This is a genomic window from Planctomonas psychrotolerans, from assembly GCF_008642235.1.
GTDB lineage: Bacteria > Actinomycetota > Actinomycetes > Actinomycetales > Microbacteriaceae > Planctomonas > Planctomonas psychrotolerans.
The window spans coordinates 2,490,332-2,721,017 of sequence record NZ_SJEV01000001.1 but is presented as its reverse complement, the minus strand read 5'-3'; the positions used below and the strand labels follow the sequence as shown (position 1 = coordinate 2,721,017).

Sequence of the window (230,686 nt, the reverse complement as noted above, 5' to 3'; positions counted from 1 at the left end):
CCGAGGCCCTTCTTCTTGCGGCCGAGCAGCACCTCGGCTGATCCGTCTGTGCCGCGGCGCACGAGATAGCACACGCAGACCTGCGGGAGCTCGGGATTCCGCGCGGGTTCGGTGGTCGGAGTCACGGGGTTGCCTCGATGAGGGCGACCGTTGCGGTCACGATCACACGTGGGGAACGAAGTGCTGCCACGCCAGCCTCCGGTCGCCGCGCGGGTCGGACTCCACCCGGTCGACCGAGTCGAAGATGAGGGTGCTGCGCGTGTCCTCCTCGTACTCCGGCCAGGACTCGTCGACGCTGCCGTCCCGAGCGAACGACAGCCACACCCGTCGCATGCGGGCGCCGGCCGCGAGGAACGCGCGTCGCCCGCCGAGCACCGTCATCCCCCGGCCGAGCCAGTTGTCCATGCGGTCGAACAGCGCGTAGAGCTCGAGCCCGTGGGTGGCGTCGAGGCCCAGGATCTTCAGCAGGCGGGGTGCCACATCGAACCGGTAGAAGTGCACGGGAGCGAACCGCGAGTGCCGCTCGGCCACCTTCACCGTGGGATACCAGAACGAGTAGTCGCCGCCGAAGTCCAGCGCGGCACGCTTGGCGGGAAGCTTCGGATACTGGGCGACGATCTCGTCCTTCCCCACCTCGTCGGTGTTGGCGAACACCGCGGCGATCCGGTCGGGCGTCGTGGCCAGGATGTCGAGACGCCGGGTGAACAGCGACCCCTCACGATCATTGGTACCGATGATCAGCGGAACCCGTGCGGCCCGGCCCGCCTTGAAGGCGTCGAGCGGCCGCTCCGGCAGCACGTCGCCGTCGATCACGGGACACAGGCTGATCGTGCCGGGGTTCTCGTCGGGAGTGCGCAGCATGATGTCGTTCGTCACGGCGACGAGCGTGGACCAGCCGGTCGTGGTGATCAGTTCCGCGCCCGCCTCGGGGGTGATCTCGGCGGCACTTCTCCGGCCCCGCACGGTGCGGGCCAGGGTCGCGACGAACTCCTCGCCCCACCGCATGGTGAGCTCGGCCGGATAGACGGCATTCGGTGGCGGGCTCTGGGCGATGGCCCGGGCGAACAGTCCCGCCGCGGAGGGCACGGTCATGAGGGTCGTGACGGCGTTTCCGCCCGCCGATTCACCGAACAGCGTCACGTTGTCGGGGTCGCCGCCGAAGGCGAGGATGTTCTCCCGCACCCAGCGGAGGGCGGCGACCTGGTCGCGGAGGCCGAGGTTCGCCTCGATCGGCCGCTCGGGCGTGGAGTACCGACGGAAGTCGATATAGCCGAGTGCACCGAGGCGATAGTTGAAGCTCACGTACAGGACGCCGCCTTCGCGAACGAGCACCTCGCCCTGCTGGGGAGACTCGCGAGACGATCCGACGCTGTAGGCCCCGCCGTGGATGAACACCATGACCGGTCGCAGCTGCGCGGCTCGCGTGGCAGCGGAGGCGACGGGCGCGACGCCCGCGGGGGCGAGCACGTTGATCGTCAGGCAGTCCTCCCCCATGGGTGTGCCGTCGTCGGCGCCGAGAAACACGCCCGACCGCGACTGCGGCGCCACCTTGCCGAACTGCTCGGCGAAGCGCGCACCCTTCCAGGGGATGACGGGCTCGGGAGCACGGAACCGGCGCTCGCCCGTCGGCGGGGCCGCGTAGGGGATGCCGCGCCACGCCTCGACCGCGCGTTCGCGCACACCCCGCACCACGCCACCCGTGACCGTCACGTCCAGTTCGGACGGGCGATAGCTTCTGGCGGTCGTAGTCACCGTCCGATGGTAACGGGCTTCGATCTGTGCCGACTGCGGGAGGCTGCAGCGCGGGCCGGCCGGACTAGGACGGTCCGGCATCCTCCGCCATGGCCACCGCGGCCTCGATGCCGCCCCGCCACGGCTCGCCGTGACCCGGCAGCACCGTTCCCGCCTCAGTGTCGGCGAGCGCCCGGAGCGAGCGCAGGGCCTCGGCGCTGTCGGCGGTGGCGGCTCCGGACACGATCTGGGGACCGCGACTGCCGGTGTAGGGATTCAGGGTGACGAGGGCGTCTCCGGTGAGCAGGGCGTCCCGGTCCGGGAAGAACAGTGCGCTGTGGCCGAAGGTGTGGCCCGGGCTGAAGACGACGTGGGGACGGCCGGGGATGTCGACGGTGTCGCCGGGCTGCCAGCGATGGAGTCCGGTCACCCCCGGCACCGACAGCGCCCCGGCGCCGGCCATGCGCACCAGGATCGGCAGGGAGCGCGGATGCAGAAGCGGATACAGGAAGCGGTTCTTCTCGTGGTCGTAGCGATAGGGGTGCCGCGCGATGTACTCCTCGCGCTCGTGCGTCCAGATCGGGACGCCGAGATCGGCGGAGGCGTGGGCGGCGAATCCGAGGTGATCGAAGTGAGCGTGGGTGAGCGCGATTGCAACTACATCGGACGTGGTCCGGCCGAGCACTGCGAGGGCCCGCTCCACCAGCGGCCAGGTCGCCGGAAAGCCGGTGTCCACGATGGTGATGTCGGCCCCGTCCTCGACGAGATACACGTTCACGTACGCGTGCTCCAGACGGTGAATGCCCTCGGCCACGTTGCGGGTGAACACGGGCTGCCCGGTGCGTCGCCCCGTGATGGAGCGGGAAAGCAGGCTGTGAGTCATTCTCGACCTCTCGGGTGCGTCGCGGGAATTCCTGTCTGCAACGCTAGACCGAACGATGAAACGCTGCCCGACGCGACCGGGCGTCCGCCGGCGATCCCGCGCGATATGGCGCGGAACGAAGGCGCGCGCGCGTTCCCGTTGCACCGGTGGCACGGGACCTCCGGCGCCCGGATTGCTCGAGGCGCTCGCCGCGGCGGCCCTGTTGCGTTATGGCTCCCGGGCGTAGTGTCGGGGCATGACGAACAATGAACCGCTCCGCGGGAACCCCAGCAACGATCTGTCCGCCGACGGCACTGCCGGAACCACCGGTGCTGCCGCCCACCGCGCCTCCGGGGACGCGGTGCCCATCAATGCCGACGACCTCACTGTCACCGACGACAGCGGACTCGGCACGACGGGCTCGACCACCACTACCGACTCCCGGACCGTCAGCGACGACGTGAACACGAGCTCCTCCGCCGGGTCCGACCACGGGGACAACATCGGGTCGCTCGGCGATCCCGCTCACCCCTTCGATCAGACCAACGGCATCGTCGAAGGCCTGGAAGGCGACAGCGACGAGGCGGACGGCGACGACCCCACCCCCGCCTGACGCCGCACGAACAGGACACGGCCCCGCGGAAACGCGGGGCCGTGTCCAGTTCTCGCGTGGCAGCCGCTACAGTGCGACGGTCTCGTTGTCGCCGCCGGAGTACGGCTCGCCCGTGGCCTTCGCCTTGAGGAAGCTGATCACCGTGGCGAGCTTGCCCGGAGTGTCCCAGTACTCGGCGGTCTCCGAGGTCACCTTGACCAGACGCAGGCCGGGCGTCTCGGGACCATCCGGGAACCACGCCTCGACCACGGTGTTCCACAGCTCCTTCGATTTCGCGAGATCGTCGACGACGGTCGCGTTGCCGGAAATGGACACCCAGGCGCTCGATGAGCTGAACGACACGTTCACCTTGGTGTCCCGTCCGATCTCGGCCACCTTGCGCGAGCTCGCGTCGGTGAAGAACCAGAGATCGCCGTCGAACTCCACCTCCTGCACGGCCATGGGCCGGCTGACGAGCGAGCCGTCCGGCTCCACGGTCGTCAGCATCGCCGTTCGGATGTCCTTCACGAGTGCCGCGACCTTCTTCGCGCCGTCGTCCTGTGCCATGAGTGCTCCTTCGATCGTGGGGTGAATTGCCGGATGCCTCGACGCTACGCCGACTCACCCGCGTTGTTCACAGCGCGCGCACGTGGGGCGGGGGTGCGGAAGCTCCGGCTCGCGCGTATCCTCCGACCATGACGGACAACAGTGACAGCGACACGGTGAGCACCGGGCAGACTCCGGGCGTACAGGCCCACATGCCGGGCGAGGACACGGCGGGCCCCAGCGCCGCGGGAGTGGTGCCCGACGGCACCGCGACCGACACACTCGGCGACACCGATATCCCGGGCGAGAGCGGGCTCTCGTCGGCAGGCGACTCGGCGTCGGGGGACGACACGATTCCGGGTACCGACGTCTCCGTCGAGGACGGCGCCGTCGACGACTTCGACCCCGACGAGGCGGCGCAGGGCCACTCGTAGCGCGCCATAGCCAGGTCTCCGCCGCGGGCGTAGCGTCGAGCCATGACTAACGACGATCGCATCAATTCCGACCTCGGCGCAGAGATCGTTCCGGAGTACGACCCGGCGAGCGAGCGTGACACCGAGGGCAAGCAGGACGAGCCCCGCACCAGCGAGACCCTGGACGACCCGGAGGTCGAGTCGGAGGACGTGCAGGTCCTCCCCGGAACCGGCGGCCCGGACGACGTGGGCGAGGTCGAGGTCGACCCGTCCGAACTCAACATGAGCGGGGATTCCATCCCGGGACACCCGAAGCCCGAAGCCGGACGCTGAGCAGCGGCCCGACCGCGCGCGACGCACGCCGAACCCCCTCCCATCCATCGGACGACGAGAAGGCTGACACGATGACGGATTCGCACAATGCCGCACCCTATGCGGCGGACGACAACGGGAATGACGACCCGATCCTCGACGATGCGCGAGCCAGGGAGACGGTGACCAACGACGCCGTGGCCGGTGAGACGGTGCTCCCGAACGAGGCGGACGGAGAGGACGGCCCGATCGGCGGCATGCCGGGCGAGGCGCAGCCCACGTACGCGGACGGCGACCTGTCTCCGGAAGACGTGGACCTCGGCGACGAGGAGCCCTAGCGGAAGGCGACGCGGCTCAGCCCGCGGAGTCGCCGCTCATATCCAGCCGTTCGGGCAGCAGCATCGCCGTGGCGATCAGGTCCCGAAGTTGCGGCAGCACCTCATCCCGTAGCGCGTCGGCATCCACGTCGAGAATGCTGGCGACGGCGCCGAGGATGGCGCCGATCGTCAGTTCGCCGTCGCAGGCGCCGACGACCGCGGCGAGGGCGGTGTCGACCCGCAGGGAGCGGCCGAAGCCCGCACCCTGATGGAGGGTCAGCACGGTCGGATCCTCCTCACCCGGCCAGTAGTGCCGTTCCTCCGTGACGTCGGGGGCCACGGTCACGCGCTCGTGGGACAGGGCGTCGTCGTCGCGGGCCGCCAACCAGTCCCGGGCGGCGAGACACTCCGCGATGTGGTCCCCGAGCCCGGACGGGTTGTGGCCGAGTCCTCCCGCGAGGCGCTCGAACACCCGGATCGTCGGGGCGGCGTCCGCCCACGGTCGCCGCAGCGTGATGTAGCCGAATCCGACGGAGGTCACCCCGCGCTGCTCGAAGTCGTCGAGCCAGGCCGTGTACAGACGGGCGAATTCCGGTGTCCCGGGTTTCGTTCCGCCGTCGCGGATCCAGGTCTCGGCGTAGAGCGGCGCGTCCTGCACGTCACGTTCGATGATCCACGCATCCAGGCCCGTGCCGTCCAGCCATTCGGAAAGGCGGTCGAACGCGTCGCCGGTGCCGGAGTACTCCCAATTGCCGAGAATCTGAGCGACACCACCCTCGGTGAGGTGGTCGGCGGCGCCGCGTACCACCTCGCGCACGAGATCGTCGCCGATCATGCCTCCGTCGCGGTATTCGTACGAGGGAACGTCGGCGGCGCGCGGGGTGATGACGAACGGCGGGTTGGACACGATGTGGTCGAAGCGCTCCCCCGCCACGGGTGCATACAGGCTGCCCGTCCGCAGTTCGACGGTCCGGACGCCGTTGAGGCGGGTGTTCAGGTCGGCGATGCGGAGGGCGCGTTCCGAGATGTCCGTGGCCACCACGCGTACCGCATGCCGCGATGCGTGCAGCGCCTGGATGCCGCAGCCCGTGCCGAGGTCGAGTGCGCTGGCAACCGGTCGGCTCATCATCAATCCACTGAGGGTGGTGGACGCGCCCCCGATGCCGAGCACGTGATCCTCGTCCAGGGCGCCATCTCGCGCGATCTCACCGAGGTCGGAGACGACCCACCAGGCGCCGACGCCGTGCGCGTCGACGAAGCTGTAGGGCCGGAGGTCGGCGGCCGGATGCACGAGGTCGGCGTCACCGTTCGGGGCGGCGCCGGCACCCGTCCCGGCAACGCCACCGACGAGGCCGAGACGCTCGGCGCCCTCCCGTCCCAGAGTCGGCAGGGCGGTGTCGAGCTCGTCCGAAGGGACCGGCGCGTTGAGCACGAACAGGCGGGCCAGCGTGACGAGTGCCGGTGCCGAAGGGTGCTGAGCCTGCAGGGCCCGGAGCGCGGGTTCGACCCTGCCCCGGCCGAGCGCCGCGGCGGCGGCGGGACCCCAGAGGCTGGTCACCGCGTCGACGGTGAATCCCGCCCGGTCGAGATCCGCGGCGAGGCGTTCGATGTCGGCGGTCCGGGCGTTCGTATTCGTTCCTGGAGCGATCACCACCCCATTCAACCGGTCCGGCCGCGGTCGCCGCGCATCCGGCGGCGGGTCGCGGTGCGAGGACGGGTAGCGTGAGGGAATGCCCGCACCCGTGCTCATGCTGCTCAATCGTCCGTCGCTCGACGCCGACCCGCTGGACGCCGCGGCACCTCCCCACGCGAGCCTCGACCCGCGGTCGCCGTCCGTGAACGTGCTCGATCTGGGGGTGACGCGCGGCGACGGGATCTTCGAGACGATCAGCGTGGCATCCGGTCGACCCCAGGCGCTGGAGCCGCATCTCGCGCGGTTCGCACGGTCCGCGACGATGCTCGAGCTGCCCGCACCCGACCTCGACGCCTGGCGCGCGGCCATCCTCGCCGCCATCGACCAGCACGACCCGGTTCCGGAGGCCATGCTGAAGACCGTCCTCACCCGCGGCGTCGAGGGGGCGTCGGCACCGACCGGGTGGGTGTACCTCGAGCAGAGCGCCGACTTCCGGGCGGCGCGCGCCGAGGGCATCCGCGTGGTGACCCTGGACCGCGGCTACCCGAGCACCGTGCAGCAGAGCGCACCGTGGTTGCTGCAGGGCGCGAAGACCCTCTCCTACGCGGTGAACCGGGCGGCGCTCCGGGAGGCGGCACGCCGGGGAGCGGATGACGTGATCTTCACGACGACCGACGGATATGTGCTCGAGGGCCCCACCTCGACGCTGGTTCTGCGGGCCGGACGGGAACTGGTCACTCCGCCTACGGACTTCGGCATCCTCCCGGGCACAACCCAGGCCAGCATCTTCGAGTACGCCGAGTCGGTGGGGTTGGCCACCGCGGTGAAGCCGCTCACCCCTCGCGACCTCGCGACCTCGGATGCCGCCTGGCTGGTGTCGAGCGTGCGGCATGCCGCGCCGATCCGCGAGCTCGACGGCGTCGCCCGCGACATCGATACGGCGCTCACGGGCGACATCAACGCCCACCTCCTGGCGCGGGTGACCTGACCCTCCCCCGGCGGGGCGTACCGTGGAGGGAACGCGCGACCGGAAGGAGGATGCCAGTGACGACGCGTCGTTTGATCAGCCTCGAGCTGCTGCGCCAGGAGGCCCGCGACGAACTGCAGGTCGTCATCGACATCCGGTGCCGCCAGGGTGATGACCCCTGGGACTTCATGTGGCAGCTTCCCACCGTGGACGAGCAGGTGGTGGCCACCCTTCGCGCGGACGCACTGGCCGAGGGCGAACTCCAGCTGGAACGCGCCCGAGCTCACCATCCGACCGCGTCGGCACAGCACGCCCGGGACTTCGAGTACCGCGTGCTGCGCCAGATCGCGCTCGACTTCCCGCCGCTGTCCACGGCGGTGTGGCGGATGCTCGGCCGGGTTGAACGACCCGCGGAGTAAGTGGAGTAAGGCGGCGCGGGCGGGGTCCGTTCCCGTGCCGGTCAGTCCTTGAGCGGGTCGTTCCCCCAGTTCATCAGCGAGTAGCGCCACTTGGAGTGCTCCACGTCGTGGGCGGGACCCTGCGCGCGGTGGCGGTGCACGTAACCGACGACCTTGCGCATCCACTCCACGTCCGACTCGGTGAGCTCGCCCTTCTTCTTGTCGAGGATGTCGACGATGCGGCGCCCGGACTTGTGTCCCGTGGACTCGCCCTCCCCGCCGGTGTCGCCCACCGATGTCGACTCCTCGGTGTCGAGCCACTTCTGCAGTTCGCTGCGGGTCATGTTCACGGCCTCCGACCAATCGTCCCAGACGTCGTCGAGCCCCTTCGCGTATTCAGCCATGGCGCCACGCTACGCCGACGCGCCGGCGATCGCCGCGGTCCGTCGACCGTCGGCGCCGCGCTCGCGGACGGCACCTCCGCACGGAAGGAAATATTTCCTTGCGTCATGGCGGATGAGTTCTAGGCTGGGCACTGGCGGGTGACACCGTGAAGCGACATCGATGGGGATGGGACGGTCCGACATGGAACCGATACGACAACGTTCACTGAGCCGGCGTCAATTGTTCGGCCTCGGCGCCGGCGCTGCGGCGACCGCGGCGCTCTCGTCCTGTGCGACTCCCGGTGCGGTTTCGGTGAACTCCCTCGACGTCATCCCCGCGATCGCCGAGGGCGAGACCGTCACTCTCACCTACTGGTCGTGGCTCAAGGACCTGCAGAACGTGGCCGACGTCTGGAACGCGCAGAACCCGCGGATCCAGGTGGAGGCGGTGTGGATCCAGGGTGGTAACAGCGGTGGATACCAGAAGATGTATTCCGCACTCGCCGCCGGAGGAGGCCCCGACATCGGGCAGGTGGAGCTCCGGCAGGTTCCGGAGTTCCTGCTGCAGAACGGTCTCGTCGACCTGAGCCGGTACGGCGCCGAGGAGTACGCCGACCGCTACGACGCGGGACTGTGGAGCCAGGTGCAGTTCAACGACGGTGTCTTCGGCATACCTCAGGACTCCGGACCGATGGCGTTCTACTACCAGACCGAGCCCCTGGAGCAGATCGGCGCCACTCCTCCCGCCACCTGGGACGAATGGGCGGCGCTCTCGGCCGAGGTCCGCACCCTCGGACCCGACACCTATCTCGACACGTTCCCGGTCGCCGACGCGTCGGTCTTCACCGCCTACGCCACTCAGGCGGGAGCCGTGTGGTTCGACACCGAGGGCGACGAGTGGATCATCGACATGACCGACGACGCGACGGTGATGGTCGCCGAGTTCTTCGACCGGGCGATCGACGAGGACATCGTCAACACGTCGTTCGGCGCCTATTCGCCGCCGTGGTACGCGGCCGCCTCGGACGGGAAGATCCTCGCCGTCACGAGCGCCTCCTGGGGCGATGCACTGGTGCAGAGCGTGAGCGGCGGGGAGGGCAAATGGCGGGTGGCCCCGATGCAGACCTGGGGCGACACCGGCTTCGGGTCGACGTACCTCGGCGGATCGACCGCCGCGGTGCTCGCCAACAGTCCGCACCCGAAGGAGGCACTCGACTTCATCGTGTGGATGACCACCTCGCCGGAGGGGATTGACGCCATGATCGCGAATTCGGGCATCGGCTGGTCGCCCGCCACCGACTACATCGGTGAACTGAGGCAGCAGCCCAGCGAGTTCTTCAGCGGACAGAACTACAACGAGGAGGTGTTCGTGCCCATGGCGCAGCAGCAGAATCTCGACTGGGTGTGGTCGCCCCTCACGCAGTACACGTTGAACGCGCTGGGGGACGGGTTCCGAAAGAAGCTGACCAGCGGACAGACCCTCGTCGACACGCTGTCCATCGTTCAGCGCGACGTGGCGGCCGCGTTCCGCAACAAGGGGCTCACCGTTCGGGTGGCGGGCCAGTGAGCGCCGACCGCGCGTCCGGCTCGTCGGCCGGCCGCAGCGCGAGCACCGTCACCGCCCCGCGCCCGGCGGTCACGACCGGTCCGCAGGGCCCACGGTCCCGTCCGGGTGGGCGGAACGGATCGATGCAGAGGGCGCCGTGGATCCTCCTCGCCCCCTTCCTCGCCCTGTTCATCCTCACCTTCATCCTCCCGATCCTGTCCGCCGTCGCCACGAGCTTCACCAGCGTGCAACGCCAGGGACTGTTCGGCGAGGACGGCATCACGAACTCCTTCGCAGGATTCGACAATTACGCGCAGGCCCTCTCCGACTCGAGCTTCACCGCGTCGATCGGCAGGGTGCTGCTGTTCGGCATCGTGCAGGTGCCGGTCATGATCGTGCTGTGCACCGTGCTCGCACTGCTGCTCGAGTCGGCGAGCGCCCGCTGGCCGCAATTCTTCCGGGCCGCGTACTTCATGCCGTACGGGGTGCCCGGCGTCATCGCGACCATCCTGTGGGGCTTCCTCTACATCCCGGGCCTCAGCCCGGTGCTCGACATCGCGGGCGCCATGGGGCTCGACATCGACTTCCTCGGCCCCGACACCGTGCTCTGGTCGATCGCCAACATCGTGACCTGGACCTACACCGGCTACAACATGCTGATCATCATCGCGCAGCTGAAGTCCATCCCCGGCGAGATCTACGAGGCCGCCCGGGTCGACGGAGCGGGCAGCTGGAAGATCGCCTGGTCCATTCAGCTTCCGCTCATCCGGCCCGCGCTGATCCTCGCGACCGTATTCTCGATCATCGGCACGCTGCAGCTCTTCTCCGAGCCGCTCGTGCTGCAGACCTCGTCGCCCGCGATCGACAGCCAGTACACGCCGAACCTCAGCGCCTACACGAACGCCTTCGCGTTCAACAACTACGGCATCGCATCCGCGCAGGCGGTGATCATCGCGCTCGCGGCGTTCGTCCTGTCGTTCGCGTTCCTCGCGATCGTCAACAGAACGTCCCGCGCGGACAAGGAAGGCGCCTGACCATGACGACAACGCTTCGCCCGCCGTCGGACGCGACGCCGAACCCGAACCCCGCCTCGGATCCGGCGGTCGACATCGCCCCCGCCAAGCACAGGGGGAACACGGTCGGTGTCGGCAGCAGCAGGACGTCGACGATTATCGTGACCGGTATCCTCGTCGTCGTCGCGATCTACTTCCTCGTGCCCATCTACTACGTGGTCATCGCGGCGACGAAGACCACCGAGGACCTCTTCGCCACCAACGGGTTCCTCCTCGCACCCACGTTCAACCTGTGGGAGAACCTGCGGCTGGTCTTCACCTACGACGGCGGCATCTTCGTGCGCTGGTTCATGAACAGCGTGCTCTACGCGGGTGTCGGGGCGCTCCTCGCCACCTACTTCGCCGCCGCCGGCGGGTACGCGCTGGCGAAGTACGAATTCCGCGGCAAGAACATCGTCTACGGCACCGTGCTCGGCGGGGTGCTCGTGCCCGGAACCGCGACCGCGCTCCCCCTGTTCCTGCTGTTCAGCCAGATGGGGATCTCGAACACCTACTGGAGCGTGCTGATTCCCTCGCTGGTCTCGCCGTTCGGCCTCTTCCTCTGCCGCATCTACGCGCAGGCATCGGTCGACAACTCGGTGATCGAGTCCGGACGGATCGACGGAGCAGGCGAGCTGCGGATCTTCCACACTCTGGGGCTCCGGGCCATGACCCCCGCCCTCGTCACCGTGTTCCTGTTCCAGCTCGTCGGCATCTGGAACAACTTCTTCCTGCCCCTCATCATGCTGGCCGACAGCAAGCTCTACCCCATCACTCTGGGGCTGAACAACTGGCGCAGCCAGGTCGACCGACTGCCCGAGTTCTACCAGCTCACCACCGGCGGGGTGCTCGTCTCGATCATCCCCTTGATCGTGGCGATGATCGTGCTGCAGCGGTACTGGCGCGGTGGCCTGACCGACGGCGCTGTCAAGGGTTAGCGCGTCGTTTCTCCTCGGTGGCATTCGCCACGTATCCTTTCGGCGCGGCCTCCGTGCGCCGCGAGTCGATCCACCGCACCACCAGCGAATGGTTAGCCCGTGCCTCCCCTGCCCTACTTCGAAGACGTCGCGCCGGGCTCCGGCCTTCGCTCCCCCGCCCGCTCCTGGCTGAAGAGCGACGCGCCGTCGCTTCCGCTGAACGGGGAGTGGCGGTTCCGGCTCTCCCCGACCGCACGGCTCGATGACTCGATCGCCGATCCGACCTTCGACGACTCGGACTGGGACACGTTGCCCGTCCCCTCGCACTGGGTGCTGCACGGCGACGGTGCGTACGGCGCACCGGCCTACACCAACGTGCAGTACCCCTTCCCCATCGACCCGCCACGGGTCCCCGACGAGAACCCCACCGGCGACCACCGACGGTCCTTCACCCTGCCCGAGCTGTGGGAGTCCATGGAGCGGGTGCTGCTGCGCTTCGACGGCGTGGAATCCACCTACCGGGTGTGGCTGAACGGCTCCGAGGTCGGCGTCGGCACGGGCAGTCGCCTCGTGCAGGAATTCGATGTGACCTCCCTCGTGCGGTCCGGCGACAACGTGCTCGTCGTACGGGTGCACCAGTGGTCCGCGGCCAGCTACCTCGAGGACCAGGACCAGTGGTGGATGCCCGGCATCTTCCGCGACGTCACACTGCTCGGCCGACCGGCCGGTGGCATCGACGATGTGTGGGTGCGCTCGGAGTTCGCCCACGAGAGCGGTGCAGGACTCGTCACGGTGGAACTGACGGCCGCACCGAGTGCGTTCCCCGTCACCCTCTCGGTCCCCGAACTCAACGTGAGCACCACCTGGAACGGGCCCGAGGACGTGGCCCCCGTGCTCGTGGACGCGGTGGACCCGTGGAGCGCCGAATCGCCTCGCCTGTACGCCGCAACGATGGCGAGCGCGGCGGAGACGGTCGAGCTCCGCCTCGGTTTCCGTTCGGTGCTCATCGAGGGCGACGTCTTCACGGTGAACGGCCGTCGCGTGGTCTTCCACGGCGTGAACCGGCACGAAACGCACCCCGAGCGCGGACGCGTGTTCGACGAGGAGCACGCGCGCGCCGACATGGCGCAGATGAAGCGGCACAACGTGAACGCCATCCGCACCAGTCACTATCCGCCGCACCCCCGCGTGCTCGACCTCGCGGACGAGCTCGGCTTCTGGGTCATCGACGAGTGCGACCTCGAGACCCACGGCTTCGTGTACCTCGACTGGGCCGGCAACCCGAGCGACGACCCCCAGTGGGAGGCCGCCTACCTCGACCGCATCGAGCGCACGGTGGAGAGGGACAAGAACCATCCGTCGATCGTCATCTGGTCGCTCGGCAACGAGGCGGGCACCGGGCGGAACCTCGCGGCGATGGCGCAGTGGGTGCACCGCCGCGACGCCGGTCGGCCGGTGCACTACGAGGGCGACCACCAGGGCGCGTACACCGACATCTACTCCCGGATGTACTCGAACCTGCAGGAGACGGAGTCGATCGGCAGCGACGAGCTCCCGGGCGAACTCCTCGACGCCTCGCCCGCCGAGGCGGCACGGCTGCGCAGCCGGCCCTTCCTGCTCTGCGAGTACGCGCACGCCATGGGGAACGGGCCGGGCGCCCTCAGCGAGTACGAGGCGCTGGTCGACCGGTACCCGCGACTGCACGGGGGGTTCATCTGGGAGTGGCGGGATCACGGCGTTCTCACGACCACCCCCGACGGCACGCCGTTCTACGGGTACGGCGGCGACTTCGGCGAGGTGGTGCACGACGGGAACTTCGTCATGGACGGACTCGTGCTGCCCGACGACACCGCGACGCCCGGTCTCATCGAGTTCGCCGCCGTCGCGCAGCCGATCCGCTTCGGGAGCCTGCTCGGCACGACGGACGACGCCGACGGCCATCTGCTCGAGGTGACGAACGCGTACCACTCCCTGGACACCTCGCACCTCGAGTTCTCCTGGACGCTGGAGCAGGACGGAGCCGTCGTCGACGGCGACGGATTCGACATGCCGGTCATCGCCGCGGGCGAGACCGGCATGGCCACGCTCGCCGAGGCGCTGGAGCAGGTCATGCCCCCGCTCCCGGAGGGCTCGCCGCTCGCGAACGCGAAGTTCGGCGAGCTGTGGATCACCGTGCGCGCCTCGCTGGTGCGGGACATGCCGTGGGCGAAGGCCGGTCACGTGGTGGCGGTGGCGCAGTTCGACGTGACGCCCCAGATCCGCGCCGCGTCGTTCCCCGCCCAGGTGATGCCGGCGTCCCCGACCTCGCCGCCCTCTTCGATGCCGTCCGGGCCGACGACCTCGTCCGCGGTGACCGGCACCATCGGCGCCGTGCTCCGGTCCGGCACGCACCGGCTCGGTGATGCCGAGTTCGACCTGACCACGGGGTCACTGATCCGCCTCGGGCGCACGGAGGTCCGCGGACCGAGACTCGAGCTGTGGCGCGCTCCCACGGACAACGACCGGGGGGCGAGCGGTGGCTCCTACGAGCTCGCGGACCCCGCGCTGACCTTCGGTGCCGGGTCCCCCGGCCCGTCGTCCGAGGCTCGATGGCGGGCCGCCGGCCTCGACCGGCTCGTGCACCGCGTGGAGGGTGTCGTCGCCGACGAGACCTCGCTCACCACGACGGTGCGCGTCTCCGCGGCCAACAGCGGCCACGGCGTCGACGTCACCTACCGGTGGACCCTCGACTCCGACGGGGTCCAGCTCCGCGTGGAGGTGGTGCCCACCCCCGACTGGTCGGTCACCTGGCCGCGCGTGGGGGTGCGCTTCGACCTGCCGGCCGACCTCACCACGGCCTCCTGGTTCGGCACCGGGCCGCACGAGTCGTACCCCGACAGCAGGCGGGCCGCCCTCGTCGGTCGGCACACGTCGGCGATCGACGACCTCGGCGTCGTGTACTCGCGACCGCAGGAGACGGGTCACCGCAGTGCCCTGCGCGAACTCGTGGTGGGCGACCGCACCGGGAGCCGGATCGCCGTCTGCACCTTCGCGGACACGTCCGGGCACCGCGCCGGCTTCACGCTCAGTCGCTACACGCCGCACGAGCTCGACGCGGCACGTCACCCGCACGAACTGCCGCCGAGCGACCACGTGTACCTGTACCTCGACGAACGCCAGCACGGGCTCGGATCCCGCGCGTGCGGCATCGACGTGCTTCCCGAGCACGCCAACTGGCCGAGCGCCCGGGTGTTCGAAATCCACCTGAGCGACGCATCCGACGATGAGCAGCACGCGTGACGTGTCCCCAGCCCGGGAAAGGTAGCCTTAGCGGATGACGGACACGACGGTCGGCACACGCCAGCACAATTGGTCGGACAACTACACGTATCGGGCGGAGAGCATCTCCCGGCCGTCGTCCCTGGAGGAGCTGCGCGACATCGTGTCCACCGCCCCCCGGGTGCGTGTGCTCGGCTCGCGGCACTCCTTCAACGACATCGCCGACTCCGGTCGGCTCGTCGAACTGGGCGGTCTCCCCGAGGACATCCGGGTCGACCGCTCGGCCGGTACGGTCACCTTCAACGCCGGCCTCAGGTACGGGCAGCTGGCCCCGGTGCTCGAGTCGGAGGGCCTCGCCCTGGCGAACCTCGCGTCGCTGCCGCACATCTCGGTGGGTGGCGCCGTCGCCACCGCGACGCACGGGTCGGGCAACCGCAACGGCAACCTCGCCACCTCCGTCGCCGGCCTCACGCTCGTCACCTCGGATGGCGGCCTGCTCGAGGCGACGCGCGGTGACGCCGACTTCGACGGACTCGTCGTGAACCTCGGCGCCCTCGGAGTGGTCGCCAGCATCACGCTGGACGTGGAGCCCGCGTACGAGGTTCGTCAGCGCGTGTTCGACAACCTGCCGTGGGAGTCGCTCTACGAGAACTTCGAGGCGATCACCGGCAGCGGGTACAGCGTGAGCATGTTCACCCGCTTCGACGAGAACGTCGACATGGTTTGGCTGAAGACCCGGGTCACCGCGGAGGACGAGGTCATCGTCGACGAGTTCTACGGTGCGACCGCCGCCGATGCCAACCGGCACCCGATTCCGGGGCTCTCCGCCGAGCGCTGCACCCCCCAACTCGGCGAACCCGGCCCCTGGTGGGAGCGCCTCCCCCACTTCGTGATGGGCTTCACCCCGAGCAACGGCGATGAGATCCAGTCCGAGTTCATCGTGCCGAAGGAGCACGCCGCCGCCGCGTTGTCCGCCGTGCGCGGGCTCGCCGACGAGGTCGTGCCTCTCCTGCAGGTGTGCGAGGTGCGCACCATGGCGGGAGACGACCTGTGGATGAGCCCGCAGTACGGACGGGAGAGCGTCGGCCTGCACTTCACCTGGGTGAAGGATCAGGCCGCGGTGGAGCGCGTCGCGGCGTCGATCGAGGAGGCCCTGCGGCCGTTCGACGCACGTCCGCACTGGGGCAAGGTGTTCACCGCGGGAGCGGCCGACATCGCCCCGCTCTACCCTCGTCTGACGGAGTTCACCGGTCTCGTGCAGAAGCTCGATGCGCGTGGCGCCTTCCGCAACGAATGGCTGGAACGGCACGTGCTCGGCGCCTGATCGCGGCTCACTCCCGCCGAACCCGGTAGGGTTCGGGCATGAGCGATGTCCACGAGATCCTGCCCGAATGGATAGCCGAACAGCGCTGGTACGGCGGCAAGGGGCGCATTCCCGTCCTCGAGAGCCGCGGTGTCTGGTCGTTCCGCGATGAGGGCTGGTTCGCCCGGATCGAGACGCACCTGCTGGTGGACTTCTCCGGTGGAACGCCGGCGCTCTACCAGGTGCCCATCACGCTGCGGAGCGAACCGCTCGAGGGTCACGAGTCCGCTCTGATCGGCACGGTCGAGCAGGACGGGGAAACCTTCTTCGTGTACGACGGTCCGCAGGACCCCGCCTACTCGTGGGCCCTCCTCCGGCTCATTCTCGACGAGGGGTCCGCCCAGCTCGACGAGAAGTCCGACGAGGCGACCGCGCAGGGTCACCGGCAGCCGGGCGCCCAGATCTCCACCGTGGTCGGGTCCCGCGTGCTGAGCGGCGAGCAGTCCAACACGTCGATCATTTACGACCTCGTCGACGACAACGGCGAGGCCACCAACCCGATCATCTGCAAGGTGTTCCGCGCGGTGCACCACGGGGAGAACCCGGACGTGGTGCTGCAGTCCGCGCTGGCCGGAGCCGGGTCGGTCAACGTGCCGCTCTCCATCGGCAACGTCGTGGGCACCTGGCGCGATCCGGGTCGGGACGACGCCGTCGCCACCGGTCACCTCGCGTTCGCACAGGAGTTCCTGCCCGGCGTGCAGGACGCCTGGCGCGTCGCCGTGCGTGCGGCCGAGGAGGGCGTGCCGTTCACCGCGGAGGCGCACTCGCTCGGGCAGGCCACCGCCGACGTGCACGCCACGCTCGCTGCCGTGCTGCCCACCGTGCCCGCCTCGCCCGCCGTCGTGGGCGAGATTCTCCGCAGCTTCCGGGAGCGTCTCGCGACCGCCGTCTCCGAGGTGCCGGAGCTGGCGGAGGAGCGGGCGGCGATCGAACGCGTCTACGCGCGAGCGGAGTCGAGCACGTGGCCGAGCCTCCAGCGCATCCACGCCGACTACCACCTGGGCCAGGTGCTCGCCGTGCCCGGACGCGGCTGGGTGCTGCTCGACTTCGAGGGTGAACCTCTCCGACCGATGCACGAGCGCTCCGAGCCCGACGTGACGCTGCGGGACGTGGCGGGCATGCTGCGGTCCTTCGACTACGTGGCCGGATCCATCGCCCTGGCCCGCCCGGAGAACGCCGACGCGTCGGCGGAGTGGGCTCACGCGGCGCGACGCGCCTTCCTCGACGGCTACATCGAGCACTCCGGCAACGACGTCCGCGCCAACCGTGCGGTGCTCGACGCCTTCGAGATCGACAAGGCCGTGTACGAGGCGATCTACGAGAGCCGGAACCGTCCGGACTGGCTCAGCATCCCCACCACCGCCGTGCGACGACTGGCCGCGCGCGCCTGACCGGGCGGCCCGGGCGACGCCCGGATGCACCCGCTCGACCCCGAGCGGTCAGGACGTCGCGCCGGGTGCGTCCCGCCACAGCACCCACACGTTGTCGGCCCCCCTCCGTTCGAACGTGACGGTGCTGACCAGGGCGCGGATGAGGGCGAGGCCCCGGCCGCTCTCGGCCTCCTCGTCGTCGCCGTGCTCACCGGCCAGTTCCACCGACGCCGGCGCGGCGCCGATCTCCAGGATGCGGGCGTGCAGGCGGTGCGGGCGCACCGAGATGTCGACGCCCAGCTGCACGGATTCCCGGGACGGCACCGCGTGCTGGACGACGTTCGACGCGGCCTCGATCACCGCGGTGGCGAAGGCCATCCGGTCGAGGTCCGGAACGAAGTCCGCGGCGGCCCACAGCCGGTCGAGGTCGTCATGCAACGCGTCCACGGTCTCCGCGGTGGCGGGACCCGAACGCGACACCTCCGCCAGGACGTCAGTCACGGGAGTCGCCGCGAGGGGAGAACGCCGCCTCGGCACTGTCGTAGGGCGTGAGCACGCGGTTCATGTTGGTGAGCTCGAGCACCATGCGCACCTGCGGCTGAACGTTGGCGATGCGCAGGTCTCCCCCGGCCTGTCGGGCGAGCTTGAGGCAGCCGATGAGCGCCCCGAGTCCCGAGGAGTCCATGAAGTCGGTGCCGCCGAGATTCACCACCACGTGCGTCCTGCCCCCCGCCACCACTCCGGCGATCACCTCGCGCAGCTTCGGCGCCGAGACCATGTTCAACCGACCGACGCCCTGCACCTCCGCGAAGTCGGGCCGATTCTCAACCGTGAACTGCATCCGCTGTGCTCCCCTCGGGGACGTATCCCCTGTATCGTGCTGCCGTGATCAGCACGCCAAGCACCACCAGGTCGAAGGCGACCCAGGCGACGTTGACCAGCGTACCGATCGGTTCGTTGAGGCCCATGGCGAGGCGGATCAGCCCGGCGACGAGCGCGATGCCCAGGAGGGCCATGGCGATCAGCTGCGGCAGGATCAGCCGCACGGTGGGGCCGCCGACCTGCCGGCTCTTCGGCGTGACCGCGAACTGCAACGGCCGACCGAACCACACGTTCCGCGCGGCGGACGTGCAGGCCTTGATCCAGGTCGGGAAGAGCGCGAGGCTGTACTGCTGCCCCCGCCAGGTGCTCATCCCATGCCCGATCACCAGGAACAGCAGCTGGTTGACGACCATGAACGGGATGAAGCGCACGAAGAACTCGTAGCTCAGACTGTTGACCGGCAGGATGCCGGTGGTGAGGTACAGCACCGGGGCCGCGATGTAGGCGAGGGCCGCGAAGCCGCTGAGGTAGCTCCACATCGTGGCGAAGTACATGAGGCGCTGACCGATGCTGAGTCCGCGCTGCACGAGCGGGTTCTCGCGGAGCATCACCTGGATGGTGCCCTGCGCCCAGCGGAGCCGCTGGGTCATCATCGTCTGCAGGTCCTCGGGGGCGAGCCCGTGCGCGAGCACCTCGTGGTGGTAGACGCTCCGCCACCCCATCCCGTGCAACCGCATCGAGGTCGCCATGTCCTCCGTCACCGAGATCGTCGCCAGCGGCATCACCGGCTGCGCCTCCGAGGACCGCTCGATGGACACCGCGTCGAGCAGGGATTGCACGGACGTGAGTGCGCCGAGCGGCGACCAGTCGCGCCGCGACATGCGCTCGACGGCGAGGTCGAGCGTGTCCGACGAGGTCGGCGCTTCCGCCGCGTCCCGCTCCATCGCCGCGATCTCGGCGAGGTCGGTCTCCACCGCGGAGAAGTCCGACGCGACGAGCGTTTGCACCGCGCCCTGAACGCGGGTCTGCACGCGGTAGGTCAATTCGCTCAACGAGGCACCGGCATCGAGCTCGACCCGGGCGCGTGCGGTCGACGACTCCACCTCGTCGAGGAGGGAGGCGACGAGCGCATCCGCGCCCTCCGGAGACCGGCGGGCCTTGCGCAGCACGGATCCGGACACGGTGAGCGCCCGCCGCACGCTCCGGTCCACCTCGCGCACGTATCCGGTGAGCCCGAGCTGCATGAGCGCTTCCCGACGGAGGATCGCGTTCGACCCGCAGAAGAATGCGGCGTTCCAGCCGTCCTTGCCCTGCTGGATCGGGCCGTAGAAGAGCGGCGCCTGGCTGCCCAACGGATCGTCGGCGGGCACGTTCGCGAAGTACTGCGGGGTCTGCACGAGCGCCACCCGATCGTCGTCGAAGTACCCGAGGGTGCGGTCGAGGATGGCGGCGTCGGGCACCTGATCGGCGTCGAGGATCAGCAGGAACTCACCCGACGTCATCATGAGCGCGTTGTTGAGATTGCCCGCCTTGGCGTGCCGCGGCCGATCGACCCAGTCATCGCTACGGGTGAGGTAGCCGATCCCGTGCTGCATCGCGAGTTCCCGCAACTCGGGACGAGCGCCGTCGTCGAGGATCCACGTGTCGTGCGGGTAGGTGATGCGCTCCGCTGCGAGAGCCGTCGTGAGCACGAGATCGAGGGGCTCGTTGTACGTCGTCACGAACACGTCGACGGTGGCATCGCCGGCAGGAACGGGAGGCTCGCCCCGCTGCTTGCGCCGCCACACGGTCATGCCGAACAGTGCGACATCGATGAGGCTGTAGGTTTCGGCCAGCACGAGGGGCACCGCGATCCACCACGCCGACCAGTTGAGCGACTCCCACCACCGCCACACCACGTAGTTGACGCCGAGCAGGACGGTCAGCACGATGATCGCGCGGACGGCGAAGTCCCTCACTTTTCCCCCCCGGGAGTTCTACGAGCCGCTATCCATCCCCGCGCCTCAGCATGACTGCAGTCACATCATCCGTCACTTCCGGTCCGGATGCCAACTCCAGTATTCGATCGCACGCGTCCTCCACCGACAGGCTGGCGGACACCGCCGTGCCGACGGCGGACATGGCGGCGTCGACGGTGTCGAACGAGTCGAGCACGCCGTCGCTCACGACGAGCAGTGCGTCGCCCGGCGCCAGCGCGAGTCGCTCCGACGCCCAGAGGGAATCGGCGACGGCACCGACGGGCGGACCACTCGACGGAAGGCGGGTGAGCCCGGCACCGCTCACGTGCAGAGCGAGGCCGTGGCCGGCGTCCACGTAGCTGAGCAGGCCGGACGCGGCGTCGAGCCGGGCGTGGAAGACCGTGACGAAGGAGCCGGACTGTTCGAGGTCGGTGTGCAGCATGGCCCCCGCCACCCCGAACGCCAGATCGAGGTCCGACTGCCCGGCCGTGGACCGCAGCACCCCGCGCACGGTGGCGGCGAGGAGCGCGGCACCCATGCCCTTGCCCATCGCGTCGGCCACGGTGACCCCGAGCCCCTCGCGGGTGGCGTACCAGTCGAAGAAGTCTCCGCCCACGCTGCGCGCCGGACGACACCGGCCGGCGATCTCGTAACCGTCGACCCGCAGGTCCTGCTGGGGCAGCAGGCTGCGCTGCACCTCGGCGGCGCGCCGCTGCTCCTCCGCGCCCGGGGCGTCAGCCGCACTCGCCGATCGCGGCCGGCGGAAGAGTGCGGTGATCCGCGCCGCGAGTTCGCGGGGGCTGAATGGCTTGCTGAGATAGTCGTCCGCACCGACGTCGAGCCCGGACAGGCGGTCGATCTCGTCGGCGCGTGCCGTGATCATCAGCACGTAGGCGTCGGAGAACTCCCGCAACCGCCTGCACACCTCCACTCCGTCGAGGTCGGGCAGGTTCAGGTCGAGCGTGACGAGATCGGCCCCGCGGCTGCGGATCAACTCCAGCCCGGCCGAGCCGGTCGCCGCTTCGTCCACGGTGAACCCCTGCGCCGCGACGATCTGGACGAGGAGTCGCCGGATGTCGTCGTTATCTTCGACGATTACGGCGCGGCGCACGTTCTCGGCTTCGGACATGTTCTTATTAAGGCGGTCTTGGCACCATTTGTCATATCGGCCAGCCACCTCAATCGAACCGGAGCGTCCACGTCGTGGAGAAACTGCTGAACCTTCTCACCCTGAACCGGGTGCGCTTTCACGCACTGTCGCTCCGCGGGCGTGTGCTCCTCAGCCAGATCCCGCTGTCGGCGACCATGCTCCTGTTGTTCCTGTGGATCGCGCTGACCGACGCGGCCCTCTTCGACGACTCGCGACTCCGGGCTTCCGTCGTCCTCACCGTTGCTCTGTTCGCGGCGTGCGTGGTGGTGCCGTGGGAGAGGCTTCCCTACCCGTCGTTCCTCGCCGTCCCGCTGCTCGACTTCGTACCGATCGGGCTGCTGCGCGAGTCGGCCGCCGACACCGTCACCGGGCTCGGCCTCCTCGCCGCCTTCCCCGTCATCTGGCTCGCCGCGTCCGGACAGCTGCCGAGGTTCTCGATCTTCGCGAGCGCGCTGGCGACCCTCGGCGTCGTGTGGGTGCCGCTCTTCATCGGAGACGCACGCGTCACGCTCGAGTCGTTGACCCAGCCCCTTCTCCTGCCGTTCATGATGTTCGCGATCGCGGTCACCGTGAGCGTGATGACGTCGAGCATGACCGAGCAGCAGCGGGTGGTGGAGTCGAAGGACGTGGAACTGCGGGCCCTCCTCGACGACACCGCGCGGCGGGAGCGCCTGCTCAACGCGATCGTGAACGCGGTGGGCGTGGGCGTGCTGGCGATCGGCGAGGACGGTCGGCGCCTGATGATGAACAGCACGCAGCAGGCGCTGCACGAGTACGGCATGCCGCGGGGAGTTCTCGATGCCAGGGAGGACGACCTGCTGCTCTTCGGCGAGGGCGGGACCGTGCCCCTCGCGGCGGAGGAGCGGCCGGAACGGCGGGCGGCGGCGGGCGAGACCTTCTCCGACTACCTGGTGTGGATCGGCGAGCCGGGCAATCAGCGCGTGCTGTCGACGTCGGCTCGAACCATTCGTGACGCCGACGGACGCATGGAGGGCAGCGTGATCGCGTACTCCGACGTCACGGAGTTCGTGGCCGCCCTGGCTGCGAAGGACGACTTCGTGTCCCACGTCTCGCACGAACTGCGGACGCCGCTGACCTCCATCCACGGGTACGCCGAACTGATCGGCATGTCGGAGAACCTCCCCTCCGAGGTGGAGTGGGGCCTCGAGGTCATCACGCGCAACTCCACCCAGTTGCTGGGGCTCGTGAGCGACCTGCTCGGCGCCGCCTCCGGGGCCACCGAGATCCGGGTCGCGCCGAACGACCTGGCTGCGCTGGTGCGTTCGGCCGTGAACGCAGGCCTCCCCCGCGCCGCGGCGGCCGGCATCGCCCTGCAGGCCGACACCCCCGAGTCCCTGCCGGTGTCCTGCGATGCGGCGCGGATGACGCAGGTGCTCGACAACCTCATCTCGAATGCCATCAAGTACTCGCCGCAGGGCGGCGCGGTCACGGTGCACGCCGGTGCGACGGACGACGGCGTGATGTTCTCGGTGACCGACACCGGCATGGGGATGAGCGACCAGGACGCGAGGGACGTGTTCACCCGGTTCTTCCGCAGTTCGGAAGCCCGCCGCAGCGTGATCCCGGGGCTCGGGCTCGGGCTAGCGCTGGCCAAGGACATCGTCGAGCGGCACGGGGGCAGCCTCACCTGCCGCAGCGTGCTGGGCGAGGGGTCGGTGTTCACGTGCACCCTTCCCGCGACGGAGTCGGCGCGCGAGGTGGCCGAGGCCCGCTAGGACACCGGCTCTCGACGGCGGGGCCGCGGTCCTGGCCGGAGCAGCGCTCGGGGCCACCGGCACGGAGTCGTAGAGATCGCTGACGATGTCGACGAGGTCGGCCGGGGGTGCGTCGCCGTCCACGAGCAACGGATCGCTCACCACCGCGGCGCCGGCCGACAGCGCCATCTGGCGCGCGAGATCGGCGAAGTAGCCGGGGGCCAGCAGGAACGTGCTGACGACCACCCGGTCGGAACCCGCGGCCTCGCGGGCGGCGAGCACCGCGACCGGGACGCGCGGCTTCGCCGCGGAGACGAAGGCCACCGTCACCGGCCTCCCGATCTCGGCGGCGAGCAGGTGCCCCATTCGCTCGCAGTCCCGCACCGCGTTCGCGTCGCTGGACCCCGCGGCCGCGAGGACCACCGCATCGGTGGCACGCAGACCGGCGATGTCGAGGCGGGCGGCGAGGATGCGCGCGAGGCGCACGTCGGGCCCGAGGGCACCGGTCACCGCTACCGGTCGGGGAGCGGCAGCGTCGGCCGCCTCGGCGAGATCCACATGCACGTGATACCCGGCGGACAGCAGTAGCGGCACGATGGTGACGGGGCGTGCGGGCTCCAGAGCGTCGAGCGATGCCTCGACGTCGGGCTGCTGCACGTCGACGAAACCGCCGCGCACCAGCACGTCGGGCCGGCGCGCCGCCACGGCCTCGACGAGTGCGGCGACCGAGCGCTGACCGGCGGGCGACGAGGTGCCGTGGGAGCAGGCGAGCAGCACGGGTGCCGCGATGGACCCGGACCTCGCCGGAGCGCTCATGCCGGAATTCCGATCTCGACGGCACCGTCGACGACGCGGGCGGGGAACGTGCGGAGGTGCAGGGCGGGCGAGCTGAGGCACTCACCGGTGACGAGGTCGTACACCTGCTTGTGCAGCGGCGAGGCGATGGTGAGGCGATCGCCCCTCGACCCGACGATTCCCCGCGCCATCACGTACGAGGCAGTGGCGGGATCGCGATGGGTGACGGCGAGTACCCGGCCGTCGGACAACCGGAAGAGTGCGACCTGCTCGCCGCCGATCAGCGCGGCCTCACCCCAGAGCGGTTCGAGGTCGTCGAGGGCGCAGGCGCGATACCAGGTGGGACCGGCCTCGGTGCCGATCACGGCGGTGGCTGTGCTGGGGGTCATGGCAACTCCTCGAACGGTGGCCGACCGCGGGTGCGCGGTCGATGCTCCGAGCGTACGTATTGGGTGTTTCCGGACCGTTCGCCCCCTGTGTCGTCCCGGTAACACGCACCTCTCACCGTCCGGCGGCCGCCGTGAGACCGGTGTGATCCACGGGTTACGTTCGCGATACGGGGCGGAAATGCCCCCTCCCTACGGTGGAGGCAACGGACACGAGGAGCACCCATGCCGAGGCCAGCCAGCACTCCCCTCTCGCAACCGACATCGCACGGATCCGGGGCGCAGGCGGCCGCGGTCGCCCAGGTCGCCGAGATCGGCCCGACGCCCGAGCCCGCCGTCCGTGCGACCCGCGTCGTCATCGTGGGCGGTGGTCCCGCAGCGCACCGGCTGACCGAGGCGCTGCAGGCTCGCAGCCTCGACGACCCGGGGCATCCGGATCCCGTGCACGTCACCGTCGTGAGCGAAGAGACGCACCTGCCCTACGATCGGGTGGCTCTCAGCCGTCGCCTGCTCGCCGCCGACGACCTCACACTGGGCAGCCCGGACCTGTGGGTGGGGGCGTCGGTCGCCCTGCGTTCGGGTTCAACGGTGACGGGCATCGACCCCGTCGCCCGTACCGTCACGGTCAGCCCGACCGGCACTGCTGCCGGCGCTGCTACCGACGCGACGGAGGTCCTCGAGTACGACGAGCTCGTGCTGGCCACGGGCTCCCACGCCACGCGACCCGCCATCCCCGGTGCCGAACACTGCTACGTGTATCGCACCGTCGATGATGTGGACTTCCTTCGCGGCGAGGTCGGCCGACTGGCCACCGCGCTCGGCCGTCCCGCGAGGGTCGTGGTGGTCGGCGGCGGTCTGCTCGGACTGGAGGCGGCCGGTGGCCTGCAGAAGCTCGGCGCATCCGCGAGCATCGTGCAGTCGGGCGGGTGGCTCATGTCCGCGCAACTCGATCAGGGCGCCGGTCAGGCGCTCGGCAGGCTGATCGCCGCTCAGGGCATCACCGTGCACACCGGATTCCGCCCCCGCGAGATCCGCCTGTCCCCATCCGGTGTCGTCGGCGGGGTCGTTCTGGCGAACGGGCGGATGCTCGAGGCCGATCTCGTGGTGTTCGCCATCGGGATCACGCCCCGTGACGAGTTGGCGAGGGACGCGGGCCTCACCATCGCCGATCGCGGCGGGGTCGTCATCGGTGCGGACTGCCGCACGTCGGCGGAGCACGTGTGGGCCATCGGTGAGGTGGCGTCGATCGATGGCGTGTGCGTGGGCCTCGTGGCACCGGCCAACGCGATGGCGGAGGTGGTGGCCGACCGGTTGCACGGCGGCGACGCCGAGTTCCCCGGCATCGACGATGCCACGAAGCTCAAGCTGTCCGGGGTGGAGGTGGCGAGCTTCGGTGACGCCTTCGCCCGCACGGAGCATTCCCTCGAGGTCGTCTACGCCGATCCCGCCCGCGGGCTGTACCAGAAGCTCGTGGTGACGGATGATGCCAGGACACTGCTCGGCGGCATGTTCGTGGGCGATGCTTCGCCCTACTCCTCCCTCCGTCCGCTGGTCGGGCGCGAGCTGCCCTCCGAACCGGGCGCCTATCTGGCGGCGGCGGGCGCGGACGCCGCCGTGAGCGGCGACCTGCCCGACGATGTCGCGGTGTGTTCCTGCAACAACGTGACCGCGGGCACCGTTCGTGCCGCCATTGCGGGTGCGGATGGCACGGACCCGTGCACCGACCTGGGCGAACTCAAGACGTGCACGCGGGCCGGCACCCAGTGCGGCTCGTGCGTTCCGCTCGTGAAGAAGCTGCTCGAAACGGAGCTCACGAAGTCGGGAATCGCCGTCTCCCGGGCGCTGTGCGAGCACTTCGAGCTCTCGCGCAGCGAACTGTTCGAATCGGTACGCATCCTCGAACTGACGTCGTTCGAGGACATTCTGGCCCGCTTCGGTACCGGCCTCGGCTGCGACGTGTGCAAGCCCACCGTCGCCTCCATCCTCGCCACTCAGCGCAGCGACTACATCCTCGACGCGGGCCGCGGGGCGCTGCAGGACACCAACGACCGAGCCCTCGCCAACATGCAGAAGGACGGCACGTACTCCGTGGTGCCGAGGATCCCCGGCGGGGAGATCACCCCGCAGAAGCTCAAGGTGATCGCCGAGGTAGCCGCGGACTTCAACCTGTACACGAAGATCACCGGCGGTCAGCGCATCGACCTCTTCGGCGCCCGGCTCGAGCAGTTGCCCGACATCTGGACCCGGCTGGTCGACGCCGGTTTCGAGTCCGGACAGGCGTACGGCAAGTCGCTCCGCACGGTGAAGTCCTGCGTCGGATCCACCTGGTGCCGTTTCGGCGTGCAGGATGCCGTCAGCATGGCCATCGCCCTCGAGCTGCGGTACCGCGGACTGCGCGCTCCGCACAAGTTCAAGTTCGGGGTATCGGGTTGCGCCCGGGAGTGCGCGGAGGCCCGGTCGAAGGACGTGGGCGTCATCGCCACCGAGCTCGGGTGGAACATCTACGTGGGCGGCAACGGCGGATTCCAGCCGGCTCACGCACAGTTGCTCGCGTCGGATCTGGACGATGAGACGCTCGTCAAGTACATCGACCGGTATCTCATGTATTACATCCGCACCGGCGACCGTCTGCAGCGCACGGCGCGGTGGATGGAAGAACTCGACGGCGGGCTCGATCACGTGCGCGAGGTCGTGGTGGAGGACTCGCTCGGCATTGCCGAGGACCTCGAGCGCGCGATGGCCGCGCACGTGGACAACTACGAGGACGAGTGGGCGGCCACGCTCGCCGATCCCGACCGCCTGCGCCGCTTCCGGTCGTTCGTGAACGAGCCGACCACGCCCGACCCGAGCGTGGTGCAGGTGCTCGAGCGAGACCAGCCCCGCCCGGCGCGACCCGATGAACTGGCGGGACCCGTGCTGCTGTCGGGACCCAGCATCCCGGTACGGAAGGCCTGATCATGGAGCTGACCCTCGATGTTTCCGGCCGCGCCGTACTGGTGGTCGGCGACGCGCACGCCGCGCGTCGCGTGCTGCGCCGGTACCGCACCCTCGGTGCGCACATCGCGCACATCGACGCCCCGCACACCTACACCGTGTGCACCGACACCGCGCACTCCGGCCTGCACATCAGCACCGCGCACGCTGATACCGCGCACACCGTTGCGCACATCGACACGAATCTCGAGGCGGCGCTCGATGCCGCCGAGCTGGTCGTGAGTGTGGGTCTCTCCGACGCCGACACGGAACGGCTCGCCGCCTCCTGCCGGGCACGACGCCTGTGGCACTCGGTGGAGGCGCCTGCCGCGTTCTCGCGCGGATCGGTGACCCTCGTCGGGGGTGGGCCCGGCCGGCGCGACCTGCTCACCGTCGGTGCTCTCGACGCCCTGCGCGACGCGGACGTCGTCTTCTTCGATCGCCTGGCGCCGCACGACGAACTGGCGGAGCTCGCGCCCGGTGCCGAACTGGTCGACGTGGGCAAGACCCCCGGCCACCACCCGGTCGCGCAGTGCGACATCGAGGCGCTCATGGTCGAGCGCGCTCTCGGCGGTGCCGACGTGGTCCGCCTGAAAGGGGGCGACCCCTACGTCTTCGGGCGCGGCGGCGAGGAGGTCGTGGCGTGCCGGGCCGCCGGTGTTCCCGTGCGGGTGATCCCCGGCGTCACGAGTGCGATCTCGGTACCCGCCGCCGCCGGCATCCCGGTCACCCAGCGGGAGGTGAGTCACGCGTTCACCGTGATCTCGGGACACGCACCCCTCACCGAGCGCGAGCTCGCCTCGCTCGCGGGTCTCGGCGGAACGATCGTCGTGCTCATGGGCGTAGCCACGCTCCCCCATCTCTCGGCCGGTCTCGCGCGGCACGGGATGGGCGCCGACATGCCGATGGCGATCATCGAACAGGGCTACTCGAGTGCCCAGCGCACCACGGTCGCGACGCTCGACTCGATCGTGTCCACCGCCATGGCCATCGGAGCCACGTCGCCGGCGGTCATCGTGATCGGGGAGGTCGTGCGCCTCGCCACCGATGACGACTCGCGCGCCCGAATGCTCGCCTGCGTGGACGGTGTCGCCGGTGGACATGCCAGCGTCGACCGTGCCGGCGTCGGCGAGAGTGCCGGTGTCGAGGGGGCGACCGCGCTCAGCCGAGCATGGTGATCCAGGACGAAGCAGTGGCGTCGCCCGTCGCGCTACCATCGGATGCCATGTCGCCCACTCCCCCCGAACCGGAAGGTGCGTCCGCCGCGGTGCTGTCGACGCCCGGGTCGACCGGCTTCCGGGCCGATCAGCTGGAGGGGTTCCGGGTGGGCGTCACCTCGGATCGACGCTCGGAGGACCTGATCACCGCGCTCGAGCGCCGGGGTGCCGAGGTGCTGCACGCGCCGACCATCCGCATCGCTCCCACGGAAGACGACGCGCCGCTCGTCGAGGACACGAACGCCATCGTCGCGGCCCGGCCCGACATCCTCCTCGCCACGACCTCGTACGGCATGCGCCGCTGGTTCGAGGTGGCAGACGCGTCCGGTCTCGGCGAGGCGCTCACGGCCGTCCTCGCCGAGACGCGCATCCTCGTGCGTGGTCCGAAGGCGCGCGGCAGCATCCGGGCGGCCGGACTGAACGACTCGGGCATGAGCGACCGCGAGACCACCGCGTCGCTGGTCGACGCGGTTCTCGCCGGTCCGCATCACGGGCTCACGGTGGCCATGCAGCTGCACGGGTTCACCGACGGTGCACAGATCGAGCGGCTGCGTGCGGCCGGCATGACCGTGCTCACGGTGGCGCCGTACCGCTGGGTGCTCCCCGAAGGACCGCAGCGTGTGCACCGCCTGATCGAGGCCGTCTGCTCGGGGGGCATGGACGCCGTCACCTTCACCAGCGCGCCCGCCGTCGACGCCCTCTTCAGCGCGGCCGACAGTGCCGGACGACTCGATGACGTGATCGCGGCCTTCCGCGGACCGGTGGTCGCCGCGGCCGTCGGTCATGTGACCGCGAAGCCGCTCGTCGACGTCGGGATCTCGCCCCTCATCCCCGAGCGCTTCCGCATGGGCGCGCTGATCCGTCTCGTGTGCGAGCACCTCGAGAACGAGCGCGTGCAACGGGTGACCACCCGTCACGGTGAGATGGTGCTGCGCGGCCGGTGCGTGGACATCGGCGGTGTGCGCGCCCCGCTCCCGCCGAACCTGCTGGCCCTGTTCCGCATGCTCGTCGAGTCCCAGGGCGGGGTGGTGTCGCGCACCGCGCTGTTGGCCGCACTGCCCGAGGTGCAGGACGAGCACGCGATCGACGTGGCGATCAGTCGCCTTCGTTCGGCACTGCCGGCATCGGGCGTGGTCGCCACCGTGGTGAAGCGCGGTTACCGCCTCGACGTCTGATCCCGATCCCGCGGTCCCTGAGCTCGTCGAAGGGACACTCCCCACGGTCCCTGAGCTCGTCGAAGGGACACTCCCCACGGTCCGTGAGCTCGTCGAAGGGACACTCCCCACGGTCCGTGAGCTCGTCGAAGGGACACTCCCCACGGTCCCTGAGCTCGTCGAAGGGGCGTAACGCAACGTCCCTTCGACAGGCTCAGGGACCGGAAGGCGACGGGCTCGGGGACCGCACGGGCCTAGACGACGACCTCCTGAGTGCCGTCGGTCGAAGCGAAGAGGTCGAGCAGCTCGGCGATGCGCCCCTTGCAGCCTCCGCAGCCGGTACCGGCCCGGGTGGCCGCGCTCACGCAGGCGACGGTCTCGGCCCCGTCCCGCACCGAGTCGTGCACGTGTCCGACCGTGACCCCGTTGCACCAGCACACGGTGGCCTCCGGCGCGCTGGCCGCGCTCGCCGACGCGGGCGTGGCGTCCGGTCCGTCGTGGCGGAGCAGCACCGACCGGTCAGCGGGCAATTCGCTCCCCCGCTCGAACAGCAGGGTCAGCTCGGCGGCCGTGCGCGGCATCCCGATGCAGACCAGACCCTCGAGCACTCCCCCACGCGTAACGAGTTTGACGTAGCTGCCGTGCTCCGGATCCGCCCACTGCGACACCTGCCGGGCCGGCCGTCCGTTGCGCACATCGATGGGCTCGGCGTCCCACGGATCGGGAAACGCGGATCCGACGGCCACGACGTCCACATCCTCCGCCTTCAGCATGACCACGCCGGCGCGCTCGTCGGCCAATGGCTCGGGTTCGGCCGCCGACACGGCCTCGGCGGAGATCGAGCGGGCGAGCCAGTCGGCCTGCCGCCAGCCCGGACCGATGAGCCCCGACGGGGCTCCAGGAGGCACGGCGAACGCACCGGACCCGACGGCGTCCGGACGCTCCACCACGTGGGCGCAGTCACCGATGGCCGAGATCGCGTCGTCTCCCCAGGAGCGCAGGCGACGGTCGACGAGGATGCCCGTCGACACCGGCAGGCCCGCGAGGTGCGCGAGTTCGGTGCGCGCGCTCACGCCGCAGGAGAGCACCAGCAGGTCACCGGCGATCGACTTCCCGTCGGCGCAGAGCACGGCATCGAACGTCGGTGTCCCCTCGGCGGTGAGCCGGAAACCGACGCCCTCGGCGCGGCTGTGCGCCACCACCGACACACCGGCCCGGGCCAACGCACGCGCGAGCACGAGTCCACCGCCCCGGTCGAGGTTGCGTGCCATGGGGATCTCGCCGTGGTGCACCACGCACACGTCGGCGCCCTCGGCCGCCGAGGCCAGTGCCAGCTCGAGGCCGAGCACACCGGCACCCAGCACGACGATACGGCGGCGCTTCCGCACCGCTTCCTGCACGCGCTCGGCATCGGCGAGGTCGCGCAGCACCGTGATACCGGCGGGGAGCGGGGTGGTGCCGGTGTCCAGCAGTTCCGCCGCCCGCGCCGGTGCGGACCGGGACGGCGTGGGGCGATCCACCCCGTACAGGGTGGGCACGTTCGCGCGGGCTCCGGTGGCCAGCACCACCCGGTCGTACGCTTCGACGGTGCCGTCGCTCAGCGTGACGGTCTGCCGTGCGCGGTCGATCGCCGTGACGGTGACGCCCAGCGCGAGGCGAACTCCGGCCGCTTCCGCCGCGGCGGCGTCGGTGACGACCATGCCGTCGCGATCCGCCCGGCCCACGGCGTACTCCGCCACCAGCACACGGTTGTACGCCTCGACCGATTCCGCGCCGACCACGGTGAGGCGCACCGCGCCCGATCGCACGTCGGGCAGCAGCCCCTCGACCAGGCGTGCGCCGACCGGACCGAATCCGACGAGCACGACGCGCAGGGCAATGGTCGCGATCATGCTGATGCCTCCATCGGCCGCACGGTGACGGCGGCCGTCTTGAACTCGGGCATGCCGGAGATGGGATCGGTGGCGTCCGACGTGAGGAGGTTGGCCCGTTGATCGGCAGGGAAGTGGAACGGCAGGAACACCGTGTCCGGACGGATGCCCGTCGTGACCGACGCTCGGCAGCGCACGATGCCGCGTGCGTTGCTGACTTCGATCGCCGCTCCGTCGGCGATGCCGAGGCGCACCGCGGTCGCCGGATGCAGTTGCGCGCGCGCCTCCGGTTGGGCTGCGAGCAGCTCGTCGACCCTGCGGGTCTGCGCACCGGACTGATAGTGCTCGAGCAGACGGCCGGTGATGAGCGTCATCGTGCCGGTCCGGTGCAGCTCGTCGCCCCGGTGCCGCACGTGCCCATCGGTCGGCGTGTGAACGGAGGGGCGAGGCGTGACCGGAACGATGCGGGCGCGACCGTCGGCGTGAGCGAAGCGGTCGTGGAACAGCCGCGGGGTGCCGGCCGACCCCGACGGGAACGGCCAGTACACCGGCCGGCCGGTGTCGAGCAGATCGTGCGAGATGCCCGAGTAGTCGGCGAGCCCGCCCTCGGAGGCGCGAGCGAGCTCGTCGAACACCTCGCGAGAATCGGTGCTGAACGTGGACGGCGACTCCAGCCGACGCGCCAGCTCGGACAGGATCCACAGTTCGCTGCGCACGCCGTCCGGAGCGTCGAGAGCACGCCGTCGACGGAGCACCCGTCCCTCCAGGTTGGTCATCGTGCCCTCCTCCTCGGCCCACTGCGTGACGGGGAGCACGAGGTCGGCCATCGCCGCTGTTTCCGAGAAGAAGAAGTCGCAGACCACGAGCAGGTCGAGGGTGGCGAGTGCGGCGCGCACCCGATCGGCGTTGGGCGCCGACACCACGAGGTTCGACCCGTGCACGAGCAGGCACCGCACCCCGCCGGGCTGCCCCAGCGAGTGCAGGAGCTCCACCGCGGGGATACCGGCTCCGGGCAGGTCGGCGGGATCGATCCCCCACACCCCGGCGACGTGCGCGCGAGCGGCCGGATCGGTGATCTTGCGGTACCCGGGCAGCTGGTCGGCCTTCTGACCGTGCTCCCGACCGCCCTGCCCGTTTCCCTGCCCGGTCAGCGTGCCGTAGCCCGAGCCGTCCGTGCCGACCAGTCCGAGCACGAGCGCGAGGTTGATGGCCGCGGTGGTCGTGTCGGTGCCGTCGACGTGCTGTTCGACTCCCCGCCCCGTGAGGATGTAGGAGCCGCGGCCATCGGCCAGGCGCCGGGCGAGCATGCGCAGCTGCCACGTCGGCACACCGGTCACCGATTGCACGCGCTCCGGCCACCAGGTGCTCACGCTCCGCCGCACATCGTCGAACCCCACGGTGCGCTCGGCCACGTAGTCGGCATCGACGAGCTTCTCGGCGATCACGATGTGCAGCAGACCGAGCAGCAGCACGAGGTCGCTGCCGGGCGTGGCCTGCAGGTGCATTCCCGCGCCGTCGTCGGTGAGTCGTGCCGTCGCGGATCGTCGCGGGTCGACCACGAACAGTCCGCCCGCGGCTCGGGCGCCCTCCAGGTGACCGATGAAGGGCGGCATGGTCTCGGCCACGTTCGAACCGAGCATCAGGATGGTCGATGCCCGGCCGAGGTGCTCGACCGGGAACGGCAGACCCCGGTCGACCCCGAACGCGCGGGTGCCGGCCGCGGCGGCGGAGGACATGCAGAAGCGCCCGTTGTAGTCGATCCGGGAGGTGCCGAGGGCCACCCTCGCGAACTTCCCCAGCTGGTAGGCCTTCTCGTTCGTGAGACCGCCGCCGCCGAATACGCCCACCGCGTCGGCCCCGTGCCGCTGCCGCGTGCGTCGCAGCGTGTCCGCAATGCGGTCGAGCGCGGCATCCCAGCTCACCGGAGCGAACGTGCCGTCCTCCGTCCGCGCCATCGGTTCGAGGATGCGGTCGGGAGAGCCGAGCAGCGCGGCGGAGGTCCAGCCCTTCTTGCACAGCCCGCCGCGGTTCGTGGGGAACGTCCGACCCGACACCGTGAGCGGCAGAGCCGGACGCGGCCCGGCCTCCGGCGCCGCCCGCCGTGACGGCCCCGCGTCCGCCGCGGCCGTCGCCGGCTCAGCACCGGACGGCGTGAGGGTCATGGCGCACTGCAGGGCGCAGTACGGGCAGTGGGTGTCGGTCGGAGCAGCCGTCGCATCCGGGGCGGGGGTGGTAGCGGGGAGGAGCGTCATGGGGTGCCGGTCAGATCCGCTGTCCGGCGACCGCGGATCCCCGGCGCAGGTAGAAGAAGGCGACCATGGCCAGCATGACCAGGTAGGCCGCCACGAACCAGTAGAAGGCCACGTCATAACTTCCCGTGCTGGTCTTCGCGAGTCCGAGAACCTGCGGGATGACGAATCCGCCGTACGCCCCGATCGCCGAGATGACGCCGAGCGCCGCCGCCGTCTTGCGCTGCGTGCCGACGGAACCGCTGTCGGTGTGCGCGTTCTGTGCACCGGATCGGGCGGCGAACACGGTCGGGATCATGCGGTAGGTCGCGCCGTTGCCCATGCCGCTCGCCACGAAGAGCAGCAGGAAGCAGCCGAGGAAGAGCCAGAAGTTGCCGAGCGGCAGTGTCCACACGACACTGAGCGCTCCCATGGCCATGACGGCGAAGGCGGCCATGGTGACGCGGGCTCCGCCGAAGCGGTCGGAGAGGCGGCCGCCGTAGGGACGGGCGAGCGAACCGACGAGCGCCCCGAGGAACGCGAGGGAGAGCGAGGCGGATCCCACCGCGAAGGTGGAGAAGTCGGGGAACTGGTCGGCGATCAGCTTGGGGAACACTCCGGCGAAGCCGATGAACGACCCGAAGGTGCCGATGTAGAGCACCGCGAGGATCCACAAATGCGGCTCCCGCACGGCGGCGGCAGATGCCGAGAAGTCGGCCTTCGCGCTCGTGAGGTTGTCCATGTAGCGGTAGGCGCCGAACATGGCCAGCAGGATGAACGGGACCCAGACCCAGCCGGCGAGGGAGAGGTTCGCCGTGGCTGCGGCACCGATCGTGATGACGATCGGCACGGCGAGTTGCGCGACGGCGGCACCGAGGTTGCCCCCGGCGGCGTTCAGCCCGAGAGCCCAGCCCTTCTCGCGTTGCGGATAGAAGAAGGTGATGTTCGCCATCGAGCTGGCGAAGTTGCCACCGCCGAAGCCCGCGAGGGCGGCGATGAACAACATGACTCCGAATGGCGTCTCCGGCCGGGTCACCACGACGCCGAGGGCGATGGACGGGATGAGCAGCAGCCCGGCGGAGATGATCGTCCAGTTGCGTCCGCCGAACCTCGGCACGAGAAAGGTGTAGGGAAAGCGCAGGGTGGCGCCGACGAGACTCGGCATGGAGATCAGCCAGAAGATCTGCCCGGTGTCGAAGGAGAAGCCCGCGGCGGGCAGTTGCACCACGACGATGCTCCACAGCTGCCACACCACGAAACCGAGGAACTCGGCGAAGATCGACCAGCGCAGGTTGCGGCGGGCGATGGTGCGGCCGGCCCGCTCCCACAGCGTCACGTTCTCGGCATCCCAGTTGTCGATCCACCTGCCGGGTCGGTGCACGAGCTCGACGGGCGCGCGCCCCGTCGAGCTCGGTTCGGCCATCGCGGTGTCGAGTGCTGTATCGGTCATCAGTCCTCCGTGCCAAGCAGGGGTGCTTACGTGACCCCGACGCTACGGATGCCGTGTTTCCGGGAGTCGTGCGCTTTCGTTACCGTCGTGTTCCGCCCGCATCACACGAGCGCATCCGCGTTGTGAGATCCGGCGGAACCGTTACCGCGCTCTCCTGTTGGGATCGGTTGTGGTGGGAATCTCCGCGACGGCCGCCGTGTTGGGCTGCGTATGGATCACATTCCCGCGGCCGGCACCATCACGATGTTCTCCACGTCCTGGTGCGGCTACTGCAAGCGACTCAAGTCCCAGCTCGACCGTGCCGGCATCGGCTACACCGAGGTGAACATCGAGAACGTCCCCGGCACGGCCGAGCTCGTCGAGGCCATCAACGGAGGGAACCAGACGGTGCCCACCGTGCTCTTCGCGGACGGGTCGAGCGCCACGAACCCCTCGCTCGCCGAGGTCGCCGCCCGCGTCTAACCGGTGAGAAGCTCGGCCCCTTGGGTGGACGCGTCGCCTCGCGTCAGACGCGTCGCCGCAGGGTGGACGCGTCGCCGCAGGGTGGACGCGTCGCCGCGCGTCAGACGCTCGCCCCTTGGACGTAGGCTCGCAGCATGGCCGTCCGTCCCGCTCCGGTAGACGGAGACGCCGTGCTGTGGTCGGCTCCCCCGGAGCACCGTCCCGGTCGACCACTGATCCTGCTGATGCACGGCTATGGCGGAGTGGAGCGAGACCTCGACGCCGTGGTCGACCGGCTGCCCGCGCCCCTGGTCGCCGCCTCCCTGCGGGGTTCGCTGCCGGTACGGGATCGCTGGGGCTGGCTGGACGCGGACCATCACGGGGCGGGACAGGCGAACGTCTCCGCGAGAGCGATCCTCGACTGGCTCGACGGCCACCCCGGATTCCCATCGGTCGGCCTGCTGGGTTTCTCCCAGGGCGGCGCGATGGTGATGCAGCTGTTGCGGCTCGCGCCCCAGCGCTTCGCCTACGGGGTGCAGCTGTCGGGCTTCGTCGTCGAGCCGTGGCGGCATCGGGGCGACGCCGAGCTTTCGGCGCGGCGACCGCCCTTCTTCTCCGGGCACGGCGATCTCGACGACGTGATCCCCCGTTCCGTGGCGGCGAGCACGTCGCGCTGGCTGCACGCCCACACGACGCTCACCGAACGTCGGTACGCGGGCGTGTCCCACGAGGTGTCCGCCGCGATGCAGCTGGACGCGCTCGAGTTCATCCGCGCGCACGCCTGACGCGGATCCGCGCAACGGGTCTTCGCGCGGTCCCCGGCCCGCACGCTCGACCGGGGATGCGTGCGCGCCGAACGCTACAGGCCGAGGCCCTCCCGGAGCAGCGACACGAGTGCCTCGAGCTGAACCGAGCCGGCGGCTGACGGGTCGACATCCTCACCGTCGAGCGCGCGAGCCGCGAGCCCCGCCTTGCTGTCGATGAGTTCGGCGATCCGCGCGTCGATGGTCTGCGAGGCGATGATCCGCCACGCGGTCACCGGCTCGGCCTGCCCGATGCGGTGCACCCGGTCGATGGCCTGCGTCTGCTCCGCGCTCGTCCACGACAGCTCCGCGAGCACGACGTTCGAGGCGACCTGGAGGTTGAGGCCGACACCGGCCGCGGTGAGCGACGCGACCACGACCGCGACCTCCGGGTCGGTGTTGAAGGCGTCAATCTGCTGCTGCCGCTGCGCCGCCGACTGGTCGCCGCGAATCGACACCGTCTTCAGGCCGCGCTTGGCCAAGGTCGCCTCCGCGGCGTCCATCACATCGATGTGCTTGGCGAAGAACACGACCTTGCCCACGGACCGCGCGAGCTGAGCGGCGTAGTCGGCCGCGAGCCCGGCCTTCGCCTGGCCGATTCTGCGCACCATGGTGAAGACGTTCTCGCCGGTCTTGGCCGCCCTCGACTCGTCGAGCTCGCCCTGGGCCACGAGCCGGAGCAGCGCGGTGAGGTCGGCAGCGGGACCATCGAGCACGGCTTCCACCGTCGTGTCGCGGGCGGTGACGAGCGCTCGGAAGCGCCGGACGAGGCGGGCAGCCAGTTCGGCCTCCGCCTGGCGGATCGAGCGACCCAGGTCGTCATCGAGCTCGACGGGGAGATCGGCGATGCGCTTGGCGGGCAGATCGGCCGCGACGTCGACCTTGCGACGGCGCACGATGCCCATCTCGATGACGGCCTCCCGCGCCTCGGCGAAGAACCCGGGGTCGGCGGGGGTCAGCTCCGTGTCCTCCAACCGGGCCATCAGTTCGGGCAGGGGCTTCGTGTCGTCGATCCAGCCGAGGAACTGCCAGATCGCGCGGAAGTCGTCCACGTCGTTGATGAGCGGCGTTCCGGTGAGCGCCATCATGAGCGGCGATGACGCGCGCTCCCGGATCTTGCGGGCGAGCGCGAGGACGTGCTGGGAGCGTTGCGAGTGCAGGTTCTTGATGAAGTGCGCCTCGTCGACGACCATGCCCTTGAAGCCGAGGGTACCGAGCCAGCCGATGTGGCGGTCGAGCACGTCGTAGTTCACGATGACCACGTCGGCGAACGCGTCGAGGGTGTCCCCGTCACCGTGGATGACCGTCGGCCGCCGGTTCGGCGTCCACAGGGCGACCTCGCGGGCCCAGTTCATCTTCACGACGTTCGGCACCACGACGAGAAGCGGGAAGGCATCCGCGATCGAGGCGGCGAGGATCGACTGGGCGGTCTTTCCGAGGCCCGGCTCGTCGGCGAGCAGGAAGGTGCGGTGTCCGAGGCGCACGCGCTCCAGGAACCGTGCCTGGTGCCGCATCAGCTCCATGCGGCCGGGCGAGAGCCGGTCGATGCGGGGCGCGTCGGGGAGGTCCATGCTGGCGACCCGTCCGCCCCCGCCGTACTCGAACGACTTGAAGAGCGGGCCGAGCAGTTCCCAGTTGGCGAGACGGCGCGGCACGGGCGCGGACGACGCCACCCGGTCGAGGTCCGGGGCGAGGAAGGGGTTCGCGAGCGCGCGAGCCTTCACCGAGGCAGGGACGACCTGCTTCTGCGCCAGCTCGACGTCGATCTCCGGCGCTTTGGCGGGCAGAGCGTCCTCGGTGACGATCTCGATGCCCCCTTCGAACAGCAGCTGCTTGCGCAGGGCGCGCGCCGCCTCGGACACGGTCGCGTCCGGATCGAGCAGGCTCAGCACGGAGGTGTCACGAGCCGTCGTCTTGGCCAGGATGGACGCGATGCCGTCGAGGCGCTTCAGCGTCTCCGCACGTTCCGCGTCGGTGAGATCGGTGTCCGTCTTGGCGTGCGCCCGCTCCTCGCGCATGAGAAGCGCGATCACCTGGAACTTCGTGCGGTTGGCCGGCTTGAGCTTCCCGCGCTGCGCGGCGGTCTCGACCTCGCGCACCGCCCGGGCAAGCACGGGGATGATCCCCTCGTTGTCCATGGCTCGGCTACGGGTGGACGAACGGCGCTGGCCGGTGCGAGCCATGCTTCTCCCTGACTAAATCGACCATCCTCACCAACGCGGTGCAAATGGGCCGCATACCCGTCCCCGGTTCAGCGGCGATGACCCGCGTTGCGGCGATGCACAGTGCGGGTCTGAGGGGAAACACCCCGATCTCGAGCAACCTGAGCTTTCTCGGGTCGAGATGATGATGAGGGTCCCCCGCGCTCGCCCAGTTTACCGCACCGATGGAGCCGACGTGACGCGGATCGCGCTCCGGGCGGTCGCGACCGTCGCTCGGATGCCCGGGCCGTCCGAATCCCTTGCGCTCCGCTCCGTCACCTCCGGTCCACGATGTCAAGCCCACCCCGGACCTGTCGACCGCGGTGCCGCACCGAACTAGGCTTCGAGGAGACCCGTGACACCCGTCCATCGCGGTGCAGTCTTTCCCCACCTCTCCCCGCGCCTCTCCGCCGCAGAACGGATCCATGCCGATGTCCACTTCCACCCCGCAGGCCACCGTCGGCACCGACGCCAGCGCCTCCTCCCCCACGACCTTCGCCGGCCTCATCTACAACCCGATCAAGGTCGACCTCGACGCCATCAAGGCCGTCGTCGAGGTGGAGGAGAAGGCCGCCGGGTGGGCCGCCACCCAGTACTTCCCGACCTCCGTCGAGGATCCGGGTCAGGAGGCCACCCGCAAGGCGCTCGACGCGGGCGCCTCCATGATCATCGCGGCGGGCGGCGATGGAACCGTGCGCGCCGTGGCCGAAATCGTGCATGACAGCGAAGCGACGCTCGCGCTGCTCCCCTCCGGCACCGGCAACCTGCTCGCTCGCAACCTGAACCTCACCCTCGATGACCTCGAGCACTCCATCCACAGCGCGTTCTCCGGCAAGAACCGCCCGGTGGACCTCGGCCTGATCGAGATCCGTCATGACGACGGCTCGCTCACGAAGCACGCCTACCTCGTCATGGCGGGGCTCGGGCTCGACGCCAAGATGCTGGCGAACACCGACGAGGAGCTGAAGAAGAAGGTCGGCTGGCTCGCCTACGTGGGCGCCATCGGCAAGGCGCTCACCGACCGTAACGAGCTGCGCATGAAGTACCGCCTCGACAACCACCGCGTGCGCACGGTGAAGGCCCACACCATCATCGTGGGCAACTGCGGCTCGCTGCAGGCCAATGTCCTGCTGCTTCCGGAGGCGGCCGTGGACGACGGCGAGTTCGACATCCTCATTCTCCGGCCGGAGAACGTCATCGGCTGGATCCAGATCGGAGTCAAGATCCTGTGGGAGAACGGCGTGCTCCGCCGCACGAAGCTCGGTCGCAAGATGATGACCAAGGAGGTCAAGGCGCTCAACTACGTGCGGGGCAAGGAGCTGACGCTGCGCCTCAGCAAGCCCGACCCCATCGAGCTCGACGGCGACCCGTTCGGCAGCGCCACCGCGTTGCGCACCTGGATCAAGCCGGCCGGCCTGCAGGTGCGGGTGCCGGCGGATGACGACGAATAGACCGCCCGCAGCGACCAAGGCCGCATCCGAACCCCGTCTGATCGAGACCCGGTCGCACCGCGTCGACGGGTCGACGTCCAGAAATCCTCTCGAGCGACCTCATAGGATCGATTCCCCGGCGAAAGGAGCGTCCCGTGAAGTGTCCCAACGACTCGGCGACCCTGGTGATGAGCGAACGCAGCGGAGTCGAGATCGACTACTGCCCGGAGTGCCGCGGGGTGTGGCTCGATCGTGGCGAACTCGACAAGATTCTCGAGCGAGCCGAGGCTGAATCCGCGGCCAGCGCTCCCCGACCCTCCGCAGCTGGTGCCGTTCCGCCTCCGCCGTACCCCGACCCGCGATACACGGTGCCCGGGTACGGCGAACGTCCGTACGGCGAACGGCCCCGGGAGCGGGACCGCGACGACTACGACCGCCGCTCCCGCGAGTACGACACCCGAGGCGGATACCGCGGCAAGAAGAAGGAGAGCTGGCTCAGCGACCTGTTCGACTGACCGACCCCGGTCACGAGTCGGAGGTCCCGATTAGGGTTGATCGCATGAGCAGCGAGGCAGAACGAGCACCCCAGGGCAAGTACGTCGAAGCGGAGGAGTTCACCCGCGACACGAACTACATCGAGGATCGCATCACCCGCGACGGTCGTGACGGGTGGCCCGTGGAACCCGGCCGGTACCGTCTGGTTGCCGCGCGAGCCTGCCCCTGGGCGAACCGCACGGTCATCGTGCGTCGCTTGCTCGGGCTCGAATCCGTGATCTCGCTCGGACTGCCCGGTCCCACGCACGACTCCCGCAGCTGGACCTTCGACCTCGACCCCGGCGGCGTCGACCCGGTGCTCGGGATCCCCCGTCTGCAGGACGCCTATTTCGCGCGATTCTCGGACTACCCGCGCGGCATCACCGTTCCGGCGATCGTGGACGTGCCGTCGGGCAGGGTCGTGACCAACAACTACCCGCAGATCACTCTCGATTTCTCCACCGAATGGGGCGAGTACCACCGCGACGGTGCACCGGATCTCTACCCCGAGCACCTGCGCGACGAGATCGACGATGTGGCCGACAAGGTGTTCCGCGACGTCAACAACGGCGTGTACCGCTGCGGGTTCGCCGGCAGCCAGAAGGCGTACGAGCGCGCCTACGACCGGCTGTTCTCCCGGCTGGACTGGCTGAGCGACAGGCTGTCGACGTCCCGCTATCTCGTGGGCGACACCATCACCGAGGCGGACGTCCGGCTGTTCACGACGCTGGCCCGGTTCGATCCGGTGTATCACGGCCATTTCAAGACGAACCGCTCCAAGCTCAGCGAGATGCCCGTGCTGTGGGCGTACGCCAGGGATCTCTTCCAGACCCCGGGTTTCGGTGACACGACCGACTTCGTTCAGATCAAGCAGCATTACTACCTCACCCACACCGACATCAACCCCACGGGCATCCTGCCCGTCGGGCCCGATACGAGCGGCTGGCTCGAGCCGCACGGACGCGAGGAGCTGGGGGGTCGTCCGTTCGGGAACGGCACCCCGCCGCCGCCACCACCCGCAGGGGAGACCGTGCCCGCGGAGCACGGCCCCGGCGGCAGCGGGATCTGAGCCGGTAAGCGAGCGAGCAGACGACGCGAACGCCATGGCACGCATACCGGCGCAGGTTCGACTCTGGACCGTCCTCACCGAGAGGGTCCCGTCCCTGTCCCGATGGGGCCGAGGCTCCCCGGTGCCGGGCGTCGGGGTCGAGGACCGCAGCGCGGAGGGACCGCACGGGGAGGTTCTGCTGCGGGTGTTCGTGCCGCTGAAGGAGCGGATCGGACGTCCGCTCGTCGTACTGTTCCCCGCCGACGGGTCCCGCACGTCGGGCTGGTTGCCGAGCGCTCTGGCGCGGGATCTCGATGCCGCCGTGGTGCTGGTGCGGAGTCCACTGGAGCCGGGTTCCGCCCTGGCGGAGCGCGTCGACACCGCGATCGCCGCGCTCCGCTGGGCCGCTGCGCACGCGGCGGGGTGGAACGCGTCGGCGGATCGCCTGGGCGTGGTCGGTGACGGTCCGGGGGCCGACATCGTGGAGGAACTCACCCCCCGCAACCGGGCGGAGAGCGGGCCCCACATCTCCCGTCAGGTGCTCGTCTCCCCGACGGGTCGGGCGCATCCCCCCGAGTTCCCCGCCGGTTTGCCCACGGCGCTCATCCTGACCGGGGAGCACGATCCCGCACTCTCGTCGACGTCCGACCGCGTGGACGCTCTGAAGCGGGCCGGTGTGCCCGCCCGGATGATCGAGTACCCCGGCGCCGCGACGGGTTGGTTCCGGTATCCGAAGGTCTCCCGCCGTATCGCTGCGCGTGGGCTCGACGACGTCGTGCGGTTCCTTCGCCGCGGACTCAACGAGGAGACGTCGTTCCGCGTCATCCCCGCCTGGGACCTCCACTGACCTCGCCCCCGACGCGGCGCGTTATACCGCCTGAGACCAGGCCCGACCTGTTCTAAGGGCTCGTCGTCCCCGTCGGCACGCGCGTGCGCACACCCGCTACCACCGCGACCAGCGCCCCCGCGTAATGCATGGCCTGCCAGCCCTGCCCCTCGATCGGAAGAACGACGATGGGGTTCCAGAACACGGCGATCGCGGCGAGCAACGGCAGCGCCCACCACGTGCGCCCGCGCATCGCGAATACACACAGGATCAACGCGAGGATGGTCGCGACGAAGCGCACGCTGATGAACCAGTCGGTGTCGATGAGCGCGACGCCGGCGATCAGCACGATCGCCAGGAGGATGCCGGGGGCCAGCGCCGGTCGGGTGAAGCCGGCAGCGGGTGTCATCGTCACACCCTCATCCTCCCATTCCCGCGGGCCGTCCCCGTCGTGATCAACCGAGCAGGTCCGGACGCCGCCAGGACGCGTCGCGCACGTGCTCGTCGAGGAACGCGAAGACGGTCTCGTACCACACGGCGGAGTTCTGCGGCTTCAGCACCCAGTGGTTCTCGTCGGGGTAGAACAGGAAGCGATGCGGACTCACGCCTGCGTCGTCCGCCGATGCCGCGGTGAGCTCCGACCAGAGGCGGAGGCTCTCGCCGATCGGCACGCGGTAGTCCTTGTCGCCGTGGATCACCAGCATCGGCGTCCGGATGTTGTGCACGCTCGCGTGCGGCGAGTTCGCGGTGAGGGCTTCCGGAGTGAACTCGCGCAGCCAGTAGTACGACGAGTCGGTCGTGTGCACGAACTGATCCATCGCCCAGAGGCTGGCGTGACTCACGATGGCCCGGAAGCGGTCGGTGTGCCCGGCGATCCAGTTCGCCATATAACCACCGAACGACCCGCCCATCGCGGTCGTGAGCGACTCGTCGATGTCGGCGCGGGACTCGGCGGCGTCGGTGATCGACATCAGGTCGGTGAAGGGTGAGTCGCCCCACGCATTCCATCCCCGCCGGATGAAATCGAGTCCGTAGCCCGTGCTCAGGGCCGGGTCGGGCAACAGCACGGCGTAGCCCTTCTCGGCGAGCAGCAGCGGGTTCCAGCGCCAGCTCCACGCGTTCCAACTGTTGAGGGGTCCGCCGTGCACCCGGAGCACGAGGGGAACGGGCGAGTCGGCTGCGGCGTCGGCCGGCAGCACGAGCCAGGCTCGCACACGGGCGCCGTCTTCGGCGGTCGTCTCCACCTCTTCCAGCCGCGCGGTGGATTCGGGGCGCCGTACCGGCGACGGCAACCGGGACACGACGCGGGAGTCGAGGTCGATGCGCACGGGCTCGCTCGGCACGAGGTAGCTGGATCGCAGGGCGATCAGGCTTCCGCCGCTCGAGGGCACCACGAGGTTCGTGTAGGTGTAGTCGTCGTCGGTGAGCTGCTCGACCGCTCCTCCCGTCAGCGGCACGCGGAACAGCGGTCCCCGGCCGTTCTGGTCGGCGGCCACGAAGAGCGCATCGGACTCCGCGGAGAAGCCGAACTCGTTCGGCCAGCGATCCCAGTCGCTCGCCACCCGGCGGGGCTCTGCGCCGTCGATGGCGGCCACCCAGAGTTCCCGGTTCCCCGGCCCGTCCGGTGTGTCGTATGCGGTGCGCACGAAGGCGATGCGCGCGCCGTCCGGGCTCACGACGGGGTTCTCGAAGTCCACACGCGATTCGTCGAAGAGGGTGGTGCGATGTCCCGTCGCCACCTCGACGGCGGTGAGCACCATTCGCGTCCCCTGGCGCTCGTGCACGCCCATCGACGCGACAAGCATCCGCCCGTCCGGACTCAGGGCGGCGCCGCTGATGTCCGCGCTGCGTGCGGGATGAGGGGTCAGGTCCACCGGGCGGGGCAGGTGGGCGGGGTACGAGGCGGGCGTGTCCCCTGGCGAGGCGGCAGTCGGTGCGTCGACCGGCTCGTCCGTCACCCGCACCTCGTCCTCCAGCACCCCCGACAGGTCGAGCGCGAGGAGGTGCGGTTCATCCGGCCCGAGATCGGCATCCCAGTGACGCACGGGATACGTCTCGTGCAGGATCGCCGTGACCTTGCGCTCGGATCGAGCGGTGCGCCGCGCGGCATCATCCTCGACCGAGGTGGACGAGGGCAGCAGCGGGGCGCTCAGCACGACGGTGTCGGCCCCGCTCGCCGTCGACGTCACGGACTCCACCCCGCCCGCGAGCCGCGTGACCGCGCGGGCCTCCCCACCAGCGATGGGCAGGAGCCACAGCTGTGCCGGCGCATCCTCGGCAGCATCCGCGTCGGAGTCCGGACGCGCCGATACGAAGAGCACGTCACCACTGGCGCTGAACGCGGGACCACCCTCGCCCTTCGCCGAACGGGTGAGCCTGCGCGGGGATCCGGTGCCGTCGGCGGGAACCGACCACAGCGCGCGACGGTAGGCAGCACCCTTGTCGTTCAGCGTGCTCACCGAGAGGACGACGGTGAGCCCATCCGGGGACAGGCTGAGCCCGTCGATCCTCGGCATCGCGAGGAAGTCCTGAACGTCCGCGAACGGGGTGCGCTTTTCAGAGGTCATGGAATAACGCTATCGCGGCGACGGATAGGGTCGGATCATGCCGGTACTCCCCGACTTCCCCGACTCGCCGGGAAGCCCGCCCGTTGCCCTCGACGGTGGCCTCGGCACTCAGCTCGAGGCGCGCGGTCACGACCTGTCGTCGGCGATGTGGTCGGCCCGGCTGCTCGTCGAGCAGCCCGGGGAGATCGCGGCGGTCCACCGCGAGTATTTCGACGCAGGAGCACGGGTGGCGATCAGCTGCAGCTACCAGGCGTCCTTCTCCGGCTTCGAGCGGATCGGCATCGATCGGCCGCAGGCGGTCGAACTCCTCACCCGCAGCGTGCGCCTGGCGATCGAGGCCCGAGACGCGGCGGCGACGGAGTCCCCCGGGGTGCCCCGCTGGGTCGCGGCCTCGGTCGGCCCGTACGGCGCGACGCTCGCCGACGGATCCGAGTATCGCGGCGACGACGGTCTCAGCGTCTCGGAACTCCGGCGATGGCATCGGGACCGCCTCGCCGTGCTCGCCGATGCCGGAGCCGACCTTCTCGCACTCGAAACGATCCCGAGCCTCCGGGAAGCCGAAGCGCTCGTGGCGGAAGTCGACCGGTTGGACGTGCCCGCGTGGCTCTCCGTCACCATCGCCGATGGCCGGATGCGATCGGGGGACGCACTCCGCGACGTGTTCGCCCTCGCCGCGTCCAACTCCTCGATCGTGGCCGCCGGCGTCAACTGCAGTTCGCCCGGCGAGGTGGAACCGGCGCTTCGTGCTGCGCGCGGCGAAACGGACAAGCCGCTGCTCGCCTACCCGAACAGCGGTGAGCGATGGGACGCGGATGCCCGACGATGGACGGGCAACCCGCGATTCGACTCGGACATGGTGCACGGATGGCTGGCTGCCGGAGCGTCCCTGGTCGGTGGGTGCTGCCGAGTGGGACCCGCGGAGATCGCCCACATCGCGGACGTGCTCGACACGCACGCGGGCTGACATTTCGGGCCGTCACCTCGATCTGAGACCTCGGTCGCGCGACGCGGTGGATGAGGGCAGACTTCGGGCATGACGTCGATCGAGATCACGCGGGGAGATATCACCGGACAGGATGTCGATGCCATCGTCAACGCCGCGAACAATTCGCTGCTCGGCGGCGGTGGCGTCGACGGGGCGATCCACCGCGCGGGCGGACCGGACATCCTCGACGAGTGTCGCCGGCTTCGCGCCACCGAATTCCCGGACGGCCTCCCGACCGGATCCGCGGCCGCGACGACGGCGGGACGACTCGCCGCGCGAATGGTCATCCATACCGTCGGGCCGGTGTGGAGCGAGCGGGAGGACCGGAGCGGTCTGCTCGCGAGCGCCTATCGCGAGTCCCTCCGCGTCGCCCTCGACCGGGGCGCCGCGAGCATCGCGTTCCCGGCGATCTCGGCGGGCGTGTACGGCTGGCCGATGGACGACGCTGCCCGCATCGCGATCACGACGATCCGCGACGAGTTGGCATGTATCCCGACCGGGAGCATCGAACTGGTGCGGTTCGTGCTGTTCTCGGAGCAGGCTCGCAGCGCATTCGCGTCGGCGGCCGACGCCGCCCCGGCCTCCTAGCCGGTCTCCTTCGGGTCGACGGTGTCCCTCGGCCCGGTGACGTCGTCGAGACCGGTCCCCCCAGTCGTCGGCGCCGACGTCTGCGCGCCGTCGGCCGTCGACGTCCCGGCTGAGCCGTTCGATCCCGGCGCATCGGTGCCGGTGGAGTTGCCACTCGGTGCCTCGTCGTCACTGCTCTCGCTCTTCCCCACCGACGCGGCACGCCGCTCGTTGGCGTCGTGCTGCGGCGCACCCTCGAGGGCGGGTCGCAGGACGTCGACCCAGGCGGTGTACCCCGCTTCGTTGAGGTGGAGACGGTCGTCGGTGTACTCGGGATTGAGTTCACCGTCGTCCATCGCGAGCGCGGGCCACACATCCACCCACTCGGCCTTCACCACGGGGCAGAACTGCCGCAGGTGCACGTTGATCTCGTGCACGCGATCGGTGAATTCGCGCCCGCGCGGCAGCACCGACTGCATGACCAGGCGGGCTCCGGGGAGGTCACGACGCAGGGTGACGAGGATGGTCTCGATGTTCCGGACGATGTGCTCGGGGCCGCTCCGGCGGTTGCTCAGGTCGTTGGTACCGATGAGCAGCACGACGGTGTGCGGTTCCGCGTCGATGACCTCCTGCCGCCGCGCGATCACGTCTTCCGTGGTGTTGCCGCCGACGCCGAGGTTCAGCGCGTTCATCTCGGGGAACCACTCGTCCCAGCGGCCCACCTCGGTGATGCTGTCGCCGAGGAATACGGTGGATTCGTTCGTGCCCGTTCTGTCGTTCGCCATGTGCTGCCTCCCGATAGTCGTGTCGATGCGCCCGCACGAGCCGGGGAGACCGGAGGCCTCCGCCCTGTCGCGGGACGCTTCCAGTTTCCTCGCATCCGCGGTGCCCTGCGGCGTATCGTCGTCGAATAGGTTCTCCTAGAACGTACCGGTTACGGCGGGACCCCGGGCCGGGATGCCGTCCCCGCGGTGCGAACAGCGGGTCGGCAGGGGCAGTGAATCCCATCCCGGCGCCGTCCGCGGGAGGAAGTGGCGAGGTGGTCGAGAGATTCGTGGACCGGCGGGACGCGGGGAGCCGCCTGGCCGCGCTGCTTTCCGCCTATCGCGGCGTTCCCGGATTGGTGGTGCTCGCTCTCCCGCGTGGTGGCGTGCCCGTCGGCGCGGAGGTGGCGAGTGCGCTCGGCGCGAGCCTCGACGTGCTGGTGGTGCGGAAGGTGGGTATGCCGCGCTCTCCTGAGGTGGCGATGGGCGCTCTCGCGGCGATAGCAGGAGCGGTTTCCACCGTGCGCAATCCCCGGGTGCTCGCCGGCATGGCGAGCGCGGGCGCCGAGACCGCGGAGCAGGCCTTCGCGCGGGTCGCCGCCCGGGAGTCCCTGGAACTGGACCGTCGGCAGCGCCTGTACCGCGGTGACCGGTCGACGATCGACGTCGCCGATCGTACGGTGCTCGTCGTGGACGACGGGGTGGCCACCGGCGCGACCATGCGGGCGGCGCTCACCGCCCTTCGAGCAGGGCGGCCCGCGCGGGTGGTCGTCGCCGTGCCGGTCGGGTCCCGGGAGGCGTGCGACGCGCTCGGCGACCTGGCGGACGAGGTCGTCTGCGCCCGGTACCCGGAGCCCTTCTGGGCGGTCGGCAGCGCCTATTCGCGATTCGACCAGACGTCGGACGACGAGGTGCAGCGCATTCTCGCGGAACACGCACCCGCCTCCGGTCCCGTCGAGGGGACCGGCGGGAACGCGCCCGGGTCCTAGCGCGTGGTGCCGCGGGTAATTCCCCCGCGCAGGCGTCGGACGAACCGCGGCACCGCAAGGAATGCGGCGAGCAGGAGAACGGCCACCATGCCCATGCGCACCCCCATGGTTGCCGATTCCTCGGCGAGAGAGCCGGTCAGCACAGCGGCGGGCAGCGAGGACAGCCCGTCGGCGGGGCTCGGGACCGGAGCCTCGCCCAGCCGGGGAACGGGCACGAACCCACGACGATTCCCGCTCTCGGTGGTCCACACCGTGCCGGACAGCGCGGTGGGCGACGAGGCAGCGTCGGTGTTCGTTTCCGCCGGCATCGGATTCTCCATGGTCACCGGTCCCGTCGTCGCAGCGCCCCCGTTCCCGGCGGGAACGTCGGGTCCGGCGCCCCCCGTGGCAACGTCGGAGGCGATGCTGGACTCGGCGGTATCGACCGCGGTGATGCCACGTTCGGCGGCGGCGGCCGCGTCACCGTCGGCCGCGGCGGTGGGCGGGAAGTCCGCGAAAACCGCGACCGCGCGGGTTTGACCGTTCTCGACGACCGCGGCGATGCCGACGTGCGTGTAGTCACCGAGCAGGGCCGATCGGTGCTCCGGGGAGTCGAGCCACGTCGTGTGCAGCTGTTCCGCGGACTCCCCGACGCCCGCGTTCACCGCCGACTCCACACCGTCCGGCAGCCAGCTCGTCAGCTCACCGGACGACGCCGCACCCTGCACGGTCATGCGCTCGGCGCCTGCACGGGCGATGTCGTCGAGCACCGTGCTGCGGGCGAGCGGTTCCAGCGACTCGCCCGTACGCGCTTGGAGCACGAGGGCCTCGAGCTTGGTCCGAACCGCATCCTCCTCGGTCCTTTCAGGACCGGGCGCGTCGGGTCTCGTCGCGCCGGGAGCGGCATGTGCCGCCTCCGCACTCGCGGAATCGACCCAACCGGCCCCGACCGCGCCGCCGATCAGGCAACCGAATGCCGTCACGGCAGTGATCCGCAACCCAGCTCCGCACGCCCTCACTCCGCAACGCTCCCGGCCAGCGCCGCGGGTGTCGCGGCGGACGCGACGGCGCGCGCGTTCCGCGCTGCCTTCGCCGTGATCTTCGTCGCCATGCTGGTGAAGATGATGCCATGAAAAGGCAGGATGGCGATCCAGTACAGGCGCCCACCCAGCCCTTTGGGGAAGAAAACGGCGCGCTGGTGATACATCGAGCCCGTTGAACCGTCGGGCTCGCACCTCAATTCGAGCCAGGCGAGACCCGGGAGCTTCATCTCGGCGCGGAGGCGCAGCAGCGTGCCGCGCTCCAATGTCTCGACCCGCCAGAAGTCGAGCGCCTCCCCGACCTGCAGGCGGTCCGGGTTGCGCCTGCCGCGCCGGAGCCCCACCCCGCCGATGAACTTGTCGAGCAGGCCGCGGGCGGCCCAGGCCACCGGGAGGGAGTACCAGCCGTTGTCGCCGCCGATCCCCTCGATGACCTTCCACAGTTCGTCCACCGGGGCGTCGGCCCGCCGGTGCTTCACGTCGGTGAACACGGTGTGCCCGGCCCACTCCGGGTCGCTCGGGATCGGGTCGCTCGGGGCGTCCATCACCGAGGAGTTCTGCCAGCTGGTCTCGACCTCGCCCGCCCGCTCCTTGCCGAGCGCCAGCCGCACGGAGGCCCGGTACCCGGTGAGGCCGCCCTCGGGGTCCGGCACGAGGTCACGGATGTCCTGCTCCAACGCCACGCAGTCGTACTGCAGGGACTCGATGATGGGCACGGCGAGGCTGCGCGGGATGGGCGTGACCACGTTCACCCAGTGCGCGGCGAGTCGCGGGGCGAAGACGGGGACGGACGCGATCGGCCGCTGCTTGAGGCCGGCTTCCACCGCGTAGCCGTTCATCATCTGCCCGTACCGCAGCACGTCGGGTCCGCCGATGTCGAAGCTGCGATTGAGCTCCCGCGGAAGGGCGGCCGCGGCGACGAGGTAGTACAGCACGTCCCGCACCGCGATGGGCTGGATGTGGTTGCGCACCCACCCCGGGGCCGGCATGTACGGCAGCACTTCGGTCAGGTGCCGGATCATTTCGAACGACGTGGATCCGGAGCCGATGATCACCCCGGCCTGCAGCGCGATGGTGGGCACGCCCGACGCCATGAGGATGGTGCCCACCTCGCGACGGGAGCCGAGGTGCTTCGAGAGCGTCGGCGTGTCGGGGTGGAGTCCGCCCAGGTAGACGATGCGGGACACGTCGGCGGCTGCCGCGGCGGCGGCGACGTTGTGCGCCGACGACCGTTCGGTCGACTCGAAGTCGCCCTTGGCGCCCATGCTGTGGACGAGGTAGTAGAGCACGTCGACGCCCGCCGTGGCCGTTCGGAGCGACACGGGGTCACCGAGGTCGCCCTCGACCACCTCCACCTCGTCGACCCAGGGGACGTCGCGCAGCTTGCCCGGGTTCCGCACGAAGACCCGTACGCGATACCCGGCCGCCAGCAACCGGGGCACGAGTCGCCCGCCGATGTACCCGGTCGCGCCGGTCACGAGGGCGAGATCGGATCCGGTGCGGGGAGAAGTCATGAGCATCAGCGTAGGGAGGCGACCTGAGAGGTCACGGCGGGATAACGGTCAGGACGCTCTGCGGGGTCTCGGGTCGTGAGCGGTGGCCGGGTCGGCCGCGAAGATTCGTTCGTAGATGTCGTAGATCAAGGCCGCCTTGCGATTGTTGTACTGCATCGCATCCGAGTAGCCCTCCTTCGCCAGCTCCTCTTTCAGGCGCGCGTAGGCGAGCCGATCGTCGGCGTGCGTGGCGAGCCAGTCCCGGAAGGCGATGTGACGGCGCGGCTCCGCGGCACCCGCGGAAAACACGTGCAGGTTGGTGGTCACCTCCCGCCAGTGCAGGAGACGGTGCTGCTCCCAGTCGGGCTCGCGCACGACGAGCTCGAAGCCCGCCTCCTGGAGCGCCGGAAGGTAGGCGCCCTCGTCCGCCGAGTCCGCGACGATCAGGTCGACGTCGATCACCGGTTTCGCCGCCAGCCCCGGGACCGCGGTCGACCCCACGTGTTCGATCGCCAGGCGGCGCTCCCCGAGCGCCGCGCCGACGGCGTCCGCGACGCGGCGGTAGGAAATGTCCCACTCGGCCGAGTGCGGAACGACTTCGACGGGTCGCTGCCACGTGGACTCGTCGTCCGGGCGCACCCGTGCCCGCCGGATGTTCTCCTCGCTCACGGGCGCGTAGGGCCGCCAGAGGGGGTGGGTGGCGCTCATTCGGATCCGCCTACAGCAGGCCCTTGGTGTGCCAGACGGTCTTCGTCTCGGTGAACGCGGCGATGCGGTCGAGACTCGGGGCTGCGGCATCCGGGCCCTCCTCGGGCGGAAGCACCCGCTTCAGCGTCTCGGCCGCCGCGATCTGCAGGTCGACCCACTCGAGAGCGCCGGCACCCACGAGGTCGAGGGCGTTCACGTCGGCGTGGCTGGCGAGCCACGGCGTGATCTCGGCCGGCGACCCGGTCAGGATGTTGACCACTCCGCCAGGCACGTCGCTCGTCGCCAGCACCTCGCTAAGGCTGATCGCCGACAGCGGGTAGCGCTCCGACGCGAGAACGATGACGGTGTTGCCCGCCACGAGGGCGGGAGCCACCGCGCCCACGAACCCGAGCAGCGACCCCTCCCCCTGCGGTGCGACGATGGCGACGACACCGGTGGGCTCGGGCACCGAGAGGTTGAAGTACGGTCCGGCGACCGGGTTGCTGCTGCCCGTCACCTGGGCGTACTTGTCGGACCACCCGGCGTACCACACCCAGCGGTCGATGGCCTTGTCGACCTGGGCGACGGCGGCACTCTCGGACGCACCCTCGACCCGCATGATCTCGGCCACGAACTGGGCGGAGCGCCCTTCGAGCAGTTCGGCGATGCGGTACAGCACCTGCCCGCGGTTGTAGCCGCTCGTTCCGGCCCACCCCGAGACGGCGCTTCGGGCGGCCACCACGGCGTCGCGGGCGTCCTTGCGGGATGCCTTGGCGGCGTTGGCCAAAAAGTCGCCTCCTCGGGTCGCGACCTCGTACACGCGCCCGGACTCGCTGCGCGGGAACTTGCCGCCGATGTACAGCTTGTAGGTCTTCGGAATGGTCAGCCGGCTCACTTCGTGTCCTCGTTCGTCGTCTCGACCACCGGTTCCGGTGCCGCCATCGGCTCCGCCTGTGTCCGCGCCACCGCCGGCACGGTCGAGCGCACGGTCGCGTCGGCGCGGGAGGGGGCGAGATACGCCGCCAGTCCGTGCCTGCCGCCCTCGCGGCCGTATCCGCTCTCCTTGTACCCGCCGAACGGGCTGGCGGGATCGAACCTGTTGAAGGTGTTCGCCCACACCACGCCGGCACGGAGCTTGTCGGCCACGGCGAGGATGCGGCTGCCCTTGTCCGTCCAGATGCCCGCCGACAGTCCGTAGGGCGAATTGTTGGCCTTTGTGATCGCCTCGTCGGGCGTGCGGAAGGTGAGCACCGACAGCACGGGACCGAAGATCTCGTCGCGCGCGATGCGGTGGCTCGTGGACACATTGGTGAAGATGGTCGGAGCGAACCAGAATCCGGCGTCCGGCAGGGCGCACTCGGGGCTCCACCGATCGGCGCCCTCGTCCTCGCCCACGGCGCTGAGCTCCGTGATGCGCTTCAGCTGCGCGGCGGAGTTGATCGCGCCCACGTCGGTGTTCTTGTCGAGCGGGTCGCCGACGCGCAGGGTGCGGAGGCGCTCCTTCAGGCGCTCCACCACCTCGTCGTGCACGTTCTCCTGCACCAGCAGCCGCGACCCCGCACAGCAGACCTGGCCCTGGTTGAAGAAGATGCCGGTGACGATGCCCTCGATGGCCTGGTCGATGGGGGCGTCGTCGAAGACGATGTTCGCGCCCTTGCCGCCGAGCTCGAGCGTCAGCTTCTTGCCGGTACCCGCGGTTGACCGGGCGATCTCCCGCCCCACCTTGGTGGAGCCGGTGAAGGCCACCTTGTCGACGTCGTCGTGGTTCACGAGCAGCGATCCGGTGTCTCCGGCGCCGGAGAGGATGTTCACCACGCCGTCCGGCAGTTCGGCCTGCTGGAGGATCTCCGCGAAGAGCAGCGCGGTGAGCGGTGTGGACTCCGCGGACTTGAGCACGACGGTGTTGCCGGCGGCGAGCGCGGGCGCGATCTTCCACGCGAGCATGAGCAGCGGGAAGTTCCACGGGATGACCTGGGCCGCCACTCCGAGCGAACGGGGCGAGGGGCCGAGGCCGGCGTAGTCGAGCTTGTCGGCCCAGCCGGCGTAGTAGAAGAACCAGGCGGCGACGAGCGGCACGTCGACGTCGCGGGTCTCCTTGATCGGCTTCCCGTTGTCGAGGCTCTCGGCCACCGCGAGTTCGCGGGCGCGCTCCTGCACGAGCCGGGCGATGCGGAACAGGTACTTGCCGCGGTCCGCACCGCTCATCCGCGACCACGTGGTGTCGTATGCGCGGCGGGCGGCGGCGACGGCCAGGTCGACGTCGTGCGCGTCGGCCGTGGCGATCTCCGCGATCGGCTTCTCGGTGGCGGGCGAGATGGTGGTGAGCGGAGCGCCGTGTCCGTCTACGAATGCGCCGTCGATGAAGAGTCCGTAGGAAGGGCGCAGGTCGAGGATGGCGGTCGACTCGGGCGCCGGTGCGTAGTTCAGGAAGGTCATGGTGCGGGATTCTCCGGTCGGTTAGTCGACGGTGACGTAGGCGGGTCCGGAGTACGCCCCGGTGCGAAGCTTCTGGCGTTGCAGAAGCACGTCGTTGAGCAGGCTGGACGCTCCGAAGCGGAACAGCTCCGGCGTGAGCCAGTCCTCCCCCACGGTCTCGGCCACGGTGACGAGGTGCTTGATCGCGTCCTTCGACGAGCGGATGCCGCCCGCAGGCTTCACGCCGATCTTCTCACCGGTCAGCCGGTGCCAGTCCCGTACCACCTCGAGCATCGAGAGAGTGGTGGGCAGCGTTGCGGCGGGTGACACCTTGCCGGTCGAGGTCTTGATGAAGTCTCCGCCCGCGAGGATCGCGAGCCAGGAGGCGCGACGCACGTTGTCGTAGGTGTTCAGTTCACCCGTCTCGAGGATGACTTTGAGGTGAGCGAACGTGCCGTTGTCGCGCTCGCACGCGGCCTTGACCGCCACGATCTCGTCGAACACCTCGCCGTACCGGCCGGAGAGGAATGCGCCGCGGTCGATGACCATGTCGATCTCGTCGGCTCCGGCGGCCACGGCGTCCTTCGTGTCGGCGAGCTTCACGGCGAGCGATGCGCGACCACTGGGGAACGCGGTGGCGACGGCGGCGACCTGGATGCCGGTGTGCGACCCGGCGGCGTGCGCGGATCCGAGCGCCTCGACGGCGTAGGGCACCATGTCACCGTAGACGCAGACCGCGGCGACCCGGGGGGTCGACGGATCCGCGGCGTCGGGCACCAGGGCCTTCGCCACGAGGGATCGGACCTTGCCCGGCGTGTCCGACCCTTCGAGCGTGGTGAGGTCGATGAGCTCGATGATGCGGTCGAGGGCCCAGGCCTTGGAGGTGGTCTTGATGGAGCGGGTGCCGAGGGCGGAGGCACGGGTCTCGAGGCCCACCGCATCCACCCCGGGGATGCCCTCGAGGTAGCGCCTCAGGCTCTTCTCGGTGAGGTCGCCGCCGACCACCTCGATCGCTCTGGCCGCCGGGGCCACGGCCCGTTCGGCGGACGCCGTGTCGATCGTCACGCGTTCTCCCTGCTCTGCACTGCGCTGCTGTTGCCTGTGAGGGACACTGATGGGCGTCGTTGCCCCGTCTTCCCTGTTCCTCCAGCTTAACCGCTCGGGAAGTGCGGGACTCGCGTCGATCGGAGCGCTCCCCGACTGGCGGTGCGCCCGACCGCCGTTCGCCGATACCCGTCCCTTCAGCCGTGAGCCGTGAGCCGTGAGCCGTGAGCCGTGGCCAGTACTACCCGTGCCCGGTCAGCCGTGCGCCGTGGTCGGTCGGCGTGGCCGGTACAGCGCCTCCGGCACCCTCTGGCATTCAGGGGAAGCGCTCGCCCTCGGCCTCCGCCGAGTCGGCGAGGTGAGCGAGCCACGCCTCGTCCTGCACATCGCTCCAGCAGCTCCCGTCGACGGGGCGGCCATGCAGCAGCTCGTCGAGCTGGTCGAGGTGCAGGAGCCAGGCCGCTCGAAGACGCACCGCTTCGGCGAATGCCGCGGGGTGCGCGGACTGCTCTGCGGCCGAAGCCTCGGTTCGGACGTGTGCCGGATCCGGGGCCAGGACCGGTGCCGGTGCGGTGACGGAGACGGTGAGGTGCAGGATGGTCGATCGATTGCGGGGTCCGCCGGGCACGTCGTCGAGCCGGACGCGCACCTGAAAGCCATCGCCTGCCTCGAGCGCGAGCACCTCCGGCTCGGCGAGGTCGCGGATCACGGCCGACGACAGGTCGTGCGGACGGCGTGCGGCCGGTGCGTGGTACCGCAGCCGGTAGGAACCGGTCACGCGGGGGTCGATATCGAGTTCGCCCAGCCAGCCGGAGGCGAGCACGGGGTCGACCAGCGCGTCCCACACGATCGCGCGCGGAAGAGCGTACGAGCGGCGCAGAATGATCGGCTGCGTCGCGAACACCGGCCCGGAACTCACCGGGCCGCGGCTCTCCGGTGCAGGACTCGACGGCGCGGATTCGGTCGGCTCACGAGTTGCGGGCGGCTCGCTCGTCGGGTCCGCCGAGGCGGGCGCACCGGTCGACGGCGGCGGAGGGTCGATCGACGCGGACAACTCCGACGGCTCGTCGTCGGCACCGAGCCGTCTCGCATCCGGATCCACCGACACAGGTTACGTCTTCCCGATTCGGGAACCTCGAAGGCAACGCCCTAATCTAGGGAATCGTCGCGGACCGCCTCCGCGGGCCACCGTCGGCACCTCCACAGATCCAGGACCCCGCAATGTCTGCACAGTACGCACTCGCCGTAGATTTCGGTGGCACGAAGGTCGAGGCCGCCCTGGTGAACGCCACGGGGCAGGTGTTGCAGGGCAGTCGGTTCCGCAACCCGACTGGTGCGTCGTCGTCGTCGGACGAGCTGGGCGAACGCGTGCTCGCCACGGCGGCGAGCGCGCTCGAGATGCTGCCGCCGGATGGTGTGCTCGACGGCATCGGCATCGGCTGCGCCGGTCCCATCACCGTGCGTGAGGGGCTCGTGTCGCCGCTCAACGTTCCCGCCTGGCGCGGATTTCCGCTGCGGGACCTCGTGCACACGATCGCTCCGGACACGCCCATCACCCTGCAGATGGACGGCATGTGCATCGCGCTGGCCGAGCAGTGGATCGGCTCGGCGCGCGGGTCGGAGAACGTGATGGGCATGATCGTGTCGACCGGTATCGGTGGTGGGCTCATCCTCAACGGGCGCACCGTCGCGGGTCCCACGGGCAACGCCGGTCACATCGGACACGTCGAGGTGGCGGGGTTCGACGACCCGTGCGCGTGCGGCGGCTTCGGCTGCGTGGAGGCCATCGCGTCCGGTCCGAAGACGGTGGCGTGGGCGAAGAAGCAGGGCTGGTCGGGTTCGAGCGGTGAGGAGCTCGCCGTCGACTATGCCGCGGGCGACGAGATCGCCGTGGCCGCCGTTCAACGGTCCGGCAGTGCGATCGGGCAGGCGATCGCCAGTGCCACGGCCCTCGTCGATCTCGACATCGTTGCCATCGGTGGTGGCTTCATCAAGGTGTCCCCCGACATCTTCAACTACATCCGTGCCGCCATCGCCACCCGTCAGCAGTTCGACTTCGTGACCAAGGTGCAGGTGGTGCCGTCGGGTCTGTCGGCCGATGGGCCGCTCGTCGGCGCCGCGGCCCTCGTGCACCACAAGGCGATGGTGCCCAGCTTCTAAGCCACCACCCGGTCCCTGCCCCGTCGAAGGGACGCAACCCGCACCGGTCCCCGCACACCACGGTCCCTGAGCCCGTCGAAGGGACGCAACCCGCACTGCCCCTTCGACAGGCTCAGGGACCGTAAGCAGGCTCAGGGACCGTAAGCAGGCTCAGGGACCGTAAGGGGGCGCAGGGGCGGCGCGGCGACTAGCGGAAGTCGCGCGACTTGGTCGGCGGGGCGAGCACGAGCGCCTCGAAGCGGTCGGCCACCAGGTTCACCACACCCTCCGGTGACCGCTCGAGAATGCCGCGCACGATCATCGCCGGTGAATCGCGGGCCACGCGCCGGTAGCGCATCCACACGCCCACGCTGCAGATCACGTTGATCAGCCCGGTCTCGTCCTCGAGGTTGACGAAGGTGATGCCGCTCGCGGTCGCGGGTCGTTGCCGGTGGGTGACCACGCCGCCCACCTCCACGCGGCGACCCGAGTCGGTGCGCTGCAACTCCGCCGCCTGCAGCACACCGCGTCGGGCGAGGACTCCGCGCATGTGCCGCACCGGATGGTCGTCGGTCGAGATGCCCGTGGACCACAGGTCCGCCATCAGGTCGTCGAGATCGGTGGGCAGCTCGAACAACGGAGGCTGCACGGTGACCACGCTGCCGGGCAGGAACTCGGCACGGTCCTGCGCCGCATTGCCCGCGTTCCACAGTGCCTGGCGACGGGAGAGGCCGAACGAATCGAAGGCCCCGGCCGCGGAGAGCGCCTCCATCTGCGCGGTCGTGAGACCCACCCGGCGCACCACGTCGGCCATGTCGGCGTACTCGCCGCCACGCTCCCGCTCGGCCACGATGCGTTCCGCGACCGGGGCGCCGATCCCGGTCACCTCGTCGAGCCCGAGCCGCACCGCGAGCGCCCCGTCGCGTCGATGGTCGTCGGAGTCGAAGTGCCCAGCCGGGTCGAACACCGGCACCGGTGGCTGTTCGAAGTCGAGGCAGGAGGCGTGCCCCGTGGGCAGAACGGTATCCGTCTCCTCGAGCGGTTCCAGTCCCGCCGCCACCCCGGAGAGCTGGATGTCGGGCCGGCGCACCTGCACCCCGTGGCGCCGGGCGTCCGCGACCAGGGTCTGCGGCGAGTAGAAGCCCATCGGCTGGGCGCGCAGCAGGGCGGCGAGGAAGGCGCCGGGGTAGTGCAGGCGCATCCACGAGCTGGCATAGACCAGCAGCGCGAAGCTCAGCGAGTGGCTCTCCGCGAATCCGAAGCTCGCGAACGCCTGGATCTTGCCGTAGATGTCGTCGGCCACCGCACCCGTGATGCCGTTGCCCGCCATTCCCGCGTAGAGCGTGCTGCGCAGGGAGTCGATGCGTTCGATGCCGCGCTTCGATCCCATGGCTCGCCGCAGCAGGTCGGCGTCCTCGCCCGTGCAGCCACCCACCGCCATCGCCACCTGCATCAACTGCTCCTGGAAGATGGGCACCCCGAGGGTGCGTTCCAGCGGTTCGACCAGCTTGGGATGCAGGTAGGTGATCGGTTCGTCGCCCAGCTTGCGCCGCACGAACGGGTGCACCGCACCGCCCTGGATGGGGCCGGGGCGCACGAGGGCAATCTCCACCACGAGGTCGTAGAAGCGCCGGGGCTGCAACCGCGGCAGGAGCCCCATCTGCGCGCGGCTCTCCACCTGGAAGACGCCGATCGAGTCGGCGCGGCAGAGCATGTCGTAGACCCCCTGCTCCTCGCGCGGCAGGCTGTCGAGGGTCCACTCCTCCCCCAGGTGCTCGCGCACCAGGTCGAACGTGTGCTGCAGTGCGGCGAGCATCCCGAGCCCGAGCAGGTCGAACTTGACGAGGCCCATCCAGGCGCAGTCGTCCTTGTCCCACTGCAGAACGGTGCGACCGTCCATGCGCCCGTGCTCGATCGGGCACACCTCCCCCACGGGGCGGTCGGTGAGCACCATGCCGCCCGAGTGGATTCCCATGTGCCGCGGAAAGGTGAGCACTTCGGTGGCGAGTTCGACCACGGGACGCGGGATGTCGTGATCCTCGCTCGAGACGATCGACCCCCAGCGTTCCACCTGCTTCGACCACGCGTCCTGCTGCCCCGGGCTGTGCCCGAGCGCCTTCGCCATGTCCCGCACCGCGAACTTGGGTCGGTAGCTGATCACGTTGGCCACCTGGGCGGCGTTCTGCCTGCCGTACTTCTCGTAGACGTACTGGATGACCTCCTCCCGGCGATCGGAGTCGAAGTCGACGTCGATGTCGGGCTCCTCGTCGCGCATGCTGGAGAGGAACCGCTCGAACGGCAGGGCGTAGAAGATGGGGTCGACGGCGGTGATCCGCAACAGATAGCAGACGGCCGAGTTGGCCGCCGATCCACGGCCCTGGCAGAGGATGCCGCGCTGCCGGGCGAAGCTCACGATGTCGTGCACGATGAGGAAGTAGCCCGGGAAGTCCTTCGCCTCGATCACGCTGAGCTCGCGTTCGATGCGTTCCCGGTTCTTGTCGGTGAGGTCGGGATAGGTGCTCGCCACGCCGTCCCAGACGAGCTTCCGCAGCCAGCTCATGGGCGTGTGCCCCTCCGGCACCTTCTGCTTCGGCAGGCCGGGGCGGGCACGGCGCAGCTCGAAGCTGAGATCGGCGGCGATGTCCACCGTTCCCTCCACCGCGCCCGGGTAGCGGGCGAACCGGGCTGCCATCTCCGCGCCCGATCGGAGGTGCGCGCCGGCCGATGCGGGCAGCCAGCCGTCCATTTCGTCGAGGCTCCGGCGGGCGCGCACCGCGGCGAGCGCGGTCGCGAGGCGGTGCTGCTCCGGTGCGGCGTAGTGCACATTGCCGGTGGCGATCGCCGGCAGTCCCCGGGCACGCGCGAGAGCGGCCAGCGCGTCGTTGTGGCTGGAGTCCAGCGGATTGCCATGGTCGTGCAGTTCCACGGCAACGTTGTCGCGGCCGAAGAGGTCGATCAGCCGGTCGACCTCCTGTCCCGCAGCTCGCGGGCCGTCGCCGACGAGCGCCGATCGCACCGCCCCCTTGCGGCAGCCCGTGAGCACCAGCCATCCACCGGACGCCGTCGCCGCCAACTGATCGATGTCGTAGAGCGGCCGGCCCTTCTCCTCGCCGGCGAGCTGTGACGAGGTGAGCGCGGCGGCCAGCCGATGGTAGCCCTCCTCCCGCCGCGCGAGCACGACCAGGTGGTTGCCCTCCGGATCGGCTACGCCGTTCTGCGGAGCGGTGAGGCCGAGGGACAGCTCCGCACCGAACACGGTCGCGATGTCGTGCTTCTCGGCGGCCTCCGCCATGCGCACGATCCCGTACAGGCCGTCGTGGTCGGTGAGCGCGAGGGCCGTCAACTCGAGCCGGGCCGCCTCCTCGAGCAGCGCCTCGGGCGAGCTGGCGCCATCGAGGAAACTGAAGTTGGAGTGTGCGTGCAGCTCGGCGTAGGGGACCGTCGTGGCCAGCGGCTCGGTGACGGGCAGCTCGGGCGGGCGGTAGGGCTCGCGCTTGTGCGACCACGCCGGACTGTCTCCGCCGTCAGCGGCGAGGGGAATCGAGGAGGGGCGTCTGGCGTCGGACAGTTTGCGTTCGAACTCCGACCAGGGAATCGGCGGATTGTTCCAGCCCATCAGTCGTACCTCGCTTCCGCGCGCCACGATCCACCGTCGAGCACGAACAGCCACGCCGTTCCGTCGGCATCGACGATCTGGAAGCGGTACGCCCGACGACTGTGCTCCGGATCCCACCAGCGCTCGTTCACCGGCCATGGTCCGGCCCAGGCCTTGACCGACCGGACGGGACCGCCATCCGGAGCCACGACCGGACCGGCATCCGCAGCTACGACCGGACGCGCATCCGCAGCCTTGACCGACCGGACGGGACCGGCATCCGCAGCTTTGACCGACCGGACGGGACCGGCATCCGCTGCCATGACCGCACCTACCGGACGCGCATCCGCAGCCTTGACGGATCGCACGGGACCGGGATCACGCTGAGCACCCCGCCCGTCCGCACCCGGGTCTCGTTCCTCGGTACGGACAGCGACGCCTAGGGCGGTTCCCACGGCGGCGGCACCCGTGACGGCGGCACCCGTGACGGCGGCACGCGTGCCTGCAACCTCCCTGCCGGCGCTCGACACGGCAGACCCCCGGAAGAACGAGGCGGGTGCGCCGCTCAGTGCACCCCGCTCATCGACGCTCACCTCCGCGCCGGAGGCATCGACCACGCACACCGGGTGGGGCGAGGAGAACACCGTGGCAGGCGGGAGTGGCGGAAGCTGCCCGGGCCAGGGCTGCTCCACCGGTCGGTCGAGCTGGGGACGGTCTCCCCAGGCGATCAGGTTCTGCCGGTCGGCGAGAGTGCGCCCGCCGCCGATCGTCGCGGTGAGCACCCCGCCGTGTCCGAGCATGCTCTGCACGCGGGAGAGCCCGGAGTGGATGCGCTCGTCGGGCCCCGTGCCCCACAGGCCCTCCTCATGATTCGAGATGGCGTCGACGCTCTCGGGCATCACGCTCACCCGGGTGATGCCGGAACGCAGGCCGCTGTCGATCGTCCCACCGCCCTGCAGCTGCCACCGCACCCGATCGAGCACGTCCGAGGCGGTGAATGAGCGCGGATGCAGCCAACTGCGCTCGGAGGTGTCCCCCGCCTCCGTCGCCACCTCGATGCGGATGGCCGTGCACACCAGCCCCGCCGCCGTGAGTCCCTCGAGGAAGCGGTCGGCGGATGCGCGGAACCCGAACGTGACCTGGTCGACCCGGTCGAGTGCCGGTTCGAACTCGATGGTGCTGTCGAGTTGCTGCGGGGGGACGCGCGGAAGAACGGCACGGCTGTCGTGTCCGCTGGCGAGAGCGTGCAGGCGGGCCCCGTCCTCACCGAATCGCTGGAGCACATCGGTTACCGGCAGTGCGGCGAAGTCCGCCAGGGTGCGCACGCCGAGGCGGTGGAGCAGGGTCACGAGCGCGGGTGACGAAAGCAGGCCGACCCCCAACGGGCCGAGGAACGCCGCCGACTCCCCGGGGGGTACCCGCAGAATGCGTCCCGCCCCGGGAAGCACCGCGGTGCTGCGGGCGGCATGTTCCGCCGTGAACGGGCCGTCGGCTATCCCTACCCGGGATTCCCCGAGCTCCAATCCCTCCACGGTGCCGAGACGGTCGAGCAATGCCTGGGCGGCGGGCTCCTCGCCACCGTAGTAGCGGCTGGGTCCCCGGGTGCGCAGGGCGCACATTCCGGGTCGCAGGAGTTGCACCCCCGGCATGATCTCCTCGATCGCATCGATCACCGCCTCGAACGCGCGAGTGTCGAGTACCGCCTCATAGGGTTCGACGATGAGATCGGGGTGCCGAGACTGCGCCTCGCGCACCCGGAGTCCGCGAGCCACGCCCTCGCGGCGGGAGCTGGCCGAGCAGGCGAACACCCGGCCCTTGTCGATGAGGGCGATGGCGGCATCCGGTGAGTGCCGGTGGGCCTGAATGGCGGCGGTGACCGGCCAATCAGGACACCAGAGCACCATGGTGCGGGTGATGGTCGGCGCCGTCATCCGGTGGCCTCCCTCAACGGAGGTGCGAGGTCGGCCGGGGCCAAGCGGGGCTCGAACCGCTTCTCGGCCTGACGGAACGTCGCCTCGCGATCGGGCAGCCAGAGACGCGCGCTGCGGGGGCGCGCGTGCACGCGGCTCGTGACCGTGACCGTGACCTGCCGCGCGGAGAGATGGCCGTGCCCGTCACCGATGCCGCTCCAGTCGCTCTCGGAGAGACTGAGCATCGCCTCGCTCTGCGGCCAGGTGCCGAGCACGATGAGAGTGGCATCGCGCTGGCGGAGGCGCGCTGCGAGTCGCGAGATACTCGCGTCGTCGGCACGGCGAGGCGGACGGGTGACCACCACCTCCATCACGTCGGCGATGGCCGCGGTGACGTTCAGCCACTGGTCTCCCGGATGCGGCACGAGCACGAGCCGATCGAGGTCGACGCCGAATCGGGCCGCCGCCTCGACGCCGAACTCGGGCATCCCCACGATCCCGCACCACGACCCTGCCGCCGACGGCCCCGCGAGAAGGGCCATCAGCAACGTCGCCGACCTCTCGACCGAGTAGATGGCGCCCTGCTTCAGTGCCCCGCCGGGCAGTAACTGCGCGATCGCCGGATGAGTGGGGATGCTTCGGCTGTCGAGCGTGCTTGACTGCATCTCACGGATACGGGCCTGCAGGGTACGCACTCGATCCTGCGCCGGTAGCCCATCCAGGGCGGGCGCAGATATGCTCGAATGTGCGGCGGATGTCACCCCTCTATGATCGAACATAGCTTCGAGGTTAGCAATCCGCACTGACATTCCCGGCGTGTCGCTCGTCCCCACTCGGCCTCCCCGGCTCGGTGCCTCGGCGGGGCTTCCCTCGACGGGGGCGGTACCTCGGTGGGACGCTGGTGCGGCAGCGGACGTGTACGGCGGCGCAGCTCACCGATGGCACGGCACGGCATCTCTGGCGGCGGGATGGAAGGAATGGACGACGATGACCGATGTCGAGTTCGAGGGGGTCCTCGACCGGGTGGCCGATCGACTCGCGGGTCTGCCCACCGTGCACGCCGTGTCCCTCGGCGGTTCTCGGGCGCGGGGGCAGCATCGGCCCGACAGCGACATCGACCTCGCCATCTACTATCGGGGCGCCTTCGATCCCGACTCCCTGGAGCGGTTGGGCTGGCCGGGCACGGTCTCGGCGATCGGTGGCTGGGGCGGTGGCGTCTTCAACGGAGGTGCCTGGCTCCGGATCGACGGGCATCAGGTCGACGTGCACTACCGGGATCTCGACTCCGTCGAGCACCAGCTCGCCGAAGCACACGCGGGCCGCTTCTCCATCGAGCCGCTGCTGTTCCATCTCGTCGGCATCCCGAGCTACCTGCTCGTCGCCGAACTCGCCCAGCATCGGGTGCTCCGCGGGGAGCTTCCGCGGCCCGACTTCCCCGCGCAGCTTCGCGCCACCGCTCCCCCGGTGTGGTGGGATCGCGCGCAGAGGAACCTCGACTACGCGGAAGACACCCATGCACGCTTCGGCCGGCTCACCGAGTGTCTGGGGCTCGTCGCTTCGGCGTCACTGTCGGCGGCACACGCCGTGCTGGCCGCCCGTGGCGAGTGGGTGACGAACGAGAAGACCCTCCTGGAACGGGCGGGACTGCGCGGGGTCGACCGAGCGATCGCGAGCGTGACGCCCGATACCGCCTCGCTGCGTGCGGTGGTCGCGCAGGTGCGTTCGCTGTGTGCGGCGGCGGTCGACGGTGCGGTGGGAGGGGAACCGGGGAACGGAGAAGCGGATGCCGCGGCGACAGGCCATGACCGGGCGGCAGGAGCCGTCTCCTGACGCCCGATCCGACGATTCCTGGGGTGCTTTCACTCGACCCCTCCGGTGTTTCGGAAAGGAACGGTCACTCCCGACACTCGTGACGCACCGGTTTGAGTCGATTCGGGGCGTCGGTCGCGTCGGGGTACTCGCACGTGAACTCCCCCTCGTAGCCGAACAGGAAGCCGAAAAGGCGATTGTGCACCTCCATGCGAATGCGGAAGACGCCCGCGTCCTCGTCGTAGCTCTCGTGAAGGTCGGCGCGACCGCTGAACAGCATGGGGAACCGGAACGCGACCGGTCCTTCGTAGAAGCGCTGGGCATCCGACCTCAACAGGAGGGAGCCGTCCGCTTCGGCCGCGAGCTCGAGATCGACGGCGAGGTGCTGGTGGGTGCCGAGATAGTCGACGATCCGTCCTTCGCTCAGAATCATGGTGGCGTCGAAGCGGCTCGGTTCGCGGCGCACGCGGTAGTGCCGCACGAAGGTGACGGTCTCCCTGCCGAACGGATCGCGATACGGATAGTTCTCCACCGTGAACGGCACGTCGGTGCCGAGATCCGGGATGAGGATGTTGCGGATCTTGCCGAAGTGCAGGAACGGCACCGTCCACCAGGGTCCGCGACGGATGCGGGTCATGGTCCCGGTGCCGATGCAGGCGTAACCCGCCTCGAGCGATACGCCGAAGCGGCGTTGAAGCATCGGGTGCAGTCGGGTGAAGTCCGCACCCATCGCTGATTCGAAGATCGAGGTCATGGTGCGCCCAACGCCGCCAGGGTCGACGCCGCCTCCCGGGCGGAACCAGGCGCAGGCTGGTGGACGGCGAGCGGCATCATGGCGCCTCCAGCGCGGCGAGCGCCGGCGGCGCATCGTCCATCGGTCGGCCACGGACCGGGAAACGACTGCAGCGCGATGCCCTCGGACGCCTCGGCAACCAGATCGCGAGCACGGACAGCGGCGTCCAGCGTTCGGGTTCTACTCCCGTTTCGGCCCAGATGCGCAGTCGATCGAAGCTCCACGCGGTCATCCACCCGACGAACGGGCGGACGAGGAACCGGTCGAGCGTGGCACCCCACGTGGGTGTGTAGTCGTAGCCGGTGAGGAAGGTGACCCCCGCGCCGGTCGGCACGTAGCGCCAGTACCCACGTCCGGTGCCGAGCGGCGACACCGGGTCATCAGTGGTGAAGCGAAGGGCGGACGTGCGGGCACCGTTCGCGCTCTCGCGCTCCCCCAGCGACGTCCCCGTGCCGTGGATGGTATGCAGGGGAAGGGCGCGCTCGTAGCGGAAGCGATATCCGCCCTCGGCCAGATCCTCCACGGGGGTGATCCGGGAGAACCGCAGATCCCAGCGCGCATGCAGCACCGGATCCTGGGTCAGTTCCCACACACGGTCGATGTCCGCCGCGACGTAGACCTCTACATAGATCGCTCGCGACGGCACGTCCTCAGCATGCCGCACCGATCGCTCGGGGAGCGGTCTGCGGCGGCCCCGGTACGGGGCACAGCCGCCCGAGGCGCCGCGCCCCTCTCGACCGAGACTTCGCCTCCTGCGAGGTAGCCGGACCATGTCTGTCGACGTTGCCCACAGGGCCACGGGGATGTCGGTGGTGGGTGCTGGAATGTGGGCATGAGAACCTCCGGCGCATCGCTCGCAATGCGAGTCGGCGCCGAGCAACCGAGCACCATAGCGGCCCCCGCTGCGGCCAATGAGTTCGTCGGCGCGCTTACGGAATCGGTGGTGGAGGTCGAGCGGATGATCGCCAGTTTCACGGCGCTGCGCGCGGAGCTCATCGATACCGCTCGACAGGCCGCGGGATGTCCGGGCCTCACCGCGCCGGTCGGAACGGATGAAGCGGGGGCCGGTGCTCCATCGGGTTGCACCGATATCGCCCGGCGATCCTTTCTCGCCGAGATCGCGACGTCATTGCGCATATCCGAGCGCGCCGCGGAGAACATGATCGCCGTAAGCGAGATGTTGACGCACTCACTGCCGTCCACGTTCGGGCGTTACGCGCGGGAACGATCGGATACGCCCATGCCCAACGCATTGTCGACGCGGCGGCGTTGCTGTCGAACGCCGGTACGAAGGAGCAGCTGGAGCGAGTGGCCGTCCCGGTTGCGGAGCGGTCAACTCCGGCCACGCTGGCAAGGAAGCTGCGTCCTCTGCGGGAGAAGCTGCAACCCGAGACGCTCGCCGAGCGGCACGCACGGGCGCTCGAGAACCGCGAGGTGCTGATGGACGGCGCCGCCGACGGGATGGGGTGGCTGAACGCCTACCTGCCGATCGTGAAGGTGACGGCCATCTTCACCCGGCTGAGCGATACGGCACGGTCTCTTCGGGACGGCACCGAGACTCGCACCCTCACCCAGCTCCGCGCTGACATCTTCTGCGATGTGTTGCTCGACGATGAGGTAGAAGGCGATGGGCTGCGCGGCAGCGGGTCTCTCGCGAGTCCTCCCCGGAGCGCTCGACCGGGAACCGATGGCGTGGGTGCTGGCGCGAGCGAAGGCGGTGTGACGGGAAGCGGTGTGGACGGGGGCTCACCTGTCGAAGGCTCAGCTGTCGAAGGCTCACTCATCGAAGGATCACCTGGCGGAGGCTCAGCTGTCGATGGCTCACCAACCGGACAAACGGTGTCGCGGTACCGCGGCATCCGACCTCACGTCTACGTCTCCGTCCCGGTGCTCACCCTGCTCGGGCACGGCACTGAACCGGCGATCCTCGAGGGATACGGTCCCATCGATGCCGAGACCGCCCGCGAACTCACCGCTCGGGCCCCGTCGCTCACGCGCATTCTCACTCATCCGGAGACCGGTGCCATCCTCTCCGTGGGGCGCTCGAGTTACGTCGTACCGGCCGATCTGCGCACGTGGTTGCGGATCCGCGACCATACCTGTCGCTTCCCCGGATGCAACCAGCGAGCCACCTCCTGCGATGTCGACCATTCCATTGACTGGCACACGAACGGGCTCGCGGCGCACGACAACCTCGCCCATCTGTGCCGCGGACATCACACGCTCAAGCATCACGGTGGCTGGACAGTGAAGCATGCGGGAGACGGGACGCTCGACTGGACGTCGCCCGCGGGCAGGCGCCACCTGACGCACCCCGAGAACCGGCTACCGTCCGGAGCCGACCCAGGGCCGGCGTTCCCGTCGGGATCGCGGTCGGCGCCGGGATCAGGGTCACGACAGTCAGGGATCTTGACAGTGGTGAGACCACCCTCAGCGCACCCGACCTCCTCCGGCCCACCGCGCGGCACGATGGACTCGGATCCGCCACCCTTCTAGCGTTTCCCACTACGAGCGCGACTCCATCCCCGCGAGCAGAAGGTGTCCATGGCCGCGCTAGCTGCGGGGTGCGGTGATCGGCTGTTCCGCAGCGCCGCTAGCAACACCGGTAGCAGCAGTGTCGGCGGCAGCCGCGTCCGCAGCGGGACCGTCCGCGGCGGTGTCGGTGAGCGAGTCGCCACCGACCGCCTCTCCGATCCAGCTCTCCGCCACCCAGCCGCGCTCCGATGAGCCGGTGAGGATGGCCACCCCCGTGTTCGTCAACGCTCGCTCCGCCACCCACTCCACGTCGACGTTCGGAGTCGTGTAGGCGACCCATGCCCGAATCATCGCGCCGTGACTCACGATCGCCACGGTGTCGTGACCGTTGCTCGTGACCTCGTCGACAACACGGGTGAAGCGCGAGAACGCCTCGTGCCCGTCCTCGCCGCCCGGCATCCGCACATCGAGCCGCCCGGCCGCCCAGCTCATCACTGTCGTGAGGTAGATGTCGATCGCCTCGCGATCGTTCCGCATCTCCAGGTCACCGGCACTGACCTCGCGCACCCCCTCGCGCACTCCGATCTCCAGGCCGAGCGCATCCGCGAGCGGCCGCGCCGTCTGCTGGGCACGAACCTGATTCGACGCGAAGAGCGCCCCGATCTCCTCACCCGCGAGCGCGGGCGGTAAGGCGGCAGCCTGCTCGCGCCCGAGCGGAGTGAGATCCGCGCCGGGGATGCTCGTGTCGAGGTGCCCGCCCACGTTCGATGTGGTCTGCCCGTGCCGGATAAGGATGAGTCTCATGCTTCGACCCTACGAGGCAACCAGGAATCCTCGAGCATCCGCGGCTTCGCGAGATATAGTCCGGCTCCCGCTGCGGCGAGCACCATGCCGAAGAGCATGACCATCGGCAGCTGCCAACCACCGGAGGTCTCGTGCAGCAACCCGAAGAGGAGCGGCCCGAACGCCCCGATCGTGTACCCGATCCCCTGCGAGAATCCGCTCAGCTTCACGGAACCCAGCTGGGTTCGCGTCCGCAGATTGATCAACACGAGGACGACAGGGAAGAGGAGGGTACCCAGCCCCGCGAACGCCACCCACAGCCACGGCAGAACGGTCGGCATCATGAGCAGCCCCGTGTACCCGATCACGAAGAACGCAACACCCATCTGCACGAGCACACCGACGTTCCTCATCCTCACCGCGAGCATCGGCACCACGATGGCGGCCGGCAGACCCATGAACGCATACAGCGACAACAGCGCACCCGCTCCCGCAATCGACTGACCGGCATTGTCGACGAGTACCTGAGGCAACCAGGCGAACATCGCATACGCATTGAACGACGACGCGGCGTGGATCACGACGAGGGCCCAGGCGATGGGCGACCGCCAGGTGCGACCGATCGCCCCCGTCGTCGGCTTCGCGAGCTCGGGAGTGCCGTTCTCGGCAACGCCCCGGCGGTGCTGGGCGAGCAGCGCGAACCACGGTACCAGCGCGAACACGGCGAGGAGCCCCCAGCTTGCGATGGCCACCCGCCAGCCGGCCGTGTCCGAGATGGGTGCGGCGAGCAGCGCCGGAACGCCGGTGCTGAACGACAGCAGCACGGTGGTCATCGAGGTGATCACGCCGATGCGATCGGGGAAATACCGCTTGATGATGGGCGGCAGAAGCACGTTCCCGAAGCCCATGCCGGCGAGTGTGACGGCCGTCGCTGCAGCGAACACCTCGAAGGAATCCGACAGTCCACGGATGCCGTGGCCCACCAACATCGCCGCCAACGCGACCACCACGGTGAGTTCGAGGCCGAGCCTCCGGGCGACGGCGGGCGCGAGCAGACCGAACTTGGCGAAGCACACCGGCGGAAGCATCCCGATGACGCCCACCAGCGTTGGCGTCAACGGGATGTCCGCGTCGATGGCTCCCACGATGGGCGAGAACACGGCGACCGCGCTGCGAAGATTCAGGGCGAGAAGAGCGAGGCCCGCGAGGGCGAGACCCCTACCGGCCCAGAGGCGCACTGGGCGGGTTGTCTGCACCGAGAGAGTCTACGTGGTGACCCGACGGCTTCCCGCATGTGAGCGGCCTAGGCTGACGCGCATGAACGACATCGCCAGATTCCTTCCGCTCAGCAACGCGGGCCGCGCCAGCACGGGCATTCCGGAGACCAAGGTCACCACGAGTTGGTCGACCGAGATCGCCACCATCCTCGAGCAGGTCGCCGACCTCCTCGACGGCCTGACCCCCGAGCAGTGGGAGAGCCCGAGCATGTGCGACGGCTGGACCGTCCGCGATGTGGCCGGCCACATCGTCTGGCGTATCGGCTCCTCCACCGGCACGATGCTGCGCACGGGGTTCAGGGCGTACTGGGGCCACCACATCAACCCGATGAAGGCGATCGACGACCTGAGCGTGAAGGCCGCGCAGGCCAGCTACGAGGACCTCGTCGACCGCATCCGAGAGATCGCGGACGACAAGCGTTCCAGTCGCGGCCGAGTTCGCATCGGCGAGCTGATCGAGGCGGTGGTGCACGCCTACGACATCTCGCATGCCCTGAAGGCGGACCTCGCGCTCGATCCCCGCGCCACGGGTGCGGTGGCCGTTGCCCGCGTCGTGATGGCGCCCACACCGATCCGGGCCGTGCTGCGCGCACGAACCCTGACCGCCACGGATGCCGGCTGGACCCTCGGCTCGGGAACGCCACTGAGCGGCACCGCCTCCACCCTCATCATGTTCCTGTTCGGACGGAAGGCGCGGCCCACGCTCGGCACGCCGAACTGAGCGGGAGAGCCCGGCACTTCGGATCGGCGCCCGCCGGCTCAGTGCCCGCCGGGTCGGCGCCCGCCGGGGTCCCCTCCTCCCATCAGCCTGCCCGCGCTCCAAGCATGGCACGCAGCGCGGACCGTTCGGCGAGCGTCCACGCGGTGGTGACAGCGAGGTAGATACCCGCCGCCAGCGGCACGATCGCGGCGATGCCGACGGTGATGAAGGGCATCCAACTGAGGGCGTTGGTCATCCCGGACAGATCGGGCGTTCCCGGAGGCGAAGGCGCCGATTGCGGGAAGAGCGCCGCCTGCCGGAGCGCCACTCGTCGCGACAGCCAGGCCACGACCGCGATCCCGCCGAGCACACCCGCGAACAGCGCGGCACCCGGCGCCGCGATGCCACCGGCGATCGCCGCGATGAGCGAGTCCCCGAGGGCCACGCCGCACAGCTGCTCGGTCAACAGGGCATTGGCGTGCCCGTTGATCGAGTGCAGCACGAACAAGCCGTAGACCACCGACAGAACCGGTGCCTGCGCGAGGGTGGGCAGACAGCCGGCCACCGGCGACGCCTTCTCTCTGGCGTACAGCTCCTGCATCGTGCGCCGGAGCATCTCGGGATTCGTGCGGTAGCGATTCTGCAGCTCCCGCAGGTGGGGTGCGAGCCGGCGGCGGCTGAATTCCGCACGCACCTGCGACACTCCGACGGGGGTGAGCATGGCGCGCACCAGCACCGTCAGCAGCACCACGGCGAGTGCGGCACTCGCCGATCCGGCGAGCGGATCGAGGAGGGCACGGAGGGAGTCGAGGAGGAAATAGGCGCCGTCGAGCACGGCGGCGATGGGGGCGAACGAGTAGAAGTCCAAAAGGTGTCCCTTGCTGTCGGTGGGGTGATCCGCGAATTGCGCGCAGAGCCCACCGGGCGAGGGCAGGACTACGCGGTCGTCGGGATCCGACCGGGAGCACGCGGGCGGGGTCGACCGTCCGTGTTGGGGTGCAGCGGAGCGGGCACTCTGCTGAGCGCTTCGCGATGAGCGCGGGACCGATGCCCCACCATCAAAAGCCGCGAGGTGATCAGAACCGCGAGATACCGGCTACCGAGGCTGAGAGCAAGCAGCACGGCCGCGACTCCCACGACGGCGAGACCCGAAGCATCCGGCTGCAGCACGGCGACGAAGAACAGCGGCGCAGCCATCAGGGCCAGCAGGTGTTCACCACGCAGTCGCACGGGGATCCTCTCGTGGGAAGTATCAGTCCTCCCGACGCTACCCCACCCTGTACCGTTCCCACCGAAATCCGATTCCGCCGAAAAGATGTGCACAGGCTGGGAATAAAGGACGGCGCCGATACGCTCGCTGTAACAGCGCCACCGCTGGATGCCGCTCGCGCCGTCGTTCCCCTGCCGGATGGGGTGCGTTTCACGAGCCGTTCCACGCTTGGGCATCGACGCCCACCCACCGCTTCCTCCGGTCCGCCAGGACCGACGCCCGGAACCGCTCACCTCGCCTTGCCGGCCGCACCACGACGGGAACCTCTTGACCGACACCGCCCCTATAACCCTTCCCCGCGAAGTCGCTCCCGCCGCGAACGCGAACACCGACGCCCGTGACCGACTGGTGATCCGGCTGCTCCTCGTCTCGGCCTTCGTGGTCATCCTGAACGAGACGATCATGGGCGTCGCGCTGCCCGCGTTGATGGACGACCTGTCGATCACCGCGGTGGCCGCGCAGTGGCTCACCACCGCCTTCATGCTGACCATGGCCGTGGTCATCCCGATCACCGGATTCCTGCTGCAGCGCTTCCACACGCGTCCGGTGTTCATCACCGCGATGAGCCTGTTCAGCACCGGCACGCTCATTGCGGCCGTGTCGCCCGGGTTCGAAATGCTCCTCGTCGGCCGGGTGGTGCAGGCCTGTGGCACCGCGATCATGATGCCCCTCCTCATGACCACGGTCATGACTCTGGTGGCACCCGCCGCGCGCGGCCGCACCATGGGCAACATCTCCATCGTCATCTCGGTCGCACCCGCCATCGGCCCGACCATCTCCGGCATCATCCTCAGCGTGCTCGACTGGCGGTGGATGTTCATCCTGGTCCTGCCGATCGCTCTCGGCTCCCTCGCCCTGGGCGCCGCACGCGTGCAGAACGTCACGAGCCCGCGGGTCACCCACTTCGACGTGTTCTCCGTCGTGCTGTCAGCCTTCGGGTTCGGTGGTCTCATCTTCGGACTCAGCAACCTGGGTGAGGGAGCCGGAACCGTGAACCCGTGGATCCCCCTCAGCGTCGGAGCGCTGGCCCTCGCCGGCTTCGTGCTCCGCCAGTTGCGCCTTCAGCGCTCCGACAGCGCTCTTCTCGACCTGCGCACCTTCACGTCGCGCACGTTCACGTTCTCCATCGTCATGCTGGCGATCAGCATGATGGCCCTGTTCGGCACGATCATCCTGCTGCCGATCTACATGCAGACCGTGCTCGGCCTCGAGGCCCTCACCGCCGGGCTCCTGCTCCTGCCCGGAGGCCTGACCATGGGCCTGCTCGCCCCGTTCGTCGGGCGGCTCTTCGACCGCCACGGTCCGACGACGCTGCTGGTCCTCGGATCGACCATCGTGAGCGTGGTGTTCTGGTCGATGACCATGCTCGACGAGAACTCCTCGTTCTGGATGGTGCTCGCCGCCCACGTCGCGCTCAGCGTGGGGCTTGCTCTGCTCTTCACTCCGCTGTTCACGGCGGGGCTCGCTTCGCTACGCCCGCAGCTCTACTCGCACGGCAGCGCCATCGTCGGCACGGTGCAGCAGGTGGCCGGTGCCGCGGGCACCGCACTCTTCGTGACCGTCATGTCGTCGCAGGCGATCATTCTGGGCGCGAGCGGCGTCTCGGAGACCGTGGCGACGGCCTCGGGCATCCAGACGGCGTTCCTCTACGGGGCGATCATCTCGTTGTTCGCCATTCCGGCCGCCTTCTTCATCCGGCGGTCGACCGACGCCGTGGCAGCCGACGCCATGCCCGCCGGGCACTGACCACGAGTTTCCGACGCTGGGCATCGACGTCGAGGGTATCGACGCCGAGGGCCCGCCGCTCTCACCCGTGTGTATCAATTCGTTGATACAGCTGCTATGTTTCGTGTACCACGTGAGTGATACACGAAAGGCAAACCCATGGCAGTGCTCGCCCTTCTCGTTCTCGTCGCCGTCGGAGTGTCGCTCGCGCTCGCCCGGGCGCGGCGAACGGAGGCGTTCCGCATCGCTCCGGTGTCGGAGTCCGCGGCTGCCGCGCTCCGCGGCGCGAACGGCGCGTCGAGGATGCGCGCCCTTGCCGCCATCACCGCGAGTGCCGTCGCATTCGCGTTCTTCTTCGCCCTGAACGAGGTGCGGCCCGACGCCTTCGGACTCCCGCTCCTGCTTGCGCCCGGGGCGGCGGCGATCGTGGGTCTCACCGTCCTCGGCGCCATTCCTCCCGCACGCATGAACACTGTCACCCTCTCACCCCGCCGGAGCGCGTCGCTGGCCCCGCGTCGACCGTGGAGCTTCGGACCGCCCTGGGCCTACCTCATCCCCCTCACCGCGGCAGTGTCGGCGGCAATCTTCACCACCCTCGCCGGAATGTCGTCCACGGTCGCCGACGATGGCACCTACCGGGCGATACGCGTCTCGCTCGGGGATGCGACGAGCACGTCGACCCCCTACCCGGGGTGGTACTACGGCGTCCCCCTCCTCATCATGACGGCGCTCCTCACCGCGGCGACCCTGTTCGCGCTCGCCCGTATCGCATCCGCCCCCGCACCCGCCGACGAGGCGCTGACCGAGGCGGATCGCATCCTGCGCATCGCGTCGACACGGGTCGTGATGAAGGTGAGTTCGGGCGCGTTGTTCGCCTACTTCGGCGGTGCTCTCTTCTTCGCCGGACAGGCGACCCGCAATGCGGCCACCTTCTTGACCGGCACGTCCGCCACCGTGGTGCAGCCGGAGGGCGTCGTGGGCACTGTCGAGGTGGTCGCCGGGACGGGAGGACTGATCCTCGGCGCAGTGCTCCTCTGCCTCGCGGCCATCGACGCCGTGCGGGCACCGGTGGTCGCCGTGATCCCGCGGGATGGCAGCACCGCGGGCACCGGGGCCGGGCACGCGGCATGATCGTCCTCGACGACGACGACCCGACGCCGCCCTTCGAGCAGATCCGCAGCCAGGTCGCCGACCGGATCCGTGTCGGCGAGCTGGCTGGCGGCCATCGCCTGCCATCCGTACGTCAACTCGCGGGCGATCTGCGGATCGCGGCCGGGACGGTCGCCCGGGCGTACTCGGCGCTCGAGGCCGAGGGCCTCATCGAGACCAGTCGTACCGGCGCTCGCGTACGGGACGGAGTGACGCTGCCTCCGGCGGCCCGCACCGCGGCGCGCCGCTTCGTGCGTGCGCTGGCCGCCGAACCGGTCGACCTGGAACAGGCGCTCAGCGCTGTCCGCGCCGAGTGGCACGCCCGCGCCTGACCTCGGGGTTTCGCACCCGACTCGGGGCGACCGTGCCGGTCAGGAGGACATGCTGGCGATCTGGATGAGGTTGCCGCACGTATCATCCAGTACCGCGGTCGTGACCGCACCCATCGTCATCGGCTGCTGCGAGAAGACGACGCCGAGACCGACCAGGCGCTCGAACTCCTGTTGAACATCGTCGACGGCGAACGAGGTGAACGGGATGCCGTCCGCCACGAGCGCCTCGCGGAACGGACCGACGGCGGGATGATCGGCCGGCTCGAGAACGAGCTCCGTGCCGTCGGGGTCATCGGGTGATGCCACGGTCAGCCATCGCGTCTCACCGAGCGGAATCTCGGTCTTCTTCACGAAGCCCAGGGTGTCGGTGTAGAAGGCGAGGGCGCGGTCCTGGTCATCGACGAAGATGCTGGCCAGATGGATTCTCATGTTTTTTCCTTTCGGTGCGCGTTCGGGGTATTGCTGGGGTCACCAAGAGCGACCGGCCACCGCTCAGTGATCGCGCGGAGGGGACCGGTGTCGAGGTGATGGATGCGGTATCGGCCACGGCGCTCCACGCGCACGAGGCCCGCATCCTCGAGCACGGCGAGGTGCTGGGAGACGGCCTGCCGTGATGACGAGAGACCGTGCGCCGAAATGAGGCGGTTCACCAACTCGAACAGCGTCTGCTCGTCGCGACGGACGAGCTCATCGAGGATGGCGCGCCGGGTCTCGTCGGCGAGCGCCTTGTACACGTCGCTCACGCAGCTACGATATGCAAGCGTTTACTTGCATGTCAAGAGTGAAGCAGGAAGTTCGGGGCGGCTCGGCACTCACTTACTGGTTCGACCGCGCTCGCGAGTGCCGCTCCTGTTCAGCTGCCACCGTCGGGTGCGGCGAGCGTTGCGCATCCCGGCCACGACGAGGAGGACGACGAAGGCGAGAAGGGCGAGAAAACCCAGAATGACGCGCATCCACGGCGACAGCCCCCACAGCGTGTACCCCGCGTTCTGCAGACCGAACACCCCGGAGATCAGCACGAGCGTGCCGCCGACGGTCAGCACCACGGTCGCCACGATGAGCGCACAGAATCGCGCCATGCTGAAGCCCGGCGCGAACCGCTGGGCATAGTCGCCCGGCTCACCGAATTCGACCCGGGGGTCGCCACCGGACTCGGCCACATGATCGACGACCTCGCCGACGATGCTCCGGACCATCCGCGACGGCACGCCCCGGAACTCGAGAGCCTCCGTGAGCTCGGCAGCGTATTCATTCGGCGAAGTGCTGGTCATGGTGATGGTTCCTTCCCGAGGATGGCAGCGGTTGCATTGGTCGAGAATTCCCGCCAATCGGTCCGCAGTGTTCGGAGCGTGTCGGCACCGGACGGGGTGACGGAGTAGTACTTGCGCCCGGGCCCGCCGTCCCCCTCGCGCCAGGAGGACGCCAGGAGACCCTCGTCCTCGAATCGATTGAGGATCGGATACAGGGTTCCCCCTTTCACGGTCCCGAGTCCGGCCTCCGAGATGCGCTGTCCGATCCGATAGCCGTAGGTCTCTCCATCGGCCACGATCGCCAGGATGGCTGCACCGAGCACACCGCGCAGCCACTCCGACGGCCAGGTCCGTTCCTCCACCACTAGATCGTGTCACAACCTAGGTATAGTGGCAACCTACCTGGACGCCGGGATGGCGCTCCCCGGTTCACTGCCCCAGCATCCGGCGCAGCGTTTCCGCGTTCCGCACCGCGTTACCGCCCCCGTCGTTGTTGAAGTACGCGAAGACACCGGTGCCGGCGGCGTCCCACTCGCGGATGCGATCGGACCACCACGCGAGATCCTCGTCGGAGTACGACCCGCCGTAGAGGTGGTGAGGATCGGGCCCGTGCAGACGCACGTAGGCGAAACCCGCCGTCACCCGCAGCACGCACGGCAGGTGCGCCCCGCTCATCACGCAGTATGCCGCGTCGTACCGCTCGAGAATGCCGAAGACAGCATCGGCATGCCAGCTCGGGTGCCGGAACTCCACGCTCACCGCGATCCAGGGCGGCAGCGCCGCAAGGAAGTACCCGAGGCGCGCGTCGTCCCGCTCCATCGTCGGGGGCAACTGCACGAGCAGCACCGCCCTGCGGTCCGCCAACTCGTGCCAGCAGCGGGCGATCCGTTCGATCCACACCTCGGGCGCGTACAGACGCTTGGCATGGGTGAGCCCCCGCGGGGCTTTCACCGAAAGCAGGAAGTCGTCGGGCAGCCTGCGCCTCCAGCTGGCGAAGGACGCCTCGCGCGGCCACCGGTAGTGACTCGCGTTCAGCTCAACGGTGTCGAATCGCCGCACGTAGTGCGCGAGGCGATCCCGAGGCGGTGTGCCGGGCGGGTAGAGCACATGCTCCCAATGGTCGTAGCTCCAGCCGGATGTGCCGATGTGCACGCCCATCGCTCCCCCTCCGCTCGTCCGCCCGTTCTTGCATCGTACGAGCGCCGGAGGCCGCACGAGCACCGCACCATTCCCCGCGCCCAACTCCGTCGCAGCACCGCACCGCACCCATGATCCGGCGCGCACGTCGCTGTCCGGCGGCAGAATGAACACGATGGATCTCCCCACCGCAGCCGACGAGCTGTACTCCGTTCCACCGTCCGGGTTCATCGCCGCTCGCAACGCGCGCGCGTCGGAAGCCAAGGCGGGTGGCGACCGCGCCCTCGCCGACGCGATCCGCCGTCTGACCAAGCCCTCGACGTCCGCCTGGGCCGTGAACATCCTCGTGCGTGAGCGCCCGGACGAGATCGCGTCGATGCTCGAGCTCGGCGCATCGCTGCGGGAGGCGCAGGACGACCTCGATCGAGACTCGCTCGCGGCACTGGGTTCTCAACGTCGCAGACTGGTGTCGGCACTCGCCCGAGAGGCGGGACAACTCAGCGAGCGGCACGGTCAGGGCGTGAATCCGACCGCCGTGCGGGAGGTCGAACAAACGCTTTCCGCCGCCATGGCCGACCCGGATGCGGCGACCGCCGTTCGCACCGGCCGTCTGCTGCGACCGCTGGAGTCGATCGGCTTCGAGCCCGTCGACCTCGTCGATGCCGTCGCCGCGCCCGGTGAGGGCGCACCCGCCGCAACTCGCAGCGGCGGACGGACACCGAAGCTCGCGCCAGTGCCCGACATCGCGGACGAACGCGCCAAGCGGGCGGAACGGGCGCGTGCCGAGGCGCAACGAGCGGTCGACGAGGCCGACAGGCTCGTCGAGGCCGCGGATGCCGAGATCGAGGACCTCGAGGATCGCGCGTCGGCCCTCGAGGAGCGCCGGGATGCCTACGCCACCGAACTCGACGAACTGCAGTCCGCGATCGACGCCGTCGAACTGAAGTTGGCCGCGCTCGACCGCGACGCGCGCGCGATCGAACGGGAGCGCGGACGCTCCGACCGCCTGGCCCAGCAGGCGCGCCGTCGAGCCGAAGCCGCGCGCGAACGCCTGAGACGTGTGGAGTAAGCGACAGCGGGTGAACCGGGTGTCATCACCTGCACGGGCGACAGCGGGCAAACCGGGCGACTTCACCTGCACGGGCGACTCGGGGCGAGCCTCGGCCCGGCCCGGCCCGCTAACTCGCCGCAACGATCACGACGGGCGTTCCGCCAGGGGGAACGCGATGTCCACTACTCGGTCGTCGTCGTCCGCCGCATCGTAATCGGCGAAGTACACCTCCCGCGGCGACCCGACGATGGTCTCGTCGTTGTTCGCTATCCAGCCCTCGACCGCTTCGTAGGCCGAGAGGATCTCGGGAAAGGCGACCTGGGCTTTCGTGATCGTCGTGTAGGCCTCGCGATGGGCCGGTTCCACCCGGTGGGGCACCGAGATGGAACCGGTGAGGTGCGGGGAAATCGGGGTGCACGCCTCGATGGGTCCATCGCTCTCCTCGTTGACCTCCCCGTGGTAGATCACGAGTCCGGGCCCGGTCGGCTCACCACCGGCCGTCCTGAGTGCGGCATGCTGCCGGCTCATCGCCGATTCGATCCATTCGGGCAGTGCGTGCGCCCGCAGGTGCACCTGTTCTGTCAGTACCGTCTGTTCCGGCACGTCGCGAATCGACACATCGAACATGGGATAGGGCTCCTTCCCATCGCCCGAGGTGCGTCCGGGCGACGTCTACCGTTGCCGACATCCTCCGCCGTGATCACGGTCGACGGAAGGGGAGGCTGACAGCGGTCGTGCGGATGGTCACCCGCACCCTCGGGTGACTTCCGTTGTTAGAGCACCACGCGCTGTACCCGTAGTTCGTCGACGGTCATCGTGACGGGCGCCGTCGCGGAGCTCGACTCGTAGGAGACGACACCGATCCCGCCGGCCGCCTGAAGCCCGGTGGCGCCGTCCTGCGTGGTGAGCAGCCATCCGGGTTCAGTGCCGCCGACTGGCCAGAGCTTCGCCCGCAGGGTCGTCGGCCCGGTGCCGACCGCCTGCACGGCGACGGTGTACCTGGTGCCGGGTGACTGGACGAAGGTTCCGACCACGGCGGCGGCCAGGGTTGTCTCCGCACCGTTCACACGCCGAACGAGCTGCAACTGCAGGCGACCGTTCGCCGCGACGACCACCTTCGCCCGGTAATCGCTGGTGGCAGTCACCCGCCGGACGACGAGCGAACTGTACAGTGTTCCCGCGGACGCCGTCCGGTTCCAGGCGAGGTCGGCGCGCAGCTCCGTCGCAGTGGAACTGATCGTTCCGATCGAGGCGTCGGTGGACGTGCCGGGAGTGCTGATCGCCATCACCCCGGTCCCACCTGCGACCGAGTACCGTGATGCGGTGCCCGCCACGGACCAGTTCCCGCCGGTATCCGCGGCGCCCCATCCGCCCGTGACCGTGCGTCCGAATGCGTCGGTGGCGAGCACGTCCGTCGGCGGCGGCGGCGGTGGTGGTGGTGGTGGTGTGGCTACGCCGACGTCGCGCACGGTGAAGCCATCGAACGCGATCGCAGCTGCGGCCGTCGCCGTACCCGACAGGTAGTTGTACAACCCGGCGCCGCCGGCTCGCTGCAGGGCGACCGAGGAGTCCGTCGCGGTGACCTGCCAGTTCGTCGGCTCTGAAGCGGACAGCGGCCAGGCCTTCGCGCGAATCGTGGTCGGTGTGGTGCCGCTGACCTGGAGGTCCAGTCGCAGCGGCTGGCCGGCTGTGGCCACCGCCCCCAGGGCCGTGCTCGACAGAGTCGTCTCGACTGACCCGAGAAATCGGATGACGCTCAGTCGCAACGCACCACTCGGGAGAATCTTGAGCTTTGCGCGGTAGCTGTCGGCGCCAACCACCCGTCCAAGGACGCTCGTGTACAGTCCCGATCCGGTACCGGCTGGGGTCGCGGTCATCTCCACCGAGACCCGGGGGTCGAGCACCGAGACCGTAGGCAGGGTCGCCGACCGACTACCGCCGACCGGCACAGAGGTTCGGCCGAGGCCGCCGGAGACCGAGTACGACGCTGCCGACCCCGAGGTGCTCCAGGATTGGCCGGTGTCTGCCGCGCCGAACCCGGTCGACAGCGTGCGCGTGAACGTGTCGCTCACAACCGCTGACGGCGGCGGCGGCGATGAAACGGTCGAGAGTTCGAACGGCAGGGTGAACTGGGAGTTGTCGTCGGTCTCGTATCGACCCAGCTTCGGCGAATAGGTCCTCGCGGAGATGGTGTTGTCGGCCGGGCTGAAGGTGTAGTACCGCAACCAGCCGTCGCCGCCGTTCGCTCGGTCCTGGTAGTTGCTCATCGCCTGGACGACGGGTTTGCCGCACCGGTTCTGATCGGTGCGGCGTGATTCGCCCAGGTCGCCATCATGCTCGTGGCCGGCGACGACGAGCGCGATGGAGCACTGCTGGGAGACGAAGTCGTTCCACAGGCCTGCCTGCGACGTCCCGCCGGGTCGCTCGGCGCTGGTCTTCCGGGTTCCCTGCAGGGTGAGGAAGCTGTGGGTGGACAGGATGGCGATCCGGTTCGGGTGGGCGGCGAGCACCTTCCGGCCCCAGTCGAGCGCGTAACCGGGTGCCTCCCATTCCAGGTTCAGCACCAGGAAATCTCGACCGCCGGCGCTGAACAGACTGAAGCTGTTCATGTTCTGGCGATTGATCGGGTCGGTCCCGAAGAGGTTCTGGCCGAGGTATCCGCCGTATCGCGCGGTCGTCGGTGTCCAGGCGGCCCCGACGTACCGGCTCGGCGGAAAGTACTGGTCGTACAACGGCGACGCCCCCGTCGTGTTGTCGAAGTCGTGATTGCCGGGCAGGACACTGTTGGGCACACCCGCGTCGTCGAGGATCTTCAGTCCGGTGGACACCCGCGGCCACTGCGACCCTGAATCCCAGTTGCTCACCAGATCGCCGACCTGGGCGACGAACGCGATGTCGAGGGCGTCGCGTTGGTCGACAACCCACTGCGCCTGCTGGGCGATGGTGCCATGCCGTTCCGAGTACGAGTAGTTCTGCGTGTCGGGAATGACGACGAAGGTGAAGGGATCGCTCGGCTCCGCTGAGGCGACCGGGGTCGACCCGAACACGGGCACCGCGGCGAGCAACGTGAGGATCACGGCAATCGCAATCCTTCGCCGGTGGGGGGCGGATGGCCCCGTGGAACCGCTCTGGTGCATCAGGTCGACCTCTCCACCGGGGCGACGACGCCGGGGATGCGCGCATCCTCTCAGGTGGCGCTCTCCGGCGTCAAGGGGGAACCGCCCTTCGACACGCCGCTCGTGCGGTCACCCGCCCCGGTTTCCGCTCCGATGCGCCGCGTATCTGCTCAATCGCCCGCGAATCAGCAGGGGCGATCGACCGAAACCTCAGCGCGAGCTGCTCGACGTCGTCATCCTCGACCTCGCCGTCTTCCTTCTCGATGGGCTCAGGTGCCGGCCGAGTCCTCCCACTCGCGCACCACGCGCGCGAGCCGCGCCGCCCGGGTCGCGGGCGTTCGCGCCTTGGTCACCTGCAGGATGGCGAGGTACCGCTCGGTCTTCCCCAGCGCGGCGAAGCGGGCGGAAGCGCGCTCGCTGGCTGCGAGCGCTGCGGCCAGGTCATCGGGCACGCTGACGTTGCGCTGGGCGACGTACGCGGCGTCCCACCGTCCGTCGGCCTGGGCCGCCGCCACCTCGGCGAGTCCGGCTGGACGCATCCGGCCGGCCTCGGTGAGCGCGCGAACCCTGTCGACGTTGACCTGCGACCACTCGCTCCTCCGGCGGCGCGGCGTGTACCGCTGGAGGAAGTGGGAGTCGTCGTACGACCTCCGCTGCCCGTCGATCCATCCCCAGCACAGCGCGACGTCGAGCGCATCGGAAACGGTGACCGACTCCGTGCCCGACGACTTCTTGGCGATGAGCATCCACACGCTGGCGTGCGATCGCCCATTCCGCTCCAGCCAGGAGTCCCACTCCGACGCGGTGCGGAACGTGACGATCTCTTCATCGCCGGGCGGCTCCATCGGACCTCGACTCGTTCCTCGGGTGATCAGCTCACGCGGATGCCCACTGCATGGCACCGGCGGTGAGCTCGACGGACCGCAGTCTATCCGCGGTGGTCTGTGACGCGTGCGCCACGATGAGCTCGTCGGCTCGGGCGAGGGTCGCGAATTCCTCGAGGTACGCGCGCACCTCGCCCGGGGTGCCGACGGCGGTGTATCGCATCATGGTGGCGAGCTGCTGACCCTGCGGCGTGGTCAGGAAATCGTCGATCTGCTGGTCGGTGTAGTCGGGCGACGCGGGGCCGCGCGAGATCATGCTGCGCACCCGGGCACGCCGCATGGTGCTGAACTGGTCGGCGGCATCCTCGGCATCCTCGGCTGCGATCACGTTGGCACCGGCGAGCACGTAGGGCTCGTCCAGCTGCTCCGACGGGGTGAACTCGCTGCGGTACGCGGCGACGGCGGGGAGGAGGGCGTCGGGGGCGAAGTGCGAGGCGAATGCGTAGGGCAGACCCAGCGCGGCGGCGAGCTGCGCACCGAACATCGACGATCCGAGGATGTACAGCGGCACGTTGGTGCCCGCTCCGGGAACCGCCTGCACGCCGGGCACCCGGGACGAGCCGCGGAGGTAGCCCTGCAGCTCGAGCACGTCCGATGGGAACGAGTCCGACGACGACGGGTCGCGGCGCATCGCGCGCATGGTGGTCTGGTCGCTCCCGGGCGCCCGCCCCAGTCCGAGGTCGATGCGGTCGGGGAACAGGGTCGCCAGAGTGCCGTACTGCTCGGCGATGGTGAGCGGCGCGTGATTGGGCAGCATGACCCCGCCCGCACCGAGTCGGATGGATGAGGTGTGCGCCGCCACGTGGCCGATCAGCACGCTCGTGGCCGACGACGCGATGGTGGGCATGTTGTGGTGCTCGGCGTACCAGACCCGGCGGTACCCGTTCCGCTCGGCCGATTGCGCGAGCGCGACGCTCGCAGCGAAGCTTTCCCGAGCCGACTCCCCCGGGGCGATCGGAGCGAGGTCGAGGATGGACAGGGGAACGGGCATGGCGGCCTTCCGGTCGGAACGGGTGGTGCTGCGGTGAGGTGCAACCGCACCCTGGCGTCAACGCACCGGCTCACGGATTCGTTCCCGATCGCAGGCGAGAATTCGTCGCAGACCGGCCTGCACCCAGTAGACAGAGGTATCGCGCGGAGGCGCGGGTGGAGGCGCACGGGAAGGCGCACGGCCGGGCGCACGGCGGCGCGACGTAACACGGCGACATGACGCCCCCTTCCTCTCGCTCCGCTGTTCCCGCCTCTGGCAGGGTGGTTCCGGCGGCAAAGCGAAGCCTCGCGCCTGTGGGCACCGCCGCACATCCCATCCCGCGGCAGCACGCCGCCGACAGAACGAGGCACCCATGACAGCGACCACCCCTCTCATCCGCACCTCGCACGCCGGAAGCCTCCCCCGCACGCCCGAGTTGATCGCGGCGAACGAGTCGCGCTCCTTCGCCGACGACGGATTCACCCTCGACCGCACCCCGGAGTTCGACGGCCTGCTTGAGCACGCGGTGGCGGACCTCGTTCGCCGGCAGACCGAGACCGGCATCAGCATCCCGGGCGACGGCGAGTACGGCAAAGCGATGTCGAGCCCCGTCGACTACGGGGCCTGGTGGACGTACTCGTTCCAGCGCACGAGCGGCCTCGAGCTGACCGACTTCAACCCGATCACCCAGGGCGCGGTGCGCAGCACGCCCGGCACCGTGCGCCTCACCTCGTTCGCCGACCGGCGCGACTGGACGCGGTTCGCCGACGCCTACGCCGACCCCACGAGCGGCATCGCCCTCGGCAAGAACGCGACCGCCTTCCCCACCTGCACGGGTCCGCTCGGCTACATCGGCCAGGATGCGATCGCCACAGACACGCGCAACCTCCGCAGGGCGGTGGACGCCGCCGGCGCGACCGACGGCTTCATCACCGCGCTCTCCCCCGGCTCGGCCAGTCGCATCGGCAACGAGTACTACGCCACCGAGGAGGAGTTCATCTGGGCGTGGGCCGAGGTACTCCGGCACGAGTACAAGGCGATCATCGACGCCGGACTCATCCTGCAGATCGACGACCCCTCCGTCGCCGAGAACTGGGACCAGATCAACCCCGAACCCAGCGTGGCGGACTATCAGGCGTTCACGCGAATCCGCGTCGAGGCCCTCAACCACGCGCTGCACGGACTGCCCGAGGACCGCATCCGCTTCCACCTGTGCTGGGGCAGCTGGCACGGCCCGCACACCACGGACATCGAGCTGAAGAACATCGTCGACGTCATGCTCGAGGTCAACGCCGGCGGTTACTCGTTCGAGGCCGCGAACGCCCGGCACGAGCACGAGTGGCGCGTGTGGGAGGACGTGACCCTGCCCGACGGCAAGGAGATCCTGCCGGGCGTGGTGGGACACGCCACGAACGTGGTGGAGCACCCCGAGCTCGTCGCGGACCGCATCGAGCGCTTCGCCTCGCTCGTGGGCGGCGAGCGGGTCATCGCGTCGACCGACTGCGGCCTCGGCGGACGCATTCACCCGCAGATCGCCTGGGCAAAGCTCGAGTCGCTCACCCGTGGCGCCGAGCTCGCATCGGCGCGACTCGCACGATAGGTCCGGCTCCCCGCGGCGACGACGGAGCGCAACGCCGCCGCGGGGATGGGCGCCCTACTGGGACCGGAGCAACTCCACGAACTCGTTCGCCATGTCGAGCTGCCTCTCGAGCGTGCGCTGCCGCTCCTCGGCCTGCTCGATGAACGACGCGAGACGCGCTCGCACGTCGTCGTTGTCGGTTCCGGCGTTCCCGCTCTTCAGCACGCCGATGATGCGGAGCAACTCCGTCATCTCCTCCAGCGAGAACCCGAGCGGCTTCATCCGGCGGATGAGCATGAGGCGGGACAGGTCCTCCTGCGTATACAGACGGAACCCGCCGTCGGTGCGGCCGGACGGCTTCAGGAGCCCGACCTCGTCGTAGTGACGGATGGTGCGAAGGGAGAGTCCGGTCTTGTCGGCGAGTTCGCCGATGTGCATCGTCGTCGCCGCCGGCGTATCCGTGGTCATTGCAGGGTCCTTCCGTCCGGTCCCGACTCTTACGTTAGAGTAGGTCTTCGCCACCGGCTGGTGATCTCGTGTGTGCCGTGAGCCCTCGGGCACGCTCCGCCGTGGCGTCGCGTCCGAGAGGCGCTCCTATTCTGCCCCAGCCCCGTTCCGAGCCTGGCTTCGACGCAAGCCCTGGAGATCCCCATGCCTCGATCCGCGAAGCCCGCCGTCGGCCGCTACACCGCCGAACCCACGGTTCTCACGGCACTTCGGTCGCCGCGCATCCTCACCCGGGAGGTGCTGGCCGGTCTGGTGGTCGCGATGGCGCTGATCCCGGAGGCGATCTCGTTCTCGATCATCGCCGGCGTCGATCCGCGACTCGGCCTCTTCTCCTCCTTCATCATGGCGGTGTCCATCGCGTTCCTCGGCGGACGCCCCGCGATGATCACCGCGGCGACCGGTGCGATCGCCCTGGTCATCGCGCCCGTCGCCCGCGAGTACGGCGTGGACTACCTGCTCGCCACGGTGATCCTCGGCGGGCTCTTCCAGGTGGTGCTGGGCGTCATCGGCGTCGCGCGGCTGATGCGCTTCATCCCCCGCAGCGTCATGGTGGGCTTCGTCAACGCCCTCGCCATCCTCATCTTCATCGCGCAGGTGCCGCATCTGATCGGCGTGCCGTGGCTCGTCTATCCGCTGGTGGCGGTCGGCATCCTGATCATGGTGATCATGCCCCGCTTCACCAGAGTGGTACCTGCCCCGCTGGTGGCCATCGTGCTGCTCACCATCACCACGGTGGCCGTGGCCATCACCGTGCCCACGGTCGGCGATCAGGGCGATCTGCCGGAGAGCCTGCCCGAGCTCCTCATCCCCACCGTGCCGCTCACCTGGGAGACCCTGTCGATCATCGCCCCCTACGCGCTCGCCGTCGCCCTCGTCGGCTTGCTCGAGTCGCTGATGACCGCGAAGCTCGTCGATGACATCACCGACACTCGGTCCGACAAGACCCGCGAAGCGTGGGGCCAGGGCGTTGCCAATGTGCTCTCCGGCATCTTCGGTGGCATGGGCGGCTGCGCCATGATCGGCCAGACCATGATCAACGTGAAGGCATCGGGAGCCCGCACCCGCATCTCCACGTTCCTCGCCGGAGTCTTCCTGCTCATTCTCGTCGTGGGTCTCGGTGACCTGGTGTCGGTGATCCCCATGGCCGCTCTCGTTGCAGTGATGGTCATGGTCTCCGTCGCCACCTTCGACTGGCACAGCGTGCGCTGGTCGACCCTCAAGCGGATGCCGAAGAGCGAGACCACGGTCATGGTCGCCACCGTCGCGGTCGTGGTGATCACCCACAACCTGGCGATCGGCGTCATCGTCGGCGTGGTCGTGGCGATGATCGCGTTCGCCCGACGGGTGGCCCACTTCGTGACCGTCGAGCGCACCCTGTCGACGGACGACCCGGTGCCGACCGCCTACTACACCGTCACGGGCGAACTCTTCTTCGCCTCGAGCAACGACCTGACAACCCAGTTCGAGTACGCCGAGGATCCCGAGCGCGTGGTCATCGACATGTCGGCCTCGCACGTGTGGGACGCCTCCACCGTGGCGGCCCTCGACGCCATCACCACGAAGTACGCCAACCACGGCAAACGCGCCGTGATCGAGGGCATGAATGACGCCAGCACGACGATGCACACCCGGCTCGCCGGCAATCTGGGAGTCGAGCACTAGGCACACGAAGAACTCTTCGCCCGACCGGGACATCATCGCCCCGGTTGCGGAATACGGTCGGCCGCCGCGCGGTTCGTCTGCAGTGGGTCCAGCGTCGAATCCGCACCGCCGGAGGCCGATGCGCCTCGCAGTCAGTCGACCGGCGGTATCCGTTCGATCGAAAGCAGACTCGTGCAGCTCTTCTCCCCCATCACCCTCGGCGCGCTCGCTCTCTCCAACCGCGTCGTCATGGCACCGCTCACCCGCATGCGCGCCGGTGACTCCGGCGTGCCCAACGACCTGATCGTGGAGCACTACCGCCAGCGCGCGAGCATCGGCATGATCGTCACGGAGGGCACCTACACGAGCCCGGTCAGCCAGGCGTTCGTCGGCCAGCCCGGCATCGTGACCGACGAGCAGGTGGAGGGATGGCGCCGGGTCGCCGACGCGGTGCACGACGAGAGCGGCGTGATCGTCGTGCAGCTGATGCACGGTGGCCGCGTCACCCACCCCGACACCAATGACGGGACGACCCCGGTTGCGCCGAGCGCTCTCGCGATCGAGGGCAGCACGCACACCCGGTCCGGCAAGCAGCCGTATCCGGTGCCCCACGCGCTCACCGAGGACGAACTGACCGACGTGGTCGCCGAGTTCGTTCGAGCGGCCCGGAACGCGGTAAACGCCGGCGCCGATGGCGTCGAGGTGCACTCCGCGAACGGATACCTGTTGCACGAGTTCCTCTCCCCCACCTCCAACGTGCGTACGGACGGCTACGGCGGAACGCCCGCGAACCGGGCACGCTTCGGCATCGAGGTCATCACCGCGGTGGCCCGCGAGGTGGGCGCGGATCGCGTCGGCGTGCGCATCTCCCCGTCGCACAACATCCAGGACGTGCTCGAGACCGATCCCGACGAGACCCGCGCCACCTACGACGCACTGCTCGACGGCATCGCGCCCCTCGGGCTCGCCTACCTCAGCGTGCTGCACAGCGATCCGGCCGGAGAGTTCGTGCAGCACCTGCGCGGACGCTTCGGCGGACCGCTCATGGCGAACAGCGGATTCGGCCTGCTCACCACCCGCTCCGAGGCGATCGACTTCGTGCAGGCCGGTGCCGCCGAGGTCGTCGCCGTGGGACGGCCCGCCATCGCGAACCCCGACCTCGTGCGTCGCTGGCAGAACGACCTCGACCTCAACGAGCCCGATCCGACCACGTTCTACGGTCCGGGCGCGCGCGGCTACACGGACTATCCGGCACTGTCGCACTGACCGACCGGGGAGTGGGCACTGCAGTGCCCACTCGCCGTTCCAGAGCGCCCGGCACGAAGCGCCCGTCGTCCAGCGGCCCATGCAGTGCCCACTCGCCGGTCCCGAGCGCCCGGCACGAAGCGCCCGTCGTCCAGCGGCCCATGCAGTGCACACCACAGGGCGCCCACCGCTCATGGGAAGCTGGGACGATGGCGGACATCCCCAAGTTGTCGGCGGCCCCGGCGGCCGAGCGCGAGAGCGCGGCGGAGGTCTTCGCCGCGCGCCTCGACCGTCCGATGGGTGTGCTCGGCATCATCTTCCTCTTCGTGGTGCTCGGGCAACTGCTCGCCACCGACCCGACCCTGTCGTCCGTGCTCGCGGTGCTGGGGTGGATTTTCTGGACGATCTTCGTCGGCGAGTTCCTGCTCCGGGCGTACATCGCGGGCTTCTCGAAGGCCTTCTGGAAGCGCAGCTGGTGGCAGGTCATCTTCCTGCTTGTACCGTTCCTGCGGTTCTTCCGGGCGCTGCAGGCGCTGCGCTTCCTGCGCGTGGCCCGGGTCGCGCGCTTCGGCGGTGTGCTGTCCGCCGGGGTGCGCGGATCGCGGTCCGCGGGGCGGCTGCTGTCGAGCCGCATCGGCTGGTTGATCGCGGTGACGGCGGTGGTCGTGCTGGTCTCGAGTCAGCTGCTCTTCCTCTCGGGGTCGCACGACGACTACGCCACCGCGCTGTACGTGGCGGCGATGGCTACCATCACCGGAAGCGGGGTCGGAGCGGACGACGCCTTCGCCCGTATCCTCTCGGTCGCGCTGGCGGTGTACTCCGTGGCGGTGTTCGCGACGCTCGCGGGTTCCCTCGGTGCCTTCTTCCTGCGCGGTGAGCAACCGGCGCGAGCGGCAGAGCCCGGCGACGCATCCGCGGAGTCGGATCCCGCGTTCCCGGCGCGCTAGCCGAGGCCAGGAAGCACGGATCTCCTCGCAATCCCGGCATGCATGACGCCGGTCGCCTTCCCGCCGGTCCGCTAACCTCAACGCATGATCCGTACCTGGTTGCTGCGCGCGCGCGAGTCCTTCTGGCTCATGCCCGCCGTCTTCGGGATCTCGGCAGTGCTGCTCGCCGAGGCGTTGATCGCCCTCGACCGTGTGCTCGTCGACGCCGACGTCAGCATCCCGTTCCTCAACGCCATGAGCGCCGGCGGTGGGCGGGAGATGCTGTCGGCGGTGGGCATCACCATGCTCACGGTCGCCGGCACGGCGTTCTCCATCACCATTTCGGTGCTGGCCACCACGTCATCCACCTACGGTCCGCGGCTGGTGCGCAACTTCATGAAGGACCGCGGGAATCAGCTCGTGCTCGCCGTGCTCACGTCCACCTTCCTCTACTCGGTGGTCGTCCTGCGCTCCGTGCGCACCGAACTCGATGACAGCCAGGCCTTCGTGCCGGTGCTGGCCGTGCACTTCGTGGTGCTGCTGGCGATGCTCGACGTGGCCGTGCTCGTGTTCTTCATCCACCACATCGCAAGTTCGGTGCAGGTCACGACCCTCCAGCAAAGGGTGCAGGAGGAGTTCACCACCGTCGTCGACACGCTGTACCCGGCCGACGGTCCGGTCGGTGACGCTGCACGCACGTTCATGGATCCGCCCGACCGGAGCGGTGACTTCCGCCACGTCGGATCGGGGAACACCGGATACGTGCAGCACATGAACCTCGACCGCCTCGTGGCGCTCGCTATCGAACACGACCTGCTGATCGACGTTGCGGCGATGCCGGGCGATCACGTGATCGCGGGGGAACACGTCGCGAAGATCCGCCGTGGGTCGGGCGCGGCCCGCGGGTCGCACGGCGACCCGGAGGAGATCGACGAGGCGGTGCGGTCGGCGTTCACCATCGGGAACGCGCGCACTCCCCACCAGGACGTGCGCTTCGCGCTTCAACAGCTCACCGAGACCGCCGTGCGCGGACTCGCCTCCGGCGCGAACGATCCCTACACCGCCACCGGGGCCATCGACGTGATGGCGGAGGGCCTGGTTCCGCTCTGCAGACGGAAGCCGGCGGCGGACACGCGCACCGACGAGCACGGCGTGCCGCGCGTGGTCTGCGACTGGCCCCGAGCCGAGAGCCTCGTGGCAACGGTGTTCCGCGACTTCCGCCAGTACGGGCTCGACCACCTGGGCGTGATGCACTCCGTGCTCGGGCTCGCCGAGCGGATCGAGCGGGGCACGGACCGGCCCGCCGTGCGCGCCGCGCTGCTCGGAGAGGTGCAGGCACTTCGGGAGGCCTTCCTGGCCAGAGATCCCGCAGATCTCGACCGGGCGCCGATCGAGACCCGCATCGCGGAGCTGGTGGATGCCCTCCGCACCCACCCCGTCGCAGCGCCCTGACCCGGCGATACAATTTCCGGCACCTGCTGCACGGGCACCTCGTGCGCTCGCGGCTCCTGCCCGGGACTCCGTTGCGCCGGACTCCGGTGCACGCCGCACCGACCCTCCGATCGGAAAGGACGACCATGATCCCCGAGATCAACTACTTCGCGGTACTCCTCGCCACCCTGTCGAGCATGATCGTCGGATCCATCTGGTACACGCCGAAGGTGTTCGGGGCGTACTGGATGCGTACGGCGGGCGTCACACCGTCGGGCGACACGAAGGATGCGATCGGCCCTATTCTCCTCACCCTCGTCGTGAGCTTCATCACGGCATGGGTGCTCGCCGGCGCCGCGTACATCTCCATGGAGTTCTACGGCGGCGGTCTGCTCGTCAACGCCGTGGTCACCGCGATCGTGCTCTGGGCCGGCTTCACCGCGGCGCGCTTCATCACGCATGACGCATTCGATCGACGGCCCGCCGGTCTGACCGTGCTCAACGTGGCACACGAGTTCGTGACCCTCGTCGTGATGGCGCTGATCATCGGTGTCTGGCCGGCATAGTCGGGCGGCACACCGCGACTCAGCAGTGCCGCAGCACGGCGGCTCGGCGTCGCAGCCCGGCGCGCACGGACGCCCCGGGTGATCCGCTAGAGCAGGAGGGCGCGGACGCGCTCCACGTCATCGGTCATCTGGGCGATGAGTGGTCCGACGCCCTCGTACGCCACCTGACCGCGAATGCGCGACACGAATGCGACCTCGACGATGTGGTCGTACAGGTCGATGTCCCGGTCGAGCACGTACGCCTCCACCTGCTTGGGTGGCACCCCCTGGAACGTGGGATTGCTGCCGACCGAGATGGCGGCCGGATAACGCGTACCGGCGTCGGTGAGCCACCCGGCGTACACGCCGTCGGCGGGAATGAGACCCTCCGACTCCGGGGAGAGATTGGCGGTCGGGAAGCCGAGCTCGCGGCCGCGCTTGGCACCGTGCACGACCATCCCGCAGACCGACGGGGCCCGGCCGAGAAGGTCGGTTGCGGCGTCGACGTCACCGGCCGTGAGCAGATCGCGAATCCAGGTGGAAGAGACACGCCGGTGCGAGTCCGGACGCACGTCACCCACCGTGTCCACCCGGAACCCGTGGCGAACACCCAGTTCCCGGAGCGTTCGGACGGTGCCCGCGCCTCCGCGGCCGAAACGGAAGTCCTCCCCCACCAGCACGAGTCGGGCGTGCAGGGAACGCACCAGGATGCGCTCGACGAACTCCTCCGGCGGCAGCGCCGCCAGTGCGGCGTCGAAGGTGAGCAGAAGCGTTGCCTCGACGCCGCGTTCGGCGAGCAGCTCGACCTTCTGCCGGTTGCTGACGAGCTGGGGCGGGCACTTCTCCGGGGCGAGGAGAGCCGCCGGATGCCGGTCGAAGGTGACCACGGTGGGAACGAGGTGCTCCTCCGCCGCAGCGGCGGTGAGCTCGGCGATGACCGCGCGGTGTCCGGCGTGCACGCCGTCGAACTTGCCGATGCTGATGGCCGACGGGCCGAAGTCGTCGGGAACGTCGGCGAGTCGATCGAAGAGGCGCACGCCGTCAGCTCCCGCTCGGGCCGGAAGCCGGTTCGCCGGTGGACCGAAGGCTGCCCGCGCCGGCGGCAGCGTCGGCGCCGCCCGGTCGATGCGCTCGCAGCCACAGCATGCCGAGCACGGGAAGGACGAGCGGCACGAACAGGTAGCCCCGTCCGAAGACCGACCAGACGGTGTCGTGCGGGAACAGTTCGGCGTCGACGATGCTGAGCACCCCGATGACGATCACGCCGACGAGCTCGAAGGTGATGGTGACCCACGCGACGCGGTACCAGGAACGGGCGGACGCGGCCGAGCGGCCCGGCGCGATCAGCGCGACGGTGGCGAGAATGTACACCACGGCGGCGAGTGCCGAGAGGAGGTAGGCGAGCGGCGCCTCCTCGAACTTGGTGAGGATCTGCACCGCAGAACGCCCGGTGGCCGCCAGCGCGAGAAACCCGTAGACGACGATGAGGACTCGACCGATCCCGGTCACGCGCGAAGTCTTAGCCATGTCACTCCCAATTATCGCCCACGGCCGGTGCAGGAATGTGCGTGGGCCGGATGAGTCGGGCGCGGTCGTGCGGGGCGCGGGCGTTCGGAGAACCGCCGGCCGGATCAGGCCAGCTGCACGGTCCAGATGACGTTCATGCGGTACAGCATCACCGCGATGGCGAGACAGGCGGTACCGAGGATGACGGTGCTCCAGCGGGTGCGCTCCACCAGGGCCCAGAACCCCGCCAGAGGCGGAACGAGGACGGCGCTGATGAGGTACGCCCAGTACTCGATGAGGTTGCCGGTCGGCGGATTGCCGGCGAGCGGGGCGACGATCGCGACGACCACCTGGGCCAGGAGCAGCACCTCGACCAGGGCGGTCGCTCCCATGGTGAGGTCGTTCGGTTTTCTCCCGGCGAGGCCGAGTGCGACGCCGAGCAGGCCCGCAAGGGTGGCCACCGCTATCTGCGCGGTGGTGAACCAGTCGATCACCGATCGGTCCCGGAAGTGTCGGTGACTGCGGGCGGTGAGTTCTTCGGCGCCGTCAGCGGCGCCTCTGCCGGTGCAGGCGGCGCGTCCCGCGGTGCCGCGGGCGGGGCGTCCGGCGGGAAGTTGACCACCACCCTGCCGACTCCCCCGTCGAACTCGACCAGCCCCACGAGTCGGCCACCGGGAGCGATCGCAGCGAGCGGTCGAACTCCATCGTCCTCCGTCCGCTCGGCCTCGTTCCGCGCGATGCGTTTGCCGTGCCCGAGATCGATGGCCTGCTGACTCGTGAGGTGCAGCGGGTCGAAAAGCGCGACAGCCGCATCGGCGGGCGGTATGAGGTGCTCGGCGGGCTGCAAGCGACCGAGGGGAACGGCGTCCCGCACGAGGAACGGGCCGATGCGCGTGCGCCGCAGCTCCGTGAGGTGACCGCCCACCCCGAGCGCCCGGCCGAGGTCCCGGGCGATCGCGCGAATGTAGGTCCCCGAGGAGCACTCGACCCGCACGGACAGATCGAGGAAGTCGACGTCACCCTCCCGCACCACCTCCGACCCGAGCAGGTCGAACGCCGTGATCGTCACGGCCCGCGCATCCAGCACCACATCCTCACCCGCGCGCGAGCGTGCATACGACCGCTTCCCGTCCACCTTGATCGCGCTCACGCTGCTCGGCACCTGCCGGAATTCGCCCCGGAGCGTCGCCATCGCCGCCTCCACGTCCTCGGCCGACAGAGCGGTCACCTCGCCGGGCGCGGCCAACCCCAGCACGTCTCCCTCGCGGTCATCGGTGATGGTCGAGGCGCCGAGGCGGATGGTGGCGAAGTACTCCTTGTCGAGTCCCACCATGTAGGTGAGCAAGCGGGTCGAGCTGTTCACGCCCACCAGGAGCAGACCGGTGGCCATCGGATCGAGCGTCCCGGCGTGGCCGACCTTGCGGGTTCCGGCGAGTCGACGGGTGCGCGCTACCACGTCGTGGCTCGTCCAGCCGCCCTCCTTGTCGAGGAGCAGGATGCCGCTACCGGCCGGACGGGTCTCTGCCGCGGATGTGTGTGTCATGTCTGGATCCATTGTCCGGTACCCCGGCGGTGCGGCAAAAACCGCGGAGCACGTAGGCTGGCAGCACGAGTATCCGGGTCGGCGGTTCGTCGCAGCCGACACGGTCGAGCGCAGGGGGCTGCGGGGGAACGGGGGATCATGCGCATCGCGGTGATCGGAGCCGGCGCGGTGGGGGGCACGCTTGCGGCGTTGCTGCATCGTGCGGGTCACGAGGTCGATATCACGGCGCGTGGAGACCACCTCCGTGCCATCCAGGAGAACGGCTTGCGCATGCGCGGAGCGTGGGGAACGCACGTCGCCTCCGTCGCCGCGGCGGAGCGGCTCGCGCGACCACCGGATCTCGCCATCGTCGCCACCAAGATCGCCGATGCTCCGGACGCGATGAGCGCGAACGCCGGCTACCTGCGCGACGTCCCCGTCGTGGTGGTGCAGAACGGGCTGGGCGGTCTGCGGCTCGCCGGGCGCGCACTACCCTCGGCCGACATGGTGGGCGGGCTCGCCCTGTTCGCGGCGTCGTTCTCCCGGCCCGGAGAGGTCACCGTCACGGCGGCCGCCCCGCTCATCCTCGGCGTGCCGGGGCGTGCCCCCACCCTCGGAGCGCTCGCCGCGAAAGAGGTGCTCGAAGCCGTTCTACCGGTGCAGGTGTCGGGCAATTTCGAGGGCGCCCAGTGGACGAAGCTCCTGATCAACGGGATCAACGCCGTGCCGGCGATCACCGGGCTCAGCGTGCAGGACGCCGTCGGCCACCGCAACCTGCGCAAGGTGATCACCCGGAGCATGCAGGAGACCGCACGCGTGGGCGCCGCGACGGGCGTGCGGTTCGACCCGATCGGTCCGCTCCTCCGTCACCGAATCTGGGTGTTCGCCCATCTCCCGGTGCGGTTCGCGCAGGGTCTGCCCATGGGGCTCGCCCGCGGTATGGGATCGGTCCCGAATCCGGGATCCACGTTGCAGAGCATCCGCCGCGGCAGACTGACGGAGATCGACTACCTCAACGGCGCGGTGGTCGACGCCGCGAAAGACACTCCGCTCACGGCGCCGGTGAACGAGGCGCTGGTGGCGATGGTGCACCAGGTGGAGCGCACCGGTCGGCATCTGCCCGCGGTGGAGGTGCTGCGCCGCACCCGGGTGTCCGCGGTGCGCGGGGCCGTACGTTAGACCGGGCGCGGGGCGTGACCGTCGGGGGTCGATCCGGTTGCGACGGTTCCCGTCAGCAACTGTCGGCGAACACGCGTCGCGGATGCGAGGGATCGGTGTTGTCGACGATCACCGACGCCTTCCGCCGGGGATCGACGGCGCGCGCGTAACGGTCCTGACCGTCGACGTACCGTCGGTTGCTCTCCGCGCCCGGATCCGGATCGGCGCCGTCGCGTTCCGCCATCCGGGCCGACGTGACCTCGAGCGGCACCTCGAGCCAGATCGAGTAGTTCCACAGCCCGACGAGCTCGGGGCGGTGCAGGAACACGCCGTCGACGATGAGGATGGCGTCGTCGGGCGCCGTCGTCCATCGCGGCTCGATCGGCGCATCCCGCCGCACGTCGAAGGCCTCGAGCACGAACGCGGCACTGCCCGCGAGCCGGAACGGCTCGACCAGCACCCTGCGGAACGTGGAGTAGTCGAACGCGTCGGCGTAGTACGTCTCCCCCGTGCGGCCGCGCGCGTACCGCTCGGCACGGGGTCGATGGAACGCGTCGATGCTTGCGGTGACGACCGAGCGGCCGCGCTTCCGCAGCACGGTCGCGAGGTCGGCGGCGAAGATGGTCTTGCCCGCGCCGTCTCGGCCATCGATGGCGAGGACGGTGCGACCGCGTCCGTAGTTATGGAGGAATTCGTCGGCGAGCTGCGCGAGCACCTCGTCGCGGGTGGCACGGTACAGGGGCATGGGTCGAGCCTAGGCTGGCGGGGTGCCCGATACTCCCCCGTTCGCCGACGCGATCGTCGGCTGGTTCCGGGACTCGGCGCGCGATCTACCGTGGCGTCGCCCGGGCTTCCCGGCGTGGGGCACTTTAGTGAGCGAGTTCATGCTGCAGCAGACTCCGGTCGCGCGCGTGATTCCGCGGCTCGAGGAGTGGCTTGCGCGCTGGCCCGAGCCGGCCTCGCTCGCGGCTGAGCCGGCCAGCGAGGCGGTGCGGGCGTGGGGCCGACTGGGATACCCGCGCCGGGCGCTCCACCTGCACGCCTGCGCCACCGCGATCACGGAACGGCACGGCGGTCGCGTGCCTGATGACGTCCCGACATTGCTCGCCCTGCCCGGGATCGGCGACTACACCGCCCGGGCCATCGCCGTCTTCGCGTTCGGCTCACGGCATCCGGTGGTCGACACCAACGTGCGCCGCGTGCTCGCGCGGGCGATCAGCGGTGTCGCCGATCCGGGGCCCCCGTCCACCCGCCGCGACCTGGCCCTGATGGCCGACCAACTGCCGGAATCGGACGAGGATGCGCGGGTGTTCAACGCGGGCGCGATGGAACTCGGCGCGGTCGTCTGCACCGCCCGCGCGCCGCGGTGCGGTGCGTGTCCCGTGCGCGAGCTGTGTGCGTGGCGCATGCGGGGTTATCCCGCGTACGACGGGCCGGCGCGCACGGTGCAGAAGCGATTCGTGGGGTCGGATCGCCAGGTGCGGGGCCTGCTGCTCGCCGAGCTGCGGGCGGCACAAGGCCCGGTTGCCGCCGAGAGGCTGACGACGGTGTGGGCGGAGTCGACGCAGCGGGACCGCGCCCTGGCCGCGCTTCTCCGCGACGGGCTCGCGAGCGAAGCCGCCCCCGGCACCTACGTGCTCGGCGCCGGCTGAGCGGCGCCCCACCGTCTCTCGGTGGCAACTCCGCGGTCCCTGAGCCTGTCTCAGAGACGCGAGGCGGTCGGCAACGCAACGCCCCCGCCGGCAACACCCCACGGTCCCAGAGCCCGTCGAAGAGACGCAAGACGCGCGAAAACGCAGCGTCCCTTCGACAAGCTCAGGGACCGCAACAGCCCGCGAAGAAAACGAGCCCACCGGAAACGGCACGTCCCCGCCCACGACACCCCACGGTCCCTGAGCCCGTCGAAGGGACACGAGGCGCCCGGGAACGGAACGTCCCTTCGACAAGCTCAGTAACCGCAACACCCCGCGAAGAAAACGAGCCCATCGAAAACGCAACGTCCCCGCCCACGACACCCCACGGTCCCTGAGCCCGTCGAAGGGACACGAGGCGCCCGGGAACGGAACGTCCCTTCGACAAGCTCAGGGACCGTACAAACTCAGGGACCGTACAAGCTCAGGGACCGTACAAGCTCAGGGCCCGCGATCGGGCGGCTAGTCCTCGTCGTCCTCGTCGCCGATGACGCGCGGCTTGACATAGGGATCCTCATCACCGGCGTAGGTCGCACCGGTCGCGAGGTTCTGCGTGGAGCGGTCGAGCTCGCGCGCCTCCTGCAGGAGCCGATCGATCGCGGCCGCGTTCTCCGGGATGCCGTCGGGGATGAACTCCAGCGACGGGGTGAGCCGCGCCGTGATGTTCTTGCCGACCTCGCTGCGGATCATGCCCGTCGCCGACTTCAACGCGGCAGCGGTGTCGCGACGCTCCTCATCGGAGCCGTAGACGGTGTAGAAGATGCTGGCGTGCTGCAGGTCGCCGGTCACCCGCACATCCGTGATCGTCACGAAGCCCATGCGCGGGTCTTTGACCCCGCGTTCGAGCGTCTTGGCGACGATCACCTTGATGCGGTCCGCCATCTTGAGCGCGCGCGCCTGATCAACCATGTCTCATCCTCTTTCTCAGCATTGCGTCCGCACCCTGACGGCGGACCGAAGCGGACGATGGCATCCGGCGACGGGAGGACGAGATCTATCGATCCCGCCGCTTCCGTGCCGGATGCCACCATCCGCCGACCGCACGCTAGGCGCGCGGCTTCTCCTTCATTTCGATCGTCTCGATCTCGTCACCGATCTGGATGTCGTTGAACTTGCCGAGGCCGATACCGGCTTCGAAGTCCGTACGCACCTCGGTGACGTCATCCTTGAATCGACGCAGGCTCTCGATGGCGAGGTTGTCGCCCACCACCACACCATCGCGGATGACGCGCGCCTTGGCGTTGCGCGTGATCGTGCCGGAGCGGACGATGACACCGGCGATGTTGCCGAACTTGCTCGAGCGGAACACCTCGCGGATCTCGGCGACACCCGACTGCACCTCTTCGAACTCGGGCTTGAGCATGCCCGTGAGCGAGCTCTCGATGTCCTCGAGCGCGGCGTAGATCACCGAGTAGAACCGCACGTCGACGCCCTCGCGGGCAGCGCGCTCGCGGGCCTTGGTGTCGGGGCGCACGTTGAACCCGATGATGATGGCGTTGTCGACGGTCGCCAGGTTGACGTCGGACTCGGTGACAGCACCCACACCGCGGTGGATGATGCGCAGCTGCACACTGTCGTCGACCTCGATCTTGAGCAGCGACTCCTCCAGCGCCTCGACGGCACCGGACACGTCGCCCTTGATGATGAGGTTGAGCGCTTCGACCTTGCCCTCTTCGAGAGCACGGGTGAAGTCCTCGAGGCTGATGCGCTTGCGCGCCTTGGCGAGCAGAGCGTTGCGCTCGGCCGCCTCGCGCTTCTCGGCGATCTGGCGAGCGGTGCGGTCCTCCTCGGTGACGAGGAACGTGTCGCCGGCGCGGGGCACCGTGGACAGACCCTGCACCTGCACCGGACGGGACGGGAACGCCTCGTCGATGGTGTCGCCGTTCTCGTCGACCATCGCACGCACACGGCCATAAGCCGTGCCCGCGACGATCGCGTCGCCGACCCGCAGCGTTCCGGACTGGATGAGCACGGTCGCGACCGCACCGCGACCCTTGTCGAGTCGCGCCTCGATGGCGACACCGCGGGCATCCTTGTTCGGGTTCGCGCGCAGGTCGAGGCCGGCGTCCGCGGTGAGCAGAACGGCCTCGAGCAGGTCGTCGATACCGAGCTTGTTGAGGGCCGACACGTCGACGAACATGACGTCTCCGCCGTACTCCTCGGCGACGAGTCCGTACTCGGTGAGCTGCTGACGCACCTTGGCGGGGTTGGCGCCCGGCTTGTCGATCTTGTTGACCGCCACGACGATCGGCACGTTCGCCGCCTGTGCGTGGTTCAGTGCCTCAACGGTCTGCGGCATGATGCCGTCGTCCGCCGCCACCACGAGGATCGCGATGTCGGTGACCTGGGCACCACGGGCGCGCATGGCGGTGAACGCCTCGTGACCCGGGGTGTCGATGAAGGTGATGGCGCGCTCGACACCCTCGTGCGGAGCCCACACCTGGTAGGCACCGATGTGCTGCGTGATGCCGCCGGCCTCACCGGCGACGACGTTCGCGCTGCGGATGGCGTCGAGGAGTCGCGTCTTACCGTGGTCGACGTGACCCATGACGGTCACGACGGGCGGACGGATCTCCAGCACGTCGTCGTCCTCGTCGTCGAGCTCCTGCTGGAGGTCGATGTCGAAGCCGTCGAGCAGTTCCTTGTCCTCGTCCTCCGGCGACACGATCTGGATCTTGTAACCCAGCTCGGAGCCGAGCACGTCGAACGTGGCCTCGTCGAGCGATTCGGTCGCCGTGGCCATCTCACCGAGGTGGAACAGCACGGTTACGAGGTTTCCGGGACTGGCGTCGATCTTGTCGGCGAAGTCGGCGATGGACGCGCCGCGGCGCAGACGCACCACGGTGTTGCCGTTGCCGCGGGGGACGCTGACGCCACCCAGCGACGGGGCTTCGCGCAGCTCGAATTCCGCCCTCTTGGTGCGCTTCGACTTGCGGGCCTTGCTCTTGCCGCCACCGCGACCGAACGCACCGGCGGTTCCCCCACCGGGACCGCGGCCGCGGCCGCCGGCACCCGGACGGGGCGGACCGAAGCCCGTACCACCACCCGGACGGAAGCCACCGGCTCCCGCACCGGCTGCACCGGGACGGGCACCGCCGCCGGCACCGCCGGGGCGCGCGCCGCTACCCGCGGGACGCTGACCGAAGCCGCCCGGACGAGCGGCCTGCCCGGGTCCGCCCGGACGCGGGGCGCCGGGACGGGGAGCACCGGGTCGCGGAGCCGCGGGGCGCGGTCCGCCCGCTCCGGGGGCGGGGCGCTGGCCCATACCCTGGTTGCTCGCGAACGGGTTGTTACCGGGGCGGGGCTTCTGACCCATGCCCTGGTTGCTGGCGAAGGGGTTGTTGCCGGGGCGCGGCGCACCCGGGCGAGGGATGCCCGGACGCGGTGCGACGGCATCCGTACCGGGGGCTGCCGGAGCGGCACTCTCGGTCGGGGTGCTCTCGGCCGTGGTCTTGCCTGCCGCCTGAGCCTTCGCGGCAGCCTCGGCCTGAGCCTGGCGCTCCGCCACGGTGAGCGGTGCGGGCTGCACGGGCGGGGCGTCGACCGGTGCGGCCTCGGGGGTCGGGGCCTGCGGGGCCGCCGTGGCGGGGGTGGGCACAGGTGCGGACGGCACCGGCGCGCTGGGGCGACGGGCGCCCGGCGTGGGAGCGGACGAGCGAGCCGGAGTGGGCGCGGGCGCCTTCGCGGCGGCCGCAGCCGCCGGCGCGGCGGGCGTTGCTGCTGCCGCTGCGCTCGCCTCGGCCAGCGCGGCCTTCAGCTTTCGGGCGACGGGCGGCTCGATGCTGGACGACGGTCCCTTGACGAACTCGCCCATTTCCTTCAGCTTCGCCAGAGCTGTCTTGCTGTCGACGCCGATTTCGGCGGCGATTTCATGTACGCGTGGTTTAGCCACAATTCTCCTGTCTGGGGGATCCACCCCCGAAGCAGGAGCAGACCGTTAAGTGCGGACGCGACTCATTTCGAGCCGCTCATTAGTTGTCACTCATAAGTGGTCACTGTGCCGTTCAGCCTGTTCTCTCATGTGCGTTTCGGATCCGTGCGGATCCACTATCTCGGTCAGGTGGCGCCGGAGGTCATCCGCATCGAGCCCCTCCGCCCCTCGGAACGCCCGGCGAAAAGCCCGGCGTGTGATCGAGGATTCGAGGCACTCGATGGTCGGATGGAGCCACGCACCTCTGCCGGGGAAGCGGGCTCTGGCGTCGGCCACCAACCGCTTCTCGACAGCAACGACCCTCAGAAGAGAAGATCGCGGGGCGCGACGGCGACAGCCGACACACGTTCTGACAGCTTCCATGATACCCCTCCTCGGCCCCCGACCCGCCAGCAACACGGTTCGCCTGTGAGCGAACGGTCGTCGGCGGGCGGCGAACCCACGGTCCCGGTGCCCATACGGTCCCTGAGCCCGTCGAAGGGACATCCCGGTCCCTACGGTCCCTGCGACCCGCGGTCCCTGAGCCGGTCGAAGGGACACTCCGCCGACTCACGGACCCCGTCCTAGTTGTCCTCGAGGATCGAATCCGGCTGGATGTCGATCTTCGCTCCGGTCAGCTTTGCGGCGAGACGGGCGTTCTGGCCCTCCTTGCCGATCGCGAGCGAGAGCTGGTAGTCGGGAACGAGCGCCCGCACCGCCTTCAGCGACTGGTCGATCACGAAAGAACTGGTCACCTTCGCGGGCGACAGGGCGTTCGCCACGAACGTGGGCAGGTGATCCGAGTAGTCGACGATATCGATCTTCTCGTTGTTCAGCTCCGCGGTCACGGCACGCACGCGCTGGCCGAGTTCGCCGATGCACGCACCCTTGGCGTTGATACCCGGGGTGGTGGCCCGCACGGCGATCTTCGTGCGGTGTCCGGCCTCACGGGCCAGCGACACAATCTCGACGAGTCCGCTGGCGATCTCCGGAACCTCGAGAGCGAAGAGCTTGCGCACGAGCGACGGGTGAGTGCGCGACACCGTGATCTGCGGCCCCTTCATCCCCTTGGAGACGCCGGTCACGTACACGCGGATGCGCTCACCGTGCGCGTAGTTCTCGCCCGGCACCTGCTCCTCGGGTGGCAGGATGGCTTCGATCGTGCCGAGGTCCACGTGGATCATGCGGGGGTTCGGGCCCTGCTGGATGACACCGGCGACGATGTCGCCCTCTCGTCCCTTGAACTCGCCGAGCACCTTGTCGTCTCCGATGTCGCGGAGGCGCTGATTGATGACCTGCTTGGCGGCGAAGGCGGCGATGCGACCGAAGTCGCTGGGGCTGTCCTCGGCCTCACCGATCACGTTGCCCTCGTCGTCGAGCTCCGGAACGAAGACCGACACGTGTCCGGTCTTGCGGTCGAGGGTGACGCGGGCAGGGGGAACGGACGTCGTACTGTCGCGCGATTCAGCCTGGTCCGTGTGCTTCAGATACGCGGTGAGGATGGCCTGCTCGATGATGTGCACGAGTTCTTCGAACGGGATCTCGCGCTCGCGCTCCATGAGCCGAAGCACGCTCAGATCGATGTCCATAAGGCGAACTCCTCTATTCAGATTGAATATCCCAGAATAGCGGATGCGTCGCTCCCCTCCGCGTCGCCCGCATACTGCCGTCAGGGCCCCGCGCTCCGTGCGGGAACCGACCCCACGGTCCCTGAGCTTGAAGAATGGACACGACCCCACGGCCCCCGAGCCCGTCGACGGGACGCAACCACACGGTCCCTGAGCTTGTCGAAGAGTCCCGACCTCACGGTCCCTGAGCTTGTCGAAGAGTCCCGACCTCACGGTCCCTGAGCTCGTCGAAGGGACGCGGGAGGCACGCGGGCGCAGGACACGCGGCCACCGACTGCTGGCGCGTCCCTGCGGACGCGCACGGACGGTATGCCGACCGCGGGAGTCTGCACGGCCCGCGCGTCACCGGCGGATCGGCGTGTCGCCCTCGGGGTCTCGGCCCACCGACAACATCCGGCCACACGTCCCTTCGACAGGCTCAGGGACCGTGACGGGTTGCGTCCCTTCGACAGGCTCAGGGACCGCGACGGGTTGCGTCCCTTCGACAGGCTCAGGGAACGCGACGTGTTGCGTCCCTTCGACAGGCTCAGGGACCGTGATCGGTAACGTCCCTTCGACAGGCTCAGGGACCGTCGAGGTGCGTCCCTTCGACGGGCTCAGGGACCGAAGGGACGTTACCGGTCAGCGACCGCTAGCGGGCGAAGGAGGCGGCGACCTCGGCGAGAGCGACCGGCGTGCGCTCCCCCGTCCGCCGGTCCCACAGCTCCGCCTCACCGTCGGCCACACCGCGACCGAGGATGACGATGCGGGGCACACCGAGCAGCTCGGCGTCGCCGAACTTCACTCCCGGCGACACCTTGGGACGGTCGTCGTAGAGCACGTCGAGACCCGCGGCCTCGAGGTCCGCGACGACGGTCTCCGCCGCCTCGTACACGGCCGCATCGCGACCGGTCGCGACGACGTGCACGTCGAACGGCGACACCGCCTCGGGCCAGATGAGCCCGCGGTCGTCGTTGTTCGCCTCGGCGATGACGGCGAGGATGCGCGTGACACCGATGCCGTACGACCCCATCGTCACCGTGACGAGCTTGCCGTTCTCGTCGAGCACCTTGAGACCGAGAGTCTCGGCGAAGAAGCGACCGAGCTGGAAGACGTGCCCGATCTCCATGCCGCGGGCCACCTCGATCGGTCCGGATCCGTCGGGGGCGAGGTCACCGGCACGTACCTCGGCCGCCTCGATGAATCCGTCCGCCCGGAAATCGCGGCCCGCCACGAGACCGAACACGTGCTTCTGGTCCTCGTTCGCGCCGGTGAGCCAGGCGGTGCCGTCGACGACGCGCGGGTCGAGGAAGAACCGGATACCCGAGCTCGATGGGTTCTCGTCGGTTCCGCCGAGCACGGGACCGGACGCGCTCCATGGGCCGATGTAGCCCTTCACGAGCGCCGGGTTCCGCTCGAAGTCGGCGTCGGTGGCGGCATCGACGTCGGCGGGGGCGAAGGCCACCTCGACGCGCTTGAGGTCGACATCCCGGTCCCCGGGGAGCCCGACGACGACGAGCTCGCGCGTGCCGTCGAGGTGGGTGAGGGCGAGCACCACGTTCTTGAGGGTGTCGGCGGCCGTCCACGCGCGCCCGTCGGCGCGCGGATGCCGGTCGTTGGCGAGATCGACGAGGGTCGCGATCGTGGGGGTGTTCGGGGAGTCGAACACCTCTGCGGCCGGCAGACCATCGATGGGCAGCGCGTCGGGAACCACCGTGCGGAAGGCCTCCACGTTGGCGGCGTACCCGCCCTCGGTGCGCACGAACGTGTCTTCACCGATCGACGTGGGGTGCAGGAACTCCTCGCTCCGGGCACCGCCCATGAGCCCGCTGTCGGCGTTGACGATCACGTACTCGAGACCGAGGCGCCTGAAGATGCGCTCGTACGCGCTCCGCTGCGCCTCGTACGACGCCTCGAGACCCGCGTCGGTGTAGTCGAACGAGTAGGCGTCCTTCATCGTGAACTCGCGCCCGCGCAGGAGGCCAGCGCGAGGCCGCGCCTCGTCGCGGTACTTGTCCTGGATCTGGTAAATCGACAGGGGCAGGTCCTTGTACGAGCCGTAGAGGTCCTTCACGAGCAGCGTGAAGACCTCCTCGTGCGTCGGCGCGAGGAGGTAATCGGCACCCTTGCGGTCCTTCATGCGGAAGATGCCGTCGCCGTACTTCTCCCAGCGGCCGGACGCCTCGTAGGGCTCCCGCGGCAGCAGCGCCGGGAAGTGCACTTCCTGGGCGTCGATGGCCTCCATCTCCTCGCGGATGATGGCCTCGAGCTTCGCCTTCACGCGCAGGCCGAGCGGGAGCCAGGCGAACACGCCCGGAGCCTGGCGGCGAACGTACCCGGCGCGCACGAGCAGCCGGTGGCTGGTCACCTCGGCGTCGGCGGGATCTTCACGGAGCGTGCGGACGAAGAGCTTCGATAGGCGAGTTGACACGCTGTCTATGTTAGGTGCGATGGTCGACGCGGATCGCGCGCCCGGTCGCGCGCACGGGTCCCGCCCTCCGGATCAGGCGCGGTAGGAGGCGGCGAGGCGCTCGAAGCCCTCGTCGAGGCCCACCGCGGGCGTCCAGTGCAGTTCCGCACGGGTTCGGCGCTGGTCGTACCAGTGCGAGGTGGAGAGCTGCTCCGCGAGGAACCGGGTCATCGGCGGCTCGTCCTCCCCGGGCGCGACGGCCCAGACCGCTTCGACGACCCCGCCGGCGGCGCGAGCGACCGATGCGGGTACCCGCCAGCGCGGCGCGGCCACCCCGGCGGCTCCGCAGATGGCGGCCATCAACTCGGCCACGGTGCGCGGCTGCCCGTTGGTCACCACGTACGACCGGCCGTGCACATCATCGGCACGATCGAGCGCGGCGACGTGAGCATCCACAGCGTTGTCGATGTATGTGGTGTCGAGCAGAGCGGCGCCGCGTCCGAGGAGCGGCAGCCGTCCGGCCCGAGCCCGCTCGACGATGCGCCCGATGAGCTGGGTGTCGCCCGGTCCCCACACCAGGTGCGGACGTACCGCCACCGTCGCGAAACCCGGCGCGTCGGCCTCGAGCGCGGCGAGCTCCGCGCGCGCCTTGGTGCGCGCATAGTCGCCGCGGGCACGGTCCGGGTCGGCGGGAAGGGCGTCGTCCCCCACGATGGACACACCGGCGTGAGCCACCGACGGCGACGACGTGTACACGAAGCGGCGGGCACCGGCGGCCCGGGCGGCGTCGAGCAGGGTGCGGGTGCCGTCCACGTTCACCGCCTCGAAGTCGGCCCGGTCCCCCGCGAGCGACACCTTCGCCGCGAGGTGCACCACCGCATCCGCACCGGCGACGGCGCGTGCGACGGCCGCGGCGTCGGTGAGGCTGCCGCGCATGTCGTCGACACCCGAAACCGACGGTGCACCACGCTGGAAGGTGCGCACGTCGTCGCCGCGCGCGGCGAGTGCGACGGCAACGCCCGCCCCGAGCATGCCGCTCGCGCCGGTGACGAGCACCCTCACGGTTCGCGCACCGGCCCGCCCGCGAGGATGCCCGCTGCCCACCGCGAGAGTGCGGCGCGGTCGATTTTCGAGTTGTGCCGGATGTCGGTGGGCAGCACGCGTACGACGAGCGCCGCGGCCACGTCGATGCCGGTCACGTGCCGGATCTCCGCAGTCAGCTCCGCCGGCGCAAGAACGACCCGACGCGCGGCATCCCGCGTCTCGATCACGGCAACAGCCTGCTGCGTGCCCCGAGGACCCACACCGACCAGGGCGGCACGGGCCACGGCCGGGAGGGTCTCGATGCGCTGCTCCGGCCCGACGGGAGTGAGAGGGCCGTCGGCGGTGACGAGCACATGCGGCAACCTGCCCTCGACCCACAGTCGACCGGCCGCATCGAAGTGGCCGACATCCCCGGTGCGATGCCAGCGCCGCTCCGGCGCACTGTCGCGCTTGCTCGCCGTGTCGGTGATCCACAGCCGGTCGTAGCGTTCCTTGATGTGCGGGGCGGATGCCACGATCTCCCCGGTCACACCGGGCTCGTCCGTCAGGCTCCCCACTGCCTCGCCGAGCTCATCGAGGGGGCTGACCCGCAGGCGCACGGATGCGGCCGGCGCGCCGACGCAGACGCCCTCGTCCGGCTGCCGGGCCGCCGAGCGGATCTCGTCGAGCGAGATGTCGGTGAGCAGCAGGCCCTCGGTCATGCCGTACGGAGTGGACACGGTGGCGTTCGGCAGCAGCTCGGCCACCCGTTCGAGCAAGGGGATGCCGAGCGGAGCACCGGCCGAGAGCAGGGTGCGCACCGACGCGAGCACTCCCCGTTCGGCCGCATCCAGCGACGCGGCTGTGGCGACCACGTTGGTGAGGGCGGCGGGCGAGGCGAACAGCACGGTGGCGTTCGCGGCTGCGGCGGCCGCGGCCACGGCCGTTGCGGTGAGCGTTCCCGGTCGGGTCACGGTCATGTCGGGGGTCACACTGGTCGCCCCGAGCGCCGGACCGAGGAGCGCGAACGGTGCGAAGCCGGCCACCAGTCCGGTGCCTGCACCGATGCCGTACTGCGCAGCGAGCGCATCGCGCATGGCCGCGAGCTGGCGGTGGGTGTAGACCACGCCCTTCGCGGGTCCCGTGGAGCCCGACGTGAAGAGGATGGCGGCGGTGTCGTCGGCGCCGGGCGCCTCGGGCAGGGGCGTGCTCGACTCCGCGCCGAGCGCCGCAAGCTGCGGCAGGCTCGCGCGCACGCCGAGCGCCGCGGCGACAGGCGGGGCGAGTGTGGTGGCGGAGAATCGCTGCCCGGGCCACCCCAGCAAGCGAGCCGCGGCCAGGGCGGTCTCGATGCCGATCAGGTGGTCGGGGCGCGCGCCGCGCACGGCCCGACCGAGGCCGGCGAGACCGAGGCCGGCGTCGGCCACGACCACCACCGCGCCGATCCGCAGGCAGGCGTAGAGCACCGCCGTGAGATCTGCACCGGGCGGCACGAGCAGCGACACCCGGTCCCCCGGGCGCACCCCGCTCGCGGACAGACCGGCCGCCAGCTCGGTGACCCGGCGCGACAGCAGCCGCCAGCTCACGGAGCGGGGCGCGGACGAGGCGCCTCGTGGCGCCATCTCCACGAGAGCCGTGCGATCGCTGGCGCGCAACTCGTCGAGCACTGCGCCCATCGGGCGGAACGGGGCGGTGACCTCTCCGGAACGCGATCCCGCGTCGGCGGCGTCTCGGTCGGGCGAAGCCGCCGGGCCGACCGACGCATCCGGGTCACCCGCTCCGGCTGGCACCTTCGAGGCGAGCCAGTCGAGCAGCACCGGCGCGTAATTCACGTCCTCGGCGATGAGGTGCCCGGTGCCCTCGAAGCGGTGCACGTCGGCCTGCGGCAGGCGCGTGATCAGGTCGGCGAGGTACTGGTCGCCGAACACGGGGTCGCGCGGACCCCAGAGCATAACGGCGGGCACGTGCAACGAGCGGATGCCCTCCGCCACCGCGTCGAGCGCGGCGAAGCTGCGGTGCTCGGGTGAGACGGGGATGTCGGCGACGAACCCGCCGATCCCCGCGCGGCGGGCGGCGCCCCGATACGGTGCGCGGAACGCGTCCCGTACCGCGGGGTCGAGCCGCGGATGCGCGAGGGCGAGGGTCGTCTCGAGGAATGCCGGGGTCGCCACGGTGCTGCGTTCGAGCAGGGAGCGGCGGAGGGCGAGACGCAGCGGGGCGGGAATGGCCAGGTGTTCCGGCTGGTGCACCGCGGTGTTGAGCAGCATCACCGCGGCGAGCGACTCACGGTGCTGCACCGCCCAGCCGAGGGACACGACGCCGCCCCAGTCGTGGCCGAGCGTGACGACGGGTCCATCCTCGATCCCCAACTCGCGGGTGAGGGCGGAGAGGTCGGCGATGCGGGTCGCGAGCGGCCGTACGGTTCCGGTGCGTTCGGAGAAGCCCATGTCGAGCTGGTCGACGGCGACCACGCGCCACGCGTTCGCCGGATCTCGCTCGGCGCGCTCGGCAGCGGCGCTGACGAGCTCCCGCCAGAGGTACGACCAGGTGGGATTGCCGTGCACGCACAGGATGGTGCCGCGGGGCTGGATCCCCCGTGCCGCGAGTGCCGCACCGTTGTCGAGGACGTGCCAGCCGTGCGACACACCGGAGGCGCTCGCAGCGCCACCTGCGCCGGAAGCACCGTTCCGGGCACCGGCACCAGCACCGACGCCGATGCCGTCCCCCTCGGTGCCGGTGCCCACGGGCACGTGCACAACACGGGAGAAGGCCGGGTCGAGGCCGGGCAGCGGATGCGGCGGCAGGCTCGCCTCCGCGCGGGCGGCGACGCCGTCGGAACTCACCGAGCTACCAGACGATCTCGGTCATGGCCGTGTTGAGGCCCGATCCGACGCCCATGCAGAGCACGCGCTGGCCCTTGTCCAGCGATCCGGCCTCACCGGCGAGGGTGATGGGGATGGAGGCGGGGCCCACGTTGCCGAGCATCGGATACGTGCGCGGAACGCGGTCCTTGTCGAGCTTGGCCGCCTTCACGATGGCGTTCGTGTGCACATCCGACACCTGGTGCAGGATGTAGCGGTCCATGGTCGCCCAGTCCCAGGAGTCCTTCGCCTCGTTCCAGGCCTCGACCACCAGTTCCATGCCGCCGCGGAGCAGCGCCTTCGTGTCGGTGAACATCCCGTCGGCGTCACCGAAGCAGAGCCGGTTGTGCTGGGTGGCGGCGCGGGTGATGCCGCCGAGAATCTGATGACCCTCGGGATGGGCGTCGGCCGGGCCGAGAACGGCCGCCGCGGCACCCGCGCCGAGGGTGAGGCTCGGGAACTCGCTCATGAAGTCCTTGCGCGTGACGCCCGAACGGAGCAGGCGCTGCACGGTGTTGTGCCGCACGTCACCGGCGTCCTCACCGTCGACGATGACGGCGTACTTGATCTGTCCGGAGTCGATCAGCTGCGCGGCGAGCGTCATGCCGTTGACGAAGCCGAGGCAGGCGTTCGCGATGTCGAAGTTGAGGGCGGACGACGGCAGGCCCAGTCCGTGGTGGATGCGCACGGCGACCGAGGGCTCGAGGTGCGTGCGGGTGACCGACGTGTTGATGAGAAGTCCGACCTCCGCCGGGTCGACTCCCGACACCGCGAGGGCGTCGCGCCCGGCCTGGGTGGCCGCGTCGTCGAACGTCAGCTCGTCGTTCCAGTTGCGTCGCTCGTGCACGCCGGCGACCCGCTGCAGCAGTCCCATGGGGAGGCGGAGCTTCGTGAGTGTCGGCGCCAGTAGCTCGTCGATGTGGATGGAAGAGACGACCTCGGGGGCGAGCACTGCCGAAACCGACAACAGCGACACGTTCCGATGCCGGAAACTGGCATTACCGTTCACAAGCATCCTTCGTTTGGTGGTGCGCTCGCGCGCGTGCCGCCCGAGCAGGCGGCCGTGGTGGGTGGTGTGCCATCCAGTCCGGCGAGAACGGGGTCGAAATCGGGACGAACGACCGCCGTGGGACAGGTTACGCCGTCACGACCTCTGGTGTGCCCACCGCACTCGACGGCATCTCGGCCGCGAGACGGTTGGCTTCCTCGATGAGGGTCGCAACGATGTCCGCCTCGGGCACCGTCTTGATGACCTCTCCCTTAACGAAGATCTGACCACGGCCATTCCCGGACGCGACACCCAGTTCCGCCTCGCGCGCCTCACCCGGACCGTTGACCACGCAGCCCATCACGGCGACGCGCAGCGGAACGGTCACGTGCTTGAGTCCCTCGGTGACCTCGTTGGCGAGCGTGTACACGTCCACCTGCGCGCGTCCGCAACTCGGGCAAGACACGATCTCGAGCTTGCGTTCACGGAGGTTGAGGGACTGCAGGATCTGGAGTCCCACCTTCACCTCCTCCGCCGGTGGTGCGGAAAGCGAGACGCGGATGGTGTCGCCGATGCCCTCGGAGAGCAGGATGCCGAAGGCGGTGGCCGACTTGATGGTGCCCTGGAACGCGGGGCCGGCCTCGGTCACGCCGAGGTGCAGCGGCCAGTCGCCCCGCTCCGAGAGGAGCCGGTAGGCCTTGACCATCACGATGGGGTCGTTGTGCTTGACGGAGATCTTGAAGTCGTGGAAGTCGTGCTCCTCGAAGAGGCTGGCCTCCCAGACGGCCGACTCGACGAGCGCCTCGGGCGTCGCCTTGCCGTACTTCTCGAGCAGGCGGGGGTCGAGCGATCCGGCGTTCACCCCGATCCGGATGCTCACGTTCGCGGCCTTCGCGGCGGCCGCGATCTCTCCGACGCGGTCGTCGAACTTGCGGATGTTGCCCGGGTTCACGCGCACGGCACCGACACCGGCGTCGATGGCGGTGAACACGTAGCGAGGCTGGAAGTGGATGTCGGCGATCACCGGGATCTGGCTCTTCGCCGCGATGATCTTGAGCACATCGGCGTCGTCCTGGTGCGGCACCGCGACGCGTACGATGTCGCATCCGGTGGCGGTGAGCTCGGCGATCTGCTGCAGCGTCGCGTTGATGTTGGTGGTCTGCGTGGTCGTCATCGACTGCACGCTCACCTGGGCGTTGCCGCCCACCTTGACCTTGCCCACGTTGATCTGTCGGGTCTTCCGCCGCGGGGCCAAGACCTCGGGCACCTTGGGCATTCCAATATTCACTGCTGGCACCCGAACAGCTTACGTGTCGAATCTGCACGCTCTCCTCTCGACGAAAGAGATCCTTTCGAGGATGGAGTTCCGCTCGGGGAGGGAGCAACTGGAACAGGCCCGCGCCGACCCCTGTTGCGGGAGGCTGCGTGATCCCATACTTGTCGCGTGACGACAACCCTCCTCTTCGGCGTGCTGGCGTCGAGTGCCCTGATCATCGGCGCCGGCATCGGCGTGCGATTCCAGCTGCCGAAGCGCGTTCTCGCGATTCTGCTGTCATTCGCGGCGGGCTCGCTGATCACCGCGCTCACGTTCGAGCTGTTCGAGGATGCGTACGAGCAGGGCGGCATGGTGCGCGCGGCACTCGGGCTGATGGCGGGCGCGGTGGTCTTCACCGTGTTGAGCGCGCTTCTCGACCGCTACGCACAACCGGGGAGCGGGAAACCCGCAGACCGCGTGGAGGGCAGCGCGAAGCTCGACACGGATGCCGCCGCCGAGGAGAAGGCGCCCACTTCCGCCTCCATGCGCGGTGCGGCGGGGATGGCGCTTCTCGCCGCAGTCACCCTCGACGGCGTTCCGGAGAACCTGGCCCTCGGCATCTCCCTGCAGGAGGGCTCGGGCGGTATCGCCCTCCTCGCGGCGATCTTCGTCTCGAACCTGCCCGAGTCGTTGGTGGGCGCCGCGTCGATGCGCAGCCAGGGTCGCTCCACGGCATCGGTGCTCGGGCTGTGGACCGCCTGCGGTGTGCTCCTCGTCGCGGCCGTGTTCCTCGGCGCCGGGCCCCTCGCTGGCAGCGACCCCGAGATGATCTCTCTTCCGCTGGCCTTCGCGGCGGGCGCCGTAATCGCTTCGCTTGCGGACACGTTGATGCCGGAGGCGTACGAACACGGCGGGCCCGCGGTCGCGCTCAGCACCGCCGCCGGCTTCGTCCTCTCCTTCGTGCTGTCCCTCGTCTGACCCTTCGCGCTGTTCCTTCCGCTGAGCAGGCGTCAGCCGAAGAAGCGGATCGGATTCACCAGGTCCGAGTAGATGAGCAGGGCGCTCATGCCGCCCAGCAGGATCACCACGGCGAACGTGACCGGCATGAGCTTCGCGGTGTCCACCGGTCCCGGGTCCCGGCGGCCGAAGAGACGGGCGACGGTGCGCTTGAGGCCCTCCCACAGGGCACCGGCGACGTGACCGCCGTCGAGCGGCATGAGCGGGATCAGGTTGAAGACGAACAGCGCCACGTTGAGCGAGCCGAGGACACCGATCAGGCCGGACACCTTGGCGTCGAGCGGCACCTGATCGAGGCTCGCGATCTCCCCGGCGACCCGGCCCACACCCACCACGCTGATGAGCCCGTTCGGGTCGCGCTCCTCGCCGCCGAACGTCGACTGCGCCACCGCGAACAACTGCTGCGGAAGGGTGAGGATGATGCCGCCCACCCGGGTGATGTTCTCCCAGATGTGCGGAAGCACGGCCGACGCGGGCTGCTGCACCACGGTCTGGGTGGGACCGATGCCGATGAAGCCCACGTTCCGGGTCACCGGCTCCCCCGACGCATCCTCGACGATCTGCCCGACGTCGTCGATCACGTAGCGCTCGGAGAGCAGCGGCGTGACCGGCAGGGACTGGGTGACGCCGTCGCGTTCCACCTCGAAGACGAGGACGTCGTCGGGCGCGTCCCGGATGACGCCCGCGATCTCGTCCCACTCGGTGATGGGCTCGCCGTCGATGGCGACGATCCGGTCCCCGGGGAGGAGGCCCGCCGCGGCCCCCGGCGACTGAGGGTCACCGGGTTCGCAGACCTGACGATCGCTCGTGGCCGGGAGAACGCACTGGCTGACGCTCGCGAGCGTGGTGGTGAACTGGGCGGCGCCGAATCCCATGAGCAGGATGGCGAACAACACGATGGCGATCAGCAGGTTCATGAACGGCCCGCCGAGCATGATGATGATGCGTTTGTAGACGGGCAGACGGTAGAACGCGCGGTCGCGTTCCCCGGAGCCGATGCTGTCGGCGCTCGCCACCCGGGCATCCTGCGCGAGTGAGGAGAAGAACCCTGTGCTGGCCTCGCGCATCGCACCGCCGGCTCGGGCCGGCGGGAACATTCCGATCATCGAGATGTAGCCACCCAGCGGGATGGCCTTGACGCCGTATTCGGTCTCACCGCGCCGCCGCGACCACAACGTCGGACCGAAGCCGATCATGTACTGGGTCACCTTCACCCCGAACAGCTTCGCCGGCACCAGGTGCCCGATCTCGTGCAAGCCGATGCTCAGCGCGAGCCCGATCAGGACCGCGACGATACCGAGCAGATAGAGCACAACGTCCACACCCGAAACCATATCCGCGCAATGCTCCGAGCCAGCACAGTGCCGAGTGCCCGGACCACCGGTTGCGCTCGCGGGTGACGGCGCTCGCGGGTGACGGGGCTCGCGCACCGGACGCAGGGCACCGGTGCCCGGGCGCCGTCAACCGGCATCGCGGAAATCGCGCAGTGCGTAGCATCGGTGTACACGGATCGGAGGGTGAGCGCATGTCGGGAAGCCAGGTCGCCGAGCTCGTCGGCTCGCGACTCGGCGAGCGCTACCGCCTCGAGGCCGTGCTCGGGCACGGCGGCATGTCGGTCGTCTACCGGGCGAAGGACGAGGCGCTGGGCCGGCAGGTGGCGGTCAAGGTCTTCGCCGCCAGCACGGCCGATGCGGCGGAACTCCGCCGTCAGGACAGCGAGGTACGCATGCTCGCGAGCCTCAGCCATCCCGGCCTCGTCACCCTGTTCGACGCGGGTGCCGACGAGTCGGTGCGGGGCTCGATCGCCTACATCGTCATGGAACTGGTGTCGGGCGACACCCTCCAGGGTCGTATCGCGTCGGGACCGATGCCACCGCTCGAGGTCGCCGCGATCGGCGCCGATCTCGCCGACGCACTGCACTACATCCACCGGCGCGGCGTGGTTCACCGCGACATCAAGCCGGCGAACGTGCTGCTGCCGTCGAACTCCGCGGAGGACACGACGGCGGCCACGAAGCTCGCGGACTTCGGCATCGCGCGCATCATCGACGGAACGCACCTGACCGCCTCCGGGTCCATCATCGGTACGGTCAGCTATCTCAGTCCGGAGCAGGCGATGGGATCGACGGTGGACTCGTCGGCGGACATCTATGCGCTCGGTCTCGTGCTGCTGGAATGCCTGACCGGGGCGAAGGCGTTCCCCGGGTCCGCCGCCGAGTCGGCGAGCGCCCGGGTGCTGAGGGACCCGGACGTGCCGGACGCGGTGCCCGAGCCCTTGCGCCGATTGATCCGCGCGATGACGTCGCGCGTGCCGACCGAGCGTCCGAGCGCCCGCCGCGTGTCGGAAGCGCTCCGGGCGATGCGAGTGGGAGGCAAGGGAGGGCCCGCGCCGACCGACGCCTACCCCGTCGGGGAGTACACGGACACGGAAGCCCTCACCACCATCAGTGGGTTGGCCACCATCGGCGGGTTGGCCACCATCGGCGGGTCGGCCTCCGCCGGCGGACCGACCACCCTCGGCGGATCGGCCCAGGCGTCCGACCTGACCGAACAGTCGGAGGGGCGAGCGACCCGTCCCCTGCCCACCGCCGCGGTGACCGACCGGTTCCCGGCTCCGGGCGCTGCCTCCCCCGCACGCGAACGTCCCGCGACCCCGCCACCCGCCCTGCCGCTGGAGGCGACGCCGACCGAGGCCGTCGTACCCGTGCTGGCCGAGTCGACCGCCGCCCCAAACCCCGTACCGCGACGGACGCTGCGCGCCCATGAGCGTTCGCGCCAGCGCCGACCGTGGGCTGTGATCGTCGCCGCCATCCTGCTCGTGATCGCATCGGTCATCGGCTGGACCGTGATCCAGAACATGACCACCGGATCGGGTACGGACACGGTGGAGTACCCGAGCGTGCCCGGTGACTTGGGCACGTCGCTCGAAGAGTTGCAACGAAGCGTGGAGGAACCGGAATGATGCGTCGACCGACGACGATGGGGATCGCACTTGCGGCGGTGCTGGTGCTCGCGGGCTGCTCACCCCAGCTGACGCCGCAGGAGGCCGCTCTGCAGAGCTTCCAAGCCCGCGTCCTCGCGGTGAGCGAGGAGGCTCAGAATGAGGCGTACGCCGATGCCCGTGCGGGGCTCGACACCCTGATCACCGAAGTGAACTACGCCCTCACCCGAGGGGATATCTCCGAGGCCACGCGGGACGAGGTGATCGCGGCCATCGACGCGGTGCGGGCGCAGCTCGATGCGCTGATCGCCGCAGCGGACAACCCCGACGCTCCCCTGCCCTCCGAGTCCCCGGACTCGACGTCGACGGAGGAAACGGTGACCGATTCCGACGACGCGCCGGAGCCGGATTCGGCGACTCCCCCGGCGAGCAACCCCAAGCCGGCGCCCGCACCTGCACCTGCACCTGCACCGGCGCCCGCTCCGGCGCCCGCACCTGCACCTGCACCCGTACCGGCTCCCGCTCCGGCGCCCGCACCTGCACCCGCACCGGCTCCCGCTCCGGCTCCGGGCGACGGTGGAGGCGACACCGGCGGAGAAGGTGGTGGCAGCGGGAACGGCAACGGCAATTCCGGTGGTGGCAACGGCAACGGCAATTCCGGTGGTGGCAACGGCGGCGGCAACGGGAACGGGAACGGCGGAGGCCGGGGAAACGGATAACGCTCCGGCGTCGACGGCCGGCCGACGCTGCGCGGGTAGGAATACCCGCGGGCGTCGGCGGGCTAAGGCTGCGCGGCGATCAGCCGGTCCGCGTCCCGTCGCGCCGCGGTCTCGGCTTCGGCGAGCGACTCGCGGGTCAGCGGACCCGACGCCGCGGACGTCGTATCGAGAACGGCCCGAATGGTGTCCACGATGCCGAGGAAGCCGATCCGGCCGGCGTGAAATGCCGCGACGGCCTGCTCGTTCGCGGCGTTGTACACCGCGGGCCAGATCCCGCCCGCTCGGCCCACCTGCTTGGCCACAGCAACGGCGGGGAAGGCCGTCTCGTCCAGCGGCTCGAACGTCCACGAGGATGCCGTGGTCCAGTCGATCGGGTGGCCCGCATCCGGCACTCGATCGGGCCAGTTCATCCCGAGGGCGATGGGCAGGCGCATGTCGGGCAGCGACGCCTGCGCGATCGTCGACCCGTCGATGAACTCCACCATGGAGTGCACGATCGACTGCGGGTGCACGACCACGTCGATGCGGTCGTACGGAACGTCGAAGAGCAGGGACGCCTCGATGACCTCGAGCCCCTTGTTCACCAGCGTGGCGGAGTTGGTGGTGATCACAAGCCCCATGTCCCAAGTGGGGTGCGCGAGCGCCTGTCGGGGGGTGACGTCGTGCAGGTCTTCCCGGCGGCTGCCCCGGAACGGTCCACCGGATGCCGTGACGACGAGGCGACGGACCTCGTCCGCCGTCCCGGAGCGGAGCGCCTGCGCCAGCGCCGAGTGCTCCGAATCCACCGGGACCAGTTGACCGGGCGCGGCTATCCCCTTCACCAGCTCGCCCCCCACGATGAGCGACTCCTTATTCGCGAGCGCGAGCATCCGTCCGCTCTCCAGTGCGGCGAGCGTAGGCCCCAGGCCGACCGATCCGGTGATGCCGTTCAGCACCACGTCGGCGTCGACCGTGCGCACCAGTTGCTCGGCCTCATCCGCGCCGAGCGCCACGTGCTCCACCCCGTGGGCGGCGGCCTGAGCCGTCGCCTCCGCCCGCCTGGAGCCCGCACCGAGGCCCACCACCTCGAAGAGCTCGGGATGGGCCGCGATCACCTCCAAAGCCTGTACGCCGATGGAACCGGTGGAACCGAGGACGATCACTCTGCGCATCCCGTCATCCTCCCATTGGTGAACCGGGCGGAGGCGCCGGAGGCGGCGGCGGCACGATGAGGGTCTCGAAGGTGCCCGAGTTCTCCTGCTGGGCGATCCACAGGTCGGTGCCCGTGGCGAGGCCCGTCGGGTTGGCGGCGTCGGGGTCGGCGGGGGTTCCCACCAGCCACTCGCAGAGATCGTCCTCACCGGCTCCGCTCGGCGGGACGCACAGCGGGTCGATCACCCGGAGGAGCCGACCCGAGGAACGGCTCGCCTCCGCCTCGATGAACGATCCGGCGTCGATGACCTCGGAGTACTGCCGCGCCGTACGCACACCGGCGAATCGTTCGTGCACCCGCGTAATGATGTCCTCGCGCACGTTGTCGGGCAGGGGCGCGGTGCGGCGGGTGAGCACGTAGCTGCCATCGAGCATCAGGTACGCACGGTCGTTCGTGGAGTCGTCGGCGAGCAGACGATCCGCAGCCTCGGCGCTCAGAGGATCGCCCACCGAGGATCCGGACGCACTGGTGGCCGTGGGCAACGGCCCGCGGTAATCATTCGCGGAATAGCATCCCGTGAGCGAGGCCGCCGCGACCAGGGACAGGACGCCCACGGCGGTCGCTCGGTGCGGCCCCATCGTCGCGCCCTGCCCGGTGCTGTCAGCCCTGGGGGGCGGCAGCGGTGGTGTCGAGGATGTCGACGACGAAGACGAGCGTGTCGGTGCCGCTGATGCCGGCATCCGGCTGCCCCGCCTCGCCGTAGCCCTCGGCGGGCGGCAGAACGGCGAGGACCTGCGATCCGACCTTCTGGCCGACCAGCGCCTTGCCGAAGCCGGGCACGACCTGGCTGGTGACGAAGGTCGCCGGGGCCTTGCCCCAGCTCTCGTCGAACACCTCACCGGTTGCCCACAGCGTGCCCTGGTACTGAACGGTCACGCTGTCGCCCTCCTGCACGACGGCTCCGTCACCCTCCTTGAGCACGGCGATCTGCAGCTCGGTCGGTGCATCACCCTCGGGGATCGTCACCGTGGGCTGGCCGTCCTCGGCCAGCTCCACCGTCGGCAGACCCTCCTGAGCGGGCTGATCGACGCCGGTCGCGCGATCGGCCATCTTGTCGAGCACGTCGATGACGAAGACGGTGCTGTCCCCCTCGCTCAGGCCGAGCTCGGTGAGGGCCTCCGCGGCGAAGGAGTCCTCCGGCGACGTGACGGCCACGATGCGGGAGCCCACTGTGGTGCACTCCACCGCACGCACGATGCCGGGGAGGAACAGGGTGTCGTCGACGGGGAACGGCACGGGCTGCTCGGCGCTGTACGGGAGGGCGTCGACGACCTCTCCGGTGGTGCCGTTGTACACGGCGATGGCGATCTTGGCCTGGTCGCCCGGCTCGATCTCCGCGCCGTCGCCCTCGGTCACGATCGTGCGCTCCGTGGTGGACGCCTCGACCGGCGCGTCGATGCTGACCTCGGGAGCGGTGCCCACCTCACCCGTCACGGTCACCGCCTCGGATGCACTACCCGACTGGGTGTCGGCGCATTCCGCGGCCGTGGCACCGGGTGCCGGCGTCGACCCGTTCGCGCCCTCCGGCTCGTCCGTCGGGGAACTCGAGCACGCCGTCAGGGCGAGCACCGAGATCGTCGCGAAAAAGAGAGGAATGCGTCGGTTCACAAAGCTGCTTTCGTTGGGAGTATTCGACAAGTGTGCCTGAGGCAACCGCAATACCCGCTGTGCACGGCGATATTCGCCGCCCCGGAACGGTGCTGCTCGGTCATACCGCCCGAGTGCGGGGTTCGTGCACCACGGGGAAGTTCACCGAGGCGGCGATGAAGCACAGCTCGGCGGCACGAGCGTGCAGGCTCTGGGCGAGATCGATTTGCGACGGATCCGCCACGGTGACGGTCGGGCGAAGCGTGACACCGGTGAAGTGTCCGCCGCCATCCCGGGTCTGCGTCATGGTGCCGCTCGAGTCGTCGGTGTAGTCCACGACGACGACGCCCGCCGACGCCGCCACGTGCAGGTAGGAGAGCAGGTGGCACTGGGTGAGTGCGGCCAGGAGCAGCTCCTCCGGATTCCAGCGATCCCGGTCGCCGCGGAACACCGGGTCGGACGATCCGGAGATTCGGGGCTTGCCCTCGGCGGTCAGCACGTGATCGCGCCCGTAGGAGCGGTAGTCCGACGTGCCCGAGCCGCGGTTGCCGGTCCAGGTGAGGGCGACGGCGTAGGAGTGGTCCACATTCATGCCGTCACGCTACCCGGACCGCGGCTCCCCCGGACGAACGGCAGTGGTGGGCGGACGGCATCGGCGACGCACGGCATCAGGGTAGAACGGCATCGGCGACGGACGGCGTCGGCGACGGACGGCGTCGGCGCTGGACGCCATTGGCGCTGGACGGCATTGGCGGAAAGGCGCCTGTGTTTGGCCGTCACCTCGGCGGTCCTTCGGCCGTGGCCCGGAACCGCCGGGGTAGGCTCGAAACACCATGACAGACACCCTCGCCGCCGCTACCTCCGCTCCCCGCGCCACCGTCACGCAGGAGCGCAAGATCGTCACCTCGATCCCCGGTCCGAAGTCGCAGGAGCTCCACGCACGCCGCATGGCCGTCGTGCCGCCCGGAGTCTCGTCCGCACTCCCCGTCTACATCGATCGCGCCCACGGGGCCATCGTCGTCGACGTCGACGGCAACCAGTTCATCGACCTCGGAGCCGGTATCGGTGTGACCACCGTCGGACACACCGAGGCGGGCGTCACCGCCGCCGCCGCCGGCCAGCTCGACGACTTCCTGCACACGCTGTTCACGATCACCCCGTACGAGGAGTACGTCCGCGTTGCGGAACTCCTCGCCGAGCACACTCCCGGTGACCACGCCAAGCGAACCGTGCTGGTGAACTCCGGTGCGGAGGCGGTGGAGAACGGCGTGAAGATCGCTCGCAAGTACACCGGTCGCCGCGCCGTCGCCGTGCTCGACCACGCGTACCACGGGCGCACCAACCTCACCATGGCGATGAACTACAAGGCGGCCCCCTACGCGACCGGATTCGGCCCCTTCGCCGGGGACGTCTTCCACGCCCCGAGCTCGTACCCGTACCACGACGGTCTCACCGGCGCGGAGGCCGCCGCCCGCACGATCGCGTATCTCGAGAAGCGCATCGGCGCGGTCGACCTCGCCTGCCTCGTCGTGGAGCCGATTCAGGGCGAGGGCGGCTTCATGGTCCCGGCCGACGGGTACCTGAACGCACTGCAGGACTGGTGCACCGCCAACGGCGTGGTATTCATCGCCGACGAGATCCAGAGCGGCATGGCCCGCACCGGCGCCTACTGGGCGAGTGAGCACTTCGGCCTCGTTCCCGACCTGCTCCTGTCGGCGAAGGGCATCGCGGGCGGACTGCCGTTGGCCGGCGTCACCGGCCGTGCCGAGATCATGGATGCTGCACTGCCCGGCGGACTGGGCGGAACTTTCGGGGGCAACCCGGTGGCCGCCGCAGCCGCTATCGCCGTGTTCGAGGCCATCGAGCAGCACGATCTGCTCGCCGAAGGACGTCGGATCGAGAAGAAGCTGAAGACGCGGCTGACCGAGCTGCAGGACCGCTACGACATCATCGGAGAGGTGCGTGGGATCGGCGCGATGGTGGCCATCGAGCTGGTGGCACCGGGCACGGCCGACACGACGAAGGAGCCCAACGCGGCGGCGGTCAGCGCTCTGGCCGCGCACGCCGCCGCCAACGGCGTGATCATCCTCACCGCGGGAACGTACGGGAATGTGCTGCGCTTCCTGCCCAGCCTCTCCGCCTCCGACGAACTGCTCGACGACGCGCTCGACGTGCTCGCCGAAGGCTTCGCCGCGCTCTGAGAATGAACCCGCGGGCCACGGCTCGCGAACGGGTCGTCGACCGGTGGACGGCTCGGTTGCCCGATCCTCGCCGCACGACGGCTCCCCACCACGACGACGTTCCGACGGAGACACGATGACAGCCACGATCACCCTGACGAACGCGGTGGAGCTCGCCACCGTGGAGCGGAGCGGATTCGTCGAGTCCCGGCACGCCGGAGCCGCCGTGGTGCTCGCCCCCGACGGCACGGTGCTGCGGGCACTCGGAGACGTGTCGGCGCCCGTCTTTCCCCGGTCGTGCATGAAGCCCTTCCAGGCGCTCGCCATCCTGGCGAGCGGGGTGGACCTCAGCCCGGAGGAGATCACGATCGCGAGCGGTAGCCACAGCGGCACCGCACCGCACGTCTCCCTCGTGCGGGGCATGCTCGCTCGTGCCGGGCTTCCGGTCGAGGCGCTCGGCTGCCCGGCCGACTGGCCGCTCGACCGGAACGCACGGGACGAGCTGGTTCGCTCGGGCGGGCGCGCCTCCCCCGTCTACATGAACTGCTCCGGCAAGCACGCCGCCATGCTCCTGGCCTGCGTGCAGAACGGGTGGGACACGGACAGTTACCTCGACCCGCAACATCCTCTGCAGGAGCGCATCCGAGACGTCCTGCAACGCTTCACGGGAGAGCGAATCGCCGCATCCGGTGTCGACGGATGCGGCGCACCGGTGCACGCGATCTCCCTCACCGCGCTCGCCCGCGGCATCGCGAAGATCAGCACAAGCCCCGCCAACTCGTCCTTCGACATCTTTCGCCGTGCGGCCTCGCTCTCCGCGGCGATCCGCGCGAACGGCTGGGCCATCGACGGGCCCGGCCGCGCCAACACGCTGGTCGTCGACCAGGTGGGGCTGCTGGCCAAGGGAGGTGCGGAGGGCGTGATGGTGATGGCGCAGCCGGACGGAACGTCGGTCGCGCTGAAGATGCTGGACGGCAGCCTCCGCGCCGCCTCGATCGTCGCGCTCGAGTTGCTCGCGGCGGTGGGCTCCGTGCCCGCCGAGCAAGTGGAGCGGATCCGTCCCGCACTGGACCTCGCGGTTCTGGGCGGAGGGGTGCCGGTCGGCGCGATTCGGGCATCCGCGGCGGTGACGGGATGACGACCTCCTTCGGTCCGGACGACCCGGACGACCGCCCCGATCCCACGCTCATGCGCAACCAGGCCGCCCTCACCACGGCCTCCGGTCGCAGCTGGTTGATCCTCGGCGGCATCCTCGCCGCGGTCAGCGTGGGCACGCTCGCGTTCTTCGTGGATGCCGAACCGACCGGACTCGCCCTGTACGGCATCGCCACGGTGGTCGTGCTGTACGCCGGGATGGTGGGGGCGCGACTCGCCGTACCCCGGGGACCGAAGCGTCTTCGGCTGCTCGCCGTTCTCATGATCCTGATCGCGATCGTCGGCCTCGGCTGCGTGCTCGTTCTCGCCATGACCGGCAGCGCCGCGCTCACGGCGGTCTCGACGTGAGGATCGGCGTACCCACCGAGCGGAAGAACAACGAGTACCGCGTGGCCGTGACGCCGTCAGGGGTGCACGACCTCGTGTCGCACGGGCATTCCGTCGTGGTGCAGGCCGGTGCGGGTACGGGGTCGGCGATTTCCGACGAGGCCTTCGCGTCTGCGGGGGCCACGCTGGCCGACGATGCGGATGCCGTGTGGTCGGACGCCGAACTCGTGCTGAAGGTGAAGGAGCCGATCGAAAGCGAATACCGGCACTTCCGCGAGGACCTCACGGTCTTCGCCTACCTGCACCTCGCCGCCGAGCGCGACCTCACGGAGGCCCTCCTGGCCTCCCGCGTCACCGCCGTGGCCTACGAGACGGTGCAACTGCCGAACTCCACACTCCCGCTCCTCGCACCGATGAGCGAGGTGGCGGGCCGCCTCGCCCCGATCGTAGGAGCGAACACGATGATGACACCGCACGGCGGACCCGGTCTGCTGCTGCCCGGTGTGCCCGGCACCCACCCGGGGCGGGTCACCGTGCTGGGCGGTGGCGTCGCCGGCACGAACGCGGCGTACATCGCCATGGGCCTCGGCGCACACGTGACCGTGCTCGACACCAACCTCGCCCGTCTGCGGGAGATCGACGCCCTGTACTCCGGGCGGATCACGACCGTCGCGTCCAACGGCTTCGAGATCGAGAACTCGCTCCGCTCCGCCGACCTGGTGATCGGATCGGTGCTGGTGGCCGGCGCGAAGGCACCGACGCTCGTGAGCAACGATCTCGTGTCGCGGATGCGACCGGGGAGCGTGCTCGTCGACATCTCCGTCGACCAGGGCGGGTGCTTCGAGGACTCGCACCCGACCACGCACGCCGATCCCACCTTCCCGGTGCACGGATCGCTGTTCTACTGCGTGGCCAACATGCCGGGCGCGGTGCCGCACACCTCGACCTACGCCCTGACCAACGCCACCCTTCCCTACGTGCGCGCCCTCGCCCGCTCGGGGTGGCGCGACGCGCTCCGGGCCGACCCGGCGCTCGCGCTCGGACTGAACACCTACGCCGGTGATGTGGTGAACGATGCGGTCGCCGCGGCCCACGGACGTCCCGCCCGACCGCTCGAATCCGTACTCTCCGCCTGACGCACTCCGCCTGACGCTCTCCGACCGACGGCTCTTCCGCAGACGGCTGCACAGGCTCTCCCCCCTACGGCTGTGTTCCGGGCGGCTGTGCTCCGGGCGGGTGCGCACCGGGCAGCCATTACGGGGGCCATTGCCGTCGCTCCGGTCGGGCAGGACGATCGGTGGGCGGTAGGTACCACACGGATCGTCCGTGCGAGCGGAGCGGCGGGGGCAACGTCGGTGAACGGGTGAGCGTCCGGTAGTCCCGCGCCGAGCAGGCGTCGAACACCACGTGTCGCGCACGCGACGCCGCCGCGAGCGCACCCCATGCGGCCTGCCACTCGTCGGGATCACCGAGAATGACGTCGATGATCCCCCCGCCGGTCGGCGAAGCGGCACGCGCCAGCACACCGGTGGGCGGGATGACGGACAGATACGCGATGTCGAGCCGGATACCCGACGACGTCGCGCTCGCCGCCGCGACCCGCAGCAGCGGAACCACCGCGGCCGGCCGCGTGCTGACGATCGCGTAGGAGTCGCCCGCACGGAACACCATGACGGGATCGGTCGAAGGTTCGGACGCATCATCCGGGCGCCGGTCGGTGCTGGTGGCGCGGTCGTCCGCGGTCAGGCGGCCCGCCTCGTCAGCGCGGACCGTCGCGGCCCGGGAGCGCAGCACGGCACGGTCACCTGCGACGACAGGTGCGGACGTGGCGGCGTGCCGCCCGGACGTCGCAGGCGTCGCGCGGGCCGCCCCGCAGAGCGCCACCTGCACCCGGAAGCCGCGCCACCACCCGCCACCGGGGACCAGGTCGGAATCGAAGGTCGAGACGTCACCACCCGCGAGCGCGTGCTCCTGACGGTTCGGCATGCGGAGCAGCAACGTCCGACCGAGCAGCGGAGCAAGACCCGACAGCCCGGCGGACAAGCGCTGCGCGGTGAGCACCAGGCGGATGCCCGCACCGGGGCCCTCCCGAGCCAACGCGGACAGCATGTCGAGGAACACTTGCGCGTAGTCCGGGTCGTACCGGGCCAGGAGGGCGTCGACGTCGTCGAGAGCCAGGATCCGCGCGCGGCGGACACCGGCCCGCAGGTCCTCGAACGCGGCCGAGACGGCGTCCCAGGTGTCGACCGGATCCGACGGCACCCGCACGAACCGCGGGGCGGACGGCGATGGCCCGGTACCCACGGCGGCGAGCGTGGCGAGAACACAGGTCTTGCCCGACCGGTGCGTGCCGAGCACGAGCAGGGAGCCGTCGCGCTCAGGATGCCATGCGGCGTAGCTCCGTCGTTGCTCCGCCGGCTCGTCGGTGAGTCCGAAGACCATGGCCCCGGTGAGGTCGCCGCGGTGCACGGTCGGGTCCTCCAGGTCGGACAGCGCCAGCACCGCGGGCAGCGGATCGAGCCACGGTCGCCGCGGCGGTTCTCCCGTCGCGTTCTTCCGCACCGAGTCGACGAACCGCGCCAGCCGCTCCGCGTCCACGGTGGCGATCTGGACCGGGACGACCGCCGCTCCGCTGATGCTCACCAGGCAGCGACCCCGCGCGCTCTGCGGAAGGGACGCCGCGGCGTCGCTGCCGATCACCGCCATGCTGTCGGCCCGGGAGGTCACCCGCAACGAGAGCCGGAGTCCGCAGTTGGCGAGCACCGCATCGCGCACGACGCCGACGGGCCGTTGCGTGCAGAGGATCAGGTGGATGCCCAGCGAGCGCCCTCGGGAGGCGATGTCGGCGAAGACGTCGTGCAGTTCCGGGAACTCGGCGAGCATGGCGGCGAACTCGTCGACCACGATCACGAGGCGGGCGAGGATGCTCACTCGCGGCTCGCCAATCCCCTCCTCATCCGCGTCGGAGAGGGAACGGATGCCGCGCTCGCGCAGCCATCGCTCGCGGTGCCGCAGCTCGGCCCGGAGGCTCTCGATGGCTCGCCGCACCGCTCCCGAGTCGAGGTCGGTGAGGAACCCGACGCAGTGCGGCAGTCGGGCGAGGGCGTCGAAGGACGCCCCGCCCTTGAAGTCCACGAGCAGGAAGGTGAGGAAGGCGGGAGTCGTGGTGCGGGCGGAACTCACCACCCAGGTGATCAGCAGTTCGCTCTTTCCGCTTCCGGTCGTTCCGCCGATCACCGCGTGGGGACCATCCCGCGCGAGATCGATGGTGAACACCCCCGAGGAGGTTCGACCGAGCACCGCCCGAAGCAGCCCGTGTGCGGTGCGACGCCTCGCTGCACCGGACGCGAGCGAGCCGGACGCGAGCGACCCGGACGCGGCCGCACCGGGAGGAAGCGCATCCAGCGACACGAGTTCCTGCAGCTCCACCCGGTCGGGCAGTTCCGCGTTCCGCGTCGCGATGCGCGTGGCGCGATCGGCCAACCGGCGGGCCACCGCCTCGGCCGTGGCACGGGACACCAGGTCGGGTCGGATCACAGATCCGGCGATGGCCGTGCAACTACCGGACAGGAGCCGCGCCTCCGTCGCCCCGACGAGCAGCAGCACGGTGTCGCAGACGCGAGGCAGAGCCGATGCCGACTCGGCCATGGCGATCACGATGTCCTCCCCGCCCACCCGGATGCGCACCTGCGCGGTCGGCGTCCCCGTCGGCGAATCGGACCCCGTCGGCGGCTCCGTTCCGGTCAGCGGATCGAACTCCGTCGGTGAATCCGTTCCCGTCGGCGGATCGGACCCTGTCGCCGAATCCGTCGCGAGTGACCGTACCCGCCCTCCCCAGTGCGGGAGTCGCTCCACCCACCTCCAGTCCTCGCCCGACGGTCGCTGCCAGAAGTTCGCCTCGGCCGGATGCACGAGAAACGCGATCTGCAGCACCAGTCCGCGGGCGACCGAGCTCGTCAGCACCGGCGGTCCGCACAGGCCGACATCGGGGATGCGCCCTACGGTCGCCGGGGCGTGCCGGAGCACCGCCGCCTCGTCGACGAGCGCCCGGGCGTCGGCACTGCCGGGGATGCCGTCGATCGACACGCCGCTCGGAACCGGGGCCAGCCCGAGCACGAACGGTCGCTCGCGCGTGCCGAATCCGCGCCAGAGCAGCGAGTCGGGAGCCGCACCGGAGACGATCGCGCGTGTCGACGGCGTGGCCGTGAGCCGACTGGCCCGATCCACGGCATGCACGGCCGCCACCTCGTCGCGCAGGCGTGCCACCGCGTCCTTCTCGATGCGCCGGGCACGCCGCCTCCGCCGTCGCGCCGAGACCCGCGCGTCGAGGATCCCGGCGACGAGGATGACCGGACTGAGGGCCGCGAAGATCAACGCGTAGGGCGAACGGGTCACGGCGAACAGCACGGCGGCGGCGATGAGTGGCGCAACCACCCCGAGTACCGGAAAGGGCGCGGGCGGCGACGTCTCGGGTGGCGGCGGCAGGCTCAGTCTCATCCCGCCATGTCAGCAGTCCCTGCGGGTCAGCGGCCGGGCGCGTCGCGATCTGTGGAGGACACGGGGAAGCACGGTCGGGGAAACGGGGAGGAGACGGTGGTGGCGGTCGGCGCCTCAGGAGGGCGAGTTCCGCCTCGCCGGTCGGGCGCTCGGCGCATAACCGGCTGGATTCTCTGCGCTGCTCCCCGCGCTGGCGCCCGCATCACCGGCCCTGGTCCTCGCGTCGGTTCCCGGGACGGTGTCCGGCCGCTGCGGGAGTCGCGATCCGTGGCGTCGAAGCGACCGCATCGACATCAGCGCACCGATGCGCTCCCGTCGCGAGCGACCTCGCGAAAGCGCTGCGCGCAGTTCACCGACCACTCGCCACACCTGTTCCGCCGAGCGCTCGTCGGGCACGGCCGGTCCGAAGGCCGCGCGGTCGGCCGCCCGGGCCAGGGCGAGCGGGGCGGTTCCCCCCACGGTTTCGGCGACCTCGATGCGGGTCGACGACCGCGGAATCTCGTAGCCGTGGTCGATCGCGGTGTCGGCGAACTCCTGCCATCCCCCCTGGATGCGGTCGAGAGGCGTACCGTCCCGTCGGCGCCTGCGGCGTCGGCGCAGCTTGGCGGCGAGGATCGCGAGGAACGGCGAGGTCAGCACCGCGAGGGCGAGGAGCACCCACCCGGTCACCCGGAGGATCCCGAACACCAGCGCGAGGAAGGGATTGGCCTCCTCCTGCTCCTCCTCGGAGGTCTCCGGCGGCAGCTGGTCGTCGAGGTCGATTCGGTCGTCCTCCGGCGGCGGCAGGATCGACTGCGGGCGGGAGACGACGGTGGGTTCGTCCGGTTCGGCCTCCGGGATGTCCCGGACTTCCGGATTCGGATCGAGGCTCACCCAGCCGTCCAGTGTGTCGACCTCGATCCAGGCGGTGACGTCCGAGCCCGTGAGCGGCATCCCGTCCGCCGGCGCGCTCTCGCGATCGTCCGCATCGGGACGGAGTCCGAACACCACGCGGGCGGGGAACCCCAGCTCCGTGGCCATCAGCGCGGCGGTCACCGCGTACTGCTCGGCGTCACCGATCATCGGCCGCTCCGTCAGCAGCTGGCTGATCCGGTCCGCACTGTGGCCCGACCGGCTGAACGGCTCATCGGGAGATACGCCGTGGCTGACGTAGCCGTCCGCGCGGAGGCCGTCCAGCATGGCCAGCAGGCGCTCCCCGGGCCGGTTCACCCCGGCGATGTACCGCTGGAGCGAGGGCACGAGCTCATCGGGCAGAGCCCCGATGTCGGGCACGACCGCGGTGCCGGGACGAGCCGACTCGAGCGCATCCTCGCTCCGCTCCCGGGGCACGACGGTGGTGAGCCGATACGAGTCGCCCGCGCGGAGGCCGGTAGTCACCACCGCGGTGCCGGTGACGTCGTTGTAGAAGAACGAGTCCTCGAGGGCCTCGGCGTTCGGCCCACCGAACTCGACCGACTCGAGCTTGCCCAGGATGGGCAACCACACGCCGCTGTAGGAGTCGACCGTCACCTCGACGATGACCCGATCCCCGTCCACCCCGGACTGGTCCAGTTCGTAGGGCACCCGGGTGAAGGTGCCCGATGCGCCTGAGCCGGTTTCCCCGCCCACGCTGTAGACCACGCCGTCGTAGGAGTCGAGGGTCGCAATCCGCAGGCCGGCCTCGCGAGGCAGATCGGTGACGGTCAACTGCGTCTGGGTGTCCCGGCCCTGCTGCAGGTAGTACCGGAACCCGGCGAGCGGGCTCGCGTGAACCCGGGGGTCGAACGGCTGCTCGACCACCGTGCGCAACACGTCGCGAGTGCCGGTCGGCGGCACGACGACGACGGCGGCCGCCGAGACCATGAGCGCGACCGCGATCGTGGCCACGGCACCGAGCAGAGTGCGGGCGCCCCCGAATCGCTGCTCCGTCACCGACTCGACCGGTGCCCCGTTCTGCACGGTGAGCGTGCGGATGGCACGGGTGCGCCGGTACCAGCGCAGCCAGACGAACCACAGCAGCGAAACCACGAGGAACGCGAGCGCGAGCTCGACCGGGAACGCGGCGACGTCGGGGCCGAACGCTATCGCGGCGATGAACAGCACGGTCGGCGCGAGGACGCCGAGTTCGCCGTAGCGTGCACGCAGCGTCAGCGACAGTCCGATCACCGTCGACAGCAGGACGAGGATGAACGCCGGCACCAGCAACTGCTGGTACCCGCCCACCGGCAGCGTGATGGTCAGCAGCTGCTTCCAGCCGAGTCCGGCACCGCGAAGCAGGTCGAGCAGGCTCTCCGCCGTGGGCAGCACCCCGAACATCGCTTGGCCCGGAAGGGCGAGCGGCGTTCCAAGGGCGAGGAACACCGCCACGGTCGCGAACAGCACGGTGGCACTCGACCAGCGGTAGAGGGCGCCGAGAACCGCGACGAGTGCACCGGCGCAGAGTGCGCCGATGATGAGCAGCAGGATGTCGCGGCTGGCGTAGATGGGCCAGAGCGCGGCCGCCGCGAGCGCGCTGACGAGGAGGAACGCCGCCGTGTTGATCACGAAGAAGAGCGGTGACCGAACGCCGGAGGTGTTCACGCGGCGGCCGATCGGGACAGCGACCGGGTCAGGTCCTCGAGGTAGCCGATGGTGAGCACGCTGAGCTCGGACACGCGTCGGAGGGCCGGGGTCATCCCGGGGTCGCACACGACCGCGACGACTTCGACACCCGCGGGGAACTTCGTCGACGCGGCGCGGAGCTCGGACTTGGTGGCACCCGTGCCGCAGACGACGAAGGCCACGGAGATGCCGGCCACGGAGTCCGCCGCGACCCGCGCGAGGTCGGGAATGGGCAGAGCGGTGGCGGCGTGGTGCACGGTGCTGAGGTCGTCGAGGAGCCGAGGGCGGCTGGTCACGCTCAGCCGCTTGAGCGCGTACACCTTGCGCTTCGCGAACTCCGGGGTGCGCTCACTGGCGACCACGGACACGTTCCGGGCGTCCCGGATGGCCCGCACGCCGAGCGACGCGGCCACGCTCACCGCGAGCTCGAACTCCTCCTCGGTCGAGTAGTCGCTCGACGCGAGGCTCAACGCGATCATCAGGTGGCTGCGTCGCGTCTCCTCGAACTGGCGCACCATGTGCACCCCGGTCTTGGCGGTGCTGCGCCAGTGGATGTGTCGTCGCTCATCACCGGGCAGGTACTCGCGCAGGGCATGGAACGACACGTCGCTGTTCGCGAGATCGCGCGTCGGATTGCCCTCGAGGTCGCGCACGAAGCCGGTCGAGGTACTGGGTACCGGGATGGTGCGCGGATGCACGTAGAGGTCGATCGGGTCGCCCCCGGTGATCTCCCGGCGGAGCAGACCGACGGGGTCACCGCGCACCGTTCGCACCGGTCCGATCCGGATGACGCCGCGCCGCGTCGTCGGCACCACGAAGACGTCCTCGAACGAGCTCCCGGGCCGAAGCGACGGGACCGCGAACTCGGCCAGACCTCCACCCACCGGAACCTCCACCGTCACGCCGACGAGGCGGCGGGCGGTCGGATTGTGCACGGTGAGTTGCGCCGGTGCACGCTCGCCCACGACCACGCGCGTGCTCGGCAGGAACACGCCGATCTCGAACGAGTTGCGGGCGAGAAGCGAGAGCACAGCCGCCACGACCAGCACCACTCCGACCCAGGCCACGGCCACCAGCTCCAGCCAGCCGAGCCCGTAACCCACGGTGAAGCCGACGACGACCAGCCCGACGATCGACCAGCCGAGCGGGGTGACGACACCGGCCACCGCGGTCGCCATCCGCACCGCGCCCGCGCCGAACGCGGTGGCCAGGCGCACGAGGGCGACGAGGGCATCGGCGAGCGGGTCCGTGCGTGTGCCGACGATGCGCGTGCGCGCGTTGATGAGTCCCTGCGTGCCGGTGGCACTGTGGGCGGGTGCCGAGGTGCGGGTCCTGCCGCGGCTCAGCGTGTGCGCGGTGTGCGACGACGTATCGACGTGAGCCCCCGTCCGCCGCTCGGAGAGGAAGCGTCCCCCGGGTCGGGTGGAGGTCACACGGCGTGCCGATCACTCGGCGGGGCCGTCTCGATGAGCACCTGAGCCATCACACTCGACGGAGTGACGCCGTCGAATTCCGCCTCGGGGTCGAGCACGAGACGGTGCGTGAGCACGGGTTCGGAGAGGGCCTTGACGTCATCCGGAATCACGTAGTGACGACCGTTCGCCGCCGCGAGGGTCTTCGCCGCGCGCACGAGAGCGAGCGCTCCGCGCACCGACGCGCCAAGACGCACCTCGGTCGCCGATCGGGTGGCGTCGACGAGCCGGGACACGTAGTCGTACACCGACGGATCGACGTGCACCGTTCGTGCGTCCGCGGCCATCTCGGTCACGGTCTCCGCGGAGATGATCGACGGCACCGTCGTCTCGTGCGCCTTCGCTCCCGACCCCTCCAGGATGCGCATGGTCGACAGGTGGTCGGGGTAGCCGATCGAGGCCTTCATGAGGAACCGGTCGAGCTGCGCCTCCGGAAGCCGGTAGGTGCCGGCCTGTTCGATGGGGTTCTGCGTGGCGATGACCATGAACGGTGTCCCCACCGGATGGGAATTGCCGTCGACGGTGACGTGCCCCTCCTCCATCACTTCGAGCAGCGCCGACTGCGTCTTCGGGCTCGCCCGGTTGATCTCGTCGGCGAGCACGATGTTCGCGAAGATCGGTCCGCGGTGGAACTCGAACCGCCCGGTGCGCTGGTCGTACACGCTCACGCCGGTGATGTCACCGGGGAGCAGGTCGGGGGTGAACTGCACGCGGTTGCTGACGCCGCGCACGGTCTGCGCAATGGCGCGGGCGAGAGACGTCTTCCCCGTGCCCGGGTAGTCCTCCAGCAGGAGGTGTCCCTCGCTGAGCAGTGCGGTGAACGACAACCGGATGACCTGGTTCTTGCCGAGCAGCACCTGTTCCACGTTGGCGACGAGGCGGCCGAAGGTCTCCTCGAAGCGTCGTGCCTGCTCCGCGGTCATGGTCATGGGGTCGCCTGTCCTGTCGAGTACATCGGTCATCGCTCGTTTCCCCTATATTGCTGCGTGTACGACAGTCCGTTGGCCAGGACACGGACGGTCACCGCGGCGGGCGCCTCCGGTCCCCCGGTCACGTCGCTGGCGCCGGGTCCGGCCATCGCGATCCAGGTGACTCCGCCGTCGATCGAGTACTCCACGCCGGTGTAACCGGAGCCGGTGGGGGAGCCCAACCACTCGAACGTACCCGACAGGTCCGGCACCTCGCTCACCGTCGGGATGAATCGCATCCCCGGAGCGGTGGTGTCGACGGCGACGCCTGCTGAAACGGCGGGCGACCACGCGCTCTCGAGTCGCGTGCCGTCGCCATGCGTCTCGACGACCTGCACCTCGATGCTGACCGGTTCGCCGAACGGCGCGAGCGTGAGGCCGTCCCCGCGCGCGACCGGTGCTCCGGTGGTCGTCCCCGCGATGCGGTAGAAGAACTCCGTCGTCGGTGTTCCCCCGCCGGACGAGTAGGTGACGTCGGACAGCACCGGTCGCGACCGGCCGCCCACCCCGGTGAGGTCTCCACCGGGGGCGATCGCGACGGTCGCCTGGGCATTCGTCGGTGCGACGCGCGGAGTGACCGCGGCGATGTCGGTGACGAGCGTGCAGCCCTGACTGTTCGCCGCGATCACGGCGAAGCGGTGTTCGGCGTTCGCGGCGAGACCGCTGAAGGTGTGGCCGGAGCTGCTCTGTGCGGGCACCGCGCCGGACACGGTGGCGTTCCACGGCACCACGCCCTCGGTGCTCACGGTGCACGACGGCGTTTCGGCGCCGGAATAGGCCGCGACCCAGTAGCGGATGCCGTCGCGCCCGTCCCCGCTGAACGGCTGCCAGGTCAGGGAGACGGTACCCGCCGCGTCGTGCGCGGGCGTGGCCGCCGGGGCGCCGATGGCCCGCGGTGCCCCGAGCGGGGTGCCGGTCGAGGAGGACGTGTTCCACGCGTCGGCGCTCGTCACCTGCGCGCCGTTCCGCGCACTCACGGAATATCCGACGGATCCCCCGTTGGACTCCACGACGTTCCGGAACTCGATGGAGGTCCGGCCGGCCGGAACCTCCTGCGTCACCCCGCCGACGGAGACGACGTAGTTCGTGACGGCGCTCCCCCGTCCGGTGTCCACGGCATTCCAGATCACCCGGAGTCCCCGGTCGAGCGGTTCGGCGGTGAGGCCCGTGGGCGCCGGCGGCACCACATCCGACCAGAGTCCGGTCAGTGCGACGGGATCGGACAGCCCGATGGCGTTGCGGGCGAGCACCTCGATGCGTACGCGGCTCGACGGACCGTTGCCGTCGGTGGTCACGTCGCAGGTGGTGGACTCGCAGGTGCGCGACGAGACGACGGTTCCATCCCGCACCGCCCGCACCTCGTAGCCCTGAATGGGCGAGTTGTTGAACGCTCCCGGATCGAAGGCCACCGAGATGCGCCGGTCGCCGAATCCGGTGGTTCGCAATCCGACGACGGGATCGGGACGGTCCTGAATGGAGATGCGGACGGTTCCCCAGGCGGCCCGGGCGGGGTCGCCGGTCGCGTCGAGCACCTGGTACTGCACGCTCACGTCGCCCGGCGGCACGGTGCCGGCCACGGCGATCGTCAGGTGCGATCGGTCATCGCTCGGGGAGACCGACACACCGGCGGGCAGGGAGGCGCTGTCGATTCCCCGCACGGCGACCACCCGCAACGGCTTGCCGGGGAACGGGTTGGTCGCCGCATCGTTCTGCAGCACGTCGACCACCGTGGTGGTGTTCCGGGGGGCGATGGCGACATCGAGCTGGGGCTGGGCGAGCGGGCGCGTCGACGGCACGACCCGCAACTCGATCCGCCCGGCCACACCCTCGTTCAGGGCGTCCCGCACCCCGATGGTCACGGTGCCGGCCGTACCGCCGACGGCCGCCTCCTGCACACTGAGGGTCAGCGTGGAACCGCTGACCGTGGCGGAGAAGCCGGTCGGGGCCGCACCGATGACGGAGTAGCGCAGGTCGTCGCGATCCTCGGAATACGGGTACGTCGTGAGCTTCAGCAGGTCCACCTGCCGCTCCTCGCCGGGCTCGAGCTCGAGCACGGCGCCGTTGAACGACGGTGGCTGGTTGGCGCGGGGCGTCACGGTGATCGGAAGCACGAGGGTGGCACGGTTCCCTCGCGGATCGTCCGCGGTGGCGCCGTCCGTGACCTCGAACGAGATGGAGGCCGGCCCGAAGTAGCGGTCCTCGCTGGTGAAACGGAGCGTCTGCGCGTCGACCACGAGTTCTCCGCCGTTCGACCGGGTCGCCCGCACGCTGTTCGCGTCGGTGAGGCGCACGTTCCGATCGCTCACGGCGACCACGTGGTCGTTGATCGGGATGGTGAGGGTGGCGCCGCTCTGCACGGTGAGCCGGGGTGCGTTGCGGTTGAGCTGCGGCAACGCCTCCGCGAAGCCGGGCACCCACACGAACGCGTACGCGGTGACTCCGGAGTCGTCGGGGTGGCTGACGCGGAAGGGGATGATCTGGCGCTCGCTGCCGAGCGTGACGCGGATGCGTTTGCCCGCGACGACCTGCGCCGATCCGTCGTACCCGGGCTGGAGTCCGAGGCCGAGGGAGCGCACGGGTCCGTCGGCGAAGAACACGTTGTCGAGCACGTTCACGTCGACCGTGCGGCGCCCGACGACGTCGGACAGACTCAGCACGGTGTCCTTGGCCACGGGGCGCGCTAGGGGGGCGTCATCGGCGACGACGACGGTGAGGAAGGTGGAACTCGTTCCGCCTCGATCGTTCTCGATGTCGTAGACGAAGCCGTACCGGCCCGGTTCGGTCGGTGCGACGACGCGGACCACGTCGCCTTCGACCGTGGCCGCTACACCGGGCTCCGTGGGTGCGACACCGGTCACGGAGAGGGGGCTGCCGTCCGGGTCGGAATCGTTGGCGAGCACCTGCACCAGTACGGTGCGTCCGGGGCGCACCGTCACCTCATCGGCGATGGCGATCGGGTTCCTGGCGCCGTCGGGGCGCGTGCCAATGCCGATCCGGACGGTGCCGACCGCCCGGGCGCCGACACTGTCGGTGACGGCGTACGCGAAGGTGTCCGCTCCCGCCGAGTAGCTTCCCGCCTCGTACTCGATCCAGTCGGCGCCGACCTCGAGCACCGCGCCCTTCGTCGGACTCGTCTCCTGGCCGAGGAGCTGCACGGAGTCGCCGTCGGGATCGATGCCGGTGAGCGGAATCGGGATGCGCACGCGTTCGCCGGCGAGCACGCGCGCGGTCACCGTCTTCGGCACCGGTGGGTTGTTCGAATCCGCGTCGACCTCCCGCACGGCGATCGAGACCCGTGCGGTCGCCCACTGGCCGTCCGGCGCCTCGACGCGATACTCGGCCGTGAAGTTGCCGGTCTTGTCCGGGGCGAGGTAGCGGAGCACGTTCGACGATGCGAAGAGCAGGCCGGAACCCGCCGGAAGCGGGGTGGGAAGATCCGGTGCCAGGGTGAGGGGATCCCCGTCGGGTTGCGTGTCGTTCGCCAGCACGGGGATGTCGATGGCGTCGCCGACGCGCACCGAGACGCTGTCCGGCATGGCCACGGGTGGTTGAGTGATGCCGGCGTGGGGGATCTCGATCACGGTCACCGTGCCCACCGCATCGGCGAGGCCGTTGCTCACGCGGTAGGAGAACGAGACCGGACCCTCGAGGGGTTGGGTGGCCGTGACGCGCAGCAGGCGCTGATCGAAGATCTGCACCTGCAGCCCCGACTCCACCGGCACGTCGAACGCCTCGGTGACGAGGAGCACGCCCCCGGCCGGGTCGACGTCGGTGGCCAGCACATCGACGTTCTGGGTGCTGAGCTGGCGCAGGAAGACGGTGTGGGTCGCGGTGATGGGGCGGGTGTTGGGGTCGAGCGGCGCGGACACCTCCACGCGTACGACGCCCGTGGCGGTGGAGGTGCCGTCGCTCACGGTGTACTCGAGGAGGTGGGTTCGTGCTTCCGAGCTGACGAATCGGAAGGTGCCGCCGTCGTAGTCCGGCGTGATGCGCGTGCCGGCCGGCACGGCCACGTTGGTCAACCGGACGGTGCCGCTGCCTCCGCGAACGTGCCGCAGAGGCTGGATGGTGATCTCCGACCCGGCATTGGCGAGCTCCGCGAACGGCTCGGTCACGATGGGGACCGAGCCGGCGGTCCGCACGGACACCGTGAGCACCCCCGCGCCCTCGGCGATGCCGTCGGACACGGAGAGCGCGATCGGCTTGGACTCACCTCCGGCGCCCTGGTCGGTGAACACGACGGTCCCGTCCGGCTGCCAGCTCACCTGGTCGGGTTCCGCCACGGCGGCCCGGGTGAGGTAGAACGCGTCACCGTCCGGGTCGTACCAGTCCCCCAGCACCTCGGTGGTGAGCCGGGCTCCCGACTGCACGACGCCCGTCGTCGACCGCACCTGCTGCGGCGGTGAGTTCTCCTCCGGCGAGCGCACCAGGACGGTGACGGTGGCGGTGGCGGTGCCGCCCCGCCCGTCGGTGATCGTGTAGTCGAACGAGAACCGGCCGGACGCATCCGGTGCAACGGTGATCTGCACCTGGCGACGATCGTTGATGAGGTCGAGGCGGCCGACCGACTCATCGAGAGGCGTCACCTCGCTGATCAGGAGCACGTCGCCGTTCGGATCGTAATCGTTCAGCAGCACCGGCAACGGGTTGGCCCGCCCGGCCCGTACGCCGAATTCATCGTCCACCGCCACGGGCGGCTGCTGCACCTCGACGAAGGCGGCCGGCGTGTCGACGCTCTGCTCCTCCACGACCTGCTGGCTCTGGTCGCGGTCGATCAGCGCGTCCCAGTTGTCGATCACGTCGTTGCCCCGCTGCACCGCCCAGGACATCCCGCCGAGCGCATCATTGAGCACGACCCGATTGTTGTTGACCCGGTATTCGAGCCGGGGATCCGTCGGTGAGTCGACGAGCTGGGATGCGGTTCCGACGGCGTCGCCGTCGCAGCGTCTCCACGCGGTGCCGTCGCCCCAGGCGGAGTAGTCGCACCCGGCGACCGACACCGGGGCGGCCGGCGGCCCGTACGCCCCCTCGAGGAGGGCGCGGGGCGCACTTCCGCCGAGCGGCACGCCGACGACGCCGCCCGGGTGGGCGATCAGCAGGTCCGTGCCGGACAGTGCCGGCTCCTGCACGACGGCGGGCACGTCGGCCGGGATGAGCCCCGACAGGTCGATCCGTCGCCCGTCGAACACCAGAGCGCGCGCCTCCGGATCGTAGACGGCGGGGCGGCCGGCGACGCTGGTCACCTGGCGCGGTGCCTCGCCCGCCTCCAGGGGCACGTTCTCCACCGAGTCGACGGAGTCGCCGGTCGCGGTCGGCACACGGTACAGCTCGCCGCTGTCGGGCGAGAAGGCGAAGAGCAGGCCGTCGGCATCGACGCTCGCCACGGTTCCGGCCCCGAGGCTCAGGGTGGGTTCGGATTCCACGTCGAAGTCGTCGAAGGCATCGGCATCCCGGATCCACACCTCGCCGGTCTCCGGGGAGGCGACGACCACGCGGCCCTGTTCGACGAAGATGTCGGGGTTGCTCGGGGGCACCGGGACACTGGCGTCGATCGTGCTGGTGGCGGGGTCGACGATGTCCACCTTGCTGTTGCCGCGGTCGAAGAGGAGCACGGACTCCCCACCCTGCACCACGTCGATGTCGGTGCCCTGCGCGGGAATGACCGAGTTGAGCTCCAGCACGGCGGTGTTGGCCCTGCCGATCGCGCGCTCGTTCCCGTTCGTGACCCAGACCGCGCCGTCATTGAGGTCGACACGCTGTGCACTGTAACCGCCGGAGACGACGGCGACCGTCGCGATCAGCGCGGCGATCAGGGTTCCGCTGGTCGCGGTGACCACCGCCGACCGGCGACGGGAGAGCCAGGCGCGCATCATTCTGCACCCACGACGCTAGAAGTCCACGCACTTCTCGCTGGAGGGCGCTCCGGTGGTGCCGTTGCGCACCACCGCGACCGTTACGCACACCCGGTCCCCGGGTTCGGCGGCACTCGTGAAACGCGAGGCCTGCTGCACGCTCGGTTGCCCGTCGAGGCGCACCTCGTAGCGATCATCCGGCAGACGCCCCGGGTCGGCCCAGGAGAAGACGACGGTGTTCTCGGTGGTCGACGCGGAAATCGCGCCGACGCGCGGCAGGTCGTTCGTGGTGGAGCGGATCATCACCGCGGTGGCCGTGGCGCCGAAGGCGATGGCGAGCACCGCCACGGCGACGAGCGCCCAGGTCAGCACCGTCCTCTGGCGGCTCGGCCGGGGCACGCCCGTTCCGGTCGGGTAGGCGCTTCGGCTCTGCCGGATGAGAGTGCCGACCTGACTCTGCGCGCCCGACGCCGCGGCGACCGGCTGCCGACGGCGACGGCGCCCCGGGGCGTCGGGGTTCACGGCGGGAACGCCCTTGATCCGGGTGCGGTCGTCGAGGTCCGCGACCGTCGCGAGGGCCCAGTCGTCCATCGCGACCTCGACGGGCGTCTGCGCCACCCCGAGTTCGAGCTCGGCCGACTGCAGTTCGCGGATGAGTTCCATCACGTCGCCGGGGCGCGCATCCGGCCGCTTCGACATCGCTCGCTGCAGGGTGCGTTCCAGCTGGGGAGACACGTCGGCCCTGCCGATCGGACCCGGCTTCGCCTTGGCGATCCGTGCGATCAGATCCGCCGACGTGTTCGACCCGCCGGTCACCTCGAACGGCGAACGTCCGGCGAGCAGCGAGTAGATGGTGGCGCCGAGCGACCACACCTCGCTGGCTATGGTGCCGGACGAGTCGTCGTTCAGCACCTCGGGCGCCGACCACGGAATCGACAGACCGACCGCTTCCGGAGTGTCGGACTCGCTCAGCGTCGCGGCGATGCCGAAGTCGGAGAGCACGGGGTTGCCGTACGCGGTGGTGAGGATGTTGGAGGGTTTGATGTCGCGGTGCAGCACCCCCGCGCGGTGCGCCGTCTCGACCGCACTGGCGATCTTGATGCCGATGCGCAGCACGTCGGCCACGGGGATCGATTCGCGGCGGTAGCGCTGGCCGAGCGACGACGAGCAGAGTTCCATCACGAGGTAGGGGCGGCCATCCGCCGAGACGCTGGCCTGGTAGACCGTGAGGATCGACGGATGGGTGCTCAACTGGGCCATGAGGTTGGCCTCGGCCTGGAACATCTGTCGCACGGAGTCATTGACGACTTCGGCGAGCATCACCTTGACGGCGACCTGGCGGCGCGGCAGGTTCTGTTCGTAGAGGAAGACGTCGGCGAATCCGCCGGAGCCGAGGACCGTGATGTAGGAGAAGCCCGGCAGAGTGGGAGGTGTGGAGGGCAGTCGTCGTGCCACAGTTTCCCCCCTTCGGGTACGGCGGCGCACACCGGATTCGTTCGGGTTCGGTCCGGCTCACAACGTATGCACCTGCCGTTAAGTCTAGGCAGCATGCCGCCCGACGGCGTGCGCTCCGCCTCCCCCCGATGGGGGGACATCGCCCGTGCTACGCGGTGCCCTCGTTCGCGCTCCCGAACACGTCGACGACGATGACCGAGACGTTGTCCCGGCCCCCGTGCTCCAGGGCGGCGTCGACCAGTGTCCGCGCGGTCGATGCGGCGTCGGCGCCAGAACCGACGTGGTCCCGGAGGTCGTGATCGAGGAGCTCGCCGTTCAGGCCGTCGGAGCACACCACGAGGCGCAGCCCCGCGGTGGCGGGGATCAGCCAGTAGTCCGGGATCGGCGGGTCGGCGAAGCCGATCGCCCGCGTGATCATGTTGCTGTCCGGGTGTCGTTCCGCCTGGTCCCGGGTGATGGTGCCCGCGTCGACCATGCTCTGCACCACGGAGTGGTCGACGGTCACCTGCTCCAGGCGGTTGCCCCGCCAGGAGTACACGCGAGAGTCGCCGATGTTGAAGACGAGGAACTGCGGCTGCCCTCCGACGAGGGTGAGCGCAACCCCGGTCACCGTGGTGCCCGTACCGAGCAGCGAGTGCCGGGATACGAGGGCGATGTCCGCCTCGGCGATGCGGAGGGCCTCCTCCACGTCGCCCGCCGAGATGAACGGGCCCGTGATGCGTTCGGCGAGGCGGGTGACGACGGCCGCGCTGGCGAAGTCGCCCGCGGAATGGCCGCCCATCCCGTCGGCGACCACGAAGAGCGGCGGGGAGGCGAGCAGGCTGTCCTCGTTGTGCGGTCTGCGCCGTCCGACGTCGGTGAGCGCCGCCCAGCCGAGCCGCAGCCGGTCGGTCGAGTCGGGCACCGGCAGCTCGTGCAGCGCCCGACTCGATCCGATCACGGTCATGACGGCACCTGGGCGGGGAGGATCTCGACCACGTTGCCGTCGCCGAGATCGATGAGAGTGCCCGGTGCCACCACGATCGACTCGCCCTGGCGCAGGGTGAGACGCGGTGCACCCGGCACGCACACGCCCGTGCCGTTCGTCGACCGGAGGTCGGTGACCACCACGGCCGATCCCTCCTGACGGATCTCGGCGTGCGTGCTGGACACCTCCTGGCTCGGCGAGTCCACCCGGATGAGAGTGGGCAACGGGCCGCGGGGCACGCGCGGCGGGCTGGGCTTGCGGCCGAGGTACACGGCTGAATCGAGACTGATCGGTGCGCCTCGCCCCACTCGGAAGGAGAAGACGGGCCGCGGCTCCGGTGCCGCATCCGCGCCGTCCGCGTGGGTGTCGTTCGTGTCATCGTTGGTCGACGTTTCGTCGAGCGTCGGGATGCGGGCGAGAGTCATCCCGTCGGCGTCATCCCCGTCGACCGCCGGGCGCCCCGTCCGAATGATCGGGATCGCGGCCGTGGCGTCGGCACCCAGCACGGTGTCCTCGAGAGCACCGGCGTCGGTGACGACGACGTGCGTTCCGGCGACATGCGTGTCAGCGCCATCCGTGCCGGCGTGCGCGGCCGCCCACTGCACCGCGGAGGCCGTCTCCACGGCACTCGTCAGGGGCCGGTGCTCTGCGCCGCGGGTGCGGGGAGGCGCGCTCGCGAGGGTGAGGGCCGACACGGCATCGAACTCGGCCAGGTACCACGGGACGGCGTGCCGCCCGTCCACGATGCGCGTACCGGTGGGCGTGGTCAGCTCGACGTGCACGGTACCGCGGAGCACGAGGGTGATCCGGGCCGCGGCGTCGTGCCGACGGGAACCGGCCCCGTCGTCTCGCCCGTGGGGAGCGGCCGCGTCGAGCACCACGACCGCGAACCTGTCCACCGCATCCGCGCCGAAGAGCGGGATGGACGCGACGTAGCTCTCCACCGTCACGTCGGGGGACGTGATCGTGCGCCTCAGCCGTTCGATCGTTCCCGTCGACACCGACGGGTCGAGGAGCGACACGATGCTCTCGTGCGCGATCACGGTCCAGCCGTTCCCGTCAGGAACGAAGGAGAGGCGCCCAGGGGTCATGCGGCCTGGTCCTTTCGAGCGGGTGACCGGTTCTCCGGCGAAAGGACATCTCGTGTCACTCGGTGCCGAGATAGGTCATGACGTGCTTCAGCCGAGTGTAATCCTCGAAGCCGTACATCGAGAGGTCCTTGCCGTAGCCGGAGTGCTTGAATCCGCCGTGCGGCATCTCGGCCACCAGGGGGATGTGGGTATTGATCCACACGCACCCGAAGTCGAGTTTCTTCGCCGCGCGCATGGCGCGTCCGTGGTTCGACGTCCACACCGACGAGGAGAGGCCGTAGCGCACGTCGTTGGCGAGCCTCAGCGCCTCGTCCTCGGTGGAGAACCGCTGCACCGTGATCACGGGACCGAACACTTCGTTCTGGATGATCGCGTCGTCCTGGCGGAGGCCCGACACGATCGTGGCCTCGTGGAAATACCCCCGGTCGCGCACGCGGGATCCGCCGAGATCGACGGTCGCGTGATCGGGCAGGCGGTCCAGCGCCCCGACCACGCGGTCGAGCTGGTCGGCGTTGTTCAGGGGGCCGAACAGCACGCCGTCCTCATCGGGCATGCCGGTGCGCGCGTCGTCCCGGGCGGCGGCGACGAGGGCGGCGAGGAACTCGTCGTGCACCCCGTCCTGAACGAGCACCCGCGTGGCGGCGGTGCAGTCCTGACCGGCGTTGAAGTACCCGGCGGCCACGATGCCCGCCGCGGCCGAGGCGACGTCGGCGTCGTCGTAGACGATCACCGGCGCCTTGCCGCCCAACTCGAGGTGCACGCGCTTCAGGTCGGTGGACGCCGCGCGCGCCACCTCCATCCCGGCGCGCACGGACCCGGTGATGCTCACGAGTTGCGGCACGCGGGAATCGATCATCGCCGCGCCCGTCGCCCGGTCGCCGGTGATCACGTTGAGCACCCCCGGTGGCAGGAACTCGGCGGCGACCTCGGCGAGCAGCAGGGTGGACGTCGGGGTGGTGTCCGACGGCTTCAGCACGGTGGTGTTGCCGGCGGCCACGGCGGGGGCGAACTTCCACACCGCCATGTTGAGCGGATAGTTCCACGGGGTCACCTGCCCCACCACGCCGATCGGTTCGCGGCGGACGAACGAGGTGTACCCGGACAGGTACTCGCCCGCTGAGCGTCCCTCGAGCACCCGGGCGGCGCCCGCGAAGAAGCGGATCTGGTCCACCGACACGAGGATCTCGTCCTCGACGAGGCTGGAGCGCGGCTTGCCCGTGTCCTTCGACTCGGCATCGGCGAACTCGTCGGCGCGCGCCTCGATCGCGTCGGCGATGCGGAACAGGGCGAGCTGTCGCTCCCCCGGCGTCGACTCCCCCCAGCCCTCGAAGGCGGACGCGGCGGCAGCGAAGGCCGCGTCGACGTCGGCGGTCGTCGACCGGATGGAGGTGGCGTAAACCCCCTCGGTCGCCGGGTCGATCAGCTCGATCCGGTCATCCCCGGTGGAGTCGGCGGCTGCGCCGTTGACGAAGTTCCGTAGCTCGCGAACGCTCATTTCCACATCCTAGGCACGGAATCGCCGTACGTGGCGGGTGGACATCCGGGCCGGGCGTCACCCCGAATTCCGACCGCGGCACGGGGCTCGTCAAGCGAAGAACGCCCCGATTTCCGCCACCTCGTCGGCGGTCGGCTGCCACGAGGACCCCGCGACGGCATTCTGCTCGATCTGCTCGGGTCGCGATGCGCCGGCGATCACGCTCGTGAGACCCGGCTGCGCGAGCAGCCAGGCGAACGTGGCAGTGAGCATGCTGATGTCCCGCTCCGCGCAGAAGTCCGCGTAGCGCTCGAGCGCATCCCATGGCGCGGTCTCGAGCAGCTGCGGCTTCAGTGCCGTGAGCCGGGCATCCGCCGGTCCTCCGCTCCGGGTGTACTTGCCGGTGAGCAGTCCGTTGTAGAGCGGGAAGAACGGCAGGAAACCGAGACCGTAGTGCCGCGTGGCGGGCAGCACCTCCCGCTCCGCGTCGCGCACGAGAAGGCTGTACTCGTTCTGCGCGGAGATGAACCGCGGATGCGAGCAGAGCCGCGCCGTGTACTCGGCGTCGGCGATCTGCCAGCCGTCGAGATTCGAGTGCCCGATGTAGCGCACCTTGCCCTCGGTGATGAGGTCGTCGAGAGTCGCGAGCGTCTCCTCGATCGGGGTCATCGGATCGGGGCGGTGCAGCTGGTAGAGATCGATCCAGTCGGTTCGCAGGCGGGTGAGCGAGGCCTCCACGGCACGGCGGATGTAGCGGCGGGATCCGCGGGCTCCCCAGTCCGGTCCGTTCGCGCCCGCCATGTCCATGCCGAACTTCGTCGCGAGCACGATGCGATCCCGCTTGCCCTGGAGCGCCACGCCCATCAGCGTCTCGCTGAGGCCCGGCTCAGCGCCGTAGATGTCGGCGGTGTCGAACAGCGTGATGCCGGCATCGAGGGCCGCGTCGATGACCGCCGTCGTGCCCTCCTGCGTTTCGGCGGCCGTGCCGGCACGGCCGAAGTTGTTGCAGCCGAGCCCCACGGTGGAGACGGGGAGGCCGGAGGAACCGAGGGTACGCACGTCGAGGGATGCCATCGTCCCAGCCTACGCAGGGCCCTCCCCTCCCCCACATCCCGGCGCGTTTGTCCGGTTACCCCATGTCCGATGGATGCCAGAGGGCGCGGGTATCCCGCGGCTACAGTCGAGGCATGACCCCGGCGCTTCCCCTCATCCCCGAGTACCTCCTGCGCATGCCGAGCCCCATCGGCCGGATCGAACTCGGCAGCGACGGCACCTCGGTGACGTCTCTCACCATCGAGCGCGATGGCTCCCTCCCGTTCGACAGCCAACCCGAGCGGTCCACCGACGTGCTCGAGCGCGCGTCGGCGCAACTCGCGGAGTACTTCTCCGGCGCCCGCCGCTCCTTCGACGTGCCGATCGTGCTTCGTGGCACGCCGTTCCAGCTGGCGGTGTGGGAGCACCTGAAGGCGATCCCGTGGAGCGGCTACACCACCTACGGATCCCTCGGCGCCGAGATCGGGCGCCCTGGTTCGGGCCGAGCGATCGGCGGTGCCGTGGGTGCGAATCCCGTGCCGATCCTTGTGCCGTGTCACCGTGTGCTCGCGTCCGACCGTCGCATCACCGGCTACAGCGGAGGCAACGGCATCCCCACGAAGGTCTGGCTCCTGAGCCACGAGGGCATCGGCTTCGCGGCATGACCGGCGACGAAGAGGCCGCCGTGGTCGCGGGTGCGGCGTCCGGTGCTGCGGATGCCCCAGGGCCTGCTGCGTCGGGAGTCGCGGGTGCTGTTGCCAGGACGGCGGCCGGATCTGTTGCGGTTGCCGAACCCGGGATCGTGCGCGGCGACGACGGGGTCGTCCGCTGCTCGTGGGGTGCTCGCGATCCCGACCTCCGCCGCTACCACGACGAGGAATGGGGCCGACCACTGCATGGCGACCGGCTCCTCTTCGAGAAGCTGAGCCTCGAGGGCTTCCAGGCCGGTCTGTCCTGGCTCACGATCCTCAGGCGACGACCCCACTTCCGCGCCGTGTTCTTCGACTTCGACCTCGAGCGGGTCGCCGCGATGTCCGACGACGACGTCGAACGGCTGATGGGCGACACGGGCATCATCCGTAATCGCGCGAAGATCGAGGCGACGCGCGGCAACGCGAGGGCAACCCTCGAATTGCAGGGCGGTCGCGACGGTGCCCTCGACGAACTGATGTGGAGCTTCGCCCCACCACCCCGCGCCGAAGCCGACCGCCCGCGCCGGCCTTCCGACGTCCCTGCCACGACGCCGCAATCCGCGGCCATGAGCGCCGAACTGCGGCGACGCGGGTTCCGCTTCGTCGGTCCGACGACGATGTACGCACTCATGCAGTCGTCGGGCATGGTCGACGACCACCAGGTCGGCTGCTTCCGCGCCTCGTAAGAGCGACATACCGCCAGTCACCGTACGCACCGCACGGTCCCTGAGCTTGTCGAAGGGACGCCCACGCGGTCCCGGGCCCTGAGCCCGTCGAAGGGACGCCCACACGGCCCCTGAGCTGTCAAAGGGACGCACCACACGGTCCCTGAACCCATCGAAGGGACGCCCACACGGTCCCCGAGCTCGTCCAAGGGACGCACCGCACGGTCCCCGAGCCCATCGAAGGGACGCACCTTGACGTCCGGGGCCGCCACGCGCCACCGTTTCGATCAAGCGCCGCGCTCACGGTCCGGTCCGCCACCGCTATCGTCAATCGCCCGCGAAGCTTCGTGGGCGTTCGACCGAAACGCGGGCGCAAGAAGCGACGACGCCTGCCTTCCGTCCCTTCGACGAGCTCAGGGACCGCATCTGGGGGTTGCGACAAACCGCACGCACGCTTCCACGCGGGCGCTCCGGTCACCCGCGGGTGGCGTGCCATGCGCGGGTGTACGCACCACCCACGCGGCGCAACAACACCGGCGCGCTCATCCCACAGAGGCGACGGAGGCAAGGCAGCATGGCGCCCAAACGATCCCGGAGGTTGTCGAAGGAACCGCCCACACGGTCCCTGAGCTTGTCGAAGGGACGCAACTCGACGTCCGGGGCCGACACGCGCCACCGTTTCGATCAACCGCCGCGCTCACGGTCCGGTCCGGTCCGCTATTGTCAATCGCCCGCGAAGCATCCCCGGCGATCGACCGAAACGCGGGCGCAAGAAGCGACGACGCCTGCCTTCCGTCCCTTCGACAAGCTCAGGGACCGCATCCGGAGGGCGGCAACACGCCGCACGCCTCCCGTTCGCGCTACTGCAGCGGACGCGCGCGGGCGGCATTCCAAGCGCTTATTCACGCCACCGTTTCGATCAGCCGCCGCGCTAACGATCCGTTCCGCCACCGCTCCCGTCAATCGCCCGCGAAGCTTCCGCGGCGATCGACCGAAACGGCGGCGCAACCCGCAGCCACACCGCACCGCACTGAGCGACGCACGAAAGACAGCGGTCAGGAGACGACGAGGTCGAGCTCGCCGGCACGGCCCGGGCGCAGGTCGAAGCCGGCGTCCCGCGCCCAGTCGAGCACGGCGGCGGTATCGGGCAGATCGACGGCGGTCTCAAGGATGGCACGGGCGAAACGCCCCTTCGCCGCCTTGTTGAAGTGGTTGAGGGCCCGCACGACGCCGTCCTCGGCGCGCGTGACGACCCGCAGGTAGCTGGACCCCGACCGCACCGGAGCGGGACCGAGTCCCGCATATCCGGCCGACCGGAGGTCGAGGATCACCCCGGACGTCGCCGCCAACTGATCGCGCACGGGAGCAGCCCACTGCGCCCGGAGGGGAAGGTCGGGCAACCGCGAGTCGTACGACAGCCGGTAGGCGGGGATGGGATCGAGCGCACGCACCGGCCCGAGCAACGCCGAGTGGATCGCGAGGTGCCGGTGCGCGAACCCGCGCGCGGCCTCCGAAAGCGACGACGCATCCAGGGCATCGAACAGCACGCCGGTGTACCGGTCGATCGCCGGCAGTGTGGCGGAACGGGTGACCGCCCGGTTGCGGTCGACCTCCGCGGCGAGTGACGGCCCGAGCCGGAGGGCGGCCATGCACTCCGCCCGGTTCCGCGCGAGCGCACGCGTCGCCCGCAGCACCGTGCGGCGCTGCGGGTTGAGGGCGGGATAGCCGAGAGCGGCGAGGTCGAGCGGGGGGCCGTCTCCACCGTCCCGCTTCGTCTCGGACGGCGGCAGCACGATCAGCATTGGGCAGCGAGAAAGGCAAGCGCGTCGTCGACGACGCGGGAGAGCGGCGCGACACTGTCCACGGTGATGCGAGGCACGTCCGCGGAGGCGCCTGACCACGCCGCGTAATCAGCCCGGACACGCTCCACGCGGTGCCAGGTCGGCTCGGGAAGATGGGAAAGGCCGCGGTCCCTGGACTCGAGGCGCGCGCGATGAACAGCCGGATCGGAGCACACGACCTCGACCATGCGGAGGGGCGCACCCGCGCGGGCAGCGAGCGTGATCCACTGCAGCCGTGCCGGTTCCACCGCGTTCACGGCGTCGATGATCACCGATTGCCCGGTCGCGAGGATACCGCCCGCGACCGCCTCGGCGGCGCAGTAGGCGGCGAGACCGGTCGGCTGGTCCGCCGGGATGCCGGCCGCCCGGATCGCGGACTCGATTGGATCCACCGACACGAGCGCTGCGCCAAGGAGAACGGCGAGCCGTTCGGCGACGGACGACTTGCCCGCACCAGGAAGCCCGGCCATGACGATGAGAGTCGCCGCGGAACGACTCCCCGAGAGGTCAAGCGCGGGAACGCGGGGCGTCGACACGCCGTGGGGATGATCCGTGCGCGAAGAGCCGGCCGCCGACGGATCGGCGGCCGGGCTCACTTCACGAGTTCGGCGTTGCGCGCGACGATGGTGACGGTGTCGTTCTCCACGGAGAGGAACCCGTCCTCCGCATTCGCGGTGACCTTGCCGCCGCCCTGCTGCGTCACCCGCACCTCGCCCGAGGCGAGGATCGCGAGCATCGGCTCGTGGCCGGGCAGGATGCCGATCTCACCCTCGGTGGTGCGAGCCACCACCATCGTCGCCTCGCCGGACCACACCTCGTGGTCCGCCGCGACGACGGTGACGTTCAGCGGGGATGACGCCATGGTTAACGGTCTTCCTTCTGCATCTGCGCCCACTTGCGGTCGACGTCGTCGAGGTCACCGACGTTGAAGAACGCCTGCACCGCGACGCTGTCGTACTCGCCGTCGGCGATCTTCGAGAAGGACTCGATGGTGTTCTTGAGCGGCACGGTCGAACCCTCGACGCCGGTGAACTTCTTGGCCATGTAGGTGTTCTGCGACAGGAACTGCTGGATACGGCGCGCACGCGACACCGTCACCTTGTCCTCCTCGGAGAGCTCGTCCACACCGAGGATGGCGATGATCTCCTGCAGTTCCTTGTTCTTCTGCAGAATCGCCTTCACGCGGATGGCCGTGTTGTAGTGCGCCTCACCCAGGTAACGCGGGTCGAGGATGCGGCTGGTCGACGTGAGCGGGTCGACGGCCGGGTACAGACCCTGCGACGCGATCTCGCGGGAGAGCTCGGTCGTCGCGTCGAGGTGGGCGAAGGTCGTGGCCGGCGCGGGGTCGGTGTAGTCGTCGGCGGGCACGTAGATGGCCTGCAGCGACGTGATCGAGTGACCGCGGGTCGAGGTGATGCGCTCCTGCAGGATTCCCATCTCGTCGGCCAGGTTGGGCTGGTACCCCACGGCGGACGGCATGCGACCCAGCAGCGTCGACACCTCGGATCCGGCCTGCGTGAAGCGGAAGATGTTGTCGATGAACAACAGCACGTCCTGCTTCTGCACGTCGCGGAAGTACTCCGCCATCGTGAGGGCGGAGAGGGCCACGCGCAGACGCGTTCCCGGCGGCTCGTCCATCTGGCCGAACACGAGGGCGGTCTTATCGAAGACGCCCGCCTCTTCCATCTCGACGATGAGGTCGTTGCCCTCACGGGTGCGCTCACCGACTCCGGCGAACACCGACACACCACCGTGGTCCTGGGCGACGCGCTGGATCATCTCCTGGATGAGCACGGTCTTGCCGACGCCGGCTCCACCGAAAAGGCCGATCTTGCCACCGAGCACGTAGGGCGTGAGGAGGTCGATGACCTTGATGCCGGTTTCGAAGAGCTGCGTCTTCGACTCGAGCTGGTCGAACGCCGGGGGCTTGCGGTGGATGGGCCAGCGCTCGGTGATCTCGATGGACTCGCCCGGCTCGGAGTTGAGCACCTCGCCGATGACGTTGAACACGCGACCCTTGGTCACGTCACCCACGGGGACCGTGATCGGCTCGCCGGTGTTGCGCACCTCCTGGCCGCGGACGAGTCCGTCGGTGGGGTTCAGGGCGATGGCACGCACGAGGTCGTCTCCAAGGTGCTGCGCGACCTCGAGGGTGATCTGCGTCGAGACGTCACCGATGGTGATGGTGGTCTTCAGGGCGTTGTAGATCTCCGGGATCGAGTCGTGCGGGAACTCGATGTCGACGACGGGGCCGGTGACTCGGGCGACGCGGCCGACGCCGGAGGCCTTCTCGGATGCGACTGGGTGCGCGATGGCGGTGTCAGTCATGACTGTTCTCTCTTTCGTCGCTTACTTCGTAGCGGATGAAAGCGCGTCGGCTCCACCCACGATCTCGGAAATCTGTTGCGTGATCTCGGACTGGCGGGCGTTGTTCGACAGCCGCGTGTAGTCCTTGATCAGTTTGTCGGCGTTGTCGCTGGCCGACTTCATCGCCCGCTGGCGTGCGGCGTGCTCGGAAGCCGCCGACTGCAGCATCGCGTTGAAGATGCGGCTCTCGATGTACACCGGCAGGAGGCCGTCGAGCACATCGCCCACCTCGGGCTCGAACTCGTACAGCGGGAGGACCTCGTGCTCGCCCGGCTCCTCGACACCCTCGACGACCTCGAGCGGCAGCAGCCGCACGACCTCGGGCGTCTGGGTGACCATGTTCACGAAGCGGTTGTACACGATGTGGATCTCGTCGACGCCGCCCTCGCTGTCGTCCTGAACGAACTTCGCGACCAGTGCGTCACCGATCTCCTTGGCCGTGTCGAACACGGGCTGGTCGGTGCCGCCGGTCCAGTTCTGCTCGGCCGCGCGCTGACGGAACGCGAAGTAGGCGACGGCCTTCCGGCCGATCAGGTAGTAGACGACCTCTTTGCCCTGGCTGCGCAGGAGCGTCGCGAGCTGCTCCGACTCCTTCAGCACGTTCGAGCTGAAGGCGCCGGCGAGCCCGCGGTCGGACGCGAAGATGACGATCGCCGCGCGGTTGATCGTCTCCTTCTCGGTGGTGAGGATGTGGTCGACGTTGGAGAAGGTCGCCACGGCCGACACCGCGCGGGTGATGGCCCGCGAGTACGGTCCGGAGGCCGCGACCCGCTGCTGGGCCTTCGTGATCCGCGACGCGGAGATCAGCTCCATAGCGCGAGTGATCTTCTTGGTCGTCTGGGCAGAACGAATCTTCTGCCGGTAGACCCGAAGTTGCGCTCCCATGTTTCTCCTGTGCCTGTTGTTTTTCGAACGGTCGGTGGACGGTCCGCGTGGTTAGCGGCGGCCCTTCACGATGCGCTCCTGGTTGACGTCTTCCACGTTCTCCGCCTCGAAGGTTTCCTTGCCGGCGGATGCGAGCGGCTTGCCCTCGCCCGTCTGGAACTCGAGCTTGAACTTGTCGATCTCGGAGTCGAGCGTTGCCACGACCTCATCGCTCAGCACGTTGGTCTCGCGCAGCGTCGTGAGCACGTTGGTGTTGCGACCCAGGTGGTCGAGCAGCTCGCGCTCGAAGCGCAGGATGTCGGGCACCGGGACCTCGTCGAGCTTGCCGTTCGTTCCGGCCCAGATCGAGACGACCTGGTCCTCGACCGGGTACGGCGAGTACTGCGGCTGCTTGAGCAGCTCGGTGAGGCGTGCGCCGCGCTCGAGCTGACGACGGCTGGCCGCGTCGAGGTCGGAGGCGAACATCGCGAACGCCTCGAGGGAACGGTACTGAGCGAGCTCGAGCTTGAGCGTTCCGGACACCTTCTTGATGGACTTCACCTGAGCGTCACCACCGACTCGCGAGACCGAGATACCCACGTCGACAGCGGGACGCTGGTTGGCGTTGAAGAGGTCGGACTGCAGGAAGATCTGGCCGTCGGTGATCGAGATCACGTTGGTCGGGATGTAGGCGGAGACGTCGTTCGCCTTGGTCTCGATGAGCGGCAGGCCGGTCATCGATCCTGCACCGAGCTCGTCGGACAGCTTCGCGCAACGCTCGAGCAGGCGGGAGTGCAGGTAGAACACGTCACCGGGGTACGCCTCGCGTCCCGGCGGGCGGCGCAGCAGCAGCGACACGGCGCGGTAGGCCTCGGCCTGCTTGGACAGGTCGTCGAAGACGATCAGCACGTGCTTGCCGCCGTACATCCAGTGCTGGCCGATGGCCGAACCGGTGTAGGGGGCGAGGTACTTGAAGCCGGCGGGGTCGGACGCGGGAGCCGCGACGATGGTGGTGTACTCCATCGCGCCGGCGTCCTCGAGGGCACCCTTGATGCCCGCGATGGTCGAACCCTTCTGACCGATGGCGACGTAGATGCAGCGCACCTGCTTGGTGACGTCGCCGGACTCCCAGTTGGCCTTCTGGTTGATGATCGTGTCGATCGCGATGGCCGACTTACCGGTCTGGCGGTCGCCGATGATCAGCTGACGCTGGCCACGGCCGATCGGGATCATGGCGTCGATGGCCTTGATGCCGGTCTGCATGGGCTCGTGCACGCTCTTCCGCGCCATGACGCCGGGCGCCTGCAACTCGAGCGCACGACGGGTCTCCGCCTTGATCTCGCCGAGACCGTCGATCGGGGCGCCGAGCGGGTCGACCACACGGCCGAGGAACGCGTCACCGACCGGAGCGGAGAGCACCTCGCCGGTGCGGTGCACCTCCATGCCCTCTTCGACGCCGGCGAACTCGCCGAGCACGATGACACCGATCTCGTTCTCGTCCAGGTTCTGGGCGAGGCCGAGGGTTCCGTCCGCGAAGCGGATCAGTTCGTTGGCCATGACGCCGGGGAGACCCTCGACGTGCGCGATGCCGTCACCGGCATCCGTGACGTAACCGACCTCGGTCGTCGCAGCGGCCGTCGACTCGTACGACTTGACGAAGTCCTTGAGTGCGTCGCGGATCTCGTCGGGGCTGATCGTTAGTTCTGCCATTGTGTTCCCTTTGTTTGTACTTACTCGCTAGCCAGCGAGCTGAAGTCTCAGGTCGTTGATCTTGGTCGCGACGCTGCCGTCGATCACATCGTCGGCGATCTGCACGCGCAGCCCACCGATGACGTCGGGGTCGAGGACCTGATTGACCTTGATCTTGCGCCCGTATCGCTTGGCGAGACTGTCGCGCAGTCGCTCCAGCTGGGCTTCGCCGATCGGGCGGGCGGCGGTGACCGTCGCCACGGCCAGGTTGGACTCGTCGGCGACCACGGTCGCGGCGTGCCGCAGCAGTTCGCCGATGCGGCGACCGCGCGGCTGCTTGACGAGGTGTCCCACGATGAGCCGTGTCTGCGGGGAGGCGTTCTCGAGCAACGAGTACACGAGCACGGTCTTGGAGATGTCGGAGCCGCGCTTGCTGCCCACCGCGAGCTCGAGCTCGGGGTTGGACGTCACCGCGGTGCCGAAGGAGAACAGCTCGGCCTCGATGTTCACATCGTCCGGGGCCGAAATGGCGGAAGCACGAAGACCCAGCTCCTCGATGCCGGCGAGCAGGTCTTCCTGCGACGACCAGCGAAGCGCCACGGCGGACTCGAGCAGCGAGCGTGCCGGTGCGTCGAGACGGTCGGCGAAGACGTTCTGCAGCACGTGCGACTTCTCGCTCGCGTCCACGCCCGAGTCGGACAGGATGTTCTGCAGTTGCGCTGAGCTACCGATGACCCGACCCGCGAAGAAGATCTGATCGACGGTGGACACGTCGACGGTGCCGAGAGCATCCAGGTGTCCCCGGAGTTCGGCTACCGCCTCGCGAGTCGCACTTCCCATTAGGAGGCCGTACCAGCGCGGTTGGTTTCGCTGGCTTCGAGGTCGGCCAGGAACCGGTCGACGAGCGCGGACGAACGGCGGTCGTCGCTCAGGCTCTCGCCGAGCACACCGGATGCCAGGTCGATGGCGAGCGAGCCCACCTCGGAGCGGAGGGAGACGAGTGCCGCCTGACGCTCCGCCTCGATCTGCACCTGCGCGTTGGCGGTGATGCGTGCTGCCTCGGTCGAGGCCTGTTCCTTCAGGTCGGCGAGGATGCGCTGACCCTCGACCCGCGCCTGCTCGCGAATGCGGCCGGCCTCGGCCCGCGCCTCGGCGAGCTGCGCGTTGTACGCGGCGAGGGCCGCTGCGGCCTCGACCTGCGCGTTCTCGGCCTTGGCGATACCGCCCTCGATGATCTCGGAGCGCTCGTCGAGCGTCTTCTTGATCGCGGGCAGCACCTTCACCCAGAACACGGCGAGGATGATCACGAAACAGACCAGCGACCACACGATGTCGTACGTGGCGGGCAGCAGCGGGTTCAGCGTCTCGGAACTGCCCTCTTCACCCGCGGCAGCAAGGTATGCGTGAAGCATGTCGTCTCCTATTAGAGGTGAGAGGGGTGGTGGATCAACCCGTGAAGATGAAGTAGGTCGCGATGCCGATGAACGCGAGTGCCTCGGTGAAGGCGATACCGATGTACATGAGCACCGTCAGGCGACCCTGCAGTTCGGGCTGGCGTGCAACGCCTTCGATGGTCTTGCCGACCACGATTCCGACGCCGATGGCCGGGCCGATTGCAGCGAGACCGTAACCGACCGTCGCGATGTTTCCATTGATCTCGGCGAGAACGGTTGTTGCGTCCACGTGTGATTCCTTTCGTGATGGCGAATTCGACGAGCGTCGAATTCGTGTCTAGTGTTCCTCAGCCAGCGCGAGCTGGATGTAGACCGCGGTGAGCAGGGCGAAGATGTACGCCTGCAGCACGGCGATCAGGACTTCGAACAGCGTGAATGCGAAGCCGAACACCAGGGTTCCGACACCGAAGAGCTTGAATGCGCCGGAGGTGTCGAAGAAGAAGAACTGCGTCGCGGCGAAGAAGAGCACGAGCAGAAGGTGACCGACGACCATGTTCATCATGAGTCGGAGCGTGAGGGTGATCGGACGGATGACGAAGGTCGAGATGAATTCGATCGGCGTCACGATCAGGTAGAGGAAGGGCGGCACGCCGGGGGGGAAGAGGGCGTTGCGGAAGAAGCTGCCCGGGTGCTTCTTGACCCCGGCGTAGATGAAGGCGACGTAGGCCGCGACGGCGAGCACGAGCGGCACACCGATCACGGACGTTCCCGCGATGTTCAACCCGGGGATGATGCCGGTGATGTTCATGAAGAGCACCATGAAGAAGATGGTGGTGATCAGCGGCAGGAAGCGCTGGCCGTCCTTCTTGCCCAGGAGGTCCTCCGCGATGTTGACCCGAACGAAGTTCAGGCCCATCTCGATGAGCGTCTGGAACCGGCCGGGCACGATCTTCATGCGGCTGGTGCCGATCCAGAAGATCGCAACGAGCAGGGCCACCATCAGCAGGCGGATCAGCATGATGCGATTCAGGGCGAAGGGCGTACCTTCGAAGAGAACGATCTCCGGGAAGAACTCCAGGATCGACGGCCCGTGGAAGCCGCCCTCTTCGGCGGCTTTCGGAACCAGCAGGTGTGCAGCGTTGAGTAGCAGCGCTTTCTCCTGTTTCGGGGCGTGGAGCATCAGCTCTCGCGTCGACGAACGATGGGAAGATCGTCCCCGCGAGAAGAGCACCGAAGGGTGACATTCGCATGTTTGCGGGGGGAACCTGTGGCCACTCTAGCAAGGAAACGAGTGTGCCGACTAATCGCTAACGGCGTTCCGTGTCCCCCGGCAGGGTGACATCGCTGACGTAGGGAATCCGCGATCGGGCGATGACCACGAGGTCGACGACCAGGGTGCCGAGCACCGCTGCGACCAGGGTGAGGAACAGTACCGTGCCGTCGATCCACGGCTGATCCTTCAGCACGAAGACCAGGATCAGGAAGACCAGGAACTTGAGGAACCAGGCGCCCATGACGATGGCGAAGTAGGCCGGATTCAGCATGTCGGCGCCGCTGACCCGATTCGCGAAGAGGATGCTGGCCGCGGTGACCCCGAGGAACAGCACCGCCATCGCGGCACCGACCAGCGCCGAGACGAGCCCGTTCGCCCCGACCAGGACGTAGCCGAGTGCCCCGCCGATGACGGCGATCGCCACCGACAAGAGGGTGCCGTATTTCAGGATGTTCCGGAAGACCGGCGTGGAGCTCGGCTCGGGACGGCGGGCGGGCGGCTGCGGAGTCATGAGGGGTCCTTCGGGGGAAGTGGGACGGGGCCGGTGGTGGCGCGCTCCACGGCGAGCAGGTCGGCATCGGTCGGCGCGTCGTTCCCATGATCCGCCGACGCGCGGTCGAGCGGGTCGTAGGCGGCGAGCTCGCTCGACCCCGGAGACGTCGCGGCCGCCGACTGCACGCGCGCCTCGAGGATCTTGCGCTTGGTGATCGGGGCGAGGGTGGCGACGGTGCACACCGCGAGGCCGAGGAAGATGAAGAGGAACGCCCAGTAGTACGGCTTGATCACGAAGAACAGCAGACATCCCACCGAGACGACGGTGGTCCAGGCGTAAAAGATGTACACGGCGTGCTGGCTGGAGTGCCCCATGTCGAGCAGGCGATGGTGCAGGTGCTTGCGGTCGGCACTGAACGGGGACTTGCCCGCCCGCAGGCGACGGACCACGGCGAGGCCGAAGTCGAGCAGCGGCACGACGAGGATCGCGAACGGCAGCAGGATCGGCAGGAACGCCGGCAGGAATTCCGATCGGGCGAAGTTCACCGGGTCGATCTCGCCGGTCACCGCGATCGCACTCGTGGCCATCAGCAGTCCGATCAGCAGCGCCCCGGCATCGCCCATGAACAGCTTCGCCGGGTGCCAGTTGAGCGGGAGGAACCCGATGCAGGCACCGATGATGATCGCGGAGATGAGCGACGCGAGGTTGAACCGCTCGGTGCGGCCCTCCTCGAGCGACAGCAGCACGCTGTAGATGAAGAACGTGCTGTTGGCGATGATGGCCACGCCGGCGACCAGACCGTCGAGGCCGTCGATGAAGTTGATCGCATTCATGACGAGCACCACCGCGAAGACCGTGATGATGAGCGACATGTAGGAGGAGCCGACGGTGAGACCGCCGATGGGCAGCGACGCGATCGCGACCCCCTGCCAGGCCAGGAGACCGGCCGCGATGATCTGGGCGGCGAGCTTGATCATCCAGTCGAGTTCCCACAGGTCGTCGGCCACACCGATGAGCACGATGATGAGGGCGGCGCCGAGGATGGCGAAGATCGGGCCGGGGCGGGCGAAGACGAGATCGAACCAGGTGATCTGCGACGCGACCGCGAACGCCACCAGCACTCCGCCGAACATCGCCACCCCGCCGAGACGAGGGGTGGGACGCGTGTGCACGTCGCGTTCCCGGATCTTCGGGTACAGGCGGAACCGGTATCCCAACTTCATGATGAGCACCGAGAGCACGGTGGTGACCACCGCGGTGACGAGCACTATCGCGAAGTAGTACGGCACGACTCAGCCTTCGTCTTCGAGGACATCGCCGACTACCGAGCGGATGTCCTCTCGCGAGATTGCCCCCTGGCGCACGATGGTGATGGTGCCGCCCCCCGCGCGGAGGCCGGTGGCGTCGATGATCGTCGAGGCGAGGCGCGACTCGGGCGAGTCACCGCCGTCGAGATACACGGTCACCGTATCGCCCAGCTGTTCCGATGCCTCGATCGCGGAGGTCGCAGAGGGCTCCCCCGTGCGATTCGCCGACGACACCGCGAGCGGACCCACCTCGGTGAGCAGTTCGAGCATGAGCGGGTTGTCCGGCATCCGCAGCGCCACGGTGCCGCGGGTCTCGCCGAGGTCCCAGGAGAGGGAGGGCTGGGCACGCATGATGATGGTGAGGGCACCAGGCCAGAACCGGTCCACCAGTTCCCGCACGAGGGGATGCACCGTTTCGGCGAGGGCGTCGAGGGTGGGGACCCCCGGAATGAGCACGGGCGGCGGCGATGTGCGGGTGCGGCCCTTCGCGTCGAGCAGGCGCTGCACCGCGTCGGGGTTGAACGCGTCGACCGCGATGCCGTACACCGTGTCGGTGGGCAGCACGACGCACTCGCCGCGCGCGATGGCGGCCCGAGCCAGTCTCATGCCGGTCAAGAGTTCAGAGTCGACCGAACAGTCGTAGATGCGCGCCATATCGGGACTCATGTTATCGGGCGCCACCACCGCATACTGGGAGGCTCCCCGCCTGGTCGCCCCCTCCGGAGTTCGAAACGGTCCCTGAGCGTGTCGAAGGGACGCAGGCCATTGCGAACGTCCCTTCGATACGCTCAGGGACCGCGAACCTTGCGAACCTCCGCCGCACGACTCCCGCGCTCGACGAACCGACGCACCCCCACGGTCCCTGAGCCTGTCGAAGAGACACGACCCGCCGCGAACGTCCCTTCGACAAGCTCAGGGACCGCGAACCTCGCGAACCCCCGCCGCACGACTCCCGCACCGCGACCGATCGACACCCCCACGGTCCCTGAGCCCGTCGAAGGGACGCAGGCCATTGCGAACGTCCCTTCGACAAGCTCAGGGACCGCGAACGCCGCGGACCGCGCCGCGCTACGGGGCGCGGAGGGCCGTGGTGACCCGATCGCGACCGGTGAGGTCGCGATGCGTTGCGGCCGCCTGCCACCCGTCGGCGAGGAGCAGCTGGCGGATCTCCGCGCCCTGCAGCTCACCGTGCTCGATCACGAGCGTGCCGCCGGCGTGAAGCAGGCGCGCAGCGGTGACGGACACGGCCCGCACCACGTCGAGGCCGTCCTCTCCCCCGTACAGGGCGAGCTCCGGATCGAAGAGGCGCACCTCGGGGTCGCGCGGGATGGCGGCGCTCGGGATGTACGGCGGATTGGATGCGACCACGGATGCGCATCCGTCGTACTCGTGCGGCGCGTCCGCGAGGTCGGCGAGCAGCAGCGTGACGTTGGTCGACGCGAACTCCGCGACATTGCGACTCGCCCACGCATGGGCGTCGGGCGACTTCTCGATCGCGACGACCCGGGAGTGCGGCACCTCGGTGGCCAGAGCCAACGCGATGGCGCCGCTGCCGGTGCCGAGGTCCACGGCGAGCGGCGAGGGCGCGGCCGCGGCACGGAGGGCGTCGATGGCGATCTGCGCCACCCCCTCGGTCTCGGGGCGGGGCACGAAGACGCCGGGACCCACCGCGAGGTCGAGCGAACGGAACGGCGCCCGACCGGTGATGTGCTGCAGCGGCTCGCGCGCCGCTCGGCGTCGCACGAGCGCCCGCACCTCCGACGCATCCGCGTCGTCCACCGGCGCGTCCATGATGCCCAGCGACTGCACACGTCCCCGGCTCGCCCCGAGCACGTGCGCAATCAATAGCTCGGCATCCACCTCGGGATCGAGCACTCCCGCAGCGGCGAGATCGTCGATGGCACCCTGGCGCAACGCCTTTACAGTCAGCGGCACGGCACGATCACGCGCCGTCCGTGTCGCCGATCTCGGCGAGACGCGCCTCCTCGTCGGCGGCGATGGCGGACTCGACGATGGGTTCGAGCGCTCCGTTCATCACGGCGTCGAGGTTGTACGCCTTGTACCCGGTGCGGTGGTCGGCCACCCGGTTCTCGGGGAAGTTGTAGGTGCGGATGCGCTCCGACCGGTCCATGGTGCGAATCTGGCTGCGGCGAACGGCCGACGCCTCGGCGTCGATCTCCTCCTGCTGCTTGGCGAGCACGCGGGCACGCAGCACGCGCATCCCCGCCTCGCGGTTCTGCAGCTGGCTCTTCTCGTTCTGCATGGCCACCACGATTCCGGTCGGAAGGTGGGTGATGCGCACGGCGGAGTCGGTGGTGTTCACCGACTGGCCACCCGGGCCGCTCGACCGGTACACGTCGATCTTCAAGTCGTTCGGGCTGATGTCGACCTCTTCGGGCTCGTCGACCTCGGGGATCACGAGCACTCCGGCGGCGGAGGTGTGGATGCGGCCCTGCGACTCGGTCGCGGGCACGCGCTGCACGCGGTGCACCCCGCCCTCGTACTTGAGGTGCGCCCACACGCCCTGCGCGGGGTCGTTCGAGCTGCCCTTGATGGCGACCTGCACGTCCTTGTACCCACCCAGGTCGCTGACGGTCTGGCTGAGGATCTCCGTCTTCCACCGCTTGGACTCGGCGAAATGCAGGTACATGCGCAGCAGGTCGGCGGCGAACAGCGCGGACTCCGCACCGCCCTCCCCCATCTTGATCTCCATGATCACGTCGCGGGCATCGTCGGGGTCACGCGGGATCAGGAGTCGGCGGAGCCGCTCCTGCGCGGGAACCAGTGCCTCTTCGAGTGCGGGGATCTCGGCGGCGAACGCCGGGTCCTCCGCGCCGAGTTCGCGCGCAGCCTCGAGATCGTCCTGGAGGGCGCGCCACTCGTTGTACGCGGCGACGATGCGGCTCAGCTCGGCGTAGCGCCGGTTGACCCGCTTCGACCGAACCGGGTCCCCGTGCAGCTCAGGATCGGCAAGCTGGTTCTGGAGATCCTCGTGCTCGGCCAGCAACGTGCTCACTGACTCGAACACGGATCAGCCCTTTTCGTGGGCGGCGTGACCGCTGCTGTGGTTGCTCTGCCCGTTGCCGGCCGGCATCGACTGCTGCACCTTCATCAGGAATTCGACGTTGGACGACGTCTCCTTGAGGCGGCTGAGCACGATCTCGAGCGCCTGCTGCTGCTCGACACCGGCGAGGGCGCGACGCAGCTTCCACGTCACCTTCACCTCGTCGGATCCCATCAGCATCTCCTCGCGGCGGGTGCCGGACGCGTTCACGTCCACCGCCGGGAAGATCCGCTTGTCGGCGAGTGCACGGGAGAGGCGGAGCTCCATGTTGCCGGTGCCCTTGAACTCCTCGAAGATCACCTCGTCCATCTTGGATCCGGTCTCCACGAGCGCCGTGGCGAGGATCGTGAGCGACCCGCCGTGCTCGATGTTGCGCGCGGCCCCGAAGAAGCGCTTCGGCGGGTACAGCGCCGACGAGTCGACGCCACCGGAGAGGATGCGACCCGACGCCGGTGCCGCGAGGTTGTAGGCACGACCGAGGCGCGTGATCGAGTCGAGCAGCACGACCACATCGTGACCCAGCTCGACGAGGCGCTTGGCGCGCTCGATCGCGAGCTCGGCGACGGTGGTGTGATCCTCGGCAGGACGGTCGAAGGTGGAGGCGATGACCTCGCCCTTCACCGTGCGCTGCATGTCGGTGACCTCTTCGGGTCGCTCGTCGACCAGCACGACCATGAGGTGCACCTCGGGGTTGTTGGTGGCGATGGCGTTGGCGATGGCCTGCAGCACCAGCGTCTTGCCCGCCTTCGGCGGCGAGACGATGAGGCCGCGCTGACCCTTGCCGATCGGCGACACGAGGTCGATGATGCGGGTGGTCAGCTTGTTCGACTCGCTCTCGAGACGGAGGCGCTCCTGCGGGTACAGCGGGGTGAGCTTGCCGAACTCGACGCGGTTCGCCGACTCCTCGGGCGGAAGCCCGTTGATCGAGTCGATCTTCACGATCGCGTTGTACTTCTGGCGTCCGCTGTTCTCGTTCTCGCGCGGCTGGCGGATCGATCCGACCACCGCGTCGCCCTTGCGGAGGTTGTACTTCTTCACCTGGCCGAGCGACACGTACACGTCGTTCGTACCGGGCAGGTATCCGCTCGTGCGCACGAAAGCGTAGTTGTCCAGCACGTCGAGGATGCCGGCGACGGGCAGCAGCACGTCGTCCTCCGACAGCTCCGGCTCGAACTCGTCGCCCGCCGGGCCACGGCCGCCGCGCTTGCGGTCGCGGTAGCGGTTGCGGCCGCTCTGGTCGCGTCCACCGTCGCGGTTGTTGCGACCGGCGCGGCCGCCATCACCGTCGTTGTCGTTCTCGTTCTGCGCACCCGAGTCACCCTCGAAGCGGTTGTCCTGCCGAGCCGCGCCATCCTGCTGGCGGTTCTGACCGTTGTTGTCCTGCTGGCGGTTCTGAGCGCCGCCGTCCTGCTGGCGGTTCTGGCCGTTGTTGTCCTGCTGCCGGTTCTGAGCGCCGCCGTCCTGCTGGCGGTTCCCGTCCTGCTGACGGTTCTGGGCGTTCTCCGACCGGTCCTGCTTGTTGCGGTTGCGGTTCCGGTTGCGACCGCGTCCACCCTCACGCTGCTCGGTACCGGTTTCGGCGTCGGCGGAGTCGCCTCGGCCGGCGCCATCGGAATCGCGGGCCGTCTCGGCGCCGGACTGCGTGTCGGCGGACTCGGTGTTGCGCGAACGGGAGTTGCGGCCACGACCCCGACGATCACCGGACTGCTGGCCTTCTGACTGCTGCCCATCGGACTGCTGCCCATCGGACTGCGGGGACGGCGCCTGCTCGGTGCCGGCAGACTGCTCGGTGCTGGCAGACTGTTCGGTGCTTCCGGACTGCTGGGTGTCACCCGACTTCCCGGTGCTCGGGGCCTGCGCGGTGGCAGTCTCGTCCGCCTGGGGAGCCGACTCGGCGGTCTCCTCGGTCGGCACGGCGGTGGTGATGGCGGTGGTGACCCGACGCGACGCGCGTCGACGGGTCGCGGGCGGCGCATCGGACGGGGCGGCGGCTTCCGGCGCGGCGGTGGCGGGCACGACGGGCGCACCCTCCGACGTGTCGGACAGACCGGGCGCCTGCGTCTCGGAGAGCACGGGTACCTCGACCGGCTGCGACACTGCAGGCTGCTCGACCGTTTCGGGCTCCTGCGCCACGCCAGCGGGGGCGGTGGTGCCGATGGTCGCATCGGCGCCGGCGGAGTCGGCCGAGTTCTGTGCCGCGAGAATCGCGTCGACGAGCTCGCCCTTGCGGAGCTTCGACGCCCCGGGGATTCCGAGCTCGTTGGCGAGGCCCTGGAGGTCCGACACGCGCAGACGCACGAGGTCGGCCTGCGTGGAGGTGTGGGATGGGTGGGTGCTGACTGTGGTCACGAGGAGGGTTCCTTTCCCCTAACCGGAAATCTCATGTTCCGGTGGAGAGCTGGTCGCATTCACTGCTAGCGGCGAAGAATTCGGGCGCTGGTGTCGGACACGGGTGTGCCGATACATGGCAATGGCGACGGCAAATGAATGAATTCGAATTGCTTTCCGGTGCCGGTCGAGGAACGTGCCCGAGGAATTCGTCGGACTCCAGTTCCACCCTTGTCCACGACTCGAGAGTTACCGCTCGCGAGGAGCGGGAACGTCGTTGAGGGAGTGAGTATTACGGGTATCGCGTAGGCGATTACCCGGTTACTTCCGGATGCAAAATCACTGTAGCACCTTTGAAGTCCACGGCCAGCATGAGCGCCTGCCACGGTGTTTCGGCGTGTCGGGAAACGAGTTCCGCGGCCGTCAGGCGCTGGCTCGGATCGCTTCCGAGCACGAGGAGCGAGGGTCCCGCGCCCGACACCACCGCGGCCAGGCCGTGTTCGCGCAGCATCGTGATCAGGCCATTCGTCTCCGGCATCGCTGCCGCACGATAGTCCTGGTGCAGGCGGTCCTCGGTGGCCGCGAGCAGCAGCTCCGGGCTCTGGATGAGGGCGGCGATCAGCAGCGCCGAACGCGACACGTTGAAGATCGCATCCTCGTGCGGCACCGACTCCGGCTGCAGGCTGCGGGCGAGGGCCGTGGACATCGTGGCCTCGGGCACGAACACCAGCGGCGAGACACCGCGGTGCACCATGAGCTTCTTGTGCTGCGGTCCCTCGGGTGTCACCCAGGCGATCGTCAGACCGCCGAAGAGAGCCGGCGCGACGTTGTCGGGATGGCCCTCCATCTCGGTGGCGAGCCGCAGCAGATTGTTGGCGTCGATATCGACGATGCCCTCGAGAAGGCCCTTCGCCGCCATGATCCCCGACACGATGGCCGCACCCGACGATCCCATGCCCCGACCGTGCGGGATGGAGTTGCGCGCCACCAGGTGAACACCCGGCATCGGTACGCCGACGGCGGCGAAGGTGTGCGCGATGGCGGTGACGACGAGATTCGTCTCGTCGGTCGGGACCTCGCCCTCCCCCACGCCGTGGACCTCGACGGTCGCGCCGGGCTCGTCCCGCACGGTCACGTCGAGTTCGTCGTACAGCGCGAGGGCTAGGCCGAGCGTGTCGAACCCCGGGCCGAGATTCGCCGTCGTGGCGGGCACCTTCACGTGCACCGATCGCCCGGCGAGGATGGCGGGGCTCTCCGTGGCGATCGTCACCGTTCTGCGCCCAGGCCGAGCACGCTGGCCACCTCGGCGGTGTCCACCGGGACGATCTTCGGGGCGACCTCGCTGCCGTCGGCCGCGCGAAGAGCCCACTGCGGGTCCTTCAGGCCGTGCCCGGTAACCGTGAGCACCACGGTGGCGCCGGCCGGGATCGCACCCGCGTCGGAGCGCTCGAGCAGGCCCGCGACGCTGATCGCCGATGCGGGCTCCACGAAGATGCCGACCTCGGCGGAGAGGATGCGGTGGGCCTCGAGGATCTGCGCGTCGGGGATCGCACCGAAATAACCGTCCGTCGACTGACGGGCTTCGATGGCGAACTTCCACGACGCGGGGTTGCCGATGCGGATGGCGCTGGCGATGGTGTCGGGGTTCCGCACGATCTCGCCGTTCACGATCGGGGCGCTCCCCGCCGCCTGGAAGCCGAACATGCGGGGCAGTCTGGTGCTGTTGCCCGCCGCGAGGTCCTCGGTGTAGCCGCGCGTGTACGCGGTGTAGTTGCCGGCGTTCCCCACCGGGATGAAGTGGAAGTCCGGGGCGTCGCCGAGCACTTCGACGACCTCGAAGGCGCCGGTCTTCTGGCCCTCGATGCGGTCCGGGTTGACCGAGTTCACGAGGTGCACCGGGTAGTTCTCCGCGAGGTCCCGAGCGATGTCGAGGCAGTCGTCGAAGTTGCCCTGCACCTGCAGCAGCTCCGCGTTGTGCGCGATCGCCTGGCTGAGCTTGCCCATGGCGATCTTGCCCTCGGGCACGAGCACGGCGGCCGTGATGCCCGCGTGCGTGGCGTAGGCCGCCGCCGACGCGGAGGTGTTGCCGGTGGAGGCGCAGATGACGGCTTTCGCCCCGTGCTCGACGGCCTTGGAGATCGCCATCGTCATACCGCGGTCCTTGAACGAGCCGGTGGGGTTCATTCCTTCGTACTTGACCCACACCTTCGCCCCGGTGCGCGCCGACAGGGCGGGCGCGGGAATGAGGGGCGTGCCGCCCTCGCCGAGAGTGACGATCGGTGTCGCATCCGAAATGTTCAGGCGGTCGGCGTATTCGCGGAGGACTCCGCGCCACTGGTGGGCCATCAGGCTCCTTCTACTCGGAGGACACTCGTCACGGCCGCCACCACATCGCTCGCCGCCACGGCGGCGACGGTTGCGGCCAGTGCGGCCTCGGTGGCAGCGTGCGTGCCAATGACAAGGGTAGCGGTGGGCGAGTCGGCGACCACGCCGCCGGGCCCGTGGTGTCGCACGGTCTGCTCCAGCGCTTCGACCGAGACGCCGTGCTCGCTGAAGATGCGCGCAATGGCGGCGAGCACGCCGGGCTGGTCCGTGACCTGCAGGGCGATCTGGTACCGGGTGGTGATGCTCCCGATGGGCAGCACGGGCAGGTTGGCGTGGGTCGATTCCGCCACGCCGGGCCCACCGACGACATGCCGTCGCGCGGCCGAGACCAGGTCGCCGAGCACGGCCGAGGCCGTCTCGATGCCGCCCGCGCCCGCGCCGTAGAACATGAGGCTTCCCGCGGCCTCCGCCTCGACGAACACCGCGTTGTTCGCGCCGTGCACCGCGGCGAGCGGGTGATCGCGGTCGACGAGGGCGGGGTAGACGCGAGCGGACACGCCGTCGGCGCCGGTGTCCGGGTCGACGAGGCGCTCGCAGATCGCCAGAAGCTTCACCACGTATCCGGCCTTCCGGGCGGCGTCGATCTCGGCGCTCGTCAGCTTCGTGATGCCCTCGCGGTGCACGGCCTCGACGGGCACGGTGGTGTGGAAGGCGAGGCTCGCGAGGATGGCGGCCTTCTGCGCGGCGTCGTAGCCCTCGATGTCGGCGGTGGGATCGGCCTCGGCGTAGCCCAGCTCCGTGGCGACGGCGAGCGCCTCGTCGAGTCCCACGCTCTCCCGGTCCATGCGGTCGAGGATGAAGTTGGTGGTGCCGTTCACGATGCCGAGGATGCGCTGGACCCGGTCTCCCGCGAGGCTGTCCCGCAGCGGCCGGATGATCGGAATGGCCCCGGCGACGGCGGCTTCGTAGTACAGCTGGGCGCCGACCTGCTCGGCGGCGTCGAACAGCTCCGGCCCGTGGTTGGCGAGCATCGCCTTGTTCGCGGTGATCACGTCGGCGCCCGAGCGGATGGCCTGCAGCACGTAGCTGCGCGCCGGCTCCAGGCCGCCCATCAGTTCGATCACGATGTCCGAACCGAGGATGAGCGACTCGGCGTCCGTGGTGAACAGATGCTTCGGCAGTTCCGCGGTGCGCACCGCGTCGACGTCGCGCACGGCGATGCCGACCAGCTCGAGGCTCGCTCCGACGCGCTGGGCGAGCTCGTCGCCGTGCTCGAGCAGCAGGGTAGCCACCTGAGCGCCCACGGAACCGGCGCCGAGCAGGGCGACCCGCAGATTTCGGTATTCGATCATGAGGCGTCCTTCGCAGAGGTCGCACCCGGTGCCGTTCGGGCATCCTGTGCCGACGTCGCGGGGGGCGACGCTGCAGCGCGGGTGTCGGAGGTGATGCCGAGGTCGCGGGACAGCAGATCCTGCTCGGTCTCGCCGCGCACGATGGCGCGGGCGACGCCGTCCCGCACCGCGACGACGGGCGGGCGGGTCAGATAGTTGTAGTTGCTCGCGAGCGACCAGCAGTACGCGCCGGTGGCGGGGACCGCGGCGAGATCACCCGGTGCCACATCGCCCGGCAGGTAGTCGGCGTGCACCACGATGTCGCCGCTCTCGCAGTGCTTGCCCGCGATGCGCACGAGAACCGGCTCGACATCGGACGAGCGGTTGGCGAGACGCACCGAGTAGTCCGCTCCGTACAGGGCGGGGCGCACGTTGTCACTCATCCCGCCGTCGACGCTCACGTACTTGCGTACGGCGGTCGGGGCGGGCGCCGGATCTGCGACGACGCCGGATGCGGCCGGAAGCGTCACCTCGACGTCCTTGATCATCCCCACGGTGTAGAGGGTGGTGGTGGAGGGACCGATGATGGACCGGCCGGGCTCCACGGCGACCACGGGCACGGGGATACCGAGCGCGGCGCACTCCGACCGCACGATGTCCGCGAACCTCGCGGCGATGTGCTCGATGGGAGCGGGGGTGTCGACCGAGGTGTAGGCGATCCCGAACCCGCCGCCGAGGTTGAGCTCCGGCACCGGGCCCGACGACAGCAGGCGCGCGTGCACGCCGAGCAACCGGGCAGCGGCCTCCACGAAGCCGTCGGTGTCGAAGATCTGGGAGCCGATGTGCGAGTGCAGGCCGAGGAAGTCGAGCGAGTCGTGCGACCGGATGCGGGCGACCGCGTCCTCGACCTCGGAAAGCGGCACACCGAACTTCTGATCCTCGCGGGCGGTGGCGAGGTACTCGTGGGTGCTCGCGTGCACGCCGCTGTTCACGCGCAGGCGCACCGCCTGCCGCACCCCGTGCCGGGCTGCGACCTCGGCCACCCGGTTGATCTCGAGCAGGCTGTCGAGCACGATCGTCCCGATGCCGACCGACACCGCGCGGTCGAGTTCGGCCAACGACTTGTTGTTGCCGTGCAGCACCAGGCGCGTGGCATCGACCCCGGCAGCGAGCGTGACGGCGAGCTCTCCGCCGCTGGCGACATCGATGTTGAGCCCCGCTTCGGTCACCCAGCGCGCCACCTCGGTGCAGAGGAACGCCTTCGCCGCGTAGTACACGCGGGCCGACGACCCGACTCGCTCGAACTCCCGGACGAACGAGGTCGCCGCGCGTTCCGCGCGCTCCCGCACGTCGGCCTCGTCGATCACGAAGACGGGGGTGCCGAACTCGGCCGCCAGCGCGGATGCCGGCACACCGGCGATCTCGAGCTCACCGCTCACGGCCCGGACCGCGTTCCGGGACCACACCGGCGCGGGCAGCGCATTGGCGTCGTCGGGAGCACGTAGCCAGTCGGGAGCAAGGGGGCTGTCGAACACGGATTCCCTCGAGTTTCGGGGCGGGTAAGGCAACCGGGACGCGAACGGTCCGGCAGGGCCGATGGACTATCTGTCCCGGCGATTCTAGCGAAGGGCGACCTGCCGCCCGCGCCAGATGACGCCGGGCACGACGGGACCCGGACGGCGCAAGCGGTTTCGGCGCTCGTGCAATCGGCCCGCGGAGTGGGGCGTCGCCTCCCGCGATGCGGATCGCTAGGTTGAAGATCTGCCGACGGTGCCCGGCCGTCCCCCCACCGAGAGGAATTCATGTCCTACCCACCGCAGAACCAGCCATACCCGGCGAACGGTCAGCCCGGCCGCCCGGCGGAGAACCCCGGCAAGGTGTGGGGAATCGTCGGTTTCATCCTCGCCTTCTTCCCGTTCCTGTCGATCGTGGGCGTCATCCTCAGCATCGTCGGACTGGTGAAATCCCGGAAGGCAGGCCACAAGAACGGTCTGGCCATCGCCGGCATCATCATCGGCATCCTCGTCACCATCGGTACCGTCCTACTGACGATCGCCATCGTCGCGCTCACGGGTGCGAGTGTCGAGCTTCTCGAGCTGTGCCAGAACCGGCCGGGTGAGACCGTCACGTTCCAGGGCCAGCCCTTCGAGTGCCCGCAGCTGCAGCCCACGCAGTAGCCCTCGCGGACCGACATCCGGATCAGCCGTCCGAGCACGACCCTGGGGACGCGAGGGTCTGCTCGGACAGCACGAGGTCGGTGGCCGCGAAGGTGGCGACGAGCCGGCCGGTCGTCACCTCGAGCCCGGTGAGCGTCACGCCCTGCGGCAGGAACTGCGCCACGCACAGGGGTACGGCGAACCTGCTGAGGTTGTCGCCGAGCACGCCGCCGATGTTCAGCCCGCCCGGGACCGACGTCAGCTCGGCATCCGTCGGCGTGAGGATCACCGTATCCCCGTCGATGCGCGGCTCGGCGGTCACGTCGTAGTCGAGGTCGAAGCCGAGAACGCGGAAGCTGCTGGCATAACCGACCGCGCCGTTGCCGAGGCGGATCTCCGCCGGAACGTTGGTCAGGCCGGACTCCGCGACGAGGTCGTTGACGGCATCCTCGGAGAGCCGGACGGTCCCCACCATCTTCTCGATCGACTGCGACCGGTCGACCGGAACCCCGGTGGCCACGGCGCGGAAGCCGACGGGAACCCCGTTGACGGCGAGGTCGGGGGCGGCGAGGTCGACCCGGTCGAGACTGCCGCGGAGATACTGCAGCAGAAACAGTCCTCCACCCACGTCGACCGCGAGGTCACCGGTGACCCCGCTCGGCAGTCCGTCCCGGATCTCCGCGCGGATCCGCTCCTCGGCGTACGACCGCAGGGAGGCATCGGCGACGAACACGGCGACGACCAGCAGCAGCACGAGCACACCGACCACGATCACCGCGATGAGCGCGCGGCGGCGACGGCGCGGTGCGCGCGCGGTCGCTGCTGCGGGAGCCACTTACATCCGATCCGGCGCGGACACGCCGAGCAGGCCGAGGCCGTTCCGGATGACGGTGCCCACTGCGTCGTTCAGCCACAGGCGCGTGCGGTGCAGGTCGGTGACCGGCTCCTCGCCCAGCGGGGTGACCCGGCAGTTGTCGTACCAGCGGTGATAGGCGCCCGCGAGCTGCTCCACGTAACGCGCAACGCGGTGCGGCTCGCGCAGCTCCGCGGCCTGAGCGACGATGCGGGGAAACTCCTGCAACACCCCGAGCAGGACGGACTCCGTCTCGTGCGTGAGCAGGTCGGGCGCGAACGCGCTGCGATCCACACCCACCCCGGCGGCGTTGCGGGCGACGGAGCGAGTGCGGGCATGCGCGTACTGCACGTAGAAGACGGGGTTGTCGTTGGTGCGGCGCTGCAGCACCTCGAGGTCGATGTCGAGACGGGAGTCGGCCGACGACCGCACGAGAGCGTAGCGGGCGGCATCCACGCCCACGGCGTCGACGAGATCGTCGAGGGTGAGGATGGTGCCCGCACGCTTGCTCATGCGGAGCGGCTGCCCGTCGCGCATGAGGTTGACCATCTGGCCGATGAGGATCTGGAGGTTCACGTTCGGCACGTCACCGAACGCCTCCGCCATCGCCATCATCCGGCCCACGTAGCCGTGGTGATCGGCGCCCAGCATGATGATGTTCTGCTCGAAACCGCGCTCGCGCTTGTCGAGGTAGTACCCGAGGTCGCCGGAGATGTAGGCGGGCTCTCCGGTGCTGCGGATGATCACCCGGTCGCGGTCGTCGCCGAACTGGGTGGTGCGCAGCCAGATGGCGCCGTCCTCCTCGAAGACGTGACCGAGAGCGCGCAGACGCTCGATGGCGCGTTCCACCGCGCCGGACTTGTGCAGCGAGTCCTCGTGGAAGTACACGTCGAAGTCCACGCCGAAGTCGTGCAGCTTCTGCTTGATCTCGCCGAACATCAGGTCGACGCCGATCGAGCGGAACACCTCCTGGGCATCGTCGCGGCTGAGCGACGCGAGGTCTCCGTCGTAGAGCTCCACGACCCGGGCGGCGATGTCGGAGATGTACGCGCCGCCGTAGCCGTCCTCGGGTGTCGGCTCGCCGAGATGGCTGGCGAGGAGGCTGCGGGCGAAGCGGTCGATCTGCGAACCGTGGTCGTTGAAGTAGTACTCGCGGGTGACGAGGCCGCCCTGCGCGATGAGGATCCGCGCGAGGCTGTCTCCGACCGCGGCCCAGCGCACTCCGCCGATGTGGATGGGACCGGTGGGGTTGGCCGACACGAACTCGAGGTTGATGGTCACGCCGTCGAACATCGTTCCGGTGCCGAACGACGCGCCCGAATCGACGATGGTCTTCGCGAGCTGGCCGGCGGTCGCCGCCTCCAGGCGGATGTTGATGAATCCCGGTCCCGCGACGTCGACGGAGGCGACTCCGGGTAGGCCGGCGATGTCGGATGCGACGTCGGCGGCGAACTCGCGGGGGTTCATGCCGAGCGGCTTCGCGAGCTTCATGGCGATGTTGGTGGCCCAGTCGCCGTGGTCGCGGTTCTTCGGGCGTTCGAGCACCACATCGGCGGCGGTGATCGAGAGGGCGGCATCGGGTGCGCGCCGGACCGCCGCGGCCGCCACGAGGTCGAAGATGGCGGAGGAAAGGTTTGCGGCAGTCACGGCACACAAGCCTACCGTCCGTCGCGGGGCATCCTTCGGCGGGGAAAGGCGCCGGTATCCTGAACCGATGCTGCGATCGTCGACTCCCTTCCCGCACCGCGCACGACGAAGCGGACCGCTCGTCGCCGCCGCCGCGATCGCCGGTCTCTCCCTCGCCGGCTGCACGCCGGACGCAGCGCCTCCCGAGCCCGAGACGCCCGCGGCCTCCGCTCCCGCCACGCCGTCGCCGAGTGACACCGCCGAGCCGACGCCCGCCACGAGCCCGACCCCGACGTCCGCGACTCCGACCCCGACGTCCGCTCCCACGAGCGTGCCGGTGACCGTCGACTGCGCCGCGGTGCTGCCGAGCCAGACGCTGTACGACTTCAACCCCAACGTCGGCGTGCAGAGCGACTACACCCCCGCCGAGGGAACGCTCCCCGCTGTGCTGGTCGACGAGCAGAACGGTGCGGCCTGCGGCTTCGTCAACCAGACGAGCGGGGAGCAGATCGAGTTCGCGGTCGCCCACCTGCTGCCCGAGGAGGCGCAGCGACGCAAGGATGCCCTCGTGGTGGGGAACGACCCGGTGCCCATCTATGCGGGCGACGAGGGATACTTCGCACTCATCGATGGCGTCGGCCAGGCGCAGGTGTTCGCGGGTGACTACTGGATCGTGGGTCGGTCGACCGCGTTCTACGAGCCGGGCGATCACGCCGCACTCGTGAGCAGCGTGGTCGAGAACGTGGTGGCGCTGCAGCCGTAACCGGAACGGCAGCCGAACGCTACGCGGCGGCGGCGTCGCTCCGGGCGGCGGGAGCGGTCGCTGCCGCCAGCTCGTATTCCGCACCGGCCGCGAGGGCGCGCGCCAGCACGTCGAGAAGGGCGGGCAACTGCTCGGCCGGGGACTGCGCGTCCTCCGGGTGCCACTGCACGCCGAGGATGTCGGCGGTGTCGTGCTCGACGGCCTCGATCACGCCGTCCGGGGCGGTCGCCACCACGGACAGGCCGCTGCCGAGGCGATCGATCGCCTGGTGATGCGCGCTGCGGACCGTCGTGGACGTGCCGAGCGCGGCGGCGAGGGTGCTGGCCGGATCGATCTCCACGTCGTGATCGTGCATGACCTCGGTGATCGGAACACCGACATTCCGGTGCAGGTCGCCCGCCTCGAGGTGCTGGTGCAGCGTGCCGCCGAGTGCCACGTTGATGATCTGGGCGCCCCGGCAGATACCGAGGAGCGGCGTGCCCCTGTGGAGGGCGCGGGTGACGAGAGCGATCTGCCCGTCGTCGGCGCTCGGAAAGTGGGTCGACTCCCCCGGATACCCGGTGGATCCGCCGTACAACTCCGGCGAGACATCCTCTCCGCCCATGATGACGACCGCGTCGGCGTCCGCCGTCGCGTCGAGCAGGGCGTGCACACCGACATCGGCTGCCGCGACACGGACTACGTCCCAGCCGGCGTCGCCCGCCATCGCCCACACGCGTCCGTTCAGCACCTGAACGAGCGCGTTGTACGCTTCGTTCTCCGGTCGGTGGCGGGTCACCTGCACGACGGCGAGGCGACGGGGGCGTGGTGCGCTCATGAGTCCATTGTGCGGACGACCGGGCGATCGCCGCGCGCCGCACCGTAACGGGACGACACAGAACGCGCTCGGAACGAACGCGCCGACCTCCGCCGCGTTTCCGACGGGCGTCTCAGCGCGCCACCACGAGGGCGGTCTTCTCGATGCGGGCACCGGTGAGCATGCCGCGGATGTCCTCGATCACGTCCTCCACCTGGCCGGCGGCGCACGTGCCGGAGATCTCCACGAGATCCACCGCATTCGGCCGGGAGACCACGGTCATCGCCGTCACGATCGCGAGGCTGCCGGCTTGCGGATGCGTGTACTCGCCCTCCGCGGCGAACCCCGCAGCGCCGAGCACCTGCCTGCGCTCCTCGGTGTGCTGCTCGTACTCGGGCAGCGTCGCGAGCTTGGCATGCAGCTGCTGCACGGCGGAGTCCAGCGTGAATGCCGCATCCATCCGCTTCACGGTCGCCACGACGTTGGGGCGGAACTCCCCCGGCGGCATGATGCGCACGACAGCCAGGTGCACGCCGGCGCCGGCCAGGGGCTCCCACCCGTCGGGATAGTCGAGGGAGATCCCCACGGAGGGCGGGAAAGCGTCGCTGGGGTTGGTCACGCGGCCGGACATGCGGTGCCTTTCGGTTCGGAGGTCGTGCTGAACGGAACAGTGGGCTCTACGGCCACAGCATTCGTCGTTCCCATCCGCCGGACGGGGACGACGTGTATTGAAGACGCTTCTGCTCGCTGTGGCGTGCCGCCTGCCAGAACTCCACCATCAACGGCTGCACGAAGTAACTGCGCCAGGTCTCCGGCACGAAATTCGGGTTCACGGAGATGAACTCCTTCGCGCTCGCGACGGCCCGGTCCACCTCGTCGACGGGCGGCATCGGGGCGCTCTGGTCCCCTGCGAGAACGGTGGCGCGCGCCGCCGGGTGCCGGGCGAGGAAGTCCCGCTCGCTCACCTCACGGTCGCCGTGGAACACCGGACCCGAAATGCGCACCTGTCTGCCCTGCTCGCGCCAGTAGAACATCAGTGCCGCGCGCGGATTCGCCTCGAGCTCGACGCCCTTGGGGCTGTCGCTCATCGCCGCGAACCACACGGCGCCGGGTTCGTCCTCCACGGTGGGCGTCACATCCTTGAGCAGCAGCGTGCGTGCGGACGGATGACCGCTCGGGTCGGACGTGGCGAGCACCATGGTGTGCGGCTGACTCACCTCGGCGTCGAGAGCCGCGGTCAGCCACTCGAGGAAGAGGTCGATCGGGTCATCGGGCACGGCATCCGTGTCGAACGGCGGAAGGTCGTCCCCGAACACGGGAAGTGTGCGGAGCCTGTCGCGCAGGGTCTGTTCGTCGGCCATTCTCCCAGCCTACGGCGGCCCTTCCCCACGGGTCGGATCGCGTTCCACGGTGTCTGCTCCCGCGTGCGTTCGTGGGTCGCCGGCCGGTGCTAACCTGAGTACGCGTTTTCGCGCACCCTGGCCCCCATAGCTCAGGGGATAGAGCACTGCCCTCCGGAGGCAGGGGCGCAAGTTCGAATCTTGCTGGGGGCACCACAGACTGTGATTCCGGGCCGGTCGCCCGTCACGAGCCGTCGGGCCCGTGGAGCACCCGGTAGCGCAGCAGCACGACGCCGCTGGTGAATCGTCTCTCCTCGACCAGCTCCAAATGCGCCCGGAACCCGTCGGGCAGGAACTTGGTGCCGCCTCCCACCGTGACGGGGAAGACGTAAGCGGCGACCTCGCTGACGAGTCCGCCCCGCAGCGCGAGCCCGCCGACACCCGCGCCGCCGATGGATAGATCCTCCTCCGAGGACTCGAGCAGGCGACGGACCGCATCCGGGTCGAAGCGACGCTCGATCCGGGTCCGCTCGGTCGACACGGTGTCGAGTGTTCGGGAGTACACCACCTTCCGGGCTCGCGCCCATATTCCCGCGAAGTCGCGGTGGGGCGCCGTGGCGTCGGGTTCGGTCGGCATCGTCTCCCACGCCGCCATCACCTCGTACATGCGGCGCCCGTAGAGATAGGTGCCGGTCGGGCGCTCCGAGTCGTTGATCGCCGCGTGAACCTCCTCGTCGGGCATCGCCCAGCCGAAGTCGCCTCCCGCGTCGGACGAATAGCCGTCGAGGGAGATGAGGCCGGAGTAGCGAAGCTGCCCCATCGTTCCCCCTCGCTTCCGGTTGCGCTGGTCGGGTGCCCCACGGGCTCGCTGCCCGCGACCGTGCGGTAGCAGAACACTAGTGCGACCACGGTGGCACCCCCGCGTGTCGTGCATACCACCGCGCCCTCCGCGCCCCTGTGAACTCGGTCTCCTCCCTTACCGCACCTGGTGCACCCGGTTAGGCTGAAAATTCAGCAATCGCAGCACGTGTACGAGGGAGATCGATAGATGGGTAGAGCGGCCGCAGTCATGATCGGGATCCTCCTCGGATCTCACGGGTTCGCCGGGCTCTTCATCGAAGGCGAGCACATGCTCGGTGTCTTCAACGTGGACATCCTGATGGATGCGGTGTATCTGCTCAGCGCTCTCGCACTCCTCGTCGTCGGCCTGACGCAGAGCTCGGCTGCCGCCCTCCGGGGAACGCTCGGTGCGGTCGCGGCGGTTCTCATCGGCATCGGCCTGCTCGGGCTGCTCGACCGGGAGCTGTTCGGCGCCGCGCCGACCGGCTTCATGGGCCCCGACTTCCTCTTCTTCTTCGGTGTCGGTGCCGCGGCGGGCTTCAGCGCTCTCCTCCCCCGCATCACTGAGCCACTCACGACCGGCGGCACGGCGATCAACTAGGCGCTACTGAGCCAGCGGCGCGGCACCGTACTCGTATGCTCCGATGTCGATGATGCCGTTCACGAAGCGGCTGAGGCCGTCCGCATCCGTGATCGATCCGACGCGGGTGCCCCTGTCGATGGCCGGGGAACCGATTCGCAGCCGGTAGTCGCCCGCCGACGGGTCGACGAACAGCGGATCCTTGTTCTTGACGATCGACCAGTGCCCGACCGTCGGATCCGGTGCCGCGAAGACCAGGTTGTGCGTCTGCGTGGCGGTGGCGGAGTCGAGCGCGGCGGTGGACGTCGTCGTGATGCCGGTGAGGATGTTGTTGCGGATCTCACCCGAGGCGCCCGCGCCGCGGAAGACGACTCCGGATGCCGCGGCGCCGTCGAACCCGGCGAAGGTGTTGCTGTACACCCTGAGCTTCGGGATTCCGGTGCCGGCGGTGCCCGCGACCACGCCGTCGGACTCGAAGCCCGCGAAGACGTTGTTGCGCACCGACCAGTCGGAGATGAGCGAGCCGGTGCCGCTCGGTGCGGTGCCGTCGAGCGCCAAACCCCGTGAGAACCATCCGGTGAAGACATTGTTCTCCACCAGGACGTTGGTAGCCGGAATGCCGGTCGCGCCGATGGCGGTCACCATGTCCACCCGCGCGCCGCCCGCTTCCGAGGCGACCGAGCCGGACGCACGGTTCCCGCGGAGCACCACGTCGGCACCGACCACCGCGAAGGCGTCGCCCGGTGCGTCGATGCTGCCGTGCGTGTTGATCCGCACGACCTCGTTGGCTTCGACCACCGCACGATCGGCGATGCGCACGCCACCCGCACTGTTGTAGACGCGGTTGCCGATGGCGCGGCCATCCGACGCGACACCGGCCGCGAAGTCGATGCCCCAGCCGGCGAAGGTGTCGACGTCGAGGTTCGTGAGGGACACGAAGGGCGCCTGCACGGTCACCCCGGCGGTGGGCGTGGCGATGCCTCCCGGCGCGAGACCCGTCACGGTCAGGTTCTCCACCGAGACGTGGGGCGCGGCCACCGTGAGGGTACCGACGAGGATGGACTGCGGGCTGTCCGCGCTGAGAACGATCGGCGCGTCCGCGGTGCCCGGGTTGCGCAGCTGCACGTTCTCCACGTATCGACCGGCGCGCACCAGCACGCGCTCCCCCGGTGCCGCGGCGTCGACGGCCGCCTGGATCGAGTCGTATTCGGCCCGCGTCACCGTGTTGAGCACGGGCGGACGTACGACGATGTACTCGTGTGCGCCGATGTCCGGCTTGGCGGTACTTCGATTGATCCCCAGCACATCGGTTCTCAGCCCGAGCTCGACTCCGGCATCCACGGCCGGTGATCCGTCACGCAGACGGAAGTCCTTCTTGCTCACGTCGAAGAACAGCGGATCCTTGCCCACGATGTCCGAGGCCAGGGCGACCACGGGTGCGGGTGCCGAGAAGACGAGGTTATTGCCTGCCGAGAGCCTGGTGCCGTCGCTCGCGAAGTAGCTCGCGGCCGTCACGCCGGTGATGATGTTGTTCTTCACCTCGCCGAAGCCGTTGATGCCGACCATTCCGACGCCGTTGTGGCTGCCCGCCGGGTTGCCGACGAACGTGTTGTTGTGCACCTTGAGGTTGGGGATGCCTCCGCCCGGCTTCCCCGCGAGGATGCCCCACGACTCGAATCCCTCGAAGATGTTGTTCTTGACGGTCCAGTCGGAGATGTACGAGGTGCCCGAGCCGCCGAAGGCGTCGTTCTCGAGCATCAGACCCTGGTGGAACCAACCGGTGAAGAGGTTCTTCTCGATGACGACGTTCTTGGTCGGAACCTTCACGTCGTCCCAGGACTGCACCATGTCGGTGTGCGCCCTGTAGATCTCGCTCTTCGAGGTGCCGTGCACTACGTTCCGGCGGATGATCACGTTCGAACCGAACACCCGGAACGCATCGCCCGGCATGCTGGCGTCGCCGTGCACGTTGATGCGCTCGATCTCGTTCTCCTCGATCAGTGCGCCGTCACCGATCTGGATTCCGCCCGCGGTGTTGTAGATGTGGTTGTGCCCGGCGTACCCCCGGGCGGAGATCTTCGACTCGAAGCGGATGCCGAATCCGCGGAAGTTGTCGATCGCGAGGTCGGAGACGCGGACGTCGGTGGCCCGCACGGTCACCGCGTGTGCCGCGGTCGTGCCGCCCGCGGGGGTCAGCCCGGTGAGGGTCAGCCCCGAGATGCTGGTGTAGGGAGCGGCCAGAGTGGCCGTACCGGCCAGGACCGCGCCGTTGCCCGCGGCGGTCACCTCGATCGGCGATCCCGATGCGCCCGGCGCTGCCAGCACGATGTTCTCGGCGTAGCGTCCGTCGTTCACCACCACGCGGTCGCCCGGCACCGTCGCGGCGTCGATCGCGGACTGGATGCTGGGATACGTGCCGGGTCGAGCGGCCGTGTCGACGACCAGGGTGCGCGGACCGGTGACGTCGAGCGTCGCGAGGGCGGGTGACGTCGCCGCCAGGGCGGGCGATGTCGCCGCGAGAGCGGGTGATGTCGCCGCCAGAGGTGCGAGAAGTGCTACGCCCACTCCCGCCGCCAGAATCGACTGTCGAATGCCTGAAAAATTGCGCGCCACTTCGTCCCCCCAGAGAAGTGCCCGGCCTAGTTGCCGGACGTCGGATGATGTGCGGGCCTCGCCCCCCGGCGCAACCGCACTCTTCGATGGTTGTTTATCTCGTCCGGCGTCGAATAGTCCCCCGTACGGGATTCGCCGTCCCCAGTACGGGTGGGCGCGTCGGGGTCTGCGTGCGGCTGCTCGAGCGCGTGAGTGAGTGCGTGCGTCAGTGCGTGAGTGCGTGAGCCTCCGGCTCCATCACCCGCCGCACGGGACAACCGGTAGTACGGTTCGATCATGTCTTTCAACGATGACGCCCGCATCGACAGCAGCAAGGTGCGGCGCCGCGGTCGCGGTCGAGGTCGCACCACAGGGATCGCCGCCGGTGGAGGTGGTATCGCCGTGCTGGCCGTCTTCCTGATCGCCCAATTCACCGGTGTCGACCTCTCGGGTCTGGTGAGCGATCCCGGAATGGGCGGCGGAGGCGCATCCGAGCAGATCGTCTCGGAGGAGATTCAGGGGTGCGAGACCGGTGCCGACGCCAACGAGGACATCGACTGCCGCATGGCCGGCGCGGCCGATTCGCTCGACCGGTACTGGTCGACGGAGGCCGCCGCCCTCGGCATCACCGATTACGTGACCCCCGACTTCTGGTTGTTCTCCGACGCCACGAACACCGGGTGCGGATCGGCCACGAGCGCGTCTGGCCCGTTCTACTGCCCGCCGGAGCAGGCGCTCTACGTGGACACCGTGTTCTACGACCAGCTGAGGAGCTCGTACGGCGCCAGCGGCGGTCCGCTCGCGCAGATGTACGTGGTGGGGCACGAGTGGGGCCATCACATCCAGCAGTTGAGCGGGGCCTTCGAGCGCGCCGACCGAAGCGACACCGGCCCGGGGTCCGACACCATCCGCTTGGAGGTGCAGGCGGACTGCTACGCGGGTGCGTGGGTCGGCGCGGCCTCCACCATCGCGGATGACACGGGAACCACCTTCCTGGAGCCGGTCACGCCGGCGCAGGTGGCCGATGCTCTCGATGCGGCTGCGGCAGTGGGCGACGATCGGATTCAGCAGGCGAGCGGATCGGAGGTCGACTCCGACACGTGGACGCACGGCTCCGCGGAGCAGCGTCAGCGGTGGTTCGAGGCCGGGCGCACCGGTGGTTCGACCGCCTGCGACACCTTCGCGGTCCCCGCGGCGCAGCTCTAACCGCACCACCACGCGCCTGCGGCGCTCGCGGTCCCCGCGGTGCGGTGCGCGTCCCTGGGGTGCGCGGTCCCTGCGCCTGCCGAAGGGGACGCCCCCCCACGGTCCCTGAGCCTGTCGAAGGGACGCACCCCCCCACGGTTACGCGCTCACGGTCCCTGAGCCTGTCGAAGGGACGCACCCTCACGGTCCCTGACCCTGTCGAAGGGACGGCACCCCGCACGGTCCCTGAGCCCGTCGAAGGGACGCACCCTGCCCACGGTCCCTGAAGTCCGTCGAAGGGACACAAGCCGTCACGGTCCCTGAGCCTGTCGAAGGGACGCACCCCGTTCTCGACCCCCCTGTGCAGAAGGACTTATCCCCATTCGCACACACCTCTTGAGACACGTGTTCGATAGTGGGACAATAGGTGGTATGGAACTCCTCTCCACCCGACTCCGCACCGCAGCGGATACGGTCGCCGTCCTCGGCGACTGCGCGGCCGATGTCGCGGTGCCGCAGGACGGGGAGTTGCGGGGTGCGCAGGACCGGGTCACGGTCCTGCGCCAGTGCGTGGACCGGTACGCGGCCCTGATCGCGGGAGAGATCGCGCACCGGTCCCGGCCGGAGGCGGGGCATGGTGGGATGGCGCAGAGCGCGGGTTTTGTGTCGCCGGAGGCGATGATCCAGTCGATCGGCAAGCTGTCCCGTCCCGAAGCCGTCAAGCTCGTGCAGTTGGGCACGATCATCGCCGAAACAGAAGCAGCAGTGACCCTCACCGCGAGATCAGTGGAGGCGGGTGCAGGTTCTGCCGATGGGGAAGACACATCGGCTGAAGCCGGCACCTCCAACGCCCAGATGCCACCACCGTGGCAGGCGCCACTCGTCGCCGCACTCGCGGACGGGACACTGTCGTCGGACTGCTTCCACGCAATCCAGCGGGCCCTCGGCGACGTCGGCCCCGGAGTCCCGGCCACCGCACTCACCACCGCGTGCGAGGAACTCCTCGAGGCCGCGGCGGGGTTGAGTCCGGACCAGTTGTTCCGGAAGGCACGGAACCTCCGCGACGAGCTCGACCGTGACGGCATCGCACGGCGCGAGAAGCAACGCCGCGACGACCGGACGTTGCGCACCTGGTGGGACAGTGCCGGCATGTACTGCGGAAAGTTCCGCCTCGCACCCGAAGAAGGCACCATCGTCGCCGGCGCCATCGACCAAATCCTCTCCCCCCGCCGGGGCGGCCCGAGGATGGTCGACCCGGAAGAGAAGGCCGCCGCCGACACGCTCCTGAACGACGAACGGTCCACGGAGCAGATCGCCGCCGATGCGCTCGTCGAGATGATCCGCCTCGCCGTCGACGCGGACCCCGGCACCATCTTCAGGACCCACCGCCCCGCCGTGAGGGTCATCATCACCGACGCGCACCTGCACAACCGTGCAGGCCACGGACGGATCGAAGGACACCCCGACCCCGTCTCCTTCCGCACGGTGGAACGGCACCTCTGCGACACCGGAGCAATAGCCGTCGGATTCGACGACACCGGACAGTGCGTCAACGTCGGACGGGCCCGCCGGTTCTTCACCCCAAGACAACGCGTCGGGATGGCCGTTCGCGACGGCGGATGCCGGTTCCCGTCCTGCGACCGGCCACCATCCTGGGGCGAAGCACACCACATCAACCCGTGGAAGAAAGAACACGGAAAAACCGACATCGCCGACGGGGTCCTCCTCTGCCGAAGACACCACCTCCTCCTCCACGACAACCACTGGAAGATCCTCCGCCACGACGGCGACTACTGGCTCAGACCACCCCAAACCGTAGACCCGACACAAACGTTGCTCCCGATGCCGAGCCGAAACCCCGACATCCACACCATCCAAACCCAACATCAAACCCAACGGCAACGCACATGACGACCGGCCAGGCTCAGGAAAAGAGCGGGCGGACTCCCCGAACGCCCGGGAACGAACCGCCCCAGCGACCGCAGGCCCCCGGGCAGTCAGTCACGGACCAGTCAGCTGCCGGTGGGGCGCGGGACCGGTATGCCCTCACTCGGCTGTACCACCACGAAGCCGGGGCCATGGAACGCCAACTGGAACGCCTCGCCGGAACCACCGCGCAGCATCGATCGCATGTTCATCGAGTTGTGCACCTGCGGCGTGAGATTGCCCGACCAGCACACCACGGCCTGAGCATCAACGAACGTGGGCTGCACGCTGCAGTCGAGAATGAGCGGCTCCCCCTCGCAGCAGATCGCCGCCATGCCCTGTCCCTCGAGGAGCAGGTTGAAGAGGCCACCACTCACCATGCCGGCTCCCTGCACGCGCCGGATGTCCCACGAGATCGAGGCATCCATCGCCAGCAGGTTCTTACTGGAAACCGAGATCGCATCTCCCTCGAGCTGGAGGAGGAAGATGTTGTTCGCCTGCCGCGCGAAGAAGACCTCACCGGTGCCGGAGACACGCATCATCGGCGCATCCTCGCTGGTGAGCATCTTTTTCATCAACTTGCCGATGCTGCCCGCACCCTCGTGATGGAACGCGACCTGACCCTGAAACGCCACCATGGCGCCCTTCGTGGCGATGACATCCTCGCCGAGCACGGTCCGCAGCATGCGAGTCGACTGCAGAGCCCACCGCTCGGATGTCTGCTTCTCCTGGTTCTGCTCGCTGAAGAGTGCGCTGCGCATGGTTCCCTCTCGATTCGGATTCGGATGCATCTCGACCGGACGCGAATACTCCGACCGAATGGGAGCGTATCGATTGGGCTGATGCGTAGCAATGGATTCGTACTCCGGGCGTATGAACGGCATGCACCTCGACCGCGCACACGACATGAACACCCGCAACCGGCGAAGGACCGATCGGCACACCTCGCACCGTACGCATCGGGTGCGCCAGCACGTACTACGCCGGGACGGGCTCGCCTCGGGAACAGGTGCCTACGTGGCGCGGCTCCTGCCGCGGAAGCGACGACCCGTGACGGACGCCGGGTCGATACGGATGTAGTTCCACTTGGCGGTCGGGCTCTCCGATTCGAGCTCGAGCACGCCAGACGCCTCGATGTCGGAGTCGGACCCCAGCCGTCGCGCGGTTCCCTTGACGACGACGCTCCACCGCAGACCCTCAGCGGTCCCGTCGGCCTCGTAGGCGACCGACGGCCGCTCGGTGATATCGATCATCTTCGAGCCGGGCGCGCTCCGCAGGAAGATCGCCTGGTCGCGCACCACGTAGTTCATCGGGAAGACGTCGACGCCGGAGTCGGTGGCGACAGCCAATCGGCCCAGGTCGGACGACCTCAGCAGATCCCAACAGGCATCCTCGGTGAGCTGCTCGACCAGGCTGGCGGCTGCGGGGTCGGGCTCGATCTCGGCGGGTATCCCGGACCGTCGATCGGCGCGGGCGGCGTGATCGGTGTGATCTGCGGCGTCGCCGCCAAGGGCATTGGCATCGGCATCGGCATCGGCATTCATGGCACGTCCTCTCGGTGTTGCCCTACTGGCGACCCGCACGCGTTCGTGCGACTACGCCGTGTTGAGGGGCAGACGAAGCGTGTCGGCATGCGACTCGCGCAGCAGATCGGCGAAGTCACCAGCACTCATCGGCCGGGAGTAGAGGTAGCCCTGAGCCGAGTCGCAACCCATGCGCGCGATAGCTTCCCGCTGACGGGCGGTCTCCACCCCCTCCACGGTCACGCTGATGCCACGGATATGGGCCAACTCGGTCACGGCGGAAATGATCGCCCCACCGACGGGCGCCTCGTCGATCTCGGCGATGATCTCGGTGTCGATCTTCACGACATCGACCGGATAGTCCCGGAGGTACCCGGGCGACGACGTGCCGGTGCCGAAGTCGTCGAGCGCCAGCCGCACACCGATGCGCTTGAGACGCGACAGCACCGAACGCGCGTACTCGCTGTCTTCGAGGAAGATCCCCTCACTCACCTCGAGCGTCAGCGCACCGGGGTCGGCACCGGCGCGACGCAGCGTCTCCTCCAGCCTGGCCGGGAAGCCGGGCGACAGCAGCTGCCGGGTGGAGATGTTCACGGCGAGGTCGAGTCGGCGTTCGGGCGCCTCGAGCAGCCAGCCGGCACGGTCGAAGATGCTCCGCCGCAAGACCCAGTCACCGAGGTCGTGGATGAGCGAGCTCTCCTCGGCGAGCGCGACAGCGAGGGGGGCGGGCATCGGCCCGCGGTCGGGATGCCGCCACCGCAGCAGAGCCTCGACCCCCGTCACCGTGCCGTCGGCCACGCACACGATGGGCTGGTAGGCCAGCGTCAGAGCGTTCTTCTGCACCGCGGTTCGCAGGTCTTGCTGCAATTCGGCTCGATCGGCGTCGCGGATGGCACCGCGGAGGTCCAGCACCACCTGCGACCCCACCCGGCTTCGCTTCGCCTGGTACATCGCGAAGTCGGCATCGGCGATGAGTTGAGACCCGACACTGTCGGCGCTGCCAGTGAACGCGATGCCGACTGCCGCGGTCACCGGAATCTGCACGGGCTCGGCCCGCACGGGGCTCGTCACCCGGAACGGCTCGGAGAAGGCCCCGAGCACGCGCTCCGCGATCCGGTGCACCACATCGGCATCGCCCACGTCCTCGCACAGGATCACGAACTGATCGCCACTCATCCGGGAGAGTGTGTCTCCCGGGCGAAGGAGCGGCCGGATGCGATGGGCGACCGCCACAAGCAGGGCGTCTCCCGCCCAGTGCCCGTATTTGTCGTTGACGAAACGGAATCCGTCGAGGTCGACGAGCAGCACCGCGGCCTGCGCGTTCGACCGACGAGAACGCTGCCCGGCGTGTTCGATCCGTTGCAGCAGCAGCACACGATTCGGCAGACCGGTGAGCGCGTCATGCAGCGAACTCGTTCTGAACAGTTCGTCGCCCTCGCGGTACGTCTCCCGCTCTCGAGCGTTCACGAGGTAGGCGGACGTCACGTCGGCCAGCGTCTTCGCCGCCGACGTCGCCCACGGCTCGAGCGGCCCCGGAGTGTCCCGGAACAGATCGATCGTGCCCAGCCACTCGGAGCGGTGGCCGAGCGGGAAGGAGAACACCGCCGCCACACCCTCCGCGGCCGCGGCAACACCGAACTCACCGAACATCTGGTCCTCGGCGAGATCCGGTGCATGCACCGCCCCGCCCGTCTCGATCACCATGGCGGCGGGTCCCTGCCCGCTCTCGTTCTGGAGCTCGGCCAGTCGCCGTGCAGGAGCATCGGTCGCGGACACGGATCTCGCGAGGGCGGGGTCGGATCGGGCGTTGAGGGTCACGGCTGCGGAGGTCACCGGCAGCAACTCCACGACACGATCGAGCAGCATGTCCACGATGGCGTGCGGGGGCAGGTCGGTCATCGACCGTGCGAAGTCGGCGAGCACCCCGGCCATCGGCTCGTTATTGTCCACCGCGACCTCCCCTGTTCCGAACCCGGTTCCTCTGCGAGGCGCACCCACAGTTCGAACGTCGATGGGAGCGCACGATGGCACGATTCAGCCGGGGTCCTGGGCACCTTCAGCCTCACTCTATTGCCTCCCGGTGAGGCGGGGCGAGACCGGGGCGGGGTTCGAAGCAAACTGATCAGGATGACTCCCGTCGCGTCACCGGACGAAGCCCGGGCGTCGCTAGCCTTGCACGGTGAAGCTGCACCCCGACGAGGTCGATATCGACGAAACGATGGTCGCCCGGCTCGTCGCGCGGCAGATGCCGCAGTTGCAGGGTCTGCCCATTCGGGAGGTGCGCTCCACCGGCACCGTGAATGCGATCTACCGCATCGGCGACGCGGTGTACGCCCGATTCCCGCGGGTCCACACCTACGTGGAGTCTCTCGAACGCGAGTGGCACTGGCTCCCCCGGCTCGCGCCTCACCTGCCCCTCCGCGTGCCGAGACCGATGCACCTCGGTCGACCGGATGCCGGTTACCCGTTCGTCTGGGCCGTTTTCGACTGGATAGAGGGTGAGCCCTACGCCGAGCGGGACAGCGGGGTAGCTGGTGCAGTAGCAGGTGCGGTAGCAGGTGCGGTAGCAGGCAAGGAGGCAGGCGTCGACGACGAACAGGACGGTGCGGTCAAGCCGCAGAACGGTGGAGTCGACCCGCGGGTTGGTGGACCCGACGAACGGGACGGTGCGGTCAAGCCGCAGAACGGTGGAGTCGACCCGCGGGGCGGTGGACCCGACGCGCGGGACGGTGCGGTCGACGGCGAGGGGACCGGCGTAGTCGATGAACGGGAGGCCGCACGCTCGCTCGCACGCTTCGTGTCCGCTCTGCGAGGGATACCCGCAGCGGACGGGCCCCCGGCCGGACGCCCACCGCTGCGCGACCTCGACGCGGGACTGCGTCCCACCCTCCGTTCGGCACCCCACGACGTGAACGTGGCGGCGGCGCTCACCGTGTGGGAGGACGCACTGCAGGCGCCCGCGTGGAGCGGAGCCCCGGTGTGGATCCACGCCGACCTCCTGCGCCCCAATCTCCTGGTCCGGGCCGGCCGACTCGAGTCCGTTCTCGACTTCGGAAGCGCCGGTGTCGGCGATCCGGCCACCGACGTGATCGCCGCGTGGGCGGTGTTTGGACCGGAGGGGCGCGACGAGTATCGCCGGTTCCTCGACGTGGACGACGACACCTGGCGTCGCGCCCGAGGCATCGCCCTGCAGCAGGCAGCGGCGATCATTCCCTACTACCGGGACAGCAACCCGGCGTTCGTCGCCCTGGCCAAACGCACCGTCGACCAGGTCATCGACGACTTCGCTTCCTGACGACGCGATCGCCGGGTACGGTGGGCGCATTGAGGCCGTCGCAGTCCTCGTGCGCTGCACGTGAGCAGTCGGTCAAATTCGCCGTAATGGTGCGGAGGAGAATTCGATGGCGCAATTCCGTGGGGTACGACCGGATCGAACGAAGAGGCGGGCCCGCATCGCGGCAGTACTCGCCGCCGCGCTGGCGGCAATACTGTCCCTTCCCGCGGTGGGGGTGGCCGCGCACGAGGGCGATCGACGTGGCTCTGGTGGCGCCCATCCCGGGTCCTACAGCAATCCGCTGGAACCCGTCGTGCCCGGTGACGGCGTCGTGGAGAGCTGCGCCGACCCCATCGTGCTCCGTGGTCAGCAGCCGGGCGACTCCACCTGGTACATGTACTGCACCACCGACCCGCTGAACGACGAGGATGTCGACGCGGCCGGCGAGCTGGTCTTCCACCGGATTCCGACGATGACCTCCGAGGACCTCGTGAACTGGACCTACGTCGGCGACGCGTTCACCGACGTGCCGAGCTGGGCCGACCCGACCGCCGCCCTGTGGGCGCCGGACGTGGTCTACTCCTCCACGTTCGACCAGTACTACATGCTCTTCGTGGTGACCAACACCGCTGCATCCGTCAGCGGCGTCGATGACTGCGGCACCGACAGCGCCATCGGCGTCGCGACGAGCGACAGCCCGGTGGGGCCGTGGGAGTTCTCCGACACCCCCGTGGTCGCCCCGCGACAGAACGGCGAGGGCTGCGACTTCCTCTGGACGTACGACCCGGACGTGCTCGGCGACACGGTCACCGACACCGGCGTGCTCTACTACGGCAGCTACTACGGCGGCATCTACGGCAGCGACCTCGAGCTCACCGCGACGGGTGCCACGGCGAACACGGCCGACGCCACGATGATCGCGATCGACAACAAGTACGAGGGCGCCAACGTCATCTACCGCGACGGCTACTACTATCTCTTCGCCTCGGCCACCAACTGCTGCAACGGAGCCCTGACCGGGTACAGCGTGTTCGTCGGACGTTCGACGGATCCGCTCGGCCCGTTCGTCGACGCCGAGGGCAACTCGTTCGTCGACGCGCAGGCCGGCGGCACCCCCTTCCTCACCATGAACGGCAACCGCTGGGTGGGCACCGGGCACAACACCGTATTCGAGGACGCCGCGGGCGACTGGTGGACGATCTACCACGCCGTCGACCAGCAGGACCCGTTCTTCGAGACGGCGGTCGGCTTCACGAAACGGCCCGCTCTGCTCGACGCCATCGACTGGGTGGACGGCTGGCCCACCGTGAACGGCGGGTACGGTCCGTCCGACTCCCGCATGCCCGCGCCCGCGGGTCAGGAGGGCGAGGCGTCCCGGCACGAGACCCGACTGGCACCCGTTCCGGTACCGCACAAGGTGCTCGCCGGATACTCCGACGAGTTCTCGTCCGTAGCACTGGACGACGACTGGACCTGGGAGTGGCCGGGCGACGACGCGGCACCCGCTCCGGAGATTCCCGGCAACGCGGTGTCCGACGGCGTCCTCACGGTCGATGTCCAAGCCGGCGACCTGTACGTCGACGTCGACAACGCGTGGGTGCTCCAGCGCGATGCCCCGCGTGCGAGATTTTTGGTGGAGACCAAGGTGCGCGTGAGCGTGCCCGACGAGGGATGCTGCTTCAACTTCGCTCAGGCCGGGATTCTCGTCTACGGCGACGAGGACAACTACGTCAAGCTCACCAACACCTCGATCTTCAACACCAGGCAGACGGAATTCGCCAAGGAGATCTCGCCCGTTCCCGAGGGATGGGCTCGCTACGGCAACACCATCGTCGGACCGCCGTCGGAGGAGTGGACGTACCTGCGCATCGTGGTCGACCGGCTGACCGGTGGGGAGCGCCGGGCCGCGGGCGGAGACACGCACAGCTACACCGCCTACACGAGCCAGGACGGCGAGCGGTGGGTGCGAGGCGGCACGTGGACCCACACGCTCGGCGATGACCCGCGCATCGCCCTCGCCGCGTTCGGACTGCAGGATGCCAGCCAGGCGTTCACCGCAGAGTTCGACTACGTGCGGGTCGCCACGGTCAAGGAACGCCGCATGCGCTGACGCTCCGCACGGCCGAGGGCCGGTGACCCGAATGGGTCGCCGGCCCCTGCCGTCTGCTCACGCCCCGACTAGCGTTGCCCCATGAGCAATCGCATCTTCGAACTCCGCACCTACTACACCGCCCCGGGCAAGCTGGCCGCGCTGGAGACGCGCTTCCGCGACCACACGCTGGCGCTGTTCCGCAAGCACGGGCTCGAGGTCGTCGGCTTCTTCACCCCCACTGACGGCGACGGGGTGGGCAACACCCTGGTGTACCTGATGGCGTTCGAGTCGCGGGCTGCCGCGGATGCGGCCTGGGAGTCGTTCCGCGCCGACCCCGACTGGATCGCAGCGAAGGCGGCGTCCGAGGCGGACGGCCCGGTGGTCGACCGCGTCGAGTCGGTCTTCCTCGACCCCACGGAGTACTCGGCGCTCCGCTGACCCTCGCCGCTCCGCTGATCCTCACCGGGCGCCCACGACGGCCGAGCGCGCGCGCGACGCAGACGTTAGTTCGCCACCGGGCACCGGCGGCACGGCGAACAGCACCGGTCCACAATGGGGCCATGAAGACATTGACCCTGCCGAATACCACCCGCGAGACCTCGAACATCATCCTCGGGCTGATGCGCATCAGCGACATGTCGGACGAGGAGATCCGCACCCTCGTCGGTGCCGCCCGCGACGCCGGCATCACCTTCTTCGACCACGCCGACATCTACGGGAACGAGACCCACGGCTGCGAGAAGCGCTTCGGCGACGCGATCACGCTGTCGCCGAGCGAACGGGAATCGGTGACGATCCAGTCCAAGGTGGGCATCCGGTCGGGCTTCTGGGACTTCTCCACCGAGCACATCCTGCGGTCGGTGGACGAATCGCTCGCCGCACTGAAGGTCGACTCGCTCGACATTCTGCTGCTGCACCGCCCCGACGCGCTCGTGCAGCCCGATGAGGTCGCGTCCGCCTTCGACACCCTGCAGGCAGCCGGGAAGGTGCGCGACTTCGGCGTCTCGAACCACACGCCCGGCCAGATCGAGCTGCTCAAGCGCTCGGTGCGCCAGCCGCTGATCGTGAACCAGGTGCAGCTGAGCATCACGCACGCTCCGCTGATCGCCGCGGGCGTCGCCGCCAACATGGCGGGCCTCGGGCAGTCGGTGGACCGCGACAACGGGATGCTCGACTACTGCCGTCTCAACGACATCACCCTGCAGGCGTGGTCGCCGTTCCAGAAGGGCTTCTTCGACGGCGTCTTCCTCGGCGACCGCGAGAACTACGCCGACCTGAACGACGCGATTGACGAGCTGGCGGCCACCTACGACGTGCCACCGGCCGCGATCGCCGTCGCCTGGATCACCCGCCACCCCGCCGACATCCAGGTGGTCCTCGGCACCACGAACGTCGACCACCTGCGCGACTCCGCCGCCGGATCCGACATCCCGCTCACCCGCGAGGAGTGGTACCGGCTGTTCACCGCCGCCGGCCACACGCTCCCCTGACGCGCGATTCCTGACGCGCGATTCCTGACGCGCGATTCCTGACGCGCGCGCTGACCCGCGCTCCCCGACACACACCGCGAACGTCCGCGACGCCGCCTCACCCGGGCGGCGTCGCGGGCGGGTGCCAGTCCGGTCTGTGCAGCTCCTCCGCCAGACCGTCGAGCGCCACCCGGTCGCTCTCGCCGTCGCCGTGTCGCCGGGAGAACCACCGCGTGTACTCGCGGATCTCGTCGAGCCGCCACTCCAGGTCGAACAGCTCGAGGACCTCGGCCTCCGCCGCAACGAGCCGCGCGTAGCCGGAGTCGACGAGAACACGCAGGTCGCGCTCGCGCGGGGCGAAGGCGACCGACTCCCAGTCGACGAAGACCAGGCCGCGCCCGGTGAGCAGCTGGTTGCGGGTGTGCGGCTCGCCGTGGGTGACCACCCACTCACGTCCGGAGGCGCGCGCTGCGAGCGCGGTGTACCGGGCGGTCCATCGCTCGACGGCATCCAGGTCGTCGAGCACGAGCGCGCGTGCCGCCTCCCCGTGCGGTCCCGCCTCCCAGCCGCGGCCGCACCGGTCGCGCAGTTCGGCGGCGAACGTCGGATCGACACGGGGCCGCCACCGCGGAATGCCCTCGGGCGGCCGGGCGGCGTGCAGTCGCGTCAGCGCCGCGGCGTCCGCCTCGGCGAGCGCCGCGTCGTCGATGGAGCCGTTCCCGGCGACGTGCCCGTCGATCCACGGCACGATGCTCAGCCGACCGGTGCCGAGGGGCGCGGTATAGCCGCCATGGATCGAGGGATCGGATGCCGCGACGAACTCGAGTCCGGACGCGGCCAAGCGGGCCGCCGTCGAGTAAGCGCTCTCCAGCGACCGCTCGGTGTGGCGCGATCCGATCGCATCGAGCGTGGCGAAGAACCGGCGGTTCCCGCAGACGACGTCCCAGTGGTGGGCGCCGAAGCCGAGCGGCAGGTGCTCGACGGTATCGACGCCGCGTCCCCAGAAACGCGACACCGCGTCCGCCACGTCGTCGAGGGTCAGGTCGGGCGGTGCCTCACGCACCGCGAACCCGGGCGGCGTGGCGGCGGCTGCTCATGCCGACACGATACGCCCGCGGAGTACGTCGCCCGGCGGGACGGGATCCGGAGCGGCAGGATCCCGCCCGCACCGATTCCGCGGGCCTCTCAGATCGATCGGCGTTGCGCGATCAGCGGGCAGTCGAACGGATCCCGCTCGCCGAGTCCCACCCGGTTGATGTAGCGGAGCACGATCCCGTACGACTCGAACAAGCCGGTCGCCGCGTAGGGGATGTCCCGGTCGGCACAGTAGGCCGCCACCATCGGAGCTGCCCGCCGCAGATGCACGCGGGGCATCGAGGGGAACAGGTGGTGCTCGATCTGGTAGTTGAGCCCGCCCATCAGCACGTCGAGCACGCGATTGCCGCGGATGTTCCTGCTCATCATCACCTGCCGCCGCAGGAAATCGAGCCGCATCGACGCGGGCACCAACGGCATCCCCTTGTGGTTCGGGGCGAAGGTGCAGCCCATGTAGAACCCGAACACTCCGAGTTGCACACCGAGGAACGCCACCGCCACCCCGGGCGACAGCACCCAGAACACCAGAGCCAGGAAGCCGCCGATGCGGATGGTCAGGAACGCGATCTCCCACCCTCGCCGCTTCAGCGGTTCGCGGGCGAGCACCCGGCGGATGCTGGACGCGTGCAGCGACAGTCCCTCGAGGAACAGGATCGGGAAGAAGAACGCCCCCTGGTGCGCGAGAACCCAGCCGGTGAGCCGGCTGCGGCGGCGTGACACCTGCTCGGGAGTGAGCGAGAGAACGGGCAGCTCGATGTCGGGGTCGGACCCGCGTTTGTTCGGGTTGGCGTGGTGGCGCGTGTGCTTGTGCTGCCACCAGCCGTAGCTGAGCCCCACGAGCAGGTTCGCCAGAACGAGGCTGATCCAGTCGTTCCACTTCCCCGAGACGAAGATCTGGCGATGGGCCGCGTCATGACCGAGGAATGCCGTCTGGGTGTAGAGCACGGCGAAGAGCACCGCCGTCCCCAACTGCCACCAGCTGTCGCCGATGCGGACGAACAGAACGACGGCGGCCACGTGCAGGAGGAGCACGACGGCGAGCTTCGACCAGTAGTAGCCGTACCGTCGACGGAGCAGTCCCGCCGAGGTGATCCGATGAGCGAGCTCGGTGAACTCGCTCGCTTCCCGTGCCGTGCCGGGCCGTGACCGGTGCGGGGCCCGCTCCGGTGCGCGCTCCGAAACCGGTTGCGGAACGGGAACGGCGCTGTCGAGTGTGGTCATGTCCTTACCCCGATCGAGGTCCGTGTGGTGCGTGGGACGGATGTCGGCCGGGGACTGGGGCGTGTGCTCGACCCTACGTCGGCCCTCGGGCGACGACAAGGGCCCGCGGATACCATTCGGGCGTCATCCGGCGGCCGGCTGTCGGAGGGGCGGTCGAACGCGAACATCCCGAGCGGGAGTTCACGTTCCCTCATTCCCCCGGTGCGACCTCGCGCACCTGTCAGTCGGGCAGCTCATCCACGTCGCGCACCCGACGGAGCGCCAGGTACAGCGGCACCGGTGACAGCACGATCAGCAGGCCGGCAACCCAGAGGGTCGCGCGCAGGCCGAACCATTCGCCGAGGATGCCGCCGAGCATCGCCCCCAGGGGGAACAGGCCCATGATGAGGAATCGCATCGTGGCGGTCACCCGACTCAGCATCCGGTCGGGACAGAGCCGCTGACGGAGGCTGACGTTGGTGATGGCGTACACGATCTGACCGAACTCCCCCACGGCCATGCCGACGACGAGCAGCAGCACCCACCAGCCCGGTTGGGCGAGCGGGGTCAGCAGGGTGATCGGCCCGGTCACCGCGAGCACGAGCCAGATGATGCGCGCGGACCCGACCCATCGGGACAAGCGCGGGGTCATCGCCGCACCGACCATCACGGTCACCGATCCGGCCGCGACCACCAGACCGATCAGTGTCGGGGACAGGTCGAGTACCCGCACCATGAAGATCACCGTCACCGCCGACGAGATGGCGAAGGAGAAGTTGCCGGCCGCGCTGGCGATCGCGGTGGCCCGCAGAATCGGATTGCCCGCCACGAAGGTGAGACCTTCCCACACCTGGGCACGGAAGGACGCGTGCGCCGGGGGCGGCACGGGCGGCATCTCGCGGGTGCGGATAGCGGCGAGCGAGATCGCGGACACGGCGAAGGTGATGCCTTGCAGCAGCACCACGCTCGCGGCACCGAACAGGGTGACGAGCGGTCCGCCGAAGCCCGGCCCGACCACCTGACCCGAGGCGCGGATGGTCTCCATCGACGAATTGCCCACCAGAAGCTTCTGCTTTCCGACCACGGTGGGAAGGTAGCTCTGGTAGCCGACATCGAAGAACACCCGGGCGAACCCCGACAGGAGAGACACGATCACGAGCTGCGTGATGCTGAGCGCGTCGAAGAGCGCCGCGATCGGGATCGTGGCGAGCAGTCCCGCACGCATGAGGTCACTGGCGATGAGGATGGGGCGGCGGCGGCGGGTGTCGAGCCAGGCACCGGCGGGCAGGCCGATCACGGCGAACGCCAGAGTCGACGAGGCGGCGATCAGGCCGACTTCCACCGGTGTGGCCCCGAGTTCGAGCACGGCGAGAAGCGGGATCGCGACGCCGCTCACCTGGGCTCCGAGCTGACTCGTGGTCTGGCCGAGAAGCAGTAAGCGGAAGTCCCGATTGCGGAAGACGGAGCCGTCAGTCATGACCCTCCATCGACGCTGCGGGTTCTCCAGTATTCCCCGTCCGGCGGGAATCAACCCCGTGCCTGCGTGGCGTCCCGCTCGGCGTTCCGGCCCGGACGGGATCCCCGGACGGGTGATGATGAGGCGGAGCTCAGGATTCGCGTTCCGATCGGGCGCGTCGCCTGGCCCGCCGACGTTCTCGCCAGGTCATGGCGGCCAATTCGGCGGCCTGCCGCTCGCGTTCCTCGTCCGCCAGCCGCAAACGCTCCTGTCGGCGCTCGTGCCAGTCGACGACGGCCTGCTCCACGTCCCGCGTCGGCGTGATCACGGGTGGACCCCCCTGCAGCTGTCGCCGCGCGTCGACCACCCGTCGATTGAACTCCTCGAGGATCTCCCGCACGGCCCGTTCCGACGACGCGGCGTCGAGTCGGTCGTTCAGGCCGGCGTCCTCGCTGCGGAGCGTGAGCGCCGGCGGACCGAGACCGGTGAGCTTCTCCCGCTCGATCTTGCGGCGGATCCACCAGTCGGGATCGTAGGCCTGATGCAGATTGGCGAGCGGCTTTCCGGAACCGGGCAGATTGTCGAAGTCACCACGGCGCTCGGCCTGCTCGATGGCCACGCGCACGTACTGCGCCCGCTGGTCCCCCGTGGGCTGGCCCGCGGTGTCCGCGTCCTCGTTCTCCGCCGCCCCGCCCGTGAGCCGGTCGACCTGGTATCGCGCGACCTTGAGCCGGACGTCGTCGGGGTCCTTCCTGCTCGCCATGCACCAAGCCTAGGTTTCCCGCGGGTCTCCGTCGAGGTAGACCCAGCGTCGGTCGACGCGGACGAAGCGGCTGCGCTCGTGCACCAGTCCGGCACGTCCGTCCCTCCGGAACGACGCGCGGAACTCGACCACGCCCTCGTCGTCATCAGGCGCACCTGCGACCGTGTCGACGATCTGCAACCGGCGCCACTCCACCGAGGTGTCCAGGTCGAGCTCGCGGGGTGACGGCCGGGTGTCGGGATGCCACGACGACAGCAGGTGATCGCTCCGGCCGAGCGCGAAGGCGGAGAAACGCGACCGCATGAGGGCGAGCGCCGTGGCGGCCGCTTCCCCCGCGTGCACCGGACCGCAGCAGGACCCGTACGGGGAGCCGCTCGAGCATGAGCAGTCGGGGCCGACCTGCCGCGGAGCGTTCGCCGATGCCGGCATTGCAACATCCGGTACTTCGGGAACGACCATGGCGGCACGTTAGCCGATCGCGGAGCGAGGCGCCGCCCCGATCGGCCCCAACCGGGCGGTCGTAGGCTGGACGCATGCCGGGGCCTTCCGTGATCCGCACCCTCGCGATCGAGAATTACCGCTCGCTCTCGAACGTCGTGACCGAACTGGGCTCGCTCACCGTGGTGACGGGGGCGAACGGCAGCGGGAAGACCAGCTTCTACCGCGCGCTCCGCCTGCTCGCCGAACTGGCTCGCGACGGTGCCATTCCGACGCTGGCACGCGAGGGTGGGATGCGCTCCGCGCTGCACGCCGGCCAACGATCCGCATCGCCGGTCGCCATGCGGCTCGGCTTCGCGAGCGACGACTACTCCTACGCCATCGACCTCGGCCTTCCTCAGGCGACGGACGCATCCGGATTCCGTCTCGATCCGCAGATCAAGACGGAGGCCGTCTGGTCGGGTGAGGTGCTGAGACCCGCCACCCTCGTCGCCGACCGGCAGGGCAACCGGGTGCGGACGCGGGACGCGGACGGCGACTGGCACACCGCCGAGTGGCGGCTCGGCGAGCACGAGTCGATCCTGTCGGCGCTCGCCGATCCCGCCGAGACGCCCGAGCTCTACGCGCTGCGGGAGCAGGCCAAGCGCTGGCGGTTCTACGACTCCTTCCGCACGGACGCGGATGCCGCGGTGCGCCGCCCCGGGCTTGCCACGTTCACCCCGGTGCTCGCCGCCACCGGGAACGACCTGGCGGGGGCCCTCGCCACGATCGATCGGATCGGTGAGGCGCGTGCGCTCCGGGCGGCCGTCGATACCGCCTTCGACGGGTCGGTGCTGGAACTCACCGAGGACGAGGACGGCACCTGCCGCATCGGACTTCGCCAGCCGGGTCTTCGACGGCCCCTCGGCGCAGCCGAACTGTCGGACGGCACGCTGCGTTTCCTGCTCCTCACCGCCGCGCTGCTCTCCCCCCGACCCCCCGGTCTGCTGGTGCTCAACGAGCCGGAATCCAGTCTGCACCCGAGCCTCATGCCGGCGCTCGCCGCGCTCGTCGCCGACGCCGCCGAGCGCTCGCAGGTTGTGGTCGTCACGCACTCGGCCGACCTCATGCGTGCTCTCCGTCCGTCCGCCCGCACGCTCGAACTCGTGAAGACCGGCGGGGTGACCACGGTCGCCGGCGAAGGGTTGCTCGACGCACCGCGGTGGACGTGGCCGAAGCGATGAGAGTGGCCGCACCCGACCGTCGCGCAACCTAGGGTCGACACATGAGCACCGTCATCCAGAACGCTGCAGGTCAGGCCCTCCGCGCGGTGATCGCCGGGATCATGGCGCTGCGCCGCCCGCGGCCGATCCATCCGCACGGCGTCGTGATCACCGGCACCATCGCGTGGCATCCGCGCGGTGCACCGTCCGGTATCGCCTGGATCGATCAGCCCGTGGGAGCGGCGGAGGACGTGCTGGCGCGCCTGTCCCGGTCGATCGGGCTCCCCCGCCGCCTCCCCGACATCTACGGGCTGGCGCTCCGCAGTAGCGCATCGGGCGGGCCCGCCGACATCCTGCTGTCGTCCACCGGTCTTGGCGTACCGGCACGCTTCCTGCTCGCGGCGCACCTGTCCCCCACCGCCGCCCGTTTCAGCTCGGTGCTGCCGTATCGGGGCACGAACGGCCCGGTGCTCATCGCGGCTCGCACGATCAGCGGCCCCCATCTGCCGACCGACCCTGCCGAGCAGGCCGTGGGACTCGCGATCGAGCCGTGGACGCTGCAGCTTCTGCACGCCACCCCCGGTGGTCGGTGGCGGCCCTTCGCCACGCTCACCCTGAGCGCCGGGGCTGGACCCGTCGACGACGACGCGCTCCGCTTCGTCCCCCTCGCCTCCCCGCCCCCCGGAGCGGCAACCTACGGATGGACCCATCGCCTCCGCGAGCCGTCCTACGCCCGTGCACAGCGGCGGTCCGAAGAGCCGGCTCCGACATAACGGCCACCGTTCGGCCGTACGTCGCTGCCGCGACACCCCCCGTTCATCCGGGTGACCGATCCTTCCGGAACGGCGGAACCGCCGGGGAGTGCGCGCGAGCGCGGGGCGGGGAGCGAACCGATGATCACCGGAATCGACGTGGTTCTCGACGGCACGTACAACACCAGGTCCGTGGGGCGTCCCGATCAGCCCTGGCTCTACCGATCCGCCGCCCTCGACACGCTCACCGACGACGGTCGCCGGATGCTCGGCGAACTGGGCATCGGACTCGTCCTCGACCTCCGCGACGACCACGAGCGCGGCATCGCCGCTCATTCGGTTCCCGTGCGCCGGGTGCCGCTCTACGGCCCGTCCGGCGGTCCGCTCACCGGTCGGCTGGAGGACGTGTACGAACAGCTCCTGCGTTCGCGCGGTCGCGAGCTCACCGCCGCCGTGGCGGAGATCGCCGACTCCCCGTTCCCGGTGCTGGTGCACTGCACGGCCGGCAAGGACCGGACCGGCCTCGTCATCGCGCTCGCCCTCCTCGTCGCAGGCTGGACGGTCGACGAGGTGGTCGCCGACTACGCCCTCTCCGCGCCGGCCGTGGAACCGGTGCGTGGGGCGATGGTGAGCGCGCTCCTGGCGACGCTGACGCTCGACCCCGCCGCGAGGCGGGACGAGCGTCGCCTGCAGCTGGACAGTCCGGCGGAGGCCATGCTGCACGCGCTCGGCGTGCTCGACGAGTTCGGCGGACCGCACGCCTACCTCCTGCGGCACGGCTTCACGCCGGACCAGTTCTCCGCACTGCGGCTGAGACTGACCGACGGTGGGGACGCCTGATCGTGCGAGCCGGACAATCGTCCCACCCCGCGCCCGCCTCGCCCCCCGTGCCCGGTGCAGCGCGTCCGCGTCGGCCGAGATGTGCCGCGCGCTCGCGTACGATCGGCGGGTGACCGCCGCACGAATCCGCCTCCCCGACACCACGGGCATTCCCTCGTGACCCGGCTCGCGCTGGTCCGTCACGGTCGCACAGCGTGGAACGCCGCCGGGCGCATCCAGGGCCGAACGGACATCGCTCTCGACGAGATCGGTCGGGGGCAGGCGGATGCCGCGGGCCGGCTGCTCGCTGGCGGCGGCTGGTCGGCGGTGGTGAGTTCTCCGCTCGTCCGGGCGCACGACACGGCACGGATCATCGCCGCGACCGCGCACGCGCCCCTCCTCGACCCGGTGGACGCACTCCTCGAACGCGACTACGGCGAAGCGGAGGGAGTGTCGGTGACGGACGCGCACGAGCGCTGGCCCGACCGGGACTACCCCCGGAGCGAAAGCACCACGGTCCTGTCCTCCCGCAGCGAGCGAGCGCTCGAGCGGCTCGCGTCCGAACACGACGACCTCGTGATCGTGTCCCACGGCGGCTTCCTCCGCTCCGGCATCGCCGCCCTGCTCGGCCACGAGGTGCCGCGCATCGCGAACGGTGAGGTCGTGCTGCTCGAGCGGAGGTCGTCCGCATGGACGCTGAGCCTGCCCGCCGGGGATCACGTTCCCCGCTGACTCGGACGTCCCACTCGGCCCGACACTTGTGGCTACGCATTTCCGCCGCGTTCACCGATTGTTAACGGCGGTGTTCTTGGATGGAAGACCTTGGGCCCGCTCACGTCTCGTCGCTTCCGCGACCCCATCGGCAAGGATCACCGTGCTCCCCGCTTCCCCGATCGTCGCACTCCGCGACCGGCTGTGCCGGGAATCGGGATGACCACCGCTCGGCAGGTCGGCAGGGACATGCGCCATCCGTCGCACCCGCGACCGCTTCGGCCCCGACGCGTTCTCGTGGTGGACTCGCCGAGCGGACCGACGCACGAGGACGCGGCGGCACTGCTCACCCGCAACATCGACGTTCTGCCGTATGCGGACGGCGCACGCGCACTGATCGGGGCCGTCACCGGCGCCCCCTCGATGGTGGTGGCCCCCACCGACATGGTCGGCGTCGACGTGCTCCACTTCGTGGAAGCGCTCACCGCCTGGGGGAACGTGCCGGTGCTCGTGGGCCTCACCTCGAGCACCGACAGCGAACGGCGGGGATTCGACGCGCTCGCGCTCGGGGCTCGCGCGTTGATCGCCCTGCCCTTCAACGGCGACCAACTGCTCACGGTGTTGCACGGCATCGGTTCGCGGTCGGAGCCCACGGACGCCGTCCTACGACTCGGTGCCATCACCCTCGATCCGGTGGCGCACCGCGTCGACGTCCACGGCGACCCCGTGCACCTCACGCCCAAGGAGTTCGTGCTCCTGGAACGCATGATGGTCGAGCATCCGCGCGTGCTGCCGGTGGGCGAGTTGGCCGGGCTGTTCGGAGAGGGGGACTCGGCCGGGATCGCCTCCATCCGGGTCCTGATCGCACGACTCCGCCGGAAGCTCGACGACGCGTCATCGCCCGCGAGCGCCCCGTCACTGCAGAACGTGCGGGGGCTCGGCTACCGCATGGCGGAGTGACGACACGCAACACGAGAAAAAGAATCCCGCCTGACCCCAAACCGATCGGATGCCGGTTCCGAAGACTTCTGCAGAGTGCGACCCGACGTGACTCGCGCCCCGCCACCACCCACGCATCCGCGGTTGGCGGGGCGCACCCGTCGCGGTGAGGTGCCCGACCCTGCTGCTTACCCTGGTCCGCAGGAGACCGGCACCTCACCGGAGACGGAACCCCGCCTCGCCGTCGATCAGCGAGCCGAAGGCCGGGCGGACGCTCCGCATCGATATGCTCGGCACCATGACGAATCCCCGCGGCGCCGCCCGACAGGCGCAGAGCAGTGACGCCTTCGAAATGCTGGCCCGCCTCGGTTACGCCGTCAACGGGCTGCTTCACCTGATCATCGGCGCCATCGCGATCACCATCGCCACCACGGCGGGCGGCGGGTCCGCCGACCAGTCCGGAGCCCTCGGCCGACTCGCGAGCACACCGGGCGGCGGATTCCTCCTCTGGGTCGTCGTCGTCGGTCTCGCCGCCCTCGGACTGTGGCAGATCACCCAGGTCTTCCGGGTGAGCGACCCGGACACCAAGAAGGCGTGGGGAAAGCGTGCCAAGGAGGCAGGCAAGGCGGTGGCCTACCTGGCGATCGCCGTCACCGCGTTCCGGTTCGCCACCGGCGGCTCGTCGTCCAGCTCGGGTGACACGCAGAGCCTCAGCGCCCAGCTCCTCGGCACGCCCGGCGGCGTGATCCTTCTCTTCCTCGTCGGCCTCGGTGTGGTCGCCGTCGGGTTGTACTTCATCTACAAGGGCGCGACGAAGAAGTTCCTCGAGGACATCCGCACCCCCTCCGGCACCGTGGGGTCGGCAACGGAGCGACTCGGCCAGGCGGGCTACATCGCCAAGGGCATCGCCGTTGCCGTGGTCGGCGTGCTGTTCGGCGTCGCGGCCGTCACCACCGACCCGGCCGAGGCCACCGGCCTCGACGGGGCACTGCGGTCGCTCGCCGAACTGCCGTTCGGTACGGCCATCCTCGTCGCGGTGGGGATCGGTCTGGTCGCCTACGGCGTCTACTGCTTCGTCCGAGCGCGTACCGCCCGCCTCTGAGCGTCGGCCCCAACGTTTCCGGCTCGAGCGTCGTCATGGATAGTGAGGGCGGATGCCGCACGGAGCGGAATCACCGCCACCGGAAGGGGAACGAGGGGTGAGCACGTCGACGGTGCGCTGGGAATCGATCGTTCGCGAACTCGTGGAGCGACGCGGCGACGCCCTCACCCGCTACGCCTACCTCGTCTGCGGGAACACCGACGACGCGGCGGATCTCGTGCAGGATGCACTGGTCAAGACCTTCGGTCGACTGCGCAATGGTTTCACGGTCACGAGCGCCGAGGCCTACGTGCGCCGCGCCATCCTCAACGCCTACCTCGACCGGGGACGACGGTCGTCGCGCTGGCGTTCCATCGCCCACCTGGCCGCCCGCCCCGAGGAGCATCCGCCGCCGTCGACGACCGCCGACACCCGACTCGACCTGCAGCACGAGCTGTTCCGTCTGTCCCCGCGGGAACGCGCCTGCATCGTTCTGCGGTACTACGAGGACCTCAAGGTCGACGACATCGCCGAATGGCTGGGGATCAGCTCCGGCGCGGTCAAGCGGTATCTGAGCGACGGACTCGCGAAGCTGAACGCCGCAATGACGGTGCCGGACGATGCCCTGTCCACCCACGGTGCACGAAACGGAGCAGACCATGCCTGAGTCCCCCCACCCCGTCGACCCCGGCAGCGCCCGCTCCGGCGGTGCCGACTCCGGCACGCGATCGGTGCAGGACGTGCTGTCGGATGCCGCGCGGAGCTCCGTTCCCCCGGTCGACATGCGGTCGGTGCTCGCCCGTAGCCGACGTCGACGGCTGCCCGGTCAGCTCGCCGCGGGCGGCGTCGGCGTACTCGCGATCGCCGGCATCGGCTTCGCCGGGGTCTCGCTGGCACAGTCCGTCACGCCGACCGCCGTGCTGTCGAACGGTGACGCCTCCACCGGGGAAACGGCGGACCGCGGCGACTCGACCGGCGCCGACTCTCCGGCGGGCACCGACGCGGGTTCGCCGTCCGGAACGAACGGCGCGGCGGGCGGCTCGCTGCCCGGCGAAGCGATCAGCCTCGCTCCGCCGGAGAAGATCAATCCCTGCGGCGGGACTCTGGCGGAGCTCGCCCCGGCCGCATCCGGTCTCGTCGCGACACCCGTATTCCCCGATCGGATTCCGAGCGGAACGGAGCCGGTTCCCGGGTCGGTCACGGTGACCAACACGGGCACCGAACGGGTCACGGGGTACACCGGCGCACGCCCCGCCATCACGGTGTCCGCCGACGGCATCACCGTGTGGCACAGCAACGGACCGCACATCATGCTCGCCCAGGAGATCGACCTCGAGCCGGGCGCCTCGATGGACCTCCCCGCCAGCATCACCCCGGTGCGATGCACCGAGGAGGACGAGTCGGGAGAATCGTTCCGCGAAGACCTGCCGGCGCTCCACCCCGGCACCTACCAGCTGACCGCGATCTTCTATCTCATTCGCGACGCCGACGCCGCAGCGGGCTCCGCACCGGACGTGGTGAGCGGGCCGGCGACTCCCATCACCGTCGAATGACGCGGTACCGGTGCTCTCCGCGGTGGATCAGCCCTCCGCGGTAGCGCGACAACGCACCGCACGACGCCGGCCGTTAGCGCAGTGCGGCCGCCCGGTCAATGGTCGGGCCGCAGTTCCCCGGGCAGGGCTCACGGCAAGGTGCATCCCGATAGCCTTGATCCCGTACGGATACCGCTGTGAGGAGATTTTTGGTGCGATCGAGATTGCTGCTGACGGTGCTTCTCGTGCTGGGATTCGTCTCCGTCCCGCTGGCGGCCGCCGCCGATGCGCCGGTCGACTTCGACGGCGGGACCATCGTCGACACGGTCGGGGTTCTCGGTAGTCAGGAAGTCGAGGTGCAGGCGGCGCTCGACGACCTCCTGTCCAGCACCGACCAGACACTGTACGTGGCCTACGTCGACAGCTTCGAAAGCCCCGCCGACCGTGACGCGTGGGTCGAGGCGACCGCCGAGCTGAATCAGCTGGGCGACAACAACGTGATCCTGGCGGTCGCCGTCGACACCCGGGTGTATCAGCTGTCCGCACCCGACGGCACCCCGCTCTCGGGTCAGACCAATCAGATCTCCACCCAGTACGTGCTGCCCGAACTTCGCGAGGACGACTGGGCCGGTGCGGCCATCGCCGCCGCGCAGGGCATCGAAGCCGCCGTGAACGGCACCCTCTCCTCGGGTGGGGGCGACGGCGGGAACCCGGCCACGTCCTCGGGCAGCGGTCTCGGCGGCCTGCTGTTCATCCTCGGCCTGTTCCTGGTGGTCGTGCTCGTCGGCGTCATCATGCTCGCGGTCGCCGCACGGCGGAAGCGCCGCAAGGAGCGGGAGAAGGTCGAGGCCGCCGAGCGCGAGCAGCAGGCCCTCGACCAGCGTGCCGGGACTCTCCTCGTGCACATGGACGACGCACTGAAGACGAGTCAGCAGGAGCTCGGCTTCGCGGTGGCGCAATTCGGTTCCGAAGTGACCCGCCCGTACGCGGAGGCTCTGGCGAGCGCGAGCACCAAGGTGCGCGAGGCGTTCACGCTCAAGCAGCAGCTCGAAGACGCGTTCCCCGACACCGACCAGGAGCGGTTCGACTGGACGAACCGCATCATCGAACTGACCGAGGCGGCGAACGCGGAGCTCGAGGAGCAGGCGCAGTCGTTCGACGAGCTCCGATCGATCGACGAGAACGCCCCCAAGACTCTCAACGCGATCGTCTCCGACGCGGAGGCGGTGTCCACGCGCATCGGTCAGGCGGAGCGCACCCTCGCCCGGATGTCGCAGCAGTACGAAGGCGAGACCATCGCCAGCGTCGCGGGCAACATCGACCAGGCCCGCAAGCTGCTCGATTTCGCCATGGAAAGCGCATCCGAGGCCACCTCCACGCTGAAGTCCGGTGGACCGAGCGTCGCGCTCCCCGTGCGGGCCGCGCAGCAGAGCATCGATCAGTCCCGGCAGCTGCTCGCCGCCGTGGACAAGGTGGCCACGGGTGTGGAGACGGCCACGCAGCAGATCGACAAGGAGATCGACGACGTCCGTCAGGACATCAGCGAGGCCCGGCGTCTCACGTCGACGATGCCTCACCTTCGCCCGCTGATCGAGGAGGCCGAGCACGTGATCGCCACCGCCCGTCCGCGTGGCGGCGGCCGTTCCGATCCGATCGCCACGGTGCGCCGATTGCAGGAGGTGGAGGCGCGCCTCGACGACGCACTCGCCGACTCGCGGGAGCAGCGAGCGAAGACCGAGAAGGCCCACGCTCTGCTGGGCCGCGCCATGCAGACCGCCGACGCTCAGGTGTCCGCGGCGGTCGACTTCATCTCCACCCGCCGCGGGGCGGTGGGGCCGCACGCCCGTCAGCAGCTCGCCGAGGCGGAGCGACTGTACGACGAAGCCCACATGCTCTCCGCAACGGATCCCGTGGCGGCGCTCGCGGCGGCGCAGCGTTCGAGCGCGCTGGCGTCCGCGGCGATCCGCGAGGCCCAGAGCGACCTCGACGATTACCTGCACCGCCGCGACGATGACGACTGGTTCGGTGGAGGCGGCGTCGTGCGGCGTCGCGGCGTCGGAGGCGGCGACGCGTTCACCGGCGCGATCCTCGGCGGTGTGCTCGGCGGCATGCTGGGGGGCGGAGGCGGGATCTTCGGCGGCGGAGGCGGCGGTCTCGGCGGAGGCGGCTTCGGCGGAGGCGGGGGTGGCGGCGGCTTCGGCGGCGGCTGGTCCGGCAGCGGCGGCGGCTTCGGCGGCGGAGGCGGCGGCGGGTCCTTCTGACTTTTCTTCCCATCGACATCCACGAACACGAGAGAGAGAAACCATGTCAAAGCAATCCATCCTCGGACGCATCGCGCAGCTCGCGAAGGCGAACATCAACAACCTGATCGATCAGGCCGAGGACCCGAAGCTCATGCTCGACCAGATGGTGCGGGACTACACGGCCAGCATCGCCGAGGCCGAAAGCGCCGTGGCGCAGACCATCGGAAACCTCCGACTGCTCGAGGACGACCACCGCGAGGACATCCAGGCCGCCGGTGACTGGGGCCGCAAGGCACTCGCCGCCAGCCGCAAGGCGGACGAGCTCCGTGGCTCCGGCAACACCGCCGACGCCGACAAGTTCGACGCGCTGGCGCGGGTCGCGCTCGGCAAGCAGATGACGGCGGAGAACGAGGCGAAGGGCGCCGAGCCCATGATCCAGTCTCAGACGCAGGTCGTCGACCAGCTGAAGACCGGCCTCAACTCGATGCGCGAGAAGCTCGGTCAGCTGTCGTCGAAGCGCGACGAGCTGATCGCCCGGTCGAAGACCGTCGAGGCCCAGACCCAGGTGCACGATGCGATCAAGAGCATCGACATCATGGACCCCACCAGCGAGGTGAGCCGCTTCGAGGAGAAGATCCGCCGCGAGGAGGCGAAGGTTCGCGGTCAGCAGGAACTCGCGGCATCCAGCCTCGACGCCCAGTTCGAGAGCCTCGAGGACCTCGGTGAGCTCACCGAGGTGGAGGCCCGCCTGGCCGCGCTCAAGTCGGGTGGCCAGCCGAGCGCCATCGAGTCCGGTTCGTAGACGCCCGGCGGGCAGGTAACCCGCCGAATGTCGGGGAGGCGGTTATGCGTGCAGAATGAGACGCATGACCGCCTCCTTCGTCGTCGTACCGCAATGGCAGGGTTCGGGTTCGTCCCGGGCCATGAGACTGAGTGATGGGGCAAATGCGATCCGCGGCGACCTGCCCTCGAAGGCCACGCGCGTCGTGGAGGTGCCGGTGGAGGCGGGCGAGAGTCAGGACACCGGTATCCACCGCTTCGCCTGCCTGACCGCGATCCGTGCCGCCACTCTCGCCGTGCTCCGCGAATCGCCGGAACCCGTGATCACCGTCGGTGGCGACTGCGGCGTGGAGTTCCCCGCGATCGAGCACGCGCTCGAGTCGTTCGGCAGCGACACCGCCGTCGTGTGGTTCGACGCCCACGCCGACCTGAACACCCCCGAATCCTCCCCCTCCGGAGCCTTCCACGGGATGGTGCTGCGGGCCCTGCTCGGCGATGGCGCGCCCGGCCTCGTCCTGCGCGAGGGCCTGAGCGCGGGGTCGATCGTCTTGGCCGGCGTCCGCGCCACCGATGACGCCGAGAGCGACTTCATCACCACCGCCGGAATCCGCCGCATCCTCCCCGCCGACGTGGGCGGTGCCGCCCTGGTCGAGGCGGTGCGGGCGACCGGCGCCTCCCGGACCTACATCCATGTCGACCTGGACGTGCTCGACCCCGCGGAGGTGAGCGGTGTCGGGTACCCGGAGCCGTTCGGCGTCTCGGTCGCTGCGCTCGTGGAGTCGATCAAGGCGCTGCGAGCCGAGTTCCCGCTCGCCGGTGCCGGTATCACGGAGTACGCGCCGTCCTCCACCGACGCCGCGTCCGACGACCTCGGCACCATCCTCCGTGTGGTCGGTGCCCTCACGGCGCCGACGGCAGCGGTGGCGGGAACGGCCTGATGACCGGCACGCCCGACACCAACTCCGACGTCGCCGCCGAACCGCGCGTGCTCGTCGAGCGACGCGGCTCCGTGCTGCTCCTGGGACTCAACCGTCCGGACAAGCGCAACGCCGCCGACCTCCGGATGCTGTCCGAACTGGCCCTCGCCTATGGCGAGTTCGACCGCACCCCCGAGCTCCGGGTCGCGGTGGTGCACGCCGTCGGCGACCACTTCACCGCCGGTCTCGACCTCGCCGACATCGCCCCCGCCATCGGGCGTGGCACCGACGGTGGACTCGACATGGTGCCCGAGGGCGGCATCAACCCGTGGCAGGTGGACGGACGGACTCTCAGCAAGCCCGTCGTCGTCGCCGTACAGGGCACGTGTCTGACGCTCGGCATCGAACTCGCCCTCGCGAGCGACATCGTGGTCGCGGCAGAGAGCACCCGCTTCGGGCAGGTGGAGGTGAGCCGCGGCATCCTCCCCTTCGGCGGAGCGACCCTGCGCTTCCCGCGCGCGGTCGGCTGGGGCAACGCGATGCGGTGGATGCTCACCGGCGACATGTTCGACGCCGCGGAGGCACTCCGGATGGGACTCGTGCAGGAGGTGGTCCCCGACGGCGATCAACTGCCTCGAGCGATCGCTCTCGCCGAGCGGATCGCGGCTCAGGCCCCGCTCGCCGTGGCGGCGACGCTGACCAATGCGCGCCGGGCGATCCGGGAGGGCGACGCGGCCGCCGAAGCAGAACTTCCGGCCGAGCTGGTGCGCCTCGCCGGAAGCGAGGACGCTCGCATCGGCATGGCGGCATTCCTGTCCCGCACGCCGGCGAAGTTCGTGGGCCGCTGACACGACGCCCGGGCGCGGCGTCGTCCGGGCAGCGGCGCGGCTAGTCGCGAACGGGCCCACGCCGATACGGACCGGCGCCGACACGGACCGGCGCCGACACGGGTGATGGTGGAAGCGGAGGCAGAACGAACGAAGAGGGCGATCCGTGGACCGGTTTCCCGATCAGACGGATCGCCCTCCCAATACGTTCAGTACCGAAGAGCGTTGACCGTGTCAGAGATTTCCGACACGGAACGCGGACTGGTTACTTGAAAGCGTCTTTGACGTTCTCGCCAGCCTGCTTGACATTGGCGCTGGACTGGTCGGCGTGTCCCTCGGCTTCGAGCTTCTCGTTGTCCGTGGACTTGCCGGTTGCTTCCTTGACCTTGCCAGCAGCCTCTTCGGCCGCGTTCTTGATCTTGTCGTCGAGTCCCATAAGCAAACCTCCTCAAATCCGCGACTTTCACGGTTCCTCAGACCCTACGCCGGAGAACGGTCGAATGACAGGGGTAATCTCGACCCATGACGAGCTACGACCTCATTGTGATCGGTGGAGGAGCGGTGGGCGAGGTACTCGCGGACCGCGCCACGCAAGGCGGACTGAGAGTGGTGGTGGTCGAGAGCGAGCTCGTCGGGGGCGAATGCTCTTACTGGGCCTGCATGCCGTCGAAAGCCCTGCTCCGTAGTGGAATCGCACTGCGGGCGGCTCAGAATGTCGACGGAGCCCGGCAGGCCGTGACCGGTGCGCTCGACGCATCAGCCGTCTTCGCTCGCCGCAACTCCTTCACGAGTAATTGGGACGACGGGAGCCAGGTCGACTGGCTATCCGGTGCGGGAATCGACCTCGTGCGCGGCACCGGCCGTCTCACCGGCACGAAGACCGTGGAGGTCACCGCGCCGGACGGTTCGGTCAGCACGCTCACGGCGACCGCTGCCGTCGCCATCGTCACCGGCTCGGCCGCCAAGCTGCCGGACATCCCCGGGCTCGCCGATGTGTCGCCGTGGTCGAGCCGTGAGGCCACGAGCGCGCAGCATGCCCCCGGACGCCTCGCCATCCTCGGCGGCGGCGTCGTCGCATGCGAGATGGCCACCGCCTACGCGAGCCTCGGCAGCTCGGTCACCATGCTGGTGCGGGGATCCCTGCTCGCGGGCCAGGAGCCGATCGCCGGCGAGATCGTGACGGAGGCACTCCGCGAGCTCGGCGTGGACCTGCGCTTCGGGGTGTCCGCCACGTCCGCGCGACGCGATGGCGAGGGGCTCGTCGAGCTGTCCCTCGACGATGACTCCCGATTGGTGGCGGACGAGGTGCTGGTGGCGACCGGCCGCACGCCTCGGAGCGACGACATCGGACTGGAGAGCGTCGGTGTTCCCGGTGGCGAGTGGCTGGACGTCGACGACACTCTTCTCGTCCGCGGCGAGGTCAACGCGGACGAGCCGTGGCTCTACGCGGTCGGCGACATCAACGGACGGGCGCTGCTCACGCATCAGGGCAAGTACCAGGCACGGGCTGCCGGCGACGTCATCGCCGCCCGGGCGAAGGGCACGCCGGTCTTCGACGCCCCGTGGGGTGCGCATGTCGCCACCGCTGACGCGGCAGCCGTGCCTCAGGTGACGTTCACCGATCCCGAGGTCGCCTCGGTGGGCCTCACGTCGAAGGCCGCGGAGGATGCCGGCTACCGCATCCGGGTCGTCGACTACGCCATCGGCAACGTGGCCGGGGCCAGCCTGCACGCCGACGGCTACGCCGGCACCGCGCGCGCGGTGGTGGACGAAGACCGTCAGGTGCTCCTCGGCGTCACCTTCGTGGGTCAGGATGTCGCGGAAATGCTGCAGGCGGCCACGATCGCGGTGGTCGGCGAGGTTCCGCTGTCGCGGCTCTGGCACGCGGTGCCCGCGTATCCGACGATCAGCGAGGTGTGGCTGCGGTTGCTCGAGGCGTATGGGCGGCAGTCGGCCTGACGTGCTGAAGCGCATCTTCCTCGACTCGCCGATCTCGCACGCGGGCTATTACATCGCCACCGCGGTCGGCCTCGCGATCGGCGTGCCGCTCAGCGTGGGCCGCGTGCGGCGGGTCGGCACCGTCATCGTCTGTCGCGGCCTGCCGGCGTGGGCGTTCCGTCGGGGCGGCACATGCGTCGGCGCCGTCTATCTCACCCGGTACAACGACGGACGCCGGGTGCTGCAGCACGAGGCGGTGCACGTGCGGCAGTGGAAGCGGTACGGGTTGCTCTTCCCCCTCGTCTACGGCCTCGCCGGGCGCGATCCGCTGCACAACAGGTTCGAGATCGAGGCGGGACTCGAGCGCGGCGGGTACGTCCGTCGCCCCGTGCGCGGAGGTGCACCGCGGCGCGGCGGCGGTGCTGGCGGAGCCGGGTCCTGAGTCGGGCGGGTCGCCCACTCCCACTCCCCTGCCGTGCCTGCCTCCCGTGCTTCCCCTGGCTCCCTGCCTCCCTGGCCTCCCCTGGCGGCGAGGCACCGCTTCCGCCACCGAATCAGTCAATCGCCCCCGCATCAGCGCTAGCGATTGACCGAAACGGCGGCGGCAGGCGTCACAAGCGGGGCGCCTGATCGGAACCGCGGCGGTCGCGGCGGACGCGGCGGACGCTCCGAGTCACGTCCCTTCGACAGGCTCAGGGACCGGGGGCGGCGCGTCCCTTCGACAGGCTCAGGGACCGTGGGGCCGTGCCGTCCCTTCGACGGGCTCGGGACCGTGGAGTCAGGCTCAGGGACCGGGGGTGCAGGCCCAGGGACCGTGGAGTCGGGCCCGGGGACCGGGTGCGACTAGGGGGCGACCTTGGCGGCCGCGTCGGCGAGCATGGGCACGAGCTCCTCGAGCACGACCTCGATGCTCAGCGTGCTGGCGGCAGCGTACGCACCGGACAGGTCTGCGTCGGGGTCGAGGAACACGGCGCGACCGTCCTGCACCGCCGACAGGCTGGCGAGCAGCGGGTCGGACTGCGTCTCGTCGAGGGTGAACCCGATCGGGTAGATCACCGGCACGTCCGCGTCGAGCACGCTCACCTGCTCGGCCGACACCGCCGCGTAGAAGCCGCTCGGCTCGAGCTCGGTGATCGCGGGGTTGTTGACGAAACCGAGATCGGCGAGGATGTCGAACCGGCCGTCGCCCGGCAGGTAGGCGCCGTAGGCGTCGGCGAACTTGGTACCCGCGGCCGTGGTGAGTCCCTCGAACTCCGGGTGCTCCTCCGCTGCCGTAGCGATGGCGGCCTCGGTCGCCTCGATCAGCTCGGCTCCCTCGTCGCCCTGACCGAGCGCCTCGGCGACGGTGGCCATCTGCACATCCCACGATGTGGCGAACGGCGCGGTCCCCTCGGGAGCGTAAACGGTCGGCGCGATCTCATTGAGACGCTCGAATTCCTGCTCGTCATTGCCGCTGCGGGTGTTGAGGATCAGGTCGGGGTCGAGCACCTCGAGCTGCTCGTAGTTCAGCGACTCGTCGGCCCGCTCGAGGATTTCGGGGGTCTCGTCCCCGAAGAGGTCGGTCGCCCACGGTCCCACGCCCTTGTTCTCGGCGCCGAAGCTCTGCCAGTCGAAGACGGCGATGGGGGTCACACCGAGCGCGAGCGCCATCTCGGCATCGGACCAGCCGAGCGCCACGACGCGGAGGCCGCCCTCGGGCGCGGGCACCTCGATCTCGCCGAACATGGTGTCGACGGTGGCGAGCGGCGCGCGCTCGTCGGTCGTCGCCTCCTCGCCCGCGGGCGACGAGCAGCCGCCGAGGACGACGAGGGTGGACAGGGCGACGACGGGCGCGAAGGCACGGAGGCCGGTACGGAGCATGGGGAGAACTTTCTCATCGGAGCGTTGTGGAAAGGGACACTCGGTGGATTGCTGTTTAGGTAAGGCTAGCCTAAGCGACCGGGTTATCGCTCACGACCGGAGCCGGTATGCGCCCAGGCGCTCAGTGCGCGCCGAGCAGCGGGATGACGAGGGGCGTCCCGGACTCCGGGTCCGGGATGATCCGGGCGCGCAACCCGAAGACCTCGTACACGAGGTCTTCGGTCACGATGTCCCGCGGGGCGCCCTGGGCCACCACGCGTCCGTCCTTCATCGCGAGAAGGTTGTCGGCGTACCGGGATGCCTGATTGAGGTCGTGCAGCACGGCCACGAGGGTGCGTCCCGAGTCGCGGTTCAGTCGCCCGAACAGGTCGAGCAGTTCCACCTGGTGGGCGATATCGAGGAAGGTGGTGGGCTCGTCGAGCAGCAGCAGCGGAGTCTGCTGAGCGAGCGCCATCGCCACCCACACCCGCTGCCGCTGCCCCCCGGAGAGCTCGTCGACCGGCCAGGTGGCGAGGTCGGTGACACTCGTCGCGGCCATGGCGTCGCGCACGGCGCGCTCATCGACCTCCGACCACTGCCGCAGGAGCTTCTGGTGCGGGAACCGGCCCCGCGACACGAGGTCGACGACCGTGATCCCATCCGGAGCGGTGGACGACTGCGGCAGCAGACCGACGATGCGCGCGACCTCCTTGGCCGAATAGGAACTGATCGCCCGTCCGTCGAGCAGTACCGCGCCCTCCGACGGCTTCAACAGGCGGGCGAGCGAGCGCAGCAGAGTGGACTTCCCGCACGCGTTCGGCCCGACGATCACGGTGAATGCGCCGTCGGGGATGTCGACGTCGAGCTGGTGCAGCACGGTCCGTTGGTCGTAGCCGACCTGGAGCGCCCACCCGGTGAGTCTCGAATGCACGGTCACTGTCTCCTCGCCTGACTGATGAGCAGCGCCACGAGGTACACACCGCCGACGCACACCGTGATCACCCCGACCGGGAGCTGGGTGGGGGCGAGCAGGCGCTGCGCGAGCACGTCGCTCGCGAGCAGCAGGGCGGCTCCCATGGCGGCCGACGGCAGCAGCGACACCCCGGCGGAACGGGCGAGCCGCCGAGCCAATTGCGGCGCCGCCAGTGCGACGAACGAGATGGGTCCGGCCGCAGCGGTGATCGCCGCCACGAGGGCCACGCCCACGACGAGCAGGATGCCGCGGGTCACCTCGGGTCGGACCCCGAGGCTCCGTGCCGCGTCGTCGCCCATCTCGAGCAATGCCAGCGGTCGGGCGAAGACCACGAGCAGGGGCACCAGCACGGCCACGGCCACGAGAACCGGCACGGTCTCGCGCCAGCCCACCTCGTTGAAGGAACCCGCCCCCCAGGTGGCCGCCGCGAGCGCCTCCTCGAGGCGGGCGCGGAGGATCAACCAGCCGTTCACCGCGTGCAGCATCGCGCTCACGGCGATGCCGACCACGATGAGGCGGAAGCCCTGCACACCGCGGGTGTAGGCCAGCACGTAGACGAGGATCGCGGCCGCCAGTCCCCCGGCGAGGGCGCCCCACGCCTGAGCGATGTAGTTCCCGCCGACCACGAGCGTCACCAGCAGCGCACCGGTGTAGGCGCCGGTGGTGAAGCCGATGATGTCGGGACTGCCGAGCGGGTTCCGCGTCATCGACTGGAAGATGGCGCCGCTCAGTGCGAGGGCGGCACCGGCGACCGCCGCCATCACGATGCGCGGCAAGCGTCCGTCCACCACGATGCGCCGGACGCCGTCGGACTCCGTGCCCGCGAAGGCGCCGACGATCTGGCCGAGGGTCAGCGGATACTCGCCGAGCGTCACCGCGAGCGCGGCGAGACCGAGCACGAACCCGGTCAGGGCCAGCACCACGACGGTGCCACGGCGATCGACGCGCAGACTGAGCCTGCCGCCCGCCAGGCGGAGCACGCGGGTGCCGGCCGGAAGGATCACCGCGCTCACAGCGGTCTCGCCTGCTTGCGGCGGATGATCACGATGAGGATCGGCGCACCGACGAACGCCGTGACGATGCCCACCGGCAGCTCGGAACTCACGGCCACGCGACCCAGCATGTCGGCGCCCAGGAAGATGACGGGCGCGATCACCAGGGTGAACGGCACCACCCAGCGCTGGTCCGGACCGAACATCGCTCGCGCCACGTAGGGCGCCATGAGACCCAGGAAGCTGATGGGGCCGACGGCCGCGGTCGCGGCTCCGCAGAGCAGGGTGATGGCGACGAGTCCGAACACCCGGGTGCGCATCACGTGGGCGCCGAGGCTCTTCGCGAGGTCGTCGCCGAGCGCCACCACGTTCAGGGTGCGCGACAGCACCAACGCCACGAGCGTGCCCAGCACGATGAACGGCAGGACTCCCCAGAGGATGTCGATCTGCCGGCTCTGCAGCGAGCCGACGGACCAGAACCGGATCCGGTCGAACGTGTCGGGATTGAGCAGCGTGATACCGAGGCTGATCCCGCTGAGAACGGCGCCGATCGCGACGCCGGCCAGCACCAGACGCACGGGGGTCGCGCCCGCCCGCCCGCGCGACCCGACGAGGAACACGGCGACGGTGGTGAGGATCGCGCCCGCGAACGCCCACCACACGTAGCTGGTGACGCCGCTCGCCCCGAACACGGTGATGCCGAGTACGACCGCGAAGTACGCGCCGGAATTGACGCCGAGGATGCCGGGATCGGCCAGCGGATTGCGGGTGATCGCCTGCATGAGCGCACCGGCGAGCCCCAGCGCGACCCCGACGACCACCCCGAGAAGCGTTCGGGGCACGCGGTAGTCGGTCACGAGGATGGAGTCCGTGTCGCTCCCGCCGGACATCAGCGCCCCGATCACCGCGTCCGGTGCGATGGAGCCGGAGCCGACGAACATGCTCCCGCCGGAGAGCAGGAGGAGCGCGACGCAGGTCGCCACGAGCAGCAGACTGCGCGACCGCGTGGAATGCAGGATGCCCCAGCGGCCGCTCTTGACCGCCGCTGCGGGTGTTCGGAGGCGGACGCTGTCGAGCGAACCGCTCACTAGTTCTCGGCGCGACCCGCGCGCCAGTACCCCATGAACGCCACCTGCGACCGATCGAGGCCGATCTCGCTCACCAGGAATCGGCGGAGGCGCTTGATGCACTCGGCCTCACCGGCGAGCCAGGCGTACAGCGACGAGCCGGGCGTGCGGGCGGGGGTCTCCCATAGCGGCGCATCGGCGTTGAGTTCCGGAGCATCGGCGTCGACCGTGCTCGGGCGCTCGACCGCCGAACGGCGCGTGCCCCGCTCCGCGACACCGGAGGTGTCGGCCCAGCAGCGGAGCGCGTCCGCGAGCAGGGAGCCGTGCGGCGCCCCGTTTCGCGGCAACCAGGTGAGCGTCATGCCGATCGGGAGACGCACGTGCAGAACGTCGTCGGAGGAGGGCACCTCGAGGAATGCGGAACCCCGGGCCGTTGCCGGAAGGGACTCGAGGATGCCGCAGATGGCGGGCGCCGCGGTCTCGTCACCGGCGAGGAGGAGCAGTTCCGCCGCGCCCGGACGCCACTCGATACCCGCTCCGCGCGTCTCGGAGAGGGCATCGGGTCCGATGAGCATCAACGGGTCGCCGACGCGCGCGGTGGATGCCCAGCGCGTGGCCGGTCCGGTGTCGCCGTGGCAGACGAAGTCGATGTCGACCTCCCGCACCGCAGGCCGCACCGCCCGTGAGGTGTAGGTGCGGAGAGGGTTCCGCTCCGCGTCGGGCAGTGCGCGCCAGCGGGTGTACCAGTCCGCGCCGCCGTCGTCGCCGCTCAGGTCGGAGAAGCCGTGCCCCTCAAGCGGGAGCACCACCTTGATCCTCTGGTCGAGACAGTCGGCGCCGAACTGATCGAGGTCGTCCCCGACGAAGGTGATGCGCAGGAAGTTGCGGCTGAGTCTCGTGACACGGGCGACCGACACCTCGAACGGGCGATACGCCGGCCTCGGGGAACGCACAGGGGCGGGCGCGGCGATCGAGGTAAGCATCGCCTAAGTATGGCATGCCTAACCTCAGAAGCTGCGGAATGCATCCCGGAAGCGCTGACGAGCCGTGCTCCCGTGACGCGTCGGGAATGATCCGCGCTCCCGTGATGTATACATAAACATGGAACTTGGCATCTACAGCTTCGGCGACATCCACCCGGACCCGCTGTCGGGCGAACGCATCTCCCCCGAGCAACAACTCGCGCACACGATTGAGCGCATCCGCCTCGCCGACGAACTCGGCCTGCACTACTTCGGACTGGGCGAGCACCACCGGCCCGATTACGCCATCTCGGCACCGGCCACCGTGCTCGCCGCCGCAGCGACCGTGACCACCAACATCCGGCTGGGCAGCGCGGTCACCGTGCTGAGCACGGAGGACCCGGTGCGGGTCTTCCAGCAGTTCGCAACCATCGACCTGCTGAGCCACGGTCGCGCCGAGCTGGTCGCCGGCCGGGGATCCTTCATCGAGTCCTTCCCGCTGTTCGGGGCGGATCTCGCCGACTACGACGCACTGTACGAGGAGAAGCTCGACCTGCTGCTGCGCATCAACGCCGACGAGCACGTCACCTGGCAGGGTCGATTCCGGGCACCGCTCGACAACGCCCACATCCTTCCGCGCCCGAAGAACGAGTCCCTCGACATCTGGATCGCCACGGGTGGGAATCCCGAGTCGTCCATCCGCGCCGGGGTGCTCGGCCTGCCGATCAGCTACGCGATCATCGGCGGCCTTCCCGAGCGCTTCGCCCCGCTCGCCGATCTCTACCGTCGCGCCGCCGAGCAGAGTGGGCACGATTCCTCCGCGCTGAAAGTCGCGGTCGCCGGGCCCGGTTTCATCGGCAAGGATTCGCGGAAGGCCAAGGAGACGTTCTACCCGTACTGGATCGACTCGATGAAGCGCATCTCCGCCGAACGCGGATTCCCCACGCCGAACCGGATCACCTACGACGAGATGACCGCACCCCGCGGTGCGATCTTCGCCGGCAGTCCCAACGAGGTCGCCGACCGCATCCTCGCCCTGCACGAGCACATGGGCAACGCGCGCCACGGTCTGCAGATGGACTGGTCCGGCGTGCCCCAGCACCTGATGCTCGAGTCGATCGAGCTCTTCGCGACGGAGGTACTCCCCCAGGTGAATCGCGAGGTGGGCGCGCCGGCGTAACGGCGGCGCAGATCCGGGCGGCCGGTCGTCCGGGGATCGGGTGCCGCTGGTCCACAATGGACCAATGCCCGCCCTCCACCGCGCGACCCGCTGAGGGACCGTGTTCGGCTTCGTGCTCGCGTCGGTACTCCTGGGCGCGATCACCCAGCGGGTCACCGGCATGGGGTTCGCGCTCATCGTGGCGCCGCTGCTGGTCGTGCTGCTCGGCCCCTTCGACGGCGTGATGATCGTTAACCTCTGCGGCGCGGTGTCGTCCGGTCTGATCCTCTCGCGCGTCTGGCGCTCGGTCGACTGGTGGCGGTTCCGCTGGCTCGCCGTGTCGGCGATGGTCGGCATCGTGCCGGGCGGCATCCTCGCCGCCGTCCTGCCCGACGCCGCCCTGGAGATCGGCATCGGCGTGCTGCTCCTGCTCGCCCTCAGCACGTCGCTGCTCCTCAGCCGGGCGAGCGTGGTGGCCGACGGGCGCGGACTGCTCGCCGCCCTCGGCGCGAGCTCCGGGTTCATGAACGCCGCCGCCGGCATCGGCGGACCGGCGGTCAGCATCTACGCCGTGATCAGCCGATGGCCGCAGGCCGCGTTCGCCGCCACGCTGCAGCCGTACTTCTTCACCATCGCGAGCCTGTCGCTCCTGACCAAGCTCCTGGTGGCGCCGGGGTCGTGGCCCGAGCTGGAGGCGTGGATGTGGCTGAGCATCATCGCGGCGCTCTTCGCCGGCATCACCGTGGGCGAGCTCGTCGCTAAGCGGGTGAGCGCGCGCAGAGCCCGGGGCGCGGTGCTCGTCATCGCGTTCGCCGGCGCCGTCGCCGCCATCGTCAACGGCACACTGGGGCTGACCGGCTGACCTCGGATCGGCCCGGTGAACGATCCGGTAACGGTGCCTCCGCGCGGGCGATCGGCGCGTCCGCCGACAGTAACCTGAGTGCGCCCCCGCCGACTTCCCGAAAGACATCTCATGACCCGCTCCGCATCCCTTCCGGTCCCGACTCTCGCCATCCTCGCCGGTCTCCTGCTCACCGGATGCACGAGCGACGGCGACACGACGCCTCCCCCGACCACCGACGCCGCCCCCACCCCGACGGCCGCCCCGAGCACCCCGACCGCCACCCCCGAACCGACGCCCGCACCGGAACCCACCGAGCCGAGCGCCACCCCGACCGGCGACCCGGCCGCGGCGCTCACTTGCGACGCGCTGCTCTCCGACGAGGAGCGCTCGCGCCCGCTCCCCGAGGGCGTCACCCTGCTCGACGACTATCAGCAGAAGGTGGAGGAGGAGAACAGCCCGCTTCGGCTGTTCTTCCGCTTCGGCGGACTCGCCTGCCTCTGGGGCTACGAGAGAACCGACAATGTGGACGTGCGCGCCTATTCGCCGCTCACCGAGGCGCAGGCGGCCGAGGCCCGCGCCGAACTCGAGGCCCGGGGATTTGCCCCAACGGCCGAGGGTGCCGACACGGTCTACCGCGAGCCCGCCGGCAACGTGCTCGGCTACGACGAGGCCTACGTGATCACCCCGGACGCCTGGTACTACGGTCTCCACCAGGAGTGGCGCGACCGGGTGCGTGCTGAGCTCATCGACTGAGCCGCGGGCGGGCTGAGCATCACCAGACGGGCGGATGCCGCCGCTGCCAGCGCAGGCGCCGCTCGAGTTGCGCGCCGAGCGAGAGAAGTGTCGCCTCTCCGCCGGGGCGACCCACCAGCTGCACGCCCATGGGCAGGCCGTCCTCGGTCACCGATACCGGCAGACTGATCGCCGGAAGGCCGGTCACATTGGCGAACGACGTGAAGGGCGTGTACTGCACCTGCTGCGCGAAGTTCCGTTCCGCGTCCTCCGCGTCGTACCAGCCGATCGGCCGGGGCGGAAGAGCGAGCGCGGGCGTGAGCACGGCGTCGACGTGGGCGAACTGGCCGAGCACGCTGCGCTCGTACGCGGTCAGCGCGGCGAGCGCCTCGGCGAGCTGCCGCGCGGAGAGCTCCCGCCCGCGCCGCACCAGCCAGCGGGTGAGCGGTTCCAGCCGCTCGAGCTCCTGGCCCTCGGCCGGGATGCCCGCGGCTCCGGCCTGCCAGAGGGTGCGGAACGCCGGCGCGTAGGTGTCGTCGGGTCGCAGGGCGACCTGTTCCATCCCGTGGCCCATCGCGGCGAACTCGGACACAGCGGTGTCGAGTGCGGCGAGCGCGTCGGCCGACAGCGCGATGTCGTAGGCGTCGTCCCAGGGCGACGTGGTCATGACTCCGAGCGAGTACCGCCCCTCGCCGCGCACCGCGGATCCGAGCAGGGAACCGGAGCGGTCTTCGGGAGCGCGCAACGTGAAGGGATGCGGCACGCGTCCGTTGACCCGGCCCAGCATCCCCTCGAGCAGCATCGCCGCGTCCGCCACCGTGCGGGCGAGCGGCCCCGGCACCACCAGTCCGCCGAGCTTGTCGATGCCGGTACCGGCCGGGATGAGCCCGCGCGTCGGCTTGAGGCCCACGAGCCCGGTCGCCGCGGCGGGGATGCGTACCGACCCTCCGCCATCCGACCCGGGGGCGAAGGGCAGCAGGCCAGCGGCCACCGCGACGGCCGCGCCGCCGCTCGAGCCCCCCGCGCCGCGCGTCCGGTCGTACGGATTCCGCGCCGGCGGGGCGACAAGATTCTCCGTGTACGACGGCAGTCCGAACTCGGGGACGTTGGTCTTGCCGAGGCTGACCGCTCCGGCCCCGTCGAGCACCATTGCAAGCTCGTCGCTGTCGTCGGGGACGAAGCTCTCGAACAGCCGCGAGCCGAATGTCGTGCGCACGCCGGCGCGGCGCGTCAGGTCCTTGTCAGCGAAGGGAAGACCCCAGAGCACCGCCGTGCGGGACGACGACGCCGGCAGGTCCCGGGCGCGCTGCAGAGCGGCGTCGGCCGTCACCGTGAGGAAGGCGCCGAGATCACCGTCCAGACGTGCGATCCGTTGCAGGTAGTGCTGAACGAGCTCCTCGGGAGACACCTCGCCGCGTTGCAGCCAGTCCCACTGCTCCTGGGCGCTCAGGTGGTGCAATTCGAACATCCGTCGAGCCTACGACTTCGTCGCAGGGAAGCCTTGACACCTCTCGCGTGGGTTGGTTAACTACTCCTGTAACTAACCACCGAGCCCGCCACCGGCTCGGGCCCCAACGGGCACCGCAGAGGAGGCCTCCGTGATCGAAGAAGGCAAGCCGATCTTCGTCCAGATCGCCGAACAGATCGAGAACGACGTCATCGACGGCGCCATCGAGGAGGAGACCCAGGTTCCGTCCACGAACGAGTTCGCTGCGTTCTACCGCATCAATCCGGCTACCGCAGGCAAGGGCGTCAACCGGCTGGTGGAGGACGGGACGCTCTACAAGAAGCGCGGCATCGGAATGTTCGTCGCCGCCGGCGCGCGCGAGCGTCTGCTCGCCAAGCGGCGCGGTGAGTTCCGTGCCGAGTACCTCGAACCCCTGCTCGCCGAAGCGGCGAAGCTCAGCATCACCACCGACCAACTGACAGACATGATCCGCACGGAAGGAACACAGCCATGACGCACCCCATCGCGCCGGACGCCGTGGTGCACGTGAGCGGCCTCACCAAGCGCTTCGGCTCGTTCACGGCACTCGACTCGGTCGACGTCACCATCACCCGCGACAAGATCCACGGTCTCCTCGGCCGCAACGGCGCGGGGAAGACCACGCTGATGCAGCTCATCACCGCGCAGGACTTCCCCACGCACGGCGACGTGCGGGTGTTCGGCGAGACACCGATGGAGAACGCCGGCGTACTGCGCCACGTGTGCTTCATCAAGGAGAGCCAGAAGTACCCGGAGGACTGGCGCGTCAAGCACGTGTTCGCGAGCGCTCCCCACTTCTTCGAGAACTGGGACGCCGACTTCGCCGAGCGCCTCATCGCCGACTTCCGGCTGCCGACGCGTCGACCCATCAAGAAGCTGTCCCGGGGCCAACTGTCCGCCATCGGTGTGATCGTGGGCCTCGCCTCCCGGGCGCCGCTCACCTTCTTCGACGAGCCGTACCTCGGACTCGACGCGGTCGCCCGGCAGACGTTCTACGACCGGCTGCTGGAGGACTACGCGGATCACCCGCGAACCGTCGTGCTGTCCACGCACCTCATCGACGAGGTGGCGAACCTCCTCGAGCACGTCATCGTCATCGACGAGGGTCGCATCCTGATCGACTCGGCCGCCGACGACCTGCGCGGCTCCGCCACCACGGTCGTCGGGATGCGCCGGGTGGTGGATGCGTTCGTCGCCGACCGCGAAGTGCTCCATCGCGACGGCGTCGGCGGCCTCGCCTCCGTCACCGTCGGTCGACTCGACGACGCCGAACGGCGCGCCGCTCTGGAAGCCGGGCTCGAACTGTCCCCCGTGTCGCTCCAGCAACTGGTCGTGCACCGCACGCACGCGGGCTCGGCAGCATTCGAGGTGAGCGCATGACCGCCGTGACCGGCCTCCCCGTCACCCCCTCCCCCTCCCGCGCTCCGGCGCGCCTGTCGAAAGGACATCCGATGAGCCGCGTGTGGAACGTCGTCCGGCTGCATCTCACCAACACCTGGGCGATGCTGGTCACGCCCGGAATCATCCTGGGCGTCATCTTCCTGGCCAACCTCGCCATCTGGGTCATCATCACCCGCGCAGCGGGCGCCGACGCACCCGAGGCGATCGAGGGCACCCAGTACAGCGGGGCCGCGCTGTTCATCTTCGTCTACATGATGGTGGTGGCCGTGCAGGCGATCACGGTCACGTTCCCGTTCGCGCTGGGGTACAGCGTGACGCGGCGCGACTACTACCTCGGCACATCGCTGCTGTTCGTGCTGCTGGCGCTCGCCTGGTCGATCGTGCTCGCCGCGCTGTCCCTCCTCGAGGAGGCCACGAATGGCTGGGGCCTCGGCGGTCACATGTTCACGAGCATCTACTTCGGCAACGGAGAGGTGGCTCCGCGACTGTGGATCCCCTTCGCGGGCCTGCTGTTCTTCTTCTTCATCGGAGCCGCGGTGGCCACCATCTACATGCGCTGGCGCATGAACGGCATGATCGTGTTCTGGGTGGTGTCGCTCATCCTCGTGGTCGGACTGGCCGCCCTCGTCACCTACACGGACAGCTGGCCCGCTGTCGGGAACTGGTTCTCCACGAACGGCGTGGTGGGGGTCGCCAGCTGGTCGCTCGTCCCCACGGCGGTCGCCGCCGTCACCGGGTTCTTCGTCCTCCGGCGGGCGACGCCGAAGAACTGATTCAGTGCAGAACTGATCCAGTCAAGAACTGGACGAGGCCGGCATCCGCTCGAATGAAAAGCGGTCAGCCGGCCTCGATTTGTGTTTCAGTACATCATCCTGGATCGGAACCTCGACTTCGAGGAGCGTCGACCTGGGACGTTGTCTCCACGCTAACGACGGGCACCCGGGCATGCGCCGACCGGTGCAGTCTCCCAGCCAATTGTTACCTGAGTGCGGAAATGGCTACTTGAGCGACTTCTGCATCATGATGGTGCCGAGCCAGCGGTCGAACTTGAACCCGACCCGGCCCATCCGGCCGATCTCCCGGAAGCCGAAGTGCTCGTGCATGCGGATCGACGCCTCGGCGCCGCGATCGGCGATCACCGCGATGATCTCCTTGAGGCCCGCCTGCTTGGCCCGCACGATCAGCTCCGTCATCAGCGCCTGACCGAGGCCCTTGCCGGTGGCCGCCGGGCTCAGGTAGATGGAGTTCTCGACGGTGAAGCGGTACGCCTTCTTCTGCGCCCACGGCGTGACGAGTGCATAGCCGAGCACCTGGCCTCGGGGAGACACCGCGACGAGGAACGGCATGTTGAGCTTCTGCAGGTAGTCGAACTTGCTGCGCCACGCGGCGAGCGTCATGGGGTCTTCGTCGAAGGTGACCGTGCTGTTGGCCACGTAGAGGTTGTAGATCTCCCGGATGTCCGGCAGGTCCGCCCGCGCCGCGTCGCGGATGGTGAACGCGAAGTCCGGCTCGGGTTCCGGCTGCGGTCGCAGGTGCCGGGGCAACGTGCGGCGCACCTGGTATTCCTCTTCCAGCATGATCGGGATTCTAGTTGTCGCCCGGCTCGCTCAGCGTCCAGTCGATCGGCTCCGCGCCCTGCTCCACCAGGGCGGCGTTCACCCGGCTGAACGGACGGGACCCGAAGAATCCCCGGCTGGCCGACAGCGGGCTCGGATGCGCGGTCTCGATCACCGGGGTGTCGCCGAGAAGCGGTCGCAGCTTCGCCGCGTCCCGTCCCCAGAGGATTGCGACGAGAGGCTGTCGGCGTGCAACGAGCGCGCGGATGGCGAGTTCGGTGACGGTCTCCCAGCCTTTGCCGCGATGCGACCCCGACGCTCCCGGCTCCACGGTGAGCACCCGGTTGAGCAGCAGCACCCCCTGCTCGCTCCACGCGGTGAGGTCCCCGTGCTGCGGCGCGGGCACCCCCAGGTCGTCCTGCAGTTCGCGGTAGATGTTCGCGAGACTGCGCGGCAGGGGGCGCACGGCGCGGTCGACCGCGAATGCGAGCCCGATGGAGTGGCCGGGAGTGGGGTACGGGTCCTGCCCGAGCACGAGCACCTTCACCCGGTCGAGCGGGTAGGAGAAGGCGCGGAGCACCCGTGGCCCAGCGGGGAGGTACCCGCGTCCCTCGGCGACCTCGCCGCGGAGGTAGTCGCCGAGCGCGGCTATGGTGCCGGAGGCCGGTTCGAGGGCGCGCGCCCAGCCCGGATCCATTCGACCATCCGCCGCCAACTGGGCGAGCGATGCGGGCCCCACGTGCTATCCGCCCGCCGCGGCGGAACTGACGCTCACGCCCGTCTCCGTCGGGACGACGGACCAGGCACTGCCCGCGCCGACGACCCGCAGCGCTCCCGCTCCCACGATGACCACGGTGTCTTCGTCGATGCCGAGGCCCCCGGGCACGATGCCCGCTTCGGTGGACGCGATGAGCCGCGTCAGTGTTCCCCACTGGGCGGCATGCACGTCGATGCTCACGTCGACCAGGCCGATGCCCTGCTCGACGGTCACCTCGTCCAGGTCCTCCGCCGTCTCCTCCGGGCACACGACCACGCCGCCGATGCGCCAGCCGCCCACGATGGCGCGCTCGGCCGCGATCGCCGCTCCGGCCGACATCCCGCAATAGGGCACACCGGACGCCACGAGGCGCCGGATCTCCCCGAAGGCGGGCGCGAGCCCTGACCGGTAGGCCGGCGTGAGTCCCCCGCCGACCAGGAGGCCGTCGGTGTCGGCGAGCGCGGTGGGGTCGAGGGTGTCGCCCTCGGCGAGCAGCACCGGGACGCACTCCACGTCGGCGGCGGACGAGCCGGTCAGAGCGCCGGCGAACCAGTCGAAGAATTCCGCACCGCCGCCGTCGTGCACGAGCACGACCGCGATGCGAGCCGGTCCCTCCCGTCCGACGCTCGTCGCCCGGTCTACCGCCTCCGCCACGAAGTCCGCGTAGACCGTCGCGTTCCTGCCACCACCCACCAAATGCACGCTCACCGTTCGACCCTAGCGAACGGATGCCCGGTGAGGCGGTGCCTCCGGCCCGCGTGGCCCGTGACGGCGCGGCAACCCCGCCTCGGGGGTCAGCTCGCGGCGGAGTCCCGCGGCACGAGCGCGCCCTTCGCGAGCTTGTGCGGTGCGGCCTGCGCCACCGGCTTGATCGTCACGAGGTCGAGGTTCACATGCGCGGGAAGCTCGATCGCGTGCACGATCGCCTCGGCGACGTCCTCGGCCGAGAGCGGGTCGGGCACGTCGCGGTACACGGCGTCCGCCCGCTCGCGGTCACCGCCGAAGCGCACGAGCGAGAACTCCTCGGTGTGCACCTGTCCCGGCGCCACCTCGAGCACCCGGATCGGCTCTCCGTTCAGCTCGAGCCGCAGCACCGCCACGAGGGCGTGCGCCGCGAACTTGGCGGCGTTGTACCCCCCACCACCCTCGTAGGCCACATGCCCGGCGATCGACGTGACGGTGAGGATGTCGGCGTGGCCCCCGTCCGCCGCCGCCGCACGGAGCAGCGGCAGCACCGCGCTGGTCACGCGCTTGACCGCGAGCACGTTCACGTCGAACATGCGCTGCCAGTCGTCGACGCTGCCGTTCTCCACGGAGTCGAGGCCGAACGCGCCTCCCGCGTTGTTCACGAGAGCGTGCACGGCACCGGTCGACGCGAGGTGATCCCGCAGGGCGTCCACCTCGGCCTGGACGGTCAGGTCGGCCACGAAGTACTCGGCTCCGGTCTCGTCGGCGAGCGCCTCGAGCCGGTCGGCTCGCCGGGCGACTCCCACGACATCCCAGCCTCGCGATCGGAACAGTCGAACGGTGGCCGCACCGATGCCCGAGCTCGCGCCGGTGACGACGACCCTCCTGCTATTTCCCATGGACTTCTCCTCGCACGCTGCCGAAATCACCACCGTAGCGGCCAGAGCCTAGGCTTGCCGGGTGAGCGAATCGACCGGATCGGACGTGAAGGCGGTTCCGGTCGTGGCCGCGGGTACCCCCGTCCCGCCCGACGGGCTCGCCAAACCGCCAAAGGACCGGGTGCGGGTGCCCTTCTGGGACAACGCCCGCTTCCTCTGCGTGCTGCTCGTGGTCATCGGGCACGGGATCCAACGCCAGACCATCGACTCGAACATCGCCCTGGCCGTCTACCTGCTCTTCTACGCCTTCCACATGCCGGCGTTCGCCATCATCAGCGGGTACTTCACCAAGTCCGGCCCGCCGACCAACCGCGCGATGAAGCGGGTGCTCACCGACATCCTTCTGCCGTACTTCATCATGGAGACGATCTGGACAGTGGTGAAGTGGCTGGTCGAGGGCGAGGCCGACGTCAACCCGACCCGGCCGTCGTGGACGCTGTGGTTCCTGCTGGCGCTCGGCATCTTCCGGCTGGTGCTGCCGTATCTCGCGCTTCTGCGCTGGCCGCTGCTGTGGGCGATCGCCCTGTCGGTCGGCGTCGGGTACCTCGACAACGTGGACAACACCTTCTCCCTCTCGCGCACCATCGGCATCCTGCCCTTCTTCGTGCTGGGCTGGAAGCTCAACGAGTGGAAGCTCGTGGAGCGCTGGCGCTTCGCCGAGCGAGCGGTGTGGTGGGTGCGTGGAGCGGCCGTCGCCACCTTCGCGGTCTGGGGTGGGGTGGTGTGGGCGTTCATCGCGCTCTGGCGCGAGATCGACCTCCGATACTGGTTCTTCTACGACCGTCCCTACGACGGCCTCGGCTCCGACCAGTGGTTCGCCGGACTGATCCGCCTCGGCGTCATCGCTCTCGCCGTGCTGCTGAGTTTCGCGTTCTTCGCGCTGGTGCCTCGGTCATCGAACCCGCTCACCGCGTTCGGCCAGTCGACCATGTACGTCTACCTGCTGCACAGCTTCGTGCTCTACCCGATCCGGGAGTCGAGCGTGCTGCGCGGGGAGAACTCGGACTGGGTGTCGTTGCTCAGCATGATCCTCGCCAGCACCGGCATCGCCATCGTGCTGTCGAGCTCGTGGGTGCGCCGCATCTTCCGGCCGTTGATCGAACCGCGACCATCCTTCCTGTTCCTCGACCCGGACGACGGGTCGGCGAAGCCCCACCGCACGGACCCGACCGGGGCACGACGCCCTAGGCGTTCGGCCGGAATCTCGGGGTCCGACCGGTGATTCTCGCGCCGAGGATGCGCCCGATGACCGGCTGGTTCAGCATCCGGAAGGCGAGTCGGCGGAGGTACCGGGCTCGGACGGTGGCGGGCACGAACGTGCCCGCGGCTCTGCGCCCGGCGCTCTGCACCTCGTCCACCAGCGGGCGCATCGACGCCTCGTAGCGCGCGAACCCCGCATCCACCGTCGGTGCCGCGATCAACGCCGATGCCAGCGTCGCACCCCCGGCGATGGCCATCGACGCACCCTGCCCGGCGAGCAGGGACACGGCGAAGCCCGCATCGCCGACCAGCGCGACCCGGCCCGAACACCACCCGGGCATGTGCACCTGCGCGACGGTGTCGTAGTACACCTCGGACGACGGCGGGCATGCCGCGAGCGCCTCGGGCGTCAGCCAGCCGAGTCCCGAGTAGACGTCGAGGATCGCCGTCCGGACGTCCGCGGGCCGCGCGGTCACCCGGGTGCGATGCGCTCCGACCACGGCCACGCGCCCGTCTCGGAGCGCGTACATGCCGACGAAGCGGTCGATGCTGTCGGTCATGCCGGCCTCCCCGCCGAGGCGGCGCCGCAGCGATGCGCTCTCGGTCAGATACGCGAAGGTGTGGAAGCCGAGGAACCGCACGAACTGCGACTCCGGGCCGAAGACCGCCCGCCGCACCGCCGAGTGGATGCCGTCGGCACCGATGAGGACGGCCGCCCGGAGGGTGTCCCCGTCGTCGAGTGTCACCGAAACCTCCCCGCGCCCCTGCTCGACACCGGTGAACGTCCGCCCGTAGAGCAGCCGGACGCTGGGGGGCAGGGATGCGACGAGCGCCTTCTCGAGGTCGGGACGCATGATGCTGACATACCGTCCCGCCGCGGCGCGGGCCACCCGGTCGACATCCACCGCCGCCCGTTCGCGCCCCCGCTCGTCCACGAGCCGCAACGTGAACGCGTAGGCGACGTCCCGGAGGCGGGGCAGCAGGCCCATGCGTTCCGCCGCGTCGAATCCCGGCCCGAAGAAGTCGATCATGTAGCCCTGGTCGCGGGGCCCCGGCGCGCGCTCGAGCACGGTCACCACCCATCCCGCCGCGGCGAGCTCGCGGGCCACGGTGAGACCGGCGATGCCCGCCCCGCACACGATCGCGGTCCGGTTCCCGCCTTCCATGGCGCCCACCATATCGGGCAGATTACGCGGTGTGTCGGCATCCGTTGACGCACCTCCGCGACCGTCCCTAGTGTCGACCGCAGACCCCATCCGCATCCACCGCGAGAACCCGAGGAGCACGGCATGAGCGACACCACCGACTGGCAGTTCGAGACCAAGCAGATCCACTCGGGTGCGGCACCCGACCCGGTGACGAACGCGCGCGCTACGCCGATCTACCAGACCACCTCCTACGTGTTCAACGATGCGGACCACGCCAAGAACCTGTTCGCTCTCGCGGAGTTCGGCAACATCTACACCCGCATCCAGAATCCGACGCAGGCCGTGGTCGAGGAGCGCGTGGCCGCGCTCGAGGGCGGCACCGCGGCCCTGCTCGTGGCGTCGGGCCAGGCCGCCGAGACGTTCGCCGTTCTCAACATCGCGGAGGCGGGCGACCACATCGTGTCGTCGTCGTCGATCTACGGCGGGACTTACAACCTCTTCAAGTACACGCTGGCGAAGCTCGGCATCGAGACCACCTTCGTGGAGAACCAGGACGACCCGGAGGAGTGGCGCCGCGCGGTCCGCCCGAACACCAAGCTGTTCTTCGCGGAGACCATCGGCAACCCCCGCATCAACGTGCTCGACATCCGGTCCGTCGCCGACGTGGCGCACGACAGCGGGGTACCGCTCATCGTCGACAACACGATCGCGACGCCGTACCTCATCCGCCCGTTCGAGCACGGTGCCGACATCGTCGTGCACTCGGCCACGAAGTTCCTCGGCGGCCACGGGACGGTGATCGGCGGCGTGCTCGTCGACGGGGGCACCTTCCCCTGGTCGAAGCACGCGGACCGCTTCCCGGGTCTCACCACCCCCGACCCGTCGTACCACGGCGTCACCTACACCGAGGCCCTCGGGGACGGGATCGCGTACATCATCAAGGCGCGCGTGCAGCTGCTGCGCGACCTCGGGTCCTCCATCGCACCGGCCAGTGCATGGCAGCTCATCCAGGGCATCGAAACGCTGAGCCTGCGCATCGAGCGGCACGTGCAGAACGCGCAGGAGGTGGCGGAGTGGCTCGACGCGCACGACGACATCGCCACCGTCTACTACGCCGGCCTGCCGTCGAGCCCGTGGTACGCGGCCGCCAACCGGTACGCGCCCCGCGGCGTGGGCGCCGTGCTCTCCTTCGAGTTGAAGGGCGGGGTGGATGCGGGCCGATCATTCGTGAACAGCCTCACCCTCTTCAGCCACCTGGCCAACATCGGTGACGTGCGGAGCCTCGTCATCCACCCGGCGTCGACCACGCACTCGCAGCTCACGCCGGAGTTGCAGCTGACCTCCGGGGTCACCCCGGGCCTCGTGCGGTTGTCGGTGGGTCTCGAAAACATCGCCGACATCCTCGCCGACCTCGAGAAGGGCCTCGCCGCCGCCCGTGCCGCGGCGGACGCCGCCCGCGTGTAGCCCCGCCCGGTCGACGCGCCGCTGAGGTGCCCGGTCCCGGCTCCCCGTCGTCCGAGGAGCACCGGAACCCGGCATCTCGGGGGCGGCGAGTCGGTGGGTCGACGTAACACGACATCCGCCATCCGCGGTGCGTGCTTCACTTAACCCACCATGGACTGGCAGATACCCGAAGACACCGTGCCGTCGAGCTTCGTCACGGACGCGCAGGTGCGGTCTCTGCTCGGCAAGCCGCCGGCGACCGGAGCATGGCGCGAGGGCGACCCCGTGTTCGCGCGCTCGTTCGTTCCTCTCGGCCGGTTCTCCTTCGAGAGCGGCGGCTCCCTGCCGTCGGCGCGGATCGCGTACGAGACGTTCGGGACACTCTCCCCCGAACGGGACAACGCCGTGCTGGTGCTGCACGCCCTGACCGGCGACAGTCACCTGGTCGGCGACGCGGGACCGGGCCAGCCCACGGCCGGCTGGTGGTCGGGCATGGTCGGGTCGGGCAAGGCCATCGACACCGACCGCTACTTCGTCGTCGCACCGAACATGCTCGGCGGCTGTCAGGGAAGCACCGGCCCGGCGTCGCTCGCTCCCGACTCGCACGAGTGGGGGCCTCGCTTCCCCTACATCACGATCCGCGACCAGGTGCGGGCGCAACTGGCGTTCTCGGATGCGATCGGCATCGAGCGCTGGAGCGCCGTGATCGGCGGTTCCATGGGCGGCATGCATGCCCTCGAGTGGGCGATCCTGGCTCCCGACCGGGTGGAGCGCCTCGCACTCCTGGCCGCGCCCCCGCGCTCCAGTGCCGACCAGATCGCGCTGAACTCGGTGCAGGCGCAGGCCATCCGCATGGACTCGCAGTTCCGCGGCGGGGACTACTACGACGCGGCGGATGGCGAGGGACCGCACCTGGGACTGGCGCTGGCCCGCCGCATGGCGCTGCTCAACTACCGCAGCCCGAGCGAGCTGAACGACCGCTTCGAGCGGTCCTGGCAGAGCGAGATCAGTCCGCTCGGGAGCGACGGCAGGTTCGCCGTGGAGTCGTACCTCGACTTCCACGGCAACAAATTCACGCGGCGTTTCGACGCGAACAGCTACATCCGGCTCGTCGACGCGATGAACTCGCACGACGTCGGACGGGAGCGCGGCGGAATCGCCGCCGCACTCGGTACCGTGACCGCCCGCACGCTCGTGCTCGGCATCGACAGCGACCGACTGTTCCCGGTCGCCGACCAGCAGGAGATCGCCCGCCACATCCCCGGGACGATCGACGGCCCGGACCCCGTGGTCATCTCGTCCCGCTTCGGTCACGACGGCTTCCTCATCGAAGACGAGGCCGTTGGCGCGCACGTCCGCCGGCTGCTCGCCGCCGACCGCGCCCCAGTCCGGGGGTGAATGCGCGTGTGACGGGGTCAAACGGGTCGTTTCCTTCCTAGTATTTCGACAGGAACCCGCTCCCTCGACACGGGGGGTGTTCGAGGAACGGGCCATGAGAATCAGGACGATCCCGATGACCCGAATTTCCCACGCGACCACCGCACCCACCAGGGTGCGCGTGGCCATCGTTGACGACCACCAGCTCCTTCTCGACGGCCTCACCGCCCGCCTGACGAAGCCGCGCACCGGCGTGGAGGTGACGAGTGCGGTCACCACGTGGAACGCACTCCTGTCCAGCCCTGACTTCCCGCCCGACGTGGCGGTGATCGACCTGGGCCTCGAAGACGACGTGCCCATCGGAGGCAAGATCCGCACCCTGTCGGCCGCGGGGAGCAAGACGATCGTCGTAAGTCGGCATGCGGACATCGGTTCCATCCGCGGCGCGATCGCCGCGGGCGCCGCGGGCTTCCTGCCGAAGACGGAGTCGGCCGCCGAACTGATCGAGTCGATCCACGCGGCGTCCATCAACCGTCAGCGATACTCGCCCGCGGTGCAGGTCGCCCTGGCGAACGCCACCATGCTGCGCGACCCGAGACTCGGCCGACAGGAGCAGCGCGCGCTCACGCTCTACGCGGGCGGCCGGTCGATTCGCGAGGTGGCCGACGAGATGGACACGACGCAGGAGACCATCAAGTCCTACATCAAGCGGGCCCGTCGAAAGCACCTGGCCGTGGGCGTCGATCTCGGCACGAAGCAGTTGCTCCGGAGGCACGCCATCCGCCAGGGCTGGATCGCGCCGGAACAGTAATTCCTCTGCACAAGGACCCGAGCAGCCCTTCGGAGCGGCCCGTGCCCCCCGTTTTGGGCGCGTCGGGGAGTGATTCACGCCCCCGAACGGCCGTATTTCCGCGCCCTCGCAACTAGACTGTGCCGCGGGGGCTCGAAAAAAATGTACGACTCAGGTGCCCCCGCGAGGGTTCACCGTGGGGGCTTGCACCCGTGGAACGGCCCCGCGAATCGTCCATTCGACCACGGGGCCGCATGAATCAGATCGTTCGGGAGCGCGACAGGCTGCTTCAGCGCACCACGCGCGTGTTCGGACTCGGATTCACCGCTCTCGCCGCATTCTGCGTCGTCATCCCCGGTGCGCTCCCGCCCATCGCGCTTGCCGTCGTCCTGCCGCTGCTGCTGCTGCTCGGTTTCAGCCAGTACCGCATCGGCGTCACCGGCAGGCATCCGTGGTCCGCAATCATCCTGCTCACCGGTTTCGCGCTCCTCGTCCTCCTCACCCGGTTCCCCGGTGTCGACGAACCCGCCGTGGCGGCCGTCACCGGAGCTCTGCACATCGCCGCCGGGTCGATGGCATCGGTGGCCATCTCCATGCGACCCACGCCCGGTCGGTTGGCGCTCCTCGCGGCAGCGTTCCTCGCAACGCTCGGTCTGCTGCTGACCACGGAGCTCGGCCGCAGCAGCCTGTTCGGCACGGTCGTCTTCATCGTCGTCGGATGGTCCTCCGCCCTGCTGCTCGGACTGTGGCTGACCCACAACACCCGGCGCGCCGCGCGCCGCATCACCAGCATCGGCAGGGCGCACCGCGCCGAGCGACAGGCCAGCGAGACCGAGGCCCAGCGCCGCCAGGGCGCACGGCTGCTGCACGACACGGTGCTCGCCACGCTCACCCTGCTCGCCCACTCGGGCGTCGGCGTCTCCGAGAAGGCGCTGCAGGAGCAGGCCGCCAACGATGCCCGGCTGTTGCGCCAGCTCCGACTCGGCGGAACCCCGGTGCCTCAGGCGTCGGGCGGCTACGCCCTCGAGGCGGTCGAAGAGTCGGTACTCGGCAACACCCTCGAATCGGTGAAGCAGCGTTTCGGGCGGATCGGACTGGAGGTCGACTGGCACGGAACGGGTCAGGTCCTCCTGCCGAGCGACATCCTCGACGCCTTCCTCCTGTCCCTCGCCGAATGCCTCGAGAACGTGCGCCGCCACTCCGGGGTCACGGTCGCCCACGTGACGATCACCGATGACGACACCACCGTGCGCGCCATGGTGACCGACTCCGGCGTCGGGTTCGCGATCGGGGACATCGACCAGGCCCGGCTCGGCTTCAAAGAGTCGGTGGTCGCACGGTTGCGGGACGTCGGCGGCAACGCCCGCCTCTTCTCCGCTCCCGGCTCCGGCACCACGGTCGTGCTGGAGGTGCCCAAGTGAGCCAGTCCACGTTCGATGAGAACACGCTCGGCGCCGTGCCGGGAACGCGAGCGAAACGCACCGCCCGGGTGGCCAAGAGCGTCGGTATCCGACCGGGGACCGTCGGCATCGACTATCTGGGGTTCGGCACGATGGTCGCGTGCACCGTGGCCACGCTTTACGGAATCATCCAGTTCGCCATGCAGTCGGACAAGCACGTGCATCCCGAACTGGTGATCGCCTCCTGGGTGTTGTTCATCGGCAGCCTGCTCGTCACCGCCGTGGTCGTGCGCCGCAACTCCTCGCGGCTGCCCAACGGGATGTTCGCCGTTCTGCTCCTCGCGCTCGGCGGTGTGGTAGCTCTCGACGTGGCGGCGATCATGCCGCTCTACGAGCCGGCGCACTACGCCACCTCGTCCGTCACCGTCGGGGCGGCGCTCCTCGTCCTCGTCACCCTCCGCCGGGCACGGGATGTGCTGATCGCCGACGCGGTGCTCGGCCTCGTCCTCCTCGCGGTGATCGTGTTCGGTCGGCCGATGGACCTCGAGAACATCGCGCCGCACCTCACCGTGATGGCACGAGCGGTGTTCCCGACCCTGCTCGGCGCGGTCGTCGTGTCGGGGTTCCGGCACATGGTCGAGGTGGAACTCGACCGGGTGCTGGTGCAGAGCACCGTCTCGGCCCCGCGGTTCGCGGTGGGTATGCTCGCGTCGGAGGAGCTCGCCC

205 protein-coding genes, 1 tRNA gene and 1 pseudogene (2 of these 207 cut by a window edge) are annotated in these 230,686 nt (G+C 69.6%); 86 read left to right on the top strand and 121 right to left on the bottom strand.

The window, feature by feature from the left end:
* The 3 genes from EY822_RS12530 to EY822_RS12520 form a co-directional block, all read right to left on the bottom strand.
* On the bottom strand, positions 1-125 hold the 5' end (the start) of the coding sequence (locus tag EY822_RS12530; RefSeq protein ID WP_150308556.1) for an 8-oxo-dGTP diphosphatase. The gene continues 409 nt to the left of window position 1, outside the view; only the first 125 of its 534 coding nucleotides appear in the window; the start codon lies at positions 123-125; the stop codon falls past the left edge of the window.
* 37 nt (positions 126-162) lie between these two features.
* Positions 163-1,752 carry a carboxylesterase/lipase family protein gene (locus EY822_RS12525; RefSeq protein WP_227497264.1) on the bottom strand — a complete coding sequence of 530 codons (1,590 nt, stop codon included), beginning with the start codon at positions 1,750-1,752 and terminating at the stop codon, positions 163-165.
* 64 nt (positions 1,753-1,816) lie between these two features.
* Complete coding sequence (locus EY822_RS12520; protein ID WP_227497263.1) at positions 1,817-2,614, bottom strand: MBL fold metallo-hydrolase; 798 nt, start codon at positions 2,612-2,614, stop codon at positions 1,817-1,819.
* Between the two features lie 235 nt (positions 2,615-2,849).
* Here EY822_RS12520 and EY822_RS15485 point away from each other — a divergent pair, with 235 nt between their 5' ends.
* A complete protein-coding gene (locus tag EY822_RS15485) occupies positions 2,850-3,206 on the top strand; it encodes a hypothetical protein (protein WP_227497262.1) in 357 nt (118 codons plus the stop codon).
* A 66-nt stretch (positions 3,207-3,272) separates the two neighbouring features.
* Here the strand turns inward: EY822_RS15485 and EY822_RS12510 are convergent, their stop codons facing one another.
* On the bottom strand, positions 3,273-3,752 hold the full coding sequence (locus EY822_RS12510; RefSeq protein ID WP_150308554.1) for a pyridoxamine 5'-phosphate oxidase family protein: 480 nt from the start codon (positions 3,750-3,752) through the stop codon (positions 3,273-3,275).
* A gap of 128 nt (positions 3,753-3,880) precedes the next feature.
* On the opposite strand from EY822_RS12510, the gene EY822_RS12505 reads away from it, so the two are divergent.
* The 3 genes from EY822_RS12505 to EY822_RS12495 all read left to right on the top strand — a co-directional run bounded on the left by EY822_RS12505 (position 3,881) and on the right by EY822_RS12495 (position 4,794).
* Complete coding sequence (locus tag EY822_RS12505; RefSeq protein WP_150308553.1) at positions 3,881-4,165, top strand: hypothetical protein; 285 nt, start codon at positions 3,881-3,883, stop codon at positions 4,163-4,165.
* Between the two features lie 42 nt (positions 4,166-4,207).
* Positions 4,208-4,477, top strand: a complete 270-nt coding sequence (locus tag EY822_RS12500; RefSeq protein ID WP_150308552.1) for a hypothetical protein — start codon at positions 4,208-4,210, stop codon at positions 4,475-4,477.
* A gap of 71 nt (positions 4,478-4,548) precedes the next feature.
* Positions 4,549-4,794 carry a hypothetical protein gene (locus EY822_RS12495; RefSeq protein WP_150308551.1) on the top strand — a complete coding sequence of 82 codons (246 nt, stop codon included), beginning with the start codon at positions 4,549-4,551 and terminating at the stop codon, positions 4,792-4,794.
* Between the two features lie 16 nt (positions 4,795-4,810).
* On the opposite strand, the gene EY822_RS12490 is transcribed toward EY822_RS12495, so the two are convergent.
* The gene (locus EY822_RS12490) at positions 4,811-6,424 is read right to left on the bottom strand and encodes a DUF7059 domain-containing protein (RefSeq protein WP_227497261.1); all 1,614 of its coding nucleotides are present in this window, start codon (positions 6,422-6,424) and stop codon (positions 4,811-4,813) included.
* Positions 6,425-6,503: 79 nt separating this feature from the next.
* On the opposite strand from EY822_RS12490, the gene EY822_RS12485 reads away from it, so the two are divergent.
* Both EY822_RS12485 and EY822_RS12480 read left to right on the top strand, forming a co-directional pair.
* Positions 6,504-7,394 (top strand): aminodeoxychorismate lyase, encoded by an 891-nt coding sequence (locus EY822_RS12485; RefSeq protein WP_150308549.1) that lies wholly within the window; start codon positions 6,504-6,506, stop codon positions 7,392-7,394.
* Positions 7,395-7,444: 50 nt separating this feature from the next.
* Positions 7,445-7,792: a hypothetical protein gene (locus tag EY822_RS12480; RefSeq protein WP_150308548.1), complete on the top strand. Its 348-nt coding sequence runs from the start codon at positions 7,445-7,447 to the stop codon at positions 7,790-7,792.
* A gap of 41 nt (positions 7,793-7,833) precedes the next feature.
* Here EY822_RS12480 and EY822_RS12475 read toward each other — a convergent pair whose 3' ends face one another.
* A complete protein-coding gene (locus EY822_RS12475; RefSeq protein WP_150308547.1) occupies positions 7,834-8,175 on the bottom strand; it encodes a DUF3140 domain-containing protein in 342 nt (113 codons plus the stop codon).
* A 181-nt stretch (positions 8,176-8,356) separates the two neighbouring features.
* Here EY822_RS12475 and EY822_RS12470 point away from each other — a divergent pair, with 181 nt between their 5' ends.
* The 6 genes from EY822_RS12470 to EY822_RS12445 all read left to right on the top strand — a co-directional run bounded on the left by EY822_RS12470 (position 8,357) and on the right by EY822_RS12445 (position 17,681).
* Positions 8,357-9,721: an ABC transporter substrate-binding protein gene (locus EY822_RS12470; RefSeq protein WP_150308546.1), complete on the top strand. Its 1,365-nt coding sequence runs from the start codon at positions 8,357-8,359 to the stop codon at positions 9,719-9,721.
* Positions 9,722-9,843: 122 nt separating this feature from the next.
* A complete protein-coding gene (locus tag EY822_RS12465; protein WP_150308936.1) occupies positions 9,844-10,734 on the top strand; it encodes a carbohydrate ABC transporter permease in 891 nt (296 codons plus the stop codon).
* A gap of 2 nt (positions 10,735-10,736) precedes the next feature.
* Positions 10,737-11,690 (top strand): carbohydrate ABC transporter permease, encoded by a 954-nt coding sequence (locus EY822_RS12460; RefSeq protein WP_150308545.1) that lies wholly within the window; start codon positions 10,737-10,739, stop codon positions 11,688-11,690.
* Positions 11,691-11,798: 108 nt separating this feature from the next.
* Positions 11,799-14,948: a glycoside hydrolase family 2 TIM barrel-domain containing protein gene (locus tag EY822_RS12455; protein ID WP_227497333.1), complete on the top strand. Its 3,150-nt coding sequence runs from the start codon at positions 11,799-11,801 to the stop codon at positions 14,946-14,948.
* Between the two features lie 34 nt (positions 14,949-14,982).
* Positions 14,983-16,251, top strand: coding sequence for a D-arabinono-1,4-lactone oxidase (locus tag EY822_RS12450; RefSeq protein WP_150308543.1), 1,269 nt, complete (start codon positions 14,983-14,985; stop codon positions 16,249-16,251).
* Positions 16,252-16,289: 38 nt separating this feature from the next.
* Positions 16,290-17,681, top strand: coding sequence for a maltokinase N-terminal cap-like domain-containing protein (locus EY822_RS12445; protein WP_150308542.1), 1,392 nt, complete (start codon positions 16,290-16,292; stop codon positions 17,679-17,681).
* Between the two features lie 48 nt (positions 17,682-17,729).
* On the opposite strand, the gene EY822_RS12440 is transcribed toward EY822_RS12445, so the two are convergent.
* From EY822_RS12440 to EY822_RS12425, 4 genes are read right to left on the bottom strand one after another with little or no spacing between them, the layout of a single operon-like run.
* A complete protein-coding gene (locus EY822_RS12440; RefSeq protein WP_150308541.1) occupies positions 17,730-18,161 on the bottom strand; it encodes an ATP-binding protein in 432 nt (143 codons plus the stop codon).
* Positions 18,154-18,501, bottom strand: a complete 348-nt coding sequence (locus EY822_RS12435) for an STAS domain-containing protein (RefSeq protein WP_150308540.1) — start codon at positions 18,499-18,501, stop codon at positions 18,154-18,156. Before EY822_RS12435 ends, EY822_RS12440 begins: the two co-directional genes overlap by 8 nt.
* Entirely contained in the window at positions 18,485-20,440 is a 1,956-nt protein-coding gene (locus EY822_RS12430) for a glycosyltransferase family 2 protein (protein ID WP_150308539.1), read from the bottom strand. The genes EY822_RS12435 and EY822_RS12430 overlap by 17 nt, the downstream gene beginning before the upstream one ends.
* Positions 20,441-20,468: 28 nt before the next feature.
* Positions 20,469-21,569: a PP2C family protein-serine/threonine phosphatase gene (locus EY822_RS12425; RefSeq protein WP_150308538.1), complete on the bottom strand. Its 1,101-nt coding sequence runs from the start codon at positions 21,567-21,569 to the stop codon at positions 20,469-20,471.
* A gap of 74 nt (positions 21,570-21,643) precedes the next feature.
* On the opposite strand from EY822_RS12425, the gene EY822_RS12420 reads away from it, so the two are divergent.
* Positions 21,644-23,326, top strand: a complete 1,683-nt coding sequence (locus EY822_RS12420; RefSeq protein ID WP_227497260.1) for a sensor histidine kinase — start codon at positions 21,644-21,646, stop codon at positions 23,324-23,326.
* Between the two features lie 195 nt (positions 23,327-23,521).
* On the opposite strand, the pseudogene EY822_RS12415 reads toward EY822_RS12420, so the two are convergent.
* Together EY822_RS12415 and nirD are read right to left on the bottom strand one after the other, a co-directional pair.
* A pseudogene (locus EY822_RS12415) lies at positions 23,522-24,121 on the bottom strand (sirohydrochlorin chelatase); the annotation flags it as partial.
* Positions 24,118-24,489, bottom strand: a complete 372-nt coding sequence (nirD, locus tag EY822_RS12410; protein WP_150308536.1) for a nitrite reductase small subunit NirD — start codon at positions 24,487-24,489, stop codon at positions 24,118-24,120. The pseudogene EY822_RS12415 and the gene nirD, both read right to left, overlap by 4 nt.
* Positions 24,490-24,711: 222 nt before the next feature.
* Between nirD and nirB the strand changes: the two genes are divergently transcribed.
* Genes nirB through EY822_RS12395 form a run of 3 tightly spaced genes read left to right on the top strand, consistent with a single transcriptional unit; the run spans position 24,712 to position 29,851 of the window.
* A complete protein-coding gene (gene nirB / locus EY822_RS12405) occupies positions 24,712-27,441 on the top strand; it encodes a nitrite reductase large subunit NirB (protein ID WP_150308535.1) in 2,730 nt (909 codons plus the stop codon).
* 2 nt (positions 27,442-27,443) lie between these two features.
* On the top strand, positions 27,444-28,637 hold the full coding sequence (gene cobA, locus EY822_RS12400) for a uroporphyrinogen-III C-methyltransferase (RefSeq protein ID WP_150308534.1): 1,194 nt from the start codon (positions 27,444-27,446) through the stop codon (positions 28,635-28,637).
* 47 nt (positions 28,638-28,684) lie between these two features.
* Positions 28,685-29,851, top strand: a complete 1,167-nt coding sequence (locus tag EY822_RS12395; RefSeq protein ID WP_150308533.1) for a uroporphyrinogen-III synthase — start codon at positions 28,685-28,687, stop codon at positions 29,849-29,851.
* A 233-nt stretch (positions 29,852-30,084) separates the two neighbouring features.
* Here EY822_RS12395 and EY822_RS12390 read toward each other — a convergent pair whose 3' ends face one another.
* The 3 genes from EY822_RS12390 to EY822_RS12380 are packed head-to-tail and all read right to left on the bottom strand — an operon-like array spanning position 30,085 to position 35,379.
* Entirely contained in the window at positions 30,085-31,722 is a 1,638-nt protein-coding gene (locus EY822_RS12390; protein WP_227497259.1) for an FAD-dependent oxidoreductase, read from the bottom strand.
* Positions 31,719-33,953, bottom strand: a complete 2,235-nt coding sequence (locus EY822_RS12385; RefSeq protein WP_150308532.1) for a molybdopterin oxidoreductase family protein — start codon at positions 33,951-33,953, stop codon at positions 31,719-31,721. The genes EY822_RS12390 and EY822_RS12385 overlap by 4 nt, the downstream gene beginning before the upstream one ends.
* Before the next feature lie 10 nt (positions 33,954-33,963).
* Positions 33,964-35,379 carry an MFS transporter gene (locus tag EY822_RS12380; protein WP_150308531.1) on the bottom strand — a complete coding sequence of 472 codons (1,416 nt, stop codon included), beginning with the start codon at positions 35,377-35,379 and terminating at the stop codon, positions 33,964-33,966.
* A 210-nt stretch (positions 35,380-35,589) separates the two neighbouring features.
* Here EY822_RS12380 and EY822_RS12375 point away from each other — a divergent pair, with 210 nt between their 5' ends.
* Together EY822_RS12375 and EY822_RS12370 are read left to right on the top strand one after the other, a co-directional pair.
* Positions 35,590-35,841 (top strand): mycoredoxin, encoded by a 252-nt coding sequence (locus EY822_RS12375; protein WP_150308530.1) that lies wholly within the window; start codon positions 35,590-35,592, stop codon positions 35,839-35,841.
* Positions 35,842-35,975: 134 nt separating this feature from the next.
* A complete protein-coding gene (locus EY822_RS12370; protein WP_150308529.1) occupies positions 35,976-36,605 on the top strand; it encodes an alpha/beta hydrolase in 630 nt (209 codons plus the stop codon).
* A gap of 74 nt (positions 36,606-36,679) precedes the next feature.
* Here the strand turns inward: EY822_RS12370 and EY822_RS12365 are convergent, their stop codons facing one another.
* A complete protein-coding gene (locus EY822_RS12365) occupies positions 36,680-38,806 on the bottom strand; it encodes a DEAD/DEAH box helicase (RefSeq protein WP_150308528.1) in 2,127 nt (708 codons plus the stop codon).
* A gap of 449 nt (positions 38,807-39,255) precedes the next feature.
* Between EY822_RS12365 and EY822_RS12360 the strand changes: the two genes are divergently transcribed.
* The 4 genes from EY822_RS12360 to EY822_RS12345 all read left to right on the top strand — a co-directional run bounded on the left by EY822_RS12360 (position 39,256) and on the right by EY822_RS12345 (position 42,683).
* Positions 39,256-40,275: a diacylglycerol/lipid kinase family protein gene (locus EY822_RS12360; RefSeq protein ID WP_150308527.1), complete on the top strand. Its 1,020-nt coding sequence runs from the start codon at positions 39,256-39,258 to the stop codon at positions 40,273-40,275.
* Between the two features lie 134 nt (positions 40,276-40,409).
* On the top strand, positions 40,410-40,769 hold the full coding sequence (locus EY822_RS12355; protein WP_150308526.1) for a TFIIB-type zinc ribbon-containing protein: 360 nt from the start codon (positions 40,410-40,412) through the stop codon (positions 40,767-40,769).
* A gap of 44 nt (positions 40,770-40,813) precedes the next feature.
* On the top strand, positions 40,814-41,857 hold the full coding sequence (locus EY822_RS12350) for a glutathione S-transferase family protein (protein ID WP_150308525.1): 1,044 nt from the start codon (positions 40,814-40,816) through the stop codon (positions 41,855-41,857).
* A gap of 121 nt (positions 41,858-41,978) precedes the next feature.
* Positions 41,979-42,683: an alpha/beta hydrolase gene (locus EY822_RS12345; protein WP_227497258.1), complete on the top strand. Its 705-nt coding sequence runs from the start codon at positions 41,979-41,981 to the stop codon at positions 42,681-42,683.
* Between the two features lie 52 nt (positions 42,684-42,735).
* Here the strand turns inward: EY822_RS12345 and EY822_RS12340 are convergent, their stop codons facing one another.
* Positions 42,736-43,071, bottom strand: coding sequence for a DUF6804 family protein (locus EY822_RS12340; protein WP_150308933.1), 336 nt, complete (start codon positions 43,069-43,071; stop codon positions 42,736-42,738).
* A 46-nt stretch (positions 43,072-43,117) separates the two neighbouring features.
* The gene (locus EY822_RS12335; protein WP_227497257.1) at positions 43,118-45,229 is read right to left on the bottom strand and encodes a S9 family peptidase; all 2,112 of its coding nucleotides are present in this window, start codon (positions 45,227-45,229) and stop codon (positions 43,118-43,120) included.
* Positions 45,230-45,266: 37 nt separating this feature from the next.
* Between EY822_RS12335 and mmuM the strand changes: the two genes are divergently transcribed.
* Complete coding sequence (gene mmuM / locus EY822_RS12330) at positions 45,267-46,193, top strand: homocysteine S-methyltransferase (RefSeq protein ID WP_150308523.1); 927 nt, start codon at positions 45,267-45,269, stop codon at positions 46,191-46,193.
* A gap of 69 nt (positions 46,194-46,262) precedes the next feature.
* Positions 46,263-46,802, top strand: a complete 540-nt coding sequence (locus tag EY822_RS12325) for an O-acetyl-ADP-ribose deacetylase (protein ID WP_150308522.1) — start codon at positions 46,263-46,265, stop codon at positions 46,800-46,802.
* Here EY822_RS12325 and EY822_RS12320 read toward each other — a convergent pair.
* Positions 46,799-47,566, bottom strand: a complete 768-nt coding sequence (locus EY822_RS12320) for a GDSL-type esterase/lipase family protein (protein WP_150308521.1) — start codon at positions 47,564-47,566, stop codon at positions 46,799-46,801. The genes EY822_RS12325 and EY822_RS12320 overlap by 4 nt on opposite strands.
* Before the next feature lie 254 nt (positions 47,567-47,820).
* On the opposite strand from EY822_RS12320, the gene EY822_RS12315 reads away from it, so the two are divergent.
* Positions 47,821-48,534 carry a phosphoribosyltransferase gene (locus EY822_RS12315; protein WP_150308520.1) on the top strand — a complete coding sequence of 238 codons (714 nt, stop codon included), beginning with the start codon at positions 47,821-47,823 and terminating at the stop codon, positions 48,532-48,534.
* On the opposite strand, the gene EY822_RS12310 is transcribed toward EY822_RS12315, so the two are convergent.
* The 7 genes from EY822_RS12310 to EY822_RS15480 all read right to left on the bottom strand — a co-directional run bounded on the left by EY822_RS12310 (position 48,531) and on the right by EY822_RS15480 (position 56,294).
* Positions 48,531-49,496, bottom strand: a complete 966-nt coding sequence (locus tag EY822_RS12310) for a CAP domain-containing protein (RefSeq protein WP_227497256.1) — start codon at positions 49,494-49,496, stop codon at positions 48,531-48,533. The two genes, EY822_RS12315 and EY822_RS12310, sit on opposite strands and share 4 nt — an antisense overlap.
* Positions 49,497-49,528: 32 nt before the next feature.
* A complete protein-coding gene (locus EY822_RS12305; protein WP_150308518.1) occupies positions 49,529-51,067 on the bottom strand; it encodes an SDR family oxidoreductase in 1,539 nt (512 codons plus the stop codon).
* 48 nt (positions 51,068-51,115) lie between these two features.
* A complete protein-coding gene (locus tag EY822_RS12300; RefSeq protein ID WP_150308517.1) occupies positions 51,116-51,754 on the bottom strand; it encodes a GrpB family protein in 639 nt (212 codons plus the stop codon).
* Between the two features lie 10 nt (positions 51,755-51,764).
* Positions 51,765-52,628 carry an aldehyde dehydrogenase family protein gene (locus EY822_RS12295; protein ID WP_150308516.1) on the bottom strand — a complete coding sequence of 288 codons (864 nt, stop codon included), beginning with the start codon at positions 52,626-52,628 and terminating at the stop codon, positions 51,765-51,767.
* Positions 52,625-54,169, bottom strand: coding sequence for an aldehyde dehydrogenase family protein (locus tag EY822_RS12290; protein WP_150308515.1), 1,545 nt, complete (start codon positions 54,167-54,169; stop codon positions 52,625-52,627). The genes EY822_RS12295 and EY822_RS12290 overlap by 4 nt, the downstream gene beginning before the upstream one ends.
* A gap of 21 nt (positions 54,170-54,190) precedes the next feature.
* Positions 54,191-55,213, bottom strand: coding sequence for a deoxyribose-phosphate aldolase (gene deoC / locus EY822_RS12285; protein WP_150308514.1), 1,023 nt, complete (start codon positions 55,211-55,213; stop codon positions 54,191-54,193).
* 295 nt (positions 55,214-55,508) lie between these two features.
* Positions 55,509-56,294: an SRPBCC family protein gene (locus tag EY822_RS15480; RefSeq protein ID WP_227497255.1), complete on the bottom strand. Its 786-nt coding sequence runs from the start codon at positions 56,292-56,294 to the stop codon at positions 55,509-55,511.
* 119 nt (positions 56,295-56,413) lie between these two features.
* Here EY822_RS15480 and EY822_RS12275 point away from each other — a divergent pair, with 119 nt between their 5' ends.
* Positions 56,414-57,352 carry an ROK family protein gene (locus EY822_RS12275; RefSeq protein WP_150308513.1) on the top strand — a complete coding sequence of 313 codons (939 nt, stop codon included), beginning with the start codon at positions 56,414-56,416 and terminating at the stop codon, positions 57,350-57,352.
* A 187-nt stretch (positions 57,353-57,539) separates the two neighbouring features.
* Here EY822_RS12275 and EY822_RS12270 read toward each other — a convergent pair whose 3' ends face one another.
* Genes EY822_RS12270 through EY822_RS12260 form a run of 3 tightly spaced genes read right to left on the bottom strand, consistent with a single transcriptional unit; the run spans position 57,540 to position 63,501 of the window.
* Positions 57,540-60,947, bottom strand: coding sequence for an error-prone DNA polymerase (locus tag EY822_RS12270; protein WP_150308930.1), 3,408 nt, complete (start codon positions 60,945-60,947; stop codon positions 57,540-57,542).
* Positions 60,947-62,857 (bottom strand): Y-family DNA polymerase, encoded by a 1,911-nt coding sequence (locus EY822_RS12265; RefSeq protein WP_227497254.1) that lies wholly within the window; start codon positions 62,855-62,857, stop codon positions 60,947-60,949. The genes EY822_RS12270 and EY822_RS12265 overlap by 1 nt, the downstream gene beginning before the upstream one ends.
* Positions 62,854-63,501: a hypothetical protein gene (locus EY822_RS12260; protein WP_227497253.1), complete on the bottom strand. Its 648-nt coding sequence runs from the start codon at positions 63,499-63,501 to the stop codon at positions 62,854-62,856. Before EY822_RS12260 ends, EY822_RS12265 begins: the two co-directional genes overlap by 4 nt.
* 322 nt (positions 63,502-63,823) lie before the next feature.
* On the opposite strand from EY822_RS12260, the gene EY822_RS12255 reads away from it, so the two are divergent.
* On the top strand, positions 63,824-64,666 hold the full coding sequence (locus EY822_RS12255; RefSeq protein ID WP_150308512.1) for a nucleotidyltransferase domain-containing protein: 843 nt from the start codon (positions 63,824-63,826) through the stop codon (positions 64,664-64,666).
* A 64-nt stretch (positions 64,667-64,730) separates the two neighbouring features.
* Here EY822_RS12255 and EY822_RS12250 read toward each other — a convergent pair whose 3' ends face one another.
* Both EY822_RS12250 and EY822_RS12245 read right to left on the bottom strand, forming a co-directional pair.
* Positions 64,731-65,399, bottom strand: coding sequence for a DUF4166 domain-containing protein (locus tag EY822_RS12250; RefSeq protein WP_150308511.1), 669 nt, complete (start codon positions 65,397-65,399; stop codon positions 64,731-64,733).
* A 76-nt stretch (positions 65,400-65,475) separates the two neighbouring features.
* Complete coding sequence (locus EY822_RS12245) at positions 65,476-66,084, bottom strand: SRPBCC family protein (protein WP_150308510.1); 609 nt, start codon at positions 66,082-66,084, stop codon at positions 65,476-65,478.
* Between the two features lie 434 nt (positions 66,085-66,518).
* Here EY822_RS12245 and EY822_RS12240 point away from each other — a divergent pair, with 434 nt between their 5' ends.
* Entirely contained in the window at positions 66,519-67,934 is a 1,416-nt protein-coding gene (locus EY822_RS12240) for an HNH endonuclease signature motif containing protein (RefSeq protein WP_227497252.1), read from the top strand.
* A 57-nt stretch (positions 67,935-67,991) separates the two neighbouring features.
* On the opposite strand, the gene EY822_RS12235 is transcribed toward EY822_RS12240, so the two are convergent.
* Both EY822_RS12235 and EY822_RS12230 read right to left on the bottom strand, forming a co-directional pair.
* Positions 67,992-68,717, bottom strand: coding sequence for a histidine phosphatase family protein (locus EY822_RS12235; RefSeq protein WP_150308508.1), 726 nt, complete (start codon positions 68,715-68,717; stop codon positions 67,992-67,994).
* Positions 68,714-69,952, bottom strand: coding sequence for an MFS transporter (locus tag EY822_RS12230; protein WP_150308507.1), 1,239 nt, complete (start codon positions 69,950-69,952; stop codon positions 68,714-68,716). Before EY822_RS12230 ends, EY822_RS12235 begins: the two co-directional genes overlap by 4 nt.
* A 61-nt stretch (positions 69,953-70,013) precedes the next feature.
* Between EY822_RS12230 and EY822_RS12225 the strand changes: the two genes are divergently transcribed.
* Positions 70,014-70,694 (top strand): maleylpyruvate isomerase family mycothiol-dependent enzyme, encoded by a 681-nt coding sequence (locus tag EY822_RS12225; protein ID WP_150308506.1) that lies wholly within the window; start codon positions 70,014-70,016, stop codon positions 70,692-70,694.
* A gap of 82 nt (positions 70,695-70,776) precedes the next feature.
* Here the strand turns inward: EY822_RS12225 and yidC are convergent, their stop codons facing one another.
* Together yidC and EY822_RS12215 are read right to left on the bottom strand one after the other, a co-directional pair.
* Positions 70,777-71,541 (bottom strand): membrane protein insertase YidC, encoded by a 765-nt coding sequence (yidC, locus tag EY822_RS12220; protein WP_150308505.1) that lies wholly within the window; start codon positions 71,539-71,541, stop codon positions 70,777-70,779.
* A 68-nt stretch (positions 71,542-71,609) separates the two neighbouring features.
* Positions 71,610-71,903 carry a DUF6412 domain-containing protein gene (locus tag EY822_RS12215; RefSeq protein ID WP_150308504.1) on the bottom strand — a complete coding sequence of 98 codons (294 nt, stop codon included), beginning with the start codon at positions 71,901-71,903 and terminating at the stop codon, positions 71,610-71,612.
* Between the two features lie 307 nt (positions 71,904-72,210).
* On the opposite strand from EY822_RS12215, the gene EY822_RS12210 reads away from it, so the two are divergent.
* From EY822_RS12210 to EY822_RS12200, 3 genes are all read left to right on the top strand, one after another.
* The gene (locus EY822_RS12210) at positions 72,211-73,689 is read left to right on the top strand and encodes an MDR family MFS transporter (RefSeq protein WP_406610247.1); all 1,479 of its coding nucleotides are present in this window, start codon (positions 72,211-72,213) and stop codon (positions 73,687-73,689) included.
* Positions 73,690-73,827: 138 nt separating this feature from the next.
* The gene (locus EY822_RS12205; protein WP_150308502.1) at positions 73,828-74,799 is read left to right on the top strand and encodes a hypothetical protein; all 972 of its coding nucleotides are present in this window, start codon (positions 73,828-73,830) and stop codon (positions 74,797-74,799) included.
* Entirely contained in the window at positions 74,796-75,149 is a 354-nt protein-coding gene (locus tag EY822_RS12200; RefSeq protein ID WP_150308501.1) for a GntR family transcriptional regulator, read from the top strand. The genes EY822_RS12205 and EY822_RS12200 overlap by 4 nt, the downstream gene beginning before the upstream one ends.
* A gap of 39 nt (positions 75,150-75,188) precedes the next feature.
* On the opposite strand, the gene EY822_RS12195 is transcribed toward EY822_RS12200, so the two are convergent.
* From EY822_RS12195 to EY822_RS12175, 5 genes are all read right to left on the bottom strand, one after another.
* The gene (locus EY822_RS12195; RefSeq protein ID WP_150308500.1) at positions 75,189-75,578 is read right to left on the bottom strand and encodes a VOC family protein; all 390 of its coding nucleotides are present in this window, start codon (positions 75,576-75,578) and stop codon (positions 75,189-75,191) included.
* Positions 75,575-75,892 carry an ArsR/SmtB family transcription factor gene (locus tag EY822_RS12190; RefSeq protein ID WP_150308499.1) on the bottom strand — a complete coding sequence of 106 codons (318 nt, stop codon included), beginning with the start codon at positions 75,890-75,892 and terminating at the stop codon, positions 75,575-75,577. The genes EY822_RS12195 and EY822_RS12190 overlap by 4 nt, the downstream gene beginning before the upstream one ends.
* A gap of 69 nt (positions 75,893-75,961) precedes the next feature.
* The gene (locus EY822_RS12185) at positions 75,962-76,420 is read right to left on the bottom strand and encodes a hypothetical protein (RefSeq protein WP_150308498.1); all 459 of its coding nucleotides are present in this window, start codon (positions 76,418-76,420) and stop codon (positions 75,962-75,964) included.
* Positions 76,417-76,761, bottom strand: a complete 345-nt coding sequence (locus EY822_RS12180) for a PadR family transcriptional regulator (RefSeq protein WP_150308497.1) — start codon at positions 76,759-76,761, stop codon at positions 76,417-76,419. The genes EY822_RS12185 and EY822_RS12180 overlap by 4 nt, the downstream gene beginning before the upstream one ends.
* A 67-nt stretch (positions 76,762-76,828) precedes the next feature.
* Positions 76,829-77,557, bottom strand: coding sequence for a DUF72 domain-containing protein (locus EY822_RS12175; protein ID WP_150308929.1), 729 nt, complete (start codon positions 77,555-77,557; stop codon positions 76,829-76,831).
* A 154-nt stretch (positions 77,558-77,711) separates the two neighbouring features.
* Here EY822_RS12175 and EY822_RS12170 point away from each other — a divergent pair, with 154 nt between their 5' ends.
* Complete coding sequence (locus tag EY822_RS12170) at positions 77,712-78,605, top strand: hypothetical protein (protein WP_150308496.1); 894 nt, start codon at positions 77,712-77,714, stop codon at positions 78,603-78,605.
* 126 nt (positions 78,606-78,731) lie between these two features.
* Here EY822_RS12170 and EY822_RS12165 read toward each other — a convergent pair whose 3' ends face one another.
* The 4 genes from EY822_RS12165 to EY822_RS12150 form a co-directional block, all read right to left on the bottom strand.
* Positions 78,732-79,214 (bottom strand): hypothetical protein, encoded by a 483-nt coding sequence (locus EY822_RS12165; RefSeq protein WP_150308495.1) that lies wholly within the window; start codon positions 79,212-79,214, stop codon positions 78,732-78,734.
* Between the two features lie 146 nt (positions 79,215-79,360).
* Entirely contained in the window at positions 79,361-81,664 is a 2,304-nt protein-coding gene (locus EY822_RS12160) for a metallophosphoesterase (protein ID WP_227497251.1), read from the bottom strand.
* A 308-nt stretch (positions 81,665-81,972) separates the two neighbouring features.
* The gene (locus EY822_RS12155) at positions 81,973-82,548 is read right to left on the bottom strand and encodes a YdeI/OmpD-associated family protein (RefSeq protein ID WP_150308493.1); all 576 of its coding nucleotides are present in this window, start codon (positions 82,546-82,548) and stop codon (positions 81,973-81,975) included.
* Between the two features lie 31 nt (positions 82,549-82,579).
* Entirely contained in the window at positions 82,580-83,578 is a 999-nt protein-coding gene (locus EY822_RS12150) for an LLM class flavin-dependent oxidoreductase (protein ID WP_150308492.1), read from the bottom strand.
* A 352-nt stretch (positions 83,579-83,930) separates the two neighbouring features.
* Here EY822_RS12150 and EY822_RS12145 point away from each other — a divergent pair, with 352 nt between their 5' ends.
* A complete protein-coding gene (locus tag EY822_RS12145; protein ID WP_150308491.1) occupies positions 83,931-85,157 on the top strand; it encodes a cobalamin-independent methionine synthase II family protein in 1,227 nt (408 codons plus the stop codon).
* A gap of 54 nt (positions 85,158-85,211) precedes the next feature.
* Here EY822_RS12145 and EY822_RS12140 read toward each other — a convergent pair whose 3' ends face one another.
* Positions 85,212-85,604: a MerR family transcriptional regulator gene (locus EY822_RS12140; protein WP_150308490.1), complete on the bottom strand. Its 393-nt coding sequence runs from the start codon at positions 85,602-85,604 to the stop codon at positions 85,212-85,214.
* A gap of 183 nt (positions 85,605-85,787) precedes the next feature.
* Here EY822_RS12140 and EY822_RS12135 point away from each other — a divergent pair, with 183 nt between their 5' ends.
* The 5 genes from EY822_RS12135 to EY822_RS12115 all read left to right on the top strand — a co-directional run bounded on the left by EY822_RS12135 (position 85,788) and on the right by EY822_RS12115 (position 91,452).
* A complete protein-coding gene (locus tag EY822_RS12135; RefSeq protein WP_150308489.1) occupies positions 85,788-87,305 on the top strand; it encodes a SulP family inorganic anion transporter in 1,518 nt (505 codons plus the stop codon).
* Positions 87,306-87,476: 171 nt separating this feature from the next.
* Positions 87,477-88,550 (top strand): alkene reductase, encoded by a 1,074-nt coding sequence (locus EY822_RS12130; RefSeq protein ID WP_150308488.1) that lies wholly within the window; start codon positions 87,477-87,479, stop codon positions 88,548-88,550.
* A 188-nt stretch (positions 88,551-88,738) separates the two neighbouring features.
* Positions 88,739-89,476, top strand: coding sequence for an ion transporter (locus EY822_RS12125; protein WP_150308487.1), 738 nt, complete (start codon positions 88,739-88,741; stop codon positions 89,474-89,476).
* 84 nt (positions 89,477-89,560) lie between these two features.
* Positions 89,561-90,907: a DUF2254 domain-containing protein gene (locus EY822_RS12120; RefSeq protein ID WP_150308486.1), complete on the top strand. Its 1,347-nt coding sequence runs from the start codon at positions 89,561-89,563 to the stop codon at positions 90,905-90,907.
* Positions 90,908-91,032: 125 nt separating this feature from the next.
* Entirely contained in the window at positions 91,033-91,452 is a 420-nt protein-coding gene (locus EY822_RS12115) for a DUF1761 domain-containing protein (RefSeq protein ID WP_150308485.1), read from the top strand.
* An 86-nt stretch (positions 91,453-91,538) separates the two neighbouring features.
* Here the strand turns inward: EY822_RS12115 and EY822_RS12110 are convergent, their stop codons facing one another.
* The 4 genes from EY822_RS12110 to truB all read right to left on the bottom strand — a co-directional run bounded on the left by EY822_RS12110 (position 91,539) and on the right by truB (position 94,480).
* Complete coding sequence (locus EY822_RS12110) at positions 91,539-92,468, bottom strand: bifunctional riboflavin kinase/FAD synthetase (RefSeq protein WP_150308484.1); 930 nt, start codon at positions 92,466-92,468, stop codon at positions 91,539-91,541.
* Between the two features lie 4 nt (positions 92,469-92,472).
* Entirely contained in the window at positions 92,473-92,958 is a 486-nt protein-coding gene (locus tag EY822_RS12105; RefSeq protein WP_150308483.1) for a hypothetical protein, read from the bottom strand.
* 104 nt (positions 92,959-93,062) lie between these two features.
* Positions 93,063-93,431, bottom strand: coding sequence for a hypothetical protein (locus EY822_RS12100; protein WP_150308482.1), 369 nt, complete (start codon positions 93,429-93,431; stop codon positions 93,063-93,065).
* Positions 93,428-94,480: a tRNA pseudouridine(55) synthase TruB gene (gene truB / locus EY822_RS12095; protein ID WP_150308481.1), complete on the bottom strand. Its 1,053-nt coding sequence runs from the start codon at positions 94,478-94,480 to the stop codon at positions 93,428-93,430. Before truB ends, EY822_RS12100 begins: the two co-directional genes overlap by 4 nt.
* 138 nt (positions 94,481-94,618) lie before the next feature.
* On the opposite strand from truB, the gene EY822_RS12090 reads away from it, so the two are divergent.
* The gene (locus tag EY822_RS12090) at positions 94,619-95,638 is read left to right on the top strand and encodes a ketopantoate reductase family protein (RefSeq protein ID WP_150308480.1); all 1,020 of its coding nucleotides are present in this window, start codon (positions 94,619-94,621) and stop codon (positions 95,636-95,638) included.
* A gap of 52 nt (positions 95,639-95,690) precedes the next feature.
* Here the strand turns inward: EY822_RS12090 and EY822_RS12085 are convergent, their stop codons facing one another.
* Positions 95,691-96,362, bottom strand: a complete 672-nt coding sequence (locus tag EY822_RS12085) for a nucleoside/nucleotide kinase family protein (protein WP_150308479.1) — start codon at positions 96,360-96,362, stop codon at positions 95,691-95,693.
* A 22-nt stretch (positions 96,363-96,384) separates the two neighbouring features.
* On the opposite strand from EY822_RS12085, the gene EY822_RS12080 reads away from it, so the two are divergent.
* Complete coding sequence (locus tag EY822_RS12080; protein WP_227497250.1) at positions 96,385-97,269, top strand: HhH-GPD family protein; 885 nt, start codon at positions 96,385-96,387, stop codon at positions 97,267-97,269.
* 501 nt (positions 97,270-97,770) lie between these two features.
* Here EY822_RS12080 and rbfA read toward each other — a convergent pair.
* From rbfA to ispG, 9 genes are all read right to left on the bottom strand, one after another.
* A complete protein-coding gene (gene rbfA / locus EY822_RS12075; RefSeq protein WP_150308478.1) occupies positions 97,771-98,217 on the bottom strand; it encodes a 30S ribosome-binding factor RbfA in 447 nt (148 codons plus the stop codon).
* Positions 98,218-98,353: 136 nt separating this feature from the next.
* A complete protein-coding gene (gene infB / locus EY822_RS12070; RefSeq protein WP_150308477.1) occupies positions 98,354-101,200 on the bottom strand; it encodes a translation initiation factor IF-2 in 2,847 nt (948 codons plus the stop codon).
* A gap of 90 nt (positions 101,201-101,290) precedes the next feature.
* Positions 101,291-101,602 carry a YlxR family protein gene (locus EY822_RS12065; protein WP_150308476.1) on the bottom strand — a complete coding sequence of 104 codons (312 nt, stop codon included), beginning with the start codon at positions 101,600-101,602 and terminating at the stop codon, positions 101,291-101,293.
* 200 nt (positions 101,603-101,802) lie between these two features.
* Positions 101,803-102,807, bottom strand: a complete 1,005-nt coding sequence (gene nusA, locus EY822_RS12060; protein ID WP_150308475.1) for a transcription termination factor NusA — start codon at positions 102,805-102,807, stop codon at positions 101,803-101,805.
* 670 nt (positions 102,808-103,477) lie between these two features.
* Positions 103,478-105,256, bottom strand: coding sequence for a proline--tRNA ligase (locus tag EY822_RS12055; protein ID WP_150308474.1), 1,779 nt, complete (start codon positions 105,254-105,256; stop codon positions 103,478-103,480).
* Between the two features lie 72 nt (positions 105,257-105,328).
* The gene (locus EY822_RS12050) at positions 105,329-106,297 is read right to left on the bottom strand and encodes an NAD-dependent epimerase/dehydratase family protein (RefSeq protein WP_150308473.1); all 969 of its coding nucleotides are present in this window, start codon (positions 106,295-106,297) and stop codon (positions 105,329-105,331) included.
* The gene (locus EY822_RS12045) at positions 106,294-109,101 is read right to left on the bottom strand and encodes an alpha/beta fold hydrolase (RefSeq protein ID WP_227497249.1); all 2,808 of its coding nucleotides are present in this window, start codon (positions 109,099-109,101) and stop codon (positions 106,294-106,296) included. The genes EY822_RS12050 and EY822_RS12045 overlap by 4 nt, the downstream gene beginning before the upstream one ends.
* Positions 109,102-109,105: 4 nt before the next feature.
* Positions 109,106-110,134 (bottom strand): 3-oxoacyl-ACP synthase III, encoded by a 1,029-nt coding sequence (locus tag EY822_RS12040; protein WP_150308472.1) that lies wholly within the window; start codon positions 110,132-110,134, stop codon positions 109,106-109,108.
* Between the two features lie 121 nt (positions 110,135-110,255).
* A complete protein-coding gene (gene ispG, locus EY822_RS12035; protein WP_227497248.1) occupies positions 110,256-111,404 on the bottom strand; it encodes a flavodoxin-dependent (E)-4-hydroxy-3-methylbut-2-enyl-diphosphate synthase in 1,149 nt (382 codons plus the stop codon).
* A gap of 147 nt (positions 111,405-111,551) precedes the next feature.
* Here ispG and EY822_RS12030 point away from each other — a divergent pair, with 147 nt between their 5' ends.
* Entirely contained in the window at positions 111,552-112,340 is a 789-nt protein-coding gene (locus EY822_RS12030) for a ZIP family metal transporter (RefSeq protein ID WP_150308471.1), read from the top strand.
* A gap of 32 nt (positions 112,341-112,372) precedes the next feature.
* Here EY822_RS12030 and EY822_RS12025 read toward each other — a convergent pair whose 3' ends face one another.
* Positions 112,373-113,713 carry a M50 family metallopeptidase gene (locus tag EY822_RS12025; protein ID WP_150308470.1) on the bottom strand — a complete coding sequence of 447 codons (1,341 nt, stop codon included), beginning with the start codon at positions 113,711-113,713 and terminating at the stop codon, positions 112,373-112,375.
* Positions 113,714-113,904: 191 nt separating this feature from the next.
* Between EY822_RS12025 and EY822_RS12020 the strand changes: the two genes are divergently transcribed.
* Together EY822_RS12020 and EY822_RS12015 are read left to right on the top strand one after the other, a co-directional pair.
* Positions 113,905-115,341 carry a serine/threonine-protein kinase gene (locus EY822_RS12020; protein ID WP_150308469.1) on the top strand — a complete coding sequence of 479 codons (1,437 nt, stop codon included), beginning with the start codon at positions 113,905-113,907 and terminating at the stop codon, positions 115,339-115,341.
* Positions 115,338-116,039: a hypothetical protein gene (locus EY822_RS12015; RefSeq protein ID WP_150308468.1), complete on the top strand. Its 702-nt coding sequence runs from the start codon at positions 115,338-115,340 to the stop codon at positions 116,037-116,039. Before EY822_RS12020 ends, EY822_RS12015 begins: the two co-directional genes overlap by 4 nt.
* Positions 116,040-116,101: 62 nt before the next feature.
* On the opposite strand, the gene dxr is transcribed toward EY822_RS12015, so the two are convergent.
* From dxr to EY822_RS11995, 4 genes are all read right to left on the bottom strand, one after another.
* Positions 116,102-117,190 carry a 1-deoxy-D-xylulose-5-phosphate reductoisomerase gene (dxr, locus tag EY822_RS12010; RefSeq protein ID WP_150308467.1) on the bottom strand — a complete coding sequence of 363 codons (1,089 nt, stop codon included), beginning with the start codon at positions 117,188-117,190 and terminating at the stop codon, positions 116,102-116,104.
* Positions 117,191-117,194: 4 nt separating this feature from the next.
* Positions 117,195-117,809 carry a hypothetical protein gene (locus EY822_RS12005; protein ID WP_150308466.1) on the bottom strand — a complete coding sequence of 205 codons (615 nt, stop codon included), beginning with the start codon at positions 117,807-117,809 and terminating at the stop codon, positions 117,195-117,197.
* Between the two features lie 22 nt (positions 117,810-117,831).
* Positions 117,832-118,839, bottom strand: a complete 1,008-nt coding sequence (locus EY822_RS12000; protein WP_150308465.1) for an FKBP-type peptidyl-prolyl cis-trans isomerase — start codon at positions 118,837-118,839, stop codon at positions 117,832-117,834.
* 100 nt (positions 118,840-118,939) lie between these two features.
* Entirely contained in the window at positions 118,940-119,410 is a 471-nt protein-coding gene (locus EY822_RS11995; RefSeq protein WP_150308464.1) for an OsmC family protein, read from the bottom strand.
* 241 nt (positions 119,411-119,651) lie between these two features.
* On the opposite strand from EY822_RS11995, the gene gabT reads away from it, so the two are divergent.
* The 4 genes from gabT (at position 119,652) to ald (ending at position 123,616) form a co-directional block, all read left to right on the top strand.
* The gene (gene gabT / locus EY822_RS11990) at positions 119,652-121,019 is read left to right on the top strand and encodes a 4-aminobutyrate--2-oxoglutarate transaminase (RefSeq protein WP_150308463.1); all 1,368 of its coding nucleotides are present in this window, start codon (positions 119,652-119,654) and stop codon (positions 121,017-121,019) included.
* A gap of 115 nt (positions 121,020-121,134) precedes the next feature.
* The gene (locus EY822_RS11985) at positions 121,135-122,136 is read left to right on the top strand and encodes an asparaginase (protein WP_150308462.1); all 1,002 of its coding nucleotides are present in this window, start codon (positions 121,135-121,137) and stop codon (positions 122,134-122,136) included.
* Positions 122,133-122,501, top strand: a complete 369-nt coding sequence (locus EY822_RS11980; protein ID WP_150308461.1) for a hypothetical protein — start codon at positions 122,133-122,135, stop codon at positions 122,499-122,501. Before EY822_RS11985 ends, EY822_RS11980 begins: the two co-directional genes overlap by 4 nt.
* Positions 122,498-123,616 carry an alanine dehydrogenase gene (gene ald / locus EY822_RS11975; RefSeq protein ID WP_150308460.1) on the top strand — a complete coding sequence of 373 codons (1,119 nt, stop codon included), beginning with the start codon at positions 122,498-122,500 and terminating at the stop codon, positions 123,614-123,616. Before EY822_RS11980 ends, ald begins: the two co-directional genes overlap by 4 nt.
* Before the next feature lie 118 nt (positions 123,617-123,734).
* On the opposite strand, the gene EY822_RS11970 is transcribed toward ald, so the two are convergent.
* The 10 genes from EY822_RS11970 to EY822_RS11925 all read right to left on the bottom strand — a co-directional run bounded on the left by EY822_RS11970 (position 123,735) and on the right by EY822_RS11925 (position 143,910).
* Positions 123,735-126,977 (bottom strand): FtsK/SpoIIIE domain-containing protein, encoded by a 3,243-nt coding sequence (locus EY822_RS11970; protein ID WP_150308459.1) that lies wholly within the window; start codon positions 126,975-126,977, stop codon positions 123,735-123,737.
* Between the two features lie 114 nt (positions 126,978-127,091).
* Positions 127,092-129,536 carry a DUF3488 and transglutaminase-like domain-containing protein gene (locus EY822_RS11965; protein WP_150308458.1) on the bottom strand — a complete coding sequence of 815 codons (2,445 nt, stop codon included), beginning with the start codon at positions 129,534-129,536 and terminating at the stop codon, positions 127,092-127,094.
* Positions 129,533-130,990: a DUF58 domain-containing protein gene (locus tag EY822_RS11960; RefSeq protein WP_227497247.1), complete on the bottom strand. Its 1,458-nt coding sequence runs from the start codon at positions 130,988-130,990 to the stop codon at positions 129,533-129,535. Before EY822_RS11960 ends, EY822_RS11965 begins: the two co-directional genes overlap by 4 nt.
* Complete coding sequence (locus EY822_RS11955; protein ID WP_150308924.1) at positions 130,987-131,958, bottom strand: AAA family ATPase; 972 nt, start codon at positions 131,956-131,958, stop codon at positions 130,987-130,989. Before EY822_RS11955 ends, EY822_RS11960 begins: the two co-directional genes overlap by 4 nt.
* Positions 131,959-131,987: 29 nt before the next feature.
* On the bottom strand, positions 131,988-137,870 hold the full coding sequence (locus EY822_RS11950; protein WP_150308457.1) for an Ig-like domain-containing protein: 5,883 nt from the start codon (positions 137,868-137,870) through the stop codon (positions 131,988-131,990).
* Positions 137,871-137,885: 15 nt separating this feature from the next.
* Complete coding sequence (locus EY822_RS11945; protein ID WP_150308456.1) at positions 137,886-139,304, bottom strand: serine/threonine-protein kinase; 1,419 nt, start codon at positions 139,302-139,304, stop codon at positions 137,886-137,888.
* Positions 139,305-139,452: 148 nt separating this feature from the next.
* Entirely contained in the window at positions 139,453-140,250 is a 798-nt protein-coding gene (locus EY822_RS11940) for a PP2C family protein-serine/threonine phosphatase (RefSeq protein ID WP_150308455.1), read from the bottom strand.
* Positions 140,247-141,362: an FHA domain-containing protein gene (locus EY822_RS11935; RefSeq protein WP_150308454.1), complete on the bottom strand. Its 1,116-nt coding sequence runs from the start codon at positions 141,360-141,362 to the stop codon at positions 140,247-140,249. The genes EY822_RS11940 and EY822_RS11935 overlap by 4 nt, the downstream gene beginning before the upstream one ends.
* A gap of 55 nt (positions 141,363-141,417) precedes the next feature.
* The gene (locus EY822_RS11930) at positions 141,418-142,857 is read right to left on the bottom strand and encodes an aminobutyraldehyde dehydrogenase (protein WP_150308453.1); all 1,440 of its coding nucleotides are present in this window, start codon (positions 142,855-142,857) and stop codon (positions 141,418-141,420) included.
* Between the two features lie 90 nt (positions 142,858-142,947).
* Positions 142,948-143,910, bottom strand: coding sequence for an aldo/keto reductase (locus tag EY822_RS11925; protein ID WP_150308452.1), 963 nt, complete (start codon positions 143,908-143,910; stop codon positions 142,948-142,950).
* A gap of 113 nt (positions 143,911-144,023) precedes the next feature.
* On the opposite strand from EY822_RS11925, the gene EY822_RS11920 reads away from it, so the two are divergent.
* Both EY822_RS11920 and EY822_RS11915 read left to right on the top strand, forming a co-directional pair.
* On the top strand, positions 144,024-144,533 hold the full coding sequence (locus EY822_RS11920) for a methylated-DNA--[protein]-cysteine S-methyltransferase (RefSeq protein ID WP_227497246.1): 510 nt from the start codon (positions 144,024-144,026) through the stop codon (positions 144,531-144,533).
* The gene (locus EY822_RS11915) at positions 144,530-145,246 is read left to right on the top strand and encodes a DNA-3-methyladenine glycosylase I (protein WP_150308451.1); all 717 of its coding nucleotides are present in this window, start codon (positions 144,530-144,532) and stop codon (positions 145,244-145,246) included. Before EY822_RS11920 ends, EY822_RS11915 begins: the two co-directional genes overlap by 4 nt.
* Before the next feature lie 1,034 nt (positions 145,247-146,280).
* Here the strand turns inward: EY822_RS11915 and EY822_RS11910 are convergent.
* From EY822_RS11910 to lysA, 20 genes are all read right to left on the bottom strand, one after another.
* Positions 146,281-147,027, bottom strand: a complete 747-nt coding sequence (locus EY822_RS11910; protein WP_150308450.1) for a YaaA family protein — start codon at positions 147,025-147,027, stop codon at positions 146,281-146,283.
* On the bottom strand, positions 147,021-147,536 hold the full coding sequence (locus tag EY822_RS11905; RefSeq protein ID WP_150308449.1) for an AAA family ATPase: 516 nt from the start codon (positions 147,534-147,536) through the stop codon (positions 147,021-147,023). The genes EY822_RS11910 and EY822_RS11905 overlap by 7 nt, the downstream gene beginning before the upstream one ends.
* A 122-nt stretch (positions 147,537-147,658) precedes the next feature.
* The gene (locus EY822_RS11900) at positions 147,659-147,928 is read right to left on the bottom strand and encodes a F0F1 ATP synthase subunit epsilon (protein WP_150308448.1); all 270 of its coding nucleotides are present in this window, start codon (positions 147,926-147,928) and stop codon (positions 147,659-147,661) included.
* Positions 147,929-147,930: 2 nt separating this feature from the next.
* Positions 147,931-149,394: a F0F1 ATP synthase subunit beta gene (gene atpD, locus EY822_RS11895; RefSeq protein ID WP_150308447.1), complete on the bottom strand. Its 1,464-nt coding sequence runs from the start codon at positions 149,392-149,394 to the stop codon at positions 147,931-147,933.
* A 21-nt stretch (positions 149,395-149,415) separates the two neighbouring features.
* A complete protein-coding gene (locus EY822_RS11890) occupies positions 149,416-150,318 on the bottom strand; it encodes a F0F1 ATP synthase subunit gamma (RefSeq protein WP_150308446.1) in 903 nt (300 codons plus the stop codon).
* 51 nt (positions 150,319-150,369) lie between these two features.
* On the bottom strand, positions 150,370-152,007 hold the full coding sequence (gene atpA, locus EY822_RS11885) for a F0F1 ATP synthase subunit alpha (protein WP_150308445.1): 1,638 nt from the start codon (positions 152,005-152,007) through the stop codon (positions 150,370-150,372).
* Positions 152,008-152,034: 27 nt separating this feature from the next.
* Positions 152,035-152,826, bottom strand: a complete 792-nt coding sequence (locus tag EY822_RS11880) for a F0F1 ATP synthase subunit delta (protein WP_150308444.1) — start codon at positions 152,824-152,826, stop codon at positions 152,035-152,037.
* Positions 152,826-153,398: a F0F1 ATP synthase subunit B gene (locus EY822_RS11875; RefSeq protein WP_150308443.1), complete on the bottom strand. Its 573-nt coding sequence runs from the start codon at positions 153,396-153,398 to the stop codon at positions 152,826-152,828. Before EY822_RS11875 ends, EY822_RS11880 begins: the two co-directional genes overlap by 1 nt.
* Before the next feature lie 34 nt (positions 153,399-153,432).
* Complete coding sequence (gene atpE, locus EY822_RS11870) at positions 153,433-153,669, bottom strand: ATP synthase F0 subunit C (protein WP_150308442.1); 237 nt, start codon at positions 153,667-153,669, stop codon at positions 153,433-153,435.
* Positions 153,670-153,717: 48 nt separating this feature from the next.
* Complete coding sequence (gene atpB, locus EY822_RS11865; protein ID WP_150308441.1) at positions 153,718-154,560, bottom strand: F0F1 ATP synthase subunit A; 843 nt, start codon at positions 154,558-154,560, stop codon at positions 153,718-153,720.
* 127 nt (positions 154,561-154,687) lie between these two features.
* Complete coding sequence (locus EY822_RS11860; protein ID WP_150308440.1) at positions 154,688-155,164, bottom strand: hypothetical protein; 477 nt, start codon at positions 155,162-155,164, stop codon at positions 154,688-154,690.
* Positions 155,161-156,435 (bottom strand): MraY family glycosyltransferase, encoded by a 1,275-nt coding sequence (locus tag EY822_RS11855; RefSeq protein ID WP_150308439.1) that lies wholly within the window; start codon positions 156,433-156,435, stop codon positions 155,161-155,163. The genes EY822_RS11860 and EY822_RS11855 overlap by 4 nt, the downstream gene beginning before the upstream one ends.
* A gap of 3 nt (positions 156,436-156,438) precedes the next feature.
* Positions 156,439-157,107, bottom strand: coding sequence for an L-threonylcarbamoyladenylate synthase (locus EY822_RS11850; protein WP_150308922.1), 669 nt, complete (start codon positions 157,105-157,107; stop codon positions 156,439-156,441).
* Between the two features lie 414 nt (positions 157,108-157,521).
* Positions 157,522-158,388, bottom strand: a complete 867-nt coding sequence (gene prmC, locus EY822_RS11845; RefSeq protein WP_150308438.1) for a peptide chain release factor N(5)-glutamine methyltransferase — start codon at positions 158,386-158,388, stop codon at positions 157,522-157,524.
* Positions 158,389-158,395: 7 nt separating this feature from the next.
* Entirely contained in the window at positions 158,396-159,481 is a 1,086-nt protein-coding gene (gene prfA, locus EY822_RS11840) for a peptide chain release factor 1 (protein WP_150308437.1), read from the bottom strand.
* 3 nt (positions 159,482-159,484) lie between these two features.
* Entirely contained in the window at positions 159,485-161,866 is a 2,382-nt protein-coding gene (gene rho, locus EY822_RS11835) for a transcription termination factor Rho (protein ID WP_150308436.1), read from the bottom strand.
* 292 nt (positions 161,867-162,158) lie between these two features.
* Complete coding sequence (thrB, locus tag EY822_RS11830) at positions 162,159-163,115, bottom strand: homoserine kinase (RefSeq protein ID WP_227497245.1); 957 nt, start codon at positions 163,113-163,115, stop codon at positions 162,159-162,161.
* Positions 163,112-164,191: a threonine synthase gene (gene thrC, locus EY822_RS11825; RefSeq protein WP_150308435.1), complete on the bottom strand. Its 1,080-nt coding sequence runs from the start codon at positions 164,189-164,191 to the stop codon at positions 163,112-163,114. The genes thrB and thrC overlap by 4 nt, the downstream gene beginning before the upstream one ends.
* Positions 164,191-165,522, bottom strand: coding sequence for a homoserine dehydrogenase (locus tag EY822_RS11820; RefSeq protein ID WP_150308434.1), 1,332 nt, complete (start codon positions 165,520-165,522; stop codon positions 164,191-164,193). Before EY822_RS11820 ends, thrC begins: the two co-directional genes overlap by 1 nt.
* Positions 165,519-167,036 carry a diaminopimelate decarboxylase gene (gene lysA, locus EY822_RS11815; RefSeq protein ID WP_150308433.1) on the bottom strand — a complete coding sequence of 506 codons (1,518 nt, stop codon included), beginning with the start codon at positions 167,034-167,036 and terminating at the stop codon, positions 165,519-165,521. Before lysA ends, EY822_RS11820 begins: the two co-directional genes overlap by 4 nt.
* Before the next feature lie 267 nt (positions 167,037-167,303).
* Here lysA and EY822_RS11810 point away from each other — a divergent pair, with 267 nt between their 5' ends.
* The gene (locus tag EY822_RS11810) at positions 167,304-167,678 is read left to right on the top strand and encodes a hypothetical protein (RefSeq protein ID WP_150308432.1); all 375 of its coding nucleotides are present in this window, start codon (positions 167,304-167,306) and stop codon (positions 167,676-167,678) included.
* Between the two features lie 22 nt (positions 167,679-167,700).
* Here EY822_RS11810 and EY822_RS11805 read toward each other — a convergent pair whose 3' ends face one another.
* Positions 167,701-168,492, bottom strand: coding sequence for an LmeA family phospholipid-binding protein (locus tag EY822_RS11805; RefSeq protein WP_150308431.1), 792 nt, complete (start codon positions 168,490-168,492; stop codon positions 167,701-167,703).
* Positions 168,493-170,157, bottom strand: a complete 1,665-nt coding sequence (argS, locus tag EY822_RS11800) for an arginine--tRNA ligase (protein WP_150308430.1) — start codon at positions 170,155-170,157, stop codon at positions 168,493-168,495.
* A gap of 67 nt (positions 170,158-170,224) precedes the next feature.
* Here argS and EY822_RS11795 point away from each other — a divergent pair, with 67 nt between their 5' ends.
* Positions 170,225-170,899 (top strand): iron ABC transporter ATP-binding protein, encoded by a 675-nt coding sequence (locus EY822_RS11795; RefSeq protein ID WP_150308429.1) that lies wholly within the window; start codon positions 170,225-170,227, stop codon positions 170,897-170,899.
* Positions 170,900-170,918: 19 nt separating this feature from the next.
* Here the strand turns inward: EY822_RS11795 and EY822_RS11790 are convergent, their stop codons facing one another.
* The 3 genes from EY822_RS11790 to EY822_RS11780 all read right to left on the bottom strand — a co-directional run bounded on the left by EY822_RS11790 (position 170,919) and on the right by EY822_RS11780 (position 173,056).
* Positions 170,919-171,716 carry a gamma-glutamyl-gamma-aminobutyrate hydrolase family protein gene (locus tag EY822_RS11790; RefSeq protein WP_150308428.1) on the bottom strand — a complete coding sequence of 266 codons (798 nt, stop codon included), beginning with the start codon at positions 171,714-171,716 and terminating at the stop codon, positions 170,919-170,921.
* 112 nt (positions 171,717-171,828) lie between these two features.
* The gene (locus tag EY822_RS11785) at positions 171,829-172,326 is read right to left on the bottom strand and encodes an LpqN/LpqT family lipoprotein (protein ID WP_150308427.1); all 498 of its coding nucleotides are present in this window, start codon (positions 172,324-172,326) and stop codon (positions 171,829-171,831) included.
* 46 nt (positions 172,327-172,372) lie between these two features.
* Entirely contained in the window at positions 172,373-173,056 is a 684-nt protein-coding gene (locus EY822_RS11780) for a pyridoxine/pyridoxamine 5'-phosphate oxidase (protein WP_150308426.1), read from the bottom strand.
* Between the two features lie 120 nt (positions 173,057-173,176).
* Between EY822_RS11780 and EY822_RS11775 the strand changes: the two genes are divergently transcribed.
* A tRNA-Arg gene (locus EY822_RS11775) sits at positions 173,177-173,251 on the top strand.
* A 28-nt stretch (positions 173,252-173,279) separates the two neighbouring features.
* Here EY822_RS11775 and EY822_RS11770 read toward each other — a convergent pair.
* Positions 173,280-173,855, bottom strand: coding sequence for a dihydrofolate reductase family protein (locus EY822_RS11770; protein ID WP_150308425.1), 576 nt, complete (start codon positions 173,853-173,855; stop codon positions 173,280-173,282).
* A 228-nt stretch (positions 173,856-174,083) separates the two neighbouring features.
* Here EY822_RS11770 and EY822_RS11765 point away from each other — a divergent pair, with 228 nt between their 5' ends.
* Positions 174,084-174,476, top strand: a complete 393-nt coding sequence (locus tag EY822_RS11765; RefSeq protein WP_150308424.1) for a hypothetical protein — start codon at positions 174,084-174,086, stop codon at positions 174,474-174,476.
* Positions 174,477-174,479: 3 nt separating this feature from the next.
* On the opposite strand, the gene EY822_RS11760 is transcribed toward EY822_RS11765, so the two are convergent.
* On the bottom strand, positions 174,480-177,020 hold the full coding sequence (locus EY822_RS11760; protein WP_227497244.1) for a choice-of-anchor Q domain-containing protein: 2,541 nt from the start codon (positions 177,018-177,020) through the stop codon (positions 174,480-174,482).
* Between the two features lie 324 nt (positions 177,021-177,344).
* On the opposite strand from EY822_RS11760, the gene ypfJ reads away from it, so the two are divergent.
* Both ypfJ and EY822_RS11750 read left to right on the top strand, forming a co-directional pair.
* Positions 177,345-178,253 carry a KPN_02809 family neutral zinc metallopeptidase gene (ypfJ, locus tag EY822_RS11755; RefSeq protein WP_150308422.1) on the top strand — a complete coding sequence of 303 codons (909 nt, stop codon included), beginning with the start codon at positions 177,345-177,347 and terminating at the stop codon, positions 178,251-178,253.
* 411 nt (positions 178,254-178,664) lie between these two features.
* Entirely contained in the window at positions 178,665-180,143 is a 1,479-nt protein-coding gene (locus tag EY822_RS11750; protein ID WP_150308421.1) for an HNH endonuclease signature motif containing protein, read from the top strand.
* A 101-nt stretch (positions 180,144-180,244) separates the two neighbouring features.
* Here the strand turns inward: EY822_RS11750 and EY822_RS11745 are convergent, their stop codons facing one another.
* The 3 genes from EY822_RS11745 to EY822_RS11735 all read right to left on the bottom strand — a co-directional run bounded on the left by EY822_RS11745 (position 180,245) and on the right by EY822_RS11735 (position 183,631).
* On the bottom strand, positions 180,245-180,919 hold the full coding sequence (locus EY822_RS11745; protein WP_150308420.1) for an AIM24 family protein: 675 nt from the start codon (positions 180,917-180,919) through the stop codon (positions 180,245-180,247).
* Between the two features lie 252 nt (positions 180,920-181,171).
* Entirely contained in the window at positions 181,172-181,702 is a 531-nt protein-coding gene (locus tag EY822_RS11740; RefSeq protein ID WP_150308419.1) for a pyridoxamine 5'-phosphate oxidase family protein, read from the bottom strand.
* A gap of 51 nt (positions 181,703-181,753) precedes the next feature.
* Positions 181,754-183,631 carry a putative bifunctional diguanylate cyclase/phosphodiesterase gene (locus EY822_RS11735; RefSeq protein WP_150308418.1) on the bottom strand — a complete coding sequence of 626 codons (1,878 nt, stop codon included), beginning with the start codon at positions 183,629-183,631 and terminating at the stop codon, positions 181,754-181,756.
* Between the two features lie 229 nt (positions 183,632-183,860).
* On the opposite strand from EY822_RS11735, the gene EY822_RS11730 reads away from it, so the two are divergent.
* The 4 genes from EY822_RS11730 (at position 183,861) to EY822_RS11715 (ending at position 188,537) form a co-directional block, all read left to right on the top strand.
* Positions 183,861-184,976, top strand: a complete 1,116-nt coding sequence (locus tag EY822_RS11730) for an aminoglycoside phosphotransferase family protein (protein WP_150308417.1) — start codon at positions 183,861-183,863, stop codon at positions 184,974-184,976.
* 106 nt (positions 184,977-185,082) lie between these two features.
* A complete protein-coding gene (locus EY822_RS11725) occupies positions 185,083-187,065 on the top strand; it encodes a family 43 glycosylhydrolase (RefSeq protein ID WP_150308416.1) in 1,983 nt (660 codons plus the stop codon).
* 81 nt (positions 187,066-187,146) lie between these two features.
* A complete protein-coding gene (locus tag EY822_RS11720; RefSeq protein WP_150308415.1) occupies positions 187,147-187,485 on the top strand; it encodes an NIPSNAP family protein in 339 nt (112 codons plus the stop codon).
* A gap of 122 nt (positions 187,486-187,607) precedes the next feature.
* Positions 187,608-188,537 (top strand): aldo/keto reductase, encoded by a 930-nt coding sequence (locus EY822_RS11715; RefSeq protein ID WP_150308414.1) that lies wholly within the window; start codon positions 187,608-187,610, stop codon positions 188,535-188,537.
* Between the two features lie 97 nt (positions 188,538-188,634).
* Here the strand turns inward: EY822_RS11715 and EY822_RS11710 are convergent, their stop codons facing one another.
* From EY822_RS11710 to EY822_RS11690, 5 genes are all read right to left on the bottom strand, one after another.
* The gene (locus EY822_RS11710; protein WP_150308413.1) at positions 188,635-189,579 is read right to left on the bottom strand and encodes a phosphotransferase family protein; all 945 of its coding nucleotides are present in this window, start codon (positions 189,577-189,579) and stop codon (positions 188,635-188,637) included.
* Positions 189,580-189,701: 122 nt separating this feature from the next.
* Positions 189,702-190,832 carry a fatty acid desaturase family protein gene (locus tag EY822_RS11705; protein ID WP_150308412.1) on the bottom strand — a complete coding sequence of 377 codons (1,131 nt, stop codon included), beginning with the start codon at positions 190,830-190,832 and terminating at the stop codon, positions 189,702-189,704.
* Between the two features lie 220 nt (positions 190,833-191,052).
* Entirely contained in the window at positions 191,053-192,288 is a 1,236-nt protein-coding gene (locus EY822_RS11700) for an MFS transporter (protein ID WP_150308411.1), read from the bottom strand.
* 130 nt (positions 192,289-192,418) lie between these two features.
* Positions 192,419-193,030, bottom strand: coding sequence for a DnaJ family domain-containing protein (locus EY822_RS11695; RefSeq protein ID WP_150308410.1), 612 nt, complete (start codon positions 193,028-193,030; stop codon positions 192,419-192,421).
* A 9-nt stretch (positions 193,031-193,039) separates the two neighbouring features.
* Positions 193,040-193,489 carry a YchJ family protein gene (locus EY822_RS11690; protein ID WP_319803484.1) on the bottom strand — a complete coding sequence of 150 codons (450 nt, stop codon included), beginning with the start codon at positions 193,487-193,489 and terminating at the stop codon, positions 193,040-193,042.
* A gap of 89 nt (positions 193,490-193,578) precedes the next feature.
* Between EY822_RS11690 and EY822_RS11685 the strand changes: the two genes are divergently transcribed.
* From EY822_RS11685 to EY822_RS11630, 12 genes are all read left to right on the top strand, one after another.
* Entirely contained in the window at positions 193,579-194,691 is a 1,113-nt protein-coding gene (locus EY822_RS11685) for an AAA family ATPase (protein ID WP_150308919.1), read from the top strand.
* 41 nt (positions 194,692-194,732) lie between these two features.
* Positions 194,733-195,443: a hypothetical protein gene (locus tag EY822_RS11680; protein ID WP_227497243.1), complete on the top strand. Its 711-nt coding sequence runs from the start codon at positions 194,733-194,735 to the stop codon at positions 195,441-195,443.
* Positions 195,444-195,563: 120 nt separating this feature from the next.
* A complete protein-coding gene (locus tag EY822_RS11675; RefSeq protein ID WP_150308409.1) occupies positions 195,564-196,262 on the top strand; it encodes a tyrosine-protein phosphatase in 699 nt (232 codons plus the stop codon).
* Positions 196,263-196,418: 156 nt separating this feature from the next.
* Positions 196,419-196,973: a histidine phosphatase family protein gene (locus EY822_RS11670; protein ID WP_227497242.1), complete on the top strand. Its 555-nt coding sequence runs from the start codon at positions 196,419-196,421 to the stop codon at positions 196,971-196,973.
* Positions 196,974-197,171: 198 nt separating this feature from the next.
* Positions 197,172-197,912, top strand: a complete 741-nt coding sequence (locus tag EY822_RS11665) for a response regulator transcription factor (protein ID WP_150308407.1) — start codon at positions 197,172-197,174, stop codon at positions 197,910-197,912.
* 277 nt (positions 197,913-198,189) lie between these two features.
* Positions 198,190-198,993, top strand: coding sequence for a DUF1206 domain-containing protein (locus EY822_RS11660; RefSeq protein WP_150308406.1), 804 nt, complete (start codon positions 198,190-198,192; stop codon positions 198,991-198,993).
* A gap of 97 nt (positions 198,994-199,090) precedes the next feature.
* Positions 199,091-199,639, top strand: a complete 549-nt coding sequence (locus EY822_RS11655; protein ID WP_227497241.1) for a sigma-70 family RNA polymerase sigma factor — start codon at positions 199,091-199,093, stop codon at positions 199,637-199,639.
* The gene (locus EY822_RS11650) at positions 199,632-200,525 is read left to right on the top strand and encodes a hypothetical protein (RefSeq protein ID WP_150308404.1); all 894 of its coding nucleotides are present in this window, start codon (positions 199,632-199,634) and stop codon (positions 200,523-200,525) included. The genes EY822_RS11655 and EY822_RS11650 overlap by 8 nt, the downstream gene beginning before the upstream one ends.
* A 191-nt stretch (positions 200,526-200,716) precedes the next feature.
* Complete coding sequence (locus tag EY822_RS11645; RefSeq protein ID WP_227497240.1) at positions 200,717-202,765, top strand: TPM domain-containing protein; 2,049 nt, start codon at positions 200,717-200,719, stop codon at positions 202,763-202,765.
* A gap of 43 nt (positions 202,766-202,808) precedes the next feature.
* Positions 202,809-203,549, top strand: a complete 741-nt coding sequence (locus tag EY822_RS11640) for a PspA/IM30 family protein (protein WP_150308402.1) — start codon at positions 202,809-202,811, stop codon at positions 203,547-203,549.
* Positions 203,550-203,613: 64 nt separating this feature from the next.
* A complete protein-coding gene (locus tag EY822_RS11635; RefSeq protein WP_150308401.1) occupies positions 203,614-204,465 on the top strand; it encodes an arginase family protein in 852 nt (283 codons plus the stop codon).
* A complete protein-coding gene (locus EY822_RS11630) occupies positions 204,465-205,292 on the top strand; it encodes a crotonase/enoyl-CoA hydratase family protein (RefSeq protein ID WP_150308400.1) in 828 nt (275 codons plus the stop codon). Before EY822_RS11635 ends, EY822_RS11630 begins: the two co-directional genes overlap by 1 nt.
* A 244-nt stretch (positions 205,293-205,536) precedes the next feature.
* Here EY822_RS11630 and EY822_RS11625 read toward each other — a convergent pair whose 3' ends face one another.
* Positions 205,537-205,707 carry a CsbD family protein gene (locus EY822_RS11625; protein WP_150308399.1) on the bottom strand — a complete coding sequence of 57 codons (171 nt, stop codon included), beginning with the start codon at positions 205,705-205,707 and terminating at the stop codon, positions 205,537-205,539.
* An 86-nt stretch (positions 205,708-205,793) separates the two neighbouring features.
* Here EY822_RS11625 and EY822_RS11620 point away from each other — a divergent pair, with 86 nt between their 5' ends.
* Positions 205,794-207,230, top strand: a complete 1,437-nt coding sequence (locus EY822_RS11620) for a dihydrolipoyl dehydrogenase family protein (RefSeq protein ID WP_150308398.1) — start codon at positions 205,794-205,796, stop codon at positions 207,228-207,230.
* A complete protein-coding gene (locus tag EY822_RS11615; RefSeq protein ID WP_150308397.1) occupies positions 207,211-207,651 on the top strand; it encodes a Fe-S oxidoreductase in 441 nt (146 codons plus the stop codon). Before EY822_RS11620 ends, EY822_RS11615 begins: the two co-directional genes overlap by 20 nt.
* A 401-nt stretch (positions 207,652-208,052) precedes the next feature.
* On the opposite strand, the gene EY822_RS11610 is transcribed toward EY822_RS11615, so the two are convergent.
* The 5 genes from EY822_RS11610 to EY822_RS11590 all read right to left on the bottom strand — a co-directional run bounded on the left by EY822_RS11610 (position 208,053) and on the right by EY822_RS11590 (position 213,063).
* Positions 208,053-209,069, bottom strand: a complete 1,017-nt coding sequence (locus tag EY822_RS11610) for an ABC transporter substrate-binding protein (protein WP_150308396.1) — start codon at positions 209,067-209,069, stop codon at positions 208,053-208,055.
* 121 nt (positions 209,070-209,190) lie between these two features.
* Complete coding sequence (locus EY822_RS11605; protein ID WP_150308395.1) at positions 209,191-209,979, bottom strand: ABC transporter ATP-binding protein; 789 nt, start codon at positions 209,977-209,979, stop codon at positions 209,191-209,193.
* A gap of 2 nt (positions 209,980-209,981) precedes the next feature.
* Entirely contained in the window at positions 209,982-211,034 is a 1,053-nt protein-coding gene (locus tag EY822_RS11600) for a FecCD family ABC transporter permease (RefSeq protein WP_227497238.1), read from the bottom strand.
* Positions 211,031-212,101 (bottom strand): iron chelate uptake ABC transporter family permease subunit, encoded by a 1,071-nt coding sequence (locus EY822_RS11595; protein ID WP_227497237.1) that lies wholly within the window; start codon positions 212,099-212,101, stop codon positions 211,031-211,033. The genes EY822_RS11600 and EY822_RS11595 overlap by 4 nt, the downstream gene beginning before the upstream one ends.
* Positions 212,101-213,063: a siderophore-interacting protein gene (locus EY822_RS11590; protein ID WP_150308394.1), complete on the bottom strand. Its 963-nt coding sequence runs from the start codon at positions 213,061-213,063 to the stop codon at positions 212,101-212,103. The genes EY822_RS11595 and EY822_RS11590 overlap by 1 nt, the downstream gene beginning before the upstream one ends.
* Positions 213,064-213,181: 118 nt before the next feature.
* On the opposite strand from EY822_RS11590, the gene EY822_RS11585 reads away from it, so the two are divergent.
* From EY822_RS11585 to EY822_RS11575, 3 genes are all read left to right on the top strand, one after another.
* Complete coding sequence (locus EY822_RS11585; RefSeq protein WP_150308393.1) at positions 213,182-214,222, top strand: LLM class flavin-dependent oxidoreductase; 1,041 nt, start codon at positions 213,182-213,184, stop codon at positions 214,220-214,222.
* 100 nt (positions 214,223-214,322) lie between these two features.
* Complete coding sequence (locus tag EY822_RS11580) at positions 214,323-215,063, top strand: sulfite exporter TauE/SafE family protein (protein ID WP_150308392.1); 741 nt, start codon at positions 214,323-214,325, stop codon at positions 215,061-215,063.
* Positions 215,064-215,174: 111 nt separating this feature from the next.
* Positions 215,175-215,798: a hypothetical protein gene (locus EY822_RS11575; RefSeq protein ID WP_150308391.1), complete on the top strand. Its 624-nt coding sequence runs from the start codon at positions 215,175-215,177 to the stop codon at positions 215,796-215,798.
* A 19-nt stretch (positions 215,799-215,817) separates the two neighbouring features.
* Here the strand turns inward: EY822_RS11575 and EY822_RS11570 are convergent, their stop codons facing one another.
* Entirely contained in the window at positions 215,818-217,245 is a 1,428-nt protein-coding gene (locus EY822_RS11570; RefSeq protein WP_150308390.1) for an amidase, read from the bottom strand.
* A 130-nt stretch (positions 217,246-217,375) separates the two neighbouring features.
* On the opposite strand from EY822_RS11570, the gene EY822_RS11565 reads away from it, so the two are divergent.
* Genes EY822_RS11565 through EY822_RS11555 form a run of 3 tightly spaced genes read left to right on the top strand, consistent with a single transcriptional unit; the run spans position 217,376 to position 219,437 of the window.
* On the top strand, positions 217,376-217,738 hold the full coding sequence (locus EY822_RS11565) for a GntR family transcriptional regulator (RefSeq protein WP_150308389.1): 363 nt from the start codon (positions 217,376-217,378) through the stop codon (positions 217,736-217,738).
* Complete coding sequence (locus EY822_RS11560; protein ID WP_150308388.1) at positions 217,735-218,643, top strand: ABC transporter ATP-binding protein; 909 nt, start codon at positions 217,735-217,737, stop codon at positions 218,641-218,643. Before EY822_RS11565 ends, EY822_RS11560 begins: the two co-directional genes overlap by 4 nt.
* Positions 218,640-219,437: a hypothetical protein gene (locus tag EY822_RS11555; RefSeq protein ID WP_227497236.1), complete on the top strand. Its 798-nt coding sequence runs from the start codon at positions 218,640-218,642 to the stop codon at positions 219,435-219,437. The genes EY822_RS11560 and EY822_RS11555 overlap by 4 nt, the downstream gene beginning before the upstream one ends.
* Positions 219,438-219,662: 225 nt before the next feature.
* Here the strand turns inward: EY822_RS11555 and EY822_RS11550 are convergent, their stop codons facing one another.
* From EY822_RS11550 to EY822_RS11535, 4 genes are all read right to left on the bottom strand, one after another.
* A complete protein-coding gene (locus EY822_RS11550; RefSeq protein WP_150308387.1) occupies positions 219,663-220,241 on the bottom strand; it encodes a GNAT family N-acetyltransferase in 579 nt (192 codons plus the stop codon).
* A 10-nt stretch (positions 220,242-220,251) separates the two neighbouring features.
* Positions 220,252-220,917, bottom strand: a complete 666-nt coding sequence (locus tag EY822_RS11545) for a uracil-DNA glycosylase (protein WP_150308914.1) — start codon at positions 220,915-220,917, stop codon at positions 220,252-220,254.
* Positions 220,918-220,962: 45 nt separating this feature from the next.
* Positions 220,963-221,685: a type 1 glutamine amidotransferase family protein gene (locus EY822_RS11540; RefSeq protein ID WP_150308386.1), complete on the bottom strand. Its 723-nt coding sequence runs from the start codon at positions 221,683-221,685 to the stop codon at positions 220,963-220,965.
* Positions 221,686-221,771: 86 nt separating this feature from the next.
* Entirely contained in the window at positions 221,772-222,563 is a 792-nt protein-coding gene (locus EY822_RS11535) for an SDR family NAD(P)-dependent oxidoreductase (protein WP_150308385.1), read from the bottom strand.
* A 61-nt stretch (positions 222,564-222,624) separates the two neighbouring features.
* On the opposite strand from EY822_RS11535, the gene EY822_RS11530 reads away from it, so the two are divergent.
* A complete protein-coding gene (locus EY822_RS11530; RefSeq protein ID WP_319803483.1) occupies positions 222,625-223,824 on the top strand; it encodes an acyltransferase family protein in 1,200 nt (399 codons plus the stop codon).
* Here EY822_RS11530 and EY822_RS11525 read toward each other — a convergent pair.
* Positions 223,787-224,968: an FAD-dependent oxidoreductase gene (locus tag EY822_RS11525; protein ID WP_150308384.1), complete on the bottom strand. Its 1,182-nt coding sequence runs from the start codon at positions 224,966-224,968 to the stop codon at positions 223,787-223,789. The genes EY822_RS11530 and EY822_RS11525 overlap by 38 nt on opposite strands.
* A gap of 123 nt (positions 224,969-225,091) precedes the next feature.
* On the opposite strand from EY822_RS11525, the gene EY822_RS11520 reads away from it, so the two are divergent.
* The 5 genes from EY822_RS11520 to EY822_RS11500 all read left to right on the top strand — a co-directional run.
* Complete coding sequence (locus EY822_RS11520; RefSeq protein WP_150308383.1) at positions 225,092-226,414, top strand: bifunctional o-acetylhomoserine/o-acetylserine sulfhydrylase; 1,323 nt, start codon at positions 225,092-225,094, stop codon at positions 226,412-226,414.
* Positions 226,415-226,564: 150 nt separating this feature from the next.
* Positions 226,565-227,791: a homoserine O-acetyltransferase MetX gene (gene metX / locus EY822_RS11515; RefSeq protein ID WP_150308382.1), complete on the top strand. Its 1,227-nt coding sequence runs from the start codon at positions 226,565-226,567 to the stop codon at positions 227,789-227,791.
* Between the two features lie 115 nt (positions 227,792-227,906).
* Positions 227,907-228,581: a response regulator gene (locus EY822_RS11510; RefSeq protein WP_150308381.1), complete on the top strand. Its 675-nt coding sequence runs from the start codon at positions 227,907-227,909 to the stop codon at positions 228,579-228,581.
* Positions 228,582-228,814: 233 nt separating this feature from the next.
* Positions 228,815-229,981, top strand: a complete 1,167-nt coding sequence (locus EY822_RS11505; protein ID WP_150308380.1) for a sensor histidine kinase — start codon at positions 228,815-228,817, stop codon at positions 229,979-229,981.
* Positions 229,978-230,686, top strand: partial view of a hypothetical protein gene (locus EY822_RS11500; RefSeq protein ID WP_150308379.1) — the 5' portion only. Its footprint extends 521 nt past the window's final position; 709 of the gene's 1,230 nt are visible here — the first part of the coding sequence; it begins with the start codon at positions 229,978-229,980; its stop codon lies beyond the right edge, outside the window. Before EY822_RS11505 ends, EY822_RS11500 begins: the two co-directional genes overlap by 4 nt.

Excerpts from the sequence above, each read along its gene's own strand:
- EY822_RS12520 (WP_227497263.1), bottom strand. The coding sequence starts at position 2,614 with ATGACTCACAGCCTGCTTTCCCGCTCCATCACGGGGCGACGCACCGGG.
- EY822_RS15485 (WP_227497262.1), top strand. The coding sequence starts at position 2,850 with ATGACGAACAATGAACCGCTCCGCGGGAACCCCAGCAACGATCTGTCC.
- EY822_RS12510 (WP_150308554.1), bottom strand. The coding sequence starts at position 3,752 with ATGGCACAGGACGACGGCGCGAAGAAGGTCGCGGCACTCGTGAAGGAC.
- EY822_RS12505 (WP_150308553.1), top strand. The coding sequence starts at position 3,881 with ATGACGGACAACAGTGACAGCGACACGGTGAGCACCGGGCAGACTCCG.
- EY822_RS12500 (WP_150308552.1), top strand. The coding sequence starts at position 4,208 with ATGACTAACGACGATCGCATCAATTCCGACCTCGGCGCAGAGATCGTT.
- EY822_RS12495 (WP_150308551.1), top strand. The coding sequence starts at position 4,549 with ATGACGGATTCGCACAATGCCGCACCCTATGCGGCGGACGACAACGGG.
- EY822_RS12485 (WP_150308549.1), top strand. The coding sequence starts at position 6,504 with ATGCCCGCACCCGTGCTCATGCTGCTCAATCGTCCGTCGCTCGACGCC.
- EY822_RS12480 (WP_150308548.1), top strand. The coding sequence starts at position 7,445 with ATGCCAGTGACGACGCGTCGTTTGATCAGCCTCGAGCTGCTGCGCCAG.
- EY822_RS12475 (WP_150308547.1), bottom strand. The coding sequence starts at position 8,175 with ATGGCTGAATACGCGAAGGGGCTCGACGACGTCTGGGACGATTGGTCG.
- EY822_RS12470 (WP_150308546.1), top strand. The coding sequence starts at position 8,357 with ATGGAACCGATACGACAACGTTCACTGAGCCGGCGTCAATTGTTCGGC.
- EY822_RS12465 (WP_150308936.1), top strand. The coding sequence starts at position 9,844 with ATGCAGAGGGCGCCGTGGATCCTCCTCGCCCCCTTCCTCGCCCTGTTC.
- EY822_RS12460 (WP_150308545.1), top strand. The coding sequence starts at position 10,737 with ATGACGACAACGCTTCGCCCGCCGTCGGACGCGACGCCGAACCCGAAC.
- EY822_RS12450 (WP_150308543.1), top strand. The coding sequence starts at position 14,983 with ATGACGGACACGACGGTCGGCACACGCCAGCACAATTGGTCGGACAAC.
- EY822_RS12445 (WP_150308542.1), top strand. The coding sequence starts at position 16,290 with ATGAGCGATGTCCACGAGATCCTGCCCGAATGGATAGCCGAACAGCGC.
- EY822_RS12435 (WP_150308540.1), bottom strand. The coding sequence starts at position 18,501 with ATGCAGTTCACGGTTGAGAATCGGCCCGACTTCGCGGAGGTGCAGGGC.
- EY822_RS12425 (WP_150308538.1), bottom strand. The coding sequence starts at position 21,569 with ATGTCCGAAGCCGAGAACGTGCGCCGCGCCGTAATCGTCGAAGATAAC.
- nirD (WP_150308536.1), bottom strand. The coding sequence starts at position 24,489 with ATGACCCCCAGCACAGCCACCGCCGTGATCGGCACCGAGGCCGGTCCC.
- nirB (WP_150308535.1), top strand. The coding sequence starts at position 24,712 with ATGCCGAGGCCAGCCAGCACTCCCCTCTCGCAACCGACATCGCACGGA.
- cobA (WP_150308534.1), top strand. The coding sequence starts at position 27,444 with ATGGAGCTGACCCTCGATGTTTCCGGCCGCGCCGTACTGGTGGTCGGC.
- EY822_RS12395 (WP_150308533.1), top strand. The coding sequence starts at position 28,685 with ATGTCGCCCACTCCCCCCGAACCGGAAGGTGCGTCCGCCGCGGTGCTG.
- EY822_RS12390 (WP_227497259.1), bottom strand. The coding sequence starts at position 31,722 with ATGATCGCGACCATTGCCCTGCGCGTCGTGCTCGTCGGATTCGGTCCG.
- EY822_RS12385 (WP_150308532.1), bottom strand. The coding sequence starts at position 33,953 with ATGACGCTCCTCCCCGCTACCACCCCCGCCCCGGATGCGACGGCTGCT.
- EY822_RS12380 (WP_150308531.1), bottom strand. The coding sequence starts at position 35,379 with ATGACCGATACAGCACTCGACACCGCGATGGCCGAACCGAGCTCGACG.
- EY822_RS12375 (WP_150308530.1), top strand. The coding sequence starts at position 35,590 with ATGGATCACATTCCCGCGGCCGGCACCATCACGATGTTCTCCACGTCC.
- EY822_RS12370 (WP_150308529.1), top strand. The coding sequence starts at position 35,976 with ATGGCCGTCCGTCCCGCTCCGGTAGACGGAGACGCCGTGCTGTGGTCG.
- EY822_RS12365 (WP_150308528.1), bottom strand. The coding sequence starts at position 38,806 with ATGGCTCGCACCGGCCAGCGCCGTTCGTCCACCCGTAGCCGAGCCATG.
- EY822_RS12360 (WP_150308527.1), top strand. The coding sequence starts at position 39,256 with ATGTCCACTTCCACCCCGCAGGCCACCGTCGGCACCGACGCCAGCGCC.
- EY822_RS12350 (WP_150308525.1), top strand. The coding sequence starts at position 40,814 with ATGAGCAGCGAGGCAGAACGAGCACCCCAGGGCAAGTACGTCGAAGCG.
- EY822_RS12340 (WP_150308933.1), bottom strand. The coding sequence starts at position 43,071 with ATGACACCCGCTGCCGGCTTCACCCGACCGGCGCTGGCCCCCGGCATC.
- EY822_RS12335 (WP_227497257.1), bottom strand. The coding sequence starts at position 45,229 with ATGACCTCTGAAAAGCGCACCCCGTTCGCGGACGTTCAGGACTTCCTC.
- mmuM (WP_150308523.1), top strand. The coding sequence starts at position 45,267 with ATGCCGGTACTCCCCGACTTCCCCGACTCGCCGGGAAGCCCGCCCGTT.
- EY822_RS12325 (WP_150308522.1), top strand. The coding sequence starts at position 46,263 with ATGACGTCGATCGAGATCACGCGGGGAGATATCACCGGACAGGATGTC.
- EY822_RS12320 (WP_150308521.1), bottom strand. The coding sequence starts at position 47,566 with ATGGCGAACGACAGAACGGGCACGAACGAATCCACCGTATTCCTCGGC.
- EY822_RS12305 (WP_150308518.1), bottom strand. The coding sequence starts at position 51,067 with ATGACTTCTCCCCGCACCGGATCCGATCTCGCCCTCGTGACCGGCGCG.
- EY822_RS12300 (WP_150308517.1), bottom strand. The coding sequence starts at position 51,754 with ATGAGCGCCACCCACCCCCTCTGGCGGCCCTACGCGCCCGTGAGCGAG.
- EY822_RS12290 (WP_150308515.1), bottom strand. The coding sequence starts at position 54,169 with ATGACCTTCCTGAACTACGCACCGGCGCCCGAGTCGACCGCCATCCTC.
- EY822_RS12275 (WP_150308513.1), top strand. The coding sequence starts at position 56,414 with ATGTCTGCACAGTACGCACTCGCCGTAGATTTCGGTGGCACGAAGGTC.
- EY822_RS12270 (WP_150308930.1), bottom strand. The coding sequence starts at position 60,947 with ATGGGCTGGAACAATCCGCCGATTCCCTGGTCGGAGTTCGAACGCAAA.
- EY822_RS12265 (WP_227497254.1), bottom strand. The coding sequence starts at position 62,857 with ATGACGGCGCCGACCATCACCCGCACCATGGTGCTCTGGTGTCCTGAT.
- EY822_RS12260 (WP_227497253.1), bottom strand. The coding sequence starts at position 63,501 with ATGCAGTCAAGCACGCTCGACAGCCGAAGCATCCCCACTCATCCGGCG.
- EY822_RS12255 (WP_150308512.1), top strand. The coding sequence starts at position 63,824 with ATGACCGATGTCGAGTTCGAGGGGGTCCTCGACCGGGTGGCCGATCGA.
- EY822_RS12250 (WP_150308511.1), bottom strand. The coding sequence starts at position 65,399 with ATGACCTCGATCTTCGAATCAGCGATGGGTGCGGACTTCACCCGACTG.
- EY822_RS12235 (WP_150308508.1), bottom strand. The coding sequence starts at position 68,717 with ATGAGACTCATCCTTATCCGGCACGGGCAGACCACATCGAACGTGGGC.
- EY822_RS12225 (WP_150308506.1), top strand. The coding sequence starts at position 70,014 with ATGAACGACATCGCCAGATTCCTTCCGCTCAGCAACGCGGGCCGCGCC.
- EY822_RS12205 (WP_150308502.1), top strand. The coding sequence starts at position 73,828 with ATGGCAGTGCTCGCCCTTCTCGTTCTCGTCGCCGTCGGAGTGTCGCTC.
- EY822_RS12200 (WP_150308501.1), top strand. The coding sequence starts at position 74,796 with ATGATCGTCCTCGACGACGACGACCCGACGCCGCCCTTCGAGCAGATC.
- EY822_RS12195 (WP_150308500.1), bottom strand. The coding sequence starts at position 75,578 with ATGAGAATCCATCTGGCCAGCATCTTCGTCGATGACCAGGACCGCGCC.
- EY822_RS12185 (WP_150308498.1), bottom strand. The coding sequence starts at position 76,420 with ATGACCAGCACTTCGCCGAATGAATACGCTGCCGAGCTCACGGAGGCT.
- EY822_RS12175 (WP_150308929.1), bottom strand. The coding sequence starts at position 77,557 with ATGGGCGTGCACATCGGCACATCCGGCTGGAGCTACGACCATTGGGAG.
- EY822_RS12170 (WP_150308496.1), top strand. The coding sequence starts at position 77,712 with ATGGATCTCCCCACCGCAGCCGACGAGCTGTACTCCGTTCCACCGTCC.
- EY822_RS12165 (WP_150308495.1), bottom strand. The coding sequence starts at position 79,214 with ATGTTCGATGTGTCGATTCGCGACGTGCCGGAACAGACGGTACTGACA.
- EY822_RS12155 (WP_150308493.1), bottom strand. The coding sequence starts at position 82,548 with ATGGAGCCGCCCGGCGATGAAGAGATCGTCACGTTCCGCACCGCGTCG.
- EY822_RS12150 (WP_150308492.1), bottom strand. The coding sequence starts at position 83,578 with ATGCCCGTTCCCCTGTCCATCCTCGACCTCGCTCCGATCGCCCCGGGG.
- EY822_RS12145 (WP_150308491.1), top strand. The coding sequence starts at position 83,931 with ATGACAGCGACCACCCCTCTCATCCGCACCTCGCACGCCGGAAGCCTC.
- EY822_RS12140 (WP_150308490.1), bottom strand. The coding sequence starts at position 85,604 with ATGACCACGGATACGCCGGCGGCGACGACGATGCACATCGGCGAACTC.
- EY822_RS12135 (WP_150308489.1), top strand. The coding sequence starts at position 85,788 with ATGCCTCGATCCGCGAAGCCCGCCGTCGGCCGCTACACCGCCGAACCC.
- EY822_RS12125 (WP_150308487.1), top strand. The coding sequence starts at position 88,739 with ATGGCGGACATCCCCAAGTTGTCGGCGGCCCCGGCGGCCGAGCGCGAG.
- EY822_RS12120 (WP_150308486.1), top strand. The coding sequence starts at position 89,561 with ATGATCCGTACCTGGTTGCTGCGCGCGCGCGAGTCCTTCTGGCTCATG.
- EY822_RS12115 (WP_150308485.1), top strand. The coding sequence starts at position 91,033 with ATGATCCCCGAGATCAACTACTTCGCGGTACTCCTCGCCACCCTGTCG.
- EY822_RS12105 (WP_150308483.1), bottom strand. The coding sequence starts at position 92,958 with ATGGCTAAGACTTCGCGCGTGACCGGGATCGGTCGAGTCCTCATCGTC.
- truB (WP_150308481.1), bottom strand. The coding sequence starts at position 94,480 with ATGACACACACATCCGCGGCAGAGACCCGTCCGGCCGGTAGCGGCATC.
- EY822_RS12090 (WP_150308480.1), top strand. The coding sequence starts at position 94,619 with ATGCGCATCGCGGTGATCGGAGCCGGCGCGGTGGGGGGCACGCTTGCG.
- EY822_RS12085 (WP_150308479.1), bottom strand. The coding sequence starts at position 96,362 with ATGCCCCTGTACCGTGCCACCCGCGACGAGGTGCTCGCGCAGCTCGCC.
- rbfA (WP_150308478.1), bottom strand. The coding sequence starts at position 98,217 with ATGGTTGATCAGGCGCGCGCGCTCAAGATGGCGGACCGCATCAAGGTG.
- EY822_RS12065 (WP_150308476.1), bottom strand. The coding sequence starts at position 101,602 with ATGGAAGCTGTCAGAACGTGTGTCGGCTGTCGCCGTCGCGCCCCGCGA.
- nusA (WP_150308475.1), bottom strand. The coding sequence starts at position 102,807 with ATGGACATCGATCTGAGCGTGCTTCGGCTCATGGAGCGCGAGCGCGAG.
- EY822_RS12040 (WP_150308472.1), bottom strand. The coding sequence starts at position 110,134 with ATGCTTGTGAACGGTAATGCCAGTTTCCGGCATCGGAACGTGTCGCTG.
- EY822_RS12025 (WP_150308470.1), bottom strand. The coding sequence starts at position 113,713 with ATGGTTTCGGGTGTGGACGTTGTGCTCTATCTGCTCGGTATCGTCGCG.
- EY822_RS12020 (WP_150308469.1), top strand. The coding sequence starts at position 113,905 with ATGTCGGGAAGCCAGGTCGCCGAGCTCGTCGGCTCGCGACTCGGCGAG.
- EY822_RS12015 (WP_150308468.1), top strand. The coding sequence starts at position 115,338 with ATGATGCGTCGACCGACGACGATGGGGATCGCACTTGCGGCGGTGCTG.
- dxr (WP_150308467.1), bottom strand. The coding sequence starts at position 117,190 with ATGCGCAGAGTGATCGTCCTCGGTTCCACCGGTTCCATCGGCGTACAG.
- EY822_RS12005 (WP_150308466.1), bottom strand. The coding sequence starts at position 117,809 with ATGGGGCCGCACCGAGCGACCGCCGTGGGCGTCCTGTCCCTGGTCGCG.
- EY822_RS11995 (WP_150308464.1), bottom strand. The coding sequence starts at position 119,410 with ATGAATGTGGACCACTCCTACGCCGTCGCCCTCACCTGGACCGGCAAC.
- gabT (WP_150308463.1), top strand. The coding sequence starts at position 119,652 with ATGACAGACACCCTCGCCGCCGCTACCTCCGCTCCCCGCGCCACCGTC.
- EY822_RS11985 (WP_150308462.1), top strand. The coding sequence starts at position 121,135 with ATGACAGCCACGATCACCCTGACGAACGCGGTGGAGCTCGCCACCGTG.
- EY822_RS11980 (WP_150308461.1), top strand. The coding sequence starts at position 122,133 with ATGACGACCTCCTTCGGTCCGGACGACCCGGACGACCGCCCCGATCCC.
- EY822_RS11970 (WP_150308459.1), bottom strand. The coding sequence starts at position 126,977 with ATGAGACTGAGCCTGCCGCCGCCACCCGAGACGTCGCCGCCCGCGCCC.
- EY822_RS11955 (WP_150308924.1), bottom strand. The coding sequence starts at position 131,958 with ATGACCATGACCGCGGAGCAGGCACGACGCTTCGAGGAGACCTTCGGC.
- EY822_RS11950 (WP_150308457.1), bottom strand. The coding sequence starts at position 137,870 with ATGATGCGCGCCTGGCTCTCCCGTCGCCGGTCGGCGGTGGTCACCGCG.
- EY822_RS11940 (WP_150308455.1), bottom strand. The coding sequence starts at position 140,250 with ATGACCGTGATCGGATCGAGTCGGGCGCTGCACGAGCTGCCGGTGCCC.
- EY822_RS11935 (WP_150308454.1), bottom strand. The coding sequence starts at position 141,362 with ATGACCCCTGGGCGCCTCTCCTTCGTTCCTGACGGGAACGGCTGGACC.
- EY822_RS11930 (WP_150308453.1), bottom strand. The coding sequence starts at position 142,857 with ATGAGCGTTCGCGAGCTACGGAACTTCGTCAACGGCGCAGCCGCCGAC.
- EY822_RS11925 (WP_150308452.1), bottom strand. The coding sequence starts at position 143,910 with ATGGCATCCCTCGACGTGCGTACCCTCGGTTCCTCCGGCCTCCCCGTC.
- EY822_RS11920 (WP_227497246.1), top strand. The coding sequence starts at position 144,024 with ATGACCCCGGCGCTTCCCCTCATCCCCGAGTACCTCCTGCGCATGCCG.
- EY822_RS11915 (WP_150308451.1), top strand. The coding sequence starts at position 144,530 with ATGACCGGCGACGAAGAGGCCGCCGTGGTCGCGGGTGCGGCGTCCGGT.
- EY822_RS11910 (WP_150308450.1), bottom strand. The coding sequence starts at position 147,027 with ATGCTGATCGTGCTGCCGCCGTCCGAGACGAAGCGGGACGGTGGAGAC.
- EY822_RS11905 (WP_150308449.1), bottom strand. The coding sequence starts at position 147,536 with ATGGCCGGGCTTCCTGGTGCGGGCAAGTCGTCCGTCGCCGAACGGCTC.
- EY822_RS11900 (WP_150308448.1), bottom strand. The coding sequence starts at position 147,928 with ATGGCGTCATCCCCGCTGAACGTCACCGTCGTCGCGGCGGACCACGAG.
- atpD (WP_150308447.1), bottom strand. The coding sequence starts at position 149,394 with ATGACTGACACCGCCATCGCGCACCCAGTCGCATCCGAGAAGGCCTCC.
- EY822_RS11890 (WP_150308446.1), bottom strand. The coding sequence starts at position 150,318 with ATGGGAGCGCAACTTCGGGTCTACCGGCAGAAGATTCGTTCTGCCCAG.
- atpA (WP_150308445.1), bottom strand. The coding sequence starts at position 152,007 with ATGGCAGAACTAACGATCAGCCCCGACGAGATCCGCGACGCACTCAAG.
- EY822_RS11880 (WP_150308444.1), bottom strand. The coding sequence starts at position 152,826 with ATGGGAAGTGCGACTCGCGAGGCGGTAGCCGAACTCCGGGGACACCTG.
- EY822_RS11875 (WP_150308443.1), bottom strand. The coding sequence starts at position 153,398 with ATGCTTCACGCATACCTTGCTGCCGCGGGTGAAGAGGGCAGTTCCGAG.
- atpB (WP_150308441.1), bottom strand. The coding sequence starts at position 154,560 with ATGCTCCACGCCCCGAAACAGGAGAAAGCGCTGCTACTCAACGCTGCA.
- EY822_RS11860 (WP_150308440.1), bottom strand. The coding sequence starts at position 155,164 with ATGACTCCGCAGCCGCCCGCCCGCCGTCCCGAGCCGAGCTCCACGCCG.
- EY822_RS11850 (WP_150308922.1), bottom strand. The coding sequence starts at position 157,107 with ATGGCGCGCATCTACGACTGTTCGGTCGACTCTGAACTCTTGACCGGC.
- thrC (WP_150308435.1), bottom strand. The coding sequence starts at position 164,191 with ATGGCCCACCAGTGGCGCGGAGTCCTCCGCGAATACGCCGACCGCCTG.
- EY822_RS11820 (WP_150308434.1), bottom strand. The coding sequence starts at position 165,522 with ATGATCGAATACCGAAATCTGCGGGTCGCCCTGCTCGGCGCCGGTTCC.
- EY822_RS11810 (WP_150308432.1), top strand. The coding sequence starts at position 167,304 with ATGTCCTACCCACCGCAGAACCAGCCATACCCGGCGAACGGTCAGCCC.
- EY822_RS11795 (WP_150308429.1), top strand. The coding sequence starts at position 170,225 with ATGCTGCGATCGTCGACTCCCTTCCCGCACCGCGCACGACGAAGCGGA.
- EY822_RS11790 (WP_150308428.1), bottom strand. The coding sequence starts at position 171,716 with ATGAGCGCACCACGCCCCCGTCGCCTCGCCGTCGTGCAGGTGACCCGC.
- EY822_RS11785 (WP_150308427.1), bottom strand. The coding sequence starts at position 172,326 with ATGTCCGGCCGCGTGACCAACCCCAGCGACGCTTTCCCGCCCTCCGTG.
- EY822_RS11780 (WP_150308426.1), bottom strand. The coding sequence starts at position 173,056 with ATGGCCGACGAACAGACCCTGCGCGACAGGCTCCGCACACTTCCCGTG.
- EY822_RS11770 (WP_150308425.1), bottom strand. The coding sequence starts at position 173,855 with ATGGGGCAGCTTCGCTACTCCGGCCTCATCTCCCTCGACGGCTATTCG.
- EY822_RS11765 (WP_150308424.1), top strand. The coding sequence starts at position 174,084 with ATGGGTAGAGCGGCCGCAGTCATGATCGGGATCCTCCTCGGATCTCAC.
- ypfJ (WP_150308422.1), top strand. The coding sequence starts at position 177,345 with ATGTCTTTCAACGATGACGCCCGCATCGACAGCAGCAAGGTGCGGCGC.
- EY822_RS11750 (WP_150308421.1), top strand. The coding sequence starts at position 178,665 with ATGGAACTCCTCTCCACCCGACTCCGCACCGCAGCGGATACGGTCGCC.
- EY822_RS11745 (WP_150308420.1), bottom strand. The coding sequence starts at position 180,919 with ATGCGCAGCGCACTCTTCAGCGAGCAGAACCAGGAGAAGCAGACATCC.
- EY822_RS11740 (WP_150308419.1), bottom strand. The coding sequence starts at position 181,702 with ATGAATGCCGATGCCGATGCCGATGCCAATGCCCTTGGCGGCGACGCC.
- EY822_RS11725 (WP_150308416.1), top strand. The coding sequence starts at position 185,083 with ATGGCGCAATTCCGTGGGGTACGACCGGATCGAACGAAGAGGCGGGCC.
- EY822_RS11720 (WP_150308415.1), top strand. The coding sequence starts at position 187,147 with ATGAGCAATCGCATCTTCGAACTCCGCACCTACTACACCGCCCCGGGC.
- EY822_RS11715 (WP_150308414.1), top strand. The coding sequence starts at position 187,608 with ATGAAGACATTGACCCTGCCGAATACCACCCGCGAGACCTCGAACATC.
- EY822_RS11705 (WP_150308412.1), bottom strand. The coding sequence starts at position 190,832 with ATGACCACACTCGACAGCGCCGTTCCCGTTCCGCAACCGGTTTCGGAG.
- EY822_RS11700 (WP_150308411.1), bottom strand. The coding sequence starts at position 192,288 with ATGACTGACGGCTCCGTCTTCCGCAATCGGGACTTCCGCTTACTGCTT.
- EY822_RS11695 (WP_150308410.1), bottom strand. The coding sequence starts at position 193,030 with ATGGCGAGCAGGAAGGACCCCGACGACGTCCGGCTCAAGGTCGCGCGA.
- EY822_RS11690 (WP_319803484.1), bottom strand. The coding sequence starts at position 193,489 with ATGGTCGTTCCCGAAGTACCGGATGTTGCAATGCCGGCATCGGCGAAC.
- EY822_RS11680 (WP_227497243.1), top strand. The coding sequence starts at position 194,733 with ATGAGCACCGTCATCCAGAACGCTGCAGGTCAGGCCCTCCGCGCGGTG.
- EY822_RS11675 (WP_150308409.1), top strand. The coding sequence starts at position 195,564 with ATGATCACCGGAATCGACGTGGTTCTCGACGGCACGTACAACACCAGG.
- EY822_RS11665 (WP_150308407.1), top strand. The coding sequence starts at position 197,172 with ATGACCACCGCTCGGCAGGTCGGCAGGGACATGCGCCATCCGTCGCAC.
- EY822_RS11660 (WP_150308406.1), top strand. The coding sequence starts at position 198,190 with ATGACGAATCCCCGCGGCGCCGCCCGACAGGCGCAGAGCAGTGACGCC.
- EY822_RS11650 (WP_150308404.1), top strand. The coding sequence starts at position 199,632 with ATGCCTGAGTCCCCCCACCCCGTCGACCCCGGCAGCGCCCGCTCCGGC.
- EY822_RS11640 (WP_150308402.1), top strand. The coding sequence starts at position 202,809 with ATGTCAAAGCAATCCATCCTCGGACGCATCGCGCAGCTCGCGAAGGCG.
- EY822_RS11635 (WP_150308401.1), top strand. The coding sequence starts at position 203,614 with ATGACCGCCTCCTTCGTCGTCGTACCGCAATGGCAGGGTTCGGGTTCG.
- EY822_RS11630 (WP_150308400.1), top strand. The coding sequence starts at position 204,465 with ATGACCGGCACGCCCGACACCAACTCCGACGTCGCCGCCGAACCGCGC.
- EY822_RS11625 (WP_150308399.1), bottom strand. The coding sequence starts at position 205,707 with ATGGGACTCGACGACAAGATCAAGAACGCGGCCGAAGAGGCTGCTGGC.
- EY822_RS11620 (WP_150308398.1), top strand. The coding sequence starts at position 205,794 with ATGACGAGCTACGACCTCATTGTGATCGGTGGAGGAGCGGTGGGCGAG.
- EY822_RS11615 (WP_150308397.1), top strand. The coding sequence starts at position 207,211 with ATGGGCGGCAGTCGGCCTGACGTGCTGAAGCGCATCTTCCTCGACTCG.
- EY822_RS11610 (WP_150308396.1), bottom strand. The coding sequence starts at position 209,069 with ATGCTCCGTACCGGCCTCCGTGCCTTCGCGCCCGTCGTCGCCCTGTCC.
- EY822_RS11590 (WP_150308394.1), bottom strand. The coding sequence starts at position 213,063 with ATGCTTACCTCGATCGCCGCGCCCGCCCCTGTGCGTTCCCCGAGGCCG.
- EY822_RS11585 (WP_150308393.1), top strand. The coding sequence starts at position 213,182 with ATGGAACTTGGCATCTACAGCTTCGGCGACATCCACCCGGACCCGCTG.
- EY822_RS11575 (WP_150308391.1), top strand. The coding sequence starts at position 215,175 with ATGACCCGCTCCGCATCCCTTCCGGTCCCGACTCTCGCCATCCTCGCC.
- EY822_RS11570 (WP_150308390.1), bottom strand. The coding sequence starts at position 217,245 with ATGTTCGAATTGCACCACCTGAGCGCCCAGGAGCAGTGGGACTGGCTG.
- EY822_RS11560 (WP_150308388.1), top strand. The coding sequence starts at position 217,735 with ATGACGCACCCCATCGCGCCGGACGCCGTGGTGCACGTGAGCGGCCTC.
- EY822_RS11555 (WP_227497236.1), top strand. The coding sequence starts at position 218,640 with ATGACCGCCGTGACCGGCCTCCCCGTCACCCCCTCCCCCTCCCGCGCT.
- EY822_RS11550 (WP_150308387.1), bottom strand. The coding sequence starts at position 220,241 with ATGCTGGAAGAGGAATACCAGGTGCGCCGCACGTTGCCCCGGCACCTG.
- EY822_RS11545 (WP_150308914.1), bottom strand. The coding sequence starts at position 220,917 with ATGGATCCGGGCTGGGCGCGCGCCCTCGAACCGGCCTCCGGCACCATA.
- EY822_RS11535 (WP_150308385.1), bottom strand. The coding sequence starts at position 222,563 with ATGGGAAATAGCAGGAGGGTCGTCGTCACCGGCGCGAGCTCGGGCATC.
- EY822_RS11525 (WP_150308384.1), bottom strand. The coding sequence starts at position 224,968 with ATGGAAGGCGGGAACCGGACCGCGATCGTGTGCGGGGCGGGCATCGCC.
- EY822_RS11520 (WP_150308383.1), top strand. The coding sequence starts at position 225,092 with ATGAGCGACACCACCGACTGGCAGTTCGAGACCAAGCAGATCCACTCG.
- metX (WP_150308382.1), top strand. The coding sequence starts at position 226,565 with ATGGACTGGCAGATACCCGAAGACACCGTGCCGTCGAGCTTCGTCACG.
- EY822_RS11510 (WP_150308381.1), top strand. The coding sequence starts at position 227,907 with ATGACCCGAATTTCCCACGCGACCACCGCACCCACCAGGGTGCGCGTG.
- EY822_RS11505 (WP_150308380.1), top strand. The coding sequence starts at position 228,815 with ATGAATCAGATCGTTCGGGAGCGCGACAGGCTGCTTCAGCGCACCACG.